This window comes from Chryseobacterium joostei (assembly GCF_003815775.1).
Lineage (GTDB): Bacteria > Bacteroidota > Bacteroidia > Flavobacteriales > Weeksellaceae > Chryseobacterium > Chryseobacterium joostei.
In genome coordinates this window covers 1,153,428-1,384,113 of record NZ_CP033926.1, presented here as the reverse complement: position 1 = coordinate 1,384,113, position 230,686 = coordinate 1,153,428, and the positions used below count along the sequence as shown (strand labels likewise).

At 35.9% G+C, this 230,686-nt stretch carries 191 protein-coding genes, 1 tRNA gene and 1 pseudogene (2 of these 193 only partly in view); 123 read left to right on the top strand and 70 right to left on the bottom strand.

The features are described from left to right. From EG359_RS06415 to dinB (EG359_RS06405), 3 genes are all read right to left on the bottom strand, one after another. A protein-coding gene (locus EG359_RS06415) for a helix-turn-helix domain-containing protein (RefSeq protein ID WP_076350853.1) crosses the window boundary here: on the bottom strand, positions 1–727 show its 5' portion. The gene continues 119 nt to the left of window position 1, outside the view; the window shows 727 of its 846 coding nt (coding positions 1–727); the start codon lies at positions 725–727; its stop codon lies beyond the left edge, outside the window. A gap of 229 nt (positions 728–956) precedes the next feature. Continuing rightward, entirely contained in the window at positions 957–4,007 is a 3,051-nt protein-coding gene (locus EG359_RS06410) for a DNA polymerase III subunit alpha (RefSeq protein ID WP_076350855.1), read from the bottom strand. Between the two features lie 7 nt (positions 4,008–4,014). Then, positions 4,015–5,157, bottom strand: coding sequence for a DNA polymerase IV (dinB, locus tag EG359_RS06405; RefSeq protein ID WP_076350857.1), 1,143 nt, complete (start codon positions 5,155–5,157; stop codon positions 4,015–4,017). A gap of 61 nt (positions 5,158–5,218) precedes the next feature. Here dinB (EG359_RS06405) and EG359_RS06400 point away from each other — a divergent pair, with 61 nt between their 5' ends. From EG359_RS06400 to EG359_RS06390, 3 genes are all read left to right on the top strand, one after another. Further along, the gene (locus tag EG359_RS06400) at positions 5,219–5,995 is read left to right on the top strand and encodes an XRE family transcriptional regulator (protein WP_076350859.1); all 777 of its coding nucleotides are present in this window, start codon (positions 5,219–5,221) and stop codon (positions 5,993–5,995) included. 128 nt (positions 5,996–6,123) lie between these two features. Then, a complete protein-coding gene (locus EG359_RS06395; RefSeq protein ID WP_076350861.1) occupies positions 6,124–6,738 on the top strand; it encodes an alpha-ketoglutarate-dependent dioxygenase AlkB family protein in 615 nt (204 codons plus the stop codon). Between the two features lie 91 nt (positions 6,739–6,829). Then, the gene (locus tag EG359_RS06390; protein ID WP_076350863.1) at positions 6,830–7,048 is read left to right on the top strand and encodes a hypothetical protein; all 219 of its coding nucleotides are present in this window, start codon (positions 6,830–6,832) and stop codon (positions 7,046–7,048) included. 85 nt (positions 7,049–7,133) lie between these two features. Here the strand turns inward: EG359_RS06390 and EG359_RS06385 are convergent, their stop codons facing one another. After that, on the bottom strand, positions 7,134–7,619 hold the full coding sequence (locus tag EG359_RS06385) for a DUF4385 domain-containing protein (protein WP_076350865.1): 486 nt from the start codon (positions 7,617–7,619) through the stop codon (positions 7,134–7,136). Between the two features lie 136 nt (positions 7,620–7,755). Between EG359_RS06385 and EG359_RS06380 the strand changes: the two genes are divergently transcribed. After that, the gene (locus EG359_RS06380; RefSeq protein ID WP_076350867.1) at positions 7,756–9,099 is read left to right on the top strand and encodes an exodeoxyribonuclease VII large subunit; all 1,344 of its coding nucleotides are present in this window, start codon (positions 7,756–7,758) and stop codon (positions 9,097–9,099) included. Between the two features lie 86 nt (positions 9,100–9,185). Here the strand turns inward: EG359_RS06380 and EG359_RS22850 are convergent, their stop codons facing one another. After that, complete coding sequence (locus EG359_RS22850) at positions 9,186–9,371, bottom strand: hypothetical protein (RefSeq protein WP_317126615.1); 186 nt, start codon at positions 9,369–9,371, stop codon at positions 9,186–9,188. 257 nt (positions 9,372–9,628) lie between these two features. Beyond that, complete coding sequence (locus tag EG359_RS06370) at positions 9,629–10,522, bottom strand: cation diffusion facilitator family transporter (protein ID WP_076350869.1); 894 nt, start codon at positions 10,520–10,522, stop codon at positions 9,629–9,631. 329 nt (positions 10,523–10,851) lie between these two features. On the opposite strand from EG359_RS06370, the gene EG359_RS06365 reads away from it, so the two are divergent. The 3 genes from EG359_RS06365 to EG359_RS06355 all read left to right on the top strand — a co-directional run bounded on the left by EG359_RS06365 (position 10,852) and on the right by EG359_RS06355 (position 14,794). Beyond that, on the top strand, positions 10,852–11,133 hold the full coding sequence (locus tag EG359_RS06365) for a helix-turn-helix domain-containing protein (RefSeq protein ID WP_002980966.1): 282 nt from the start codon (positions 10,852–10,854) through the stop codon (positions 11,131–11,133). Positions 11,134–11,231: 98 nt separating this feature from the next. Further along, entirely contained in the window at positions 11,232–12,686 is a 1,455-nt protein-coding gene (locus tag EG359_RS06360; RefSeq protein ID WP_076350871.1) for a DUF3945 domain-containing protein, read from the top strand. A gap of 20 nt (positions 12,687–12,706) precedes the next feature. Continuing rightward, positions 12,707–14,794: a type IA DNA topoisomerase gene (locus tag EG359_RS06355; RefSeq protein WP_076350873.1), complete on the top strand. Its 2,088-nt coding sequence runs from the start codon at positions 12,707–12,709 to the stop codon at positions 14,792–14,794. 127 nt (positions 14,795–14,921) lie between these two features. Here the strand turns inward: EG359_RS06355 and EG359_RS06350 are convergent, their stop codons facing one another. The 9 genes from EG359_RS06350 to EG359_RS06310 form a co-directional block, all read right to left on the bottom strand. Further along, positions 14,922–16,040 (bottom strand): hypothetical protein, encoded by a 1,119-nt coding sequence (locus EG359_RS06350; RefSeq protein ID WP_123867287.1) that lies wholly within the window; start codon positions 16,038–16,040, stop codon positions 14,922–14,924. A 75-nt stretch (positions 16,041–16,115) separates the two neighbouring features. After that, positions 16,116–17,393 carry a hypothetical protein gene (locus tag EG359_RS06345; protein ID WP_076350877.1) on the bottom strand — a complete coding sequence of 426 codons (1,278 nt, stop codon included), beginning with the start codon at positions 17,391–17,393 and terminating at the stop codon, positions 16,116–16,118. After that, positions 17,393–18,052 (bottom strand): hypothetical protein, encoded by a 660-nt coding sequence (locus tag EG359_RS06340; RefSeq protein ID WP_076350879.1) that lies wholly within the window; start codon positions 18,050–18,052, stop codon positions 17,393–17,395. Before EG359_RS06340 ends, EG359_RS06345 begins: the two co-directional genes overlap by 1 nt. 35 nt (positions 18,053–18,087) lie before the next feature. Next, the gene (locus tag EG359_RS06335; protein ID WP_076350881.1) at positions 18,088–21,081 is read right to left on the bottom strand and encodes a DEAD/DEAH box helicase; all 2,994 of its coding nucleotides are present in this window, start codon (positions 21,079–21,081) and stop codon (positions 18,088–18,090) included. A gap of 21 nt (positions 21,082–21,102) precedes the next feature. Then, positions 21,103–21,564, bottom strand: coding sequence for a hypothetical protein (locus tag EG359_RS06330; RefSeq protein WP_076350883.1), 462 nt, complete (start codon positions 21,562–21,564; stop codon positions 21,103–21,105). 9 nt (positions 21,565–21,573) lie between these two features. Continuing rightward, complete coding sequence (locus EG359_RS06325) at positions 21,574–22,368, bottom strand: hypothetical protein (RefSeq protein ID WP_076350885.1); 795 nt, start codon at positions 22,366–22,368, stop codon at positions 21,574–21,576. A 12-nt stretch (positions 22,369–22,380) separates the two neighbouring features. Then, positions 22,381–23,523: a DUF3800 domain-containing protein gene (locus tag EG359_RS06320; RefSeq protein ID WP_076350887.1), complete on the bottom strand. Its 1,143-nt coding sequence runs from the start codon at positions 23,521–23,523 to the stop codon at positions 22,381–22,383. Between the two features lie 329 nt (positions 23,524–23,852). Beyond that, positions 23,853–25,736, bottom strand: coding sequence for a P-loop NTPase fold protein (locus EG359_RS06315; protein ID WP_076350889.1), 1,884 nt, complete (start codon positions 25,734–25,736; stop codon positions 23,853–23,855). Between the two features lie 176 nt (positions 25,737–25,912). Next, positions 25,913–26,161: a helix-turn-helix domain-containing protein gene (locus EG359_RS06310; protein WP_062669263.1), complete on the bottom strand. Its 249-nt coding sequence runs from the start codon at positions 26,159–26,161 to the stop codon at positions 25,913–25,915. 642 nt (positions 26,162–26,803) lie between these two features. Between EG359_RS06310 and EG359_RS06305 the strand changes: the two genes are divergently transcribed. Genes EG359_RS06305 through EG359_RS06295 form a run of 3 tightly spaced genes read left to right on the top strand, consistent with a single transcriptional unit; the run spans position 26,804 to position 33,654 of the window. Then, positions 26,804–29,815: a SusC/RagA family TonB-linked outer membrane protein gene (locus EG359_RS06305; RefSeq protein ID WP_076350891.1), complete on the top strand. Its 3,012-nt coding sequence runs from the start codon at positions 26,804–26,806 to the stop codon at positions 29,813–29,815. A gap of 10 nt (positions 29,816–29,825) precedes the next feature. After that, positions 29,826–31,205 carry a RagB/SusD family nutrient uptake outer membrane protein gene (locus EG359_RS06300; RefSeq protein WP_076350893.1) on the top strand — a complete coding sequence of 460 codons (1,380 nt, stop codon included), beginning with the start codon at positions 29,826–29,828 and terminating at the stop codon, positions 31,203–31,205. Beyond that, on the top strand, positions 31,195–33,654 hold the full coding sequence (locus tag EG359_RS06295; protein WP_084180263.1) for an alpha/beta hydrolase family protein: 2,460 nt from the start codon (positions 31,195–31,197) through the stop codon (positions 33,652–33,654). Before EG359_RS06300 ends, EG359_RS06295 begins: the two co-directional genes overlap by 11 nt. 29 nt (positions 33,655–33,683) lie before the next feature. Here EG359_RS06295 and EG359_RS06290 read toward each other — a convergent pair whose 3' ends face one another. The 3 genes from EG359_RS06290 to EG359_RS06280 form a co-directional block, all read right to left on the bottom strand. Continuing rightward, positions 33,684–33,959: a DUF6520 family protein gene (locus tag EG359_RS06290; RefSeq protein ID WP_076350897.1), complete on the bottom strand. Its 276-nt coding sequence runs from the start codon at positions 33,957–33,959 to the stop codon at positions 33,684–33,686. Between the two features lie 26 nt (positions 33,960–33,985). After that, positions 33,986–35,515 carry a MauE/DoxX family redox-associated membrane protein gene (locus EG359_RS06285; RefSeq protein ID WP_076350899.1) on the bottom strand — a complete coding sequence of 510 codons (1,530 nt, stop codon included), beginning with the start codon at positions 35,513–35,515 and terminating at the stop codon, positions 33,986–33,988. 201 nt (positions 35,516–35,716) lie between these two features. Beyond that, entirely contained in the window at positions 35,717–35,947 is a 231-nt protein-coding gene (locus EG359_RS06280; protein WP_076352057.1) for a hypothetical protein, read from the bottom strand. 276 nt (positions 35,948–36,223) lie between these two features. On the opposite strand from EG359_RS06280, the gene EG359_RS06275 reads away from it, so the two are divergent. Together EG359_RS06275 and EG359_RS06270 are read left to right on the top strand one after the other, a co-directional pair. Further along, positions 36,224–37,924 carry an AraC family transcriptional regulator gene (locus EG359_RS06275; RefSeq protein ID WP_076350901.1) on the top strand — a complete coding sequence of 567 codons (1,701 nt, stop codon included), beginning with the start codon at positions 36,224–36,226 and terminating at the stop codon, positions 37,922–37,924. Between the two features lie 46 nt (positions 37,925–37,970). Continuing rightward, positions 37,971–38,816, top strand: a complete 846-nt coding sequence (locus EG359_RS06270; RefSeq protein ID WP_076350903.1) for an RteC domain-containing protein — start codon at positions 37,971–37,973, stop codon at positions 38,814–38,816. Positions 38,817–38,880: 64 nt separating this feature from the next. Here EG359_RS06270 and mobC (EG359_RS06265) read toward each other — a convergent pair whose 3' ends face one another. From mobC (EG359_RS06265) to mobA (EG359_RS06255), 3 genes are all read right to left on the bottom strand, one after another. Next, entirely contained in the window at positions 38,881–40,866 is a 1,986-nt protein-coding gene (gene mobC / locus EG359_RS06265) for a conjugal transfer protein MobC (RefSeq protein WP_076350905.1), read from the bottom strand. A gap of 101 nt (positions 40,867–40,967) precedes the next feature. Then, on the bottom strand, positions 40,968–42,254 hold the full coding sequence (mobB, locus tag EG359_RS06260) for a conjugal transfer protein MobB (protein ID WP_076350907.1): 1,287 nt from the start codon (positions 42,252–42,254) through the stop codon (positions 40,968–40,970). After that, positions 42,251–42,694 (bottom strand): conjugal transfer protein MobA, encoded by a 444-nt coding sequence (gene mobA, locus EG359_RS06255; RefSeq protein ID WP_076350909.1) that lies wholly within the window; start codon positions 42,692–42,694, stop codon positions 42,251–42,253. Before mobA (EG359_RS06255) ends, mobB (EG359_RS06260) begins: the two co-directional genes overlap by 4 nt. A 666-nt stretch (positions 42,695–43,360) precedes the next feature. Between mobA (EG359_RS06255) and EG359_RS06250 the strand changes: the two genes are divergently transcribed. From EG359_RS06250 to EG359_RS06240, 3 genes are read left to right on the top strand one after another with little or no spacing between them, the layout of a single operon-like run. Then, positions 43,361–44,128, top strand: a complete 768-nt coding sequence (locus tag EG359_RS06250) for a ParA family protein (protein ID WP_076350911.1) — start codon at positions 43,361–43,363, stop codon at positions 44,126–44,128. 4 nt (positions 44,129–44,132) lie between these two features. Next, on the top strand, positions 44,133–44,528 hold the full coding sequence (locus tag EG359_RS06245; RefSeq protein WP_076350913.1) for a DUF3408 domain-containing protein: 396 nt from the start codon (positions 44,133–44,135) through the stop codon (positions 44,526–44,528). Positions 44,529–44,539: 11 nt separating this feature from the next. Beyond that, positions 44,540–45,163: a hypothetical protein gene (locus EG359_RS06240; protein WP_076350914.1), complete on the top strand. Its 624-nt coding sequence runs from the start codon at positions 44,540–44,542 to the stop codon at positions 45,161–45,163. On the opposite strand, the gene EG359_RS06235 is transcribed toward EG359_RS06240, so the two are convergent. Continuing rightward, positions 45,160–46,329, bottom strand: coding sequence for a DUF3800 domain-containing protein (locus EG359_RS06235; protein WP_076350916.1), 1,170 nt, complete (start codon positions 46,327–46,329; stop codon positions 45,160–45,162). The two genes, EG359_RS06240 and EG359_RS06235, sit on opposite strands and share 4 nt — an antisense overlap. Beyond that, on the bottom strand, positions 46,329–47,378 hold the full coding sequence (locus EG359_RS06230; protein WP_076350918.1) for a hypothetical protein: 1,050 nt from the start codon (positions 47,376–47,378) through the stop codon (positions 46,329–46,331). The genes EG359_RS06235 and EG359_RS06230 overlap by 1 nt, the downstream gene beginning before the upstream one ends. A gap of 179 nt (positions 47,379–47,557) precedes the next feature. Between EG359_RS06230 and EG359_RS06225 the strand changes: the two genes are divergently transcribed. The 10 genes from EG359_RS06225 to EG359_RS06180 all read left to right on the top strand — a co-directional run bounded on the left by EG359_RS06225 (position 47,558) and on the right by EG359_RS06180 (position 57,540). Beyond that, positions 47,558–47,863, top strand: a complete 306-nt coding sequence (locus EG359_RS06225) for a DUF4134 domain-containing protein (protein ID WP_076352058.1) — start codon at positions 47,558–47,560, stop codon at positions 47,861–47,863. A gap of 12 nt (positions 47,864–47,875) precedes the next feature. Continuing rightward, positions 47,876–48,208 carry a DUF4133 domain-containing protein gene (locus tag EG359_RS06220; RefSeq protein ID WP_076350920.1) on the top strand — a complete coding sequence of 111 codons (333 nt, stop codon included), beginning with the start codon at positions 47,876–47,878 and terminating at the stop codon, positions 48,206–48,208. Further along, entirely contained in the window at positions 48,205–50,712 is a 2,508-nt protein-coding gene (locus tag EG359_RS06215) for a TraG family conjugative transposon ATPase (protein ID WP_076350922.1), read from the top strand. Before EG359_RS06220 ends, EG359_RS06215 begins: the two co-directional genes overlap by 4 nt. 19 nt (positions 50,713–50,731) lie before the next feature. Continuing rightward, positions 50,732–51,364, top strand: coding sequence for a DUF4141 domain-containing protein (locus EG359_RS06210; RefSeq protein WP_076350924.1), 633 nt, complete (start codon positions 50,732–50,734; stop codon positions 51,362–51,364). A 1-nt stretch (position 51,365) separates the two neighbouring features. Continuing rightward, positions 51,366–52,358 carry a conjugative transposon protein TraJ gene (gene traJ, locus EG359_RS06205; protein WP_076350926.1) on the top strand — a complete coding sequence of 331 codons (993 nt, stop codon included), beginning with the start codon at positions 51,366–51,368 and terminating at the stop codon, positions 52,356–52,358. Between the two features lie 12 nt (positions 52,359–52,370). Then, positions 52,371–52,994 (top strand): conjugative transposon protein TraK, encoded by a 624-nt coding sequence (gene traK, locus EG359_RS06200; RefSeq protein WP_076350928.1) that lies wholly within the window; start codon positions 52,371–52,373, stop codon positions 52,992–52,994. 10 nt (positions 52,995–53,004) lie between these two features. Beyond that, a complete protein-coding gene (locus tag EG359_RS06195) occupies positions 53,005–53,274 on the top strand; it encodes a hypothetical protein (protein ID WP_076350930.1) in 270 nt (89 codons plus the stop codon). A gap of 4 nt (positions 53,275–53,278) precedes the next feature. Further along, the gene (gene traM / locus EG359_RS06190; RefSeq protein WP_076350932.1) at positions 53,279–54,580 is read left to right on the top strand and encodes a conjugative transposon protein TraM; all 1,302 of its coding nucleotides are present in this window, start codon (positions 53,279–53,281) and stop codon (positions 54,578–54,580) included. A 15-nt stretch (positions 54,581–54,595) separates the two neighbouring features. Continuing rightward, a complete protein-coding gene (gene traN / locus EG359_RS06185) occupies positions 54,596–55,483 on the top strand; it encodes a conjugative transposon protein TraN (protein WP_076350934.1) in 888 nt (295 codons plus the stop codon). A 299-nt stretch (positions 55,484–55,782) separates the two neighbouring features. Continuing rightward, positions 55,783–57,540, top strand: a complete 1,758-nt coding sequence (locus EG359_RS06180; protein ID WP_076350936.1) for an amidohydrolase family protein — start codon at positions 55,783–55,785, stop codon at positions 57,538–57,540. Positions 57,541–57,781: 241 nt separating this feature from the next. Here the strand turns inward: EG359_RS06180 and EG359_RS06175 are convergent, their stop codons facing one another. Then, positions 57,782–58,225, bottom strand: coding sequence for a JAB domain-containing protein (locus EG359_RS06175; RefSeq protein WP_076352059.1), 444 nt, complete (start codon positions 58,223–58,225; stop codon positions 57,782–57,784). 456 nt (positions 58,226–58,681) lie between these two features. Here EG359_RS06175 and EG359_RS06170 point away from each other — a divergent pair, with 456 nt between their 5' ends. The 7 genes from EG359_RS06170 to EG359_RS06140 all read left to right on the top strand — a co-directional run bounded on the left by EG359_RS06170 (position 58,682) and on the right by EG359_RS06140 (position 67,608). Then, a complete protein-coding gene (locus EG359_RS06170) occupies positions 58,682–59,725 on the top strand; it encodes a PDDEXK nuclease domain-containing protein (RefSeq protein ID WP_076350938.1) in 1,044 nt (347 codons plus the stop codon). A gap of 148 nt (positions 59,726–59,873) precedes the next feature. Continuing rightward, on the top strand, positions 59,874–60,089 hold the full coding sequence (locus EG359_RS06165; protein WP_076350940.1) for a hypothetical protein: 216 nt from the start codon (positions 59,874–59,876) through the stop codon (positions 60,087–60,089). A 101-nt stretch (positions 60,090–60,190) separates the two neighbouring features. After that, entirely contained in the window at positions 60,191–61,789 is a 1,599-nt protein-coding gene (locus tag EG359_RS06160) for a recombinase family protein (RefSeq protein ID WP_076350942.1), read from the top strand. 458 nt (positions 61,790–62,247) lie between these two features. After that, positions 62,248–63,465: a DEAD/DEAH box helicase gene (locus tag EG359_RS06155; RefSeq protein ID WP_076350944.1), complete on the top strand. Its 1,218-nt coding sequence runs from the start codon at positions 62,248–62,250 to the stop codon at positions 63,463–63,465. Positions 63,466–63,486: 21 nt separating this feature from the next. Continuing rightward, positions 63,487–65,532 carry a hypothetical protein gene (locus tag EG359_RS06150; protein WP_076350946.1) on the top strand — a complete coding sequence of 682 codons (2,046 nt, stop codon included), beginning with the start codon at positions 63,487–63,489 and terminating at the stop codon, positions 65,530–65,532. After that, entirely contained in the window at positions 65,516–66,976 is a 1,461-nt protein-coding gene (locus EG359_RS06145) for a hypothetical protein (RefSeq protein WP_076350948.1), read from the top strand. The genes EG359_RS06150 and EG359_RS06145 overlap by 17 nt, the downstream gene beginning before the upstream one ends. A 2-nt stretch (positions 66,977–66,978) precedes the next feature. After that, the gene (locus tag EG359_RS06140) at positions 66,979–67,608 is read left to right on the top strand and encodes an alpha-ketoglutarate-dependent dioxygenase AlkB (RefSeq protein ID WP_076350950.1); all 630 of its coding nucleotides are present in this window, start codon (positions 66,979–66,981) and stop codon (positions 67,606–67,608) included. Positions 67,609–67,908: 300 nt separating this feature from the next. Here EG359_RS06140 and EG359_RS06135 read toward each other — a convergent pair whose 3' ends face one another. The 4 genes from EG359_RS06135 to EG359_RS06120 form a co-directional block, all read right to left on the bottom strand. Beyond that, the gene (locus EG359_RS06135) at positions 67,909–72,579 is read right to left on the bottom strand and encodes an AAA domain-containing protein (protein ID WP_076350952.1); all 4,671 of its coding nucleotides are present in this window, start codon (positions 72,577–72,579) and stop codon (positions 67,909–67,911) included. Between the two features lie 137 nt (positions 72,580–72,716). Next, positions 72,717–74,405, bottom strand: a complete 1,689-nt coding sequence (locus EG359_RS06130; protein WP_076350954.1) for a response regulator — start codon at positions 74,403–74,405, stop codon at positions 72,717–72,719. Further along, positions 74,406–76,514, bottom strand: a complete 2,109-nt coding sequence (locus tag EG359_RS06125; RefSeq protein WP_076350956.1) for a coiled-coil domain-containing protein — start codon at positions 76,512–76,514, stop codon at positions 74,406–74,408. It lies immediately after the preceding gene. Beyond that, positions 76,511–77,161 (bottom strand): hypothetical protein, encoded by a 651-nt coding sequence (locus tag EG359_RS06120; RefSeq protein ID WP_076350958.1) that lies wholly within the window; start codon positions 77,159–77,161, stop codon positions 76,511–76,513. The genes EG359_RS06125 and EG359_RS06120 overlap by 4 nt, the downstream gene beginning before the upstream one ends. Before the next feature lie 548 nt (positions 77,162–77,709). Between EG359_RS06120 and EG359_RS06115 the strand changes: the two genes are divergently transcribed. Next, the gene (locus EG359_RS06115; RefSeq protein WP_123867286.1) at positions 77,710–80,514 is read left to right on the top strand and encodes a hypothetical protein; all 2,805 of its coding nucleotides are present in this window, start codon (positions 77,710–77,712) and stop codon (positions 80,512–80,514) included. Between the two features lie 71 nt (positions 80,515–80,585). Further along, entirely contained in the window at positions 80,586–83,669 is a 3,084-nt protein-coding gene (locus tag EG359_RS06110) for a DEAD/DEAH box helicase (protein ID WP_076350962.1), read from the top strand. A 377-nt stretch (positions 83,670–84,046) separates the two neighbouring features. On the opposite strand, the gene istB is transcribed toward EG359_RS06110, so the two are convergent. After that, positions 84,047–84,763 (bottom strand): IS21-like element helper ATPase IstB, encoded by a 717-nt coding sequence (gene istB / locus EG359_RS06105; RefSeq protein ID WP_076350964.1) that lies wholly within the window; start codon positions 84,761–84,763, stop codon positions 84,047–84,049. A 56-nt stretch (positions 84,764–84,819) separates the two neighbouring features. Continuing rightward, positions 84,820–86,418, bottom strand: coding sequence for an IS21 family transposase (istA, locus tag EG359_RS06100; RefSeq protein ID WP_076350966.1), 1,599 nt, complete (start codon positions 86,416–86,418; stop codon positions 84,820–84,822). 178 nt (positions 86,419–86,596) lie between these two features. On the opposite strand from istA, the gene EG359_RS06095 reads away from it, so the two are divergent. The 8 genes from EG359_RS06095 (at position 86,597) to EG359_RS06060 (ending at position 100,647) form a co-directional block, all read left to right on the top strand. Beyond that, a complete protein-coding gene (locus EG359_RS06095) occupies positions 86,597–88,093 on the top strand; it encodes a recombinase family protein (RefSeq protein ID WP_317127461.1) in 1,497 nt (498 codons plus the stop codon). Next, on the top strand, positions 88,080–88,244 hold the full coding sequence (locus tag EG359_RS06090) for a PTS sugar transporter subunit IIBC (RefSeq protein WP_076350970.1): 165 nt from the start codon (positions 88,080–88,082) through the stop codon (positions 88,242–88,244). The genes EG359_RS06095 and EG359_RS06090 overlap by 14 nt, the downstream gene beginning before the upstream one ends. A gap of 1,430 nt (positions 88,245–89,674) precedes the next feature. Then, the gene (locus EG359_RS06085) at positions 89,675–90,517 is read left to right on the top strand and encodes an RteC domain-containing protein (RefSeq protein WP_076352060.1); all 843 of its coding nucleotides are present in this window, start codon (positions 89,675–89,677) and stop codon (positions 90,515–90,517) included. A 317-nt stretch (positions 90,518–90,834) separates the two neighbouring features. Beyond that, positions 90,835–91,134 (top strand): helix-turn-helix domain-containing protein, encoded by a 300-nt coding sequence (locus tag EG359_RS06080; RefSeq protein ID WP_076350974.1) that lies wholly within the window; start codon positions 90,835–90,837, stop codon positions 91,132–91,134. Between the two features lie 72 nt (positions 91,135–91,206). After that, on the top strand, positions 91,207–92,619 hold the full coding sequence (locus EG359_RS06075; RefSeq protein ID WP_076350976.1) for a DUF3945 domain-containing protein: 1,413 nt from the start codon (positions 91,207–91,209) through the stop codon (positions 92,617–92,619). 11 nt (positions 92,620–92,630) lie between these two features. Further along, a complete protein-coding gene (locus EG359_RS06070) occupies positions 92,631–94,715 on the top strand; it encodes a type IA DNA topoisomerase (protein ID WP_076350978.1) in 2,085 nt (694 codons plus the stop codon). Positions 94,716–94,889: 174 nt separating this feature from the next. Further along, positions 94,890–95,327 carry a DUF1896 domain-containing protein gene (locus EG359_RS06065; RefSeq protein WP_076350980.1) on the top strand — a complete coding sequence of 146 codons (438 nt, stop codon included), beginning with the start codon at positions 94,890–94,892 and terminating at the stop codon, positions 95,325–95,327. Then, entirely contained in the window at positions 95,314–100,647 is a 5,334-nt protein-coding gene (locus EG359_RS06060; protein ID WP_076350982.1) for an N-6 DNA methylase, read from the top strand. Before EG359_RS06065 ends, EG359_RS06060 begins: the two co-directional genes overlap by 14 nt. A gap of 50 nt (positions 100,648–100,697) precedes the next feature. On the opposite strand, the gene EG359_RS06055 is transcribed toward EG359_RS06060, so the two are convergent. Both EG359_RS06055 and mobC (EG359_RS06050) read right to left on the bottom strand, forming a co-directional pair. Then, positions 100,698–101,540: an ADP-ribosyltransferase-containing protein gene (locus EG359_RS06055; protein WP_076350984.1), complete on the bottom strand. Its 843-nt coding sequence runs from the start codon at positions 101,538–101,540 to the stop codon at positions 100,698–100,700. Positions 101,541–101,656: 116 nt separating this feature from the next. Next, positions 101,657–103,642, bottom strand: coding sequence for a conjugal transfer protein MobC (gene mobC / locus EG359_RS06050; RefSeq protein ID WP_076350986.1), 1,986 nt, complete (start codon positions 103,640–103,642; stop codon positions 101,657–101,659). Positions 103,643–103,873: 231 nt separating this feature from the next. On the opposite strand from mobC (EG359_RS06050), the gene EG359_RS06045 reads away from it, so the two are divergent. Together EG359_RS06045 and EG359_RS06040 are read left to right on the top strand one after the other, a co-directional pair. After that, positions 103,874–104,128 (top strand): hypothetical protein, encoded by a 255-nt coding sequence (locus EG359_RS06045; protein WP_076350988.1) that lies wholly within the window; start codon positions 103,874–103,876, stop codon positions 104,126–104,128. A gap of 64 nt (positions 104,129–104,192) precedes the next feature. Beyond that, the gene (locus tag EG359_RS06040) at positions 104,193–104,438 is read left to right on the top strand and encodes a hypothetical protein (protein ID WP_076350990.1); all 246 of its coding nucleotides are present in this window, start codon (positions 104,193–104,195) and stop codon (positions 104,436–104,438) included. A gap of 78 nt (positions 104,439–104,516) precedes the next feature. Here the strand turns inward: EG359_RS06040 and mobB (EG359_RS06035) are convergent, their stop codons facing one another. Next, positions 104,517–105,794 carry a conjugal transfer protein MobB gene (gene mobB / locus EG359_RS06035; protein WP_076350992.1) on the bottom strand — a complete coding sequence of 426 codons (1,278 nt, stop codon included), beginning with the start codon at positions 105,792–105,794 and terminating at the stop codon, positions 104,517–104,519. Further along, entirely contained in the window at positions 105,794–106,219 is a 426-nt protein-coding gene (gene mobA, locus EG359_RS06030) for a conjugal transfer protein MobA (protein WP_076350994.1), read from the bottom strand. The genes mobB (EG359_RS06035) and mobA (EG359_RS06030) overlap by 1 nt, the downstream gene beginning before the upstream one ends. 681 nt (positions 106,220–106,900) lie before the next feature. On the opposite strand from mobA (EG359_RS06030), the gene EG359_RS06025 reads away from it, so the two are divergent. The 20 genes and pseudogenes from EG359_RS06025 (at position 106,901) to EG359_RS05930 (ending at position 123,030) form a co-directional block, all read left to right on the top strand. Continuing rightward, positions 106,901–107,668: a ParA family protein gene (locus tag EG359_RS06025; protein ID WP_076350998.1), complete on the top strand. Its 768-nt coding sequence runs from the start codon at positions 106,901–106,903 to the stop codon at positions 107,666–107,668. A gap of 11 nt (positions 107,669–107,679) precedes the next feature. Beyond that, positions 107,680–108,081, top strand: coding sequence for a DUF3408 domain-containing protein (locus EG359_RS06020; protein WP_076351000.1), 402 nt, complete (start codon positions 107,680–107,682; stop codon positions 108,079–108,081). Positions 108,082–108,087: 6 nt separating this feature from the next. Then, positions 108,088–108,384, top strand: coding sequence for a DUF3408 domain-containing protein (locus EG359_RS06015; protein WP_076351002.1), 297 nt, complete (start codon positions 108,088–108,090; stop codon positions 108,382–108,384). A gap of 96 nt (positions 108,385–108,480) precedes the next feature. Then, the gene (locus tag EG359_RS06010; RefSeq protein WP_123867285.1) at positions 108,481–109,008 is read left to right on the top strand and encodes a hypothetical protein; all 528 of its coding nucleotides are present in this window, start codon (positions 108,481–108,483) and stop codon (positions 109,006–109,008) included. A 161-nt stretch (positions 109,009–109,169) separates the two neighbouring features. Beyond that, positions 109,170–109,961 (top strand): hypothetical protein, encoded by a 792-nt coding sequence (locus EG359_RS06005; protein ID WP_076351004.1) that lies wholly within the window; start codon positions 109,170–109,172, stop codon positions 109,959–109,961. Between the two features lie 202 nt (positions 109,962–110,163). After that, entirely contained in the window at positions 110,164–110,472 is a 309-nt protein-coding gene (locus EG359_RS06000) for a DUF4134 domain-containing protein (RefSeq protein WP_076351006.1), read from the top strand. Between the two features lie 7 nt (positions 110,473–110,479). Continuing rightward, positions 110,480–110,806, top strand: a complete 327-nt coding sequence (locus EG359_RS05995) for a DUF4133 domain-containing protein (RefSeq protein ID WP_076351008.1) — start codon at positions 110,480–110,482, stop codon at positions 110,804–110,806. 7 nt (positions 110,807–110,813) lie between these two features. Further along, positions 110,814–111,455, top strand: a complete 642-nt coding sequence (locus EG359_RS05990) for a hypothetical protein (protein WP_123867284.1) — start codon at positions 110,814–110,816, stop codon at positions 111,453–111,455. 22 nt (positions 111,456–111,477) lie between these two features. Next, positions 111,478–114,044 (top strand): annotated as a pseudogene (locus tag EG359_RS05985) (TraG family conjugative transposon ATPase). Between the two features lie 58 nt (positions 114,045–114,102). Then, positions 114,103–114,708: a DUF4141 domain-containing protein gene (locus tag EG359_RS05980; RefSeq protein WP_394343641.1), complete on the top strand. Its 606-nt coding sequence runs from the start codon at positions 114,103–114,105 to the stop codon at positions 114,706–114,708. Positions 114,709–114,723: 15 nt separating this feature from the next. Then, on the top strand, positions 114,724–115,743 hold the full coding sequence (gene traJ / locus EG359_RS05975; RefSeq protein WP_076351014.1) for a conjugative transposon protein TraJ: 1,020 nt from the start codon (positions 114,724–114,726) through the stop codon (positions 115,741–115,743). A 2-nt stretch (positions 115,744–115,745) separates the two neighbouring features. After that, positions 115,746–116,369 (top strand): conjugative transposon protein TraK, encoded by a 624-nt coding sequence (gene traK, locus EG359_RS05970; RefSeq protein WP_076351016.1) that lies wholly within the window; start codon positions 115,746–115,748, stop codon positions 116,367–116,369. 65 nt (positions 116,370–116,434) lie between these two features. Continuing rightward, positions 116,435–116,722 (top strand): TraL conjugative transposon family protein, encoded by a 288-nt coding sequence (locus EG359_RS05965; protein WP_076352062.1) that lies wholly within the window; start codon positions 116,435–116,437, stop codon positions 116,720–116,722. Next, the gene (traM, locus tag EG359_RS05960; RefSeq protein WP_076351018.1) at positions 116,703–118,055 is read left to right on the top strand and encodes a conjugative transposon protein TraM; all 1,353 of its coding nucleotides are present in this window, start codon (positions 116,703–116,705) and stop codon (positions 118,053–118,055) included. The genes EG359_RS05965 and traM (EG359_RS05960) overlap by 20 nt, the downstream gene beginning before the upstream one ends. 14 nt (positions 118,056–118,069) lie before the next feature. Beyond that, complete coding sequence (traN, locus tag EG359_RS05955) at positions 118,070–118,957, top strand: conjugative transposon protein TraN (protein ID WP_076351020.1); 888 nt, start codon at positions 118,070–118,072, stop codon at positions 118,955–118,957. A gap of 10 nt (positions 118,958–118,967) precedes the next feature. Beyond that, the gene (locus EG359_RS05950) at positions 118,968–119,525 is read left to right on the top strand and encodes a conjugal transfer protein TraO (RefSeq protein WP_076351022.1); all 558 of its coding nucleotides are present in this window, start codon (positions 118,968–118,970) and stop codon (positions 119,523–119,525) included. 12 nt (positions 119,526–119,537) lie between these two features. Further along, positions 119,538–120,014, top strand: coding sequence for a DUF3872 domain-containing protein (locus EG359_RS05945; RefSeq protein ID WP_076351024.1), 477 nt, complete (start codon positions 119,538–119,540; stop codon positions 120,012–120,014). 287 nt (positions 120,015–120,301) lie between these two features. Then, a complete protein-coding gene (locus EG359_RS05940) occupies positions 120,302–121,072 on the top strand; it encodes a helix-turn-helix domain-containing protein (protein WP_076351026.1) in 771 nt (256 codons plus the stop codon). 91 nt (positions 121,073–121,163) lie between these two features. Next, positions 121,164–122,660, top strand: coding sequence for a DoxX family protein (locus EG359_RS05935; RefSeq protein ID WP_084180266.1), 1,497 nt, complete (start codon positions 121,164–121,166; stop codon positions 122,658–122,660). 112 nt (positions 122,661–122,772) lie between these two features. Continuing rightward, entirely contained in the window at positions 122,773–123,030 is a 258-nt protein-coding gene (locus EG359_RS05930; protein ID WP_076351028.1) for a DUF6520 family protein, read from the top strand. Positions 123,031–123,046: 16 nt separating this feature from the next. Here EG359_RS05930 and EG359_RS05925 read toward each other — a convergent pair whose 3' ends face one another. From EG359_RS05925 to EG359_RS05905, 5 genes are all read right to left on the bottom strand, one after another. Next, the gene (locus tag EG359_RS05925; RefSeq protein WP_076351030.1) at positions 123,047–125,548 is read right to left on the bottom strand and encodes a S9 family peptidase; all 2,502 of its coding nucleotides are present in this window, start codon (positions 125,546–125,548) and stop codon (positions 123,047–123,049) included. After that, positions 125,548–126,909, bottom strand: coding sequence for a RagB/SusD family nutrient uptake outer membrane protein (locus tag EG359_RS05920; protein ID WP_076351032.1), 1,362 nt, complete (start codon positions 126,907–126,909; stop codon positions 125,548–125,550). The genes EG359_RS05925 and EG359_RS05920 overlap by 1 nt, the downstream gene beginning before the upstream one ends. Before the next feature lie 10 nt (positions 126,910–126,919). Beyond that, positions 126,920–130,009 carry a SusC/RagA family TonB-linked outer membrane protein gene (locus tag EG359_RS05915; protein WP_076351034.1) on the bottom strand — a complete coding sequence of 1,030 codons (3,090 nt, stop codon included), beginning with the start codon at positions 130,007–130,009 and terminating at the stop codon, positions 126,920–126,922. A gap of 152 nt (positions 130,010–130,161) precedes the next feature. Further along, positions 130,162–130,992: a FecR family protein gene (locus tag EG359_RS05910; protein WP_076351036.1), complete on the bottom strand. Its 831-nt coding sequence runs from the start codon at positions 130,990–130,992 to the stop codon at positions 130,162–130,164. A 95-nt stretch (positions 130,993–131,087) separates the two neighbouring features. Beyond that, on the bottom strand, positions 131,088–131,612 hold the full coding sequence (locus tag EG359_RS05905) for an RNA polymerase sigma factor (RefSeq protein ID WP_076351038.1): 525 nt from the start codon (positions 131,610–131,612) through the stop codon (positions 131,088–131,090). Between the two features lie 623 nt (positions 131,613–132,235). Between EG359_RS05905 and EG359_RS05900 the strand changes: the two genes are divergently transcribed. The 9 genes from EG359_RS05900 to EG359_RS05860 all read left to right on the top strand — a co-directional run bounded on the left by EG359_RS05900 (position 132,236) and on the right by EG359_RS05860 (position 139,447). Then, entirely contained in the window at positions 132,236–133,636 is a 1,401-nt protein-coding gene (locus EG359_RS05900) for a transglutaminase family protein (RefSeq protein ID WP_123867283.1), read from the top strand. Positions 133,637–133,660: 24 nt separating this feature from the next. Continuing rightward, on the top strand, positions 133,661–134,746 hold the full coding sequence (locus EG359_RS05895; RefSeq protein ID WP_076351042.1) for a putative toxin: 1,086 nt from the start codon (positions 133,661–133,663) through the stop codon (positions 134,744–134,746). A 20-nt stretch (positions 134,747–134,766) separates the two neighbouring features. Further along, on the top strand, positions 134,767–135,138 hold the full coding sequence (locus EG359_RS05890) for a hypothetical protein (protein WP_228434861.1): 372 nt from the start codon (positions 134,767–134,769) through the stop codon (positions 135,136–135,138). Then, on the top strand, positions 135,135–136,112 hold the full coding sequence (locus EG359_RS05885; RefSeq protein ID WP_076351046.1) for a hypothetical protein: 978 nt from the start codon (positions 135,135–135,137) through the stop codon (positions 136,110–136,112). Before EG359_RS05890 ends, EG359_RS05885 begins: the two co-directional genes overlap by 4 nt. A gap of 139 nt (positions 136,113–136,251) precedes the next feature. Continuing rightward, positions 136,252–137,019: a DUF2314 domain-containing protein gene (locus tag EG359_RS05880; RefSeq protein WP_076351048.1), complete on the top strand. Its 768-nt coding sequence runs from the start codon at positions 136,252–136,254 to the stop codon at positions 137,017–137,019. A 25-nt stretch (positions 137,020–137,044) separates the two neighbouring features. Continuing rightward, entirely contained in the window at positions 137,045–137,365 is a 321-nt protein-coding gene (locus EG359_RS05875) for a hypothetical protein (protein WP_123867282.1), read from the top strand. Positions 137,366–137,393: 28 nt separating this feature from the next. Continuing rightward, a complete protein-coding gene (locus EG359_RS05870; RefSeq protein WP_076351052.1) occupies positions 137,394–138,419 on the top strand; it encodes a hypothetical protein in 1,026 nt (341 codons plus the stop codon). A gap of 291 nt (positions 138,420–138,710) precedes the next feature. Further along, the gene (locus EG359_RS05865; protein ID WP_123867281.1) at positions 138,711–139,196 is read left to right on the top strand and encodes a hypothetical protein; all 486 of its coding nucleotides are present in this window, start codon (positions 138,711–138,713) and stop codon (positions 139,194–139,196) included. Between the two features lie 68 nt (positions 139,197–139,264). Next, on the top strand, positions 139,265–139,447 hold the full coding sequence (locus tag EG359_RS05860) for a hypothetical protein (RefSeq protein WP_076351056.1): 183 nt from the start codon (positions 139,265–139,267) through the stop codon (positions 139,445–139,447). Between the two features lie 70 nt (positions 139,448–139,517). Here EG359_RS05860 and EG359_RS05855 read toward each other — a convergent pair whose 3' ends face one another. Further along, complete coding sequence (locus tag EG359_RS05855) at positions 139,518–140,300, bottom strand: XRE family transcriptional regulator (RefSeq protein ID WP_076351058.1); 783 nt, start codon at positions 140,298–140,300, stop codon at positions 139,518–139,520. Between the two features lie 77 nt (positions 140,301–140,377). Between EG359_RS05855 and dinB (EG359_RS05850) the strand changes: the two genes are divergently transcribed. Both dinB (EG359_RS05850) and EG359_RS05845 read left to right on the top strand, forming a co-directional pair. Continuing rightward, positions 140,378–141,526, top strand: a complete 1,149-nt coding sequence (gene dinB / locus EG359_RS05850) for a DNA polymerase IV (RefSeq protein ID WP_076351060.1) — start codon at positions 140,378–140,380, stop codon at positions 141,524–141,526. Between the two features lie 10 nt (positions 141,527–141,536). After that, positions 141,537–144,599: a DNA polymerase III subunit alpha gene (locus EG359_RS05845; protein WP_076351062.1), complete on the top strand. Its 3,063-nt coding sequence runs from the start codon at positions 141,537–141,539 to the stop codon at positions 144,597–144,599. A 31-nt stretch (positions 144,600–144,630) separates the two neighbouring features. Here the strand turns inward: EG359_RS05845 and EG359_RS05840 are convergent, their stop codons facing one another. After that, entirely contained in the window at positions 144,631–147,117 is a 2,487-nt protein-coding gene (locus EG359_RS05840; RefSeq protein ID WP_123867280.1) for a hypothetical protein, read from the bottom strand. Between the two features lie 206 nt (positions 147,118–147,323). Here EG359_RS05840 and EG359_RS05835 point away from each other — a divergent pair, with 206 nt between their 5' ends. From EG359_RS05835 to EG359_RS05810, 6 genes are all read left to right on the top strand, one after another. Continuing rightward, the gene (locus tag EG359_RS05835) at positions 147,324–147,908 is read left to right on the top strand and encodes an RNA polymerase sigma factor (RefSeq protein ID WP_076351066.1); all 585 of its coding nucleotides are present in this window, start codon (positions 147,324–147,326) and stop codon (positions 147,906–147,908) included. A 119-nt stretch (positions 147,909–148,027) separates the two neighbouring features. Beyond that, positions 148,028–148,972 carry a hypothetical protein gene (locus tag EG359_RS05830; RefSeq protein WP_076351068.1) on the top strand — a complete coding sequence of 315 codons (945 nt, stop codon included), beginning with the start codon at positions 148,028–148,030 and terminating at the stop codon, positions 148,970–148,972. A gap of 125 nt (positions 148,973–149,097) precedes the next feature. Then, positions 149,098–150,276: a FecR family protein gene (locus EG359_RS05825; protein WP_076351070.1), complete on the top strand. Its 1,179-nt coding sequence runs from the start codon at positions 149,098–149,100 to the stop codon at positions 150,274–150,276. Between the two features lie 119 nt (positions 150,277–150,395). Next, positions 150,396–153,926, top strand: a complete 3,531-nt coding sequence (locus EG359_RS05820) for a SusC/RagA family TonB-linked outer membrane protein (RefSeq protein ID WP_076351072.1) — start codon at positions 150,396–150,398, stop codon at positions 153,924–153,926. Positions 153,927–153,936: 10 nt separating this feature from the next. Next, the gene (locus EG359_RS05815; RefSeq protein ID WP_076351074.1) at positions 153,937–155,292 is read left to right on the top strand and encodes a RagB/SusD family nutrient uptake outer membrane protein; all 1,356 of its coding nucleotides are present in this window, start codon (positions 153,937–153,939) and stop codon (positions 155,290–155,292) included. 16 nt (positions 155,293–155,308) lie between these two features. Beyond that, on the top strand, positions 155,309–156,739 hold the full coding sequence (locus EG359_RS05810) for a TlpA family protein disulfide reductase (protein ID WP_076351076.1): 1,431 nt from the start codon (positions 155,309–155,311) through the stop codon (positions 156,737–156,739). 104 nt (positions 156,740–156,843) lie between these two features. Here EG359_RS05810 and EG359_RS05805 read toward each other — a convergent pair whose 3' ends face one another. The 4 genes from EG359_RS05805 to EG359_RS05795 form a co-directional block, all read right to left on the bottom strand. Then, on the bottom strand, positions 156,844–157,092 hold the full coding sequence (locus tag EG359_RS05805) for a hypothetical protein (protein ID WP_076351078.1): 249 nt from the start codon (positions 157,090–157,092) through the stop codon (positions 156,844–156,846). A 66-nt stretch (positions 157,093–157,158) separates the two neighbouring features. Continuing rightward, complete coding sequence (locus EG359_RS05800; protein ID WP_076351080.1) at positions 157,159–157,416, bottom strand: hypothetical protein; 258 nt, start codon at positions 157,414–157,416, stop codon at positions 157,159–157,161. A gap of 102 nt (positions 157,417–157,518) precedes the next feature. Further along, complete coding sequence (locus EG359_RS22935; RefSeq protein WP_394343632.1) at positions 157,519–157,914, bottom strand: MauE/DoxX family redox-associated membrane protein; 396 nt, start codon at positions 157,912–157,914, stop codon at positions 157,519–157,521. A gap of 111 nt (positions 157,915–158,025) precedes the next feature. Then, positions 158,026–158,268, bottom strand: coding sequence for a hypothetical protein (locus EG359_RS05795; RefSeq protein WP_076351082.1), 243 nt, complete (start codon positions 158,266–158,268; stop codon positions 158,026–158,028). A 364-nt stretch (positions 158,269–158,632) separates the two neighbouring features. On the opposite strand from EG359_RS05795, the gene EG359_RS05790 reads away from it, so the two are divergent. The 5 genes from EG359_RS05790 to EG359_RS05770 all read left to right on the top strand — a co-directional run bounded on the left by EG359_RS05790 (position 158,633) and on the right by EG359_RS05770 (position 166,046). Then, entirely contained in the window at positions 158,633–160,261 is a 1,629-nt protein-coding gene (locus tag EG359_RS05790) for a helix-turn-helix domain-containing protein (RefSeq protein ID WP_164463045.1), read from the top strand. 446 nt (positions 160,262–160,707) lie between these two features. Continuing rightward, positions 160,708–162,873 (top strand): type VI secretion system Vgr family protein, encoded by a 2,166-nt coding sequence (locus tag EG359_RS05785; protein ID WP_076351086.1) that lies wholly within the window; start codon positions 160,708–160,710, stop codon positions 162,871–162,873. Positions 162,874–162,875: 2 nt separating this feature from the next. After that, on the top strand, positions 162,876–163,697 hold the full coding sequence (locus EG359_RS05780; protein ID WP_076351088.1) for a hypothetical protein: 822 nt from the start codon (positions 162,876–162,878) through the stop codon (positions 163,695–163,697). Between the two features lie 285 nt (positions 163,698–163,982). Continuing rightward, complete coding sequence (locus EG359_RS22845; protein WP_084180267.1) at positions 163,983–165,467, top strand: GH-E family nuclease; 1,485 nt, start codon at positions 163,983–163,985, stop codon at positions 165,465–165,467. A gap of 18 nt (positions 165,468–165,485) precedes the next feature. Then, on the top strand, positions 165,486–166,046 hold the full coding sequence (locus EG359_RS05770; RefSeq protein ID WP_076351092.1) for a suppressor of fused domain protein: 561 nt from the start codon (positions 165,486–165,488) through the stop codon (positions 166,044–166,046). Positions 166,047–166,434: 388 nt separating this feature from the next. Here EG359_RS05770 and EG359_RS05765 read toward each other — a convergent pair whose 3' ends face one another. From EG359_RS05765 to EG359_RS05710, 12 genes are all read right to left on the bottom strand, one after another. Then, positions 166,435–167,247: a PRTRC system ThiF family protein gene (locus tag EG359_RS05765; protein WP_076351094.1), complete on the bottom strand. Its 813-nt coding sequence runs from the start codon at positions 167,245–167,247 to the stop codon at positions 166,435–166,437. Continuing rightward, positions 167,244–167,954, bottom strand: a complete 711-nt coding sequence (locus EG359_RS05760; RefSeq protein ID WP_076351096.1) for a PRTRC system protein B — start codon at positions 167,952–167,954, stop codon at positions 167,244–167,246. The genes EG359_RS05765 and EG359_RS05760 overlap by 4 nt, the downstream gene beginning before the upstream one ends. Positions 167,955–167,966: 12 nt before the next feature. Next, a complete protein-coding gene (locus EG359_RS05755; RefSeq protein WP_076351098.1) occupies positions 167,967–169,115 on the bottom strand; it encodes a hypothetical protein in 1,149 nt (382 codons plus the stop codon). Between the two features lie 16 nt (positions 169,116–169,131). Further along, positions 169,132–169,350 (bottom strand): PRTRC system protein C, encoded by a 219-nt coding sequence (locus tag EG359_RS05750; RefSeq protein WP_076351100.1) that lies wholly within the window; start codon positions 169,348–169,350, stop codon positions 169,132–169,134. A 10-nt stretch (positions 169,351–169,360) separates the two neighbouring features. Next, positions 169,361–169,924, bottom strand: a complete 564-nt coding sequence (locus EG359_RS05745) for a PRTRC system protein E (protein WP_076351102.1) — start codon at positions 169,922–169,924, stop codon at positions 169,361–169,363. Further along, positions 169,911–170,279, bottom strand: coding sequence for a hypothetical protein (locus tag EG359_RS05740; protein WP_076351104.1), 369 nt, complete (start codon positions 170,277–170,279; stop codon positions 169,911–169,913). Before EG359_RS05740 ends, EG359_RS05745 begins: the two co-directional genes overlap by 14 nt. 2 nt (positions 170,280–170,281) lie before the next feature. After that, entirely contained in the window at positions 170,282–170,491 is a 210-nt protein-coding gene (locus EG359_RS05735) for a hypothetical protein (protein ID WP_123867279.1), read from the bottom strand. Beyond that, a complete protein-coding gene (locus EG359_RS22705) occupies positions 170,475–170,660 on the bottom strand; it encodes a hypothetical protein (protein WP_228434863.1) in 186 nt (61 codons plus the stop codon). The genes EG359_RS05735 and EG359_RS22705 overlap by 17 nt, the downstream gene beginning before the upstream one ends. A 167-nt stretch (positions 170,661–170,827) precedes the next feature. Continuing rightward, positions 170,828–171,280: a hypothetical protein gene (locus tag EG359_RS05725; RefSeq protein WP_076351110.1), complete on the bottom strand. Its 453-nt coding sequence runs from the start codon at positions 171,278–171,280 to the stop codon at positions 170,828–170,830. Further along, positions 171,277–171,687, bottom strand: coding sequence for a hypothetical protein (locus tag EG359_RS05720; protein ID WP_076351112.1), 411 nt, complete (start codon positions 171,685–171,687; stop codon positions 171,277–171,279). The genes EG359_RS05725 and EG359_RS05720 overlap by 4 nt, the downstream gene beginning before the upstream one ends. 67 nt (positions 171,688–171,754) lie before the next feature. Next, positions 171,755–172,828, bottom strand: a complete 1,074-nt coding sequence (locus EG359_RS05715) for a DUF932 domain-containing protein (protein ID WP_076351114.1) — start codon at positions 172,826–172,828, stop codon at positions 171,755–171,757. Between the two features lie 59 nt (positions 172,829–172,887). Continuing rightward, positions 172,888–173,295: a single-stranded DNA-binding protein gene (locus EG359_RS05710; protein WP_076351116.1), complete on the bottom strand. Its 408-nt coding sequence runs from the start codon at positions 173,293–173,295 to the stop codon at positions 172,888–172,890. A gap of 853 nt (positions 173,296–174,148) precedes the next feature. Between EG359_RS05710 and EG359_RS05705 the strand changes: the two genes are divergently transcribed. Both EG359_RS05705 and EG359_RS05700 read left to right on the top strand, forming a co-directional pair. Continuing rightward, entirely contained in the window at positions 174,149–175,585 is a 1,437-nt protein-coding gene (locus EG359_RS05705) for a toll/interleukin-1 receptor domain-containing protein (RefSeq protein WP_076351118.1), read from the top strand. Positions 175,586–175,630: 45 nt separating this feature from the next. Then, positions 175,631–176,449 carry a hypothetical protein gene (locus EG359_RS05700; RefSeq protein WP_076351120.1) on the top strand — a complete coding sequence of 273 codons (819 nt, stop codon included), beginning with the start codon at positions 175,631–175,633 and terminating at the stop codon, positions 176,447–176,449. Positions 176,450–176,529: 80 nt separating this feature from the next. On the opposite strand, the gene EG359_RS05695 is transcribed toward EG359_RS05700, so the two are convergent. The 3 genes from EG359_RS05695 to EG359_RS22385 all read right to left on the bottom strand — a co-directional run bounded on the left by EG359_RS05695 (position 176,530) and on the right by EG359_RS22385 (position 179,245). Then, the gene (locus EG359_RS05695) at positions 176,530–177,387 is read right to left on the bottom strand and encodes a hypothetical protein (protein ID WP_076351122.1); all 858 of its coding nucleotides are present in this window, start codon (positions 177,385–177,387) and stop codon (positions 176,530–176,532) included. Between the two features lie 116 nt (positions 177,388–177,503). After that, complete coding sequence (locus tag EG359_RS05690; protein ID WP_076351124.1) at positions 177,504–178,958, bottom strand: hypothetical protein; 1,455 nt, start codon at positions 178,956–178,958, stop codon at positions 177,504–177,506. A gap of 2 nt (positions 178,959–178,960) precedes the next feature. Beyond that, the gene (locus EG359_RS22385) at positions 178,961–179,245 is read right to left on the bottom strand and encodes a hypothetical protein (RefSeq protein ID WP_164463044.1); all 285 of its coding nucleotides are present in this window, start codon (positions 179,243–179,245) and stop codon (positions 178,961–178,963) included. A gap of 502 nt (positions 179,246–179,747) precedes the next feature. On the opposite strand from EG359_RS22385, the gene EG359_RS05680 reads away from it, so the two are divergent. From EG359_RS05680 to EG359_RS05655, 6 genes are all read left to right on the top strand, one after another. Next, positions 179,748–180,806 carry a tRNA nucleotidyltransferase/poly(A) polymerase family protein gene (locus EG359_RS05680; protein ID WP_076351126.1) on the top strand — a complete coding sequence of 353 codons (1,059 nt, stop codon included), beginning with the start codon at positions 179,748–179,750 and terminating at the stop codon, positions 180,804–180,806. A 62-nt stretch (positions 180,807–180,868) separates the two neighbouring features. Beyond that, complete coding sequence (locus EG359_RS05675; protein WP_164463043.1) at positions 180,869–182,713, top strand: NACHT domain-containing protein; 1,845 nt, start codon at positions 180,869–180,871, stop codon at positions 182,711–182,713. Between the two features lie 642 nt (positions 182,714–183,355). Further along, a complete protein-coding gene (locus EG359_RS05670) occupies positions 183,356–184,303 on the top strand; it encodes a hypothetical protein (protein ID WP_076351130.1) in 948 nt (315 codons plus the stop codon). Positions 184,304–184,441: 138 nt separating this feature from the next. Next, positions 184,442–185,332: a hypothetical protein gene (locus tag EG359_RS05665; RefSeq protein WP_076351132.1), complete on the top strand. Its 891-nt coding sequence runs from the start codon at positions 184,442–184,444 to the stop codon at positions 185,330–185,332. 239 nt (positions 185,333–185,571) lie between these two features. Further along, positions 185,572–189,846 (top strand): hypothetical protein, encoded by a 4,275-nt coding sequence (locus EG359_RS05660; protein ID WP_076351134.1) that lies wholly within the window; start codon positions 185,572–185,574, stop codon positions 189,844–189,846. A gap of 208 nt (positions 189,847–190,054) precedes the next feature. Further along, positions 190,055–190,621: a hypothetical protein gene (locus tag EG359_RS05655; RefSeq protein WP_076351136.1), complete on the top strand. Its 567-nt coding sequence runs from the start codon at positions 190,055–190,057 to the stop codon at positions 190,619–190,621. A gap of 115 nt (positions 190,622–190,736) precedes the next feature. Here the strand turns inward: EG359_RS05655 and EG359_RS05650 are convergent, their stop codons facing one another. Beyond that, positions 190,737–191,564 (bottom strand): SOS response-associated peptidase, encoded by an 828-nt coding sequence (locus EG359_RS05650; RefSeq protein WP_084180268.1) that lies wholly within the window; start codon positions 191,562–191,564, stop codon positions 190,737–190,739. A 4-nt stretch (positions 191,565–191,568) separates the two neighbouring features. Next, a complete protein-coding gene (locus EG359_RS05645; RefSeq protein WP_123867278.1) occupies positions 191,569–191,811 on the bottom strand; it encodes a hypothetical protein in 243 nt (80 codons plus the stop codon). Between the two features lie 188 nt (positions 191,812–191,999). Between EG359_RS05645 and EG359_RS05640 the strand changes: the two genes are divergently transcribed. Together EG359_RS05640 and EG359_RS05635 are read left to right on the top strand one after the other, a co-directional pair. Next, entirely contained in the window at positions 192,000–192,230 is a 231-nt protein-coding gene (locus EG359_RS05640) for a hypothetical protein (RefSeq protein ID WP_076351142.1), read from the top strand. A 114-nt stretch (positions 192,231–192,344) separates the two neighbouring features. After that, positions 192,345–193,916: a recombinase family protein gene (locus EG359_RS05635; protein WP_076351144.1), complete on the top strand. Its 1,572-nt coding sequence runs from the start codon at positions 192,345–192,347 to the stop codon at positions 193,914–193,916. Here the strand turns inward: EG359_RS05635 and EG359_RS05630 are convergent. Next, positions 193,882–193,955: transfer RNA gene (locus EG359_RS05630), tRNA-Arg, on the bottom strand. The two genes, EG359_RS05635 and EG359_RS05630, sit on opposite strands and share 35 nt — an antisense overlap. 60 nt (positions 193,956–194,015) lie before the next feature. On the opposite strand from EG359_RS05630, the gene EG359_RS05625 reads away from it, so the two are divergent. The 3 genes from EG359_RS05625 to EG359_RS05615 are packed head-to-tail and all read left to right on the top strand — an operon-like array spanning position 194,016 to position 197,793. After that, positions 194,016–195,062 (top strand): ABC transporter substrate-binding protein, encoded by a 1,047-nt coding sequence (locus tag EG359_RS05625; RefSeq protein WP_076351146.1) that lies wholly within the window; start codon positions 194,016–194,018, stop codon positions 195,060–195,062. 42 nt (positions 195,063–195,104) lie between these two features. Then, positions 195,105–195,749 carry a monofunctional biosynthetic peptidoglycan transglycosylase gene (gene mtgA, locus EG359_RS05620; protein WP_076351148.1) on the top strand — a complete coding sequence of 215 codons (645 nt, stop codon included), beginning with the start codon at positions 195,105–195,107 and terminating at the stop codon, positions 195,747–195,749. Positions 195,750–195,762: 13 nt separating this feature from the next. Then, entirely contained in the window at positions 195,763–197,793 is a 2,031-nt protein-coding gene (locus tag EG359_RS05615; RefSeq protein ID WP_076351150.1) for a recombinase, read from the top strand. A gap of 67 nt (positions 197,794–197,860) precedes the next feature. On the opposite strand, the gene EG359_RS22380 is transcribed toward EG359_RS05615, so the two are convergent. The 5 genes from EG359_RS22380 to EG359_RS05595 all read right to left on the bottom strand — a co-directional run bounded on the left by EG359_RS22380 (position 197,861) and on the right by EG359_RS05595 (position 200,934). Further along, positions 197,861–198,025, bottom strand: a complete 165-nt coding sequence (locus tag EG359_RS22380) for a bacteriocin-like protein (RefSeq protein WP_164463042.1) — start codon at positions 198,023–198,025, stop codon at positions 197,861–197,863. A 104-nt stretch (positions 198,026–198,129) separates the two neighbouring features. After that, entirely contained in the window at positions 198,130–198,423 is a 294-nt protein-coding gene (locus tag EG359_RS05610) for a hypothetical protein (RefSeq protein ID WP_076351152.1), read from the bottom strand. Positions 198,424–198,430: 7 nt separating this feature from the next. Continuing rightward, complete coding sequence (locus EG359_RS05605; protein WP_123867277.1) at positions 198,431–198,982, bottom strand: hypothetical protein; 552 nt, start codon at positions 198,980–198,982, stop codon at positions 198,431–198,433. A gap of 113 nt (positions 198,983–199,095) precedes the next feature. Beyond that, complete coding sequence (gene recF / locus EG359_RS05600; protein WP_076351156.1) at positions 199,096–200,175, bottom strand: DNA replication/repair protein RecF; 1,080 nt, start codon at positions 200,173–200,175, stop codon at positions 199,096–199,098. 3 nt (positions 200,176–200,178) lie between these two features. Further along, positions 200,179–200,934 carry a UbiA prenyltransferase family protein gene (locus tag EG359_RS05595; RefSeq protein ID WP_076351158.1) on the bottom strand — a complete coding sequence of 252 codons (756 nt, stop codon included), beginning with the start codon at positions 200,932–200,934 and terminating at the stop codon, positions 200,179–200,181. An 18-nt stretch (positions 200,935–200,952) separates the two neighbouring features. Between EG359_RS05595 and EG359_RS05590 the strand changes: the two genes are divergently transcribed. From EG359_RS05590 to EG359_RS05490, 20 genes are all read left to right on the top strand, one after another. Further along, entirely contained in the window at positions 200,953–206,880 is a 5,928-nt protein-coding gene (locus EG359_RS05590) for an alpha-2-macroglobulin family protein (RefSeq protein ID WP_076351160.1), read from the top strand. Positions 206,881–206,923: 43 nt separating this feature from the next. Then, positions 206,924–207,412, top strand: a complete 489-nt coding sequence (gene eco, locus EG359_RS05585; RefSeq protein WP_076351162.1) for a serine protease inhibitor ecotin — start codon at positions 206,924–206,926, stop codon at positions 207,410–207,412. Positions 207,413–207,743: 331 nt separating this feature from the next. Then, positions 207,744–209,162 (top strand): TolC family protein, encoded by a 1,419-nt coding sequence (locus tag EG359_RS05580; protein ID WP_076351164.1) that lies wholly within the window; start codon positions 207,744–207,746, stop codon positions 209,160–209,162. Positions 209,163–209,173: 11 nt separating this feature from the next. Next, positions 209,174–210,130: an HlyD family secretion protein gene (locus EG359_RS05575; RefSeq protein WP_076352065.1), complete on the top strand. Its 957-nt coding sequence runs from the start codon at positions 209,174–209,176 to the stop codon at positions 210,128–210,130. 89 nt (positions 210,131–210,219) lie between these two features. Continuing rightward, on the top strand, positions 210,220–211,422 hold the full coding sequence (locus EG359_RS05570; RefSeq protein ID WP_076351166.1) for an ABC transporter permease: 1,203 nt from the start codon (positions 210,220–210,222) through the stop codon (positions 211,420–211,422). Positions 211,423–211,739: 317 nt separating this feature from the next. Beyond that, entirely contained in the window at positions 211,740–212,195 is a 456-nt protein-coding gene (locus EG359_RS05565) for a DUF1569 domain-containing protein (RefSeq protein ID WP_076351168.1), read from the top strand. A 9-nt stretch (positions 212,196–212,204) separates the two neighbouring features. Continuing rightward, on the top strand, positions 212,205–212,675 hold the full coding sequence (locus tag EG359_RS05560) for a hypothetical protein (RefSeq protein WP_076351170.1): 471 nt from the start codon (positions 212,205–212,207) through the stop codon (positions 212,673–212,675). A gap of 131 nt (positions 212,676–212,806) precedes the next feature. Further along, positions 212,807–213,178 carry a VOC family protein gene (locus tag EG359_RS05555; RefSeq protein WP_076351172.1) on the top strand — a complete coding sequence of 124 codons (372 nt, stop codon included), beginning with the start codon at positions 212,807–212,809 and terminating at the stop codon, positions 213,176–213,178. A 50-nt stretch (positions 213,179–213,228) separates the two neighbouring features. Further along, positions 213,229–213,678: a VOC family protein gene (locus EG359_RS05550; protein ID WP_076351174.1), complete on the top strand. Its 450-nt coding sequence runs from the start codon at positions 213,229–213,231 to the stop codon at positions 213,676–213,678. Between the two features lie 185 nt (positions 213,679–213,863). Beyond that, positions 213,864–214,235 carry a DUF1398 domain-containing protein gene (locus EG359_RS05545; RefSeq protein ID WP_228434867.1) on the top strand — a complete coding sequence of 124 codons (372 nt, stop codon included), beginning with the start codon at positions 213,864–213,866 and terminating at the stop codon, positions 214,233–214,235. Positions 214,236–214,388: 153 nt separating this feature from the next. Next, positions 214,389–215,066: a DUF2490 domain-containing protein gene (locus tag EG359_RS05540; protein WP_076351176.1), complete on the top strand. Its 678-nt coding sequence runs from the start codon at positions 214,389–214,391 to the stop codon at positions 215,064–215,066. Positions 215,067–215,150: 84 nt separating this feature from the next. Continuing rightward, positions 215,151–216,155, top strand: a complete 1,005-nt coding sequence (locus EG359_RS05535; protein WP_076351178.1) for a bestrophin family protein — start codon at positions 215,151–215,153, stop codon at positions 216,153–216,155. Between the two features lie 180 nt (positions 216,156–216,335). After that, on the top strand, positions 216,336–217,949 hold the full coding sequence (locus EG359_RS05530) for a Na+/H+ antiporter (protein WP_076351180.1): 1,614 nt from the start codon (positions 216,336–216,338) through the stop codon (positions 217,947–217,949). 15 nt (positions 217,950–217,964) lie between these two features. Then, positions 217,965–218,585 (top strand): hypothetical protein, encoded by a 621-nt coding sequence (locus EG359_RS05525; RefSeq protein ID WP_076351182.1) that lies wholly within the window; start codon positions 217,965–217,967, stop codon positions 218,583–218,585. 20 nt (positions 218,586–218,605) lie between these two features. Beyond that, positions 218,606–219,031, top strand: a complete 426-nt coding sequence (locus EG359_RS05520; protein WP_076351184.1) for an SRPBCC family protein — start codon at positions 218,606–218,608, stop codon at positions 219,029–219,031. Positions 219,032–219,035: 4 nt separating this feature from the next. Beyond that, complete coding sequence (locus EG359_RS05515) at positions 219,036–219,563, top strand: GNAT family N-acetyltransferase (RefSeq protein ID WP_076352066.1); 528 nt, start codon at positions 219,036–219,038, stop codon at positions 219,561–219,563. Between the two features lie 196 nt (positions 219,564–219,759). Next, positions 219,760–220,782 carry a glutaminyl-peptide cyclotransferase gene (locus tag EG359_RS05505; protein ID WP_076351186.1) on the top strand — a complete coding sequence of 341 codons (1,023 nt, stop codon included), beginning with the start codon at positions 219,760–219,762 and terminating at the stop codon, positions 220,780–220,782. Positions 220,783–220,872: 90 nt separating this feature from the next. Beyond that, positions 220,873–221,838 carry a hypothetical protein gene (locus tag EG359_RS05500; RefSeq protein WP_076351188.1) on the top strand — a complete coding sequence of 322 codons (966 nt, stop codon included), beginning with the start codon at positions 220,873–220,875 and terminating at the stop codon, positions 221,836–221,838. Between the two features lie 24 nt (positions 221,839–221,862). Beyond that, positions 221,863–222,477, top strand: a complete 615-nt coding sequence (locus tag EG359_RS05495; RefSeq protein ID WP_076351190.1) for a deoxynucleoside kinase — start codon at positions 221,863–221,865, stop codon at positions 222,475–222,477. Between the two features lie 88 nt (positions 222,478–222,565). Continuing rightward, positions 222,566–222,916, top strand: coding sequence for an ArsC/Spx/MgsR family protein (locus EG359_RS05490; RefSeq protein ID WP_076351192.1), 351 nt, complete (start codon positions 222,566–222,568; stop codon positions 222,914–222,916). A 145-nt stretch (positions 222,917–223,061) separates the two neighbouring features. On the opposite strand, the gene EG359_RS05485 is transcribed toward EG359_RS05490, so the two are convergent. Together EG359_RS05485 and EG359_RS05480 are read right to left on the bottom strand one after the other, a co-directional pair. Next, the gene (locus tag EG359_RS05485) at positions 223,062–223,367 is read right to left on the bottom strand and encodes a DUF493 family protein (protein WP_076351194.1); all 306 of its coding nucleotides are present in this window, start codon (positions 223,365–223,367) and stop codon (positions 223,062–223,064) included. A 40-nt stretch (positions 223,368–223,407) separates the two neighbouring features. Next, positions 223,408–224,079 (bottom strand): DUF4197 family protein, encoded by a 672-nt coding sequence (locus tag EG359_RS05480; protein WP_076351196.1) that lies wholly within the window; start codon positions 224,077–224,079, stop codon positions 223,408–223,410. A gap of 348 nt (positions 224,080–224,427) precedes the next feature. Here EG359_RS05480 and EG359_RS05475 point away from each other — a divergent pair, with 348 nt between their 5' ends. The 4 genes from EG359_RS05475 to EG359_RS05460 all read left to right on the top strand — a co-directional run. Further along, on the top strand, positions 224,428–227,250 hold the full coding sequence (locus EG359_RS05475; protein WP_084180269.1) for a SusC/RagA family TonB-linked outer membrane protein: 2,823 nt from the start codon (positions 224,428–224,430) through the stop codon (positions 227,248–227,250). Between the two features lie 12 nt (positions 227,251–227,262). After that, positions 227,263–228,681: a RagB/SusD family nutrient uptake outer membrane protein gene (locus EG359_RS05470; RefSeq protein WP_076351200.1), complete on the top strand. Its 1,419-nt coding sequence runs from the start codon at positions 227,263–227,265 to the stop codon at positions 228,679–228,681. Between the two features lie 74 nt (positions 228,682–228,755). Then, entirely contained in the window at positions 228,756–230,147 is a 1,392-nt protein-coding gene (locus tag EG359_RS05465) for a glucoamylase family protein (protein ID WP_076351202.1), read from the top strand. A gap of 157 nt (positions 230,148–230,304) precedes the next feature. After that, a protein-coding gene (locus tag EG359_RS05460; protein WP_076351204.1) for a carboxylesterase family protein crosses the window boundary here: on the top strand, positions 230,305–230,686 show its 5' portion. Its footprint extends 320 nt past the window's final position; only the first 382 of its 702 coding nucleotides appear in the window; the start codon lies at positions 230,305–230,307; the stop codon falls past the right edge of the window.

Sequence of the window (230,686 nt, the reverse complement as noted above, 5' to 3'; positions counted from 1 at the left end):
CCCGTAATTTTTTCTTAGCTACTTGAATGATATATTGATGAATGTGTTCTATGGGTGATTGTCCCGTAAAATGCTTGATAACATCGCCAAAATAATTGACGGAAAGATTGGCTTTTGATGCAAAATAATTGACTGTGGGGAATTCCTCTTTATTGTCATTTTCAAAGTATTGATCTAATTGTTTATAAAAATCAGCCACAACCTTATTGTAAACTTTACTTCGGGCTTCAAACTGACGTTCATAGAAAGTTTGTGTGTAAGAAAGAATTAAAGTTGCATAGGAGATAAGCACATCCTGTGAAAAGCTTTCTCGTTGATATTCTTCGTGAGCCTTTATAAAAAGATCATATAAAATTTTACTTTCCCTGTCAGTCAAAAAAAGTGCTTCATGGCGGGTATAGCCTGTGAAAGTATAATCTTTTGCAAACTTATCCAATAATTTTGCATTCACAAAAATACCATAACCGATAAATGGACCGGACAAATCCCATTCCATAATATTTCCCGGTTTATCAAGAAAGAGATAAGAACTTGACATTTCTTCCACTGGGGGAAACACATCTATATTACTTTTGATAGCCATCAGGTAAAATTCCAGTTGTACAGGGGGCGATTTCAACAATATATTTTTATGCTCATCGTAATGAATTACCTGAACACCATCGTCGTTTTTACCATTTATGTTAATGTACTTTAAGAACGCTGGTATGTTGTATGATTTTGCCATTTCTACAAAAAATGTTTATCCTGCAAAGTTAAAAAAATGATGTAGCTATAAATGAAACGTTCAACTGTAAAAACGAAACATTTTACTGTTGAGTAGTAAGAATACTGAAGTTTTAAGGTAATAATATACTTAAATGTACCAGATATCAAACTAAACTCTTATTCAGAATTCTAGATAAATACTGAAAAGCAATTAAAGATATCTTTTTTAAGAAAAGAAATTTCGGATGCTACATCTTTTGTCTTGGCAATCCAATTTCATGTTCCTGCGGATATGGCTTGCGCCAAGTCATACTGATATCTTCATGAAGATTGCGCTGGGCTTCCAATGCTTTTTCTTTATCCATAGAATATCTTGGATCTGGAATAAAAGGCATTTTCGCCATTTTATGAATGGTAACAGTGGGGAAGTGGAAATCGACCTCTACTGTTCCCAATAAAAGATAGCAACCACCACCTTGAAAAGGATATTCTTTTAGGCAATTTGGAAAATGAGCAGTATCAAAATATTCTCCTACAGCATCAATCCAGGTTCCGAAGTACATCGTCCCTTTTTTGGTAGGAACATGCTTTCTTGAAATCAGATAGGCCAGCATTTTAACTTGATGTTTATGAAACTTCAATAAATTCTTTACCAGAACAGAACCTCTGTATCGGGTTTGTAATAAATCAAAAGGGCTGAATGAAACGGTGAAACCTAATATTTCTATTTCATCAAAAGCATCCTCAAATGGGTTTCTTTCTATAGAAGGAAGCTGATAATTTTTCTGTGGTTCTTCTAATAAAGTCGGATGCCTGAAAGTTATTTTATTATTTCCCAAAAGAAACCTTGATTCAATCAGCAGTTCATGTTTCTGTTTTCCGGTAAAGCGGAATGCTCCGATAAAGATTAAAATTTGTAGTGTTTCGATGCCAATAGGAATTCTCTTAACAAAATTTTCCAGGGAAGTATACTCTCCATTCTGATTTCTTTCTTCAGGAATAAGTTTCGCTAATTTAAGTTCCAACCTTTCAATATGCATCAATCCCAAATAAACGTCCGAACCATAGACCGTTGTCTGATATTCACTCAGATTGACACAGGGATTATGAATTGCAGCTCCCGACATTCTGGCCTCATGAATGTAGACTTCAGTCCTGTAGAAACCTCCGCCGTTATTGATCGCAGAAACCATAAATTCGATAGGATAGTAGACCTTAAGGTATAAACTCTGATAGCTTTCAACGGCATAAGAAGCAGAATGAGCTTTACAGAATGAGTATCCTGCAAATGATTCTATCTGCCGGTATACTTCCATAGATAGCTGTTCAGGGTGTCCCAGCTTTTTACAGGATTCAAAGAAGTTATCTTTTACTTTCTGTAAAGCAGATAAAGACCGTCCCTTACCGCTCATGGCCCGTCTCAGGACGTCACCATCAGGGGCGGATAATCCTCCGAAGTGCAGTGCAATTTTAATAACATCTTCCTGGTATACCATAATACCGTAGGTTTCTCCTAGTTCTTTTTCAAAAACCCCATGGAAGTACTCAAATTTTGTGGGATTATTATGCCTGAAAATATACTCCCGCATCATCCCGCTTTGGGCTACGCCGGGTCTAATAATGGAAGAGGCTGCAACCAGCACTTTGTAATTGTCACATTTCAGTCTTCTGAGTAACCCCCGCATAGCGGGAGATTCAATATAAAAACAACCGATGGTTTTGCCGGAGCTTAAGAATTCATTGCATCGGGCTTCGTCTTTTGAAAGGGAAGTGTCCCGGATATTAATATCAATTCCTCTTTTTTCCTTCACCAGCTTTATTGTGTCGTTAATGGTACCTAAACCACTTTGTGAGAGAATATCAAATTTTTCAAGGCCAATCTCTTCAGCAGTGTACATATCGAACTGTACAATCGGAAAACCTTTGGGAGGCATTTCCAATGCGGAATAATTGGTGATAGGTTCTTCTGATATCAGAATTCCACAGGAGTGCATGCTTCTCTGGTTAGGAAACTTTTCTAAAAGTTTTCCGTAGTAATGAACCTGTCTGGATACCGAATTATTATCATGTTCCTGGATGGGCTTGGTTGCCAGCATGTCCAATTCCTCTTTTGGAAGACCAAATACTTTTCCTACTTCCCGGAAAATAGAACGGTATTTAAATTCAACATTGGTTCCACAGAAGGCAACATGGTTCTTACCATATTTATCAAAAATATATTCAAGGATAATATCCCTGGTCTGCCAGCTCCAGTCTATGTCAAAATCCGGAGGCGTTTTGCGGTTGAGGTTTAGAAACCGTTCAAAATACAGATCCAGCTCCAGAGGACATATATCCGTAATTCCGATGCAGTAACTGACAATGGAATTAGCACCGCTGCCTCTTCCTACGTGCATAAACCCCATTCGGTTGCTGTATTGGATAATATCCCAGGTGATGAGAAAATAAGCACAGAAATTAAGCTGGTCAATAACCCCCAATTCTTTATCCACTCTTGCTTTCGCCTGTAGATTATCCTCGGAATATCTCTTAGAAAGTCCCTGATATGCTAACTTTTTTAAAAGCTTAGAATCATTTTCTTTGCTGTCTGTGAAATGCTTTTTGTTTTTAGGTGTTGAAAAATCAAAATCAAAATGACAGCCATTGACAATATACTTTGTGTTTTCAATAATCTGTGGCTCATGGTAAAATTGAGCCAGAAGCTCTTTTTTATCAGTAAACATTTCGTTGTCTTTACAGTAATCAGCTTCTGTAAGCTTACTGATCAATGTATTGTGATCAATAGCCCTTACTATTTTATGAAGCTCATATTCTTCAGGGGTGGTAAAGGTAACCGGATGAAGAATAACCATTTTATGAATGAACTGTTTAAATTCCGGTTTAATCAAAAGATTTAACTGGTTCTGTCTGATACCTATAAATTCATGATCTGCTAATTTCTCAGGAATATTCTCCAGTGGGTAAATAACAAAAGTATCTGTAAAATCAGGATTTGTTTTAGGAATTTCTATGCCTTCACAGTTATATGCGGTTAAAAGCCTGTTGACTTCTGCAATGCTTTTTTGATTTTTGGCCAGGCAGATATAATACAGTTCATCCTGAAGCCTTATTTCCACTCCGACGATCGGTTTGATATGGTGATCTTGACAAAGTTTGTAGAAATCATAGATCCCGGTAATGGTATTGATATCTGTAAGAGCCAAGGTTTTAATATTAAAATGTACAGCCTGCTCAACCAGTTCTTTAATAGAAATGGTTCCATACCGAAGGCTATGATAAGAATGACAATTCAGAAACATCTTGTATTTATTTTAATAAACCTGAGGCTCTTCCTACACTTGAAGTTCCAAACCTGTTCTTGATTTTATCCATTGTCTGATAGAGTGATATTAATTCTTCCGTATCTTCAAAAAGATCCATCTGATGGCATCCGTGAACCAGTCCGGTAAACTTTACCCCTACCAGTCTTATTCTCATCCGTCTGGTATATACCTTTTTAAAGAGTTCCAAAACATACCTGAGCAGGGTGTGGTCAGCGGAAGTATAAGGAATCCTGCATTGTTTGGTTTCCGTATCAAAATTAGAGTATCTGAGTTTCACAACTACTACAGAAACCAGCCACTTCTCTGCACGGAGCTGATAGCAAAGCTTTTCAACCATTCCGGAAAGAATGCTTTTGATTCCCTGAATATCTATAGTATCCTGGGCAAAAGTATCTTCAGTAGAGATGGATTTTCTTTCCGAATAGGGAACTACTGGGGTCTCATCAATTCCGTGTGCTTTTTTCCAGAGTTCATTTCCGTTTTTACCAATCAATTGCCCTAGTACATCAACAGGCATTTCTGAAAGGGTCTGTATGGTTCTGATCCCCAGTCTTGAGAGCAGCTGAAAAGTAACATCGCCCACCATAGGAATCTTCTTTACTGAAAGCGGATTTAAAAACGGCTGTATGTCAGACTGTTTTACTTCCAATCTTCCGGTAGGCTTTGATTCTCCGGTTCCGATTTTGGATACGGTTTTATTGGCAGACAACGCAAAACTTATCGGTAAACCTGTATTTTTCTGCACGCTTTCCGCTATTTCATATGTCCACTTATAGCATCCGAAAAACTTATCCATTCCGGATAAATCCAAATAAAATTCATCAATACTTGCCTTTTCCACAACAGGAACTTTTTCCTGGATAATTTCCGTTACCATATGGGACATATTGGAATACATTTCCATATCTCCCTTAATTACTTTAGCTTCTGGACACAGCCGTAAAGCCATTTTAATCGGCATGGCGCTTCTGACTCCGAAAAAACGGGTTTCATAAGAGCAGGACGCCACTACACCACGGTCTCCACCTCCTATGATGACAGGCTTTTTCTCCAGTTCGGAGTTTTTCAGCCTTTCACAGGAAACAAAGAACGTATCCAAATCCATATGTACAATTGCTCTTTCCATGTGACAAAATTAGTCACGTTTTGAAACAAATTTTGTATTTTTGTTGTCTAAAATTGTAACAATGTCAAAATTCTCTGATAACATCGTGTTTTTGAGAGGAAAGAAAAATATGACTCAGCAAGAACTGGCAGATCTATTAATTCTTACCCGATCCAGATATGTCGCCTATGAATACGGCAGAACAGAACCTCCTATTGAAATATTGCTTAGAATTTCAAAATTCTATAACATAAGCATCGATTTATTGTTGACTGTAGATGTCAGAAAATTTTCTATCGAGGAACTCATGGAGCTTCCTGAGAATAGGATTGTTCTGCCTATAAAGGTTGATCAAGATGGGAATAATCAGATTGAGATTATCCCCCAAAAAGCTTCTATGGGCTACCTGAATGGCTATGGAGATCCGGAATACATAGAAAGTCTGGAGACCATATCATTACCTTTTTTAAAAGGGGGTAAGTTCAGGGCATTTCCAGCTGACGGAGATTCAATGCCCCCCTATAAGAACGGAACCTATATCGTGGGAAAATACGTAGAAAATCTATCTGACCTTAAAACGGACAGAACGTATGTTTTCATTACCACCAATGATGGTATCAGCTACAAAAGATTTCAGTTTCATGAAGCAGATGGTATATGGGTAAAGGCTGACAATCAATTTTATGAGCCTTATAAAATTCCATTGCCTGAAATTAAAGAGATCTGGGAGTTTGCCTGTAGTATTAATACCAAAGAATATGAGCCTGATGAATTTGCAGAACACCATATTCAAAATTTTATCACAGAAATTAAAACTGATATCAGACAGATCAAAGAAAAAATGGGAGATAAGAATTGAATTTATTTTGAGTACATGGCATAATCAAAAAACTTCCCCGAAGGGAAGTAAAAACACAAATGATGAAAAAAAATTATTCCGTAGAAACGGAATAAGACAAAGTTTAAATGATTTAAAGAAAAATTACAATGAGTCAGCTTAGTTTATTTGATGCCGAAGAATTCTATGAGTTTCCAAAAGACCTTTTGGAATACAAGGAGAATTTCCTGAGCAGGGAAGAAGCCGATCTGCTTAAAAACAAATTGTTGGAAACTGTTCCCTGGGAACAGCGTACCCAAAAAATGTATGATAAAATGGTTTTGACACCAAGATTAACAGCGTGGTATGGTGATTCAAAGTATAATGATTCAGAGGAAAATAAAAAGCCAACCAATCCATGGACTCCTGAATTGTTTTCATTAAAACAAAGAATTGAGAAGGAATTTGGCTGTCAGTTCAATGGCGTTCTGTTAAACCTATACCGTGATCATAATGATTCCGTTGCCTGGCATCGGGATAAGGAAAGCCGATATGGAAAACGACCTGTCATTGCATCCATCAGCCTTGGACAAACCAGAAACTTTGATTTCAGAAAAAAAGACCATCATCAGAGCAAATACAGTTTACCATTGCCTCATGGTTCCTTACTTATCATGAAAGGCGATCTTCAGGAAAGTTGGGAGCATCGGATCGCTAAGTCTACTGTTCCAATGAAAGAAAGGATTAATCTCACATTTCGGTTCATCCTAATGTCGGGTCAATAATAATTAAAATATATTAACTTCCAACTTAACGTATTGTTTGCAAAAATAAAATTCTTGTTCTCAGGCAGATATAAAATTAAAAACTAACTCTATGTCCATTACCTACTACGATTTTAAAAATCTATCAAAGGAATCTCAGTATAAACTCGTTAGCGCAGACGGTGTTATAATCAGTGAAACTTATAAGGATAAACTAAAGTTTGTGCTTTATAAAGTATCATCCTTTTCAGTTGAAATTGTTTATAATGTTACCAATGAGAAGATAGAAGGTTTAAATGTATTTCAGAACAACGCAGCGTATGAAAAATAGCATCTATAAATTATTGCAATAGTTATAGCCCAGTTAAAGTCCTGCTGTTTCAAAAAAGAGAATATAATAAAGTTGTCAAAACAATTTATCCATACTTCTCTTTCCATATTTTTTTTAATCGGGTGTATTTTGGGTTTTTCTCTACCTCTTTCCATTTTTTATAAAAAATATCCGCAGCTTTAGCTTTCTCTGGATCACCCGTTCCTTTTTCCAACTGCTGATATCCTTTTTCAGCATTGTATTTTTTGCCTCCTTTAAAATTAAAGTACCGCCTCGCCCTTGTAAAGCCCATTTGAAGATATTTTCTTGCCATATCTGCTCCGACAAAGTCATCCTGTTCCAGATAATCCAAAAATATAGAAAAGATCATTTCTGAGCTTACTTTGGCAATTTCTGTATTTTTGAAACGCCAGTGTTTTCCTATTTCTGACTTATAAGGTTCACAGATCAAAACGCCCTGTTCACCTTTACCAACTTTATATTTCTCGGGATACAGACGGTAGTCTATATCGGACTTCCAGGCATAGTTGTCCTTATCGAAATTGAGGTAAGTTGGTTTGTCGCTGATCATTTAAATGAAGAAACAAACATGATGCCCTTGACTTGTTATTGACTGTTATTTAATGAAATCCTTTATGGTCCGATACACTTTCAGTTCTTCAATAGCATTATCTTTGTGTGAATTTTGATTTAAAATATGATTATCCATGGAAGGCAATGAAGTGAGTTACCCAGTTTATTCTCCGGCGTCGGTAATAGGGATTTTCAGCAATGCGCTAAAGCTTAATGCGATGGTAAACCTCATTTATCTCAAAGGAAGATATTCTTATGGCGCAGGTAAGGCTTATGGGAATTATTACTATGATCAGCTTTTCTCGGAAGGCGATAATGTATCTATTGGAATCCGTATGCCTTCGCTGCTTAGAAGCCAGATCATAAACAATGAAATCTATACCTTAAGAGGATTTATTGAGAAAAGTATTAAGAATTCATCTATTGAGCTCCGTTTTGTGGTCGATGAGATCGTGAAGCAGGAGGAAAAATCGATATCGGAAGATGAACTGGAACGATACGGTCTGATCCAGAAAAAGTTGGAGCAGGGATCAAAGAACCTGGAGACATTGGTCAGAAATAAAATGCTAAAAGATGAAAAAATCAGAATTATCAATATTTATGGTAACAATGCCATTGTCCAAAAGGATTTTTACGAAGGGCTGGATGTTTCAGTAAAGTACTTCGATATTTCAGATGATAGCTGCAATATTACTTCCTCAACAGCCATTATCTCAAAACTAAAAGAAATTTCAGCTTTGGATTATGATATTGTTGCCTTGGTAAGGGGAGGTGGTGATCGACAAAGTATGGAAACTTTCAATGACATCAGTCTCTCAGAGGTCTTCATTACGATGGCTCCTATAACCGTAACAGCAATCGGCCATAGTGTCGATGAAACATTACTCGATAAACTTGCCGATAAAAGATTTCACCTTCCCCACGATTATGGTGCCGGACTGCATTCCATCGCCGAAAAGTTATCGCATGAGAAATCCAATTCTAGGGCATTATTAATCGATGAGGTCAAAAAAGATGTAACAAAACAGTTTTCGGAACAGGTGGAGACTCTGGAAAAACAATTGAAAAAGAAAAATGAGGAATTTACAGAGGCTCAAAAAACCTATAAAGAACAGATAGAAACCCATAACAAAACTTTTGCGGATCATCTAAAGGTCAGAAATGAAGAATTTCAAAAGCTTCAAAAATCTTCTACTGAACAGCTGGAAGGTATGCAAAAGAGTTTCCAGGAGCAGCAGAAACAGCGACAGCAAGAAATGGAAAACTACAAAAAAGAGATGGCAGTTTTGTACGAAAAGAATGTTCAATCTTCAATCAATGAAAGAACGGCGTCTTTAAATACCACAGTGGAAACGTTGAGACAGGAAAATGCCAGATTGAATCAAGAAGTTCATAGCAGTAAAAATGATTACGTTAAAATTATCATCGCATTTTTATTGGCACTGGTTATTGGTTTTATGCTTGCAAAAATTCTTTAAAAGAAATAGGAATATGCACTTTTTACCTAAGCTGAGTGATCGGGTAACCTCTTAATGAATACATAGATAATGACGGATTGTCATTATTATTTATTCGCACAGAGTGTAAGTCCCTGCGTTATAAAATCTCCGTAAGAAATTTTTAACCCTTTCCAATTGGGGGCATCCAACCAGATCTCCTCAATCTTACTGATAGACGGATCATTATGTGAAGCGCCTTTTGCAGAACCATTTAGCGCATAGACCTTACCATTCTTCGCCCTGCCATAGATCTCTTTGTAACCTGAACAGTAGACCTCTAATTCATTAACGGAAAAAGGTCATTCTCCTATATAGTTCTGTTTGGTAAATGTAATGGTGTTTCCTGCCTGAGGTGAATTGCAGGAGAAGATCAAAAGAAAGATTGAAAATAGAATAAGATTTTTCATAGAACAGTGTATATTTCTGACAAATGTAGAAATGTCAGCATTCAGATTTTTACGGAATTCCGTAAAAATTAAAAATTCTCAAGATCCTACACTATAATGAGTTATTCCGGTTGAATAATAACAAACCTTACGAATGGAAATTCATTTTTAATATGTTCACGAATACGGTGTATGGCCTCTGTGATCTCTTCTGTATCAAGATGATCTTCGAAATCGATGATCAGCATCAGTACAACTTCTTCAGGTGAATGGTACGTAGAGAGTATACTTTTTGTTCTGACGACAGCAGTATCTTTTTCAGCCAGTTTAGCAATCTTTTCTCTTGTTTCAGGTGCTATGCCTTCACCCATCAGCAGGCTCCTGCTTTCCCTGGCCAGAATAAGCGAGACAAAAACCAGTATTAACCCTACGATTACCGATGCCAGCCCATCCAATTCCGGAATTTGTAACCAATGACTGATCCCCATTAATATCATAACAACAAGCAGACCGGCCACCGCGGCACCATCTTCAAAAACTACAAGAAAGCTTCCCGGATCTTTGCTTTTGATGATCGCATCCCACCATCTCAACCCGTTACGGGTCTTGTTAAATTCTTTTACAGCGATAAACAAAGAGGTACCCTCGAAAATAAGGGAAAGTATCAATACAATATAATTCCAGAATGGATCTTTCATCACCTCGGGTTCAATAATGTGTAAGATTCCCTGATAGATGGATAAAGCACCCCCTAAACCAAATATAAGAATTGAAACCACGAAGGACCAGAAATAAAGCTCCTTGCCGTACCCAAATGGATGAGACTCATCTGCGGGCTTCCTGCTCCTTTTGATTCCATATAAAAGCAGCAGCTGATTCGCGGTATCAACTGTTGAATGAATTCCTTCGGATATCATGGAAGAACTATTGGTAAATGCCCCTGCAATAAACTTTGTAAGAGCAATCAGTAGGTTAGCGGCAAGAGCACTGTAAATTGATTTGCGATTATTGGCCATTAATGATGGAGATTAATAAGAGAACAATAAAATTACTTCAATACATAAAACAGATAGATTCCCTATATGAGCTGATGTATTTAAATCATTAATAAAATTATGGCTTTTGTTTCAAAATAAAAAATATCTGAACAGATACTTAGAATTGAATTTTCAATTAAAATAATTTTATTTCTTCCATTATTATCTCGTGGATCAACATATCGATTATTCTTAAAACCAATTTAAAAAAATCAGTAAAAATCTTTTCGTTACTACGAAAAACTAGTGATTTTATATGATTTCTGTTGCCCAATTTTACATCACCAACAATCATAAAAATCACAATTATGAATATTGAAAGAACAGAATTTATAGCCTGGATGGAGAGAATTATGGAAAGATTTGACCTACTGAAAGAGCAAATGCTTAAGAACCAATCCAGATTTATAGAAGTGGACGGAGAGCAGCTTCTGGATAACCAGGATGTTTTACAGCTTTTAAAAATAAGTTCCCGATCATTACAGCGGTACCGGACTGATAAAAAGCTGCCTTATTATACCATTAGCGGAAAGCTGTACTATAAGCTTTCTGATGTCCATCAATTGATCAGAGAATGTTTAAACTCTTGATAATAACAAGACATCCACAGCCAAATCATTCACCACCATTCCAACCTTTAGGATTCTCTTAATTGAGCCTATATCTTGGTTCCATTAAATGAAATACAATGGAAAATGAATTGATAAACCCTCAGGAACCCAATGAACTCAAACCGGTAACAGACACACTCCTTGTCCTGAACATTCATACTAACCAGGTTGAAATGGTCAAAGGAATTGATCAAGATGGGAATCTGCAAAAGGTTACTCCACAAGAAAAAAAGGATAATGAGCAGCTGATCAGAGTAGATAAACACGGCGATATATTCTCCAACTTCTTTTCCAACTTTTACCGGCAGCTTAAAAATCCCACGCATTTCAACTTTTTCAAAGTTTCAGAATACGATGCAGTTAATACCGCCCAGGATCTTCAAAAATATGTCGATCAGGCATCTCCTGAAGAAAAAGAAAAGCTGAAAGGCTACGAAGTTTTACCTCAACACAATAACAATCCAAAAAATCAAAATACAATGGACAACAACACAGACAATCAGGAATATCGTTTTCAGCCTGAACAGATCGACTGGAAAACGATGGAAAAGTTCGGACTTAATCAGGAGAAGCTTGAAAAAATGAATGCCATGGATTCATTACTCAGAGGCTTTAAAACCAATACATTAATTCCCATCACCATTAATTTAGGAACAGCGGTCAGTAAGATGGATGTTCGATTATCCCTTCAGACAGGAGATACAGGGCAGGTTGCCGTTCATCTGCATGGTATCCGAAAGGAGCCCAGCCTCAATAATAAATTTTTAGGTCACCAGTTCACGGATGAAGACAAGAAGAACCTGAAAGAAAGCGGGAATATGGGTCGGGTAGTAGATCTTGTCAATCCTAAAACTGATGAAATCATTCCATCAGTGATCAGCCGTGACCGTTTAACCAATGAATTGGTTGCCTATCGGGCAGAATACATGAAAATTCCTGATGAAATCAAAGGAATTAGGCTTGATGAACATCAGAAACAAACCCTACTGGAAGGAGGTCCATTGTATCTTGAAGGCATGAACTCTAAAAAAGGTGAACTTTTCGATGCCACTGTACAGTTCAATGCGGATAAGCGATATGTGGAATTTTTGTTCAGCAATAATCAGAATCAACAACAAAGTCAACAGCACAATCATAACCAACAGCAAACTCAACCTATGGATAAAGAAGCCCCCAAAGTATTCAGAGGAAAAGAGCTGGACGATTCACAATATGAAAAGTTCAAAGCCGGGCAAACCGTGTACGTTGATGGCCTTACCGATACTAAAGGTAAAGCCTATCAAGGCTATATTACCTTCAATAAAGAAACCTTTAAAACCGATTTCTCCTTCAATCATCCTAATAAACTTAAAGAAGAAGCAAAACCTACAGAAGATCATAAGACCCAAACTGCGGTTAACACCCATGGTAAAACCAATGAAGCTACTAAAAATGTAAATGAGCCTTTAGAATCAAAACAGCAGCACCCTGCCAATAAACAGCAGGAGGATCAGCAAAAAAAGGTTAGAAAACCAAGAAGACAAAAACTATAATCAACATTTAAAACCATCATATGAAAGCAATCATCGCAGAAAAACCGAGTGTAGCAAGAGAAATCGCACAATTGTTAGGAACCCATGAAAAGAATGATGGTTATTTATCCGGTAACGGATATTGTGTAACCTGGGCATTAGGACATCTGATCGCATTAGGAATGCCAGAGGATTATGGTATAAGAGGCTTTAATAAAGCCTCTTTGCCTATCTTTCCGAACCCTTTTATTCTAACTCCCAAAAAACTAAAGAAAGCAAACGGCTATGAGCCCGATCCTTCGGCTTTAAAACAACTCAATGCAATAAAGCAAGTCATCAGTCAATGCAGCAGTATTATTGTCGCCACAGATGCAGGAAGGGAAGGGGAGTTGATCTTCCGCTATATCTATCACTACCTACAATGCAACAAACCCTTCGAAAGACTATGGATCAGTTCCCTTACCGAAAAGGCAATACAGGAAGGTTTTAAGAATCTTCGACCAGGTGATACCTTTGACGGTTTATATCAAGCTGCTAAAGCCAGAAGCGAAGCAGACTGGCTGGTGGGAATCAATGCCACCCAGGCATTAACCATCGCAGGAAATCAAGATGTTTATTCATTGGGCAGAGTGCAAACACCAACCCTTGCTTTAATCTGCCAACGGTTTCTTCAGCATCAAAACTTTACCAAGCAAAAGTACTTTCAAATCCTGCTGAGTCACAGAAAAGAATATACAGACTTTACCAGTCTTTCATTATTGCAGTGGGAAGAAAAGAAGCAGGCAGAACAAATCCAAAAATCCATAGAACGGGAGGGAAGAGCTGTTGTAGAAGATGTATCCATTACAACAGTACAGGAACAATCTCCCTTACTTTTCGATCTCACAGAATTACAGAAAGAAGCCAACCGAAAATTAGGACTTTCTGCAGATGAGGTTTTACAGATTGCCCAAAGCTTATATGAAAAGAAATTCATTACCTATCCCAGAACCGGCAGCAAGTATATTCCTGAAGATTTATGGGCAGAGATTCCTGAACTGGTCAGAATCCTTAATACAAACGATCAATTTAAATCAGCCATATCTACTTTAAAGTTCGGAAATTTCAACAAGAGAATTGTTAATGATGTAAAAGTAACGGATCATCACGGTTTACTCATCACTACGAAAGTTCCATCCGCAATTAGCGCTACCGAAAAAGCCATTTATGAGATGATTGCTTATCGTTTGTTGGAATCTCTATCCCATGCCTGTACAAAACAAGTCAGTCACATTATAGCAAAAGTACATCATTATGAATTCCAGATCAAAGGATCTATAATCTTGGAGAAAGGCTGGCGAGCCATCAAAGGAATTCTATCTGACAATGAAAATTCCAATAATAAAAATGAAGTCCTTACTGAACTTCCGGAATTCAAAATAGGAGATGAGCTGAAAATATCAAAAACAGAATTATTGGAAAAAGTAACGCAACCTCCTAAACTTTTCACAGAAGCGGATCTTTTATCAGCCATGGAAAATGCAGGTCGATCTATTGAAAATAAAGAAGAACAAAAAGCACTCTCTAATATCGGCATCGGAACCCCAGCCACCCGAGCTTCTATTATCGAAACCCTACTTAGCAGAAACTATATCATCAGAAAGAGCAAAACTCTGCATCCGACCGACAAAGGCTTGCAGGTTTACAACCTTGTTAAAGACAAAAAAATAGCCAATGTTCAAATGACTGCGGAATGGGAAATAGCACTGGATAGAATTGAAAAAGGTGAACTCAACAAAGACCAATTCATGAACGACATCCAAACCTACACAACTGAAATCACCAGCGAACTTTTATCACTCCATATTCCCCAAGAAAACACCCCACAGTTGAAATGCCCTAAATGTCAACAGCATACTCTTATCATCAAAGATAAAATTGTCAAATGCCCAGATGAACAATGCAGTTGGATTTTCTTTAGAACTATATGTGGAATACAACTAAGTATTAGAGATATAACTTTACTATTAACTCAAAATAAAACATTATTAATCAAAAACATGAAAAGTAAAAATGGTAGAAATTTTGATGCTTATATAGTTTTAAAAGAAGATTTCAATACAGGATTTGAGTTTAGAAAAAATATTTAAATAGATACAATTGTAGTATAGATTATGGCTCAATATGAGGTTATATGTCCATTTCCTATAATATACGGAAATGGACTTTTAAGATATGGAATACGTTGTTAAAAAAATTAATTTATTTTTACATATTTTACCAATCCCATCTCTTTTTTTCTTTAGCTTCTAAAGTATTTTTATCAACATTATCCATTAAACCGTCTTCTGTATTTTTCGCGGGATCGTACCAATCGAGTTTTTTTTCAGCCCATTCAATCCATTCTTTGTTTGTGGTATTATGGGATTTCATATATTCAAAGTACTCCTTTAGAATAATAAACTTCTTCCATCGATGGGCATCATTATAAAAAGCAATAAATTTTGCAAGCTCTTCATCCTTCATTTTTTGTTTTGCTTCTTCAATTTTCCTGAGCTCTTCTCTTTTTTCACTTTCAATCTTCCATTTTCTTCTGTTTTCAGCCATTCTTTGAAACTCAGTTTCAACTTTTATCAAAATTTTTTCAATTTGATCTTCAACAAGTAATTTATCTGTGTCTGCAAATTCAGTTGTCCCGTATTGCACGATCTTAACTGCTAGCATACCATTTGCTATTAAATCTCTGCTTTTCCATCCTCTTTCATTCGTTGTATCTTTAATATTGCTTTTTTCTTTAATGTATAATGTAATTTTATCTTCATATGCGGCGAATTTTAATCCTTCAGAATCTATGTTCATTTTATATCCTAAAATTTTAAAATTCTTTATTAGATTATCTAATATTCTTAATGCGCGAGAAACATTTTTTGGGGAAACAACAATATTGGGTAAGCCTCCATCAGTATCAATGGTTCCTTTTATCTTTGCATAATCATTAACTTTTTTCTTGCTAAGGTTTTCTTGCACTTTACTGGTGATTTCGTCAGGTTTACTTAATCGTTCTGAGACCTTTAAAATTAGTGCTGAATTTTTTTTAATCTTTTCTGTAACAATCTGTCTGAGTGAATTTATAGGATTAGGCTCATTTTTATTTTGATCTACATAAATTTTTACTTCCTCCTCGTTTTCTTGCTGAGGTAATGGTATCTGTACCACTTTTTTTCCAAACTGTAATTTTTGCCAGTATCCCATTGGTGGCAATGGGATATCAAATTTTATACAGATTTTTCTTAGTCCGTTATCAGACAAATTAAATTCTTTAGATAGTGTAGTTAGAGGTGTAGCCCATACTTTATCATAGAGTTCTGTACGTGTAAGTTTAACGACATTATTCATTATAGTATCTAAATAGATTGTATTAATTTTTGAAGTTTAGCATTATAAGAAAATATGTATTTTAAATATAATTCATTACTCAGGAAATTCATTAACATTATTAACCTTTTCCTGGTATTCAGTAAACCAACCAAGTTCTTTAATGTTTGCTTTTATTATTTCTTCATCTTCAATATCAAATTTTCCATAATTTTTATGCATTTGAAAAGTAAAGTAAGGATCTGAGCTCACTCCTAAAAGTATAAAAGTTTGATGTTTGTATTGATAATGAAATGCAAATGTTTCAAAAATTAAATCAAACATTCTTAGTAAGGAATCTTCACCCCATTGTGGAAAAAAATTAAAAAAGACAAGAGCTAAATTACCATGTTCTGTAAAACGTCTTTTAATCATTCCTTCCGAAGCATTTCGAATATCATCGAAGAATTCTTCAAAGCTAATACCCACAGCTCGACGCTTTAATCTATTTAAAGAAAGTAATTCCTTTGCTATTTCCTCCATGTTTGGTTCCTCCCGGCATAAAATTTCATTCATTACGAGATTATCAACAAAATAACTTGATGAATCTGCAAACTCTTTTTTTATAGCATTGGGTGAGTTTTTGAATATTTCCCAGGCACCTTCTATATCAATAACCATGTAATCCTTCTCACTATTATCTGTAATCGCCTTTGGAAAACTACGGACATTTGTGAAAAAATATGCAAGTAAATCTTTCTCGGTACCAATTATCTTAATTGAATTTTCAATGTTTTCATTAAGGTGTCTTAAGTCATTCTCATTCAAATCTTTTGGTAAATCGGGTGAGATGACTTGAACAACTTTGTTTTTAAAGAGTAACTCTCTTTTCTCCAAATAGTCAATAAAATCTGGAACTGTATTTAGTTCTTCAGCGACGGTTTGGAATGTCTCTTTATCAAATATTGTTATAAAATCTGAATGATTTTGAGTTCTTGTAATATCATAAAAATCAACTCCTTCTCCAAGGTTAATTATTATTTTAAAAATTTTTGTAATCTGATTTTTAGGGAACTCTTCAATATCTCTGTCAGGATGTTTTATCTCTACTTTATCTTTTTTAAATAAAGTTTTGTAAGCACCATTTAATTGTCTTACAGCTTTTTCAATCGTATTGTTAAAATAACGAAGGTGATTTCCTTTAAATTCGTAGTTTTTTACAGAAAATATAATGCATATGTCATTAAAAACAATGAGTAAGTCACAGATTTCTTTTTTGTCACCATTTTCATATTTGGGTCCTGGATAGCACCAATACTTGAAAAATGATTTGTAAGCGATCTCATTGACAAAATTTTCTCCTTCGTCTCCTTTTATTTTGCTGTCAACTGCCATTATTTAACGTTGTTTTGTTTTTCAATATATAAACTCCAGAACAAATCTATTTCTTCCTTGATTTCCGCAAGTCTCTCTATAGAATATTCAATTGATCTTGTGACCGAAATTTTATCACCCTTCCAATCTGTTGAAGTTTCTCTTTTTGTAATCATTTGTGCAAGATTAAAACGATAATCTTTTAGATTCTCAACAACTTTATTGATATCATTTGTAATAGTAGTGGTATAATCTTGCGTGAAACTTTTTAAGGTCAATGTATTTTCTATAGACATTTCAAAATCCGGTAAAATTGTATTTAAAAACAGCTCTATTTTATCGATTATTTCATAACCTGCTTTCTCTTTTTTTCCTTCAAGTATTTCACGGATATAACTATCTGAAATCCCTATTTTTTTGCTATACACAACAGATTCTCTGTATCCTACAATTTTTGATAAAGCTTCCTTAACTCTTACCGTTTTATTTATTCTATCTTGTTGTATGGCCTCATATATCCTGTTAATCTCATCTTCAGACGGAGTTGAGTGCATATATTCATCCCATTTTTCGACTGGGATAGATACTCTATAAGCTAATAATTGTCTGGCATTAATTTGTCTCTTAATATCTGTCCATCTGGTTTTAATTTGTTTAGGAGTAAGAGGTTCTGAGTTCATATTTTTTAAGTTATTGTAGCGTTGTAATTATTGTATTAGCTTTTGGTAATTTCATATTGTAAAAAATTGGCCAGCACTCCGGAAGGTGTTTTTGCATTTTTATTAAGAATCTTGGTATTGGCGAAAACAATGAAATTATCTTTTGCTCTGGATACTGCCACATTTAGCATATTAGGTTTGTTATCCCTGTCGAAAAATAATGTGCCTTTATCTTCATCACCATATACCATTGAAAATAAAACGATAGCTCGTTCTGCACCCTGAAGTGCATGAACAGTTCCTATTTTAAGATCATCAACTTTAAATCCTGCATTTTTTAATGTATTTTTTAAAAGGTGTTTTTGTCCCGTGAACGGGGTAATAATTCCAACAGCCTTTTCTATCTGTCCATATTTTTTCTCAATCGAAATTCTGTTTTTTGTTAACCATTCAACAATTTCCTTTGCCTCATTTTGATTGAATCTGCTTCCATTATTATTTTTTGTCGATTGCCCTTCAACATGTATACAGTACATTGGATCAAAAAGAAGATCTGATGTAGCTTTTCCTCTTAGTGGAACCAACTGACCATCATAAGCTAAAACATTACAGTAATTAATAATTTCATCATAACATCTTCTGTGCTCAGTAAGTAGAACTCCCTTTTCATGAAGTTCTTTCTCTTTAAATCCAGAAGCATTCTGAGCCATTTTCATAATACTTCCTGTAGAGGAAAGAAACCCTTTTTGGTCAAATTCCTTTTCATAGATAGTATCATTATAATCTTTAATAATCTGACATTTTTTAAGATTTCCGATATCAATTTTATTTGTAATATTCCAAACAGGCTCGATTTGCTTAACATCTCCCACAACAACAGCTTGTTTTGCCAACGCAAAAGTTGCAATTCCTACTTCAGGTGAAACCTGTCCGGCTTCGTCAACAATAAGCAGATCAATAAAATCTAAAAGTGGGGGAGTATCATATAAGTTCTTACCATCTTCAGCTTTTTTAAAGAATTTATAAAAGCTAAAGAATTTCGGAGCCATAAAGAACGTACTTACAAAACATGGAGTAAGCATCGCGTGTCTCTGCCATCTCATCATCATCGGGTCTTCTCCTTTTCCATCAAAATTAGATTCATAGAGACTGCTTTCTAGTTCTATAAGATATCGGGCTTCCCAGTAATGTAAGGCCAACTGAAATGCCTTATGTCGCAGTGATATATCCAATTCATCATAGAAACAATTAGCTGGAATTTTCTCACTAATCTTTGTTAACTCAAAATCCCAGTATTCTTCTTCTGAAGATGGTGGGTTACCATTTATTTGATTATCTTTTTTCCAAGCTTTCCATCTTTCTATGACATCGACTATTTTTTTAGCAAGGCTTATTTTAAAATCAATTTTATGCAGAATCTCTGCTTTTTTAAAAACAAAATCATTAGTAATTACAATCAAAGAATCTCTAAGAATGATTTTAACTTCACTCGCTCTGTTTTTTAAAGCTGACTTAAACCCCAAAAAACAAAATATTTTTCTGAAAAAAGGTTCTTCTTTAAAATAAGAAATTATTTGTCGCTCAATTAAAATTAAATTCTGAATGTCGGTTATTAATACAGACTCATTTAAAATACCCTCTTTATAATAGCGATCTGATGATGAAGATAAATATTCAGATGTAAATTCTTTTTCAGATTTCAAATAATCTTTCCATAATGCACTTGCTTTTTTTAAGATTTCTTCAATAAGAATAATCTCGTTTCGAAGGCTATGTGCTGTATTGATAAGAGTAAGAACAGGTTTATTAAAATAAGTTTTACTTTTTTCTAGAAAATATTCCTTAGCTCTGCTAAGATATTCTTGATTTTCAATTTTTCCAAAGATGCCGCTTCCACTCAATTTTTTATAATTTGTTCCTTTTAGCTCTTCTTCACTTTTAAGAGTAGAAGGTAAATAAGTAGCATAACCATCAACATCAGGAAGCCATCTGCCTTGTAATTCTCCTTCTCTTGTATTAGAGCGGGAAAAACTATCAATTATATTTGTGACAGCTTGATTGTTGGTAGAACAAGCAAGGATGATAGGAGCTTTTTTCCCTTCTAAAGCAGTTGCTACAACTTTGGTGGCCACAATACTTTGAAGTAAAGTTGTTTTTCCTGTTCCTGGAGGTCCATTTACGGCAAAAACTTTGTCATTAGTACTCAAAAGAGTATTCAAGCTTTTTCTCTGAGATATTGATATAGGGAAATCAAATCCCATTTGTCCTAAATGAAGCTCGTTAAAATTGATATGGTCATTAACAGAAACAGGGAGTTTTTGATTGTTATTTTTTAAAGTTATTAATGATTCTAAAAGAGGTGGAATCTTTTTGACTTTAAGAATTTTTTCGTATAGCTGGATAATACCTTCCGCAGCATTAATATCTTCCTGAGGAAGTAAAATCAGACCATTATACAATGTCTCATATCCTTCTGTATGATATTCATTTAGTTTTTTATGAATAGCTTTTTCAAATACATCAACTATATTGGATATATATTCTGAATATCTGGTATAGCTTTCTCTTCCCAAGGTTGTAGCACGATCAACATCTTCTACACTGCTAAAGATAAACTCATTTTTTTCATCTGCTAAAGGCTCCAGATATTTTCTTTGAAATAGAGGAAAAGTTTCTTCAGGAATGGATAATTTACCATTCCTATCAAGAACTGCAGAAAACCAAAACGGGAATTTTGGTTTTTTATCTTTGAGATGAACTAAATGTTCCGGAAGAGGTTTAAGTTTAAATGGAGCTATAAGTACAGGAGTATATTCAATATGAATCCACTCTTCGTTTTCTTTGCTTTTTATACCTTTTTTATCATTGATCTTTTTTTCCTCAATGTCTATTAGTGCATTAACTTTTTCAATTTCACCAATAAACTGATTTTCGATTTTAAAATTTTCGATTTCAAAAAATTCTGATTTATCAATGTCAATATCCGTATTTAAGGAGTCGGATAAATTTTTTTTCCAATAGGTCAACCATTTATGATGTTCCTGGTTCATATGTATTTGGTGATTATTAATTTAAAATGCATTCAGATATTCTTCTAAATACTTAATAGAGTTTTTGTATTCGTTGTAATTTTCTCTGACATATTTATTTGAAATATAAACAGTTTTCTCGTTTTTAGCAATTTTATGTTCTGTATTTTCAGCCAACTTTACCGAAGGGATAAACCAAAAATCAGGAGTAGATTCTAAGTCATCAATCTTACCATTAAAGCAAACCAAGGCATAAATTAAATTGGGAGCTGTAGTAAATGTACCGGAATTTGTAATAAGCCAGTCATTGCGTTTATTGACACCTTTAACCTCAACAATACATATTGCTCCTAACTTAGTTTTGACGATTATATCAACCCCTTTTTTATTGCCAAAAGAAAGATATGCATCTTTACCCGTTCTGCAAAGAATGCTCATGATAAGATATTCAGAAGAGAGATTGGTATTATAATTATTGTCTGCGTTTCTAATTGTTTTTTCCATATATTTTGTTTAAAGATATTTTTTTACTTTCTTCTCAACATAAGAAAAATCAATCCATTTACTGAAATTCAATAAAGCAAAATGCTGTTTTTCTTCGGGCATTTTCTCAAGCTCCGACATAATTTTGTTAGGTTTTATTTCATTTCTTATAAGCAATAATAAAATATAAAATTCGTAATCAATATCCCTTAGAAATTTAAATTTTTCTAAATCTTGAAATGCACATATTTCAATGAGTCTTTTCTTAAAATAAGGACTCAGATCCATGAACCATAGATCTTCTGCATTTGATGCAAGTAAATGAGCATTTTCTTGTTTAAGCAATACATTTAAATAGCTCTTATCCCCAGAGACAAAAAAATGATCTACTAACATCTCTGTTACGTCGGTTTCTGCAAAACTTATATATCGGAGTGCAGCCTTGTTGTCATATGTATATTTTGAATAAAAAAATGTATTAAAAAAATCTGTTTTGTAATCTTCAGCTAACTGTGGTAGTAGCAATTCTAATATTATTCTGATTCTTGTAGATTTATGATATGAAACATCAGCTTTTAAAAGTTCTTTTAGGCTATTATACATTTTCTCATGTTCGTTGAATGTAGTAGCTCTTTTTTCAATGTTGCTAAAGATTGAAGATTTAAATTCGGTGTATTCATTTTCAATGTGATAATTTACTAAATCTTCAAAGTCTATTGTATTTAAAACTGAATGAATTAGAATGTCATACGGGTGCTCTATTCTAGTTTCTTCTTCCTTTTTTATTAATAATGAAATTAAAAGCTTTTTTTGATGTTCATTCATGGTTTAGTCTTTTTATGGTCTTAGCTCTTCAATGATATGTTTTAAAGTTTCAAATTCTACATCATCAAGAATGTCTAATGAATTATTTGTTGCTAACATTATGGCTTCCCTACATACATTTATTCTTCTTAAAAGTGGAAGTACAATAGAGTTTCCGTGCTGAACATATTTTTTAATTTCATCATGATTAGTGGGAATTTTGTAGCCTTCTCGGCTGCTTCCAATAAGAATGCCTTTATCTCTCAAACCTCCAACCATATTTACAAATTGTTCTTTGCTAAGTTTGGAATCTCGGTTCACGTTGAGATGTTCAATGAACTCTTGTCCGGTAGTATAATTTTTATAATGATTGGATTCGTGATATCTCACTAAAACTTTCAAGAAATTTATTGAATCCTGCTTTTGTTGAGTATCTGAAGAAGTTGTATCAAGATAATCAAAGATACTTCTTAAACTTAGATCGGTAATAGCTTGGTTATAAAACTCATCAACCTTAGATTCATTGTACTCGTTAAGCTTATAAATTTTAGGAAAGTGGTTAATGCTTATGATTTTTCCTGATAATGCTTTTAAAAACTGTTGGGAATAGTCACTTTTTTTATGTTCATCAAAAATATACCCTAAAGTTCCGGCAACAAAATCAGCGATTTGTACTCCTAGCTCTTTATCGCTTTTATTGACAAAAAATTCGGAGCCTTCAAATAGCGTACGAATATGGTTCTGTTGCACATACTGTTTAAATTCAAGCATGAATTCATTACCTCCATGTTCGTCTACTTTCAGTTCAAGCTTTGGAAATGTTTTGTATAACTCTTTATACAAGATGCCATTTAGATATTTGTAAAAAGATTTTTTGTATTTAAAACCTTCCCCATACAATTTCGTTTTATCAACAACGACTGAGTAAATATTAAACTTGAGTTTTGCCAACTCATTTAAAATTAGCATCCTCCTTTTGTGATTGTCTTTTACTTTTGAGGATTTGATTTCTCCTGTCTGAAAATATTTTGATCGAATTTTTTCAACATCAAAGTAAAATTCTTCTAGATCTTCATAATTGACGATAATACTAGCAATGATAAAGTGAGTACTTTCCGTTGAAAATTTGAATGAATTATTTCCGAATTCGTCGGCGAATGCAATTACTTGTTTCATACTATCTAAAGTAATAAAGTTACATTAATTTTTATTATTATTTTACGGGAATCCGTAAATTGATAGAATTGCCTTCAGTGCCCACTTCTAAGTAATTCAGTTAATAAATCTGACATTCTCAGATCTTTTTGTCTTATTTTTTATGAGTATAAAATGATAAAATACAAGAAAATGGATTGATAGATGGGGTAACTAACGAATTTATAATACTAAAATGCATAAATTAAAAGGATATTGATTAATTTACTTTTTAATTAATCTTCGAAATTATATTTAAATATCTGTATTTTAATGGAATAGTTGCGAAATTGAATATAGCTGACATAGTTCTACTTATTTATTCGTAGTGAAATCTTTTCCAAATCTTCAATTAAATTCTTAATAGTTTTTGCTCTAATTGGCTCACCTTCCAATTTGGAATGTTTTTCAATCAAATTATTTCTAAGAGAATTTATAAATTCAAACTCGGATTTATGATAATCTTCAATTTTCTCGTTAGTATAGTTTTTTTCAGGGATGTAACGATAATTAAAATAACCATTTAAATCAAAAATAGATTTGTTATCTAAGCTAAGTACTACCTCTGAAAACTTTTCGGCGGAAACATTTTTAAAAATTGAAGTTCTTTCCAAAATGGTACGCGTCGACCAGTCATACTTTTTAAATATATCATATAATTCATCAACATTTTCATTGTTTAGTCCATAAAGAGTGGCTTCTACAAAATTATTTGTCGTTTGGGATTGGCTTAGTTTAGTACAATCTTTTAAAGATTTTAATATCTCTTGAAATTCAGCTGTGTGTTCAGATGCGTAATACTTTCTCCATGACCTCCTAAGTATTATATGTAAATCAGTAACTCCTTTAAGATCATCAGAAGCAGCAAAAAGTTCTTTAGCTCTACTAATTACGTTAGATTTTGTACTTCCGCTATAAAGTTCATTATCAATTAAATTAAGGAAGATGCTAGAAATATGTAAGACCTCCGTGAAATGTAAGTTAGTTTCAGCGAAGAATTCTTTTTCGACCTTTGGTAATATTTCATTAAAAGTACTGTCTTCTAAAAATTTCCAATACCACAATTTTTCCCAATCCTTTTCATCATCTGGATGGAAAATAAAGCAATTATTAAGTTCTGATAACAGAGCTTCGTAATTACCGTGACTGATGAATTGAAGTAAGTTTTTTGCAGTGAATAACTTTGTAGAATGAATTAGATTAAACGATTTAATTGCTTCTTCGTAATTTTGGAAATCATACTTTTTTTCATCGCCAATAAATAATTGTTGAAAAAATTCAATATCTAAGTTTCCAGTATTATATTCAATATGAAATATCATATAATACCCTAATAAACTTTTAGTTAACAATTTGTAGTTATCAACGTCTTTCTTTAAATCCTCTTCTAATAAATTTAAAATCCTCTCATAATTAAACATTGCTCGCTGGAGGACTCTTAGATTTTTTGCTTTCGAGACACTAAAAATACTAAATATTAATGCCTTATTTTCCTCCATTACTGCTTGGATTTCAGGTTTTAAAAGACTAATAAAATATTGCACGGCTTCATCGGAATTTGGTTTTATTTCGAAAGCTTGACCAATTATTTTTTCTTTAAATGCAGTATAAGGAGCTAAATTTTTTTCTTGTAAATCTCTTTCGATGATCTTATCTTCGTCTGAAATCAGTATTATTTTACATTTTGAATGCTCAACAAAATCATTTATAAATCCATAGATTTCATCTACGGGTATTTTGCACCTTTCAATATCATCAAAAATAATAATCCTATTACCTTTTATTTTATCGTTATCTGCTTTGAAAATTGAAATTGGATCAAAGTTAATATTGGCAGCCGCATCATCTTTGCCATCTCCATCAAAATCTAAGTCGACTTTTAATGTGGATTTTATAAATCCTTTAAATATTGAAGAAGCAACTTTTACACCTTTTGAATATAAGAAGGGATTAATTCTTTCTTTAAGTTTTAAAATAATTTCTTTCTTTTCACTGACTCCATTTAACGAAATATATATGGGATTTAGGGCTACAAATTCGTCACCCGCAATATTTGGAGTGCTCCATTTCTCAATTAGTTTCTTGATGAAAAAAGTTTTGCCAGATCCCCAGCCTCCTTTAAGCAATACAGCAAAATTAATATTCTCTGAATTTATGTAATACTCTAAGTATTCAATGATATGTTTGTTGTCCATTAAATTTTTTTAATTGAAAATTATTAAATTCATTACATCTGAATTTAATAATTTTTATTAGCAAAAGTACACACATTATAAAACTAAAAATCAGTATTTTCACTGAAATTTGCTTAGGATTATATTGATTGATTGAAATTTTAGAATAGATAAAATCCTAACTATTAGTTAGGATTTTATCTATTTATATTTCCGAAAAAATCTTCTAAAGTTATTTGCTTTTTTTGGCAGATTTTAATCAAAGTTTTTAAAGACATATTGTAATCAGTCTTTGATGTTCCAAGTGCAATATTTTTTATTCTTCTAACAGTACTTTCCTCTACGCCGCATTTTGATGCAAAATCTCTCTGTGATTCTGCCTTTGAAATCCAGTTAAGATAAATGTATTTGCAAATAGCAATAATTACGTCTTTCTCGTCGTCCATTAGAACAAATTAAAAGAAAGGGTAAAAAAATAGTGCGGTTTTCTGTGCGCAATGAGAAAATATTATTATATTTGTAAAATAGGTTACAGAAAATGTAACTTTGCGATACTTCAAAGAATAATAGAAGCTATTGCTTAGAGTCTCAAATTCGAAAACTGGTAATTTTTAACATACGAGATGATAAGCAGGAAGCTCACGACCTAGGCGTGGGCTCTCTTATCTGTATGTAAGGTATACCAGTACCCCGAATTGGATAATGTTGAGTCCCATGCCGTTTTTTTCAATGCAGTTCGCTCTATCTCTACATAAAAATCTAAGCCCGCTTACATAATAGTATCAGACTATACGATACAATAGGAGGGTACAACCTATTGCGGCTTTAAGAAGCTTACACGGGAACACAGATTTCATTCATATTAAATTCTTTCCGGTGCCTTGTGGTCACTGATTGCAGAACCTCACCAGTCCTTTTTCATACTGAAGGGCATCAGGAAAGTCTTTATCTACAAAATGAATCAAAAAAACTACTCAACTTAAAAATCAGAAGAAAGAAAAAAGCCCTTCCCATAGAGTTTGCAGACCAACGGGAAAGAGCGTAGTTCAGTAATTAATCTTTAGAAAATTAAAAACCTTTACAAATCTATGAAAAATTCCTATTACAATATAGGAGGCATTTTCTTTGGGCTCATGTTTACCGCTGTAAGCATCCGTACAAAAGCCCAAACACGCACCATTTCCGGTACCGTAACTTCATCACGTAAACCACTTTCAGGAGTTATAATCTCCCAAGAAGGCAGTGATCAGATAACCATGACCGGCAACAACGGAACCTATACTTTACAGGTTTCAGCAGAAAATCCCATCCTATTGTTCAGACACCCTGATTATGCAGAAGAAAAGTTCACACTCACTAATCAGAAAGTCGTTAATATCAGCTTAGAACAAAAAGTAAAGGGAATCGAAGAAGTTATTCTCAACGCTGGCTACTACAAGGTTAAAGACAAAGAAAGAACCGGTAGTATCGCCAAAGTTTCAGCAAAAGATATAGAAAATCAACCTGTCACTAATGTACTCTCTGCCTTACAGGGACGAATGGCAGGAGTTAACATTACAAGCTCCAGTGGTAATAATTCAGGAGGCTTTGATGTTCAGATCAGAGGTAGAAATAGTTTACGAACGGTAACCAACAGTCTTATCAATGGAAATGAACCGCTATATGTGATCGATGGTATTCCAGTTGGGGGACAATTAGCTACCAGCTACACGGGGGGCTTTGAACCTATGCGTGACATCAACCCGCTCAATGCGATGAATCCCAATGATATTGAAAGTATAGAAGTGCTTAAAGATGCGGACGCTACAGCAATTTATGGCTCACGGGGTGGTAATGGGGTCATCCTGATTACGACTAAAAAGGGAAGTACCAAAGATATACAGTTCAGCCTCAATACCAGCTATAGTTTGAGCAGTGTTGCCAATAGGCTGGAAATGATGTCTACAGAGCAGTATATACAAATGAGGAAACAGGCGTTTGCTAATGACGGAATTACAACATTACCTGCTTCTGCTTATGATCTCAACGGGAAATGGGATCAATCACGATATACCGACTGGCAGAAGACTCTTATTGGTTGTAGTGCAGAAAATACGCAAACATCACTTTCTCTTAGTAGTGGTGGCGACCGCTCTTCTTTTCTGCTCAGTGCCTCTCACCAGGAACAGGGAACCGTTTACCCGGGTAATTCAGGATACAAAACCAATGCCCTTAACAGCAATTACAATTATAATAGTGCAGACCGACGTTTTTCATTAACAGCGTCTAATTACCTGACTTTTCAATCCAACAATGTGATGAACAGTGATTTTACGCGATTGTCTCTATCACTTGTCCCTAATGCACCCGCATTATACGATGCTAACGGAAACATCAATTGGCAGGAAAATACTTTCAGTAATCCTATGGCAGCTCTTAACGGGACCTATGAAGCAAAAACTTTTAGGTTAAATCAGGATATCAGCGCAGGCTATGCTTTATCCGATAATTTAAAGCTAAAGCTTAATGGAGGTTTTAACTACTGGAGTTTACAAGAAACAATACTTTCACCCAACACCATGTATAATCCTGCATTTCCAGCCGGAGCCAGTTCATCCAATTCTACCTCAGCCGTTAATAACTCCAGCTTCATTTCTTACCTTCTGGAACCGCAACTCTCGTGGAGTAAAAACATGAATAAATCCAAGATAGAAGTACTTGTGGGGGCCTCTTATCAGGAAACTATTTCAAAATCTTTAGCCGTGAGAGGAACAGGATATTCCAGCAATGCGCTGCTCCATAATATTGCCGCTGCATCAGTGATCAACATTGAAAGTCTGAATGAAAGCGACTATCGTTATGCTGCTGTTTTCGCAAGGGCTAACTGGAACTACAATAAAAAGTACATTTTTAATGTAACAGGCCGTCGTGATGGCTCCAGCAGGTTTGGACCTAATAAACGGTTTGCCAATTTCGGTGCTTTAGGGGGTGCATGGATCATTTCAGAAGAATCTTTTCTGAAAAATCAAAAATGGCTCAGTTTTGCAAAACTGCGCGCCAGTTACGGTATTACGGGAAGTGACAGGATAGGAGATTACCAATATTTAAATACCTATACTGTTACTGCTTCGCCTTACAATGCTGTTTCAGCATTTATTCCTTCAAAACTTTTCAATCCAGATTTTTCGTGGGAGAAAACAAAAAAGCTAGAAACTGCATTAGAAATTTCCTTATTAAAGAACCGGATCAACCTTACGACATCCTGGTATAGAAACCGCTCATCTAATCAGCTGATCGGTGTTCAATTGCCACTTATTACAGGTTTCAGCTCAGTGCAGGCAAACCTTAATGCTACCGTAGAGAATAGCGGATGGGAATTTGAACTTAGTTCACAGATCATTAAAAGCTCTGACTGGCGATGGAATTCGGGCTTCAATATCTCAATTCCGAAGAACAAACTTATTTCATTTCCGGGTTTAGAAGGTTCACCTTACGCTACGATGTATGCTGTAGGTCAACCTACCACAATTCTCAAACTTTTGGAATACCAAGGCATTGATCCCGTAACAGGGCAGTACCGTTTTAAAGATGCTAACAATGATGGTAAGATTTCAATACTTGATGATGCTCAGACTATCGAAAATATTGGGGTTAAATTCTTCGGTGGCTGGCAGCATGAAGTAAAATATCGCAATTTGTCCTTCTCATTCTTATTTCAATTTGTAAAACAAAGACAAACGAATTATTTCAGAGATATGAGCGTTCAGGGAACACTTTCTAATCAGCCTGAGGCTTTCACGAATGTCTGGTCAACAGATAATCCAAACGGTATTATTATGCCTTATTCATCGGGAAGCAATCCTACCGCTTCTACAATGACCACTTATCTTAAGTACAGCACAGCTGCGGTTAGTGATGCATCATTTATCAGACTAAAAAATGTTCAACTGAATTACACGATACCAGTAAAGGGTAAACTTTTGTCTGAAGCAAAAATATTCCTGCAAGGGCAAAACCTTCTGACATGGACCAACTATTTCGGGATCGATCCCGAATTCCTGGTAACCGGTTATATACCCCCTTTAAAAACCTATTCTATGGGTGTTCAAATCACTTTTTAACATTATTATCATGAAGAATAAAATAATTGAAAAAGCAATTCTTACAATAGCAATACTACTTTGTTATAGTTCTTGTGAAAAGCTGGTTGAAGTCGATCTTCCTATCAACCAGATTACGACCAGTCAGGTATTTGAGTCAACAAGTACTGCAGATGGGGCATTGTCAGCATTATATGCTGAGATGCAATCCTTCTCTGTTATTGCAGGTGGTTCTACCGGTGCAGGAGGTTTATTAGGAAGTTATGTGGATGATTTGGACGGGTATGATGTGTATTCCAACAATGCATCGATGGATTTGTTCAATAATATTCAAAACGCATCCAATACCACTGTAAAGCTGGTTTGGGGGAATGGTTACAGACAAATTTATATGGCTAACGCTATTGTTGAAGGATTGGAAAAATCTTCAGGTATTCCTGAGAAAGATAAAAACAGGATTAAAGGTGAGGCTATTTTTATGCGATCATTGGTGTATTATTATCTCACGGAAATTTTTGGTGATATTCCTTATACAATCTCTACAGATTATTCCATCAATCAATCACTTTCAAAAATAAGTACAACTGAGATTCTGCAAAACATATCTCAAGACCTTTCAACAATTAGTCCATTTCTTGAAACAGATTATCGTAATGCTGAAAGGATTTATGTTAACCGAAAGACTATTAATTTATTGTCTGCGATTGTCTATGCAAGGCTAAAACAATGGAATTTAGCAGAGGATTTACTTTCAGGTATCATTACCTCACCATTGTACAGTTTTCCTCAGGATCTTTCAAAAACCTTTAAGAAAGACGGGAAGCATATATTATGGCAGCTTAAACCCATTTATGCTAATACCGCTACACCTGAAGCATCGTTATACAATTTCGCTTCGGGTGTGCCTAGGTATTATGCTGCATCAGAAAACTTACTTGCAAGCTTTTCTACGGCAGATCAGAGAAAAACATCTTGGATGTCTCCCGTGGTTAGTGGTCAGAAAACCTATTATAAAATCAATAAATACAAAACGATAACAGCCAATACTGACGAATATTCCATAGTATTCAGATTACAGGAAGCTTATCTGATTATGGCAGAATCCCTTGCACAGCAAAACAGAGTTCCTGAGGCTGTCAACTACCTCAATGCTATTCGAAACTTGTCAGGATTGGGTAATATTTCAGGTACTATTTCGAAAGATGTAGTATTAGAGGAGATCCTTGCAGAAAACAGAAGAGAATTCTTTTCAGAAAGGGGAATTCGTTTTCTAAGCTTGAAACGTAATGGAAAGCTTGATATCCTCAGTCAATCCAAGCCTAATTGGAAAATTTTTCATTCTATATGGCCAATTCCGGTATCGGAACTGGCTCTTAATCCATCATTAAATCCACAGAACAATGGTTATTAATATAACGATAAAGATATTTTTATTACTCATCCTTTTGCCATTAATAGTATTGGCTCAAGGAAATTCAACAACATTTCAAATTCCAGATAAACTGAGAAATCATCAGTTTGGTATTGCTGCTCCACAATTGTCTGGAGACAGTAGATTTGTAATTTTCAATAAATCATATGAACAGAATAAGGATACACTGGTTGTAGTGGATACTAAAGATAGAAAGGGGAGTATTTTACAGTTTCCTAATAGCTATTCGGCACGTTTTACAAAATCAGGTCATTTATTTTTCTGCAGTGGGGCTAACGCACTGATGATGAAACTACCTTCAAAAAAAAGTTTACAATGGAAAGATGTAACTTCAGCTCATTATTTTGGAAAATTTAATCAAGTAATAATAGCAAGAAATGATTCTTTAGTCATCAATGATGAACATGGTAAAGTAATACGCGGAATTCCGGACGTAATTAGTAGTACATTAAGAGATGGTGAATTTTTTTATATAACTAAGGGGAAGGATCAGTACCGGCTATTGTCTCTTGAGAAAAACGGTTCTTTGTTATTACATAGCTCAGATCAACCTTTCTTAAGTGCAAAAAAGATAGCAGATCATTCATTTATTATCTACGAAAAGCAACAATCCGAATTTAAAATCTTTTATCATAATACTGATAATAACATAACGAAAGAATTCAAGTACGATAATGGAAAAGGTATAAAATCGGTAGTTTTGACACCTGCTATAATTGATAGTCAAAATATTTTCCTGAATATTAATTTTTTTAGCAATCCAAAAGATAAAGATGCAGTAGAAGTATGGTATGGGAATGATAAAAAAATTGACCAAAGATTTTTTGATGCGGCTAAAAATAAAGTGCTTATATGGAACTTCGTTACCGGAATGGTTACTGAAGTACAGGATAATGAACATAGCCATTTGGTTTATATCGGTCGGCCAGATTACTTGCTTTCATTTAATCCATATCAGCATAAAGATTACATCAAGGAAGCTTTTCCTTTCACAATTTTCAGATATGATACCGCTTTAAAAAGACATGAATTTCTTGTAGAAGCGGGTGGTGTTATCTATACAGATCCCCAAGGGAAATTTCTAGTGACATCCAAGGATGGGCAGTGGATGTTGGTAAACGTTAATAACGGAGAGAAAAAAATACTTCCGGTGCATTCTTCCAGACGTGTCTATTTTTCTGAAGACTCTCAAAGACTGCTCTTTGAAAATGAGGGGAGTATTGATATGTATGATATTGAATTAGAGAAGCATCAAATTATTAGACTTCCTTCAGGTTTTAGAAGCAAATTAATTAATGGTGATCAAACTCCCATAAGTCCCGGTTTTCCTATTTATAAAACTGCTTTCCCCAATGAAAAAAATGTTCTGATTCACTTGTGGAGAAAAGAAGATAATACAAATGCTATAGCATCTTTCAATGGAAAAGTACTTAAAATGATTGTATCGCCTACGCAAGATTATATTTCAGAAATGTTTGATTATTCTTCAAGGTCACAATTTTTATTTGTCCGAAGCAATATCAATAAGCCACCAGTGATATGTTTGTCTGAAAAGACTGAAAAACTTCTGTATAATAGTGTAGATCAAGATATCAATGCATTGAAAATTAAGTCAGAATGGATTGTGTCAAGAAATGAAAAGGGAGTTGAATTAAAGGGTACATTGATTTATCCTTTACACTATGATAAAAACAAGAAGTATCCTATGGTAGTTTCTATTTATGAAAGTCAGCGATCGGAAAGCAATCAGTACCTTGTTGACGGAATGTTTGGGAGCACAGAAGGAATTAACAGCAGATATCTGATTGAAAATGGTTATTTTGTATTCTTGCCTGAAATAGTTTATGATGAAAGGGGAACTGGACGCTCGGCATTAGACTGTGTTGAAAGTTCAATTAAAGCATTATACGGCAACACTTCTATTGATTTTTCAAAAATTGGATTGGTCGGACATTCTCACGGCGGGTATGAAAGTAACTTTATTGCGACACAATCTAAGTTATTTGCAGCCTATGTTGCAGGTGCGGGAAATAGTGATTTGGTAAGATCTTACCACTCATATAATTATCTCTGGAATGGACCTTTTTACTGGCAGTTTGAAGGTGGGCAATATAGAATGCCTGGTAGTTTTACGAACTTTAAGAGTTTGTACATTGTAAATAGTCCTGTATACCATGCCGAGAAAGTAAATGTTCCTATTCTTCTTTGGGCTGGGAAAAAAGATCAAAACATTGATTGGCAACAGACGATGGAGTTTTATTTGGCCCTGCGAAGGAATAAAAAGCCTGTGATTGCTCTATTTTATCCCGATGATGATCATAGTTTGCAAAAAATTGAAAACAGGGTTGATCTTTATTCAAGGATATATCAATGGCTTGATTTTCATTTGAAGAATAAGACTTCGGATTGGATATCGGAAATGAATTAAAAAAGGATGCCGAAAGGCATCCTTTTTTTTTAATTAGCAACACTATGTTTTAGTATATTAGGGCAGCTTGTGCCGTTAAAAATTCGCAAGGCCTCCGTTCCTGGTCCTGAAACTGTACAGTCGAAGGCACCATTATTGTCACAAAACTTTGACACAGGTTGACATTGTTCCACTTCGTTAGGTCGGAACAAATAACCTTGAATATCAACTGAATTTGTATTCTTGTTAGTCGTAGTAGCAAATGCGCTTCCTACACCTACGGTAGCAATTACTAATGGTAAAATTGCTGATCTTAATTTTTTCATGATATTTTGATGTTATAAATTTTTGCCTACTCTGTTTTATGGTTTTTCGGCTTACCCCCATTCATCCCATCTGTGAGTGGTTGTCTTATTTTGTAACGGATGAGATCATTTCCAACCAGCGCAAAGAAATACTGATCGGTGACAAGCATATGAGACAATGATTTACCGCCGCGGTGCTGTACATAAAAACTGCCCCAATATTGAGAAGGATTAATTTTGTATACGTCAATAATTGATGATGATTTCCAGCTTTCTTTTATTTCATGTTTACCCATTAGGCTGGATCTGTTGAATATAAGTCCATCGTGCAAAGTTGTTGATAGGTTGATTACTTTAGATGGATGGCTCATTTTAGTTGTACCATCCTTTAGCTTTACAGTTTCTATCATAGGAACAGAAATAGTATCAATGGTTTTTATTTTATCTATGAGATTGAGATTTCTGTTTATTCTTAAAATTTGATTTCGGTAAAAGAATATATAATACAGCTCATTTGTTTTATGATCAAATAGAAGTTTTCCATCTGTATCAAAATGGTTTTGGCTCTTGGAAGAAAGAATATTTTTATTGAGCTGAATTTTAGGTTCAGTTTGAATATCCAACAGCCCCAAAACGTTATTCATACCGGAACCTTCCTTAGTTCTGATAGCAAAGTGCAAAGAATCCAAAACAAGAAGCTGACTGAAAAAAGCATCTTGATAGCTAATTGTTCTGAGTTTTATTGTAGATGATAAAGAACAGGTGTATACAACCGGAACGGTACCATCAAACCCAAATATACTATTGTCAGACACTTCATAAGATAAAGACTTAAAAGTAAATTGACCTTCTGGAATAACTTTAACCAGCTTCTTATCTATTAATCCTATATCTATCTTCAAAATCTGGAATGGAGATGTCTTATTACCTAAATAGAGTGTATCTCCACTAATTCCAGCAAAATAGTACGAATCAACTCCAAGGTTCAAAATATTTTCTTGAATGATAGGATGAGATAAGAATCTCCTTGTAAAATTATTTTCTTTTTTAATGATATATTCGGACGAAAAGAAAAGGTATATGACAAGGCAGCTACTTAAAGTACCAGTGCCTAACATAAGCCATAGTCGTACAGATACCCGTGGAAATACTGTGTAGCTGGTAGATGATCTATTAGCTATTATGATTGCTAGTCCTGCTATAATAACTGTGATAATATTAAAAATCAAGTGAGTTTTCCAGCCCATATCTTCCAATATACCACCACAAGAACATGGAATAAATTCACTATGATACAGAATTAAGTAGATATAAATACTAAATGCGATCATTAAATTAAAGGAAGCCAGAAGACCGAACATCCTACTTTTGCTTATGCTAAGTAATCCTGCGGTTATTAATTCCACGATAATTATTGTATAGGAAATACTCCCTGCATATGCACTGAGTAATGGTGATTGTGCTAATTGTACTTGAAATTTCTCAAACTCTAAAAGCTTACTAACACTTGCGTAAATGAACAGGAGAATAAAGAAATAGGATATACCTTTTACTAAGATGCTATTATAATCTTTCATGGCTGATATTTATAGTTTTAACAGGCAATAATTAACTTCCATTTGGTTTTCCTTCCACAATAGTCGGGCATCATTTCACCTTTGGATACGGTTACAGTTGTTTTGAAATTCCCCATACTTTCCCAGATGCCACTTTTTGGACATGGTAAGCCTGTAACAACTGATATGGAGGTATGAGGAATCATGGATTATGCTGAAGGATTAATTATTTTTGTACAGCCGCCAATTATCTCCGTCTCTAACTGGCGGATCAGGAGGATTAGGATCTATTGTTCCCTCTATTGATTTAGCAGAGTCCTGCCGCATCATCATGGTCTTTTGAACCTCTGGGGACACTCTGTAATCTGACTCAATATCTTCGTCTCGATTTATACAGTTCTGTAAACAAACTGAGCCTATAGCAAGGCTTAAAATTGGGATAAACTTTTTCATAGTAATGATTTTAATTTGGTTATCCCGGCCGGATTGATTTAGAATTCTTAGCCAAAGGTATCGGGCTGCGAAGTCAAAAAAAACTGCTCTACGGAGCAATTTTAAAATAGGCACGTATCAATTTTAAAATTGATACATTTTTATTTATTGTTTAATTGGTTGATAATCAAATAATTGTTTGGCTTTTGTTTGTGAGAAATCTGATTTCTCTAAAATTTGACTTATTTCAAAACAAAATGTCTATTTTTGAGATGGTGAGGTTCTAATAATCAGTATATGAAAAAGTTAAACTACTTTCTCGTCCTGTTTTCTGCTTTTTCCCATTTTGTATTTTCACAGCAAAACGAACGGACTTTCAATGAAATAAGAAAAACGTATGAAAGAATGACGATCGATGACAGGGATGCGCTACCTGCTGTGAGGTTATATATTTCAAAAGCCAAAAAAGAGGGAAATTATACAAAACTGATTCAGGGTTACAGAGACGGAAGACAGTTTGATTATAATAGTAAGATTAAGTATGCTGACAGTGCCATCAGTATTAGCCTTACCCATGGAACGAAAGATGATATCAGCAAAGATTATCTTAGCAAAGGAATCATCTATTATTTTTATCAGAAAAAATATAAACTAGCCTTAAACGAATATTTAAAGGCTTATCAATATTCAAAAGATTCCGACGATCAATATCTTAATTATAAGGTCTTGTACCATTTGGGAATTGTTAAAGGACATCTGGGCTATTACGACGAAGCTCTTGAACATTTTGAAGACTGCCTCACTTATTACGACAAGAAGTTAAAAGAAAAAAATCATGTCAATGACCAGTTTAACTACAATAAAGGTTATCTGAACACCCTTCATCAAATTACGATTATTAATCGTTATTTGATGAATTTTACTAAAAGCGACAGTCTGAGCCAACTGGGGTATAGGCTTACTGAAAAGGATCATGATTTTGCTTTGGAGAATAGTTACTTTTTAAAATGCATAGGGATTTTAAAATTTCAAAAGAAAAATTTTAAGGAGGCGAGGGTTGATTTGGAAAAATCTTTACCCATTATTTTAAAGCGCAATGATTTTGCCTGGTCTACGGTAATCTACTATTACCTGGGTAAAATTTCCGAAGCTGAAAATGATCCTGAGATTGCTATTAAATACTATAACAGAATAGATTCCATTTTTGAAAAGCATGAATTTGTGCTCCCTGAAGTTTATAGTAGCTATAAATATCTCATTGAATATTACCGAAATAAAGATGTCAATAAGCAGCTATATTTTACCAATCAATTGCTTAAAGCAGACAGTATTATTTCTAAAGACTACCCTTATCTTTCTTCTAAGCTTCATAAAGATTATGACCGCCAAACGCTGATCGAGCAAAAAGATGATATTGAGAAATCAGGAAAGAAAAAAATGATATATGCTAAAATTTTAATTTTTTCTGGCAGTATTGTTTTAACATTTTTTGTTGTACGATACAGAAAGGATCAAAAAATTAAAAAGCAATATAACCTTTTACAGAAGAGAATAGCGGATGGCACTTACAAAATTAGTGATATTGAGAAGGAAGAACTGGATGAACATTCACTTCGGAAAACCTTCCTAACTCCTGAAATGACTTTAGAAATAAGGGAAAAGCTTGAAAAATTTGAGCAGGAATTACAATTTAAAAAGAAAGGCCTTACACAGAATAGTATTGCTGTGAAATTAGGAACCAATTCTCATTATCTGTCAGTATATATCAACGAAAATAAAGGAATGAATTTTAATAAATACATGGCAGAACTTAGGATCAATTATATCACAGATCTGCTGAATACAAACAATAAATTTCTTAACTACCGAATTGAAGCTCTAGCAGATGAATGTGGCATTGCTGCACGTCAAAATTTTTCTAATCTGTTTTATGAAATTAACGGTATACGTCCTACGGATTATATTAAAAAACGAAAACAGGAGTTGGGAATCAGTTGATTATATTCCTGCTAAACGTTTTTTTGTAAATTTCTAAAAAAAGGACATGGTAACAAAAACTCTTTTTAGAAAAATTAAAAAATTACATGATGACTTAGAGCTAAAAATTCATGAAGTCTATGACGATGATCAGGATATGGTGAAGGTTTCAGAAAAGTCATTGATTCTTATCGATGAGTCTATCAGAACGTTAAAGGAAATGATTTCAAACCATCATTTTGAGAGTCTGTCTGAAGAGGTTTATTTCTTTAAGAAATTGAAGCCTGAGTTTATCTCCAAGTTTATTTATTACTCAACCATTTTGGATCTTGAATCACATAAACCTGCAGCCGGCAAAAAGGTGCTCAAGAAATATTATGAAGCAGAGCAGGAGAAACTCAAGAATTTCTATGTCTCACAATCCGAATTTTACAGCTATTACAAACGTAATGCGTCTTATCTCGATCATAAGATATTTGTCCGCAATTCTTATGATCTGAAAATGAAGCTATCATTTGGGTTTTATAATTTTGATGCCAGTTTTACCACCTCGCACGATCATCTGATTGCTCGCTTTATTGCCAATCAGCAGTTTGATCAATACTTAAAAAAACAGATTGAAAATCTGATCGATACTGTGAAGGGAAAAGCCATTTCTCCATTGGCCTGGTCTGCATCCAAAGTAGGGCTAATCGAATTGGTGTATGCATTATATCATATGCGTTGTTTCAATGGAGGAAATATTGAATTAAGCGAAGTGGTCAAATTTGTTGAAAAATCTTTGGATACTGATCTGGGAAATTTTCATAAAACAATTTTCGAAATTAGAAACAGAAAACAGGGTCCTACAAAGTTTTTGCAATTGGTCAGTGATAATCTAAACCAACACTTTGTCAACAACGAAAGTGAATAGTTGTTGTTTTATATTTGAAAAGCCTCAGGAGCTTGGAAAAATGGTCAGAGGCTTTTTAATTCATTTATTGGATTAAGTGTTGTAAATCAGGATCATTTTTAATTCTTTCTAACTCATCAGTGATAATGCTAAGAATATCGGTCTTAACCTTCTTGTAATTTTTGTTTATTTCTGTTTTCATACAATCTTCATTATCAAAAGAACGAATTTGCGGGATCGGATGATAATCTTTCAATTCGGTCGAAAGTTTTGCATTATCTACAACAATTTCAGAATGAAATATTTTCTGTTCTATTCTCTGATCAAAATTATCTGAAACAGCACCCACAAAAAAACCTTGGGTTAGGGTGGAAATTTTAGATGCGGGAATTAAATTATCTAATTGTGTTGAAATTGATGTTGAGGTATCGTTTCTGTTAATGGATATGCTCTGTCTTTTTTGAAGTACTTTTCCGAAACGCTCCGATAGACTTTTTGCGGTTTCACCCACAACTTGACCGCTGAAAATATTTCCAACGGTGTTTTGAATAACCTTACTTTCTTTATCCCCATAATCTCTGGTCAATTGAGAAAAGTCCTGGAATCCAAGACAAACTGAGACTTTATTGCTTCTTGCTGTTGCGATTAAATTATCAAGCCCCCTAAAATAAATAGTAGGTAACTCATCTATAATCACTGAACTTTTAAGCCTGCCTTTTTTATTAATAAGCTTTACAATCCTGGAATTATACAATCCCAAGGCTGTAGAATAAATATTCTGACGATCAGGATTATTTCCTACACATAATATTTTTGGTTCTTCCGGATTGTTAATATCCAGAGAGAAATCATCTCCTGTCATCACCCAGTAAAGCTGTGGAGATATCATTCTCGATAATGGAATTTTTGCAGAAGCAAGCTGACCCTGAAGCTGATCCTGTGCACCTCCCTGCCAGGCATCCATGAAAGGAGATAAATAGTTTTCCAACTCTGAATATGAAGTTAATATTGTAAATATATCTTCATACTTTTTATTCAGCAGTTCGATAGCGTGTGGAAATGTACAATAGATCCCTTCTTTGTATATTTTTAAAAACCAAATAATGGCGGCCAAAAGAATAATGGGGCTTTCGACAAAGAAATCTCCCTGCTTTTGTATCCAGCTTCGATTGAGATTCAACATGATGGTATAAGCAGCCTCATAAGCGTCCGAAATATCTGTCATGAAATTTGGATTTAACGGATTACATCGGTGGCTTTTTCGTGGATCATCAAAATTAATGATGTAAAATTTCGGTTTTACTTTATATTTATCGCTGTGTTTCAGTAAATGATTATAGGCAATGGATGAAAGGTCGTCGAATTTAAAATCGTAGATATACATGCTAAAGCCTTTCTCTATATGCTGCTTTATGTAATTGTTGATAACAGCAAACGATTTCCCTGAGCCCGGAGTACCCAGCACAATTGAAGCTCTAAAAGGGTTGATAATATTGATCCATCCCTTATTCCATTTTCCTTTGTAATAAAATTGAGTAGGGAGGTTGATGGAATACTCATTTTCCACCAATTTGGTTTCCTGCCAGAAACTCTCATTTTCGTTGTTGAATACATCATCCGTTAAATGGATACTGAGCAATCGGGTCATCCATACGCCTGACATTAATAAGGCAATATACCCTAATGAGATAGTAATGAAATAGAGGAATATTGCTGTTTCTTGAGAGAGATGTAGCAATGGTGTATTAAGGAAGAAAAGCACAAAGCCAATACTTATTGCTAAGAAAATTTTTGACCAGGTTATCTTTTCATTTTTTACCCCTTTAGTTCCCAAACAACTCAAAGCCAACAAAACCACTGCAAATACTTTGGTGTAAAGGGGATGTGAAAACAGGCCTGCCGTTCGGTCGAAATTTGCTAATATTTTATTGATGATTTCCAACGTCCAACCCCGTTCCAAAAAGAAACGATAGCAAAACCAATAAAGATGCATCAGTACCAAAAGAATACTGACTGCACGCATAAAGGCCATAATCTTGGCGAGCCCTCTTAAGTCATCCTCTCCCTGCATGATTTAATGTCTTACTGTTCAGGAATTAATTTAAAGGCTTTACAAAATTGCTATTGTAATCTGGCAGTATCTGGCTTTTGGTTGCCTTACCTGGCCATATATTATTTCTGACTTCTTTGGCGTTTGCGTTTCTTCATCATTTCGTTGACAAAACTTTGTTCTTCATAATCTTCTCCTTGTAATTGGGGCAATAGGCCTTCCAGTGCTTCAACCCAGTTGTCTTCTTGTTTGCTAGTTGTTAAGAATTCGAACAAATGATGTGGATTTTTCACAGTCATTCCAGCAGGATGTGACATGGATAGTTTGGGGCTTGACACTCCCGGATCTTTTATCTCTGGCTTGACAATCATGTTCCAACAATCATTAAAGCTATTAGCAGAAAGCTCTTTTCCTAACCGTGATCCATTCCAAACTGTTTTAGAATGATGGTCTATGAATGTTACCCCATAGATTCTTCCTTTTTCATTTCTCCGAATGATAGTATCAATATGATGTTGAGCTAATTGTCTTTTAAAATCAGATTCATTATCTGTGGACTGAAAAGTTTTAAGAATAAGAGATTTTAGACTTTCTTGTGCAGGATTATTTTTCAGACTGAGTTTACATTTCTCAAAATGTAATTGTAAGCTTTCAAGTCCGGCTGTTTTCCCAAATAAAGAAGCTTTAAGCGCATGTCCTGTCTTTTTTCCATTATCAGATAAAGGAAAATATAATAAACCCCTTTTCAATTTCCCATGCAATTCACCTTCTATCTGTTCGGTAGTAATATTATAGAGAGAAAGTAATGCATTGTATTCTCCCAATGTTTGAAATTGATAATATTCGGGGAGATAGCGAGTGACTGAAGAAATCTGACTTTTCACATTACCTTTTTTGTAATCTACGGCACGAAAAATTTTCTGATTTTGCTGACTTGGTTTTTCAGTTGCCAGTTGAAGTCCGAATGCTTTTTCTAATTTCCTACAGATTTTCATAGACCTCATTTTTTCGAATTGATCAGAAATCTTTTTACCATTTTCATCTACACATACCGAAACAATATGGATATGCGAGCGGTCGATATCAGTGTGTTTGAACACTACAAAAGGCTGCTCTCCATAGCCCATCTCACGCATATACTGCTCAGCCATTTCTTTGTATTTTTGATCAGAAACATTGTCTCCTGGATCAGGATTAAGAGAAATATGCAGTGTATGCTTTTCAGTTTTTTGATTAGCGATCAAATAAGGTTCAAATGATTTCATCAACTGTGGCACAGAATATTGACCATTCAGGGTTTCTATCATCTTGTTGGTCAAAAGAATTTCTCCTTTCTCCTGCTGTATCTTGGTATTATTGTATGACAAAACTCCAAAAAGATTGTTGTTTCTACCAATTTTTGCGATCATTCTACCTTATTATTTTGTAGATTTTTTTGATGAAATTCTTCGGTAATCTTAATGACATTTTTAAAAATTTCAATCATTTCTACCGTTTGCTTTTCCAACTTATACAGAAAAGATGCTGCTTTTTTTTCAGAAAAATGAGTGTAAAGAATCTTCACAATCTGATTGTAATTGACTCCTGCATTACGAAACTGGCTATGAAAAGAGGTCAACCGCATATAAAAATCCAAACTTCCCTTATCAATTTTTATAATTTTTATGGGTTTGTCAAATATACAGGCCGTTATAAAATGAGCTTTAACCTTCATTCCTGACTGATCAAAAAGTTCAAGAAATCGGGAGTGCTCTGCTTCATTCAAAGAAATGGTATATCTAATCTTGGCAGGATCAACTTTAGGATGTCGTCCTCCTTTTTTTTGCTGTTCATTGTTTTTATCATTCATAATCTTCTACTTTAATATATAAACACCGACTTCGGAGGTTGTTTTTCTGCCCCCTGCAAGGGCAAGTTGTTTTTAGCATCGGAAATCATTCCGAGATGCTCAAAACACAACTTGCCCCTTTCGGGTGAAAGGATAACTCCTAAGATTATAGTGAATTTGATCTCTTGAAATCTCGTATTACAAAGGAGTGCATTGTAAAGACTCTTTAATTCTAAATCAACATCGGCTTCTTTTACAAAGTAACAATCAATTGATAATAAATACTTTGTATGTCATAAGGCCAAACAATGACATTTCACGCCAAAGAAAGAATACCACCTTTTAGCGACAATTTTATATTTGTTATTTGTACAGGGAAGTTATCCGGACTGCTATCAAAATGTCTTGCCTAGTTTCCTGAAAGCCTGCAGGCCTGAAATCAAAATAGCAAGCAGGAAACCCGTCATAACTTATATAGGGCTGGAAATACAGCTTTCTTTCAGGATTGATTGATTGATTGATTGATTGATTGATTGATTGATTGATTGACCTAAATCTAGACAGAATGATAGGTTGTTTTCAGTCGATCAAGGTAACCAGCCAGTGATGCTGATGGCATCCAATCATTACATTTTAGGACAACATTAAACAATTAGTTAATTGAAGTTTAACATAAAATCAGGAAATATGAACACAAAAAAAAGACCATGTATTATTGCTTTCTCCACTCAAAAAGGAGGAGTAGGAAAAAGTACTTTTACAGTACTTACAGCAAGTATTCTTCATTACCGCTTGGGTTATAACATTGCGATTTTCGACTGCGACTTTCCGCAGTACAGTCTGATACAAATGCGTGAACGGGATTTAGAAACAGTAATGAAAAATGAAGCATTAAAGAAAATGGCTCATCAGCAATTTACAACAATTAATAAAAAAGCCTATCCAATTTTTCAATCAAAAGCTGATACAGTCTTGGAAGATATTGAGCAATATTTAGAGGAGTTGAATACTGCTCCTGATTTTATTTTTTTAGATCTGCCAGGGACAGTGAATACTGCCGGTATTTTAAAAACATTAGCCAGTGTCCATCATATATTTTCGCCCATTACAGCAGATCGGTTAGTGTTGGAAAGTACCTTAAGTTTTACAGATGTTCTAACCAATGTTTTAATGAAAGAAAAATATACAGAGATTAAAAGTATTCAACTATTTTGGAATCAGGTTGATGGAAGAGAAAAGACTGTTTTATACAATAATTATAGCCAAGTGATTAAAGAATTGGGATTGCGGCTCATGGAAACTACCATTACTGATAGCAAAAGATTTCGTAAAGAGGGTGAGGCGCTGGCTAGAACAGTTTTTCGTTCTACACTACTACCAGCTGATCCCAAATTAATGTCTTTATGCAGGTTTGATCAATTTATGGAAGAACTTTTACAAATTATCAAGGTATAAAAGTATGGAAAATGAAAAAAAGAAGACGGAAGATAATAGTATAGATGAACACTATCTGATGTCCATCATGGCTGGTAATACAAAGAAAGAATCACCAATCTTTGAATCAGAACAGCCAAAAGAAAAACTGATTGTAAGGCAAAAAACAAAGAACAAAAAAAATGGTGAAATTACATACGTTGAGCAATTTCTCACCCATCACACGATGACTAAACGTGGGGATAAAAGTATCTATATCCGACCTGAATATCATGAACGTCTTTCCCGCATTATCCAAATCATTGCCGATGACCAGATCCCTTTATATGCGTATTTGGATAATATTTTGGCCTATCATTTCGAAATGTTTGAAAAAGAAATTACAGATGATTTCAATAGTAAATACCGTCCCATTTTTTAATATGAATAGTTATGGAACAACTTGTCATCATAAGTTTATTAATTATTATAGTTATCATTCTCCTGCAAAAGAAGTTATCACGGAGAAAAGATAAGGAAGAAAAAAAGCATACTCAGCTTAATTTGCCTTCTATTATTGGAGATACAAAAAAAGAAGAGAGACAATCAGTGCCATTATATGCTGATCAACGCCAGAGTGAAAATAATAAAATGGGGGTACCTATTTTTGAACCAGAAACCAACAGCCAAGGATTAGACAATAACAATCGGAAGAAAAATTTGGATGAAATATTGGTCAGAAGTGAAGCGTGGGAAGAAGAGGAAGAAGATTGGCTCGATGAGATGGAAATAGAGGTTGAAAGCGGTTTTGCCACAGGGGTTACCTTTCAAGAATTGAATGCTGCTAGTCAGTTTTTCCAGCATGATGTATTGGATCCTGATATTGAAAATGAAGCAGCCTATATTATTCAAAAAATTCAAGGAACCGAGCTTTTCAATCTTTTAGAAAAATCATTAGGGGAGGCATCAAGAAGAGTAGATAATTTATTGAGTAAAAATTATCAGAATGATGGGACACCAATCTCTTCTGATCCTCATAAAGGGTTCGATGGTTTTGATATAGGGGAATTTGTTTAACAAGTTCCCCTTTTTTTCAAAATATATTTAATATTGTACGGTTGTAAATAGGAAAGGATCTGATCAAATTTTGCTATTTCTTCTAGACTATCATTATTCAAAATTAATCCTTGGTTTTTTACATGGGAGCGTATAATTAGTTTAAAAAAATCAAACAAATTTTCTCTTTGTATATCTGAAAATTTATCTATATCACTAAAGATTTCTTCTATTGAATGACTATTTCTATAACCCATAAACTTTCCTACAATCCCTACAAAAATGTCAGAAAGCTGGACCAAGGTATTATCTTTAGAGTCTACGAAACTATAATTCTTAACAGGTTCTCCATCACTCGTAATGTTGAATTTACTAATTGTCTTCTTAATTTCTTCTTCATTATCAAAAATATGATTTGAGTTAAGGAAAGTGTAAATAGGTTTTAAGTAGAAGTTAGATAAGCTGTCAATTAATATATTATCTTTATTATTCATAATAAAGACCAATTCCTTTTGGATTGATGATTCTAGTAAAATAATGAGTGATTGAATACTACCATGATATTCTATTTTTCCCTCATAAGATTCTAAAAGTTGGATGAAATCGTTTATAAAATCATTAAGTTCATGCTTTTTTATATTGGGATATCCATAATTGAAAAATAGCTTTCTAAAGGATTCAGTTTCTTGCTTTACTATTTGATAGAGATCATTTTTCAACGTAAATACTAATTCTTTATTCCGTTTGAATAAGTCTGGGGCATTTCTCACTGCAGAATCTACAATATCTGCAATTGACCAGTATAAAAAATTTAAACTAGAGTAATGTACAAACAATTTACTGTTAAGTATAAATTTAAAAAATAAGCTCAAATTTTTTGATTTTAAACAATCTGTAAAATTACCATTTGCTATCTGTTTGAACTTTACTTCCTTTGCTCTGTTCTTTAAGCTAAAACTAGAAAATAACTCTTTTACATCAGGGGTGTCACCTTCATGCATTATACCACCTAGAATAAAATTAGGTATAAAATCATAATTAAAACCACTTTCTTTTAAATAAAACTTTCTAATGTTATTTGTTTCGTCATAATAGAATTGACCATCTATAGAGAAGTCAATATTAGGATATTCTAGCTTAGAGCGGTTTAATTGATCTCGAAGCTTAGATACTTCAAAATTTATCATTACTTACTATTTTGGTTATTATTTTCTGCTTCGTGCTCAGCGTCTAAAAGAGGTTGGTGCCATTCCCATAGTTCTTTTAAGGTTTTGAAAGTTTGTGGAACGGGATTATTTTGTCTGAAAGCTTCACCAGGGGTAAGCGGTTGATAATGGCTGAAATAACTTTCGCTAGTTCTTCTCGGATTAAATGCTAAAGATGAACCAAAATAATTATTGGTTATATCATAGTGAGAGGTATGAATAAAACCATCCCATCTTTTTCTTAGAATGTCTTCAGGTGTAATATCAATAACTTCAAATTGCTCCATAGCTCTCTCTTCTGGCGTTCCCCAAGCGCCATTTAATAATGAAACAGCTTCTACATCAGATATAGGAGCTCCATAACCAAAAATAGTTGCTCGAATAGAACCACTTTCTTTACTCATCCAATATTTAACACGCTCCCATTCAGTATTAATAAATTCGTCATCGGTATAATTTTTTTGTTCCACAGGATACAATAGCTTTGTTGGTTCCAGTAGTCCATCATCCGGTCTAATCTGATATCCTGCCGGCCCTGCTTTTTTATCTTCATTACTATATCCAATAGCAACATTGCCATGTAAAAAAGAGACATGAGGTCTGTCTTCCGTAAATTGTCTATTTCTCGTGAATGCTTGGTATAGGAATGGGTCCCAGTTAAATGTAGCAATTAAATCCTTAGATCTCAGAGCTACAATCATATAATCATAAATAGTTGGCTCTTCTGGAAGATGCATATCTCCAAAGTAGTATTGAATTCTTGCTTCGATTTCGGTTAGGATTTCTGAATTTGGATTATGTGTGTGGAGATTGCCGTATAATTTCTCAAAGTTACTGTCTCGTAGCTCTTCAGGAACTTTTTGTACTAAATCTTGCAAATCTAAAACTTCAATAAAATTATCCATTGAAGGAAGCCTTTTACCATTGAGTTCTGCATTTCTCATCGTCAATGCAATGCTGGCTCCTGCGCCAAGTATTACCACATGACCACCACCTCCAAATACTTGTTGGATACCTTGTTCTTTTGTCATAGTTTAAAATTTTCCGGTTATATGTTTTCACTAAAATACAAAAAAAAATGCATCTAAGTCATCCAAAGCCAAATCATACCTATTGCAGACACTTGAAAATTAGCCGGTTTTTCCACAGCACATTTGCTCCTGAATCCTGCAGGGAGCAGGGTTTCATTAACCAATTTAAATATTTAAAAATGGAAAAACAGAGAAAAAAACTGCTGTATGCAAGTTTGGCACTTTTCCTAAGTACAGGGGTATTTGCACAAGGTAATGGCAGTGCCGGAATCAATGAGGCCACACAGATGGTCACCTCTTATTTTGAACCGGCTACCCAATTAATTTATGCTATTGGTGCGGTAGTCGGATTGATTGGAGGCGTCAAGGTTTACAATAAGTTCAGCAGTGGAGATCCCGACACCAGTAAAACGGCTGCCAGCTGGTTTGGTGCATGTATATTCCTGATTGTAGCTGCTACCATCCTGCGTTCATTCTTCCTTTAAAAATCTTCGATGATGAATACGTATCATATTAATAAAGGAATAGGACGGACTGTCGAATTCAAAGGATTGAAGGCACAATACCTGTTTATTTTCGCGGGTGGTTTGTTAGGATTACTGGTTTGCATTATGATCATGTATATGGCTGGTGTCAATACTTATTTGTGCTTGGCCACAGGTGGTACCAGCAGTGGTCTTTTGATCTGGCAGACTTTCGCCCTTAATGGAAAATACGGAGAGCATGGTCTGATGAAAATGGGAGCTCAGAAAAAACATCCCAGATATATCATCAGTCGCAAGAGTATTTACCGCTATCTGCAAACTAACCGTAAAAAAGCTTCTGCATGAGAAATTCTTCCAAATCGGCAACGTTGGAGAGTAAATTTCCACTGCTTGCTATAGAAAATGATTGCATTATTTCAAAAGATGCGGACATCACGGTTTGTTTTAAGGTCAGACTTCCGGAATTATTTACGGTTGCCTCGGCTGAGTATGAAGTAATCCATTCAGCATGGTTCAAGGCGATTAAAACGCTTCCCGACTATACCGTCGTTCATAAACAGGACTGGTTTATCAAAGAAAATTATAATCCTGACCTTTCAAGAGAAGATCAAAGCTTTCTTTCCAAATCTTTTGAAAGGCATTTCAATGAAAGACCTTTTTTAAATCATTATTGTTACCTGTTTATTACAAAGACCTCCAAGGAAAGAATAAGGATGCAGAGTAATTTTTCATCTTTATGCAAAGGTAAGCTGATTCCAAAAGAGATTAAGGATAAGGAGGTAATCAATCGTTTTCTGGAGGCTGTCGATCAGCTTGAGCGGATTATGAACGATAGTGGTTATATCCATTTAAAAAGAATGAGGGAGGGTGAAATTTCAGGTACTGCTGAAAAGTCAGGACTCCTGGAACAGTATCTCACTTTATCTCGTGAAACCCATCCTTCACTGCAGGATATCAAGCTGGATTCGGAAGAAATGCGGATCGGCAGCAATCGTCTCAGCATGCATACCTTATCGGATACTGATGATTTGCCAGGTACTGTTTCATCTCACAGCAGATATGAAAAGTTAAGTACAGACCGTAGTGACTGTTTACTGTCTTTTGCGTCTCCTGTCGGGTTGTTATTAAGCTGCAATCACATTTATAATCAATATTTGTTTATTGACAACAGTGATGAAAACCTTTCTAAGTTTGAAAAATCTGCAAGGAATATGCATTCCCTGGCAAGGTACAGCAGAGCCAATCAGATCAATAAGGAATGGATTGAAAAGTATCTGAATGAAGCACATTCTTTTGGTTTACAATCGATACGTGCTCATTTTAATGTGATGTCCTGGTCAGATAATCCGGCTGAGTTGAAGCAAATAAAAAACGATACAGGAAGTGCTTTAGCTTCGATGGAATGTAAGCCTCGTCATAACACCACTGATACAGCCACTCTGTACTGGGCAGGAATTCCCGGAAATGCAGGTGATTTTCCGAGTGAGGAAAGTTTCTACACATTTATTGAGCCAGCACTTTGCTTCTTTACAGAAGAAACGAACTATCAGGATTCACCTTCTCCTTTTGGAATTAAGATGGCAGATCGTCTCACAGGGAAGCCTATTCACTTGGATATTTCTGACCTTCCTATGAAACAAGGAATTATTACGAACAGGAACAAGTTTATCCTTGGACCTTCAGGAAGTGGCAAATCCTTTTTTACGAACCATATGGTCAGACAGTATTATGAGCAGGGGGCTCATGTTCTGCTTGTCGATACAGGAAATTCATATCAGGGATTGTGTGAACTGATCAAAGGTAAGACAAAAGGTGAGGATGGAGTGTATTTCACCTACACAGAGGACAATCCAATAGCATTTAATCCATTTTATACTGACGATGGAATCTTTGATATCGAAAAACGAGAGAGTATTAAAACGCTGATTCTCACCTTGTGGAAAAGAGATGATGAACCGCCAACCCGATCAGAAGAAGTAGCATTGTCCAATGCAGTAAGCGGCTATATTGAAATGATTAAGACTAACAAACAGCATCCCTCATTAAATGGATTCTATGATTATGTCAAGGAGGATTATCAAAAAGTACTGGAGCAGAAAAAGGTCAGGGAAAAAGACTTTGATATTGCCAACTTTCTCAATGTATTGGAGCCTTATTATAGGGGTGGGGAATATGATTACCTGCTCAATTCAGAAAAGCAGCTGGACCTGCTGTCCAAACGTTTTATTGTTTTTGAAATCGATGCCATTAAAGATCATAAGATTCTGTTTCCCATTGTGACCATCATCATTATGGAAGTTTTTATCAACAAGATGAGAAGACTTAAAGGAATTAGAAAATTGATCCTCATTGAAGAAGCCTGGAAGGCAATTGCCAAAGAGGGAATGGCGGAATACATCAAATACCTGTTCAAGACTGTCAGAAAATTCTTTGGGGAAGCTATTGTAGTGACCCAGGAAGTTGATGATATTATTCAGTCGCCTATTGTGAAGGAAAGTATCATTAATAATTCAGACTGTAAGATCCTGCTGGATCAGCGTAAATACATGAATAAGTTTGATGACATTCAGGCAATGCTCGGACTAACGGATAAAGAAAAATCTCAGGTATTATCTATCAATATGAACAATGATCCGAAGCGACTGTACAAAGAGGTTTGGATCGGATTGGGTGGAACGCACTCGGCAGTCTATGCCACTGAAGTCTCAACTGAGGAATATCTTGCGTACACTACCGAAGAGACAGAAAAGATGGAAGTAATGAATATTGCATCAGAACTTGATGGCAATGTAGAGCATGCCATCAAGAGGATTTCTCTAAAGAGAATCAAATCAACCACAGACAATTAATCAACACCTATTTACAACAATGAAAAATTTAATCATTAAAACATTAGTGGTGGCATTCTTCGCTACCTTCACCTTTGCAAAAGCACAATTTGTCGTTACCGATCCTGCTAATCTTGCATCAGGCATTTTAAACTCTGCCAATGAAATTGTGCAGACTTCATCAACGGTATCGAATGTTGTAAAAAACTTTAATGAAGTAAAGAAAGTTTACGAACAAGGCAAGGACTATTATGATAAGCTGAAAGCTATCAACAATTTGGTAAAAGATGCCAGAAAAGTGCAGCAGACTGTTTTGCTTGTAGGGGATGTTTCCGAGATGTATGTCAATAATTTCGGTAAAATGCTGAATGACCCGAATTTTAATGCACAGGAATTATCTTCCATAGCCAATGGTTATTCTGCGTTACTCACTGAAAGCACTGAGCTGCTTAAAGAACTGAAGGAAATCATTACCTCTAATGGTCTTTCTTTAAATGATAAAGAAAGAATGGAAGTCATTGACCGAGTTTACAAAGAGGTCAAGGAATATCATAATCTTGTTAGATACTATACCAACAAAAATATTTCAGTGAGCTATCTGAGAGCTAAAAAGCTGAACAATACCAAAAGAGTATTGGATTTGTACGGAACCTCTAACCAAAAATACTGGTAATATGGAGCCTACGAATTTACATGAAGTTCTACGATCAGTATATGAGGAAATGATGCCATTGTGTGCAGATATGGCAGCCGTAGCAAAAGGGGCCGCGGGGTTAGGAGCCTTGTTTTATGTAGCCATCAAAGTTTGGCAGTCCTTAAGCCGTGCTGAGCCGATTGATCTGTTTCCGATGCTCAGACCATTTGCCATAGGGATCTGCATCATGTTTTTTTCAACCTTGGTGTTGGGAAGTATCAATGGTGTTCTGAGCCCAATTGTTCAGGGAAGTCATTCGATGTTGGAAAATCAGGTTTTGGATTTGAATGAATTACAAGAGAAAAAAGATCTTCTGGAGAGAGAAGCTATGCTTAGAAATCCGGAGATGGCTTATCTGATTTCAAATGAAGAGTTTGATAAAAAGCTTGAAGATCTGGGATGGTCACCTTCTGATCTGGTAACAATGTCCGGCATGTATATCGAAAGAGAAATGTTTGCTATCAAGAAAGACATACGGGACGGTTTCAGAGAATTTCTGGAGATTCTTTTTCAGGCAGCAGCATTGGTCATTGATACGATAAGGACATTTTTTCTGATTGTACTTTCAATATTAGGACCCATTGCTTTTGCAATTTCAGTCTGGGATGGCTTTCAGACCACTTTAACCCAATGGCTGACAAGGTACATTAGTGTGTATCTCTGGCTTCCTGTTGCTGATATTTTCAGTTCTATACTGGCTAAAATACAGTCACTCATTTTAGAGAGGGATATTGAAATGCTGGCAGATCCCACCTTCATTCCGGACACTTCCAATACGGTTTACATCATTTATATGGTGATCGGAATTATAGGATACTTTACCGTACCTACGGTTACAGGCTGGGTAATTCAGGCGGGAGGAGCAGGAAACTTTATGCGCAATGTCAGTCAGACCGCCACAAAGTCGGGAAATATTGCGGGAGCAGCCGCAGGCTCTGCAACAGGTAATATTTCAGGAAGGTTATTAAAATAAAAATACAGTACTATGGAATTTAAATCATTAAAGAATATTGAGAGTAGCTTCAAGCAGATCCGTCTGTTTATGCTGGTTTTTACCCTCCTTTGTTTTGGAGTTGTAGGAGTTGTTGTATTTAAATCATATCAGTTTGCTGAAGAGCAGCGACAGAAGATTTATGTATTGGATAATGGTAAATCTCTGATGGTGGCACTTTCTCAAGATATGTCGATCAACAGGCCTGTTGAAGCCAGAGAGCATGTCAGAAGATTTCATGAGTTGTTTTTTACGGTAGCACCGGATAAAAATGCTATTGAAAGCAATGTGAAAAGAGCATTCAATCTCGCTGATCAATCTGCATTTAATTACTATAAAGACCTTCAGGAAAAAGGATATTATAACCGAATCATTTCAGGGAATATCCAGCAGAGAGTGGAGGTAGACAGCCTAGCTGCAGACTTTGACAGTTATCCTTATACCGTAAAAACCTACGCCAGACAATTTATCATCAGATCAAGCAACCTTACCATAAGAAGTCTGATTACAAACTGCTCATTGGTTAATTCAGTAAGGTCTGACAGCAATCCTCAGGGATTTACCATTGAGAAATTCAACGTCCTTGAAAACAAAGATATTGAAACCGTAGAACGCTAAAAGTCCCCTTATGAAAAGAATAAGAGATAAAATAGAATATTACACCCTGCAAGCAGATAACCGTTGGAAAATTCTTCCTGTTAAGCGACAAAGATTATTAACCAAGCTTTTTTTCGGAGGATATGCTTTGCTCACTTTACTGGTAATTGTTAGTATCTGCATATCGACAAGTCAGAGGAATAATGAAATATCGATCAATCATATTGATGGGATTTCTGGGAGCCCTCAAACAAAGGATACAATACAAGCTAATAAGATTAACTCATTAATTAAGAAATAGAAGGATGAAAGATTCTGAAAAAATAAAAATCACAGAAGATGACCTACCTCAAAATGATAGAGTAATAGGAGATCATCCAAAAGCGAAATGGGAGCAGCTTAAAAAGCCAATGATCTATTGTTTAATGGCTTTATTATGTGCGATTTGTTTATATCTGATTTTTAAACCAAAAACGAATAATACGATTGTTGCAAAGGAAGGCCTTAATGCTGTAATTCCCCAGGCAAAAGACGGTCAGTTGCAATCGGACAAGCAAAAAGCTTATGAGCAGCAGCTTTTGGAACAAAAAACTGAAGAAAAGAGAAATGCCCTCACTACATTATCTGATTATTGGACAGATGAAAATGATGTTAATCAAAATTCCGGATCATCCTTATCTGCCAGTAAATCAGGTGAGCTATCACGTTCAGACCAGAATGCGGTAAATAGTTATCGAAATGCACAACAGACCTTAGGTTCTTTCTATCGGCAGGATAATCAGGAAGTCAATGATCTAAGAAAGGAAATTTCCAGATTAAAAAAGGATGCAATACAAAATAATTCTGTTCCTGCAGGCTTCGGAATCAACGATCAGTTGGAACTGATGGAAAAATCCTACCAGATGGCAGCTAAATACCTTCCTTCCGCTTCGAAAGAAGGGACTATACCAAAGGAAAAAGAAGAAACAAAGCCATCGAATGAAAAGAAGGTTAAGCTTACTGCAGTAAAAGCTACTCATTCCAGAATAGTTTCATCCTTGTACAGAGAACCAGCTGACAGCACTTTTATTCTAGGGTTGAATCATAATAGATTTTTTGACGTACAAAGTGATAAAAAAAAATCAAGTCAATCTAAGAATGCGATAAAGGGTATTGTTTCTGAAACCAAAACATTAGTGAATGAAAGTTCATTATCAATCATGCTCTCAGAAGGTATGCAGTTGGATCGTATAGAAATTCCATCAGGCACAGTGCTCATCGGAACAAGTAAATTTCAAGGGGGAAGACTTCATCTGAAAGTGAGTTCAATTGAATATGAAGGCAGCATTTATCCTGTGGAAATTAATGTATATGACAATGATGGCCAGCCAGGACTGAATGTTCCTTATTCACCTGAACAAAATGCAGTCAAAGATATGGTAGCGAATATGAGTCAGACTTCAGGAACGAATATTATGATGACCCAATCGGCCGGGCAGCAGATTGCATCGGATTTAAGCAGGGGAGTGGTACAGGGAGTGTCTGGTTATTTTCAGAAAAAAGTCAGACAGCAGAAGGTAACGGTAAAAGCGGGTCATCAGATTTTACTTGTACCAAAGAATAACTAATTAAATTAATAAAAAATGAACACACTAAAGAGCCATTATATTTTGAGAATTCTACTGCTGCTCATCCTAAGCAGCAGGTCATTTGCTCAGGATTCCACCACTTCTTATCTTCCTTTAGAGCAAGCACGATTGATACCGTTCAGAATGGAGGTTACCTATAATAAAACATCACATCTCTTATTTCCATCGCCCATTCGATATGTTGATCTTGGAAGCGATCTTTTGGTTGCTAATAAGGCAGAACCTATTGGAAATGTCCTCCGGGTTAAGTCGGCAGTAAGAGATTTCGAAGAAGAAACCAATTTTTCAGTCATTACTGAAGACGGAAAATTTTACAGTTTTGATGCATTCTACAGTCCTTATCCGGCAGTACTCAGTTATGATTTATTAAAACTGCAGAGAGATACGGAACGACAATATTCAACAGATGTTTTATTTGAAGATCTTAAAGGAAGCTCATCTATGCTGACAGCACTTATTATGGAAAATCTTTACCAGAAAAGCAAAAGAACTATTAAGCATATTGTTTCCAAAAATTATGGAATTCAATTCTCAGTCAGGTCATTGCATGTCAATGATAACAAGTTTTATTTCACCTTGGAGGTTGAAAACTCCAGTAATGTGGCATATACTATTGAATGGGTCAACTTCAAGATTGTTGACAAGAAGAACTTAAAACGTATGGTTGTTCAGGACAAGCTTTTAGAACCGATTCGCGTTCATTTTCCTAAAATAATGGCTTCCGCTCATTCGAACATCTTAGGAATTTATCTATTGGATCAGTTTACGCTCCTAAAAGATCAGATTTTGGAAATCGAAATTTTGGAAAAGAACGGGGGAAGACATCAGAAAGTGCGGCTTAAAAATAAAGATCTGATTCATGCAAGGCTAATAACAGATTAAAAATAAAGACCAAATAAAATGAATAAAATGTTTTTAGCCGTAATTTTTATGCTTACCACTAGTATTTTACTATATGGATTTACAATTGTTTCGGAAATGAAAGAGACAGAATTTAAGTTTGATAATAAAAATTAATAAGTGTAGAGGTCAGAATTTTGGCCTCTTTTTCTTTTTTGAGCAAATTAAAGTCACGAAAAATAGTTATTGCGAATATTATTGATATTCAATAGATTTGAATACGATCTGATTCAATACTAGAGTGAAGAGATCATCAATAAAAACTAAAACCAAATTATATTATGGGAAAAAAAACTTCCTTAATCAACTGTCATGCTCATATTTTTACAGGTGATCATGTTCCTCCTTATTTAGCCAAAACATTTCTGCCCTGGCCTTTGTATTATATTTTGTCTCTATCAATAATTGTTGGGGGTTTTAGACTCTATTTTGATACACTAGGGAAATGGAGGTTTAAGCCAAGATACAAGCGCGTTGAATCCATGTTATACGATGTCAAGATTCAGGCCAGTAGAACGATAGCAGGAAAAATAGTAGCTTTTTTATTAGGGATACTTTTATTCGCAAATGTATTCTACATTATTTATGATTGGATTGGTTTAATCGGTTTTTCGCCTTCAATTTTAGGCGAGGAATTGCTTACAATAAGGTCTACATTGGGTTCTTATCATTTAGTACAAAATTTCAAATCATTTTATGTCCAGATTACATTGGTTCTTACTTTTTTGATACTTTTTAAAAGTGGTAGAAATTTTATTTTTTTCATCCTAAAAAAAATATATGCTTTTTTAGGAATTCTTCCAGGAAGGCAGACCAAAGAACTTTTGGAGAGGTATTTAAATATAGGAAGGTATGCTTTTCATAGACAACAAAGTTCTACCTATATGGACCTTCGAGATCAATACCCTAAAAATACTGGATTTGTTATTCTTCCAATGGATATGGAGTACATGGAAGCTGGAAAGTTAAAAAAAGGAAGTGGTTATCTTGATCAGATGGCGGAACTTGTTGAATTAAAACAAAATAAAGAGTTTTCAGATTTTGTTTTTCCTTTTGTTTTTGCAGATCCAAGACGTTTAGAAGAACAGGATGATTATTTTAGATGTAGGATTACAAATAACCATGTTGAACTATTGGATTGTTATATAAAAGAATATATTATGGATCATCATTTTAGTGGATTTAAGATTTATCCCGCTTTAGGATATTATCCATTTGATGAAAGATTGCTACCCTTATGGAAATATGCTGCAGATAATAATTTACCTATCATGACTCATTGTATAAAGGGTACTATTTTTTACAGAGGAACTAAAAAGAAAGAATGGGATAGACATCCTATTTTTCAGCAAAATATTGGAAGTGAATTGTATGAACCGCTTTTGTTGAAACAAACTAAGAATATTGATTTTATAAACAATTTCACACATCCATTAAACTATTTATGTTTACTAGATGAAACACTGCTGAGAAAAGTGGTGAAGGACGCGAAAGATCCTAAAATTCGCGAGTTATTTGGTTATACTGATGAAAAGACTAAGCTTACGTGTAATTTAAGCAAACTAAAGATTTGTTTTGCACATTATGGTGGAGATGATGAATGGAAGAGGTTTCTCGAAATGGAACGCTATGATTTCAGTAAACAAATCATTACACATCCGGATAGAGGGATTAAGTTTTTTCCAGAGAAAAATGAAAAACCAACTCCTGGGAAAATGGAACAATTATGGAAATATGTTGATTGGTATTCACTTATTTCAAGTATGATGTTACAGTATGAAAATGTTTATGCTGATATTAGTTATATTGTTCATAGTGATGAAATTCATCCTTTACTGAAACATTCATTAAAGAATGAAAATCTTAAGGACAAAATACTTTTTGGTACTGATTTTTATGTTGTAAGAAATCATAAAACTGAAAAATATATGCTGGCGGAATGTTATCATAATCTTGGTGATGCGGAGTTAGATACGATTGCATATGTTAATCCTAAACGATTTTTGTTTAACAATATTCATGGGAATATTAAAATTTAGTAAATGGCAGATCAATTTCAACTTTTGATTGAATAAATATGATGATGTAATTTAGATGTATTAACTATAAAGAATAAAGAATAGTCTACTAAAGGCAGCAATATTTTTTGATATACAAAAAAGTGTTTTAGAATATATTGCGCCACATCAATGCAAAAAGATGGTTACGATTATTGTCGTAACCATCTTTTTGCAAAAAAACCGGTAATTTCAAATTACCGGTTTTTCAGTGAGTATAGAGCTATAATTTACCTTCTTCGGCAAATGATAAATAGTCTTCCGAGGTTAAAATACAATGATCCAGCAATTGAATATTTAAGAAATTCGAAGCATTTTTTATATTTTGGGTTATTTTTAGATCTTCATTTGAGGGTTTTAAATTTCCTGAAGGGTGATTATGTGCTAAGATTATAGCGGATGCATTGCATAGTAGGGCTGCTTGCATAATAATTCTTACATCAACTATGGTTGAAGAAATACCTGATTCGGATATTTTCTTTATCCCTAAAACCTTGTTTGCCTGATTTAAATACAATGCAAAAAATGATTCTCTGTAATCTATTTCTTCAAGGTCAAAGTATTGACGGAATACATCAACGGCATCACGTGAACAGCTTATTAATTTCTCAGAGTTTCCTTTTCTTGAATAACTTAGTTTTATTTCATTGACAATATTAAAATCCATGTGATTGCTCTTATACGGCAGAGACTTGAATTTCCCGTACTTGTTAGATTTTTGACTGGTTTTCAGTCTTTTTCCCGATTTATTCCTTATAAGCCTTTCAGGCTTTGCTGAATATTTTTCAAAAGAAAAACCGGAAAAAAGAAAACAGATATGAAGTGTTGTCAAAGAATAAAAACCAAAAGGAAACGGAATAATTGGAGGGTACCTTTAGGGAGGAGACCGTTTATGCCGTAGTCTTTTGTTGGCATAGGCTGCCGGCTTGCAACAATACCTTAGCTGCCTTTTTACCGGTTTATTATGGAAAATATTTTCTTACGTTTATTCCTTGTCCGATAAAAGCCACTGACTGCCAATTATTGCCAAGTGCAGTCAATTTCTTTTGATCTCATTAAAAAGTCATATTTCACACAAAATACGAGTGATGTCTAGTAAAGAAATAATTTTAAATTTGTAAATATGAGTCAATTATCATCCAACCTTTTCATTTCTATAAAGCATTTAATTGATAATGCTAAAACTAGCCTTGTCCGAAATATAAATACCACCATGTTATTGACCTATTTTGAAATAGGGAAAATAATTGTTGAGAATGAGCAGGGTGGAAAGGATAGAGCGGAATATGCTAAGGAAACGTTGAAAAATTTGAGTAAGCAACTGACAAAAGAGTTTGGAAGAGGATATTCTGTTGATAATTTGCAATGGATGAGAAAGTTTTATCTGACATTTCAAAATAGGATTACAGAAAATTACGAAACAGTGTTTCGTATTTCTTCTGAAGATTCAAATTATGAATCAGTGTCTCGTAATTCTATTTTTTCATTATCCTGGTCTCACTACATTCAATTAATGAAAATTGAAAATGAGGAAGAACGAAATTTTTATGAAATAGAAGCAAGTCAGAATAGCTGGAGCGTAAGAGAGTTAACACGTCAATATAGTTCAGCGATTTATGAGAGATTGGTATTAAGCAGGGATAAGGAGGGTGTGAAACAATTAGCACTGAAAGGTCAAATTGTGGAGAAACCTATAGATGTGTTAAAAAGCCATTATGTTCTGGAATTCTTAGATTTAAAAGAAGATAACCGCTATTCTGAAAGTGATCTGGAAACTGAAATCATCAATAAGCTGGAGCATTTTATGCTGGAATTAGGTAAAGGTTTTCTATTTGAAGGCCGTCAGCGTAGATTTACTTTCGAGGGTGACAGTTTCTTTGTAGATCTGGTTTTCTATAATCGCCTGTTAAAGTGCTTCGTTCTTCTAGATTTAAAAATAGGAAAGTTGACCCATCAGGATATTGGACAAATGCAGATGTACGTTAACTACTATGACCGAAAAATAAAGCTTGAAGACGAGAACCCAACCATTGGAATTATTCTTTGTAAAGAAGAAAATAAAACAGTCATAGAATTTACACTTCCAGAAAATAATAAAACCATTTTTGCTAAAGAATATAAAGCAATCCTTCCAAGTAAAGAAGAGCTTAAAAGACAAATTAAATAAAAAATTTGTGTACTATTATTTCAGAAAATCATTGAAGATTTTCAACGCAAAGTAAAGCCATCAACTGCAATCACAGGACGATCAAATGAACTTTGTTTGTCCCTTTCTAAATTACAATTATTGAGATCAAAGTCTCAATCAGATTGTTATGAAGAAAGATAAATCCAAGATTCAACCCGCATCTCAGTACGATATTAAAAAATATATTCCAGCAATAAAGCTAAAGAAAATTCCTCCTGATAAAGCTTTGGAAATCCTTAGAACAGCTGGTTATAATATTAATGAAGAACAATCAGAAGAAATTATGGAATTTCTATACATTATTGTAAAACTTACGCTCAAAGAATTTTTTACATCTGATTGATTATTTGTATTTTAGTGGAATATTAGAATGATGAATTTCTACTGTAACGATTTTTAATTGTTTACTTCCTGAAATTAATTTTTAACGAAATCATCACAATAATGATAATAGCAGATCTATATATAAGAGTTTCCACTGATGAGCAGGCGGAAAAAGGATATTCTCAGAGAGATCAGGACGAAAGATTACGCAGATATTGTACAAACAATGATATTTCCATTAATAGAGTAATCTATGAAGACCATTCAGCTAAAAGCTTTGAACGTCCTGAGTGGAAAAAGTATCTCCTCGAAATCAAAAAAAAGAGTCATAAAAGCAGTTTGGTTCTGTTCACTAAGTGGGATCGATTTAGTCGTAATACTGGGGATGCTTATCAAATGATCAGTTTGCTCCAAAAAAACCACATTATTCCCCAAGCCATTGAGCAGCCTTTGGATATGTCAGTTCCTGAAAATAAGCTAATGTTGGCTATTTATTTATCAACTCCTGAAGTGGAAAATGACAGAAGAGCATTAAATACTTTCCATGGAATGAGAAGAGCAAAAAAAGAGGGACGACTGATGGGGATAGCTCCTTATGGATATATAAACAGAAGTCATGAAGATGGTAAAAAATATATTGCAATTAAGGATCCGGAGGCTTCCAATATTATCTGGGCATTTAATGAGATTTCCAAAGGTCATATTCCTGCTGACCATGTAAGGCTGCAAATGAATAAAAGAGAGGGAGTATCAATGTCAAGAAGCGCCTTCGCCAAAGCGATGAGAAATCCGGTTTACTGTGGGAAGATCTATATTGAAGACTATAAACAAGAGGAAGCTTATTACACTGAAGGAAAACATGAGGCATTGATTAGCGAACGATTGTTTAATCAGGTTCAATACATTATGGACAAAAAAAGGAAAGTAGAGGGTCCTGGTGGAAGAGTTCTTGGAAACGAGCGTTTTCCCCTTAGAGGCCTTCTAGTCTGTCCAAGGTGTGGAAAGAATCTTACAGCAAGCGGTGCAAAAGGAAAGTCTAGAACCTATTATTACTATCATTGCCATTATAAATGTGGATTCAGGTTTGACTCTGACAAGTTAAATGAACTCTTTGAGTTTGAAATTTCTAAACTGGAATACAATCCGATCATCAAAGAACTTATGAAGGAGATACTTTTAGATAATTATAAACAATTCACTTGTGATATAGAAGCTAAAAGAAAGTCGATTTCAAAAGAGATCAATTTACTCAATGAAAAGGTTGCTAATGCAAGAGATAAATATCTTGTTGATAAATTAGATGAAGAGGATTATAAAGAGATCAAAAGGATCACAAAATCACAAATTGAACAATTGGAACAGGAGCTTCAGCAAATGGTTTCGGATAGCAAGGAGCTTGACATTAGAACAAAAATAGAAAATGCACTTGACGGGATGGAAAACCTTGTAAACCTTTATCAGCAGGGTGATCTTCAAACGAAAAGAACGATTGGGTGTTTGATATTTCCCCAAAAAGTTGAATTTGACGGAAAAAGTTTTCAAACACCTAAAATGAATATTGTTGCTCAGTGTATCTACCAGTATAACAATGGATTAGGAAATAAAAAAAACCGACATCGAAGAGTGAAATCTTCAAATGTCGGTCTTGTGAACTTGACAGTAGGCTATTCAAACTCTTTTTTTACTGATTTAGAGAGTGTTTTTAAGTTATGTTGTTGAAATTAAATATGTTGTATGTTTTTTGTTTTTAGATTAAAATTTCACTGTAATCACTGTTTAAGGCTGCGCTTTTTTATTTTGTATACATGTTTTTATTTTTGCAAATACGTCTTGCGCTTGCTATTGCATGATGTTGAATCATAAAGCTTGAGAAAAAGCGCTAAAATAGGGAAACCGTGGCCTTCAAGTAATAATGGCTATAAAAACCATCAGTAGTTTATTTTTTGCTTTTACATGAAATATGTCCTTATTTCTACTTAGAAAAGCATTAAATTTGCTAAAGAACTGCTAGTGATTATAATGTGTGGTTTATTAAAATTGGATGTTATTAGGGTAGATGTTAGACATCCGGTATTAAATAATTTGTTAGTCACACTCAGCAATTTTTACTGTACCTTAATTAGCCTTCGTATGTGCAGTGGATGTGAAAATAGTGAAGGCAAAAACAATAGAAAATTATGCCGGAATTCAGATTTTCCCTACCAGCGATCAATTCGCTTTATGCAGACCAACAGTTGGCGTATCATCCTAGGGGTGCAATGCTCGTAACAGGCGGACCGGGAAGTGGCAAAACGGTGGTCACTATCTTTAGATTTTTAAGGTCGGTCAGGGATGATAGAGATTTGATGCTCTTTACATATCATAAGACTTTGATCCTAACAATACGTGGCATGTTAAGAGCCAGAGCAGAAGAATTATTTGGCGAACTGGATGAGGAAAGAATCAATGAGATAGTTGAGAATAAATTGTCCACATTTTTCCAGTGGCATCAGGATAATATAGGATTATTTAGGCCAGAGGCTACCAGCGAGGAATGTGCCAGAAATTTTCGGGGTTATATTGGAAGTCGTAGGAGAAATAATATAAAGTTGGATGAACTGTTTTTTGACGAGGGCCAGGATTTACCACGTATTGTATACAACAATGTCGGTGAGCTGACAACAAATGTAAGTGTCGGAGCAGATAGGGCACAAAATTTCAAAGGTTACTATCCAGAAGACCAAGCAGAGGACATTATCTTAAGTGGTATTCGGATGCACATAGATAGCAGACGGCAATATCTTGATGGAAATCATCGAAATACACGTCAAATATTTGAACTCGCCAAAAAATTTGTACCAGAAGATCTCAGAGTTCAGGCCATGAGGTCCGAAGGACTTCGAGAAGGAAATGAGCCTGAAATTAGACCAGGACTTAGTGAAGCTCAACAATTAGCGGAAATTAAAAGGATCATTGAAAATTTTCCGACTAGTAATATTGGTATACTGTGTCATTTTGGGAATGAGGTCGAAACAATTAAAGACTATCTGATCGGTGAAGGCTATTCCTGTGCAGAGAACGCTAAGGATGAAAAAGCGTTTTCTTACTACTGGCACGATATGGATAGAATTGATGAAGCTGTTTTAAAAAAGAAATTTAGGACCCCATTTATTACTACTTTTGAGTCGTGCAAAGGGTTAGAATTTGATATTGTGATCATGCCGTTTTTTCAGCTGTCAAATAGGGCGCTGACAGCGCGGAATAGTGATGGTAGAACATGGGCGACAAGAGGTCATTATTATGTGGCAGTGACAAGGGCTAGAAGTGATATTTATATATTATATAGTTTCAAACCAGCTTCGATGAATTTCTATGATGAGGCGGAAAAAACAGATAAATTTAAAGGATTGTTATAATTCGAAAAAGGATGATTAGTAATGGCTAAAAATAGAAAAAGAAAATCGGAAATAAAAAAGGATCAGAGTAACTCAAATGAGAATAAAAATCTTTTTGATGAATCCATAGCATATAAAGATCCGAATGATCAAAATGCCAAACCTGAAGACAGTCAAGAAATAGGTACAGAAACTTCAGATGAAAAGGAATCTGTCGTACTTGATGTGCAAGATCAGGATGATACAGTGAACAGAAGTGATACAAATTTTGTGACTCAGGGAGACGAAATTTTTTCAGTAGAGGAAAATGCTGGTTCCCAACAGAAGGTTTATCAAAGTGGTGAAATTGTATCATGGAATTTTTCTTCAGAAAATTTGGAGGGAAACAATGAAGCAGCTACTGAAAAAAAGTCGGTTTCAGAGAATAGAACAAAAGATTCGGACGATATTCTTAAAGAATTTGAGAAGGCATCGAGTGAAATACAAGTAGCTTTAGATATTCAAAAATTCGATATCGATAAATCGGTCTATATTGAAATTCACTCAGGAAATATATTTCATTATTTTTCTTCGGGACTTGTCAGTCCATCAAAATACGTCGATCGCCGGGCATTTCCCGACCTTCAAACAGTAAACAAGGATTATCTGGTATTGGTAAATACGTATTCTCATTCCTCTACAGAGGATCATATTTTATTAGAAATAGACCTGAGGGGAATTTCAAGAGATAGTATTGTGCTTTGTGATAATTTTGCGCTTCTTGAAACTCCAATAGCGGTTAGTAAAATAAAGAGCATAACTGTTCAGCATTCTTTTATTAAGGACAGCATAATTAAGGACGCAATTTTGTTCAACGGAGGTTTTATTCCCGAACATCTTATAACGGTGGGTAAAGAAGTTGACAAACAACAATATGATGTTCACATTGATAATACTGCGGATGTTGCAAATTACGCAGGAAAGATGGACAAATTTGATAGGGTGCTCGGTCTTCTAGCTTTTCTTCGCAACTATGATATATTAATTTCTTCTAAAACGAAGTCCTATAAGACTTTGCCAAATCATTTCTTTTATGCCATGCAGGTTCTAGATGAAAGTTTTGGGAACGAAATAATTGCTAAAAGTACTATATCAGAGTTCTACAGCTTTCTGTTTAATGACTCATGTCCTCCTGAAAAAGAGCTTTTAAAATGGATCTTTACCAGAGTAAATATCGATTCGAATTTTACGGATGATGATACCTTAGAATTTGGAAAACTGATGGAAAAAGTCAACGATGATGCAGCAACCATTCGTAAAAAATTTATAGGATTTTTATCACAAAATTTAGAGCGTAAAAAGGCTTTAACACTAATTGACGAAGCTAAGTCAAAATCTCAGTTACAACTTTATCTGTTTGCCTTTCTTAGAAATTATGCAAACTTAAATAATATAGAAATTTCAAGAAGAGATCTCGAATCTGTATATTCAACCAGCTTTGGGGAATATGCATTTGCCGTTTTAGGTTATTTTTATGGATACAAAAATTTGAATAATACAGATGAACGAATCAATCTGCCAAATGTAATCGCTGATCTCGTTAGTACAAACAAACCTGCGATCAAATTTCAGTTGACAACAAAGTTTGATTATCAGATTTTTGAATATGTCTACAACTTTGCTTTTGGCAAGGAATCAGAGAATGGTAAGTCATTTATTCGCATTCCTGACGATTTAGTTGACGAGAAGCCCGTATTAAAGCGTGAAATTCCAAATTATCGGGTATTTGAAACCATGATATATGGTAAGCGATATCTAAATCTGGCATTTAATGATCTTTTCTCTGTCATATTGGAGGATGTGTTAAAGCTTCCGGAAGAAATACCGCTGATTTCTGATTTTGGTGTATTCTGTTATAACGCTAGATTAAATATCAAGCCGATTTATATTATGGATATACATCATGCCGGATCGATTTACGATAGAGCATGTTTTTCCAGAAATGACTTATACAACTATCTTAAAGAAAACAGAAGCTCCATTGATGTGAAAGAGATTCAAATGAGGCTTCAACTTTCGAAAAATACGTCAGATGATGGAATTAAGTGATTTTAGTGCACGGATAATCCAGTTAATTCCGGAAGAGATAATAAACTATGTCGCAGAGAATCAAAGTCAGCTCAAGCTTATGTTTATTAATCTTGAAGTTGATGCACTAAGTATTGAACAATGTTCAACGGTTCTCTTGAGATTGAGTTCTCTTGATCTGGTAAAAGACCAGAGAGAAACAGGCGAAATGCAATTTCTATATAAAGAACTCGGACTATTTTTTAAAAAAGCGAATAAGCAGGGACATGTGGAAAACTGTGCGGGTGAGCTGTCGACGAATATTTTTAAAAACAGGCTTATCGCATGGCTTCACCATAAACATTATACGAATGCTAGATCTCATATTGGCCTTTTTGAGAACTACCTGGAAAAGCTATCCTTAGCTATAACCGATGGAGAAGAAGACTATGAAAATGATGTGCTGCGTGATCTACATACTTACTATGAGGAAACTTCCGAACTTCTTGAAGAGCATGGACAACAGGATTTTTTGCAGCAATTCCAAGAGCTATTTGATAATAATGACCTGATTGAACGGCACAAAGTACTTGATTGCTATCAAATAAATAAGCATCAATTCACAACGGAAGTTGTTATTATAGAAGAGAGAGAGAAAATCTATGAGCCATCTGTTTTCACCGCGGCTTTGTTCGAGGCCAAGTTTCTGAATTACGTTAAAGACCACCATCGAACAATATGGTATGAAATACTCCTCGGATATGATGCTCAAACAATTCGAAAGAAAATAATAAATTTTGGACAGGCTCATTTTGATAAAACATACGAACATCTGAGCGCGAATGATATCGTAAAGTTGTATTCGTATTTTAATATGCGTAAACACTATTTTTCCACTTTGTATTTATTGGAGCGTTTTGACCTGATTCATCGTTACCATAATGTTAATGGTAGGATTAAATTTATAGACATTGGATGCGGGCCTGCTACTTCTGGCATAGCTTTAGTCGATCATTTAAATACAAAGCATGCAGGTGTTGTTAGTTTTGATTATTTCGGGGTCGATTTTTATAATTCGATGCGAGAAGAAGCTGAATATATGATGAACAATGATGTTTATGTAAATGAAAATTCTACATTTTATATGGAGCGGTTAGGTCATCTAAATTATGACGATTTAGATGATGCCAATAGCATTTTTGTAAACACTTGTTATCTTTTTGCGAGCGATAGCCTTGATGAAGAAGAACTTGCCCGTGATGTAATGAACGTGAGAAAGGCTAAAGAGGAAACTCCTTTGTATATTCTGTATCAGAATACGACAGAGGTTGTGAAAAATGAAAAGTATAATTCATTTAAAACTTACCTTGGTGAATTTAACGTGGTCTTCAGTGCGAAATGCCGTATCTTCTATAATACAAAACGAAATAGTTACAACAGTCCAACTCTAGAAAATGTTAATTTTGAAATTTTAGAAATAGTGTAATAATGTACGATTTATTTAACCCTGTGCCGGATGACCTGGATAATATTCCTTCAGTGAATGAAGAGGTAGATTTTAGTGAGATTAAGGGACTTCAATATATTCCGAGCTTTATAACTCGTTCTGAGGAAATCAACCTAATAGGTGCAATAAATAGTGAACCATGGTTGGACGATCTGAAAAGAAGAGTTCAGCATTATGGTTATAAATATGATTATAGGGCTCGCTCATTGAATTATTCGATGTTTCTTGGAAATTTGCCTGTCTGGGTTTACCCCATTCTTAGAAAAATAAGACATAGAAATATCATTCATGAAGATGCTGATCAGCTTATTGTTAATGAGTATTTACCGGGACAGGGCATCGCAAACCATGTTGACTGTCAGCCATGCTTTGGTGAGACCATTTTCTCGCTAAGCCTAGGATCAACCTGTGTAATGGATTTTATTAATATCGAAACTAAAGAAGTAAAGTCTATCTTATTGGAACCAAGAAGTTTGATTGTAATGTCAGATGAAGCTAGATATAAATGGAGCCATGGTATTTCGGGGAGAAAGTCCGATGTATATAGGGGGAAAACAATTTCGCGGACTACCAGAATCTCACTTACCTTTCGAAAGGTCATCTTCAGTTAAAATCAAAGTTTATAATATACAGTTTTAAGGCAAATCCAATATTAGGTTAAGTTAAAATTGTCCTAGCTTGTTTTATCTGGTTCAACGAAAACAGTTAACTTCATTCTTACTTTATAAAACTTGCTAAGAACTACGGTTAAATAATGCTTAGAATTCAATTTTTAATCATCAATTATCTCTCTGACTATGCAGCTGGAAGAGAAATTTAACAAAAAGCCTATGAATGAATTTCATAGGCACTATTTAAACTGAAAAAATACATCATGCATGGATATTTCGACAGAAATATTTTAGGGTTTATCAACCATTCTGCGGATCCTTTATTTGAATATCGATTGCTGTATCATTAGCTTTGATGAAATACTTCATTTCAGAAAGCCCAAAAACATTAACATTGTCGTGACCTGAAATGTAAGTGTTATTTTCGATATACATGCCGTCTTTGAATAGGAACTGTTCAATTTCTTTGGCCTTCAAAATTTTTGTATTACCAAAATTGTTTTTATAAGGCTGACCAATCCTATTAATGTAGATATTATTTTGAATTGTTGTATATGGATGCAAAATTAGCAGATAGTCTTTTGCTCTGCTTATGGCAACATTGTAAATGTATTCTTTGGATAATAAGGCTTTTTGATGTCCTGAGTAAAAATAGTTGTTAGGATTGCAAATGAAAAAGATCATATCACATTCGTCCCCCTGAAAACCGTGAACAGTGTCTGACAATACCTTTATATTTTTTGAGATCCCATAAGAAGTTATTAATTTGTTAAGTATTATTGCTTGTGCTTTGTATGGAGCTATCAAACCTACTGTCCATTGCCCATCTTTGTTTGCAGAATCAAATTCCTTGATGATTTCCGATACCATTATGGTACAATAAATATGATATGAACTGTAAAAAAGTTTATGTACTTTATAAATCGAATTATCTTCATCGAGCGGAACATCAATAAATGTTACGTTTGATGTAATCAAATTTTTAAACTTCTCCGGTAATGGTTTAGGTTCTCTGTTGGCCGTATCTCTATGATGTTTTAGAAGACTTGAGTAAGAAAGTTCGCTAAAGAGCTGTCCAATTTTCGGAATGCTGCGGTATTGTGTGTCAAGATTTTGAATTGTGTCAATTTCTCTGATAGCTTGTTCTTTAGGATCGAAACTTTCAAGACGCACCATCTTGTAAATATTTTCGTCTTGAAAGTCAAAATTTTCCAACTCTTTATCATTAATTTCAATAACCGGAGGAATTTGTTTTGGATCGCCTGCAATAATAAAATTTGTGTTCCTTTTTGTCTTGAATAAACTCATCAATGCAAATGCGATGTAATGTAATCCAGTCATTGATGCTTCATCGAAAATAACGTGGTCAAAGTTTTTGTGCTTAAAAAGTTTGTATCCAAAGTTTTCTCCATCTTTTTCAGCGTTAATTTCGAAATATGGCAAACGATGAATGGTAGTAGCAATAACATTTATATTATTTATGGATTTATGATCCAATGAATCTATATAGATGTCACTTTCTTCTAATTCAGGATCTGTTGGACGGCTTAAACGCGCTGAATAAATATTGGAATTAATCTCTAGTAATTTTTTACAAATTACATCTGCTGCTTTATTGGTTGGCGTGAGCACTAAAAACTTGGCATTTGGGTTCTCACTCAAGATGCTATTTATTTTATTGCACAATGTGGTTGTTTTACCAGTTCCCGGCGGCCCATAGATATAGTTCAGTGGAGGTAGTGACTCTTGAATATTTTCCCATTCATCAATGTAGTTTGCGTTAGTGAATGCTTTGTAAAGCCTGTCGAGCAAATCAATGGCAGGGGTAAAATTGATCTCGATTTTAAACACTTTTGATAATCGAGAAACGATACTTCCAGACATTTTTTCGCGACAATAGATCAACAAATCCTGGCCCTTTTTAGAAACCCCTTCGACGATAATGTTCTCTTTCTTTTGGTCGTCAAATACAAGGGAGACTTTGAAATCGTCTGCATTTTCAATGTCGGACGAAATATAACTGCTAGCACCGCGCAATAGAAAGTACTTACTATCGGTTTTGTAAGGTTTTATTTCCTGGAACAAAATTGCTTTCTGTCTATTTATGTCTTGTTTTTCTGTATATGTTGTAAGCAATTGTAGATAAGCCTTAAACCAAGCATAGGAATATTTGACACTCTTATTAATGTTTTGAGCCAGATCGATTCTGTTTTTTTTGATTTCAAGCTGCCTTTTTAAATCTTCAATTCCTTCGGCAAGTTGTTCATCTTGGTCAAAGTCAGCTAATGAATTTGATCGTTCTTTTTCAGGTTTTGGTGGTGTTACAGATTCTGCAAGATTCTCCAGACTATCAATGGCATCAGATAAATCGTCTATATGAAACTCTGAATTTTTCCCTGACGAATTTCTCTCTGTTTTTCTCTTTTCCTTTTCCCTTTTTTCATCCAAGGCTTTTCTAGCTTCCTCCGCTTCCTGTTCATTTTCAAATTTCTGTGCAATTCTTTCCGTTTCCGTAAACACAACAGTAGGCTTAAATGCAAGGATATGTTCTAAATCTGCGTCAAAAGCATAAACTTCTGATAATTCATAAATGGTAATTTCATGAGGTGCTACAAATATATCTTTAGTAGATAAAAGCCATTTTTCAGATTTTAATAAAGTAAGTACCGTTGATTCGAAAGATTGGTATAGTTGCGAATAATTGAAGTATCTGTGATTGCCTTTCGAATAGGAAGCATTAGGTAATTCTTTTAAATAATTCCATAAGATTAAAGAAGCATTACTATCAATTTTAGTTAAAAGTTCTTTGCAGCCATCAATTTCTTTGTCGATGGTCCTATTTCTATCGTCATATCCATAGGTCGACTTTTTAAGATTTAATTTTTCTTTTAATTTATGATCTATTATTTCTTTACCATGTATCCTCGGTAATATACTAACTCCCAATTTTAACAAGAATTCTTTTAAAATTTGTTGTTCGGCTTCGTCCTGGATAAAAGTATGGTAATCTTCTAAGTCAACAAACTTTGTGTCAGGTTTTCTTTCGAAATATTGATGTAATTCTGTACTTGGAAAATAGATTTCATTTGCGATTCCACGAAAAGTAGTGTCGTTTTCTTTTGTCTTGAACGAAATAAATTCTTTATCTTTTATTAATTCAATAAAATCTTCTGGTCTACCTTCTTTTTTCCAGTAATTTAGGAACTTTTGGAAGTGGACATCGGTATCAATCTCTCCATCATTATCATAAAGTGGCAATATATGATTGTAAATTTCATCCTTTAGGCTTGGCTTTTTTATACCGAAGTTTTCAAAAAATTCCTTTGTATTTTCATTCGTTAGTAACTCAGCATCTACGGTCTTGTAAGCTGTATTCAGATCATCTAAAGGCAAAAACAGAATTTCATGTAATTCTTTACCATTCTGTTCAAATGCTGGAACAGCATTACCTTGTGCATCCCTGAAAATTGGTTTTGTTTTGAACTTATCCTGATATGATTTCCTTTCAGCTAAATATTCGTAGAATTTATGAAGCCAAACATTTGATTGGTTTTTTATAAAATCAATATTGATTAGGTCTGCAATTTTATTTTCAAAATCCAAACTAGATTTGATCAAGTTTGGCTCTTTTCTGTCCCAGGACCTTTCTGAACCACCATCAATATAATCTGTAACCTCTTTGTCTTTTGTCCTACCTATAGTTGAGAATACCCATTTTGCGTCTTCGTTTTTCACCAATTCTGCAAGTTGTTCGTTAGAGAATAAATTTGCCAAATCAGGAGAATCAGCCCAGTAAGCGTTTTGTTTGTCAACAAAAAAATCACCTTTTGCAGGTAATATTTCCTCGCTTTTGAAAACTTGCTTAATTGTGCTGTAGAAGATCTCAAAGAAATTTTCATGACCGTACTCTATATTCTTGTAAGGAATTATTTCAAGAATTTCATCGTCAATCAGATTCAGTTCTTTCAACATTGATAGGCTGTCAGCTGCAAGTTGAGAAAGTAGCTCCACCATCGTACTGTTGTGATCTTTTGAACGATGTATTCCTTCTCTGCTATCTGTCAACAAGAATGGGGCGTGAAGGATAAAATTTAAATTTGTTGTTTCCTTTGTCGGAAAAAAGCAGAATGCAGGATATTGTTTTGCAGTCAGTCGGTCTTTTTTATTTAGAAAAAAGCCAATAGTGTAGTTAAGATTTTCTTCTGTTGAACTTGAAAATAAATATAATTTTTCTGTGGTTTGACTCAATCCAACTTGTTGATATAATTCAACTTTTTCATAAGAGATATGATTATGTTTTTTTGTTTTACTCTTACTCTTAGTATATTCACCTGTTTGGTTTGCTGCCTTCCATTTTATCTCTTGTAAGGTTGATAGAAACAGCGTAGGGAACACCAATTTTTTCAATTTTTCCAAAATATCCGTATGTGCTCTTTCCGGGGGCATTTCAGTTTTGTTGAATGGAAAATAAAAAACAGTTTCGTTTTGCTGTCTTTCATCTAAATCCTTCTGTAACTTTACAGGTATAATGAACCTGTCAATTTTAAATTGAAAGGTTGGATCATATATATGTGGTGTTTCCGTGTATTGAAAAACAGCTTTAAAACCTACGCCAAATTTGCCTATGGATGACTCTGTTTTATTGCTATTGGCGATTGATGTGATTGAATTAATGTGTCCAAGTGTATTTTTTTCCTTGTCGATGTCTTCTGTGTCTGGATTGGATACGCTAAAATGTATTGTGCCGTTGTGTTTAAAGTATAGGCCCTCATCGGTTAATTGAAAAGAGGATGTTGTTGCTTTTGCGTCATTTGCGTTTTGCAAGAGTTCATAAATAAAGTGGGCTTGGTCACTGTATTTTTCCACGACACTATTTTTAATTCCGCGCATGGACGGCTTTTCAAGCATGATAGCACTTTCTTCTCTATCTTTTGCGAGTTTTTCGAACCAATTTTGGTACTCTTCTGTCATTTTTTTATCGGTTTTATGGTTATGTCTTTATATGAAATGGTATCTAATAATGCTGAACAATTTTAGAACACAGGTTAAATAGGATACGCTATGTAAGTCCAATTCTACGATAATGGAACCATTTAGCATAAACAAACCTAAAATTGTGGGTTTGTGTGAAGGACGATATGGTACAGTGAAACAATTTTACCATTTCTGCTATGCTGCGTTTCATAAAGTCGGATATTGCTTTGTTGTAACCACTCGTGTTTTTTAGCTGATTGTCGGGCATAATGGTAATTATGTTCCGTTGCTATATAGTTGTAATATTTGTTGGAAAATCCGCTATAATTTTTGCCATCATAGTAAACGAGCATAAAGTTGGCTTTGTTGCCATTGGAATCATATTTAAAAACTTTATCTAGGTGAGTGGTTAAATCTGTTTTGTCAAGTGAGGTCAGGTTTAAGGCCTCTATGATAGTGAAAGGAAATTTCTTGGTGTCCAAAATAAATAGATCTATTTCACCTGCGAGAATGCCTGCCGCTGAAGTGGCTCTTTTGGTTTGATCTTTAACATAATAACCCAATGCTTCAAGCTGGTCACTGATAAATGTATTACGATCATCTTCCAGGCAAGGAGGCCAATAAAGCCGGTTAGCTTGCATTCGCATGCACGCTGCAAGTACTATATCGATGAAAGATTGCAGGGTCGGTGATGCCAATTTTTCATAGGCTGAAAGTATCTGAATAGGATCGTTAAAGCTTGTAATGTCCGCAATGACATCTTCAATTGAAGTATTGCTGCGATTTGGGAATATTGTCTGAAGCTTAATGGCAACAGATTCTTGATCTAATTTTTTTTTTTGAAGATGATTGTCTATTAATTCTAGCAGTGAAGTTAGAAAATCGAATTCTTCTCCACTTTCAAGTTCGGACATTCTATTTCTGATCTTGCCTTTTTGAGCATGGAAGTGGAGAGCGAAAAACGGGGTCAATAACTTTCTGTTCATCAGCTTCGCAGAAGAGGAGATAAGGATTTTGTCCAAAAGAACATTGTTGAGGTATTCATCTTCAATGAGCGAAATCTGAAAAAAAATCCTGCTCATGGAATCCCTGAAATCAAGCCAGTCTTCAGGTTTTTCCCTAATGATTGCCAATAGATTCCAAAGCAATCGGTACAGACCAAGGAAAAGAGATGAACGATGATTGGTTAGGGAATTTGCATCAAATATAAATAAGTGCCCAGACAGTACAGTCATTAACTCTGGTGTTCGGTCAATATCTCCGTGTAAAATGTTGATAAATATTCTGCAGATAGTGCTATAAATGATTGCATCAATCCTATTTTCGATGTTTCGGTTAGCATTATTGAAATGATTCTCAGCATTTTCTAAATGTGAAATAATGTCCGACTTGGAATCAGTTGCAAGGGCTTTCTTTAACTCAAATAGTGCAAGGCGTAGACAGCTTTCTGCAACAATCTCGCCTTGCAGATCTTTTGTTCCTTCGTTATATATATGATTTATTGCTGATTCATCATGATCAAAGAAAAGATATAGTGCCCTTAAACGTTCAATATTTAAATGAAGCCCGCAGTTTTTATTCCAATTATCGATCAGTAGTGAAAGTGCATATCTTGAATTAATCTTATTTATAACCACAAGAGATATAAATGCTTTTAATGCTTGTTGTTTAACGTAACGGTTCTCCGCATCGTCCTGCAATATAGACACAAAAAAACGATTGATATCGATAGCATTGACTTCTGTATAGTTGTCCTCGCCCTTATCAAAATATTGAATTTTTGCCGGAAGGTTATAGGCTCTAAATTCTGTTATACTGATCATTTAAAATACGAATTGGTCTTCTGGTGTTACATGTTGGTTTGGCACGGCATCAATTAAGGATCTTTCTGCCGAGCCTACCAGAATCTGCAATTTAGTCCCAAAACGCTCATGAATAGTGGCCAGTAGATTAGAAAGACCTGACATATAATTAGCATCAGCTTCCTCTTTTGCCGGACTGTCAATAATCAAAAATTTCGTATGGCGTCCAAAATTGTATTCGATGTCCAGCTGGATCAGGCTGAGGTACAGTGCAAGTTTCGCCCTGAGCTGTTCTCCCTCAGCTATTTCTTCAAAACCAATATGGTCACCGTCCTGCTTGTACTTTATGTCAAAATTTGCAGTGATGATGATTTCTGATATTGATTTCATACCCATTTGATGTATTTCGTTGAGCATCAGTGCAGATAATCGGTTGAGCACATTTTCACTATGTTTAAAACGCTGTGTGCCGAGCTCTGTGATAGCTTTTTCATAAACTTTAATTTTGAGATCATAATCATTTTCTTCCTGTGCTAAAGTGGGGTGTTTTTCCTGAAGTTGAAAATTTATGACAGCTCTCTCAGCAATGAGTTCTTCTCTATTTACATCGATAGGATCGTTAACTAGAGTTTGCTGGCTAAGAATTTCGTTCAGAGTTTCAAGTCTTTCCGAAATGTCTGTCATACCAAGAAGATGATCAAGTTCCTGACCAAATTTTATTATATTGGCGTAATGCATATCATAGTCATCTTTCTCTTCTCGGTTTTTGAGTTTTTCGAGATCAATTTGAAGCCCGGACAAAGTAATCTTTAAATTACGTATTTTTCCCTCATATATTTCTTTTTCATCTATGTCCTGCTCCGGTTCTATATCATCATGGCATACAGAACATGTTTTGGCCCTTAATGCATTTTGCTTCTGATGTTCCGAGATAGAGTGGTTGCAGCTTGGGCATTTACTGATATCAAGGTTTGCGAAATATATACCAATTTCAACGTATTCTTCCAGATCAGAAATCTGTTTGTTGACTTTACGTATTTCACGGTCCAAGTGTACTTTTGCTTCGCTATGCTGTTTACGTTTTTCTTTTATCGCATCAAGTGCAGATTTTTCGCTATCAATTTTTTGTTGAGCTGCACTAATTTTCTCACCATTTTCCTTAAGGGAATTTAAGAGATTTTCACGTTCTTTATAATACTCGGTCAGGTCAAGTTTGGACGTAGCCTGCTGTGAACCTGCTGCAAGTTTATCATCGATTTCCTTCAATTGATTATTCAACTGCTCAATCTTTTCGCTATGGGAAGATTCAAGCTCCTTGAGAAGAGAATTCTTTTTTGCCCTTTCGAAAACAAGTTTATCTTTTTCTACGCTGAAATAATTGATGGCGTAGGTAAATTCAAGCCCCAATAACATCTGAAATATTTTTTTGCCTTGGTCACCAAACATTATTGCACTGTCACTTGATTCAAGAAAAATGGATTTAAAATAGGTTTTCCAACTTGTCCCCACTTCGAGAAGCTCATTTTTGTCTTTCTGTGAGGTTTTTTGCGTCCATCGTAAAGAATAGTAGGTGAATTGTTTGAAGAAAAAATCCTGTATTTTATTCTGATATTCGGTTTCACCTGAGCTTTCAAATAATATTTGTTCACTAAAATTTTCTACCTGTTCTATGGACAGAACATGACAGCTGTAGAGAATTCCTTTTAAGCTTCTTTTAGAGCAATCCAAGAAAATACTGTATTCTTTTTCGTTGATTTTGAAGTTTATCAAGATCAGTTTGATCCATTTTTTAATATTTGTTTTTAGGGAGTTAGCTCCTGTAAGGCCATATTTGAGGATTTTGAAAATACTGGATTTTCCTTTGAGATTGTCAGCGATCCAGATGTTGATTCCAGAATCTATGGCTTTAGAATAGTTTATTATATCTCCTGCATAGTCGTTAGCTTCTTCGGATATTTTTTCTCCCTGAAATGCCACACTTGTTATAGTCAATCTTTTCCCTGTTGATACTGGACTATCTTTGGTGAAGGCTTCCCCAATATTTAACAACTGTTCAATCTGTTCAACTGGTGTATCGTGAAAATCTGCGTGAATTACTTTTACGAATTCCTTAAAATCTAAACTTTTCATATTATTTCGTTGTATAGCTGGCTGTATTCTTTCCTTACTGTTTCTTCGATAGATCCGATGTACTCTTTATAACTTGTATCTCTATATTGATCGACTCTGTATTGATTTACTTTCAACTGTGTACCAGAAAGATCTCCAAAATATTCGGCGATGAGTAGGCATCGTTCTTTGTACCACTGGATAAATTTCATGTCGGAAATACCCATTGCCATTTTATCCTCTGCAGCCTTCAAAATATAGTATTGTTTGTCGATGGTCTTAAAATCACTGCTTTTCTTACTGTCAAATTCGATAAAACCTATGCCGGATAAGAAACCGATGATATCATCAATATCTTCATATGCTCCATAGAAGAATCTTTCCATTTCAAGACGTTTCAGCGTAGGCTCGTTTGTTTGTAGTATATTTCTGACTATATCTTTAATTTTTGCTGATTTGCTTTTATCGTTTTTGGCTATCAATAGCAATTCATAAGCTAAATAATCGGGATTTCTGAATAGAAAATCTATTTTCTGAATTCTTGTTTCCGTTTTGAAAAGTCTGACAGCATGTGGCCTTTCATCACTTGTGAAAGGTTCGCTGAAAAAATATAGAATAAAAAAAATTCGAATTCTATCTTTGTAAGAGCGGATTTCATTTTTTTCCATTAAGGAGTTATCAGGTTAATAGATGTTAAATTTATCTTTAAAAGTAATATGATCAAAATAAAAATGCACAAATTTTCTTGGTCTGAGAGCAATGTCTTGGTAACTTTATAAGGGCCACATTTCAATTTGCATCTTAAAAAAAATTTGCTGGGGTCGTACCATATTTCTTTTTATTCCTAAAATTAAAGATTATTTCATAATTGAGGTTACGGGATACCGTAATGAGTCTCCTCTCGGTTGCAATTTTGGTATATTTCATTATCTATTACTCATTCGATATCAGAAATATTATTTTGTGGGATTTTTTTCTTTAGTTGTTCAGATAAAAACTGGTTTGAAAACTCAGTATTGGAAATAATAAGTAAGGAAATGGCGAATTTAAGGTCCATGGATCTAATTTTTGACCAAAATATATTTGCATTATGTATTTTTGTTTTAACAAGTAATCCATGATGAATAAGCCCATTTTTTCCGAATTCTTTCTAAATAAGTTTTTGTATGATTTTAAATTATCTACTGTGCCCAATATTCGACGAATAAAAAATCTCGTGGAATCACTTATTAAAGAGTTGGAGTCTGGAAAGTTCAGTAGTTTAAAAGAAGAGGAGATAAAATCTAGATTTGTTACTACTTTTTTTGGAGATATTTTAAATTTCAATTACGGAAATGCTCACAAATGGATGCTGCGGGAAGAGAAAAAATCGTTAACAGACGGTACCAAGCCCGATGCGGTTCTAGGTTATTTTTATAAGGATAAAAAGAAAGATGAAGTTAGAGTTGTTATAGAGGTAAAGGATCCAAAAACTAATCTAGACACAAAACAAAAACGGGAAAAGAGTATTTCAGCTGTAGAGCAAGGGTTTGGCTATGCACACAAGACCGGTGGTAACTGTAATTGGGTTATAGTTACTAACATCAATGAAATTAGGTTTTATAGATCACAGGATAGTTCGAAATGTCAGGTTTACCTTTTAAAAGAATTAAACAATGAAGATAAACTGAAGGAACTTTTATTTCTATTTCATAACGATAGATTTATGAAATATGATCTTACTGAGAGATCTAATACAGATACGCTGTTCGAACTTTCAAAAGATCAATCAAAAACTGAAAGTGAGAACGTTCATATTATTGATAAAATTTACTATTCACTTAAAAGGTTTGAAGAGTTTGGTTTTGTAAGTCCAGATTATCTAGCTTCTATAAGGCCTTTTAATATTTTGGATGAATATGTATGGCATTACCATGATGATAAGCTTTTTACGATCAATCCAGATATTTATACGCTATTGACCAAAATTTCTGTGGATGGAAGAGAGATTAGTTTCTCGGATTCTTTAATAACAGAATTGGAAGGAATAGATATTAATGAAGCGATGGAAAGATTAAGATGGTCGTTCAAATTTCTTAATAAATGTATGATTACTAAAATTCACGCAGTTCGTGACTATCAGTTAGAATTAAGACGGAAAAAAGGTGTTATTGGGGTTTCAAAGACTCATATTTTTAGCTGTGAGGATGACAATATAGTTGCGGTAGATATTGATTTAAGTCCTGAAGATACTGTCTGTGACTGTATGATTTGTAATTACAGAAATTTTGATTTTGACAAACTTATCAGAAAACTAAAGCAGGCCGATGGAAACTTGGATTATCTTACTATGGAATATGCATTTGGGAATTTTTTGGTATCATCGAATAATTACAGAACATCTTATTTCATTTTAAATGAAATAAAGAATTTGGAAAAAATTAGTCCTGAAAAAGGAGTGACCTATTTTCTAGCTTCGCTGAATACTACTTTTTTATATCATCTGATTCAGATGTCATCATTGGAAGATACGGAAGAAATCCGAAGCAACATAAGAGCAATCGACATGGATAAGCTGCTTTATAATGAGTTGGAATTTTATATCGAGAAGGATGTGCTGGATTACTTAAAGAAAGTGAAGGACGACGATCTTATTGACAAAGTTGAGGACAGTGTTGATCAACTCCTCGAGCAAATTAATGCATTAAAGAAACTGATCGATGACGGAGGTTCGCAAATAGGTCCGGACTATGCGTACAATCTGCTTGTAAATTATGAGAAATGCTTCAGACATCATTATGGCAATTCTATTTTTTATGTAAAATTTAATAGGTACAAGAAAATCACTGCGCTCACTTTGCAAGCTTTAGTGACCAGTTATAATACTTCGGGGTATGGACTTCAATATTTTAATGATTTTATCCTGACAGAAAGTATCTTACATATCCATTCGACAAAACTACAGGAAATACTTTCAAAACAGGAAGTGATAGAAGTTGATCAGGAAAGCTTAGACAAACTGCTGTTAAAACTGAACAATCTTTTGAGTAGTTCTATAAAAAAAGGTTTCTTTAATGATTTTGTTAAAAATGAAATTGTAGCGATTCAACTGGAAAACTGGAATTTTGACCAACAATACAATACTATCTTTACAAATATTTTCACCGTTCTTTCAAGATTAGATATAGAGAAAGAACAGTTTTCACCATTGATCAAAACTTTGATAGGTTTCTTAAATGTAGAAGACAATCTGGCTCATTACAATTTAAAAGAACTCGAAAGTTTTATGATCAGGCGTGGAGATTTATTTGAGGAAAAAGATCTGGAGTCTATTTTAAATATTGCGATTAGAAGGGACAAAATGCATAATCACAAATATGAAGGTTTAATAAGAAATACCCCAAAAGTCTTTTTAAGGCATAAGCCACAATACAAATACTCCAACATAAATTTAATTAACAGGCTGCTTTTGAATTGTCAGCGAGAGGATGGAACTTTTAAGAATTTCAGAAAAGCTATTAATTTGGCTCAAATCGTAGATGATTCTTGTAAGAAAATTTTATACGGTGCATTCACGGATTTTCTTGACATGCAATTTGATGACGAATTCTATAGATTATTGCTACATGCTGGAGTAATTAAATTTGATGAAGGAGATTATTTTGAGAAGTATCTTAATTATGTCAATAATAGAATAGGCTACAGAGATTTTAAGTTAAAGTCCGTAGAATCAATCAATTTGTCTTTTCTGAATTTTATTCTTCTTATATCCAAACTTGAAATTGACGTTGAGTTAGTATGTTCTGAAAAATTAACAGGCTTAAATACTTTTGAAAAGTGGCTCTTGAATCCGAAGAGATTTGATTACCAATTTTTTGATTCCAATTGGCTTATACAGGTTGCGGAATATCCGAATTTTCTTAAACGACTATCAGATATTCCTCATATCGTTATTGCTATTGAAGAACGACTTGAAAGAGATTTTAATTCATCTTTGGCGGAAATTAAGTACAAATTTTTAAAAAAATGGGAGAAACCGTAAATTAATGTACTTTGGTTTTCGCTATATTTGTATGAATAGTAGTATATTAAATACTATTCCTTTATATTCAAATGAAAATCCACGGTATATTTATAGGCATTGATAGGTTTCAATCTCCTTCAATAAATTGGCTTTCTTGTGCAAGACGAGATGCAGTTGCATTATATTCTTTGTTTTCTGATAATCTTCAGGGAAATTTTCATTTGATGTTCGATGAAAATGCAACAAGAGATTCGATAGAATTCCGAGTTAAAGAGCTATCCAATTGTGCAGATGACGATATTGTAATATTTTCTTTTTCAGGGCACGGTACCAATACCCATGAATTAGTAACCTACGATACAAATATTAACGATATCGGCTCAACGACAATTGCACTGGATACTTTGGCAGAATGGTTTAAAAATATTCCCGCAAGACAATTAATATGTATTATTGACTGCTGTTTTTCAGGAGGAATGGGAGCAAAAGCATTAGAGGTAAATTTTGCTTCAAGAGAATTTAAATCTGGAGAAGAACTAATAAAACAATTTTCAGGTAGTGGCAGGGTTATATTAACTGCCTCAAAGGCTACCGAACCTGCATGGGAAAATGGAAAGTTAGGTCATGGTTTATTGACTTACCATCTGCTAGAGGCATTGCAAGGAGCAAATGAAGTAAGAAAAGATCAAAAAATCGGTATATTCCGTTTATTGGAGTATGTTACATCAAGTGTTAAGAACTCTGCTGGTGAATTAGGTGCTGAGCAAAATCCCATGTTGTTAGGACAAATAACAGAAGAGATTAGTTTCCCTGTCTTTAAACCAGGTAGATTGTACAAAGAAGCTTTTCCAGAAAGGAACCTTTCATTGGTGGATGCAAGTATAGAATCCTTGCTGGAGTTTGGATTTCCTAATGGCATTATAGAAGCATGGAAATCTAAGATACCATCACTAAATCAATTGCAGGTAGATGCAATTAATGATTATGGCATTCTTACGGGTAACCATCTTGTAGTTTCCGCACCTACATCTTCTGGTAAAACAATGATAGGAGAGCTTGCTGCTATATATGGAGTTTTACAAAGAAAAAGAGCTGTATTTCTTCTTCCTCTAAAAGCATTGGTAAATGATAAGTTAAGGCATTTTGACGAGACATATGCATCTTTTGATATTAAAACAATCAAAGCTACAGGAGAAAGTGTTACTGACGATATTATGCCATTGATGAAAGGACAGTATGATATATGCTTGATGACTTATGAAAAGTTTGCAGCCATTATATTAGCTAATCCTTATGTCCTTAATCAAATTGGAACTGTCATAGTAGATGAAGCTCAAATGATAGCTGATAAAAGCAGAGGATTAAACTTAGAATTTATATTAACATTATTAAAACTTAAGCGTAGAGAAGGTGTTGAACCTCAGATTATAGCTTTGTCCGCAGTAATTGGTGATTTAAATGGATTAGAAAGGTGGTTAGGTGGTCGTCTGTTATTACATACTGAAAGACCAATTCCTCTAAATGAAGGAATTATAAAGCTCAATGGTGATTTTCGATATATTGAATCTGATACAGGGGATGAAATTACAACAAACCTTATAAGACCCAGTTTTAGGAAGGGATCCAGTCAGGATATTATAATCCCGTTGGTTCAGAAGTTAGTCAACGAAGGGAAAAACGTTATTGTTTTCCGAGAGACAAAATCAGAAGCACAAGCTTGTGCAATGTACTTGGCTACTAATTTAGATTTGCAGCCGGCTTCCGATGCAATTGATTTATTGCCACAAAATGACCCTTCTATTTCCACTCAGAAACTAATACAAACGTTAAATAAGGGAGTTGCTTTTCATATTTCGGATCTTGACGCTGAGGAAAGATCTGTTATAGAAGATCAATTCAGAAGAAAACATTCAGGATTAAAAATAATTGCAGCAACTACAACTTTAGCTATGGGAGTTAATACTCCGGCTGAAGCGGTCATTATTTCCGGTCTGACTCATCCAGGTAATACTCCTTATTCAGTTTCTGAATATAAAAATATTATAGGTCGAGCAGGTCGATTAGGTTTTGCTGATAGAGGATACTCTTTTTTGATTGCAACAACTTCAATCGCAGAACATACTTACTGGCAAGACTATGTTTTGGGAACCCCAGAAGATATGCAATCTAATTTTGTTTCAAAGAACACAGATAGTCGTTCGTTGGTACTAAGAGTACTGGCTGCATCCAAATCTAAAAGAGGAATGAGCAGGTCTGAAATTATTGGATTTTTAACAGAAAGTTTTGGGGCTTATCAAGAGAAAATAAAATATAACACATGGGACTGGAGCTCAAGTGATATTGATGATGCCTTAAATGAACTTACTTATCATCAGCTAATAGAAATGGATGATGAAAACTGTTTTCATACTACTACAATCGGAAAAATAGCCGGAGATTCAGGAATTGAAGTTGAATCTATTATCCGTATTATTAGTACTTTACAACAAATCCCTTCAGAGCTCATTTCTGATCCCGTATTATTGGGAATCACTCAACTTACCATAGAGTTACAGCAGGTATATATGCCTATAAACAAAAAAAGCATTTATAAAGAGCCACATACATGGAGTGATGCCATACAAAGACAGCGAATTCCTTCTCAATTGATAAATGCATTTTCAAGATATTCAAAGGATAATATTGAGACTACATCGAAATCAAAGAAAACGATGGCTAGCCTACTTTGGGTTACAGATATGCAATTGGTGGAAATGGAGGCTCTTCTTATGCAGCACAGTCGAGACAACTCTGCTGCAGGTGCAATACGAGCAATAGTTTCAAGAGTTTGTGATGTACTCCCTATTGTTGCTGGCATAACTGAAATACTAAAACCGGAGATTAAGCTAACAGAAAGAATTCCCAAATTACTTTTAAGATTAGAACTAGGTGTTCCGTCATCTATTATAGAGCTAGCAAAACTTTTAGGAAGAACTTTAAATCGAGGTGAATATCTTGAATTATTAAAAAGAGGGATAATGACTATTAATCAGTTTAGTGCTACTGATGAGCGAATTTTATTAGAGATATTTTCTAGTGATAAGGTTGAAGAAATAAGATTTAAGATTGAACAAAATATTCAAGAACAATCAACTAGAATAGAGCTTCCTGAGATTCCGCTTTATGAAGAATAGAATTATTGCCAATCAGTATATTAATACTATAATTTTCTTTTAATTCTGAAAATGAAATAGAAATTAAGATTTCCATCTCGATTTTATTGGATTACTTTGATAAAGAGCAACCTTGCTTTTTAAGTTGGTGCAGCAATTGAAAGAGTGTTTCGTAAGAAAGGATTGTTCTAATTTTGCTTTTGTACTTCCATACAGCATCAACTGCTTTTTGTTTAACATTTCATATGATTAAAAATATTAATTTGTAAATCAAATAAATACACTAATTATATGAAGTCAGCCTATTTATTGGATATAATGGTGATATTGACCCCTCTGCTGGACATACTGACCCCTCTGTTTAGGATTTCTTCAGTCCAACTGATGACCTGACAATATTACTTCTTTTTTCTTAGACTTTCGCCTTTTAACTCAATTCTATATGAGCCATGAATTAGCCTATCGAGTATTGCATCCGCAATTGTATCTTCTCCAATTACATCATACCAACTTGCAACCGGTAGCTGGCTTGCAATCACTGTAGATGCCTTAGCATGTCTATCTTCAATTATTTCCATCATGTCCAATCTTTGATGCTGGTCTAGGTTTACCAGGCCGAAATCGTCAATAATAAGAAGGTCTGTTTTTGATATTTTATCCATTAACTTATGTAGCGTACCTTCCAAACGAGCCATTTTCGTCTTTAGAAGTAGCTTTTGCAGATTAAAGTACAGTACCTTATAACCTTGTGCACAAGCTTGATGACCTAAGGCAGAGGCTAGAAAACTCTTCCCGCAGCCTGTAGCGCCACTGATCAGTATCGGATCTCCTTTTTTGATGTACTCGCCCGTAGCTAGGGCAGTGATCATTCCCTTATCCAACCCTCTGGTAGCTACCATGTTTATCTCTTCTATTGAAGCCTGATAGCGGAACCCCGCATTCTGCTTAAGGCGGTCAAACCGCTTTTCGTCCCTTTCATCTGCTTCTGCCTGCAACAATAGGGTTAACCCTTCAGAAAGAGTGAGTTCAGTGCTCCGGCGTGTTTCGTTCAGAGCTTTCCAGTTACGTTCCATACCGTGTAGGCGTAACGCTCTCATTTGTGTTTCAATGTTCATTTTAGTGTATTTATATCATGTATTATGTTCATTATGTTCATTCTGCTATTTCTTGGTCATTGCGCACCCAATCCGTCCTTTGGTTGATCAAAGTGTGTCGGCTGGCTACTTGCATAATATGCTCTACCTCGTATATTGGCATGTTCTGGCAATGCGTCTTTTACCAACGGTTCTTCTTCGCTGTTAGCGATGCCGTTTTCAAGTACGTTCTTAAAGAAATAGTAAGTGTAAAGCTTGTTTTTTAGAACATACTTACATGCTTTATCAAACTCTTCTACTGGAAAGTCCCGCTTTAACTTGAATAGACCGTCGCAGGTACGGTATAACTGTTCAGGGTAGCGGGCTCGCTTAAAAAGAACTTGCATAAGCTCATGGAACTCTGGTGAGTGCTCTCTAGCTCGGGCTAAATAGGTCTCATGACTTCGTTTCTTGTAGGCCTGATGTTCGGACTTTAAGTGTTCTGCAACAGTGGTATAGGCATTTTCCCTATAACTCCGTATATGCACAGCGATCTGTTTTCCTTGACAATAGATCGATACCATAGTACGCGTATAGATAAGCTTCACTTTCATTCCGATGTAGGTAAATGGGACACTGTAATAGTGTTTGTTGCGCTGCAGGTAGATATGGCCATTGTTTCCTACTTTGAGTTCTGCGTAGTACTTTAACTCGAATCGCTCACTTGGAAGCTCATCCAGTGTAGACTTTTCTGCACTTAAGAAACGCTCTTCTCGGCAATATGGTTTTTGTTGCATGCGCGTCTGGTTATGCTTTACCATACAGGTGTTTATAGCTTGATTAAGTGCATGTATATCGAAGAACTGCTGGTTTCGAAGGGGTGCAAATACGCGGCTATAAATCATTTTTACCTGGTTTTCTACCAGCGACTTATCCTTAGGACGAGCTGAACGGGCCGGGACTACAACTGTGCCGTAATGGTTGGCAAAGTCTTCCATGGATTGGTTCAGGACTGGTTCATATTTATCTGCTTTGATCACTGCTGCTTTTAGGTTATCGGGAACAATGGCTTTTGGTACACCTCCCATAGCCTCCAGGCAACAGCTCAGCGCGTAAAGAAAGTCGGGAGTTTGTTGAGAGCGTACGGCGATGGCAAACGCGTAATCTGAGAAAGGAAGACAGGCAACAAATACTTCACAGGCAATCAGTTCACCTGTGGACCGATCGATATAATGGAGTTTCTTTCCAGAAAAGTCAATATACAGTTTGTCGCCAGCGATGTGTTCCATCACCATGCTGCCTTTTCTGGAGACAAGCTGTTGCCTTAGGTGGTATGTGAACTGTGGATAGCTATAACCGGTGGGGTCGCTCTCAATATACTCTTGCCAGAGCAACTGTTTGGTGACCCCGGTACGCTTAAGTTCTTTTTCGTAATAATCAAGACGGCTCTTCAGGTATTCAAACTTATCTGCCTTATATGCAGGATTACCTGAATGAAAAGATTTTTCTAATAAAGGGTCCTCTTGCTTAAGCAGTTCTTCGGTATTGAACCCGCCATCGGCCATCTTTTTCAGGTAAGACCGAACTGTATTCTTACTCATTCCAAGAATGCGGGCAATCGTTTTTATTCCACTGCCGCTCTGATACAATCTAATTAATTGCTTTATCTGACTCATTTGTTTTGGTTTTCCAGCCATCAGTGATCCAAAATTGTTTGATCACTAAGTAACAAAAACTACTCGCAAAGGGGTCAGCATGCTCCAGCACAATGAACTAATAATGAATTTAGGGGGTCAACATGAGCCAGTATGGCAGTTGAATATGGGCATTAAACGCAATATGCATCCCTAAAATTAATTCGATTTTGAGGGGTCAATATGCTCCAGTATATCCAATTTATACGTCCGTGTAAGTACAGACGAACAAAAAAGAAAAGGTTACTCCCTACCAGAGCAGGAGGATAGATTATTGAAATATTGTAAATATAACAATATCGAAGTCAAAGGAATTTATCGGGAAGACTATTCTGCCAAAAATTTCAACCGGCCAGAGTGGAAAGAATTATTTTCAGAAATTAAAAAGAAATCATCGGGAGAAGATAAGAACATATTATTTATCAAATGGGACCGATTTAGTCGTAATGTTGAATATGCTTACGAAATGATCGGAAAGCTTCGAAAATATAAAACGATAGCGATGGCTATTGATCAACCAATTGATTTCTCTGTGCCGGAAAGTACCGTTATGCTGGCTGTATATTTAGCCGTTCCGGAAGCGGAAAATACTCGGAGGGCCCAAAATACAGCAAATGGTATTCGTCGAGCGAAGCTGATGGGTAGATATCCTAATAAAGCACCTATTGGATTTATTAATTTGACACTAATGGATGGTAAAAAAGCTATTGCTCCTAAAGAGCCTGAAGCTGATATTATAAAGTGGTCTTTTCATCAAGCTGCCCAGAACGATCATAAGATTTCCGAAATAATGAAAATGGCTAATGAAAAAGGATTGATATGTTCACGGTCACACTTCTTTAGAATTTTACGGAATCCAATTTATTGTGGACTTATATCAGTCAAACTTAAATCTAATGAAGAACAAATGATAAAAGGTTTGCACGAACCTTTAATATCTGAATCGTTATTTTATCAAGTTCAATCTGTTATTAATACAAAAAGAAAAACTACTTCTAAAAAAGATGATTTAAAAGAGCTGTTTTTTCTTAGAGGTTTTTTGACCTGTCCTGTTTGTGATCGCAAACTCAGTGGGAGTATTGCGCAAGGAAGCTCAAAAAAATACCCATATTATCATTGTCATGATCGCTGTAGAACAAGGATAAACGCAGTTTTGTTGAATGATTGCTATCAAAATAAGCTTCAGCAATTGATACTATCAAATAACACAATTGAACTATTTAAGGATATTTTGGAAGGTCAGAATATAAAGATACAGAAAGCAAGTTATTTATACGGTCAAAAACTATTAGAAAGAAGAATAAAGGAGGAAGAACTAACTCTTTCTAGAGGTAGAAAATTATTTATAGCAGGAATATTGAAGATTGATGATTATAATGACTTAAAAAAAGAATGTCTGGTTAATACTAAAAATCTCAGTAAAGAAAGACGTGATATTACTCTTAAATTAAAAGCTATTGATAGAAAGAATCAAATAGAAAATAAAGCACTGGTTGAAATCTTTCAAAAATTTTCCGAGTTTGATACTTCAGACAAAAGATATCTTGTGAGTCTTATTCCACCAGTTGATATTGATTATAAAACGGGAGATCTCTCTTTGGACTTAAATCAAGCATTTTCAAAAATATTATTAAAAAAAAATAACCGAAAACCTAACAAGAAAAATGAACTTCATTGATAAAAATGTTTCAGTTGAGCAAGCAATCATTCTTCTTGCCAAGAATGGAATTCAGGTAAATGAGAAGGAAGCTAAAATTATATTGGAATTACTATATTTAGTATCAAAAAATTATGATAAACCGAAAGAGAAAAAAATACTAGAACCTTAATGGGATTTCAAACTATGGTTCAATACCGATGAAATCTCTGATAGAGCACTTTTAGACTGTCTGTTTCAGATGGACTAAGGATTTCACATCAAAAAATTCAAACCATAAAATATCAGGATGTAAAAGTTTGATATAGAGGATTTTATGTGTAAAAAAAGAGAGACAACTATCAAATAGTTGTCTCCTTAAGTGACTCGCTGGTAGGCTATCCAAACTATTTTTATAACGATATTGAAAATATATTAGAATTATGTAGTTGAAAATAAGGCATTTATGTTATTATTTATTTTGTTTGATTCCTGTTAAGTTATCTTCATGAGATTGTAATTTTAAAATATTTCAATTCGTAATTCGAATCTTTCGCGCCAATACCAACCAATTATTTTTATCTGTGATGGTTAATTTTTGGTGTGATTATTTGCCAGCTCTGATTTAGCCTTTCTTTTTTTATTCATAATTTCGAAATTAATCTGTACGATTTTTGACCGATAAAATATTTGTCTTTTTAATATGGATGTTTGCTATACTTTTAGAGAAGTAATACTAATTTAACAAATATGCTGTCAAAAAAGATAGAATTCAAATTCTTATCCTATTTAGTCTGAGGATTTCCTAATCAAAAAGTGATTTTTCCCGTATGAATAGGTGCACTTGGACGAAGCAGATTTACATTTTTTAGGCATATCGATCTAAAACCTAAACCATTAAAATTCAAATTTTAAAAAAAATAGTAATCTTACGGGTAACCGTAAAAATAAAAATATCTGCAAATGTAATTTAGCAATATGATTAAAATAACATTACCAAGTAGCGATGCGATCAAGGCTATCAACGACGCTAAAGAGGACTGCCTCCAACCAATTGGCTTTTTTATAAAGTACAAGGTTACATTTAATAAATTAACAATGGAAATCGAGCCAAATGCAGGATTTGAATATGATCCATCTGATATTTTTCATCTCGCATGGTACGCTAGAGAATACAAGTAAGGCTATTAAATTCTTGAACGGAAAGATTTATTTACAAAAATTCCCCGATTAGATTAGGGTACAATAGAAGAGATTACTTAAATGGTGGTCTCTTTTATGCATTAATTCTAACCAGGATTTTGATTAAAAATCTTTTGTTTCATTTTATATTAGATAAAAGGAATAAATTTCATTGGTTTAATTTTTACAGTATCTTAAAGAATAATCTTTGTTTTATTGGAGAATAATAATTTTTTAATGAGCAAACATATTTCATTCAATTGCAGATTATGAGTATATTGGTACGAATTCTGATTTAGTGTCGGCGAATAATAACTGGCCTAAACTATTGATTATTAGAAAAAAAATATATTGTATATTTAATTTTATATCTCAACGTGGAGAGATATAATTTAAAGGGAAAACGACTGTGTGGAGGTTATTCACTTTAAAAAAGTAACCATGAAACAATTATATAAAAATATTCTATTATCAATCGAACAACAGGAGAAGAATCTAGAACGAAGTACGAAAAGCACCATTGAAGAAGCTTATCATATGGTTTCTTTTCTTCGCCAATTATTAAGCGATCTTAAAACCCAAATTGCAAAAAATGGTTTTGCTACAGCCGACGACGAAGTAGTCTTTTTTAAGACTGTCAAGCCCGAGATTTTAGGAAAACTCATTTACTACAATAAGCTTGTCCGTTTGGAAGTTATTAACCCGGAACTTTATGATTTGGTACAAGCTTATTACAACGAGCAGATCAAGCTTTTAAATAAAGAATATAAAAAGCACCTGGAGAGTTCGGATTTTTACTGGTATTATCGTTCTGGTCGCTGCGATAAAGACAATTCATATTTTAGATTAGGTAATATTAATTTCTTCGATGGTGTAGACAGTTTTTTCTTTGAAGTTGATATTGACTTTTCTACCTATTATGATTATAAAGTCGCTCAGATCATAGCGATGGACTTGCTTTTTTCCTATTATTTGTCGAAAATTAGTCAGAAAGACTCCAATAATACCGGTAGTTCCCCTATGCCTGAAAATGGAAGTTTTTCTTGGACGGATTCCAAGAATGCGTTAATTGAACTGATTTATGCGCTACATGCAGCAGGTAGTGTGTCTAATGGCAGAGCTGGCCTGCGAAAAATGAGTAAACTATTTGAGGAAGTGTTTGAAATCAAATTGGGGGATATTCATCATGCATTCCATCAGATGAAGTTCAGGGCAGGAGAGAAAACCAGCTATTTACTTTTCTTAAAAAGTTCTCTAGAACAATATATGGATAGAGAACTTTAAGGTAGGTAGTAAATCTATTGTACAAGACAGGTAATCATATCGATGACCTGTTTTTTATTGCCGAAATTTATACTGTCCTGTTATACTGAATTCATTCGTAGAATAACTAACCTGAAATTTACACAACTGGCTTCGACAGTTCATACTTTTAGTATGTACCAATATACTAGTCATAGGATACCAATGCAAACTGGCGCCACTATTAAAAAAATAACGAAAAAAAAGTTCATTTCTCTTGGTACATCCTTGGTAGTACCTTGTACGATTTAGCGGAAAATCAAGGCCAATTTTGGTATGTAAACCAAATGTAAAAGGCTATGAATATAGATCGAGTTGAATTCCTCGCGTGGATGGATCGTATCATGAAGCGATTTGATATACTCGCAGGGGATCTTGAAATCCGCGACAAAAAGAGATTGAGTATCGACGGTGATGAACTGCTCGATAATCAAGACGTGCTTCAAATGCTAAAGATCACTTACCGATGTCTTCAGCGTTACCGTACAATCGGCAGAATAAAGTTTTTCACTATCAGTGGTAAAATTTATTACAAGAGTTCTGATGTGCAACAGTTTATTAGAGACAGCTATCACGGCGGAAAATATAGGCAAAAATAGGTTTCTAACGGAATAGATATAAAACTGCAACAATTCCCATTCTACTTTCGATAATCTTAAAACTTTTTTATTATGAACGAACAAACAATCACTGACGAAAAGGTAGCCAAAGCGTTAGAACCGCTGTCCGATATCCTATTGGTTCTTGACAAAGTTAAGAACAGGATTGAAGCAGTAAAAGGAGTAGATAAGGATGGGAAACTGGAAACAGGAGAACCTAAGCAGAAGAATTTGCTGGATTTTATGCGCGTAGACAAAAATGACATTTTCAGCAATTTCTTTTCTAATTTCTGGCGAAAGCTCAACGATCCCACAGGATACAAGTTCTTTAAAATTGCGGACATTGATATGGAGGCAGTTGCAAAAAGACTACAGTCCGCGCTCGATAATCCAACACCAGAAGGAAATAAATTGCTGGAGGCATTGGAAGTGAAACATGACAATAAACAAAAAAAGCAGGATATGGAAACGAAACAAGAAGTAAATCAAGGGAAAACCAAAGATGATACAAAAAATGTGTATCGTTATCATGCAGATGAAATTGACTGGAATACAGCTCATAAATTTGGCTTGAACAGGGAGCTGTTAGAGAAAAATGGACAATTGGACAAATTGCTAAAAGGATACAAATCAGATACAATATTTAAGATTGAAGGAAATTTTGAAGGGCTGGCATTAAAAGGTGATGCACGTCTTTCTTTAAGACAAGTCGATAATAAGATTGTTATTTTGACGCATGGTATACGACATAAAGCTCCTTTGGAAAATCCTTTTTATGGCCATAGATTTACTAGAGAGGATAAGGAGAACCTGATAAAAACTGGAAATATGGGACGGGTGGCTGAACTGACGAATACACAGGGTATTTCAGTAAAGTCCTTGATCAGTTTGGACAAATATACAAAGGAGCCGGTATCATATCCGCTTGAATGGATTAAAATCAATGATAAATTTGGTGGCGTAAAGTTAAGTAAAGAACAAAAACAGGAACTCATGGAAGGAAAGCCGGTGCTTGTTGATGGTATGGTAAATACAAAAACAGGGGAACTGTTCAGCCAAACGTTGCAGTTCAGTGCGGATGACAGAAAAATTGTATTTGCTGGCAATAAAGAAACCCTAAATATTGAACAACAGCTTACAAGGGTAATTCCACCCGTCTTCAGAGACCGACAGCTTAGCGAAAAAGAACAGGATCAGCTAAAAGAGGGTAAAGCTATTTATCTGGAAGATCTTGTCAATAAGGATCAAAATAGAATATATTCAGGTTACGCCTTCTACAATGAACAAAAAGGAAAGGTTGATTTTTCCTTCCAGAAACCTCATTTGGAAAATCAGCTGGAGCAAGTCCTTGGTGATACAAATCAAGAGAAGAAACAGCGACAATCTCCGGTGCAAAAAGATGATTCAAAACAGGCCGCAGGTAATACTGCAAAGACTGATGCCCAAGAAAGAAAGACACCTACAAGACGACCGAAACTTCACTAAAGTAAGCCATTATGAAAGCAATCTTAGCAGAAAAGCCTTCTGTAGCACATGAACTAGCCCGAATTGTAGGAGCGACTGAAAGAAAAGATGGATATTTTTTGGGGGGTGATTTTATGGTCACATGGGCTTATGGACATCTTGTAGGACTGGCGATGCCTGCGGACTATGGAATAAAGGGATTCAACAGGGAATCCCTTCCTATCATACCAGAAAATTTTATGCTTACCTGTAGAAAAGTAAAGGCTGGTAATGGTTATGATTACGATGAAGGTTCAAAACGGCAATTAGAAATAATTGGCGAAGTTTTCGAAAAGTGCGACAGCATTATTGTTGCTACCGATGCAGGTAGGGAGGGTGAAGTAATTTTCCGATACATATATGAATATTTAGGCTGCCATAAATCATTTGAGAGGCTTTGGATCAGTAGTTTAACAGAGAAAGCAATCATAAGCGGATTAAACAATTTGAAGTCCGGGGCTGATTTTGATGGTCTTTATTATGCGGGACGCGAGCGGTCACAGTCTGACTGGATGATAGGGATCAATGCCACGCAAGCCCTTACGATCAGTTTAGGGGATGGTTTATATTCTTTAGGACGTGTTCAGACACCTACTTTATCGCTTATCTGCAAAAGATATATAGATCATAAATCGTTTGAAGTAAAAAGCTATTTCCAGATTGAGCTGGAACATCAAAAAGAGGGTATTATTTTCAAGAGTTTATCGGTTGATAAATGGGAAGAACGAACTAGAATAGAATCTGCAATAAGATCTATTGAGCGTGCAGGAACTGTACTTGTTGTGGATGTTGAAAAGAAATCCGGTTCCTTGCAGGCACCATTACTTTTTGATTTGACAGGCTTACAAAAAGAGGCCAACAGGAAGCTGGGTTTTTCCGCGGAAAAAACACTGGAAATAGCGCAGATCTTGTATGAGAAGAAATTGATAAGTTACCCCCGTACGGGATCAAAGTACATTCCCGAAGATGTCTGGAGCGAAATTCCAAATCTGATTGTCGCTTTAGGGGCTTCCAACGCTTTTAAAGAAAAGGTTGAAAAAGTTAAATGGGAGAGATATAACAAACATATCGTCAATGATGTAAAAGTGACTGACCATCATGGAATTTTAATAACGGAGAATATACCTAGTATTTTGAACGCGCAGGAAAATGCACTGTATGATATGATCGCCTGCCGACTTCTTGAAGCTATTTCACCAGCCTGCCATAGGGAAACTACTTCGGTAACGTTAGAAATCCTACATTATAATTTTGCAATTAAAGCAATAAAGATTACTTCCCCAGGCTGGAAGCTGATCAATGGAAATTTTAATGAAGACGAGGAGGACAATGTTTTTGACCTGCCGGAACTCCACAATGGCGATCTCTTACAGGTAACCGCTGCGACGCTTCTTTCCAAAAAAACAAAGCCACCTGCATTATATACTGAAGCAGAACTTCTATCAGCAATGGAAAATGCCGGTAATACCATTGCGGATATTGAGGAGAGAAAGGCACTTAAAACCATTGGAATAGGTACACCAGCTACCCGTGCTTCGGTTATTGAAACGCTTTTCGACAGGGATTATATCCGCCGGGAGAAGAAGTCGATCATTCCTACTGAGAAGGGCCTTCTTGTTTATCAGATCGTAGCGGATAAAAAGATAGCAGACGTGTCTATGACAGCGCAATGGGAACTTGCATTTGAAAAGATACAGAATAATGAAATGTCTGCTACGGAATTTCATGGAGAACTTGAAAAGCTGACACAAGAGGTTACCAAGGAGCTCCTGACCGAGAAAATTGCTGAGGCGGGTCCTCAAGATCTATACTGCCCAAAATGTAGTAGTAAAGCCTATTTGCGTGAAAAGGTAATCAAATGCTGTAGTGATGAATGCGGATGGATACTTTTTCGAAAGGTGTGCGGAATACAATTAACATATAAAATTGTAGAAGCTTTGCTTACCAAGAAAAGAACACCATTGATCCGCAAGATGGTCGGTCACAGTGGAAAGCCATTTGATGCCTATATTGTGTTATCGGAGGACGGTACTACTTCTTTTGAATTTGAGCAGAAAAAGAAACGAAAGTTCAGATAATTTTCATGATGTGATTTGGTGTGAAGCCTGAGATCCCCGGTGATTTCAGGCTTCTTTTTTTTACCTCATTTTTTCAATTAGGAAAATGACGGACTTCTTAGGTTAGAATACCTCACAAACTGCATTACGAGAGCTTCTGTGGCTAGGTTTACCTGACAAGTAAACAATTGACACATGAAAAAAGAGCAAAAGGATTTTTCCTACTACCAATTAAAGCTACAGGAACATATAGAAGCGAGTTTTCCTGAGAAATTAGAGGATACAAAATTTATCGGCCAACGGGCTCGATGGGCGGCCAATGCGTATGAAGGAGCATTCAGGTCTGGCAATGGCGTTCACAAATGTGATGAAATAGCCGACTATATTTTGTATGAAGGTCTACATTTTTCAAAATACGACAGTCTATTTGATGTCCTGACCAATGAGTTTACAGATCTGTTCTTTGACTTTGAATATCGGGACTTTGCATTAAAAATACTTCCTATCTGTGCAGAGGTTTTTGCAAAGTATGATCTAGCCGATGATTTTGCATATTCAAATGATTATGACCTGCTATATACGGAACTGACAGGTTTCATCGCCATATGGATCGAAAAGAATGGCATTCAATAAGAGGCAGCACCTCCAGCAGAATATTGATGCCCTGAAAATTGCTTTTCTGTTGCACAAAGAAAAAAGGGAAGGAAGTTCGGAGGAGCTAAGACAAATGTCGTTGTATGCCGGATTTGGAGGACTGAAATTTATCCTAAATCCAGCAGAGTCTGTTGATGACATTGAGAAGTGGAGTGTGGCTGACCAACCTCTTTTTGAGTTAACGAAGACACTCTACGATCTGATATTGGAGAACAGCGAGAATGACAGAACATATAAGCAATATATAGATGGAATAAAGGCATCAATTCTGGATGCCTTTTATACCCCTGTACCCATTTCAGAAACGATTTCAAAGGTTTTAATTAATAATGATGTAGAGATTCAGACATTATTGGAACCATCAGCGGGTGTAGGTTCATTCATCAAACCATTTTCAAACCTTCCTGATCTTGAAATTACAGTATATGAACAAGATCCACTCACAGGTTTGATCCTAAAATTATTGTACCCACAGTCTAAGGTCAATGTCGAAGGTTTTGAAAATATAGGAATGAAGGAGGATGGTAAGTACGATGTAATTCTTGGCAATATTCCATTTGGAAAAACTTCTGTGTTTGATCTTTCTTATTCAAAAGGAACTGATCTGGCCCGAAAAGCTTCTATTTCAGCGATTCATAATTATTTTTTTTTAAAGTCCACAGATAAGTTACGGGAAGGAGGAATTTTGGCATTCATCACTTCTCAGGGAGTGATGGATAGTCCTTCCAATCAAGCGATCCGGGAAGTGTTGATGAAAGAACATCATTTGGTTTCTGCGGTAAGATTGCCAAATAACCTATTTGATGAGGCAGGCACTTCAGTTGGAACGGACCTCCTTATTTTACAGAAAAGAACTGAAAACAGGGAATTGTCCCAGAGGGCCAGAGATTTCATAAAAAGCGGAATCAAGCCGGGCGGAGAGAACTGCAATCTACTTTTCTATAATCCTAATCACATTGTTTATACCAAAGCTGTTGTCGGTACCGATCAATACGGTAAACCCGGTACAGTATATCTACATGAAGGGGGACTGGCTGGTATCGGTGAAGATCTTGCGAAAAAGCTTGTGGCTGATTTTAAAAATTATTTTAATCCTGATTTGTACAGAAAATTTCAAAGAGCCAAATTATCAGATTTCAGTGTTTCGGAGAAAAAAATAACTTCTACGGTAAGCGATAAATTATCATATAATCTACCTGATACGACCACATCAAATGCAGTTCAGCTCAACCTTTTTACAGAAGATGAGATTGCTAAGTCTACAAAGTCACCAACAAATAGGAAAAAGCGAAGCAATACGCCAAATAAGCCCACGGTAACTGAACAGTTGTCACTGTTCGCGGAGAATTTGGATGAACAGGTGCGGTCACAGAATACTACAGTAAAAATAAAGACTTCCAGCGTAGATAAGAAGCAAGATGGCGGGAACAAACACGTTAAAGCAGTTTCCATGCTTTCCTTATTTCAAGATAATGAGGAACAGCGTAGTTTGGAACCGCAGGTTTTTGATGCTGAAGTTAAAAGCTACTATCGAGAGGATACCCTAGTTAATTATAGGGGACATGTTGGCAGGATCAAACGAAATACACGCGATGGAAATTATAGTTTTAAACCAATAGCGCTTAGCGAGATCCAGCGAAAACGAATTGATGCCTATATAAAAGTAAGGGACTGTTATAATGATCTGTATAATTACGAAACTAAAAATCAGGAAGAGGATAGTACCAATCGGGGACTCCTGAATAAGCTCTATGATGATTTTGTCAGAAGATATGGTCATCTAAATGCTGCCGAAAATATTAAGGTTATAAAAATGGATCCCTCGGGCAATGAAATTCCCTCACTTGAACGGGTTGTCGGAGGTGTAATCCATAAGTCGGATATTTTTGACCATCCGGTTAGTTTTGCAAGAATGAAAATCTCTGAGGCTTCTCCGCAGGAAGCTTTGTCGGCTTCTTTGAACCGCTCCGGTAATGTTGATATGAGGTATATGGAACAGATCAGTGGTCTGTCTTCCGATGCATTAAGAGAAAGCCTACAGGGACGTATTTACTATAATCCGATAAGTGGCGAGCTGGAAGTCTCTCAAAAATTTCTTTCTGGTGATGTCGTTGAAAAAGCAAAACAAGTAAAAGCTTACATTGTCGATAATCCTAATGATCAGGAAGCTCTAGTAAGTCTTGAAGCACTTGAAAAGGTACGGCCTGAGCCTATTAAGTTTGAGGCTCTTGACTTTAATCTGGGAGAACGCTGGATCGGAACCGATATCTATAATCGTTTTGCTACCCATCTTTTTGACACAACGATTAGTATTCATTATTCTGAAAGTAGTGATGACTATTCTGTCAGTGCAAAATCCAGCAATCTGAAGATCACAGAAAAGTATGCGGTGAAATCCGAAAGCCGCAGTTTTGACGGTTTGAATTTATTGCGACATGCACTTGTTAATACTACCCCAGATATTACAAAAACAGAATATTTGGCTGATGGTACGGCTGTGAAGGTGCGGGATATGGAGACTATTCAGGTTGCCAATACGAAGATAGATGAAATCCGTCACGAATTTACAGAATGGCTCTATCAGCAGGACGATGCGTTCAAAAATGAACTGACAGAACGGTATAATGAATTATTTAACTGTTATGTACGACCGCAATACGATGGTAGCCATCAGAGCTTTCCCGGACTGGATCGGAGGGCGGTGAACATTGAGGACCTCTATGGCAGCCAGAAAGATGCTATCTGGATGGTAAAATCCAATGGCGGAGGAATTTGTGATCATGAAGTGGGAGCTGGCAAAACGCTGATTATGTGTGCAGGGGCCCAGGAGATGAAACGATTAGGGCTTGTCCATAAACCGATGATTATTGCATTAAAGGCAAATGTGCATGATATTGCCAAGACCTATCGGGAAGCTTATCCCCATGCAAAAATACTTTATCCCGGAAAAAAGGACTTTACCCCACAAAAGCGGCTTAAGATTTTTGGCGATATCAAGAATAACGATTGGGACTGCATTATTCTCACGCATGATCAATTTGGGATGATCCCCCAGTCGTCAGAACTTCAAAAGGATATTCTACAGGCTGAACTGGATGGCGTGGAGCAAAATCTTTCAGTCTTAAGAAGTCAGGGTAAAGATATTTCGGGTGCTATGCTTAAAGGAGTAGAAATCCGTAAGAAAAACCTGAATGTTAAACTAAAGACCTTAGAACATGATATAGAAAACCGAAAAGATGATGTTGTGGACTTCAAAATGATGGGGATCGATCACCTTTTTGTGGACGAGAGCCATAAATTCAAGAACCTTATGTTCAATACAAGACATGAGCGTGTTGCCGGTCTGGGCAATTCGCAAGGCAGTCAAAAAGCACTTAATCTTCTTTTTGCCATAAGAACAATCCAGGAAAGAAGCGGTAAGGACTTAGGGGCAACTTTTCTTTCGGGAACGACCATTTCCAATTCACTGACCGAGTTATACTGTCTTTTTAAGTATCTACGTCCAAAAGCCTTGGAACGTCAGGGTATTAATTGCTTCGATGCCTGGGCTGCGATATTTGCGCGAAAGTCCATTGATTATGAATTTTCTGTTGCAAATAATATTGTGCAAAAAGAGAGATTCCGTCATTTTATCAAAGTACCCGAGCTGGCACAATTCTATGCAGAGATAACCGATTACCGTACTGCTGAAGACATTGGTATTGACCGGCCTGTAAAAAATGAGATATTGTATAATATCCCACCAACTCCGGATCAGGAGATTTTCATCAAAAAATTGATGGAATTTGCTAAGTCTGGAAATGCAGAATTGCTTGGAAGGCCACCATTAAGTCCGACAGAACAAAAAGCCAAAATGCTGATTGCTACAGATTACGCGAGAAAAATGTCGCTGGATATGAGGTTGATTTCATCTAAATATGCCGATGATGCTGGAAATAAAGCCTCTGTATGTGCCGCAAACATAACTAAATATTACAGAAAGTATAATGCTCAGAAAGGTACGCAGTTCGTTTTCTCAGATTTAGGAACCTACAAGCCTGGTGAATGGAATATCTATTCCGAGATAAAGCGAAAGCTTATGCAGGATCATGATATTCCAGTTGATCAAATTCGGTTTATACAGGAGGCCAAGACGGAGGATCAACGTAATGAATTGATAAAGGCCGCGAATGATGGAAGGGTAAGAGTTCTTTTTGGTTCTACAGATATGCTTGGAACTGGTGTTAATGCACAGAAAAGAGCAGTTGCAGTACATCACTTGGATATTCCATGGCGACCGTCAGATCTTGAACAGCGCAATGGCCGCGCTGTCCGCAAAGGAAATGAAATCGCGAAATTCTTTGCCAATAATACAGTGGATGTCTTTATTTATGCTGTTGAAAAATCGCTGGATGCTTATAAGTTTAATACGCTTGCTAACAAACAGCGATTTGTTGGTCAGTTAAAAAGTAATAGTCTAAGTGTGCGTACTATCGATGAGGGAGCGATGGATGAGGTTTCCGGGATGAACTTTTCGGAGTATGTTGCCTTACTCTCAGGAAATACTGATCTATTGGAAAAGGCAAAAGTAGAAAAGAAGATTGTGGCGATGGAAAATGAAAAAAATGCTTTTTTACGGTCTAAATGGAGTGCAGGCTCCAAACTTGGATTGTTGCAAGAGGAACTGGAAGGGCGAATTTCAAAGTTGGAAAGATTTATAGTTGATAGGGATAATCTTCAAAATCGTATTCTTAAATCTTCTGACGGTACTCTATTAAATCCTATACAATTAAATGGGCTGGCAAAAAATGCAGGAATTACCGAAATTGGTTCATATCTTAATAAAATTGCTTCAAACGCCCGAACAGGCGGTGATTACGAAGAAATTGGTTCTCTCTATGGTTTTCGTATTCTTGTAAAAACGGAGATTCGGGAAAAGGAGAATATAATGGAAAGGGATAACCGTTTTTATATCTGTGGAGAGGGGAATATAAAATACACTCATAACAATGGAATTATTGCTGCAGATCCTGAAAAGGCTAGCTTGAATTTTCTTAATGCCCTAAAAAAAATACCACGTTTAATTGACGAAGAAAAAGTACAGATAGAAGTCATAAAAAAGGACAAAACTATACTGGATGATATTGTAAATGGTGAGTGGAATAAGGAAAAGAATCTAGCTGGTTTAAAGACTGAACTTGCAGCAGTGGAGCGTAACATTCAGATTTCGTTGGATGAAAGCAAAAACAGAATTGTTAATTCAGAAGACGGACAAAACAAAATAGAAAATACTAAAGTAGTCAATAAGCATAAGATCTAATTTTAAAGTTCCTTTAGAAGAAAAATGTGAATTGCTGTACAATTAATGGTTTATCGTGAGATTCCTAAGCCGTTCTTTTTGACTTTATCGGCAGACAGCTTTAGAACCGGTGATTTTCCGTCCAGCGTACCAGGCAACTCTCGATATAGTTTCCCCTTATTTATAGAATAGCACAGAGAACCTTCTGTATTATCTTTCCCAGCCAGTATCTTTAGTTTTTTAATATTATCTATTTCAAAACCGTCTATTTTGTTGGGAATACTATTGATATTTTTAAGCAGTTGCTTATACAGGATATTTAATTCCCGATCATTCTTTGATTGTAGAGCTTTTAAAATATTTTCAATCTGACGGGAATTCGCTGGCAATACGGAAAGGTACGCATTCTTTGGAAAAAGAGAAATAAAATCCTTATGAAGAATTGAAATTTCAGCAGGTTCAAAAATGCAATATTCTACTTTATCCCTGGCGAATCCAGCTATAATATGATCGTAACCACGTTCTTTAAACATATTGAGGTTATCTTGTGAGTTAAAGGCTTCCATAAATTCCATATATTCCCCTAATCCGATATTATCATCTATAAATTCCAATGCTTCATTAGGATCGGTAATATCCTCTTCAAATATAATATTAACAATGTCGGGTGCTTGGTCAGTGCAGCCAAAGACATCATCCAAATTCAGGCATTTTTTTAGGTGAACCTGACACTCAAAAACTTTTTCACCAAAAAGTTGTGCTATACCAATTTCCTCCGTTAAATGAATACCCCGATGACAATTGTCTCTATCTGTATTTTGGCCTAGATATTCTAGTGAAAATTCATTAAAATCGCTGTTGGTTCCGTGATATAAGGTTTTAGTTGTAGATTGTTTAGGTTTGATTGAATCCATATTAAATTTATTTTTTTTAATTTCTATTGGTAAATGGTAGGTTCGTTATGATCAGTGGGAGATAGGAGGGTACATTCTCAGCCTATGCTCTCGGGTTATCCTTCATCGTATTGAAATCATTCCTGTCGGATTAAATGAGCCAGTTCAGGATCATTTTCAATTCTCGTCAATTCGTTCGAAATTATAATCGAAACATCCAATTTTATCTGCCGGTAATTTTCGTTAATTTCCTGTTCCATAATATCTGCCCCAGATTCGGATAGAAAGGATCGTATCTGTGGAATAGGCTTATAATTTTTCGTTTCATTAGCTACCTTTTCTGTATCGACTATGATCTGGGCGTGAAATATCTTTTGTTCTATTTTTTCACCAAAATTGTCCGCTACGGCTCCGACGAACATACCCTGTGATAAGGTTGAAATCTTTGATGCAGGAATCAAACTATCGAGCTGTGTGGAAATCGAAGAACTGGTATCATTTCTGTTTATACTGATGGATTGTCTTTTTTGTACAATTTTCCCGAACCTTTCTGACAATGTTTTTGCAGTGTCGCCAACCACTTGTCCCGCGAAAATATTACCTACTATATTTTGGATTACTTTAGATTCTTTATCGCCATAATCTCTCGTTAACATTGAAAAGTCTTGTAATCCCAAGCATACGGATATTAAATTACTTCTGGCGGAGGCAATCAAGTTATCCAAGCCTCGAAAATAAATTTGGGGTAGCTCATCGATAATCAGGGAGCACTTTAGCTGCTTTTTTTTATTGATTAGACGAACAATTCTTGAATTATAAAGTCCTAGCGCAGCGGAATATATATTTTGCCTGTCCGGGTTACTACCAACACATAAGATCTTGGGTTCATTTGGATTATTTATGTCAAGTGAAAAATCATCTCCGGTCATTACCCAATATAATTTTGGAGATATAATTCTTGATAATGGTATTTTTGCGGATGCGATCTGACCCTGTAGCTGGTCTTGCGCTCCACCTTCCCACGCATCCAAAAAAGGGCTTAAGTAGTTCTCAAGTTCTGGATAGCTTGTCAGAATCGTAAATAGATCGGAGTATTTCTTATTCAGAAGTTCAATGGCATGGGGAAACGTACAATAGATACCGTTTTGATATATCTTGAGGAACCAAATAATGGAGGCGAGAAGAATGATGGGTGATTCTACAAAAAAATCTCCCTGTTTCTGAATCCATGTCCTGTTTAAATTTAACATTATCGTATACGCAGATTCGTACGCATCGGAAATATCACTCAAAAATGAGGGGCTTAAAGGATTACATCGATGACTGCGACGTGGATCATCAAAGTTTAAGACGTAAAACTGTGGTTTGACGTTATACTTATCATAATGTTTTAACAAATGGTTATATACGATTAATGAAAGATCGTCGAATTTGAAATCGAATACATACATAGAGAATCCTTTCTCAATGTGCTGCTTGATATAATTGTTTATAATAGCATAACTTTTTCCTGATCCTGGAGTACCGGCGACTATTGCAGCACGGAAAGGATTAACAACATTTATCCATCCATCGTTCCATTTTCCTTGATAATAGAATTTTGTAGGTAGATTAACGGAGTATTCATTTTCGATAAGGCGGGTTTCCTGCATGAAACTTTCATTTTCGTTGTTAAAAGGGTCGTCCATTAACCTGTTTTTTAGGAGTCTGCTCATCCATAAGCCAGCTACCATCAGCAGGACAAATCCCGCTGAAGTGGTAAGCATATACAGAGGATTGGAAATTTTAAGGAGTGGAAAATTTAAAAGAAAAAGAACTGAACCGGATATCAGGCATATGTAAATGTTTTTCCATTTAATTTTTTCATTTTTTACACCTTTGGTCCCAAGGCAGCTGAGCGCCAATAAGATCAATGCAAATACTTTGCTATATTGCGAATTGTCGAACAGGCCGGCTGTCCTTTGAAAGTTCTTTAATATCCTTTCCAGAACCTCAAGTGTCCATCCCTGATCGTAGAAAAAAGAATAACAGAACCAGTAGAAATTCATAAGTACCAATAGGATACTAACCGCACGCATAAAGGCCATAATTTTGGCTAATCCTCGCAAATCGTCTTCTTGCATAAGTGAAAATTTTCACCATAGATATTATCTCTGCGGATGAAAATTTGGGAAGTTGTTCCAAGCGGTATAAGTTGTCCTGTAATGTCTTATATCAAGGATAAAAACAAGTTTTTAGAGACACGAAAAATTGGTTTGAATGTGGGTTTTTAAAATTGGAATATTTTCAGAGAATTTCTATTTTGAGACAAAATTCATATTATTAAAAAGAATTTCGAAAGTAAATATATTATCATGCTGGATACAATCGGACAATATGAAGAACATTTTAATAAGCAGACTTTTAGGATTACATTTAAAAACCGTGATTTCCAGATTGTTTTATTGAAAAAAGATTTAACGAAGGACCAAGAAGAATTTTCTGTTTTATTAGATGGGCTGGTTCAGACTCTTATTAAGCGAGATGGAAAATGGCATTTTGCACATGGCGAAGATAAGGATCTGGCAGAAGACATCTGGCGCCAAATAGCTCTTCGTTATAGGTTATGATATCCAAGTTAGCCTAATCGTCTACATTTTTGGGAATTCAGTCAATAAAAATTATAGGTCATTTATGAAAGTAGATTTGAGGATACCTAAAAAGTTTGTTATATACCAAAAATGGTCGGTCTTTTCAAATTTTGATAATGAGGTGGATTATAATGTGGCATCGTGGATACAGGGAAAGAATTACTGTGCTGAATTTACGGCCAGTAATTTTCACGGGCTTGTATGGTGGAATGATGAACTGGGATATTGGTGCGATGAAATATGGCAGGATCGCGTCCATAAAAGTTCATATATGGCAGAGAGATTATAAGACCGTATTCAGGAAATGTGGGCCACTTACGGTTTTTTGTAGGCTGTACCATCTTTCTGACGCTTTTGCTGGCGATTATCAGGTGGGGCGTTTTTTTCGTTTTTTCTTCATCTGATATTCAAATGCTTGCTCTTCGGAATCTTCGGCAAATGTGCCAGTGAGTAGTGATTCGAGGAACCCAAAACCATCAATGTTAGAAAGATTTACCATAAAATCAAAAAACGGATGTAAGTTATCTGATGTGGCCGTATTATTAGTTGAATTTGTCTGATTAATAATAATTGGCTGTACTATTTTATTTTGGTTCAGTTTTAAGTCGTGACTAGAAAATAGTTCTTGAAAGGCATTCGCTGAGAATTGCTTTCCTAGTTGGGAACCGTTAAACACATTCCTTGTATTATGGTCTATGAAGGTAATGCCGTAAATTCGGTCTTGCTCATTTCTCCTGATAACAGTGTTAATTCCATGTTGGATCAAATATTCCTTAAAGGTCTTTTCGTTTGAATTTAGCTGCATTGCTTGCACTATAATTTGCGTAAGCGAAGATTTTGCTGATGCGCTCTTTTCCTTGCTTTTATCAAAATGCGCTCTGAGTTCTTTTAGGCCAGACTGTTTACCAAACAATGAAGATTTAAAGGGATTGCTTACTTTATTCCCATTTTCATCTGTAGCGAAATACACCAATCCCTCTTTGATTTCCCCTCGGTGTTCCTTTTTGATGTACTCAGACGTTATATTAAAAAGTGACAACAATGCATTATAACTTCCTAAGGTCTGGAAATGGTAGTACTTGGGAAGATAACGAACAATAGATGCGATCTGAGCTTTAATGCTTCCTGTCATGTAATGAACTGGATTTAATGGGATGCTGGGATCGCCAAACTGCTTTTCTGTTGCAGGAGATAGGTTAAACTTTGTTTCGAGTTCTCTACAGATATCCATTGATTTTTTCTTTTCAAATGAATCCGGAATTTTAATACCCTTACAATCAACTGTTGTTGATACAATGTGTATATGCGTACGTTCGATGTCAGTATGCTTGAAGACGACATAAGGTTGTTCGCCATAGCCCAATTTCTGCATGTATTCCTCAGCAATCTTTATATAGTCCTCATCAGAAATACTATCGTTTGGATCTGGATTAAGTGAAATATGAAGTGCCGTTTTCTCGGTGTTTTTATTTGCCAGTAAATAAGGGGCAAAAGAAGTTAAGAGTTGCATTGCCGTATAATTTCCGTCAGCAGTTTCCTTCATATGATGAAGGTGCAAAATCTCGCCATTATTATTGAGTACTTTGCCTTGGTTGTACAGTAAAGCGCCATAGATATTAGTTCCTCTTCCTATTTTTGCGACCATTAATTTTCTTTTTTTAGCAGGTACTCTGTTTCAAACTGTTTGGTGAGAATCAGTATTTCCTTACATAAGTTGGCTAATTCAAGGGTGTACTTTTCCAATTTACCAACATATAGTATCGTTTTTTTATCACTGAAGTTCGTATGTATCACCTTCACTACCTGATTGTAATTTACACCAATGGCTCTGAATTGTGCGAAGAAATGCGATAATTTGGTTGTGTATTCATTTGCGCCAGCATCTATTTTAATTGATTTTATGCGTCTCTCAAATAATAGTGATACAATAAACTTTGCTTTTGTATCCAATCCGCTCTGCTCAAAAAGTGATAGAAACCTTGTGTTTTCTGTTTCTGTTAATCTGAAAACATAGCGGTGTACCGCCCTGTTTAATTTTGGATTTCTCCCGCCTTTGTGTTGTGCATTCATATCTTTTTGACAAAACTTATCTGTTTTGAAAGCAACAAACCACGTTTTTGCTTATTCTTTCCTAAGTCGGCGTTTGATAGCCGAAAAGAATACAATAATTAATAAAATATTCAAATAGTACATCCGACTTCGGAGGATGTACTGAGCTCTCGGCAGGAGCAAGTCGTTTTGGGGCACAAAACGAGTTTTGAGGCACTCAAAACACAACTTGCTCTGTTCACGGGAACAGAAATAAAAAAAATACTACAGTAGAAGTTAATCCTAAAAGGATTAAGTCAATTTCGGAAAAGATAGGTTAGTATGTCCCTGATAGCATTAATGCCTATTAAAACTGTTTTCCTTTACAACAAATGGGGAAGATTGGTAAACCTGCATTTTGGTCAGGAATGTAATATGTCAATAAGTAGGTAATAAAAGTATTAGGTTTTAAAAACATAAAAACATAAAAGTGTAAAAGCGTAAAAGCGGTAAAGTTGGCAAAATGTCTTTTGTATCTACCTGTGAATGATTTTACATTTTCATTTATGGTCATATTTCCACCTTGGTAATCATATAAAAAGTAATATAACAACTTGTATACAAGGTATTACACACTGCAATTGTCGAAGTAAAGAGATAAAATATGTTTCTGCATTCCCGCTTTTGGGGTTAAATGGTAAAATGATTAATAATATATAAGCAATGGAAAAAAAGAAGAAAACTTTAAAGGTCAGCATTTATACTCAAAAAGGAGGAGTGGGGAAGTCCACAATCACAACTTTGCTGGCAAGTGTGCTGCATTATCGATTAGGTTTTAATGTTTTGGTTATGGACTGTGACTTCCCACAGCATAGTCTGAGTAATATGCGAGAAAGAGATAGAGTAAGTATCATGAATAGTGAATATCACAAGAAGGCAGCTATGAAGCAATTCCAGACCATTAATAAGAAAGCTTACCCGATTATTAAGAGTAAGGCGGATATAGCTCTGGAAACAGCTTTAGAGAATATAAGTCAGCTTTCTGTTGAGCCAGATATTATATTCTTTGATTTACCGGGTACAGCCAATACAAAAGGCGTGTTAACCGCGTTAAAGTCGATGGATTTTATTTTTTCTCCGATCACTGCTGATCGTCTTGTCGTGGAGAGTACACTTGCATTCAGTAAGGCCTTTCTTCAACTTCCTCCCTCAGATGATGAGAACGAAAGGCTAGCCCTCTGGCTGTTTTGGAACCAAGTTGATGGACGTGAAAAGACAGGTCTCTACAATGCATACCAAGAGGTGATCGAGGAGCTTGGTCTACTTATGATGAAAACAGGTATTCGGGATAGTAAGCGGTTTAGAAAAGAGACGGATGATACGATTAATTACGTTTTTCGATCCAGTCTGCTACCAGCTGAATTGCAGCTATTGAAGGTTACCCGCTTTGACCTATTTATAACGGAGTTTCTAAAGATCATTCACCTATAAATTTTAAAGAAATGGCAAGAGGAAAGGAACGAAAAGATTTTGACAGACCTGTCGTCGATGAAGATTATCTCATGCAGATTATGAGTGGGGATGAGCCGACTCTAGATAAGATTATCGATAAACAGGATGAACCAAAAGAGAGTAAACCCCGCGAACGGGCAAAATCATCATTAGCTAAGAAAGTTGATTATGAAGAAACGTTTCTGGTCAACCGTTTTCCTTCGGGAAGAAGTGGTAAGGTTGTATACATTCGATCGGAATTCCATGAACGTTTGCTTCGGATCGTACAATTGACAAGGGAAGATAAAGTAACGCTGTACTCTTACATAGACAATATTTTGGAATATCATTTCAGGGAATTTGGGGGTGACATCACTGATTACTTTAATGACCGCTTTAAACCGATAATATAATTGACAATGAAAAAGACACAAAACAAAGTTGAAGTTACTATTAAGGTAAATCAAGAAACAGGAATTGCTAAGGGAACATATGAAAAGTTGTTCCTAGACAAAAAAAATATGGAAAAAAGAGGTGAAAAAAGTATCTATTTGCGGGAAGAGTACCACCAACGTTTATCCCGGATTGCCCAAATCATTGGCGGAGATAAGATCCCTCTCTATGCCTACCTCGACAATATACTTTCACATCATTTTGACCTATTTGAGTCGATGATAATTGAGGAATTTGAAGCTAACTGTAAACCTCTTTTTTGATGTGTTATGGAAGGTTTAATACAAATTGTGATCCTGGTCTGCCTTTTTACAATTATCGTTTTGCTTGCTATTGATAAGGTTAAAATAGTTAAGTCCGTGAAAACACCGGAACCGAAGGCGGTTTCTTCCCAATTACCTGATGTTATGGGCAAAACCCATAAGGACACAGATCATAGGTTAAGTGAAGACAGAATTAGCGGTAGGCCATTGATAAAACCTAAAACTGATGAATTGGATCAACCTAACAAAGTTTTGGAAAATCAATTAAATCCACAACTGGAGGGCGAAGTACCTATTGATCCGATCGAAGATGAAGAATGGTTGGAGGATGAATTTCCACCTTATGATGAAAGATTCAGTCAGGGTGTTTCCCTTGAAGAGTTGTTGACGGTAGGAAAACTTCTCCAGCAAAATGATCTCGAATCGGAGCAGCAAAATAAGGTAATTGATGTTATGCAAAAAATACAGGGGACGGATTTATACAATGTTTTAGAGAATACAATTGAAGGTGCTTCCCAAAGGGTAGCAATTTTACTTGATAAAACTTTAGATAGCAAGAACTTGAACGTTGTGGCACCATCTGAAGGCCAGTTGGACGATTTTGATATTGGTAATTTTTTATGATAGGATCAATTTCGATTGCAAGGTAGAGCTTGACGAAAACAATGCATCAATGGGACACTATAGGAATAATTAGTACTTAATTATCTCATTCTGTGCATCCTTTTCCTGTTTTCGCAGATTTTAGCAGTCTTGGAATTAAGAAAAACTAAAATCAAAATGTTATGGAAACAAACCTGCCTATTTACAAATGGGAAAATTTCGAATTTCTTGTTGATGTTGAAAATAATTCTGTGCGAGAAACGTCAAATCCCAGAAATACTTATTCTATGTTTCAAATGAACGATCTAGGGAAAGAAGGTTATTCGTTTGAGCACTACGATGAATCTACCGGTAAATCCTTTATGGTCGATCTGCCTCCACTGGTAACCTTGGATCCGAATGGTATGGCATTAAAATACAATAAGTCAGTGGAAGAAATTCAGGGGTCAAGTGATTTTGAGGTTATGGTTGATCAGGACTTGCTTAAAAAGCGAATTTCTTCCGGCCAACTTCCAACTATTACAATTGCCGATAGTATTTTCTATGCAGATGCCCGAATAGATTTATTAAGGCCCAAAGATGATTTTTCAACAATAGGAATCCGTTTTGACGACCTTGACGATTATTATGTTGTGGAAACCAACACTTATGCATTTCCCTACAATCCACGCACGCATGAAATTGGAAAGCTGGACTATGAGAATATCACTGAATATCCAAAGGATCTGTTATTCGTTGAAATTCCAGATGTGAAGGTACTCGATCCTGTCGGCTGGAACAGGCGAAACGGATGGCCTGAAACAGATGATCTAAAGTGGGTTGGATTGAAGCTTGAATTTGAGGCTAAGATCGTTCCCTGGAAACAAACAGGGATAGATGATCTTATTACTGAAAATAGATTAAAGAAACCTATTCAGAAAGCCGTCAAAGCACAGGAAAATTCTTTCAAAAACAAAAGAGGACCAAAGCTATAAATATATAAATGGCTAATAGTAAGGAGCCGCCAAAGTTGAGTACTTTGGCGGTTTTTTTTGTATCAAGAATATGTTCAATTAGGAAACCTTAGGCCAATTTAGTCCGCTCTATACCACACTCCCCAATTTCATTTCATTCCCGTGACACCTTTGTTTCCAAGCCCGCACAGGCGGGGATTACGAACTAAAAATGTAATGAAACATGAAAAATCGAAGACTAAAAATTCTGTTAGTATTTGCCATTTGCTTTTCCTTCCAAAATGTGCTCCTCGCCCAAGGAAATGGTGTAGCAGGTATATCAGAAGCAACCCAAATGGTAACCAGCTATTTTGATCCTGCAACCAAGCTGATCTATGCGATCGGTGCTGTCGTCGGACTGATTGGAGGGGTGAAAGTGTATAATAAATTTTCATCTGGAGACCCTGACACGAGTAAAACGGCGGCGAGCTGGTTTGGGGCATGTATTTTCCTGATTGTGGCTGCAACAATATTGCGTTCATTCTTTCTATAAAATTGCTATGAAGTATCATATTAATAAAGGAATAGGGAGGACGGTTGAATTCAAAGGTTTGAAAGCTCAATACCTTTTTGTTTTTGCCGGTGGGCTGCTTACTGCTCTCATCCTTGTGATGATCATGTATATGGTTGGAATCCACATGTACCTGTGTCTTAGTTTCTGTCTCAGTACTGCTTCACTTATTATCTGGAAAACTTTCGCGCTTAATGCAAAATATGGCGAGCATGGCCTGATGAAGCTTGGCGCAAAAAATAAGCACCCAAAGTATATCATCAGCAGAAAGATTATTACCAAGTATCTAGTATGTAAGTCACCTAATGGAAAATAACATGGATATGGCGAATGAAGAAAGATTGTTACCGATGATCAGTTTAGTTCCAGGGTCGGACTTTTATGTGGATGCATTGAACTATCGGTTGATTGATACGCAGGATAGAAACAACATAATCAGTGGACGAAATATTAATCACTGTGGTCGTGAGCTTCACTTTCATTTTGATGAAGAGACCAGAAATGTCGGAGAGCTTTCGTGCGGTAACAAGGATCAGTATAAGGAAATTCATTTGCAGCAACTTGAAATTTACGACCGCGAGGGATCGAGGTTACTATGGGAATATGTAGGACAGATGCATCCACGTGTCAAAGCAATCGAAGTTGAAATAGCAGAAATAAAGTTTCTCTATGAGTTTCAGAACATTTGCTTTCGCGAAAAGGAAAACCCCTTCAACTTGTTGACTCGCCAGGATCTTCACTTGGATATTAACAATGACCAGCTAGGATTCTACATTGACAGAAAACTTCGATGCCCACCACTGTGTAAGGATCTTCGGGATCATAAAAACGGTCAACAGAATCCTGATTTAATCTTTGTAGACACGGTAAAGATTGGCAGGTCAATCGAGTTGGTCCGAAATGAAAAATGGGTTGCCAGTCAGCGGCTTCGAGCCCAATCAAGAAAACTGCGCAACCGTAGATAATAAAAAAACAAAAATCTTTACAATGAAAAATATTAGCAAGGCTACCACCTTGGAAAGTAGATTTCCATTGCTGGCCGTAGAAAATAACTGCATCATCTCAAAGGAAGGGGATATCACGTTATGTTTTCAAATTATTCTTCCTGAGCTTTTCACCGTAGGAGCTGATGTTTATGAGTCTATTCATTCTACGTGGAGCAAGGCTGTTAAAACACTTCCTGATTTTACCATTGTACATAAGCAGGATTGGTACTTAAAAGAAGAATATAGACCCGACTTAGAAAATGCTGAACATAGTTTTTTATCGCGTTCCTTTCAAATGCATTTTAATGAACGCCCCTTTTTAAATCACTACTGCTATGTTTTTATAACTAAAACTACTAAAGATAGGATGCGTATGCAAAGCAACTTTAGTAGTCTTTGTAAGGGAAACTTAATCTCAAAGGAGGTCAGAGATAGGGAAGGTATGCGACGATTTGTAGAGAACGTTGCGCAATTCCAGCGTATCATCAATGACAGCGGATACATCAAAATGAATCAGCTCGAAGAGTCTGACATTATCGGAACTAAGGATGGAAGTGGAATACTGGATCAGTATTTCACACTGTCACGCGAAAAAGATGTGCCCTTAGAAGACCTGGCACTAGGTGCTGAGGAACTACGAATAGGAAGCAACCGAATGGTTTTGCATACGCTTTCAGATACCGATGATCTACCTGGTGTCGTTTCTGAATCGCAACGGTATGACAGATTATCGACCGACAGAAGTGACTGTATGTTATCGTTTGCCTCCCCCGTTGGGCTAATGTTGAGCTGTAATCACATTTATAATCAATACCTCTTCATTGACAATAGTTCCGATAATTTACGAAAGTTTGAAAAATCTGCCCGTAATATGCATTCACTTGCAAGGTATAGCCGTGCCAATCAGATAAATAGAGAATGGATCGAAAGGTATTTGAATGAGGCACATTCTCATGGGTCTCCTTCTATTCGGGCGCATTTCAATGTATTTGCGTGGTCTGAAGATCGAGAAGAATTACGACAAATAAAGAACGATGTAGGAAGTGCCTTGGCATTGATGGAATGTAAACCACGTCATAACACAGTTGACGCTGCCACATTATTTTGGGCGGGGATACCCGGCAACTCAGGTGACTTCCCTTCTGAAGAATCCTTTTACACCTTCATTGAACCAGCTCTTTGCTTTTTTACGGAGGAAACGAACTATAAGGATTCATTGTCGCCATTTGGGATCAAACTCGCAGATAGGCTGACGGGTAAGCCAATCCATTTGGATATTTCGGACTTGCCTATGAAAAAAGGCATTATTAGCAATAGAAACCGTTTCATTCTGGGGCCATCTGGGGGTTGGCGGGCTACCCTTAATTGAGTAGCCCGCCAACCCTTCAAAAAAATGGAAGTGGAAAATCATTCTTCACCAACCATATGGTGAGGCAGTATTATGAGCAGGGGACGCATGTGCTTTTAGTGGACACTGGAAATTCTTATCAAGGTTTATGCGAGCTTATCAAGGGAAAGACGAAAGGCGGTGATGGTGTTTATTTTACTTACACCGAAGATAATCCGATTTCGTTCAACCCTTTCTTCACGGACGATAATGTGTTTGATATCGAAAAAAGAGAGAGCATCAAGACGCTTATCCTTACCCTTTGGAAACGTGATGATGAAGCTCCGAGGCGTAGTGAAGAGGTGGCTTTGTCAAATGCGGTTGCGGGTTATATCGAGCAAATAAAATCATCAACTGTTCAACCAAGTTTTAATGGCTTTTATGAATATGTGAAAGGAGACTATAAAAGGGTACTTCAGGAAAAGGAAGTCCGCGAAAAAGATTTCGACCTTGCAAATTTTCTAAATGTGCTGGAACCTTATTACAAAGGTGGAGAATATGACTATTTGCTGAACTCAGAAAAAGAGCTCGATTTGCTTAATAAGAGATTTATTGTCTTTGAAATTGATGCTATAAAAGATCATAAAATCCTATTTCCTGTTGTGACAATAATCATAATGGAAACCTTTATTAATAAGATGCGCAGGTTAAAAGGTGTTCGTAAAATGATACTAATTGAAGAAGCCTGGAAGGCCATTGCGAAGGAAGGAATGGCGGAATATTTAAAGTATCTCTTTAAAACGGTTAGGAAGTTTTTTGGCGAAGCGGTAGTGGTAACCCAAGAGGTGGACGACATTATTCATTCACCGATTGTACGTGAAAGTATTATTAATAATTCAGACTGCAAAATACTGCTCGACCAACGAAAGTACGCTAATAAGTTTGATGACATTCAAAAAATGCTGGGTCTGACTGAACGCGAAAAATCTCAGATTTTAAGTATTAACCAGGACAATGACCCCACACGCCTCTACAAAGAAGTTTGGATTGGTTTAGGTGGAACGCACTCCGCAGTGTATGCCACAGAAGTTAGCCATCACGAGTATTTGGCGTATACAACGGAAGAATCTGAAAAATTAGAAGTGATGAATCTTGCGCAGGAAATGGGTGGCGATGTTGAGGGAGCCATCAAGAAAATATCCCTGCGAAAAATCAAGGGACTGTCGAAAGATGACAATTAACTATTTAATAACAATCCTAAAAATTTAGAAAATGAAAAATTTTATTATCACTGTAGTAATGGTGTTAACTGTAGCCATTACCCAAAAAGTTCAAGCACAGTGGGTTGTAACCGACCCGACAAATCTGGCTTCGGGAATTTTAAATTCCGCCAATGAAATTGTACAGACCTCCAGCACGGTATCAAATGTTGTGAAAAATTTTAACGAAGTCAAGAAAGTTTACGAGCAGGGAAAGGAATACTATGATAAGCTAAAGGCCGTAAACAATTTAGTCAAAGATGCCAGGAAAGTTCAGCAGACGGTATTGCTGGTCGGAGATGTCAGTTCAATGTATGTAAACAATTTTGGCAAAATGTTGAATGACAAGAATTTTTCTCCGAATGAACTTATGGCTATCGGTAACGGCTATTCTGCACTATTAAATGAGAGTACTGAGCTGCTTAAGGATCTCAAGCAGATCGTCACTTCAAGCAGTCTTTCATTGAATGATAAGGAACGAATGGAAATTATCGACCGCGTATATAAGGAGGTCAAAGAATACCACAGCCTTGTTCGATACTATACGAGTAAAAACATTTCTGTCAGTATTCTTCGCGCAAAGAAGCAAAACAATACCAAAAGGGTAATGGAATTATATGGAACAGATGGACAAAAGTATTGGTAAATCAAAAGAAAAATTATGGAATTTAATAATCTACATGAGCTCCTTCGGGGGCTCTACGATGAGATGCTTCCGATGTCTGCTACAATGGCAACTGTTGCCAAAGGTGTTGCCGGATTGGGTGCATTGTTCTATGTCGCACTAAAAGTGTGGCAGGCATTGAGCAGAGCAGAACCTATCGATGTTTTCCCTTTACTTCGACCATTTGCGATTGGAATGTGCATCATGTTTTTTCCAACCATCGTACTGGGAACCATTAATGCGGTTTTAAGTCCGGTTGTGCAAGGAACACATAGTATGCTGGACAATCAGGTGCTTGACCTAAATAAGCTACAGGAGCAAAAAGACCTATTGGAAAAGGAAGCAACACTCAGAAATCCAGAAACAGCCTATCTGGTCAATAACGAGGAATTCGACAAAAAACTGGAGGAGCTGGGTTGGGCGCCAAATGATCTGGTTACGATGGCAGGAATGTATATGGATCGCACGGCTTATAATATGGAACAGGCAACAAAAAAGTGGCTAAGAGAACTATTGGAAATTCTCTTTCAGGCTGCTGCTTTGGTCGTCGATACAATACGAACATTTTTTCTGATCGTGCTTTCTATATTAGGACCAATTGCATTTGCGATCAGCGTATGGGATGGTTTTCAGAGTACATTAAGCCAATGGCTGACACGGTATATAAGTGTTTACCTATGGCTTCCTGTGGCGGATATGTTCAGTGCAATGCTTGCGAAAATCCAGTCTTTAATATTAGAGCGGGATATTGAAATGCTCAACGATCCAACATTTATTCCCGACACCAGTAACACCGTATATGTGATATTCATGATCATTGGAATTGTTGGTTACTTCACCATACCTACGGTGACGGGATGGATTATTCAGGCTGGTGGCGCTGGGAACTTCACCAGAAATGTTAGTCAGATGGCTATGCGTAGCGGAAATGTCGCAGCTGCTGGTGCTGGAGCTGCCATCGGCGAAGTTGGAGGTCAACTTATGGGTAATAATCAAGGTGGGCAAAAAACGAAATAATTATGGAGTTTAAAACTTTAAGAAATATAGAGAATAGCTTTAGACAGATTAGAATATACGCTATTGTTTTTGCATTGCTTTGCTTGGGAGTGACTGGATTTTCAGTCTGGAAATCCTATTCCTTTGCGAATGTGCAGCGGGAAAAGATTTATGTTTTGGATCAAGGTAAATCGCTAATGCTGGCATTATCACAGGACGCTGCCATTAATAGGCCGGTTATGGCTAGAGAACATGTGCGTAGATTTCACGAGCTGTTTTTTACGCTTGCTCCCGACAAAGCGGCCATTGAAAGTAATATGAAACGCGCATTTGATCTAGCAGATAAAAGTGCCTACGACTACTACCATGATCTTGCAGAGAAGGGATACTATAATCGGATTATCTCTGGTAATGTGCAGCAACGAATTGAGGTTGATAGCGTTGTGTGCAATTTTAATTCTTACCCCTATGCTGTGACTACCTATGCTAAGCAGTTCATTATAAGATCCAGTAATCTGACCAGGCGAAGCTTGGTTACTTCCTGTACACTCTTGAACAGTGTGAAATCAGATAATAACCCACAGGGATTTCAGATTTTGAAATTCGGTGTAACAGCAAATAAGGACGAAGAGGTCATTGAGCGCTAGAAACAAGTAGTAGGCGAATGAGAAATCTGCATAACAAAGGTTCACTACAGCTAAAAAAAAATAACATGAAAAATTTTAGAAATACAATCGAAAGCGAGTTAGAAAAACTCGATAATAGGTGGCAGGCACTACCGCTAAAGACCCAATGCAGGTATGTCATTATTCTTTTTGCTTTTTACCTCACAATGGGCATTGGTGTGCTTGTCAAGGTATGCTATGATCTGGGCAAAGAGGATCGACAAATGGAAATAAGCCATATAGAATCTCCCTCCATTAATGATGGTTCATCTGCTAGGAAGGATTCTATCCTAATTAACTATAAAAAATATAGAAATGGAAGAGAGAGAGAATAAACGCATAAGTATAATCGTCGATGATGAAACTGGCAGTGATAGTTCCAATTTAACCGATAGTAAATCAAAAGTTGACAAGTTCAAAAAACCGTTGATTTTTGGACTCATGGGAATTGTTTTTATTGCGTGCCTGTATTTGATATTTAAGCCAAAAAGTTCTGGTAGCGCGATAGATGAAAAGGGATTAAAAAATGTTGTTCCCGAAGCTACGGACAAAGGTTTGCAGGCGGATAAACAAAAGGCATACGAGAAAGAGATGTTGGATGAAAAGGAAGCTGAAAAAAGAAGTTCATTGCAATCACTGGCTGATTATTGGAATAACAACGGCGATAGCACTACAGCGGGAGAATTTCCTGGGTCTACCGCAAGTGTTGGAAATACATCAGGAAATATTGGAAACCCAGGTTACCAGAATAATTCGTTAACGAGCTACAGAAATGCACAAAGTACGCTGAGTTCCTTTTATCAAGATGATGATAGGGAGAAATTGGAATTGCGCAGGAAAGTTGATCAATTGCAAGAGAAGCTTTCTGCAAAGGATGTTCCGGCTGCTCCTACCTTGAATGACCAGCTAACTTTAATGGAAAAGTCGTATCAAATGGCATCAAAATATCTTCCCAGTGGAACCCAAGGAACGGATATGACAGCAGCAGCATCTTTTAAAGATTCAGCAAATTATAATTATCATAAAAGTCCAAGCAAAACCGAAAAAACGGAAAGTCTAAAGGTACTACGAAAAAGTATAGTCAGCGCTTTGTATCGCGAACAAGATGACAGCACTCTCCTAGCAAGTCTGGAAGGTGAAAGGAATCATTCCTTTTTAACGGTAGGGGCAAGAGAAAAAATGGGGATTGCAAGGAATAGTATACGTGCTATAATTATGGAAACTAAAACTGTTACGGCGGATGGCTCTGTAAAGCTGAGATTACTGGAAGATGCAACGATTGCGGGCTACAGCGTTCCCAAAGGGACAGAAATGGAGGCTGGTACAAAATTTCAGGGGAATAGGTTACAGTTAAAAGTTTCATCAGTTGAGGTCAAGGGGAATATCCTGCCTGTTGAGATACTTGCTTATGATGTGAATGGTCAATTAGGGTTATCCGTTCCAAGGTCTGATGAAATCAATGCCGCTGGTGAGATAGCTGCTAATATGAGCCAAAGTTCCGGTATGAATATTTCCATGTCGCGTTCAGCAGGACAGCAGGTTGTTGGAGACCTGACACGCGGTCTTGTGCAGGGAGTTTCGGGATATTTTTCAAAAAAAATAAGGACTGTCAAGGTGACCCTTAAAGCCGGTCAGCAAGTCTTGCTGGTTACGAAAAAGAATAATTAACAAAAATCAAAAAGATGAATATCATAAGGAATACAGTTTTAATAGTCCTTTTGGTGGGACTATTTATAAAAACTTTTGGACAACAATCCGATCTTGAAAAGGGAAGGGTCGAAGCCTATAGGCTTGAGGTAACATACAACAAGACTACTCATTTAATCTTTCCTGTTGCGATAAGATATGCAGATCTGGGTTCAGAGTTGCTTACTGCTGGAATCGCGGAAGATGCTCAGAACGTGCTGCGTGTTAAAGCTGCGGTAAAGGATTTTAGTGAAGAAACTAATTTTAGTGTAATTACAAAGGATGGGCAATTCTATAATTTTAATGTGACATACAATGGTTATCCGCAAACATTAAATTATGACCTGCATAAAATGCAACAAGAGGGGGAACGTGTCGAGCAAAAAAATGTCCAGTTTGAGGAACTTGGTTTCAACCCACCATCATTAACGGAAACGGTGATGAAAACCATTTATCAGCAAGACAAACGGTACATCAGACACATAGGATCTAAATCTTATGGTGTGCAATTTATCCTGAAGGGCATATTTGTGCACAATGGGAAATTTTACTTTCATACGGAGGTCAAGAATAAATCTAACGTTCCTTACCTAATTGATTATTGCACTTTCAAGATTGTGGATAAACAGGTTGGTAAAAGGACAGTTTCGCAGGAAAAACAGCTTGCACCATTACGTGAATATCCGATGATGGAGATCGTTTCAGATGAATCATCGGCAGCTAATGTCGTACTTCTCGATCAATTTACCATTTCTGATGATCAGGTTCTAAAGATCGCATTGTATGAGAAGAATGGAGGTCGAAATCAGGTGTTAGAAATAGAAAATTCCGATCTGGTGAATGCAAAATCTGTTTCGGATATGAAAATCAAAATTAGTCAGTAAAAAATATCTTATGAAAAAGTATATCATTGTTTTGATACTTATGCTTATAAGTATTCATGGATATTCGCAACGCATGGTCTATAAACAAAAAGCGCTAGAGGTAAGTGTCGGAATGCTGGCAAGTAAAGATGTGAGTTCTAATTACTACGTCAATTTAACCCTAAATAGCTTCGGCAGGCGCGGGAACTACTGGATTTGGAGTGCAGAATTTCAGCGACGTACTACAGATTATAAGCAGTGGACGCTCCCGTTGGAAAATTATTTGGGTGAGATTGGATATAGTGTACAGTTGCTTTCGGATGCAAGAAAGTTTATCACACTTAATGCGGGATTGACCGGTGTTGCCGGATATGAAGTTTTGAATCGTGGCGATAGAATACTTTCAGACGGCGCGCTGTTATTGAATGATGGTGGTTTCATGTTCGGCACGGCAGGTAGATTATCTCTTGAAACTTATTTGTCCGATAATATCGTTTTGCTTTTACAGGGACGCATTAGAGTGCTTTGGGGAACAGATTTGGATCAATTCAGACCCTCTTCAGGGATTGGATTACGCATTAACTTTTGAAAAAATAATGTTATGAAAAATATAATGCATATTAGTCAAATGTCATTTGGTACGCTTGTACTGGGTTTGATGGCGATTGTTGGAATTATCTTCTTGTCAGGCTGTACAAAAGATACTTTGGATATCCAGGAGAATTTTCCTTTTGATGTAAAGGTAATGCCTGTACCAAAAGATATAGCACTGGGTGAAACAGTGGAAATGAGAATATCGATTATCTCCAGTGGTGAGTACGCTGAAAATAAGTATCATATACGTTATTTTCAGAACGACGGACAAGGAACATTGAGGTATTTTGATCATAAACCTTATCTGCCAAATGATCTATACCCGTTAATGCAAAAGGAATTCAGACTTTATTATACCTCTGAGTCATTTGTAGCACAGAATTTTGACGTATGGATCAGTGATAATTTTGGTAATGAAAAGCAGCTATCATTCCAGTTTAACAATAAGAAGCTAGGCCCCATTATTATTGGCCCAGTTAGATAATTTCTAAATCTGGAATTGTTTGTTACTTTTATAAAACGAAAATCCTACACTACCAGAATGAGCCCATGCTCGATTGGACGGCTTTAAAGCCGTCCTTTTTTGTTACAATTAAAGGATCGGTAATGTGTTGTAATGCATTTAATTGGTAGTTTATTGTATGTTATTTCTTTATTAGATTAAAAATATTATATTTAAAAAACTATAGGCCGTAAATTACACTATACGAAAACTTATTACAATGCCAGTTCTGAGATCGGTCTTACTTTGAAAACTAACTATAGGTTACAATGAATTTTTACACCATTTCATTATTGGATGATTTGGCGGGGCGAAATATCTCTAAATTTTGCAATTTAAACTTTGTGAAGCCAGCCGTTTTGTTCTCCGACCAACTGGAATTATCTATGCGTTTGCAAAGTATTGTGGATAGCTTTTATGCAATTTTAAAAAAGCTTGATATTATTCCGAATGAAGCATTCAAGAAGGAACATGTGTGTAGTTTTGATTTTACAGATTTAAATGATTACGACCCCATCGTGCTTAATGTTATTGCTAAGTTGAATTGGAAAGCCCAAGCTTTTAAAGATGTGTTTCCAGTTCATCACCGATATACAGAAGGGGACAGCATGCACCTTGTCGTTGGAATAGCATATTTGGAAGACATAAGGAATGGTTATGTGCATTTTGTTGACCTATCCGTTCCAAAACATGTACTACAAGACGTACCATCCGATGTTTTATATATAAAGGATCTACTAAAGTCATATAACCAAGGATTTAAACAGACTCTTCAAAATTATATTGAATCCAAAGGTTATATTTATGAGCATTTTCAGCGCGATTCCAAGTCCTGTCTTGGTGATTCCTTCTATCGGTTTTGGTTAAAAATTAAGATGTTGGAAGCTATTAGTGATATTGCGTTTACTTCGCTTAGCTTGAAGGAAATAGCATTCAAAAATAATTTCTCTGATTACGAGAACATGCACAAGGTTTTTGTAAGGAATGGAATTCGTCTTGGTGATATTCCGCGATTGGCAAAACTGAAGGTTGGTAAATAAATATTTGGCATGTTTTTCCTTAAAATGGGAATATTATCATCAATATTGTCCGTATTATATTTTCCTGTATTGGCGAAATTTGTAATAATCAATGCCAATGGTTATAAGGGTTATTAATTTTATATGGAAACACTTAGTAAAGATTGTCAGTATTTTACTTGCCTTACTGTTCATTTATGCAGCTGCCAGTAAATTATTTGACTTTGAAGCATTTCAGGTTCAATTAGCCCAATCTCCACTATTGAGTGCCTATGCTGGAGTTATTTCTTACGGAATTTTGGTCATTGAGTTTTTGGTGGCAATCATGTTATTGATTCCAAATAGCAATAAGGTAGGACTATATGCATCAATCGGCCTTATGTCAGCATTCACACTGTATATATATCTTATCTTAAATTATAGCGATTTCGTTCCATGCTCATGTGGAGGTATTCTAGAAAAATTAGGATGGACTGAACATCTGATCTTTAATATTTTCTTTTTAGTGTTATCATTTATTGCGCTAATTGTTTTGGTGAAAAAAATAGGAAGGTCTGGACTTAAAGAACTTGGAGTTGGAGGACTAATTATTGTTATCAGCTGTCTCGTTGTTATTGGACTTTTTCGAAGCTCAGAACATATCATTAAAAGTGAAAATAGTTTCATAAGAAGATTCTTGCAGCACCCTGTACTCATTGAAAAAACAAAAGACTTAAAAGTGAACTCTTTCTATCTGGCAGGAATTGAAGAGGGTATTCTATATCTTGGAAATATCAGTGCACCGTTGATTGTTACGACAATTGACACATCATTAACCGTGTTTTCCCAAATGCATACAATAATTGATAAAAAAGATTATAATTTCCGCAATGTAAAGCTTCAAGTCCGAAAACCATATTTTTATGTGTTTGACGGTACAGTTCCTATAATATATAGAGGACATCTTGGTGATTCTATCGCACGGACATTAAGTTATAAGGATGCATTTTTTAATCAAATGGTCATTCTCGATTCCACGAGGTTTGCCATCAGAACACAGCGAGGATCAGACCGGAGTTATACATTAGCTTTGCTGGATCTAAGTAGGAATTCGAAGGTAAAATTAAAATCAGATATACTTCAAGGACAGATTGATGGTGTATTTTCTGTTGATGGCTCACTAATTTCCAATAGCAATGCGACGAAATTGGTATATACATACGTTTATCGAAATCAGTTTATTGTCATGGATAGTACTTTGAGAATTGATAAACGTTTGCAAACAATAGATACGACCACACATGCCAAAATAACAATAACAAAATTATCGGATGGTAGCAAAAAAATGGGAGCACCCCCATTTACCGTGAATAAAAGATCAGTTATTTATGGTGACTTATTGTTTAACGAATCAAATCTGAAAGGTCAATATGAGCCATCTGAAGCTTGGAGAACCTCGTCCATAATAGACGTATATAATACAGCGAGACAGCAGTACATGGGCAGTTTTTATATTGATCATAAAAAAGGTGAAGCGCTATCTTCCTGGTTAGTAAACGGGAATGATCTGTATGCAATTGTTGGCAATGAGTTGCGCCGTTATAAAATCAGGGGAGAAGCTTTTAAGTAGAATTATTTACGAAATCGGCAGCTCTGGGAGCCGTCGGTGGATAGGGATAAAAAAGGGGATTAGCCGAAAACCCTGTAATAGATTAGGCGATAACCGATTAAATTATGATAGCATGAAAAAATTACTTATTCCTGTTCTTACTGTAGCAGTAGGTATAGGTGCAGCTTTTGCTGGAAATCAGGTAAGCAAATCATCTAAAATTATTCCTACTTTTCGTATTGAAGGAAATCAATGTGTACAAGTGGAACAAGACTGTGATAATGCAGGCTCTTTTCTATGTACTTTAGATGGATCAAGTTCCGTGCAGTTGTACCAATTCAAATTGAACGAAACAACCTGTTCAACTGAAATGCACAGAAGTCAGCCGTAAAGAAAAGAAAGGATGCCTAATCGGCATCCTTTTTCAATTGATTGATCCAGTCTATATTTTTTTCATTTTTCAGATAGTAATCCCACCATTGTATTATCCGTGTACTAAGATCTTGTTCAGCTGATGTACCGTTGATAAAAGCATGGCTTTGGTTTGGATAAAATAAAGCTATAACATTTTTTTTATAGCGTTTTAAGCCAATAAAAAATTCCATTACCTGATCCCATTGAATATTTTCATCTTTTTTGCCCGCCCATAGGAGTATTGGGGCATTCACTTTTTCTACATTTAAAATCGGACTGTTTTTCAGATATAAAGACTTGTCTTCTGCAACGGATTTACCCAGTTCATATTGTTCATTTTCAAACTGCCAATAAAAGGGACTGATAAAGTTGTAATTATAGGAATAGTAGGAGCGAATAATATCACTGTTACCAGCTCCGGAAACGTAAGTGGCAAATCGGTTTGAATGGGTGGCGATAAAATTTGTCTCATATCCACCATGTGAATGGCCCCCGAGCCCAATTTTTGTCGCGTTAATATTGGGGTTCTTCAGCACGCGGTCTAAACCTCGTTCTACACATTCTAGCGCCGATAACCCGGTACCTGAGTCATTGTATAAAATATCTGGTAGGAAGACAAAGTAGCCTCTTTCAATTAAAGTCCTTATCTGGAATCCTACTGGAAACTCATTATTGGGTGAAAGATATTCATTTGACTCCTGTCTTTGTCTTTGGTAGATGTGAACAACCATTGGATATATCCGTTTTGGATCAAAATTAGTAGGATAGTATAAAATACCATTTAGTTTTTTTCCGATGGCATCAAAAGTGATGATTTCCTGTTTGATCCTGTTAGCATTTTTATCGCCTCCATCGCATTCCATGATTATCTTTGCTGTCTTTGCTCCACTATAGTGCCGTAAAAACGGTGGTTTATTGAAATTTTCCTCTACAGTATAGAAGTTCCTAAACTTTTGATCAAATACGATGTGGTTGATCCGATTATCAGTAGACGGAATAACTGTTTTTGATTTTCTATTTTCGATAAGGTAGTAGGAGGTTGTATTGTTCAGCAAACTATAACCTTCAACCAACAGTGGTTCTTGCACAGACAGAGATGGAGCGCGGTTATCATTTTTATAAACGTTGTCTTTAATCCTAGTTATTTGACCATGTGCAATATTCATTGGACTAAGCTGTTCTTTCTTGAGGTTATAAATCCAGAGGTCATCCGAACTTTCAAAAAAGATATTTTCACCGTCTTGCGAAAAGACAGGAAGTTCTAATCCTTCCTTGTCTATTACACGTTTAGTTTTTCCTGAAACATGAAATAAAGTCCATTTAAGTCCATCTGTGCTCGCAATAAATCTGGTGCCATCGGGCGAAGATATAACTTGTTCAAAAATTGTTTTATGTACCTTTCTGCGGTTTAACCTTCTGACCGCCTTAAAATTGCCGATGGGGATGAAGGTATCCGAAAAGCTATCATATATATGCGCATCATTGAGGTCTTCTGGACTGAGATTAGATGTCAGGTAATTGAAGTCTTTACGGGGAATATAGGTTAAGAAAAATCTTTCATTATTTAGCGCTTTAACTTCGAATCCTTTGGTCGATGTTAACTCTTTAATGATGGATTTAGTCGGATTATAAAACCAGAATTTTTGTGATTTGGCTTTAAAATACAGTTTATCCTGTCCCAGATACGTATCATTACCATACCAAATTTCTACATCCTCCTTGTGAATCTCGTCAAATTTAACCTTCGCCTCCAGTAGGAATGCCTTACCTTTCTGGATTTCTGTAAAACTTATTTCTGCCAGTTTGGGTATTGGAATTTTAATGTCAGTTCCAGTTGTTCCAACGATTACAAGCTGGTCATCTGGCTCACCTTTAATCCCTTCGGTAATAAATAGTTTGTCACCAGAAATACTAATATCGGTTTTTCTTATATTATGAGGTGTACTATAAGCGCAACGGATATGTTTAGAGGAGAGATCCCAGATTTCATGGCTGTTTTCAACTTTGCGTACCACATACAATCTATTTTGTTTATTGATACCAAATCCCTCGATATTGTTTAACTGTTCTAATTTACCGCTCTGATCATATATTTCGATTGTCTTTGCCCTTGTTAGCAGAGCATATCGATTTAGAGCAGTTAATGCATAAACATTGCTGATATTTTCGTGCAAAGATTTACTTCCATTTTGAAGATTGATAACTTCAACGTTATCCCTATTTTTTCCTATGACGAGCTGGTCATTTAAAAAGGTGGCACTGCCCACTATTTTGTGGAGGTTTTTTCCAGACAGACTTTCAGCAACGTAGGTAGTGTCTGTGGCGTTCCTGGAAAATTTATTGATAGATATCCATTTACCTGCGGGAGAAAGTTTTGGTGCTCCTCCCAATTTGGCGAACTTCGTTTTCCAGGCTGTTATAGTGTCCGGATAGCTTTGTCCCGAAACGCAAATACAACCTGTAAACAGCAGTAATATTTTTATTATAGTCAACATTAATATCCAGGGTTTTGAGGTTTCAGGTTAGCATTTAAAAGAATTTCTTTTTGAGGTATTGGCCATAATTGATGGAAATCTTTCCAGTTTTGTTTTGTCGCTTGTAGCGTGTTCAATTTTCCTGTTCTTTTTAAATCCAGAAAACGATGTCCCATTTCCACAAAAAATTCTCTCTTATCTTCAAGTAGGATCTCCTGCAGAAGTAGTTCCTTAGAGATTGGCATTGTAAGAGGAGCAAGTTGCGCGCGCAGTTTTATTGCATTGACGTAGGGCAGTGCCTCATCAACCTTATTCTCCTGAGCAAGTGTTTCTGCCAGTAAGAGATAGGCTTCTTCAAGCCTAAACACAATCGAATATTCGTTGGTATTGGTGTTATTACGGTTTTTATATTTCTCCACTCTGTAGTAGGAAACGCCGTTGAAATCTACACGTCCTATCCAGTTCTGTTTACGGAGATCATTATCCTGAAATGTGTTGATCAACGATTCCGAAATTGCGTAAATATTTGGTAATGAATTGGTGAAATAAAATATTGTGGCCTGCTGTAAAGAAGCATTGTTGTTAGGTTTTAGTTGCCATATTACTTCTTTTCCAGATTTTGTAAAAACCTTTGTAATGTCAGATTCGATCTGATACATGGGGCTCTGTATAATTTCTTTCAATAAAATTTCAGCTTTATCCCAGTTCTGCCCCGCCATATATACTTTAGCCAGTAGTAGTTTCGCTACAAATCTGTTCGGGTAAATCCTCTCGGGATCTTTATATTCATTTTGAAGTAGCGAAGAGACTTCCAGAAGATCACTTTCCAAATTTGTCAGTACGGTGATTGATGATGTTTTTTCAATGACATTATTGACTTTGTAATCTGTTGATTCAGGATAGGGAATATCTCCATAAAGTTGGTTTAAATAGAAGAACATAATACTTCTTGTCAGTAGAGCCTGTCCGCGGAACCAGTTTTTGTCACTGGCTGAAATTCCTTGTGAACCTGAAATTCCCTCTATAATAGCATTCGCAGTGTAGATGTGCCTGTAAGCGGTTGCCCACGCGTTCAGCATGATACTGTTTGTATCTGTGTGCAGATTTAAAAACAGATCTCTGCTATCAGATGCGGTTGTCGTATAATTTCGGAGTTCATCTGTATATGAGCTCAAATAAGTCTCAAGATCACCGCCCGCAATTGGGGAACTTTTCATCAGATCGGCATAGTGTGCAGCAAGAGCAGCATTTGCTGTCTGAATATCCTCGAAAACTTTACTTTGGTCGATCTGGTTGTCAGGTGTATTTACATCTAATAATCTATCGCATGATGCGGCTGTTAAAATTAATATCATCAGTATGACAAAATTTATCTTTTTCATTTTCTTTTTTTTAAAGGTTAAATTGAATTCCGAAAGAGTATGTTCGGAGTGGTGGTAAAAAACCAGATGTCAATGCTTCAGGGTCTACGCCAAAAAATTTTGTCCAGGTCAAGAGGTTCTGGCCCTGAAAGTAAATTTTTACATTTTTGAATGTACCCTCAGTTAGTGGTAGCGTGTACGCAAGCTGAATGTTTTTTAAACGTATGAAGGAAGCATCAGAAACTGCGGCAGTACTAGTACGGAATAGGTTATGTATATTCGTGTTTAAGGTACTGTATGGCATGTAGTAACCTGTAGGGTTCTGTGGTGACCAAACGTCAAGTACTTGTGTAGGCTGATTGCTCATTGTTCCCGGAAGTGACATGATGGAGTTGTAATTCCAACCTTTCTTTTTAACAAATTGAAAGAGAATGGATAAATCCCAGTTTTTGTATCGGAAATTGTTGCTCCATCCACCGAAATATTTGATGCCAATATCGGCTACAACCTGTCGGTCCTCCGGGCTAGTAATTTTACCATCACCATTAAAATCCTTGAATCTATATTGACCGGTTGATGAGTCGATTCCCTCGAACTGATATAATTTTACAATATTTGTGGGCTGGCCAATAACATATTGATTTGCATAGGATGAGCCTGCCAGTCCGGGAAATGATAGCAGCTCGTTACTGGGGAAGCTTATGTTAAAACTTGATTCCCATTGCAGGTCTTTCTTTGCGATCGGGCGACCTGTAATTTCTATTTCCAGTCCTTTATTTTCTATAGTCGCGTTCAGATTTGCCATAACACTGGAAAATCCTGTCACTGCGGAAAGCTGATATCCAACCAACTGACTTGAAGAGCGGTTGCGATACATGGCTGTACTGAGGTTTAATCTATTTTTAAAAAAGCCCAGTTCAACTGCGGCTTCTATTTTTTTCGTTATTTCCCAGCTGTAATCCGGATTGTAAAGACGGGAAGGAGATAGGCCAGTAATATTGTTGTAGATCAATGTTGATGAAACAATATAATTGTTAAGAAACTGAAAATCACCGATATTGTCACTTCCAGCAGATCCGTAACTAGCACGTAACTTACCTGTGCTTAACCATTCCAGATTTTTTAAAAGGTTTTCTTTCGAAAAATTCCAGGCTGCCCCTATGGCACCAAAATTTGCAAATCTATTATTGGGGCCAAAACGACTGCTACCGTCGCGTCTGCCTGTTAAATTCAGTATGTATTTATTTTTAAATTGATAGTTAAGCCTACCATAGATTGCGGCGTACTTGTACTCAATGTTGGAGTTTTCCAACATCATTATAGTTTTTGCAGCGGCTATATTACTGATGAACTGATTGCTTTCAAAACCAAAACCCAGCTCTTCTTCGGTATCTCTGACCATACTCTGAAAAGTTCCTCCGAAAAGAATCTGTAGATTATGTTTGCCCCAGCTTTTTGCCCAGTTTACCTGTGGTTCTATAATAAAGGAGAAAATGTTCTGTTTTTTCTGGCGTGCCTGTGAATTTGCACTCGAAAGGCCACTTCCAATGTTAGGATTATAGATGGTATTTGGCTGTAGGGCCAACTCATCGACCATCGTATAATTTAGTCCTGCGTTAACCTTAACTTTAAAGTCTTTAAAAAGCTTGTATTCTGAGTTTAAATTTGTTTGGAACAGCTTTGTGTCATTGTTATAGGATGCATTATAGGCTGCTAGCGGATTTGTAAATGTATTGTTAGCCCAGTTCAGACTACCATCAGGGGTGTAGAGCTGAGGTGATATAGGAGATAGTGTAAACGCTCTTGTTGTCAGATCACTATAAATAACATTATTTTTTTGTTGTGTGAACAAATTTGAAACATTGATCTGAAATCGGTTATCTTCTGAGCGATGTGATAGATTTGAGCTAAAATTATTAGAAGTGTATTTAAAATCCTGTCCATATACCGTTGTCTGTTCGTTATGACCTAAACTCACCAGAAAGCTTGTGGTTTTGCTTCCTCCATTTGCTGATAGCTGGGTATTATTGGTCGTAGCCTTTTTACCTATCAAAATTTTTTGCCAATTAATTCCATTCTGCTGATCCCACACACCATTTACATCATAGGCATTTGATGGGTAGGCAGTAATACCATCATTTTTATAGGCTGTACGGCGCATGTTTAGATATTCATCTTTATTGAGCAGGGTAAGATTGGATATAGCTTCGCTTATTCCATAATTGGTAGAAAAATTCAGGCTTACTTTGCCAGATTTACCTTTTTTTGTAGTGATCAGTATAACACCATTCGCTCCTCTTGAACCATAGATTGCTGTGGCATCGGCGTCCTTTAGTACTTCGATGCTTTCGATATCATTAGGATTGATTGTATTTAATGGGTTGATATTCCCTCCGGGTATGATTGTCGATGAGATCTGAGATTTCTGGGGACTTATTTCACTAAAGGGAACGCCATCCACAACATAGAGAGGGACGTTACCGTTTTGTTCTGTAAAAGTTCCTGTTCTTAAGCTGTTTTGTCCTCTGATCTGAATCTCAAATCCTGCGCCAGGTACACCACTATTCTGAATAATGTTGACCCCTGTCATACGTCCCTGAACAGTTGATAACACATTGGTAACAGGCTGGTTTTCTATTTCTTTTGCTGTTACCTTAGAAATACTACCAGTGCGTTCCTTGTCTCTCACTTTATAGTAACCAGCATTTAGGATAACTTCTTCAATGGTTTGAGTTTTAGATGCTTCGCGTAAGGTATCTGCTTTTGCGATAGAGGGTTCAGACAATTCAATATTATCAGATGTTATCTTGTTCTTTTTTGGTCGAATAATAACACTATTATTATTTATTAAAGCTTCAACCGGTATATCTCTTAGTAGCTTGTTTAAACAATCAATTACAGGTTCGTTCTTACACTTTAGCGGTTGAACCGTATAATTTTTTAGGTCATCATTAGAGTAGTTATACGGTATGTTATTTTTGGTTAGAAATTTTTCAACTGCTTTTGTTGCAGGAGTTTTACCGATTTCAAAACTTACCCTCATTTGGGAGAGATTCTGTTGGGCATGTAGCCCGTGCCAGCCGAATAATAGAAATACAGCGGCACTGCATAAAATTTTCATATTTTTGCATGTATTTAAAAATTAATAATTCCGTTCAGTTTTATTAGTTGGATACAGGACCGACGGTTGCGCCCGTCGGTCTTCTCTATTAAGTCCAACCTAACTTAGGGCAAATGTCTGGGATCATGTCCGCAGTAATCAAAGACCGGAGTTTACTCCTCCAGTTCAAAAGTATTAACATTGGCTTTTTTTATATTTAGGTTTAATTGTATAGAAATATTTTCCATTAGCTGATCTACCGTGGCATCCTTACTCAAAATAGATATTTTTGAAGAGGCCCGGTCTTCGGGAAATATGATTTTAATCCCATAAGTCCTTTCTATGATCTTTAAGGCATCCTGTAAATAGAAGTCGGTAAAAGCTAGCGTAGCGCTTATCTTTTTCTTTTTGAAATCGTCATGGACTGTTGGTGCTACAGTAGCAACTTGATTGGAGCCCATATTTGAAAATGTTTCTTTGGGCCGTATGATATAAGATTCTTTGGATTTTGTAGAGTTGCTCACCTGAACTTTGCCCTCATACAGATCTACTTTAAAAGTAGCCCCTGTTTGCACCACTTTAAATACAGTTCCTAAAACTTTAGCTTCGTAGGAACCAGCATGTACAATAAATGGATGCTCTTTTGATTTGCTGACCTTAAAGACTGCATTACCCTCAAGAAAAACATCCCTTGTATCAGAAGGAAAGGTTTTGTATACTGTTAATTTTGCACCTTTGGAAAGGATGATATGAGAATTATCTTTTAAAGTTATTGTCAGATCATTATCCTTAGCGAAGTAAATGTCAGGTAACACATACATTCTGTAAGTCATAATAGTGCCGATTAGCAGCAGAATTGATGCTGCGATTGCAGATACAAAGCGCGTGATTTTTCTTTTTTTCTTTTTGGCTTCGTGCGCTCTTATCCGAGCGATAATAGCGAGCCAATCCTCTTCTGCCTCCTGTGGGGTGAGTGGTTCTACGTAAGGTTCATTATTGTTCATAGGAAAAGGGTCTTTTATTACATTTAGGAACGAAATGAAAAAAGATCCCCTCTGGGAGTGAAAAATTAACTTTATTTAACCAAGTTTAACTTTTTTTAAGGGTTTTTGTGAAAATCTTTAAGAAAAATCAGTGCTTTAGAAATTTGTTTTTGCACAGTTTTTTTTGGCAAATTAAGCTGAGTGGCAATTTTTTGCTGACTGACACCCTCTAGTTTGTTCATTGTAAACATTTTCTTACTTGAAGCCGGAAGCAATTCAATGCTATCCTGCACCGCTTGCAGTTGTTGTTCTTTTTTGAGTTTGGAATCCAGCTGATCGACAGCATCGTCGGGTGTTTCAGGAATAGCATGATCATTTTCAAATACATGTTTTCGCTGTGTTTTGAAAAATTTTGAAATTTCCTGATTACAGGTCTTAAAAATTATATTTTCAGTATTCGTACCTCCCAGCGACTCCTTATATTCCCATAGGTGGAAAAACACATTTTGTGCGATATCACGAATATCATTTCTGTTCTTAACTTTTCCTTTGATGTAATGAAACACACGTTCCCGATATGTATTATATATGGATTTATACATATCCTCTACAGCAATTATATGGTTAGAGAAGAAAGTCATTACAAAAGGTTTCGGAGGTCTCGCGTTACAAATTTAATTATATTTTATTGAATAAGTTAATTTTTGTGATAGATTTGCATTGAATCTTACAATTATTTGAATAATTTTATGTAAAATTGGAATTGCTCAATAATTGTCTAGATATGTGTAATTACATCCTTTGATGGTGAAATTAAATTTCGTTTAAAAAATATTTATATATTTACATCCTAAAATTTATCGAAAATAAAATAAAGCGTAAGCTGTCAACTGGTTAGAGAAAACTGCGAATCTTCTTTACAACCATTATTTGACAGACTTACGCCCGTGTACCATTATATGGGCATGGGCTAGGTCGTCTATATGGTTGTCGGGTTCTCGCAGTACCTCTCTAACATAGCGTCATAGTTCCATGCCTTTTGTATTTTACCCCTAAAAATACATAAGTGCAAATTCGTAATAACATCGATTATATTACGACAGGTTTTGACGTTATCGCAGTTTAATTTTGTTTTTAAAGAATTAGAAATGAATAACTAAACAAAGTAAATAATTCAATTTTCCGTGAAAATACCTATGTTTTAGTTTTTATAAAATAAATATATTGCGAAGCCAAAATCAACCTATAAGGACACATAAAACCGATGAAACAAATTATTTTACTTTACTACTTTATAGTTGGATGTTATTGTTATGGACAACGATTACCAAAACTTCCTGAGACTCCTCAGCAAGCTAATTTAAATAGTGTTCCGGTGATTCGGAATGAGACATCCAATTTGTCTTCTAGAACGAATAATTACCCAAATTTTGTAAATCCACAGAAGAAAGTTAATTACCAGTCCGATCAAGAGCATCTAAATAAAGAAGTTGAACGTCAGATCGCAGAGATTCGTGCGGAAGCATTTTCAAGAAATTTTAAGTTATCTCCATTGTCAGACAAGAAAGGAACTAGCGCTTATTATAATGCTTTTGAAAATCTTTCAAAACTTGATTCTGAAAGTTATTCAATTGCTGATGCCGTTTTCATAGTCGAAAATGCATACAATAACAATGATAAAAATTTTCAGTCAACTTATCAGGGGCAAATCCAAAAAGCCACAAATATCATTCGTAAAGAAATAAAAAATAGTGAAATTGAAGATTCTGATAATGTTTCTAAAAACTTATCCATTTTCAAATACTTCGCGGAAGACAGTAAACTTAACGGAAAAGTAGTGCACAAAGCAATGAAGTATGATTTTGATGATTATATGGGCGCAAAGGATTACTCCAAAATGTTTGTTTCCAAGTTGATGAAAACCAATACAGGACAGTGTCATTCGATGCCCTTGTTATACCTTATTTTAGCTGAACAAATTGGTGCGGAAGCTTACTTGGTTATGTCACCCAATCACTCTTATATCCGGTTTAAAGATGCTGATGGCGAAATGTTAAGTGTTGAGCTTACCAATGGGATGTTTTCTGCAAATTCATTTGTTCTTAATTCGGGGTATATTAAAGCAGAAGCACTAAAGAACAAACTATATATGCAGAATCTAACTAAGCGTGAGATCTTATCACAGACTTATGTGGATCTTGCCAGCGGATATATCCACAAATATGGTTATGATGAATTTGTCTCCAAAGTTCTCGATAAAGCATTAATACTCAATCCGAATAATATAAATGCAATCTTATGGAAGAGTAACACGGATCAAGTACGCTTTATGCAGGCTTGTAGTAGGTTTGGGATTGATCCTCAAATTAAAGAGCAGCTTCAAAATATCCGTAATTATCCACCACTGGAAAATCAATTTCGCCAAATAAATATAGCCTTTGATTATATTGATCAATCAGGCTTTACCCAGATGCCGCTTGATCAGTACGAAAAATGGCTTGGATCATTAAAGAGTACAGAAAACCAGCAAAAAAGTAATGAAATCGCTGAAAGGATTAAGATCCTAAATGCACAAAAGCAAAAAGAAGCCAATAAAAAGCCAAAACCAATCACACCGAAAAAAGAATCCCCAAAGATCTACAAGATTCCAAAGGAATTTTTATAAAAAAAATCAAAAGACAAATAAATTATGAGAAAGATTTTATTTTTTGTTTTCCTTTTCCTCGTTTGTTTCTCGCAAGCGCAGGAAAAACAAAAGAAAAAGAACACAAAACAAAAGGAATGGGTAAATCCCGTTAAACTGACCAAGGAAGAGCGATCTCGCCCCTATATGACTGAGGTACTAAAAACTAGAGATAGTCTGAGCCCTCAGGAAGCTGAAAGAAGAAGAAAGAACATTGAAGCTGGAAATCCCTTTAAGAAATATGGCTACTACCCCAAGGTTGCGACGTTAAGCAAGGGAAAATACTTGGAATTTCACGATCAGGATAGCGTGGTTACTATTGGATCGGTGCGATTTAATGTAAAAAAGGGTGAAGTTGTCGATTTTTTAGAAGTGGATCTCGACGATCCAGATGCTCAACCGATCGGAGACACACATGGTCGCTGGATCAGTCCCGATCCCCTAAGTGAGGAATTTAGTAGTTGGAGTCCCTACAACATGTCTTTTAATAATCCACTAAAGTTTATAGATCCTGATGGTAGAGCTCCAGAAGAGGTTAATGGATGTTGCTGGTGGCTTCGGCTAATGCCTTTATTTGAGGAGTCCTCAATTAAACCAACTGTTATTGAAACGCTTACAAAAACAGGAGAAGTAGGAACTAAAGCAGCAGAAAATTCAGCTCGACAGGAACGTTTTAATTTTGGCCGATATGTTGAGAAAAAGGAGCTTGCTGAAATGGGAAAGGATAAAAATACGCAAACTTATGAATTTACAGATCCAAAAACAGGGAAAACAGGGCGTACGATTCCAGATGCAATGACAGATGAAGGTGGAACAATTGAAATAAAGCATGTAGTTAAACAGTCTTTCACGAAACAACTCAGGGGTCAGCAACAAATTTCTAAAGGCAACGGTCAGGAGGCAATATTACATTTAAATAAGTCAGCAGAAATTACTAAGCCTTTAGAAAATTCAGGTATTAAAATACAAAGATATGTTTCACCTCCAAAACCAAAAATAGATAATATGAAAGTTACTCCTGCTCCAGCGCCGAAGCTTATGCCTGTACCAAAACCTAAAGATCCTTGTAACGGTGTTCCTGGTTGTGCGTAGTGTTAAATTTATTATATTTAATGATGACTAATATTGAAATATTGCTTGAAGCTATTAAAGAGCAAGCAGAAAAATTTTTACTTGAAAATGGTGAATTTGCTCCATACGCTACTTATGTTAGAGCAAATGGAAAACTGACTTATATTTCCGCTTACTCAGAATCAACCGATTCAAAAGAAATGTATGATGTTTTATTGGCCGGAGCGTATGAAGATCTTAAAGATGAAGATGTTCGGGCTTATGCTATAGCTATGGATGGTAAGTATCAAGGAAAAGATGTATTAGTAGTAGAGTTTGTCCTATCACCAGAAGACAAATATCAGCAGCTATATCCATACAAAATTGAGAATAAGAAAGTAATATTTGGTGAGAATTTATTCAAAAAATCATGACAGATAATCCATATTTGACTTTTAAAAATGATGAATTTGCGAAATCAGAGATTTTAGCAAAAGAGCTAAATATTTCTGCAAGTGATTTTATTAAAATTCAAAATTGGTTTTACTTATTGCTTTTGAAACATGAGCAAGCAATTCATGATAAGGAGGAGCAGGTAAAAACAGAAAAAGAATTGGAAGCAAAATTCAACGAACTCATTTCATCAGAAATCGAAAGGAAGTGTTATAAATACATTCTTCCTAAGTTATTGCATTACAACAACGTATTCAATGATGCTTTTTTGAGGTCATTATATGTAGTAAGATTAGGTGCTTTACTCAGAGATAATTTGATAGGCAAATTTGTAAAGGACAAGATGATTGTCTATTCACCAGAAGATTTTTTTCATATTACTGTTTATCTTAGAGATAACTATTTCGTTTCGCCCAATAGTAATTTTATAGAAGACATTCTAAAAATAGAACATGTTCGTGGTATTTTTAAACAGGCTACTAACGATGTTAAGTTTTCAACTTTGAAAAATATACTGCACATTATCCATCAAAAAGCCTTTCACCATGATATTATATGTTTTAAAAAGATTTTAAAATTAGTATCAGCAAAAGATGTCGCATTAATTGATTATTTGAAAAAATTTCAAGTGGAAAATCAGCAGGGCTGTTATAAAATCTTGAATGGCATTTTTAATTTAGAAATTGCTGAAGACGATTGGGATGATTTTGACATTAAAGTTCAGCTTATTAATTTCTTTGATACTGGGCGTGGTGCTAATCCATCCGCAGGTTGGAAAAAGAAATTTCAGGAGCTTTCGGGAACTATTGATAGTAAAAAGCTTTTACTAACCGCCAATACAGTTTTGAAAAATGACAATTGCAAAAACTTTGAGTTTGATTATGGGGCGCAATGGGGGGATGATACAGCAAAACGATTTTTGAAATCGGCACAGTGGATAAGAGCTATTTTATGATGAATAATCCTCGATAAATTGATCTGTTTGACCTGCTTTGTATAACCCAAAATACGATGTGTAAAGTTATAAATTAAAAGATGTCTGCTCGACTATAATAATATAACCCTAAAACAACGGTGACATTCACCTGTGAAACATGAATAAAAGTTTTCAGTTAGAGGTAAATCAAGAATATCTCTATTTATTATATAAAGCAAAAAACACAATCTGGTATTTCAACGAGCTAGTTAAAAGTGGTTATTCTGGTTATTCTGCGATCAAATTTCAGAATGAGAATGGAATTTTTGTTTGGTTGGAAAATATTAGGATTGAAGATAGCTATTACTGTGGAGTTTTGTCAGAAAATAATGAGCCGAAAAAAGTCCCTTTAAATACAGCTATAGACTGGATGATTATTGAGGGGCAAAGAATGCTTGGAGGCTACTCTATAAGACATTATTGGAATTCGCTGGGAGAAGAGGAAAAACTCAATTTTGAAATAGAATGTGGATTTCGAATTGACGAGGGTAATGATTTTTTCAGACCAGATCGTTCTACGCCTGAAGGTGCAATTTTAAGTATTGAGGAGTTTTATAGTCTCAAAGATCTTGATGGAATTATTTCCTGTAAAGATTTCAGAAAGGAAGCTGAGAATATTATGATAGAACATTCTGTGGAGATTAATGAGAAGACCCATGAGATGATAACATCAGCCTTGAAAGTATCATTTTTTGAAGAGTTAGAGTTAAATGGGTTTCCAAAATTTGAAGGTTTAGACAGGGTTTTCACCATTGAATATCAAAGAGAAGATCAGCAATTAATAGAGGAGAAGGTTATTTACAGTGACGGTACAGTTACTATAAATAGACTGTGGGTATGGTATTCTGGTAAAGATGGCTGGAAAGTATTGAACCTTGTTGAATGAAATTAATTATGAAATGCAAATAGAGATGAGATTAGAAAATATTATTAAAGCAATCAGACGCAATTCACTAACTACCCTGTTAGGCGATCAGTATATGGACCTGGATTTTGACAAGATTATAATTTTTGCAGAACATTCTGTTAGTACAGATACAGAATATCGGTTTTTTAAGTCAAAAAGAGGAATGGGAGAATTGCTAAAAGAGGATAATATTAGTTATGAACGTCTGTGCTCATTAAAGGAATTAAGCCGACTAATAGATTTGTTCCTTGCGAAGTATGATAAAAAAACCGATGATGTATTGGTGATCGAAATCATTGATCATCTTGATAACAATAAAATTTAATACTCAATATGATTAAGAGTTCCAAATTATGAAATACTTTATTATTACCCTAGTTCTTTCAATAACCAATTTTGCCAAGGCGCAACAAAATAAGTTTTACGATGATGCTTTTCAGACGATAAATAATATGTTGGTTGATAAACAGGCTTATAGTTTTAAAACTGCTGTGCTAAGTGTTGAAGATGCTTATTATCAAGGTAAGCTAGATACCGTCGAAGTAAACCGGAAAATAAAATTCATGGCCAATTTTGCAAAAAAAATTATAGCGAGTAGAGACTTGACCTATGACGGAAATGATAAAGTAGCTGTGAGTAAATATGCCGCTATATTTTCAATTATCTGCCAAGAAACACCGATTGTTATAAATAAGGATACGCTTCATTATAAACCCTTTTCCTATGATTTTAATGACGTATTTGGTCATAAAGAGCTAACAAACCTTTTTGTTTCCAAACTGGTCAATACGCAGAAAGGTAACTGTAATTCTCTACCATACCTATATAAAATACTTGCAGAAGAGATTGGTGCTGATGCGAGTCTGGCGCTGGCTCCAAACCACATCTATATTAAGCATAATATAAAGTCAATAGGTTGGTACAATACGGAACTGACGAGTGGAGTCTTCCCACAGGATGCATGGCTTATGGCGTCGGGATTTATACACTTGGATGCGATACAGAACGGTGTTTATATGAAGGCTTTAACTGATCATGAAAGTCTTGCCCTATGTTTGGTGGATCTTGCCAATGGCTACAAGAGATCTTTTCCCGAAAATGATGGAAACTTCGCCCTGAAATGTGCTGAAAGAGCTTTGCAGGTTTATCCCTATTTAGTGACCGCATTGATTTTAAAAGCTGAAACGCATAAGGAGCAATATCAAAAACTAGTTGCTACTGAACCAAAAGCAAAAGAATTGCTTTCTTTGTTGAACAAAGAATATAAGCATATTCATGAAATAGGTTATCGAAATATGCCTGAAGGAATGTATTTGGAATGGTTGGTTTCTTTAAAAACTGAACGAAAAAAATATGAAGACACTAGGTTGTCCCATTAGTTCGGTTTAGTTTTTAAGTGTACTCAAATAAATTTCCCTTTAACAAAAGATATTATAGTTTTATAGCAGTCCGGAATTATTAAATTATGCCAAAAATTATGAACTTTAAATCATAGTTAGGACATATAAATAATTTAAATTATGACGAATGAATATAGAGATGCTGTAAGAAACCATTATTTGATGCTCAAAGAACAAGGGATAATTTCAAATAATATGCTGTACTTATCTCCAGCGAAGGTTAGAAATGAGTGTATTATGAGCTACATGGAAATTTCGAACCATTACGATATGCGTACACTCAAAAATTTCATGGATAAGTCGATGAAGGACGAGGTTTCGCTTTTGGAAGTTAAAATGATTAATCCGGCAAAATTTAAGCCTTTAATTTACTTTCTGAAAAAGGACAAGAATACTTCTGAACTAGCTATAGAAATGGCTGCCTGGCTTTTGAATTTTACACCACGTCCATATAGCTATTTTGCGTATTTAAAGCATAAGGAAACTGGAAAACCGATCAATCCATATCTGGAACAACATGGTGTATCCGATTCGATGTTATCTGTTCAAGTGAAAGCCCCTGAAACCTTTCATGAGCCAATTTCGCCGCAAAGTCATACACTTGAGATTGTGAGAAATGAATTAATGAATGGGAATGCAGTGGAAGGAGATTCTAACTATGCTGAAACTCCAGTCATGATTGAATATCCTTCTGGCGTTAGGGTCATTGTTAAAAGTTCGGATATTTCTTTTATATCAAAGCTGATCAAAATATAAATCTGATTATTTCAAAGAATTACGGTAAACCGTAAAATCTCTGTGTTTTGTTTATTATTTTTGGGATAATGACGAAAGAAATAACGCTAGGATCGCTCCCAGAGAATAAAAAGTTTATTTTTGGGGGTGTAGAATTTACTAAAAAATTCAATACGGATAGGGAAGACGAGTTCACGATCTGCCACATTGGGGATACCGAATTTGCAGTTTATATTTCAGGCTGTGCCTGGGTTAAATATGAATCTGAATAGCAACAGTTATCTTCAAAACAATCGGGAGTCTCCTAAGGTGATAGCCTCTCGATTGTTTTCCTAAATTCACTCAATTCTTTATAGCTGCCTTTAATTCCTTTATTTCCTGCATCAATTGCAATAGCATTGATTTTACATCTTCGCTTGCAAAGTCGATAATCTCAAGTTCCTGGGGTGAATAGCTTCCAGCATGTTGCCAGATTTCCCATAAGTCAGAAAAAGGAATTTCATAGTTTTCATAGAAGCTTTCATTTGATTTCACAGTGATGGACTTTTTATTTATGCTTTCTATCCGCTTAAATATAAAATCGGTGCGTGTGATAAGGAGATAAACTTTACCTAATTTTATATCACTAATACGCTCTACGTATTCTCCAATAACATACGTGCCATCTTTGTAAGGGGGCATAGAATCGCCTTCTGCGGGAAAAGCCCTATACTTACCATTTCTTAGAAATGGAAGAGACATTGTCTGTAACCCCTCGATGTATTCAGGATCTGCATATCCTTTAAGATAGCCCATTTTAGCTTTGTAAGGAACTATTTCTATCTTGTTTTCCCCTAATGAGTCCGTCTTAATAGGAAGCAGTATTCTGTTATCCGGCAGATTGAGCATTTCTTCCAGTTTATATTTTCTTAGGTCAACAGTCAATAATAGATCTGTACTGATATGATAATAGCGGGAAATAGCTAACAATACATCCAGAGGAGGAGTGTATTTCGCAGTCTCATATTTTGCGTATGAGTCTCTGGAAATCATCAATTTCTCAGCAATTTTTTCCTGTGAGAGATTAGGTGCCTGTTTAAGTCGCAAATACCTTATGTTATCCGCTAGAATAGAGAGTGTTGACATTTTGTGACAATTTATCACAACAAAAGTAATATAAATTGTGATAAATCTTCTCAATTTTGCTAAATAATTTAGTAAAAATGAATCGGTCTATCGTACATATGGATTTAGATACCTTCTTTGTTTCCTGCGAGCGGCTTGTAAACTCACAGCTTAATGGTATCCCATTGATTATTGGTGGAGGAGACCGCGGTGTGGTTTCTTCCTGTAGTTATGAAGCAAGAACTTTCGGCGTTAGATCCGCCATGCCAATGAAAATGGCGCTACGCCTTTGCCCACAGGCTAAAGTAGTGAAGGGCGATATGGAATTGTACAGTAAGATGTCCCATACTGTTACAGAAGTTATTGAAGAAAGCGCACCGGTAATGGAGAAAGCTTCCATCGATGAGTTTTATCTTGACCTTACCGGTATGGATAAATTTTTTGGGGCATATAAATGGACGAATGAGTTAGGTGCCAGAATTGAAAAAGAAACAGGACTTCCGATCAGTTATGCGTTGTCAATAAATAAAACAGTGAGCAAAATTGGTACGGGGGAATCCAAACCTCACGGTCATCGTGAGATACCTTCAGTAGGCGTTCATTCATTTTTAAACCCTTTGTCGATCAAAAAGATGCCTACGGTAGGGAATGCAACTTTTCAACTATTTTCAAGAGTTGGAATAAGGACTATAGGCACGTTATCAGAAATGCCGGTTGAGGTGCTTCAACAGATGATCGGAAAGAATGGTGTTGATCTTTGGAAGAAAGCCAATGGAATTGATGAAACTCCTGTCATAGCATATTCAGAGAGAAAATCAATCTCGAAAGAAAGAACCTTTAATAGCGATACGATGGATGTGTATGAAATTAGAAGTATTATTTCGGGAATGGCTGAACTGTTGGCCCATCAACTTCGCCAAGAAAAGTGGTTGACAGCGACTGTAGTAATTAAGATCAGGTATTCAAACTTTGACACCGAAACCAAACAGAGCCGTGTAAGCTATACATCATCTGATCACACTTTGGCAAGAGTTGCGCTTGAACTTTTCGATAAAGTATATGTGCGAAGGATGCGTCTCCGTTTAGTGGGGTTAAGATTTACTGATCTTGTCCACGGTAGTTATCAGATGAATTTATTTGAGGATAATGCTGAGCTCATCAGCTTGTATCAGGCAATGGACAATATTAAGAATCGTTTCGGAAAAGATGCGGTCGGCAGGGCCGTGGGTTTTAATTTTTCACGCTAATTTCTCAACTATGTATTTGAACTGCCATTCCTATCACAGCTTACGTTATGGAACGTTATCCATTGACGATCTTGTATGCCAGGCAGCCGCAATGGGTATTAAAGAGCTTGTTCTTACTGATATCAATACGATTACGGGCATTTATGAATTTAAGAAAAAATGTGAAGGGAAAGGAATAAAGCCTATTGTTGGTGTTGAGATACGTAAGGGGAGTGAATTGCTCTATATTGTCATTGCAAAAGAGTTTACCGGGATAGGGGAGGTAAATCGGGCTCTAACATCTTATAATTGTGATGGTATCGATCTACCTGAGCGACCTGATTTTGAACACTGTTTTATCATTTATCCACTGAATGCTCACAGACCTGAACAGCTTAATGATAATGAATATATTGGAATTCAGGAGGAAGAGCTAAATATGTTGATCCGCAAAGAATATCAAAGGTTGATTCCCAAAATGGTCATATTACACCCTGTGACTTTCAGCACGAAGAAAGAATTCAATCTGCACCGGATTTTGAGGGCTATTGATAATAATATGTTGCTTTCTAAATTACCAGAAAGCGAAATTTGCTCGAAAACAGCGTATTTAAAATCTCCAAAAGTAATTTTAAATGCCTACCGGAATTATCCGCAAATTATCCAGAATACAACTGTAATTCTTTCGGAGTGCGGTTTTGACTTTGAATTCGAAACACCACGCAATAGAAAATTTTATACAGGTTCTAAGAAAGATGACCTGCGGCTTTTAACACGGTTAGCTTTTACTGGACTGGAAAGACGTTATGGGAAAAGTCACACACAGGCAAAACAGCGGATCGAAAAGGAATTGAAAGTTATTGATGAACTTAATTTCAGTGGATATTTCCTGATCACATGGGATATTATCAGGTATAGTAATAGTGTGGGTTTTATGCATGTTGGTAGGGGCAGCGGTGCAAATAGTATTGTCGCTTACTGTTTGGGTATTACCGATATCTGCCCCTTGGAACTCGATCTCTACTTTGAGCGGTTTTTAAATGAGAACCGAAAAAGCCCACCGGACTTTGATATCGATTGGAGCTGGCAGGATCGGGATACTATATTGGAGTATATCTTCGACCGTTACGGCAAAGATTACGTTGCGTTCTGTGGGACGAATGTTGAGTTTAAGTGCCGATCTATTATCCGGGAGGTAGGGAAGGTGTTTGGTTTACCGAAAGAGGAACTCGATGAATTGTCGAAATATCCTGAAAGAGTATTTCGAGATGAGATAGTACAGCAAGTTCAGAAATATGGAAAACTCTTAGAAAAGTTTCCAAATCAGCGTTCCATGCATTCTTGTGGGATTATTATTTCTGAAGAACCCCTGACAAATTTTACTGCACTGGAAATGCCGCCCAAGGGATTTCCGATCGTGCAATGGGATATGCATGTGGCAGAGGAAATTGGATTTGAGAAATTCGATATCCTATCCCAGCGGGGGCTGGGTACAATCAATGATACAGTTAGGCTTCTGGAAGAGAAAAGAGGAATTAAGGTAAACATCAAAGACACTAACATTTCCAAGGATGAAGGAAAATGCAATGAGTTTTTAAGCCAGGGAAGGACAATAGGTTGTTTTTATATCGAAAGTCCAGCGATGCGCGGGCTGCTGCGAAGGTTAAAATGTGACAACTATAAAGTGCTGGTGGCAGCATCGTCGATTATACGTCCAGGAGTGGCTCAGAGCGGCATGATGCGGGAATATATCTTTCGGCACAACAATCCAGATAAGTTTGAATATTTCCATAAAGTTTTTGAAGAGCAACTCGGAGATACGTACGGCATCATGGTGTATCAAGAAGATGTTATTAAGATTGCGCTGCATTATGGGGGAGTATCCGCAGCGGATGGTGATATTCTCAGAAGGGCAATGAGCGGAAAAGGTAGGTCACTTTCGGCACTGCAAAAAGTAAAAGACGATTTTTTTGCATCTTGCAGACAACAGGGACACCCGCAAGAACTGAGTACAGAGATTTACCGACAGATTGAATCATTTGCAGGCTACTCATTTTGCAAGGCACATTCTGCATCTTACGCTGTAGAAAGTTATCAGAGTTTATATCTGAAAGTATACTATCCGTTGGAATTTATGGTGTCAGTTATCAATAATATGGGTGGTTTTTACCGGACGGAAGTGTATGTTCATGAAGCAAGGATGTCTGGTGGAAAGATTATGAATCCATGTGTAAACAGGAGTGAGCACCAAGCTACGATTTATGGAGATGAGATCTATTTGGGATTTATGCATCTTGAAAAAGTGGAATCAAAACTTGGACAATTGATTCCCGAAGACAGGAGAAGGAATGGACAATACAAATCCATGGAAGACTTTATCAAACGAATACCTATTGGCATAGAAACGTTGCAGATATTGATATTTATTGGTGCTTTTCGATTTTGCGGAGTTCCTAAGAATGAATTATTATTAAAAGCAAGGGTACTGCTTGGAGACTTTAAACCAAAACATCGGTTTGAAACATTGTTTGAAGAGCCTGTGAAGGAATTTAAATTTCCGGAACTGAAAAGAAACATCTTTGAAGATGCTTTTGATGAGATAGAAATTTTAAGTTTTCCAGTGTCCTGTACACCTTTTGATCTATTAAAGACCAAGTACAGGGGGACAGTGATGGCAAATGAGCTTGTTCAATATCATAAGAAGCAAGTTAAAATGCTAGCCTATTTGATTTCTAGAAAACATGTTCCGACGAAAAGGGGAACAATGTATTTTGGAACCTGGGTCGATGTCAATGGAAATTATTTTGATACGGCACATTTCCCGGATTGCCTAGAAAAGTATCCTTTTCAGGGTGGGGGATGCTATTTACTTTTAGGGGTGGTAGAAGTAGACTTTCATTTTCCTACGATTACAATAACTAAAATGGCAAAGATGCCATTTATTCCTGATCCACGATATTCCCACGATGAGGAAAAGAAATATGAAGCGCAACAACGAATGAAAGAAGATGTGAGTATGACTTTTCGAGCTCCATATCCTCGAGAACATGAGATTGGATTGCCAAGAGTGAGTTTTAATAATAAACTATTATGATTCAACAATCTCTGATCAATAGTAATTCAAATTATTTGATATCTTTTATTAAGTTCGGGTTTCCATATAAGTGCAGACAGGCCCAGGCTGCTGGGGTAGGGTATCGTTCATTTACTTTCCTGTTTGCATTATATGTTGCTTGTGATATAGTTTGACCTTCTTCAAATGACTTTAAAAATTCGGGAAGCCAGTATCGTGGAACTGTAACATCAAGTGCCCAACATGGAGCAATAACAGCATCATACCCTTGGGCAATAAAACGCTTAACCAATGAGGTTACGTTGTTTCTAAAAAATTCTGTTTTCATTGAGCCGGAATGACAAACAAAGAAGATTAAAATTCTTCCTTTTCCAATAACCGTATTTAAGTCATAAGTAAGGTGATCTTCCTGAGATACGATCTGAGTCTCAGAAATGTTTTTAGCGCCATGAGAGCATACAATATTGATATCAGCAGACAAAGGTTCGTTTAATTTCATTTCTTGATGAACATTAAAAGAGTATTCTTGTAGCGTATTTTCTATATTTCCAAATAGGTAGCTCAGCGGATAGTCCCCACTATCTATGGGAATCCAAATAGATTTTTTGTAATCAGATGGTAATGGGCTGGTTTGATGTGTTTCTAATAGCCATTCTGTCGAAAGGACATTGGTAACAGGAATATGTTTCGCAATAAAATCTCCATCGCTGTTTAAAAATAAGTTGTGAGGAAATTTTGACAACTCCATGTCTTTTACAATATATAGTGCATTAGCGTTATCATGGACCGACAATTTGCCTATACTCAGCCTCCTGATAATCCTAGCTTCTTCATTCGCATACTCCTCCGGGGATATCTGTCGTACCCCTCGATTCTCTTTTACGGTATCATCAAATTTAAGATCAACAAAATAGTCACTATCGAGCAATTTTTTATATAAATCATATTTCCAGTCTTCATGTAAATGAAAAGAGAATACATCGTTGAATAACTGAAGCTGAGATAACTTTTCTTCTGCGCAGGCCAGCCAGCACATTGCAACCCCGGGATTAAGTGATAATTCTTGTAAAAATTCTTCAGAATTATCGTAAAGCATTTCTATTTCATCAACATTTACTTCCGGCAAAATTAATTGCACGAGTTCTTCGGATTTTTTTTCTTGAAACAAGATACTGTAATCTGATTTTAGAACCATTGATAATAGGAAAGCAGAGGAGTCTTTGTTTTTCGTACTATAGTCAATAAGGCGATTTGAAATCATGATGGCACTTTTGTTATCATAAACAAAATCTGCTGTATTTCTGGTTTCATTTAATTTAACAAGAGATTCCTTTAAATGCTTTTTCAAATCTTCTGTATCAGCTTCGATGATATCCTTGTATTTTTTTACATAATCTGCGGGAACTATCATTTCAAAAGTTGTAAGGAAAAAACCTAATCCATTGGGAGTGAAATCTGCATCTGGATAAATTCTTTTTATGTTGTATAAAGTCACAAGCCATGGCATCGCATCATTAATTCCACCAGCCAAAATGCTTTCTCTTTCTTGACGCAAATAGTCCAATAATTGTGATGGCAATAGAGGATCATCCAACATCAATAAGCAAGTGAAATAGCCGTGATCCAAGGATCTCCTTTCATAAGGTGGAAAGTTGATTTCGACAGGTATTTCCCTATATATTTGGATTGCAAATTGAGGGAGTCTAACGTTTCTAAAAAATTTTAAGGCTTGCCAAATAATTTCCCTTATTAACCTTTCGGAGTAAGGCGGTTTCTTTTTCAGAATACAGGCTAAACAAAGATTAATATAAATTAACGAAGCATGAATGCTCCCTACATTGGAGTACATTCGGAACGAATTGAAGTAGCCTACTTCAGGAATACCATCTTTATATGATGATAATAAAACTTCTTCTGTAAAATCGCGTCCGGGTTGGTAATGCTCTGATGAGCTAAGCCTATCAACTATTAATCCCACAGTATGATAAAATAACTCAGCATTATCTAGCGACAACAATATTTGACGCAAGAAACCTGAAAGAGATATATTGGAGAAAACTAGATCTTCATTCCAATTTAACTGTTTCGCATCATTTTGTAATTTATGGATAACCAAAGTAGCCATCCTTTTTTTATTATCATCGGATAGTGTTGAAATATCGAAATTATTTTCAGACAACCTTTGTTTGTTTTTCTTTTGGAAGGAAGCTTCTAAAATCGGCTCCATCATCTCAAGGGTATGATCATCTGGCTTATAATCCATTACGGAAAGATCAAATGGACGAAAATTCTTCGAAAACAAAAGTTTATCATATAGAGCAAAGAATAGGTCAATCGAATATGGAACTGAATTTTCACTATTATTTTCTAAACTTTGTAAAAAAGCCGGTATATGGTTCCGGTACTCAGAGTAGTCTGTAGCCATACTGGAAATAATCTCCCTATATAAACCTTTCAGTTCATTCTCGTGTCTATTATGATTGTGAAGTCGTTCATCAGTAAGTTTCTGATTGAAGTCATTAACTTTTATTTTATCCATATTGAAATAGGCTTTATTACAGTCAGGAAATCGCAATCAAGATGCTTAGATTTTCCTCGGCTAAGGATACAAATTTAACTGTTTTTATGCACTTTTGTAACCTTCTTCTTCGTAGCAGAGGACAAATTTTATTTTTTTGGAAAGTTGACGATTTCTTTTTTGAAATAATTATTACTTAACTTTACTCTTCTATCAATAGCCTTATTATGACATCCAGACATGAGATCGAAGAAAAGGCACTGCTAACAAGGTTTCAAAGCGGTGATAGGAGAGCAATGGATACGATTTTCCAGCTCTATCACCCGGCATTAATCTTTTTTGCCAATAGACTACTTATAAATTTTGATCAAGGGAATGCACAGGAAGTCGTTCTGGATGTTATGCTTAAAACTTTTGAGCTAAGGGAAACCTTTAAGAGTTATGCGAGCATTAAAGCATTTCTCTATATATCCACAAAGAACAAGTGTTTAGACGTTATTGAAAAAGAGAAAGTTCGATTAAAAAGGCTTGAAAAGCTTACAAACGAATTCGAGGAATTTGAGGAGGAGAATATCCTGAGCAAGATAATCCATACTGAAGTACTTCGTGAACTAAGCGAATCGATAGACCTTCTTCCGGAACAATGTCGGAACATTATGCAAAAACTGATGAGTGGAGCTACACCAAAAGAGATTTCCGAGGAACTTAATATCAGTATCAGCACTGTCAACAGCCAAAAAGCACGTGCCATTTCAATACTAAAAAAGACCCTTTCAAATAAAGGTATGGTACTTCTGCTTTTTTATATTTAATTTGACATTACCTTTTTTCGCACTGTTATAAATGTAATTCTTTGAGTAAATATCTGTATTTTTAGAGTTTTAATCGCTAATTTCTCTTACCTGAGAAGTATGATTTCAAACTATAATAAATGGAAAGAGTAGTTTTTGATACTAATGCATATAGATATCTAATTAAAGATTTAAGTTTTGATGAACTAGATAACTACATAGCTGGGATTCGAGAGAAGGAAAAGAAAAATAACCTGGAAGCATCTATTAGTCCGATTGTCATACAAGAACTTTTGGCTCACGTCGCAAACAGGAATGGGAGCAGTTTATTTCAAAAATCTTTAAATGCAATTAAGGCAATGTATCTGCATTGTTTTGATAATGGATTTTCTAGAATGTTAGCGAGGCCAGAAATGCTTGTCGCCAGATATATATTTGGGCTATCAAGTGAGAAGAAAGTGCAAACGAGCAATGCATACTATGAGATTGTAAATGGGTTGGCTAAATCTCCCACAAATGAAATGTTTGACCGTTTTGCAGATAACCTTAAGAGAAACAAAGAATTTGTTGAATGTGCAGAACGGATATATGCTGAATCATTTTTGAATACACTGAAATATTATGATCCGGCAATGGAAAATTGGGCTGTTTTTGCTGATGATCAAAGCAAGCGGAAGAAACTTTTAAATAATATCCGATCGGATAAGTTTTCGCTTATTTTAGCAAGAGATTATATAGAACCGTTATTTGATTATTATGCTTTAGAACATCCTGGTTTGGTAAAGCCAGATGAAGATCAGTGGATATTGTTCTGTGATAAATTTGTGACCAATTTTCCAGAGTATATTGCGTTATATAAGTCAGTGTATGAAAATATAATAAACAGCAAGTTTAATATGTTTGAAAAGGATAGAAGTAATTTTTGGTGGGATACCCAATTGATGTTAAATGTTGGAGACCATAAGATCCAAAATGATAAATTGTATTTTGTAACCTCTGATAAGGCAATGTTGAAAGTTGGCAGGGAGACAAATGCCAATCTATCTATTTTAACATTTGATGAATATATAGATTATCTTGGTTAACTATTAAATGTTATTGTAAGCATTTTTTGTATTCACAACGGTAGGTGCAAACTGCTGTGCTATTTTTTTATATTTTTTTCATTTTCTTTTGGACAAGCCCTATATGTTTCCCGTTTCTATACTAAATGCGAGACATGAAAGAAGAAGAGTTGTTCGACGGATTTGAGATCACGGAATTACTTCATAAGTATATTAAAGGACAAAAACTTCCCTATTGGGATAGGGAGTTCCTTGAAGACTGGATAGAAGAAAGTGAATCCAATCGGGCAGTTTTCCAACAGCTGTTGGATCAACACCGTTTGGCTAGTGATCTTGTCGAACTGAAAGAATCAGGTACTACAACCAACGATGAACTTGCAAGATTCAATAAAATACTTGACAAGCCAAAGCCAGCGAGCATCTGGTTCAGACTGGTGACAGCAGCAGCGGTGCTTTTCACAATTTCCATTTCAGTATGGCTTTATAAATTTTATCAGTCAGACAAGATTTTATCGACAGAAGTCGCAACAACTACCATATCGGGAGATATTCTTCCGGGGAGTGATAAAGCAACGCTAACATTTGAAGATGGGAAAGTTCTTTCGCTCGCAGGGGATAAGAAAGCTATAAAAGTAGATGAGCAGGGCACTTCCTATATGGATGGCACCAGCATTTCAGTAAGTAAGGTACAGTTTGCGACACTCATTACGCCACGTAAGGGACAGTATAAGATAACGCTTCCCGATGGCACTAAAGTCTGGCTAAATGCCGAGTCTTCTTTACGTTATCCTACAAAGTTCACTGATAAAGACAGGTATGTTGAATTGCAAGGGGAAGGCTTTTTCGATGTGGCACATGATAAATCAAAGCCTTTTATTGTTGCTTCTAATGGGCAGCAGGTGAAGGTACTTGGAACTCAGTTTAATATCAACAGTTATTCCAATGAACCTGCTGTCAGAACAACGTTAGTCAGCGGACGAGTTGAATTGTTAAGTACCCGTGACAAGGCAACTGTGATACTTGCTCCCGGCCAGCAAGCTAAGCTCGTTAATGACGGTTTTGCCATCAATTCCGTAGATACCGAACCTTTTATAGCATGGACTTCAAATGAGTTTCAGTTTAAAGGAGCCGCTTTGCAGGAAGTCCTGAGACAAATTGAACGGTGGTATGATGTTGATGTTGATTACAACAATATTCCAAATATCAAGGTTAACGGAACCATTTCAAGAGATAAGAAACTCTCCAGTGTGTTATATGCACTTGAAAAAATTACAGATTTACAGATCAACCTAACGAAAGGAAGGAGGATTGAAATTCAGAAATAAGAATTTATAGTTTCATATGTTGGCCTGAAAATATGCCGGAGTGTTAGCGCACTCCGGCGATCGGGTCTACATCATAAATTTCCAGCAACGAAAATTACTTTTTAACCCTACACAAATCTATGAAAAAACATGATTTTTCCAACAAGAAAAACATTCCGCCGTGGGTGGATCTGTTTTCCCACAGGAGAAAACTTCTGCGCAATGGTATAAAGAGTGCAACGCTCTTTATACTACTTGCCAGCGGTACAGCTTTACAGGCTCAACAGATTAGCCTTTCCTTGCAGAAAGCGCCCTTGTCAAAAGCAATTTCAGAAATTCGGAAAGCGACAAAATATGATTTTGTTTACAATGAGGAACTACTGAAAAAAGTTGGCCCCATTACTGTAAACCTGAAAAATGCTTCGTTAGAAGAGACATTACGAACACTCTTTGCAAACCAACCGATCGCATTTGAAATTGCGGATGGCATCATCATATTGCAGGAGCGAAGAGCACCGAATACTACCAATTCAAAAAAAAAGGAAACAATAAAAGGAAAGATCGTCGATGAAAAGGGCAATCCATTAGCTGGCGCAACCATTCAAGTTAAGGGCAGCAATTTTGTAACGAACTCCGATAACAACGGTAATTTTGAATTGCCTTCGGAGTATGCAGAATCTGAGCTAAAGATCAGCTTTTTAGGCTATGCACCATTGTCGGTATCAGCAAAATACATTGACCGGATAACATTGATAACAAATAGCAATGTCATCGATGAGGTATCCGTTGTTGCCAGTGGGTATCAATCTATTCCAAAGGAAAGAGCAACGGGGTCTTTTTCCAAGGTCGATAATTCGACATTCAACCGTCAGGTTTCAACTGATGTGATCAGCAGGCTGAAAGGGATAGCGCCGTCCATTCTATTTGATGAGCGTTCAGGAAGCCCGAAGCTAACCATCAGGGGACAGGCTACGATCTTTGGTAACGATCAACCACTGATTGTTGTTGATAATTTTCCTTATGAGGGCGATATCAACAATATCAATCCGAATGATATTGAGGATATTGATATTTTGAAAGATGCTGCTGCCGCTTCAATCTGGGGAGTTCGTGCTGGTAATGGTGTGATCGTCATTAAAACTAAAAAGGGACGAGCAGACCAGCCGATGAATATAGGTTTTACCTCTAATGTCACAAAAGGGCAGAAGCCTGATCTTTATTATTTGCCTAAGATCGCATCTACTGATTTCATAGATATCGAAAAGATGCTATTTGAGAAAGGGTATTACAATACAATTATTAGCAATACGGCATCAAATAGACCTTATTCTCCTGTTGTGAGTATTCTTAATGACCAGAAAAATGGATTGCTTACAGCGGACGAAGCTACATCAAGGATAGATGCGCTAAGGAAACATGATTTACGGGATGATATGAACAAATATCTATACCAGCAAAGTGTTAAACAGCAGTATGCTTTGAATATCAGCGGTGGTTCAAAAAAATATAGTTATTACTTTTCGTCAGGATTTGATAAAAATAATAATTCAGAAAAAGGGGAGGGTTTTAATAGAATAAGCCTCAATAGTAATCAAACATTTAGACCAATTGATCGGCTTGAAATTACAGCAGGTTTGAGTTACAATCAAAATATTCAGACCACTTCCAATGTTGTTTCAATGTTAAATAATATGGGAACTGAATTAATGTATCCGTATGCAAGATTGGTTGATGATAATGGTAATCCAGCAGTAGTCATTAAAGATCATAGTACTGTGCTCAAACAAAAAGCCCTTTCAGCAGGACTGCTTAATTGGGATTTTGTTCCATTGGAGGAATTACAATTACAAAATAATAAGTTGAAGCAATCTGAAATGCGGTTAAATGCTGCTCTTAAATATTTAATAATACCATCATTGTCAGCGGAAGTTCGTTTCCAGTACGAAAATCAAATAGGTAGGCGTAGGAACTTCTATGATCAGGATAGTTATGTTATGCGTGACCAAATTAATAAGTATACTACAATTAATAATGGTATTATGACCCGTAATATCCCAGTGGGTGGCCGGCTAGATAACACAAACAACGAACTACATGCTTTAAATGGGCGTTTTCAATTGAACTTTGATCAAAAATGGAATAAACATCAGGTAAATGCTATCGCAGGATTTGAGGTTAGAGAAACAAAGGCAAACAGTATAAGCTCCAGACTGTATGGCTTTGATCCCAATGTCGGTTCAAGTGTCTTAGTTGATTACCTGACACGCTTTTCCTTATATGGAAAAGGAACTACAGCTACCATTCCTACAAATGATAACTTCTCAGGTACTTTGGATCGAATTCGATCTTATTATGTCAATGGAGCATATAATTATGATTTACGATACGTAATCTCAGCTAGCGCAAGAATTGACCAGTCTAATCTTTTCGGGGTCAATACTAATCAAAAATCGGTGCCTTTATGGTCAACTGGTTTTAAATGGAATATTAATAAAGAGAGCTTTTACAATTTTGATTGGTTAAGGGAACTGAGCCTAAGATCTACTTTTGGATATAGTGGGAATATTGACCGTACAACCACAGCTTATACAACAGCACGTTTGACAAAAAATCCTGAGAATGGTTTGCCTGCCGCTGATTTAGTAACCCCTCCGAACAATGAATTACGTTGGGAGCGAAACCGAATGTTTAATATCGGTATTGATTTCACTTCGCAAAACAATAGACTTTCAGGAAGTATAGAATATTTTAATCGCAAAGGAACTGATCTAATCGGTAATGGGGATATTGATCCAACAACTGGTTTTACATCATTTAGGGGTAATCTTGCCAATATGGATGGCAAAGGTGTTGATATAGAACTGAATTCTATTAATATTCAAAGTAGGGACTTTAGCTGGAAAACGACAGCGATTTTTTCTTATGCGAAAGATATTGTAACGAAGTACAAAAGATCTATAACACTCACGAATTTTCTTACAGATAATAGTGTAGGTAGAGTTACCAATTCATATAATCCCGTCGAGGGCCGGTCTCTGTTTGGAATTTACAGTTATCCTTGGGCCGGACTAGATCCGCAAACAGGACAGGCAAGAGGATATTTAGATGGAGAACCATCTACACAATACTCAAAAATCACTCAGCAGATAGCTAACGATCCAGCTAATACCTTAATTTATAACGGTAATGCGCTCGCACCTTATTTTGGAGCTTTGCGTAATTCATTTAGTTACAAAGGAATTGATCTGTCTTTAAACATAACATATCGTTTTGGATATTATTTTAGAAGAAATTCCATTATGTATTCTGCTTTATATAATAATTATGGTATAAATGGAGACTACTATAGTAGGTGGCAGGTACCAGGAGATGAGACAAGGACAAATGTTCCTGCGCTTACTTATCCTGCTGTAAATGTGGCGGACCAGTTTTATCGGAATTCAGAAGTACTTGTAAGCAAGGGAGATCATATACGGCTTCAAGATGTCAATATTTCTTACACTTTATCCCCACATATTCTCAGAAGTTTACATTTAAAAAATGTGCGATTTTTTGCTTATGTAAATAATGTCTGTATGATCTGGAAAGCGAACAAAGTAAATCTTGATCCTGATTTCCCAACTACAAAACCCATACGCACGATCGCTTTTGGAGTTAACTGTAACCTCTAAACAAAATACTATGAAAACGATACTAAAAACTCTGTTAATATTCACATCATTTTTTTTATCTGGTTGTTCGAAAGAATGGTTGGAAGAGAAGCAAGATATTAAATTAATCGTACCAACGACCTTAAGTGATTTAGATTTATTGATGAATACCAGTATATTTTCTTATGATGGACGTGGGTCTATGGAAGCGTCTTGTGACGACATTGAAATTACATTGGAGCAATATAATTCATTATGGTATGATTTTGATCGCAAATTAGTGACCTGGACCGTAGATGAGTTTCCGAAGTTAGACGGTGGTTATACGGATGAGTGGGATTACGCTTATTCACAGGTACAGTCCTGTAATGTTGCATTACAATCTCTGGAAAAAATATCAAGAACGGAAAGTAACGGTATTTTATACGACAGAATAAAAGGAACAGCTTTGTATCACAGGTCTCGAGCTTTTTTGAATCTAGCAATGACATTTTGCAAATATTACAATAAAGCAACTGCTGAAACGGATTTAGGTATTCCGCTCAAGTTAGATCAGGATATTAACACACCAATTTTCAGGAGCTCCTTAGGCCAAACATACCAACGTATCATCGATGACCTTACTATAGCTGCCTCACTATTACCACGAAATGCAATCTCTCCCATGCACATCACTAATGCTGGTGCTTACGGATTATTAGCTAGAACTTATCTTTTTATGAACGATTATCAACATGCCCTTGAAACTGCGGAAAAATCCCTGCGATTATACTCTATACTTGATGATTATAATACTTTTAATCCTGCCGCTTCCTACCCACTTGCATTTAATAGTAAGGAAGTGCATATTCAGCTTCAGTTAGCAAACCCATATAGTAGTATTAGTGGTTTATCTTCTCAAATCCCTTTTGAAATATATAGTTTATACGATGAAAATGATCTTAGAAAAATTTTATATTTTAAAATTGTTAATGGAAAACCAGTATGGCGAGGAGATTTACTTTCAAATCAACTTGCAGCAACGGCGACAGACGAAATTATGCTTATCGGGGCAGAATGTGCGGCTCGTCTTGGGGATAAAGATGGTGCGGTAGCTCTACTGAATTCACTGTTGAAAACTAGATTTAAAACTGGAACATTTGTTCCTTTATCTGCAAACACAGATATTGAGGTGCTTGATCTTGTATTAATAGAACGAAGAAAAGAATTATTAAAAAGAGGTCTTCGATTTCAGGATTTGAAAAGGCTTAATAAAGAAACGCGCTACGCAAAAGCTCTGACAAGAATTGTAGGCGAAAATATATACACTTTACCTCCAAATGATAAGCGTTATGTATTACCAATTCCACAGTATATCATCAATTATAACGGTTTAGAGCAGAACTAGCATATTAGATCTTATCATGAGAAAAATACTTTTTTTTATTGTACTGTTTTTATTAACGGTACATTTCTCGCATAGCCAAAAGCGAACAATTATTTCTGGAGCTATCAACGATTGCCAAGATTGTAATCTCGACATTAAATTGTTAATTATTGATGGCATGTCGGCAATACGAACCTCACAAGAATATTCCACTGTAATGAAAAATGGGAATTTTGATTTCGTTTTCCCCTTACAAAAAACTTCAACAGCAACTATATATATTAAAAATGACCTCGCTTTTTCGCCAGGTACTTTCAGTATAATTGTAAATCCTGGCGATAGTTTACATTTCACAGTTCCAAGTGCCTCAAAACTTGGGCTAGTAAATATGAATGTTAGTGGAATAGGTAAAGAAAAAATCATATTATTTAGGGATGTAATTAAAGAAGTTTATTCCAGTCGTCTCTTTAAAAAGGCATACAATAAACAGACTGTCACAGAGAAATATCTAGAAGTCGATAGATCACTGGATATAATTGATTCAGTATTTCAGAAAATAAAAAGGCCACATTCTATAGATCATCAATTGATACATGCGCAGCTTGTTGACCAAGCATTGGATATGATTTTGATTCATTCGTTGCAAAACAAGAGTGATTCCACATTATTGTTATTTAACAAATACCTTCTGAAAAAGAAACGGATTAAGCCTTTACTTAATAGAAACTCAATTGAATATTTCGGTGGTTTTCGTTTAATTCCTAATTATTTGAGCCTACTTAATAGAATGAATGGTGGACAAAATCTAAAACGTTTTGCTGACCCCTCTGAATATAATTCTATGATTGTAAAAGAATTTAAAAGAGTACCATATATTCGTGATTACCTTCTTTCCGATTTAGCTTTGCAAATTTTTGAAGAACATTGGAACGATAACATATCAAAAAAAATGTTTGATTTTTATATTTCTCATGTTAACAAGAAGGAATACTTATATAAAAAAGTGATAGACGAATTTAAACACGTAGAACTTTACCTTCAACCAGGGAAACCATTCTTTAAATTTGCGCTACCCGACACAACTGGCAAAGTGCATAAATTAGAGGATTTTAAAGGAAAAATTGTTGTGGTCGATTTTTGGTTCACGGGTTGTGCAGGATGTAAAGATGTGAGTCCAATATTAGCTAAAATAGAGGAGGAGATGAAGAATGATTCAATACAGTTTGTTTCAATAAATGTTGATAATATGGCAACATGGAAACTAGGGATTGGTGAGTACTCAAGCAAGAATTCATTACAATTGTATACTGAAGAGCAAAGATTTTATCATCCTATTATTAAATTCGCAAAAATACCTGCATATCCCACTCTAATTGTACTTGACAAACAAGGGAACTTAGTGGGAATGGCTCCGAATCCCGTTAGCCATTTAGAAGAATTTAAAACATACATCCGAAAATTGTTATAAATAAAAACAGCGAAGATTTTTCAATAACTTCGCTGTTTTAAAATTTATATAACTTAAGTTGTATTACCATTAAGGTGTTGCACTTCATTAGTGTTATAAATTAATCAGGGTTGCCTACTTCCCCTAATGATAAAATTTCCAGTTGGTAATTCTGTATCCAAATCAAATTCTTGATAACATATTGGCCCTACACCATAACAATCACCATTTATCACTGCATCTCCCATTGTGCCGTCGGGATTGACATAAAATAATCCTGTATTTAGCATATTTTCTCTTTTACTAGAAGAAAGTACAGCATATAAACTCATAATTATAGCTGTTGTTATAAGCTTTATTCTGATAGTTTTCATGTTTAAATATTTATAAAAGAAAAGGGCTGCAAGCCCTTTTCTTGATAAATTTTATTTAATAAATCTCTAAGGTTGTCTAACTCCTCGAACAATATGATTGTTAGTCGGTAACTCAGTATCCAAATCATACTCTTGGGAGCAGATCGGACCAGACAATTTACACTCGTTTGTCGCTCCAACTGGATCTCCCATTGATCCATCAGGATTAGCGTAGAAAATTCCTGTTTCGTCTTCGTTTAATGTGTTCGCAGGAGCAAATGAAAATGCTGCGAAACTTCCAATTGCAATTGCTGCAACTCCTAAGGTAATTCTAAGTGATTTCATGATGTTTGGTGCTTTTATAAATCAAAAAGCTAAACTTTAGTTTTTTGCCTACTCTGGGTTTCAGGTTTTCAGCTTCCCCTGTTTTGGTTATTAGTTTTAAATTTAGTACGTGGTCTGAACATGACTACTGTGTGGCGGACTTTTATACGAAAACATGATCAGACCAATGATATTTAGTGTTAGCACCGCAAGATTAATCCACAGTTGATTATTCCAGTTCAACCCTCTAAAAAGCGAAATACATGAACATGGTATGCTTGGCGCAAACTTTAAGATGTAGATGAGATATCCTGTATATAATAGCAGGACAGATAGCGAGGTAATAAGTCCTAATTTTCTCCAAGATTTCTTTAGCAACAGTATCACAAGTGACAAGTGCAGTAACTGTAAAATGTAAGGCAGCGGTGATCCCAAATACGATAATAGATATGCACCATTGATCTGCCTTCTGAAAGTGTCAAAATCAAGAACCTTACTGACAAACGTATATGCCCACATCAGTAGGAGTAAGAATATAATTGTTTCGGCTATCAAGTTTTTCGTTCGCATGGTTTGAGTATTTTGTGATTTAAGTTGAAAGGTTATTCCACACACAGTTAAAATCGAGCTTTATTTCGAGGTTCTCCATTGGCCACCATGTCTGATTGGTGGGTCCTTTATCGATTCATCATTTTCAGAGTCGTTGGAAACGACTCCTGCTTGAATTGTATCGCTATTTTTTGACATTTCTGTTTTTGAGTTGACAATATTCAGTTTTTCCAGTTCTAGCGGTTCTTCAATTTCGGATTCTCGACAGGAGTGTAAAATGACCGCTCCTGCGATGATTAATATTGTTGAGATAATAGTTTTCATTTTGTTAAAAATTTTAAGAATTATCCCGGCCGGTTATTTCGAATTCAAGAGCGAAGGTAGAGGGCATTGGAAGACGGAAAAACTGTTTACTGCGCACGTTGAACAATTTGAATGCGCAAATTGTTCAAATTGAGCATTGTTATTATTTTGAAAATCAATGTTTTATGATGTTTTTGTGGTAGGTTGCAGATTTTAGTTTTTGATAAATCATGGTTTGGCGATTTTTACTAATTTTATACAAACTTGACCTATGAAATTCTCCTATTTTCATATCATAATTGTTTTATGTTTATTACACTGTGAATTTCTCTGTGCCCAAAAAGAAGAGTACAGTAAGTATTACTATATTCGGAGAAATTATGAAGTGTTTTCAGAGAATGATGTCAGGGCACTTCCATTCATTCGTCAGTACATTGCTGAGGCAAAAAAGGATAAGGATTATGATAAATTGTATCAGGGATATGCAGATGGTGTCGAATTCTCTGCTGATCGTAACGTAAAACTTAAATATGCGGATAGTACAATAATTGCTGCCAAATTTTCACGCAAAGAAGCTTTAGTTAGTTCTGCATTCCTTGAGAAGGGAGTTGTCTATTATTTCCACTTTAAGAAATATCAATTGGCATTAGATGAGTTTCTTTTAGCAGTCAAATATGCCAAGAATGGTACTGATCCATATTATCAGAACAGGCTAAATTATCTTATCGGTGTAGTAAAGAGTTATATGGGTTACTACGATGAGGCACTGCCTCTTTTTATAAAAACGCGCAATCATTTTGGTGCTGAAATAAGTAGAAACCAGCATCCGACAATACTATTTGATGCGCGAAGAGGGTACTTTAACGGCCTTCATCAGATGGCTATCTGTTATAGAAACATGGGACAATTCAATCTTGCCGATTCAATTGTCAATGTCGGGCTTTCTGAGATTGGTGCTAGCCGTGAGCATAGGCAGGAAGCTGGTTATTTTTTGAAAGAAAAAGGTATCTCTGAGTTTAGGAAAAAGGAGTTTTCAACTGCTATCGCCTCGCTTATCGCTTCATCGGTAGCGTTATCAAAAATTAATGATTTTTCGTGGTTAGCTGTAAACTATTCATATTTGGGGAAATCCTACCTTAAATTGAGTGATGAACCCCACGCTTTAAAAAACTTTGAAAAAGTCGATTCGATTTTTCAAAAGCAGGCTTTCATTGTTCCCGAGGTTCGAGATACCTATGAACTTTTGATTGATCATTACAAATCAAATAGTGATGTAGAAAAGCAATTATATTATACCAATCAGCTTTTAAAAGTAGATAGTGTCCTATTCAGGGATTTCAATTATTTGTCAAGAAAGATTAGCAAGGAGTATGATACACGTATATTGAAAGAAGATAAGAAGCGGCTTGAAAATAGATCCGTTAGAGACAAAGTGGCTCAATGGGGTTTAGGTACAGTGGCGGTAACTTTTGCAGCTACAATGCTATTTTATAAAAGAAGAGAAAAAAGGTTGCGAAGCAAATATGATAATCTGGAGCAAAAGATCAAAGCTAGAGATAACGCCAATATGGCCATCAAAATGGAGGAAAAGCATGATGGGAATAAACTTGAAATCGACCCCAAAGTTGTAGAAGAAATACTGCATAAATTAAAAGATTTTGAGGAAAAGGGAGGCTTTAGGGAAAGCGGTCTTACACAGCATAGATTGGCAGATAAATTCGATACTAATCATTTCTATCTTTCACAGATCGTGAATGAATACAAAGGCATGAATTTTACAAAATACTTAATAGAGCTGAGGATCAGTTATATAACTGATAAACTGTATAATGACTCAGAATACCGTAAATATAAGATCGAAACACTTGCAGAAGAATGTGGTATGGCCTCAAGAAATCATTTTTCAAAACTTTTCAAAGAGATCAATGGAATAGGTCCATCAGAATTCATCAAGAGACGTAAATATGATTTAGATCTGGATCAGAATCTTATCATTGAAACAATCTCACAATAAATCGTTCTTGGTTTTACAAACGAAAGAACTAGTGAACTAGCTATGGTTGTTTACTTTAAATATTTTTTAGTCCAGTTTCTTTTTCCCAAATGATGCTCTCCATTTTTTAAAATTTATATGTAAAGCTCTGATTAGTAGAATTACGACAATTTTCAAAATAATGTCAAAATCATTTTGCCGTGAAGTTGTAAGGTATTATATTGCAAAACCAAAATCATTAAAATGCTTATGAAAAAGAATGAATACAACCCAACAATAGTTCGCGTATCTTAATACTTAAAGAGTAATTTCAACCCACGGAATTTCTTTTCGTACCATTATCAGATCCCCACTAAGATAGCCTTGTGAAAGTACTACGTGCTTATTGATTTGTAGCTCTGGTAATTGAATTCACCGCTCGGTGATAAACCTTTTTAAATAACACAACCGAAAAAAATTATGTTATCATGTTTCAACAAGAAGATAATCTTTCCAGTAAAGGAATAGATTCATCCAAGAAAAACGTTTTGGATTCGTTAAGTGACGTCAATTTAGATGATGTTACCAAAATTCCGGGTCCACAAAAAGAGTATCTTAAACAAGCAAAAAATATAACTGACACAGGGCGGCAGTTTCTGAATCAGCCATTATTACCAAATGACCCCACCACCCTCAAGGAAAAAGTTTGGGCAAACCAGCCTACTTCCAAAATATTTAATGCAGCAGGGATTCCTGAAAATGCAATTGCAGGTATCAATAGGGTAGTTAAGCTCGATATTTTTGTCGATGGAAAAGAAATCAAATATTTTAAGCACTTTAAACTAACCCAAAGTGCTGTGAAGCATCATGAGTTTGAGCTTACACTTGCTCATGATACCTTAGGAGCTGCGGAAAATCACAATCTGGAAGAGGCGCAAAATTTTCTGGGAAAGAGAATAACCATTGTCTTTAAATATAAAGATGTAGACAATAGCCCCGAAAGAAATTTTGTAGGAGTTATTACAGAAGTAGGTTTTAGTCAGGAAAAAGGAAGTCTGGGCAATCTTGTCATGACAGGCTGTAGCCCCACAATATTATTGGATGCAGCGCCGCATATCCAGAGTTTTGGCGGATCAAAACCCATCAGTCTAAATAGTATAGCAAGTGAAGTCATCAAAGAAGGCTTAGGTGCTGACAAATTTGATTTCAGGGTTGATTCCCGCTATGGAAATGTACCGTATAGTTGTCAGTACGAGGAGACACATTATAACTATCTGGCTAGAATGGCAGAAGCTTATGGTGAACAATTTTTCTATGATGGTGAAGTTCTTCATTTTGGACAGCTACCACCGCAGGAGAAACCCGTTGTACTTACTTATGGTAGCAATCTGACTGATGTGAAAATCAAAATGAAGGCGCAGCATGTAAATCCAACATTCTATGGTTATAACAGCAGTAAAGATGAAAAGTTCGCTGGTGGAAAAACCAAAATTGACCATAAATCAGATATTGCCAAAAGAGCATATGAGATTTCTGAACGGACTTTTCAAACACCATCTTTACGTGTTGCCCCTATAAAAGCTGCAACCTTTATGGATATTGATGCATCGCAGAAAGGTACTGCCGGGAGCAAAGCGTCGGAAGTTTTTGTCACCTCGGGAAATACGACAGTTCCGTTTCTTCATCCTGGATGTATAGCAGATATTGAGATGAGAAAAGCTGATAGTAGCGAAACTTCATACTTTACAAAACTGATGCTTATTGAAGTTACGCACGAAGTTGACGCTCGTGGTTACTATGATGGTTCATTTCAAGCGATTGCATCCGATACAGGATTTATCCCAAGACCCGAATTTGTAGTTCCAACTGCGGAACCCCAATTTGGGAAAGTAATGTCAAATACAGATCCACTCAATCAAGGGCGCGTACAGGTGCAACTGGACTGGCAACGTGGAAAAGATTCAACCGAATTTATCCGCGTAATGTCTCCCGATGCGGGTAGTAGCGATAAGGTCAGCAAAAACCGTGGCTTTATGTCTGTACCAGAAGTGGGGGATCAGGTTATTGTAAATTTTGTCCATCTGCATCCCGATCGGCCATTTGTAATGGGAGGCATGTTTCATGGAAAAGTTGGCGCAGGTGGTGGTGAAGGTAATAATGTAATGAGTTTCAGTGGTAGGAGCGGAGCAGAATTGAAATTTCATAATGGTGCAGGTTCCATGAACCTACAGGACCAGGGCGGAGCAAACATGCATTTCGACGGAGCTGGAAATGCCACAACAAATGCAAAAACAGCCCATAGTGTTAATGCTGGCAGCAATAGTTCCATTAATGTCGGCGGTAAAAAAAATGCACCGCCACAATCTCTCTTAAATATGGATGCTGCAGGTAATATTACGCTTGACGGCAAGACAAGTATAACCTTTCAGGTTGGCGGAAATAAAATTGTCATCGACAAAAAGGGGATTAGCGGAACAGTTACCAATGGAAACATCAGTTTCGATGCGACTGCTGGAACATTTACTATTCATAGCAATGGTAACATGGATATCAAGACCGACGCTGACTTAGCTGTTGACAGCAAATCTTCCAAGATCAATTCAAGTGGGCCAACCAATATTACAGGAGCAGATGTAGAAATTAATAAAGGATAATTATGGAGTTCAATATTCAGGATATTGGGAAAACAAGAAAGTATGCTTTCCTCAGGGAAGAGCGTTATCAATTTCAGGGTTTGCGCAATGAAAATCATTTGGAAATTGGTCTCGATGTAAAGTTATTGTCCGTCAGCGAAGGAGTTCCCACTTTTAAAATAAATATAATCCGATATAAACAGAGTAATGCTACTGGCTTGTACAGTTGGGTGGGGGATATTCATGAGATAAGGAATGAACTGATTTTTACTCTAAATGAAAAAGGGCAATTAGGTACAATCTTAAATATGGAAGATATACGCATGAAGTGGGAAAAAATTAAACCGGAGCTTATAAAAGAACATAAGAAAGATCCGCACAAAGATATTTTTATCACAGGTATTAATGAACTTTTGGAAAACGCAGACAACTTATCGGATGCTTTGCGATTTGCACAGCCTTATCTGCTTCTATTTCCTGGTATTCATGCAAATCAGTTAAAAAAAGACGAAGAGACAACTGGATATCGTGAACTTCCCAATTTTTTGGCGGCAAAAATGGTTCCTATTAATACTGTGGAGACACTTACAGAATTAGAAGATGGTAAAATCCAAATCGAAGTTCAGGGGACAATTGACGATGAAAAGTTTGAACAGGAGAAAGTTACAGCCATGATCAGGATTCTGAAAAATAGGCCACGTGTCCCTACACAGCTACAGTTAGGTTACATCGAAAGATACCGTTTGGATGAATGGCCTTGGTCTGAACAGAGTATGTGCATGAGTATAGCGGAAATTCCTGGTACGCTGTACCGTGAAGAAAGAAATATTTTAAAAGCAATATGATTTTTAAGATAGAGGATCTTGTCTTTCAAAATGACCGATACTTTATACTACTGAGCAGTAAGGATGCCGATAAACTAGCAGAACTAAACTGTCTAGATATCTATGCCGATGACGTAAAGATTAAACGCTTATCAGGTTGTCTGGTATCGGAAATATTAAAGATTCCTGATTTCACAGTCTTGGAGTCGAAAGAAAACCTAAGTGAATTGGAGCGGATTTTTAGAAAGACCAAATTGGTAGAAATCTGCACCTGCGTTAAGAACGTTAATTATAAATAAGTGGATCATGGCAAAAAAGTATGTGCCAGAGGGTGCTTTTCTCGCCTGCGATAAAGGAACGAGCCCATCGACATTACGGGTTAGCTTTAACAAAAATACGACAATATATGCGGTGCCAATGGCAACCGAAGCAGATAAGTTACCTTTCTTTCACCTTAAACCAATGGGACTCTGTACCTGTCCTGCAAAATGGGCTACGGGGGTAACCTGTTTACCTACTACCTTGCAATGGGATAATCCGAAGGATGGTGTAAAAATTAATGGAAACAGGATGCTTCTAGAAGATTCTACCTGCAATTGTATTTTTGGAGGTAAGATCAGTATATTTTTTGATAGGGCTTCCGCCGTTGCTTATGGTATAGGAGAAGGGAAGATGCCCAGCGATTACATCAAAGAAGGATTTGACTGGCTTGAACAAAAAACAAAAGAAAATCGAGCTGAAAGGGATAAGATGATTCCTGACTGGATGAAACCTATTGCAGGCGCTAAGGATTGGTTTGATGATCTTGGAACGGGATTAGTTGAAGGGGCGGTGAATGGAGTAGTCGGGCTTGGGGAAGTTATCTATCAGGTTGGGCAAGACCCGGTAGGTACTGCCGAAGCTTTAGGAGGAATGGTGAAAGAGGGGTATGAGGCGACCACTAAAGGACTTAATGAGGCATACAAATGGAGTACGACACCAGGGAATCTAGAAAAAGCAGCAAATTCAACATGGGATTGGGCTTCCAAGGAAGAGAATTGGGACAAGCTTGGAAATGATATTGTCAAGGGAGCTCAGGATACGGGCGAATGGATCGCTAAAAATCCTCGGAAGATCGGTACTACAGTTGGAGAATTTATACCAGATGCTGTCGCAGCTGTGTACACTGCTGGTGGCTCAGTGGCAGTTACCGCAGGTAAGACAGCTTTAAAAGAGGGTGCAGAAGTCGTTGTCGAAAAGACTGTAAAGGAAGTTGCCGAGGCTGGAGCTGAAAAAGCGGGTAAAGAAGCATTGGAAGCAGGAACTAAAAGAGGAATCGCAGAGACATTGGAGCAGTTAGCTAAAAAAGAGAGTGATGATATAGCTGCTGTTGTAACGAAGGATATTGATGAATTGGCTGCTGAGGCAATAAAGAAAGGCGGGAAAAGACCCAAGCTACCAGAGTATCCTGTTAAAAATGCTGATGGTACCTTGACAGATTATGGAAAATGGTATTACGAGCGGCCATCAGGATTTAGAAAAGGTGTAAGGAAGAAAGCTTATGATGGTGCGAAGGAGGATGGAATTGTAAAAGATCCTTTGACGAAGGAAGAAATACCATTTGATAGCGAATGGGATATGGGTCATAAACCTAAACACGAATTTAGAAAACATCAAAAAGATGCAGCAGAAAGAGAAATTTCACGTAAAAAATTTATTGATGAACATAATAATCCAGATCATTATCGTCCTGAGACGCAGAACACAAATAGATCACATAAACTAGAGGATCATACCGACGATTTCGAATAATTTAAGTAAATTTACTATATGAAACCAACAGAAAGACAAAAGGAATTATACAAAAAGCTTTCCCCAATAATAGGTACAGAACCAAAAGTCATTAAATATGGAGATGATACAGGTGAACATGCCATTTTCATTATGGAGTGTCCCGATCCTTTAGATAAAAATGTTATTTTTTATGCTACAATTGGATTGTCTGACTATTCTGTAGCAGATAAAAAGTACGAATTAATGATTTCGGGATATTCGGCGCAAGATAAAGTGGGGAATATTTTGAGCACAAGTGCTTTTTTTTGCATTAAAGATCAATGGAAGGTTTCTGAAGGGGTGGTTTTTGAAAAACTCGTTGAAATGTATTACCCCGCTTCTGAAATGAAACATATTTATTTTACTACACCGTATTTGTGGGAGGATAAACTTGAAGATTTTATGGTACAAAATGAAGAAGTCCATTTTCTTCTTGCTATACCGATATCAGAACCTGAGTTTGAATTATTTAAGCAAAAAGGTTCTGATGCTTTAGAAACATTGTTAGAAGAAAATGAAATTGATATTTCTGACATTAACAGAAAATCGATTTTATAATAAAATTAATGTCTAAAATAAACATAAGAGTTTATTTTTTGGAAGGCTGGATAAATATAAATTATAGCATTAAATGAACTTTAAAAAGCACCCGTCGGTGCTTTTTTTGTTTATAAACTTTTTAAATAATCCTTTTTATAAATAGATTTTCTTTTAAAATCATGGTAAATTTTGGGTGGTGTATGTTAACAGAATTAGCAAAAAAATATAAATTGATAAACAGAATTTAGTTGTTAGAAGAAAACAAACCAAAATAATGAACGAGCCGCAAGCGGTTTTTAAAATGGAATGGCTCCGCGGGTGCTATTTTTAAAACTGGTTGCACCGCTTTTCTGCCAAAATTCGGTTCCGACCATAGGAGGAGCCGAATTTTGGCGCCGGCAGTTTTTCAACTGCCAACGCAAATAGGTTGTGTTCTGAAATTCTTTAGATTTAAAAAGAAGCCTCTATTTTCTGTCATTCCCGTTTTAAACATATTCCAAAGGAGGGAAGCTCCCATTTGTGCAATGGTACTGTTGATAAAAAGGTCTTGTTTTAAAAGGGCTTCAGCCAGCGAGCAACTTGGTGTGTTATCCTCTTTTTCAGAACTGAGCATTGCATCACCGTATTCCGCAATAATGGAGGGAAGCGAATCAAAGGTTTTAAACTTCTTTGATGTGGGCTGCTCTATTTTTCCGATGGTTGACAGTATTGCCTGACCTGTGTATTTGGTATTTCCGAGGTCTAGCCAATATCTTCCCTTGTCCCTGTGATTGGGGTATTTGTCATTAAGTTCCTGTAATATTTCTGCAATCGTAAATCTTGAACCCACGGTATCAACACAGGATACATAAATAGATGCACCTGCATGGAGGGGTATTTCTCCTTCTTCACCCCGTTGGAATTTTTCTGTTATGGCTTTCCAGTTTGTACCCGACCAACGGTTCAGCCTATTGATAATTGCCTGAGATTTGAAAAGTCCCTTTTCTGATTCTGCATATCTTTGGCGACCTACGTTTGCGGAGGTTATCATATCGTCATCCCAAAGATATACCTCCAATCCTGGGTGGTTAAGTTCCAATAAACTGTGGTTGATTTCCATCAGCGCAGTCATAAATTTTGAACCTGTTCCACCTGCACCGATTACGTTGACACGGATGGGGTTTGTTGGACTTAGCAGGTAATTGTCCAAAAAATGGACATTGGTTTTTGGCGTTCTCATCGTAATATATCTTTAAGTTTTTGATTGCTTTTGATAAGTCTATCAGTTGGGAACATGGTATCAGTTCCGATTAGGCTTTCCCATAGCAGTACACAGTTTCCGTCAACTGGATTATGGTCAGCCATCATGTGGGAGAAATAGCTATTAAAAAAATAGTTTTCCCACAAGGTCATCAGCTCTTTTATAGAACCTGTTTCGGTTGCTTTTATGTCCACCGTTCCCATACAGACTTCACCACTTTCATATACATTGAAAAAAGGAGCATAATGCAGGGCGGTGTTTGCTGTTGGTTTTCTATTGATGGTTAATGCATAAATATGGAGTGATTCTCGGTCTGCCATCCAAACCAAAGGCGGGGTTTGTGCCGTTCCTGACTTTATTCCAAGTCCCTCAGAAAATAAAAGTTCTCTTTTTTGAGCTTTGCTATACCAGATTATGGTTGCTGATTTTGCGTCAAATGACAATAGGTTATTGGGTAAAATGCCATTTGATTTTAACTGATTGAGACTGTCTTCATCAATTTTTAGCGCTGTCGCCAATCTTTTTGCTTCACCTATCGTAAGGGGGTGGGGATTAACGGGCGCTCCATCACTGTCCATATCAAAGTGTTCGACATAAGTATCATTTAAGCCACCATTGCTCTGATAAAAGACCAATGCGCTTGAGGGGTAAAAATAGGTTCCAAAGCTGTTTGTAATATCTTCCATGATTTCTAAATTTTAGTATTGATGTTCCTGCCATATTTGAATAAGGCTATCAATGGCATTAAAAACCTTGCTTTCAAAATCAAAATTGTTTTCTTTTATTCTCCTGTTATCGTAGGGGATAAAGCGTGTTGGTTCGTCGATTTCGAAGTATTCCTGTAAATCATCGTTAACGGACTGGCAGAGCGATTCAAATAAACTACCTTTAATCGAAGCGCAAAAAGAAACATAGTTATCCAATGAAACCGCACGCTCATCAATATCTATTCTTTCCCTAAAACGCAAAGGATAGAATTTTCTATCGATTTGAACTTTAGGATAGGCGCAAAAAATCTTATAAAAAGACTTGGCAACCGTCAAGCATTTTTTATCAAAATCGGTTTTTGCGACAAATGTTTTTAAGCGGTTTGTGTAACTGTGCAGGTTTATCGGGTCACTGATTATTTTTTTGATAAAATCACCGATGCGTTTAGCATCATTAAAGTCGGCTATAAACTCTTCCTCCGCACCGTCATCGTACATCCAATTTTCAAGCATTTCATACATAGAGTACAAATAGCAATCATCAGTTCTGTAATAGGGTACACCAAGAACCTGATAGATGTAGGCATATACAGAAAGTAAAAGCTGACTAGCTTGTTCAGTTGCCGAATTGTGCAGTATGTTATAAAGTGGAATTACAGGGATATAGTATAAAGTCATTCCTGTATCGTATCTGTCTTCCTTTGCAAAGTAAGTGCTATTATTATGATGTATCAATCGGACTTCTTTCCAATCCGTCTCCGCTTTTTTAAGCTGTTTTTTAAGGTCTGCCATTGATTCAGCAATGTTATACGGAAAAGGGATATTTCCACAATCCTGTAAAGAAAGATTAAATTTTTTAGCGATTAGAGACAGGGATTTTTTAAAATCCCTGTCCATTTTTAATCTATCACAGTCCTGTATAGTTTCGGTTTCCTGCAATCTGGGAGAAAAGCGCATTCCTAAAAAGGCATTGGCAACATCGCAGGCGGTACGGACTTCTGTTTGTCCTTTTGTATTTCCCCTGCATCCTTTGGTTTTCTCATCCACCGTCCGAACTGCTCCAATTGTCTGTGCAGTTGAGCTTGGTTTTCTTTTCTTGGTAGCTTTACCGTTTCGGGATATTGTGTTTGCATAATTCATGTGTTTGACTTTTTAGTTAACCTTTCGTTCCGATGACGGTCTCAAAACGATAGAGAATCGTATCATCCGCAATCGTTGGACGTGAAATTTTCGCTGTGGTGAGTGCAGGATAGTTATTTGAATAAAAATTCAGGACTGCCTGTACGCTCCATTTTGGCTCAGGGTCGTCAAGCCTGATTTCCTGTTCTTTCTCTTTGAGTACGAATACTCTTGGAAGTTCTGTTGCTACTAACATATTATTGATTTTAAGGGTTATTCTCGTGAGTTATTTCGACTGTTTCTTTTCCTGTATCTGAAAATAGGCTAGGGGCAAACTGTCTTTCATAGATTTCCTGTTTGTTTTTGATAACTTCGGAATGTTCAGGATAATCCCCGACTTTTGGGAGTGCCGTCCAAGCATCTTTGTATTTTCCCTCCTTTTCAAAGGCATCCGCTTTTAGCATGGCTTCATTATATTTCTTGTTTCTGTTGTCTTTGTCCTTTTGTTCCTTATTGGAGTTTTGTTTTTCCATCGCAGAATTTGCCTGAGCAAGTTCTACCTGTTTCATAAAATGTTCCATATTGGACAGCAGACCAGAAGCTGTCTGAACAGGCTTTTTGATGTGGGCAAAAAATCCCTCGTCAAGTTCTTGGGGCGTACCTTTCAGGTTAAAGGGAGGAATCAGGTTTTTAGCCTTGTCCCCACAACTGTCATTTTCGATCAATATCGAAACGATAATTATATTTTCTGTTGCTTTGGTAATTGTTAGCATCAATTTGCTGTTCATTTCCATTTTCGCAATCTGTCTGAAAAAATTAGTTGCTTCCATAATAATTCATTTTTTTGTCACTTACACGGTCGGTGATGTATGATTCGGAAAGACCGATTTCCCTTAATTGTGCTTCATATTCTGCCATTACCTTATTAAATTCTGCTGTTCCTTCTTCGCCTGCAAGGCGAAGTCTGTGCGCTGTTCCTTCTTTCAGTGCCTTAGTGATGGTTCTGTGCAGTTCTTTGATATGTCTTCGTTGGTCAGAAAGTTTGCGTATTTCCTGTGCAAATAGCTGATAGCGTGATAGGATGTCCAAGAAAATGAACGCTTCCACGACATTTTGATTTTTATAGTTTTCGACAAACCTGTTGTATAACCAATCTGCGAACTTGTATTTTGCCAAAGTATCCATTGTTATCTTTTAATAATGTTCTGCTTAATATTTTTATCATAGTTCATTTGGTAGCCATTATCGTGAATGACCTTTTCAAGCCCGTTCCTGACGGACTGTAGATGCTGCCAATCTTCGGATGATATATTGAGGACATAGAGCTGTCCGAATTTCATTACCATTTCAGCGATAATGGTGAGCGCCTGAAACGCTGTTTCATTTTCCTTTTTCATGGTTTCCATTATTTAAGGTTTCTATGTAGCTTGTATAGCGATGGGTTAAATCCTTGCCTTTTTTAAATCGGTCTGTACGGTAGTTATAATTTTCCTCGAACAGGGTAACTGTTTTGTTTATGAGGTTGATATAATAGCGGTACGATGCATTTGCGCGTCTTTCATCCATTGTGCAGTGCTTTTTGATTAAAAAAAGTTCTCTTTTACTATTGCCTAATGCGAGTAAGGGCATAAGAATTTCCTCTACGATATAACCCTGTTCGGGGGCACTCGAGCTGTCGGCAACACATATAATTTCTTCGCCGTTGCTCAATGTGATATGAAGATTTGAACGTGTCATTTTTGCTGATTTTTTTGTTCTAAAATTTCTAATAGTAGCTCAAGGTCGAACTCCGTTGTTTGATAATTAATGTCCTGGGTTGTCCTGTAATGAGAGATACCATCATACGTAAAGAGGAGCGTGTCACTTTTCATGTATTCGTTGTCAGCGTACAATTCCTCAATTTCTTCGGGGGCAGCTTCTATAAAAGTAATGTCCTTTTCACCGAAAAGATGCTCATAAGGCGGACAGTTACATCCGATATAGACCAAGAATTTTGCAGAGCCGTCCCTGTAACCGTCTCTTAATTCAAGTCCGACCCCTGCCGATCTAGCGATGGTAAATATGCGTTTCGTCGAACTGAACCAAGTGTTGGTCAGGTTTACAATGGCAATTTCATGGTTGTTCCGATTCCCATTGGAATAGGCTTTGAGCATCATTTTATCAGTCACTTTTTCTGATGGTTTCATGGCTCAGATTGTAGGTCTATTTTTACAAGTAAATTGTCTCCAAATAGCAAGTAAATCGCATATTTTAGCTTTTTAGAACACTGTGGTTCTGCTGTAAATTTGATGAGAGCATTGATACTGAACAGCGCATCGTAACCGTCAAAAAGTTGGTCTCTGAATGTTTTTTTATTTCTGTACAGTCTTGTACCATTCTTTTTGTATCTACGCTCAAAAAAGGCTATTAAATTGTACCATAGTTCGGCAGTAATATGCTCTGCTGTCCAATCCTTTAAAATCTGCTCCTTGTTATCTTGGCAGAAATCTGCTTCTTTCTTGATGAAATCTATCATATTTTTAAGTTCATCGGGAAAAAGGTTGGCAAGTAGATAGGCTCTATCTAGGTTATCCATTTGATTTAGTGTTTTCATTTGTACATCTTTTAGGATTAATTTTAGGTGGCAGACTTTTGCAGGACTGCCACCTTTAAAAGTTTTATTAATTCAGTTCAAACACATCTGCACCAATTTTCTCAAATGAGGTGCATAGTTCAAATGCCTTTTGCGTTTTGAGCTGTGCAGTACCGCCCAGAACGATGCTCTGTAGTTTTGCTTCAGGGTTTTTGTAGTTTCGGACGTTCTGAAAGTAGCCCGTCACGGCATTATAAGTGCCAAACAATGTCCCTTTTGTGGTTTCCATCAATTGGGTATCGTTAATCATGGCGTATGCGAATGCATCATCTACCGTGTTTTTGAACATCGTTGACAATTCATCATCCGCCCCTTTTTTCAGCAGGTCAAATGTTTCCTTGTTCGGACATAGGGCGAGCTGAATCAGCTTGCGGATTTCGCTGTCCTTTACTTTGACCTTTGCCCAACTGTTGAAAATGCCATCCATCTGCATGGTCAGGGTGTTTGCCAACCCCATTACTTTGTGGGCATCGTTCAGGCGCTGTTTGGCTCCTGCGGTGTGCTTGATGCGTACTACGTTGCTCATGTTGCGTAGTGAAGCGTTCAGGGTGTTCTGACAGACGATTCTGATAGGGGTGAAGGCTGCCGTGATGCTTCCGCTCCCGTCATGGGAGGTCGTCAGGAAGATATATTTTTCAATCACATCATCGGAATTGCCGATACGGATGTAGTTAGGGAGTTTTGCAGTTATAAATATGCGTTCTCCCTGCCCCAATGCCCCTGCGGTTTCGTAGAGGATGCCACTTTCCCCGCCTACGATAGCGTCAAAAAAGGTAAAGGCATCTTTATTCTGTACGATATGGTAGTCTTTGCCCACTACACCGAGTACGGTATTGTTGTCCGTGCGGATGTTGGCGAAATAATTGGGAACCTCGATTTCCGTGTCCTGAATGACAATACCGTCTGCAATCTGAACGATGCCCGAACCTTTTGTAAATAGTGGGCTTTTTTCTACTTCGTAGTCCAGACCTGCGTGCCGAATTGCTTCGGCACTTGTAGGGTAGTCCTGCACAATCTGTCCTAGTCCGTGCCAAGCCTTTTCCTTTACTGAGAAAAATGAATATCTGCCTGTTCTGTTGTTGTAATTTAGATTATGTGCCATGATTTCTGATTTTAAGGTGTTTTTGTTTATTGATGAATCTGTGAGATTGAATCGGACGGTTAGAAAGGTAAATCGTCATCATCCGAACCTGCCACTATTGCAGTGTTTGCGTTCTGTTTTTCTGCACTGGTTTGTGTGCTTTGTCCATTTTCCTGCTTGGCGGGTTTCCCTAAAGGCTTGATAGCTGAGGTATGGAAATTGAGCCCTGCTTTTGCTGTTCCGTCACTTGAAAGCCATGCCCTTGCGCTGATTCTGCCCGATAGTTCAACCAATAGCCCTTTGACAAGGAATGTCACGGCTTTAGGAGTAAGCCAATAGGAGCAGTCCACAAATTCGGTCTGTTCAATGCGCTGTCCTGCTTTGTTTTTGTAGCTGTCATTCACTGCGATGGAGAAGTTGACAACTTCTTTTCCGTTTGGTGTTTTGCTGACTTCTGCATTTTTGGTCAGCCTTCCGATGATGTTCATAATCGTCTGTTTTTAAGTTATACAATCCTGTTACGCTTCCCCCTTTTCCTGTCCTGCTGAGGCTCGGCCCCGAATCATTTTTTTCAAAAGAAAAAACAGGAAAAAAAAGAAAGTCAATGTATACGCCGGTCAAATGGTGCAGAGTCAAGAGAAATGATGATTTAATGGGGGGGACCCTCTGGGGCGTAGACCGTTCATTCGTTATTTCTCTTGCAGGGTGGTGTCGGTGGCTGGCCGACGTATTTTTACTTCCCTTTTTCGACTGTTCTTTTGATAAAAACTGATTAAACAAATCTTATTTTTCCTGAAATTTCAGTCGTGTTAAAAAAGTATTATTCATAGGTAATTTAAAGCTGCGTATAATCCGGACGGGCTTAGGAGCGGCTTTCAATTTTCTATGTTAGGGAATGCAAAAAGCTCTTTTACAATGAAGGAACGGGCATGGCGTAAATGTGCTTTTGCTTTTGTGGGCTGGCAATGATAGTGGTGTTTTGAATTATGTATTTTGAAATGATATCTTTTGCGTGAGTGATTGAAGGGGAAAGCCCACAGGAACGAGGACTTGTAACGGAAAGCCCGGTGCCATAAAGCACACGCCATAATAAGTTTATGCATAAGGCATTTTGGGAATAGCGTTAAGTGGACTGAATAGATTTCTTTACACAGACTAGGAAATGCACTGCTGTAAAATTTCCTGGTCTTAACTTTTCCTTGATTTATTTTTAATATTATTCGCGCGGATCTGTTGCTGGTTGCTTGTAAACACAAAGATTTACTTACTTTTGTTTATAGAAAGCTGGAGAATTTATAGCATTATTTAAGCTAATTTTAAACCTAGAATAGCACAATTTACATGAGTAAAAAAGTATTTATTTCCTATGCATGGGGTAATAGTGAGCATCAACAATGGATAGTTGATCTTGCAACAAGACTAATGAACGACAGCGTTGACGTTGTGTTGGATAGGTGGTCACTTCAAGATGGTCATGATATCCATAGTTTCATGGAAACTATGGTTAAGGCAAAAGATATTTTTCGGGTACTTATAGTTTCTGATAAAACGTATACGGAAAAATCTAATGATCGAGCTGGGGGTGTGGGAACCGAAACCCAGATTATTACGCCAAATATCTATTCGAAGCAAGAGCAAGTCAAATTCATTCCACTCGTAAGAGAGAGGGATGAGGATGGACATGCATTTCTTCCTGTGTATTTACAAAGCAGAAAATATATCGATTTTTCAAGGGAAGAGGATTTTGAAAATAGTTATGAGGAATTATTAAGAAATATTCTTGAAACCCCATCGCTTCCTAAACCTAAATTAGGAATAAAAGCGCCCAGCTATATTACCGATTCAGTTGTAAATCTTGCTGAAACCCACAATAAATTAAAGACAATAAATAACCAGATCAATAAGAATGGAAAGGTTGCATATAGGGAATTGAAAAGTTTTATTGAGATCTTTCAGGATAAACTTTGGGATTTTGAGCTTGTCAATACGCCAACTGATATAATCGGTTATGGCGAGAAATTATATGATACGCTGAAATCATATAAACCATTGAAAGAAGATTTTGTACAATTTATTGAAATTTTGGCAAGTAACGAACTGGATAATAGCGATGAATTATTAATCGAATTTTTTGAAACTGCTCCGTTTTATGATAGTCCCAGGGAACACGAAGGCAGCTGGAGCCCTGCAAGATTTGACATTTTTAAAGTAATTTTTCATGAACTTTTCCTGTATGCAATAGCTGCAGCCTTAAAAAATAAAAACTACAAACTCGTTGCAGATCTGCTACATACTAAATATTACAAAAAAGAAAAATATGCCAGGAAGACAGAAGCTTCTAAGTTTACTTTTATCGGAGGCTACCATGAATATCTGGAACAATATTTTTCTAGGGAACACAAGAAGATTACAGGTTTTGGAGAGTATATTATTATGAATTTGTGTGAAAATTTTAAAAAGACCGACCTTATATTAGCTGATATGGTATGTTATTTCGTTAGCTATCTGAAGATAGTTGATTACGAAACGTGGTTTCCTTATACTTATATTTATGGAGAATCACAGCCTATCAATTTTTTCGCAAAAATGACATCTAAAAAGCATTTTGATAATGTAAAGGAAATATTCGACATAAAAGGAGCGATTGAGCTTAAAAATATACTGACAACTTACAAAAGTGAAAATAATGACCATATTCGTTATGGAGGGAACGGGTATTCGAAAGTGCCTTCCATTCATGAGCTTGTAAACCCGGATACAATTGCAAGTGAAAGGTAAGCCTGGAATGGTATCGATTGGTAAAATGCGAAAAAATATAAATAAATGGCCTACAGGTACTCGCATCAACAACGGATAGACTGGATAAAATTACATAATCCAAACTATCCTAATCAGCATTGGCATAGCGATATTGTTTATCGCCCGGATGAAATTCTCCATAAGGAGTTTTTTTATCGCAAGAGGACTGTAAAAAAGAAGATCAATCCAGCAAACATATGTGGTATTGAATACGCCTACTCGTACAATTGTCCAGCTTATAAGGTAAAGGACTGGACATATCACTGGGACGATTTATTGCGCGATCTGAAACGACTAGATTGGGTTATTGACAATTTGGTCGATTTAGACCAGATTATTGACCATATCCACTTTAATGAGGAGGAAAAGACAGTTGAACAGTATGGCGATCACTTTTTCACTACGGGTGGGCAACATCGCTTATGTCTTGCCAAATACCTTGAACTGGATGAGGTGGAAGTAAACGTTGAGGAATACATTTTTGACCGTGAGCGATTTCAACGGGAAAAAAGATTTGAAAGATACATTCCTAAATTTATTGAGGAAGGGTTTTTGGGTCAGTGGTATGAAAATAACCCACGCGTTGATTTTGTGGGGATAGATGTTAAGGGATTTGATAATAAAAAGGATACGGTTTTTATAAAAAAGAAATTTGCCGGATATGTATTGGACCGGATGAGTGAGCTTAGAAGATTTCCATATCGGGGTATCTCCAATAGCATAAAATCAATGAAAATTGAAAGTAATAAAAGAAATAGTATTGTTTCAGATCAGGAACTCTATCTTTTGGATACATTACTACTGCGGCACAACCGCAGCATTTTAAGTAAGATTTTCATATAATTCTTTGTTGATGGATTGTAAGAATGATATGAAAATAATATAAATCAAGCGAAGTCAATTTATTCTTCTATGGACTTTTCCTAGGACATCAATATGTTATCAATCACCTCAATGCCTAAGAGGTTTTTTGCTATGATGAATTTCTCGGGAAGTCTTCCTTCCAATGCCAAAATAATGCGACTGTTTGGAAGTTCATTATCTACAATTTGTTTTGCTTCAATTAAATGCTTGTATTTTACACACTGGAAAATACCACGTAATATATCTTCTGGAGTAGAAATAATAGATTTCACTTCGACCCCGATTTTCAGGGATTGATCAATAAATAGAACGTCAATAACATCAGCTGAAGGTAGTACATGTTCGAGTATTCCCTCTGGAAGGGAATCCTTAAGACCTAGTACTAAAGGGTTTTTTGAAACAAACTCCTTAAATTTTCTGTGGCTTTCGCTTTCACCTCCTGATCGTATTTTGGTTGCTTTATGTAAATCTTCTTGAAGGTCTATGTGTATTGGATCCAAACCAAGAACATTCAAAACTTCCCGCCAGTATGGAAATAAATATATTTCTGCGAGCATAGCATCCAAAAACTCTTTCTGCTGGCTTGGGCTACGTGTGCTGTAATCAGCAATATCGATAAACCAAGAAATTCCATCGCCTGGAAGGTTAGTTCTTTTGCTGATCGCGATACATTGGATGGGTGGAATTTTGATGTCAATACTTAAGCTCAGTTCTTTCATTGCATTTCCAATCACACCCAATACATAATTAAGATTTCTTGGATTTGGCATTTCAAGAATTTTAGCAAGGTCGGAATAATAAATTGTCTGACGGGCCTCAGCTTGTTTAACTAGGTAGGGTAAAGCTACTCTCGCTCTTGCTTGATATAATTTATTTCCCTCTAATAAATCGTACTTTCCGACAATTGATGTTTTCATTTTACTTTGCTATTTTCAGTTGATGTCTCTTTTTGATTAGTTTTAGCTAATCCAAGGAATTTATAATACAATTTTTTTTATAAATTATTGATAGCTAGGGCTATTTGGCAAGACGTTTATTTTCCAAAGTTAAAAAAGGATTTTACTGCGTGCAATAGCTTTTGAATCCAATTTTTATTATTTGGTGGGTACAAATATAATTGCAGATGCCCTTCCATAGCGCGTAGTTTTATGTTGACATCAGCATATTTCCAATGTCTGCCAAGCCAACTGTCTTTTTCAATTTGTTCCATTTCTGGATCAGAGAATTTTCCCAAATTATCTACGTCGTTACCCAAAAGCAGCTGTAATTTACTGACAAGAACATGTGCTTCCTTGCCGAAAATAGGTGGGGAGTTAGTGGGTAGATGTCTAGTCAGGAGAAGGAATGGACTTTTAGTACTTTTATCGGTAATTATACGTATAACATTAAAGTAGTCAAAGAAAAAGAAAGCGCTGTCATAAGGGCTACTCTTAAGGTCGGAAGTATTGGACGGTACTAAATTTTTTAATAAATGCAACAATTGATTAAGGAAATCTACTGTTTTGAACTGAAGACATTTTTTGTAAAGGATCAGAAAGTCATCGGCCGACATGGCGATCGTGTTAATATCAAGTTTTTCATAGACGGCATTTGCCTTTTTACAGTTTCTTTGATCCTGAGTAATATAAAAATCACATGAAGACCCAAAAGCTGTATGAAAAGCATCTTCCATGGTATTTCTGAAAGTTTGTTTCCTGCCTCTGTTTATAGAAATTTTATCTTCCTGATACCCGTGCATGTCCAGTGCTATATATTCATTACTTATTTCTGTGAACCAGGGGGAGGCAAACTCATGGGCAGGGCTTTTTGGTTCAGCTAAAATTCCTTTTTTTTTATAAGCTTTATCAATGAGTTCATAGGGGGAAGCGCTGTGAAATATTTGGTCTCTTTTTATATCTGCCCCACCTTGAAGATTTTCACGTAAATCTTTATAAGCTGTATTTTTGTTCATTCTTTCTATCATTCCAAAGATTGCTGTTAAAAGTCCAACCTGTGTATAATTGTCCTCAAGTTCAGGGAGAAAGCTGCGCATAAGATGAGCTGTTTCAGGGTTTTCGAAGGATTTTTGAAAAACTTTATCGATAGGAGTGTTTTTAAATAACGTAATTTGCTCATTCAATAGTTCCTGTAGATTTCTACTTTCTTCATCAAGATTGTCTGAAAGTGGTTTGATACGAAGCACATCTAGTAGTTGACTTAGATTGCTATCCTGTATGTATAAATCCCGAGGAGGATTATTTCGAAATACAGTTCTGCCCTCTATATGGAATAAACAATAATTTTGGGTAAGGTTGGAGATAAAATCCAGATCAGAATCGATATTCTCCATATTTGATAGTTCTTGGCTACTCGCAGAAATGTCGCCAAGATGCGAAGATGAATAGGGCTTTAAAAATTTCTCGTTATCTGAAATAATTGAAAAAAAATCACTGTGGTGCCCGTTTTTCATCTGGCTCATTACATTCCAATCTATATAGATCCTGATCATCGTTATTTAAAATTATTCTTCTGGAAAGTTAGGGAATAATCTGTGATATTAAAGATTTCAGGTTTAATTATTGTAACTGTAATAATGTGGCTGAGCCATTCACTAAAGATTCCCGAGTTGGATGGATTAGCCTCAGTAATCGTAGGATTGCTGCTTGTTTTTGTTTCCTTTATATTGGCTAGAGAAAGCAGAAGCTTGTTGATGGGCGAAGGTATCGCAACCGAAACGAGAAAAAAAATTGCGGAACTCGCAGAAAAGGACGTTACAGTGGTGAGGACTAAAAACATATTATCGACTTATCAGTCGCCCGAAGAAGTTGTCCTGATGTAGATAATAGATTTTGAAGAGGACCTGGATACAGAGGAGATCACTGAGGCGATACGCTTTATCCGCACAGAGATAAAAAATGAATTTAAACTTGTACATTATATGATCATACAGCCGGAATAATGCTGCACATAGAGGTGAAGACTCCTACGGTTGCAGTAATGTTAATTCGTCAATTTGATATTTTAGTGAAAAGTGTTTAAATTAGATATCAATAATTATTTGCTCGATCGAGCAAACTTTTCATAAAATAGGTTAATAATATGGCAAACGCTCCGAGTTCCCCACTTAGAGCGTTTTTTTGTAAAGTGTGAGATATCGTCGTGAATCAGATTGTAGATTATAAAGTTTTAGTTTATATCTATATTTTATACAATAATAATTTATAAATTAGAGCATATTTATTATTGAATTATCGATAATTACACAAATAGCCATAAAAGAAAACATTAATTGCAACATATGAGTGCCAATCCAAACTGTTTGCCACCCTCGATTTTTCCAAAACCCGGAGAGGAGGTGGTATATTTTTCTAAAAATAAAATCATAGAAGGGAAATTACTGGGTTATGATATATATGAAAAGCCTGTTATAATAAACCAATTTGATTTTCCCGACTCAACCAATTCATTTGAAATCATTAGGGCGAAATATCCAAATAACAGGATAGGACCTAACTGGGAAAGACTGCCTGAATCAGGAATCGTTGAAGCAGCACCTACAGATTTAGCTGATATGATTACCAAAAAACTTGAAGAGCGTATACCACCGGGACCGAACTATATGGAACTAATACAAGAATTTTATTATAGGGGATACGAAACTTATTTAGTTGGTGGGACAGTACGTGATTTTATTCAGGGCGAAAAATCGAATGATATTGACCTGGTTACCACCATGCCGCTTAAGTGGGCATTACCACTTATCAAATCAATGTTCAACGATAAATTCTCTTATGCAAGACAACATGGCTACATTCGTATAGGTGGTACTCCAGCTTCCGGCGATCCTTTTATTGATGTTAAAAATTTTTCATTGAGTAATGCTGGGTATGGTACCTCTCTATTCGGTTCGGAATTGGCAGATGATTTTAAGATACGGGACTTTGCATGCAATGCGATATATTATGAACCCATTAATAAACTGTTGATTGATCCTTCAGGTAGTGGGATCGGTGATGCCAGAGCTAAAAAGCTCAGTATAGTCAGGGACCTCAATATTCACGCTGCACATTATAGTTCGGCTCAGATTCTGGTAAGGTTTGTGAAATTTGCAGCTAGAGGATATACCCCAACCGACCAGACACTTGTAGAGCTTCGTGCAAATTTTTGCCCGCTTTTCTCAACGATGGATAATGCGTCGAGAATAGAATATGTTCGAAGGCAAATTTTAAGTAAAAGTCCTCTGGACCAGAGAATCTTGGTTTATGAAAATTTTGTGCAAAGTATGATTGGCTTAGGTTTTGAGTATGAATATGAGCAGTTTATTAAGCCTTATGAATCTTATTTAAATTTAAACTGATGAAGGAAATGTATTTTTTGCCGATCACAAAAGTGAATGATGAGTTTTTTCAGCAATTTACCTTGGAGGAAGATGATTTATCATTTTATCATGTTGATAATTATTCAAAGATAATTGAGGAAAAGTGTTACAGGGAAGAGGCGATTGTAAATCTGCACAGAGGTAGATTTAAGACACTCGTATTTGCTCCAAAAAATGAACAGGAAAAATTTTTCTTCTGTCTGGTCAATGAAAAAGGATTGCCACAAGATGCGCAGGAAATCGAAGTAGATGATTCTTATATTGAGGAACTAAGGAAGGTTTTATCATTACAGGTATTAAAATCTGAAGGGATTTTCAAAGAACAGGAAATTGATATTCTTTCAGAATTTGTAACTCCACGAATATACTCGAAAGATTCTGAGAATGAAATGTATTATCACTTTCATTGCTTTGAAAACAGTAATTTGATTTTTGGTGCTCCAGGTTCTGGAAAGACCACCATGTTAAGAAAGATAGCGTTGGATTATATATCAGAAAATTTCGATCATGATAAAAACCTAAATAAATTTCCGATTTATATTCAGCTCCGTGACTTCAATAATTATAAAAGTGATTTTAATACATATATTGACACATGTATAAATAATACACTGTACAATATAAAATTTTTGGATCATAAAACTGTGAAGTTCGGCGGTAATCTGTGTTTATTGTTAGACGGTGCTGACGAGATTGATTTTGACAAGTTCAGCAGTTTTGAAACTACCATAAATGAGTTTAGGCACAAGAACCCTCTCACGTCACTGATTATCACTTCCAGACCAGACAGAAAGATGGAGCAACTGAAAGAATTCAAGAAATGGTATGTCCAGCCTTTTAATGAAAATCAGATCAAAGATCTGACATATCGGAAATTATCTAGAGGAGGTAAGTGGAAAGAGTTTATTTCTGTCCTCAATAGTGCTCCAGGGGTGAATGATGTTTTAAAGAATCCATTGTTATTAACAATTGCGCATTTTTTATTTACACATAAGTCGATTATACCGATAAATTCGGGACAGCTTATAAAAGAACTGGTGTCAGCTCTTGTAGATAACTGGGACTCAAACCGAAATATTGAGCGAAAGCTAAAAGATAAAAAAGTAAGTGCTATTGAAATCACAAATTTTCTTGGAAAGTTATCACTCCAGTATTCACAAATCGGGAGAGATGCACTAAGCACTGAGCAGATTTTTGAGAAGATAAATGATTTTCCAGCAATAGAGGATTTGGATCTTTATTTGGATTACATAGAGTTCTCAACGGGAATTATTCACAAAAGCAATAATCGATGGAAATTTCAGTTCCGGGCCATTCAAGATTATCTCTGTTCAAGCTACTTAGTCGAAGGTGTACAGAATTTAAATAAGGAATTGTTTACCGAAAAAAACTGGAATAGGATCCTGATGATGATCAGCGGCTTAAATTCTGATCCGAACTATATCTTGAAAGCTATTTTAGAAAGTGATGAAATCACTAAACTCGACAAAGTTGAAAAAAGCTTGGCAATAATGAAAGAATCGCACTTATTGAAGGTTCAGGATATTGAAAAAAGCTTTAAGTTGCTGGAAGAATTTTTTGTTAATTTTGAATCCGTAAAAAATATAGAGGAGAAAAGTATAAATTTCAGTGCGCATGAGGAGACAATCCGCCTGATACTTGAAACCAAGGGTAGTGAAGATATCATAAACTTGATGAAGACTATTTATCAGATAAGATATACTAAATACGAGTACAATTTTTATGGGTATCTCAAGAATTCGCGATCAAATATTTTAAAATCTGTTTCATATTTTACTGAAAAGAATGGAAACATTGACATAGACCTGAAAGATGATGAGATTTTGATTCGATATAAAGAAGAATCTCCCAACATTGTGGACTAACTTTGAGCTATGATGTTACTATGAAATATGGAATTTAACAAAGTGTCTTTCAAATTCCATCTCTTTTTTCTAGCTTAATATTGGCACTTTTTAATATTGTGTCTAATAGGCTGTATCACAAGTCGATTTTGGCAAACATTTGCCAAATTGAGTTTGAGCAAATGATTTAGTTTACTAAAAAGGGCAATTTTCACATCGAAAATTGCCCTTTTTTCTTTTTCAAAGAGTAATCGTAAGCAGATGGCCAAATGTATATCGTACAGTCAACTTCGATTTTATTTATGATGCAGCTTCTTTTTTGCGATATTAATTCTGGCGTTTCATAACTTTTGTGTGAGTGATAGCAGCGGCATCCTTTTACTCGGCAAAAGATATGGAAAATAGCACGGCCACGCTTTCCAGTTAAGGCAAAAGGAAAAGTAGGAAAGCTGATATCCTGGAAAAGGTTTTACGGTGAAAATATAATTTGTTTTTATCCATGTAATGAAAAATTGTGTAAATTATTAAAGAATTTTTGTAAGTACTGAAAGGGAGTCCTTGTATAACTTTTCTTTCCATAGATGCAAGGGTTTTAAGAGCATCTAATGCTTACCTGATATTGATACAGACTAAGTTTAACATTTATAAATAAATCGAATTATTATGGAAAAAGATTTCATTCGTAATCTTCTTGCGGGGCAGGAAGGATTCAATTTTCAGGACGCATGTGAAAGATATCTGATCATCAAGCATGGCAAAGATTTTATACCGATTACACCCAACGGAAGGGAAGGAGATGGTGGTAGGGACGGCTACTGTTTAAGTACAGGTGAATATTTTGCCATGTCGTCCAGAGAGGATGTTCATAAGAAAATACGGGAGGACTTTGCCAACTGCATGTCTTACGAGCATCCGGTGAGTATATTTACCTTTATCACCAACCGTGGTATTAGACCAAAGGATAGTTTAGTCCTTGATGAATTAAAAAGAGATAATCCGGGAATAGAGATCGGTATAGTAAGACATTCAGAAATTGCTGTAGAAATGACGGATATGTCTACCGAGTACATTGAATATATCCTTGGTCAGCCATTACCTTATCGTAGAGGTAATACGGTTTACTTTAGGATCAGCAAATTTGTAGGACCTTTTACTCTCTCAAGATCGTTAATAGATTCATTACATTTCTATATCTTATTGGCAGTCAGCTGTTCTCTATTGGGTGCCTGTTTCTATTATTTTTCGTCTGAATGGGAACGGAGTCTCTCCTTTACAGCGCTAATAGGCTTGATGTTTACGTACATGTATTATAATAAAAATAGTCTGAAACAGTACAAATATGCACACAAAATCTTGTATTTACTACTTACTGATAAGCTTCGTGTTGGCAATGAGGTATTATTGAATGAAGATTCACATATCACTATCTGTAGGAACGCGGTCTGGAAGTTTACCATCAACGAAAGATCAGCGAAATGCTTAAGAACAGGATGTAGCGGTCATGTTCTATTGTATAAATCGCCTGCCGGAACATTTATCGGAAGGTGTAATAAAGACAAAATTAACCATACCTATAATGTGGATAATAACTTTTATGGGAATATGAATTGATGTTCAGCTCAATAAAAGATTTCTTTTTAGATTACGCAAAAAGATTGCGCGGCAGCTGTTTTACTTTGCAGTAATTAACGCTCAGTAATTTTGGGGTTAATTGGAAAAAGTTACCTTGAATATTAAAAAATAAAATAAATGACTATGACTTATAACCGTTGTGCACTTACGGGGTATGACTTTCAAGAAGGGGAATTGTACCCAGCAACCGGACCTTTTGTGGAATATAAAACTGCTGTTGTTGGACACGTAAAAATTACTTTGCCTGCATACGAAGAACTTTTAAATGGTGATTATGAACATTATCTTATTGCTGGGATCTGTAAGGAAAGATCATTGAAAGGAGAGGAACCTGTTCTAATAACCAGCGATTTTATTAAGGGGGGGTATAAATTATTAAATCCACCTATAGAGTTTGAAGAAAAATGTAGTCATTTTTTAAAATATCTGTATCTGGATGGAGGAAGAGAAAACAGAGAATTTGAATTTTATTCAAGTAGGGACTTTGCGATTGCGTATGCCGATCCGACAGAATTTCATAGGATCATTGATCAGCTGGCTCAAGATCACAGTATCACAGTGAGAAAAATTAATAACTTATCTCAAAGAAGATATCTATATCAAGGAGTAAAGGTTACCAATATCGGTAAAGAGTTAGCTAAAAAGGAACTTCCCAAAATGCCAATGTTTGGTCTAGTCAATCAGGAAATTACGACTGGTGATATTGATACTGATCAGAAAATTAATCATGCAAGGAAACTGTTTTTTGATGAACCACAGTCAATGGATAAGATGCGTTCTGCTTGTGAAACACTAAGTTATGTTTTGGAGCCCCTAAGAAAGGAGCTAACAACCTTTCTTGCTGCGCGAGATGTATCCGATTTCTTCCAGATTGTCAATAATTTTGATATCAGACATAACAAAGAAACAACTAAGGATCTTGTACATGCTGAACAGTTGGAATGGGTATTTTATACTTTATTGAATTCAGTAAATACTTATACAAAGCTTAAAAACAAAGGATTATAGAAAATTGTAACCCAAAGTTTTAATAAACTTAAAATAAAGTAATCACGTCTTAACGATTGTTCAATAAAATAATAAGGATATGATTAATGCTGATTTATCATGACCATTTAGGATTGCAAGTTGAGGGAACAATGGCAAGTAAATTTCTTGATTTTTTATATATTTAAAGAAAACTATTAATTATGTACATCTTAGGGCTACCCAAGTCCAAAGACCGAAATCGAACTATTAACTAAAATATGAATTGGAATAACTTTCTGGTGTATGGCAACAATAATGATGTGGCGTTCGAAATGCTCTGTAATCAACTATTTGAAAGCTATCTAAAACGTACTTATGGAGATGAACTTGTTAAATTTAGAGCTGTAAATGGTGCGGCAGGGGATGGAGGAATTGAGGCTTATGGAATTTTGAAAGAGGGAAGTATTTTGGCAGTACAGGCGAAGTGGTTTAGAGCGACACTTACCAAAACTCAGTTTAAGCAAATTGAAGAGTCTATTAATACAGCTTTGACACTTCGTCCTGAAATATCCGAATACATTATATGTATCCCTCGGGATCTTTCTTCATTAAAATTTGTAAGAGGTAAAAAAGGTGAACCTAAGCAACCAGCAAAAGAGCATGAAGATAAATTAGTTGATGCATTTACTAAGGAAATGCTAGAAGTGCATCCTACATTAAAGATTACATGGTGGTTTGACCATGATCTGGATTTTGAGATTGCGCAATCTGGAAACGAGGGAATGTATAAGTTCTGGTTTGAAAAGGAAGTCGTTTCACTAGAATATCTAAAAGAACTTTTTGAATTAAGCAGAGTAGGATGGCTGGAAGAGCGCTATATACCAGAACTACATGCGCAGGGTTTAATCCATAAGAGCATTCAGGAATTATCTTTTTCACAGGAATTTCGGAATGGCTTTACAGCTGATCTCGCTGAATTTAAGGACTTACTTAACCAGATCATAAAAAAAATACAAGCATTTATAAAAAATAATGCAAGTGTATCAATAGAGCAAGACCTATTAACAAATTTTATTTTACATCTTGAAAAGGAAATCGAGCATTTAAATGCAATGATCGATGCCCTTGACATGGGGAATGATCTATATAAAGTGGAAGGTCAAAATAATTATGATGTAGATGAAATATTAAACAAACTAAAACGTATCGTTCCTTTAAACGGACAAAATGGAGTTGTTTCTGATTTGATAGACGTAATTGTGAAATATACCGATTTTAAGGAGCAAGACATAGAATCTGTCTTTTCGGCAACAATGCGTCTTATCCTAGGTGATCCAGGAACAGGGAAAACACATGGATTGACAAATGCTGTTGACATTCATATTAAGAAAGGTTTTCCAGCTATTATTATCCAAGCCAAAGGAGCAAAGTCCGAAGACTGGACAAGTCTGTTAAGTTCATCTCTTTCCCTGCCGGGATGGACGAAGGATCAGATATTTTCTGCATTTCAGGCACTCGCAATACAATCTGAGCATAAGCGGGCAACAAATAGATCAGACCCAGACTTTGAACACACAAAGATCCTGGTCTGTATTGACGGACTTGAAGAAGATTTCGGAAAGGAGGGTATATGGTATGCACGTATGCGAGAGGCAGAGGTTTTTATGCGTACTTATCCAAGGCTAAAGTTTGTTTTTTCTGCTAGAAGTTACTTTTATCAGAAAACGAAAATTCCAAAAGGGAAAGGTTTTGCAACTGTTTTTCTGCCTAGAGAGGGTGATGTACCAGTATGGAGTGTTGCCGAAGAATATTTTAGTGAAGAGCATTTTAATATCCGTATCGACTCATTCACAAAAGTACGTGGGATTGATTCATTATTTGCTTTGAGGCTCTTTTGTGAAGAGTATCAAGGTCAGACTATTGAAAAGGAGGAAGATATCCTTACTGCAACAATGGATCTCCTTGAAAAAAAAATCGACCGCATAGAGGAGACATTTAAATCAATTAGTGAACAACAATTCAGTCAGGGCCGTACTCCCGTCAGGGATGCTCTTGAGGCAGTCTCAGATGCCTTTTGTACAAAAAGTGAGCTGGATCATACTGAATTGAGTAATGTCTTGAAACCTAATGTGGGTGAATATTTGTCTTCCTTTGAGGTTCTAATTGATTTTCTGGTTAATAATGGAATGTTAATCCGTTCGGAGGTATTCGATCAGGGAATTGGGATGAAAAAGAAAAGATCAGTCTACCGAATGCTTAGTAATTCTGTAATTGAAATGATTATTGCAGGAAGACTTGCCACCAACATCTCAAATGGCACAATAGCTAATATTCCAACCGAATTTAAAAATATAGGTCAGGAATTGGGGGCTGAAGAAACAGTTTCTGCCCAATTAATTTTACAGTCCACGGTCGACCGTCTTTTTATTTCACAGAATAAACTTATTGGTGATGATGGATTTTTGACTGATGGGGTCGAACAGGGAAAAATTAGTTCCTTACGTTTAACAGCACTTGTCAATGCTAAGGGCGAACAGGTGGAAAAATATAAGGCAGAGGTCGAAGAAATGCTATTAAGTCCTGGAGAAAATCAGTTTAATGTCCTTGCTAATTTAATTCTGCCTGCGAGTCGTTTTAACGAGAATCCATTCGGTGCACTCTTTCTTCATAATGTTTTAAAAGAACGGGGTTCCACCTTTGAACGAGATAAAAAATGGTCTGGATTAGATCACCATGAAGAATTTATATTAAAAGTAAAAGATGGTCGCTCATATTCAGTAAAGGACGCTCTTATTGGTTTTGCCGGTGAATATTTAGACCTTTCTCCATATTCCTTTTATGATGAAACACCATTGGTCTTTGGTTGGGCGCTTTCAAATATAGACCAGGATTTACGCAGCCGATTACGTGCTTCTTTGACTGTGTGGGCATTGAAACAACCTGAGGAATTTGAAAAATTACTTGACAAACTGTTTCCTGAAAATGATCCACAGATTCAGGAGGACTTGTCATCCATTATGTTAGCACTAGCAGGGAAGTTAAAAGACCCCATTTCAATAGAACGATTAGCCAGATGGTCACTCAACAATATATTTAATCATGTTGTTGAGCATAGAAATGTAATTGTGAGACAAGGTATGCGCGCAATTGTAGAAAGAGCATATGGCTTAGGTCTGCTCAACAGCTGGGAAGTTGAAACTTCTAGGCCAAGACAACTTGCAAATGATGTTTTGATCCCACTGGACAACGATGCACTGGAAGATGGCAGTGAACAGATTTATCCCATTGTAAGTGATCTGGCTTGGTATGTGATTAAGAAGGCTTACAATAAATTCTTGGACCACGAAGACACCGATGAGGCTGTTGAATTCTTGCATCGGTTTAGTTTAGAAAATGAAAATGTAGAGCTGTATCCTCATGTCTGGGGTATGGCAGCTGCAATTGCTTATATTAAAAATCTAGGTTTTAATAGGAACGAAGGAAATTCATTTACTGATGATACACATGGAAGTAAGAGCAAGATTTACACTTATGAAGAAAAATATACCTGGCTTGCTGTCCATTATTTACAGGGCTACCTTTCCGATAACCTATCTCCGGCAGACTTAGGGGAAAATGTTGTGATAAGTGATTATTCGTTATTGTCACCCATTCCAAATCCTGCTGAATCAAAATACTTTCGGTCAAGAGCTGCAACACAGAGAAATCCTCCAAGGTGGATTATTAAAAGTCCTCTTGTAAAAGAGAGGAAAGATGATGAGCAAATAAATGATTTTATTAAAGAATCTATTGATTCTGAGCCAGAGTTAAATTTTTGTGATTGGATAGATTTTAGTGAAAACGACTTTTCTATAAAAGGGGAAAAGCCGATGCTTGCTTTGTATAATAAAACAAAAGTTCATGACTCGCAGGAATTATATATGGGACTGTTGACTGTGCGTGCGACTTTTGTTAAAAAAGGCAGCATGGATGGATTAAGCGATTGCAAAGACGAACTTTATTTCGTTGAAAATTTGGACGGTCTTGTAGCACATCCTGAAACTCATACATACAGTAATCCAACGGACCTTGTGTGGATGGAATGGATAGGAGAAATGGAAAGTGAGGATTATTTTATAAATGTGGAGGGTGCTCAGGAAGTTGTTCTTAAAACTATTACTAAAGTAATAACAGATGATTCAAGTGATGGCGAGCAATCGTCAATAATTCCCGCTAAAGCAGTACGAAAGTTAGTTGGCATTGTTGATTTGGCCGAAGGCATGTTTAGGGATCGTGAGGGAAAAGTAGTTGGTACGCAACAGGAGGTAAAAGATAATAGAGGAAACTACCAGGAATTATTGGTTATTGATAAAGAGAGGATGATGGATAGGCTGGCCAAGGAAGGATTTGAAATGATTTGGTTTGCCGAGTTTCTTCAACATACTAACTACTCAAACAAAACTTTAGCAGAGGTTCCAAATTATCAGAAGGTCAGAAAATATATGGTAAAATATACCGGTAACGAATTTGAAGTTCAGAAATTCTGGGACGCGAGGTATACAAATAAACGTTGAATTTATTTGAATGAACAGTAGTTTGTTGTCGATCAGTTTTTAAATAAATTATTAGAGGAGGCTATCGCAAAAAGTACAAGTACTATGATTCTCCTTCAAATAATAAAATGTGTCAGACAGCAGTAATTCAGTTTATTAAGTCCGTCAAAGTAAGTCCCTTTTATATGCACAATTAAATGATAACCAGTTTAAAAAGTAACCTATTCTAATGGAAAAGTCGCAACAAGAAATTAACGAAATTCAACAAAAATACAGTAAACAGATTGAGCAAATGCGTAAAATGCTATTAAACATGTATGCTGTTTCCAATATCAGATTTTGGTATTCATGTTTATCCAACTTTCGTAAGTCTGATGACATGTTTAAAGATATCATGCAGATGGACGCATTCGCAACGAGCATAATTATATCGTATGGAAGAATTTTTGGTAAAGGAACAGGAACTACTAAGCTTGAAGAGAAAATTATACCGCTAGATCTTCTTAATATCCATAAGGAAATTATTGACTTTAGACATGCTAAGTATGCTCATCATGGAGAACTTTCAAGTTTTGAAAGAGATATAGAAATTCATTACGTAGACTCAAGCTTTATCATAGACCCCAAGCTTGAAGTAGGAGTATGGTTGGGCGCTCCAAAAAAATGGGCTCCACTGTTTGAATGGCTAGATGGCTACATGTATGATACATTTCAGGCCAAACTAGCTTCTTTAACGAAAGAAACCGGAATAGAATGGAAGTTTCCACATGGTCCGGCTCCTTCTTGGATTAAGTAGGCATATAAGCGATTTAATTATACTCAGCGCAACACCATATTAAAAAGAATTGAGCATACCCTCGATTTCATAGTTTTGGAAATTGATCTTTTAGCAATAAGTATGAATTCTTCTATTAAACCTCATATGTAAGTTCAGGGACTTCCGAATACACAAAGGCTTTGGTTGGAGTACCGGTGGTCTTAAAATCTTTTGCAATTGTATATGCTTCCATTTCAGAAGTGTTGATCTGATAGGTTGCAAGTTCTGTGATTCGTTCTTCACTAAGATCTTGCATCATCCATTCCCATGCAAGTTCATCTGGCAACATGGTAGGCATACGATTTTTAGAGTTATGAATTTGTCTCATTAGAGGATTTGCTTCTGTTGTTACCAGAGCCACGGTATCCACCGTTTCTCCTGTGTCCTTATCAGTCCAATTTTGCCAGATTGCAGCAATAAAAAAATAATTCTTGTTTTTGAGACCGATGTGATAAGGATATTTATCCGCTGTTTTGAGCGGTTGATTAGTTCTCTTGTTTAGACGGTAAATATGTCTCCATTCATAAAATTCACTTGACAGTATTAAACATCGTCTTTCCAGCGCCGCTTTCCGAAACATTTTTTCACGACCTGTATTTTCATCCTTCATAAGCAGCTCTTCACCTTTTGCATTTAATGTTGTGTAAGCCTGGTACCATTTTCCGTTCCCATCTTTATAGCCAAAACGCATTTTCTTTACATCTTCTCTGTTTTTTGTATAAGAAGGGATAAATCCCCATTCCATTTGGACGATATCGAAATTGCATTTATCTTCCGTTGGGCATAAAACAGCAATATTTCCGTAGTTAAATCCTTCGTGAATTTCTTGATCTAAAAAATCATAATTCATTACTGCTTTTTCCAGATCCATTAAGCGAATGAATTCATCTCTAGATACCCGTTGTCCATTGTAATAACACATATGATTAAGTTTTTAAATGTTCACTAATTTCTTTACCGAATAGCTCCGCCTCTTTCTGTCTTCCTTGTGGAATACTTGTCCAGACTTCACCTTCCCACGTTCTGGCCGAAGTTATTACCAAGGGAGCTCTATTATCGTCAAAAACGAGACGAAAAATTTGCTGATCCTTTAAAGTGTGTTCAATTACAACAACTTTTAAGCCATTGACCTCGATTTCAAACTTACTGTTCTCGAACAAATTACCCATTTTATATAACATTACTATTCGCCTATATAAATTTAGCAATTCTTGGTGATAATTAATACAACTCGATGCTTTCGCATTATACAGAGCTTATTAGGAAAGTGTAGGTTATTTAAGGTAAGTTTTACACTGATTTAGATGTTGGCCATGCAATGTTGGTAATTTTTCGATTCCGAAAATAATTATGCAGAATGGCTACAAAAAAAAGAAGAAATGGAAGCAGTTATAGTGGGAATGGTTCAAATTTGAAAGATATTGGACTTGACCACCTTATGAAATTGGATGAGTTGCCCATTGAACAGTCAATGATAATGCTAAAAGAGGCAGGTATTGATGTGGATGAAGAGGAAGCAATAAAAATCATGGAGTTTTTGCATCTATTGGCAAGGATCACCATCAAGGAAATATTCTCTCCCGATTAAAAGTTTTTTGTAATTTTGTGTAATTAGATTTTCTAGTAAATTTTTAAGGATCAGACGGTTGCTAATTCTCTTGTTGGCACTTCTAATTTCATTACCAAATTAAATAACTGAATTATGATCGCAGATTTATATATCCGAGTATCTACAGACGAACAGGCAGATAAGGGGTACTCGCAAAGGGACCAGGAAGAGCGTTTGCGTCTTCATTGTGATAGGCTAGCTATTACGATCGACAGAGTAATTTTCGAAGACCATTCTGCCAAAAGTTTTGATCGGCCCGAGTGGAAAAATTATCTACAAAGTTTTAAAAGGAGCCGCGGATATCGCGAGGAGCGCTTAATTTTGTTTACTAAATGGGACAGATTCAGCAGGAATACCTCCGAAGCCTACCAAATGATTGGACACCTTAAAAAAAATAATATATTACCTCAGGCGATTGAACAGCCATTGGATCTAAGTATACCCGAAAATAAAGTGCTCTTGGCTATTTACCTGTCAACTCCTGAAGTTGAGAATGATAGGAGAGCACTAAACGTGACCAATGGAATGCGACGTGCAATTAAGGAAGGGCGGTTGATGGGAATAGCCCCTTACGGTTATGTAAACAAGTGTACTGAGGATGGTAGAAAGTATGTTGCTGTTAAAGAACCAGAAGCTTCGAATATAATCTGGGCTTTTGAACAAGTGGCAAAAGGCCATCTTCCAACTGCAAAGGTGAGAGTGGAAATGAATAAAAGAGAGGGTAAAAATATTTCTAGTAATGCTTTTATGGTTGCACTGAGGAATGTTACTTATTGTGGTAAAATATATGTGCGTGCTTATAAAAATGAAGAGGAGGATATTGTGCCGGGAAAACATGAAGCATTAATTTCGGAGGAGTTGTTTTTAAAGGTTCAGTATGTCCTGAAAAAGAAAGGTACAAAAGATCTCAGATTGCCAGGAGGAAGGATAATTAATGAAGAAAGATATCCTCTCCGTGGTCTTCTGCTTTGTCCAAATTGTGGAAAGAATCTGACGGCGAGTAGTTCAAAGGGGCATACAAAACATTATTACTATTATCATTGTACCACAGCCTGTGGATTTAGACACCATTCTGATAAAGTTAACAAACTTTTTAAAGAAGAGCTTTCCAAATATGATTTTCCGACAGGAGTCTTAGAAATCTTAAAGAAGATCATCGTAAAAAATACAAAGTCTACTTCTGAGAATTTTGATGGTGAACGTAGTACGCTTAAGAGCAGAATTAGTGAATTAAATGATAGAATTAGTAAGGCGCGGGATATGTACCTGTCAGACAAAATTGATGAAGAGGATTTTAGGGATATTAAAAATAGATATAAAGGAGAACTGGATGACCTTGAATATAAACTTAGCCTGTTGGTAAAGTCAGAACGAAAAGAAGGCGTAGAAGATAAAATTGGCAAAGCACTAAAAATAGTTGGAAATATTTCAGAGAGGTATATAAATGCTAGCCCTATAGACAAGCGCGCAATTGTAAGTTTGATATACCCTGAAAAGATAATTTTTGATGGAAGCGATTTTCAAACTAGCAAAATCAACTCTTTTGTTGATAGTATCTTCCTGATTAGGAGGGAGTTATCTAAGCAAAAAAAAGGGGATTTAAATTCGAAAAATTTAAACCCCCGTCTTGTGACCTCGACAGGATTCAAACCTGTAACCTTCTGAGCCGTAATCAGATGCGCTATTCAGTTGCGCCACGAGGCCTTGTGTTACCTTGTTGTTTAAGGGTTTGCAAATATAGCACTTTTTTCTTTTCTTTGAAAGATGAAACAGAAAATTTTACTTTTATTTACGGTATTTTCGCTAATTGCCTGTAAAAGAGAAACAAAAATTTCGTCCTCAGATTGGACAAATATCTCGAGTCGTACCCAATTTAAAGATCAGGATGGTATCTTGGAACTAAAATCGGGAAATTTCACCTATAATTTTAATAAAAATCAAACTCCTTTCAAGAAAATTATCCTACTCAATGCAAGTATGGCGGGGTATATTTCAGAACTGGGAGTGGAAAATCTGATCATAGGAGTTTCAAGTCCGGAATATATTTACTCAGAAAAGATTCAGAACCTGCTTAAAGCTGGAAAGATTCAAAATGTAGGTAGCGAGCAGAAATACGATGTGGAAAAAATTATTTCCATGAAGCCGGATGCTATTTTCACTAATTATATTGCAAGTTTTGACAACACATATCAATTATTGAAGAACAATGGAATTCAGGTTGTGTTTTTGGATGAGTATATGGAGCAACAGCCATTGCAAAAGACAGCTTATATAAAGCTTTTTGGAGAGTTTTTCGGAAAGGAAAAAGAAGCTGAAGCCAAATATCAGGAAGTTGAGAAAAACTATAATGATCTGAAGCAGCTGGCATTGAAAGCAAAAGAAAAACCTGTAGTATTAGCTAATGAAATGTATGGTGATGTATGGTATCTTCCGGGAGGAAATACTTCTGTAGCACATTATATTGCTGACGCCAACGCGAATTACATTATGAAAGATAGTAAGGAAGAAAAAGCCCTTACCATGAGCTTTGAGGAGGTATACGCCAAAGCAGGAGGTGTTCAGTACTGGGTAAATGCGGGGAGCCATACTTCAAAAAAGGAAATGCTGGGAATGAATCCTTTCTACGGAAAGCTGGATGTATTCAATAAAGGTGAAATTTATACCATTGCAGGAAAGGAAAAGCAAAAAGCCAATGACTTCTTTGAAAGTGGCGTCGTAAGAGCCGATTTGATCCTGAAAGACTACATTAAAATCTTTCACCCTGAACTTTTGCCGGATTATCAACTTACCTATATGAAAGAATTGCAGTAAATCGGAGTATTTGCTTATTTTTGCCTTTCCTTTTTAAAAGTTATGTGGAAAAAAATTAAACAGCTTATTTTCATCGTTCTTGTTCTGAACGTGGTTTTTATCATCTGGGGCAGATTTTTTAATCCGCCTATAACTCTTACACAGATAGGAGGGCTTTTTGAATACGGAAAATTGCACAGAGATTATATTTCCTATGATGAAATGGGAAATAATGTAAAGAAAGCAGTAATTGCTTCAGAGGATCAAAAATTCTTTGATCATAACGGTTTCGATTATACAGCCATCGAAAAAGCTATGAAGCATAATGAGCAAGGAAAAAAAATAAGAGGCGGAAGTACCATTTCTCAGCAGACCGCAAAGAATGTTTTCCTTTGGCAGGGCAGAAGCTGGGTAAGAAAAGGACTAGAAGCTGTTTATACTTTCATTATTGAAAAAGTATGGGGCAAGGATATTATCCTTGAAAGATACCTGAATTCCATTGAAATGGGGCAGGGGGTATTTGGTGTTGAGGCGGCAGCACAGTATTATTTTGGAAAATCATCCAAAGATCTAAGTGCTTCAGATGCAGCATGGATTGCCGCTGTACTGCCCAATCCAAAGAAGTATGATCCAAGGAATCCATCCCCATATTTGAGAAAGAAACACAATTGGATCATGAGACAGATGAGGAATGTGAGTTTGAAATAGTATCTTTGTACTAATGAAATTCTTTAATTCCAGCACAAATTTTGAGTCAGTTCTTAAAAAATACTTTTCTTTTAAGAACGAAACCCTTTCTTTAGAGCCTTTTGCAGAGTTTTTAGAGAGCGTTAAAAGGGCAGACTTTACAGATGTGCTCAATTTCCTGAGAAGCAATCCGAATTTTGCGGAAAACTTTAAACATTACATTCATAATATCTTTAAGGGAAGACCTTTCAACCTGTCGTTGACAGAGGCGAATATTCTTTCTGAAAATGCCTTTTTCCCGGAACTTAAAAAGAGAATCCTGAACAAGGTTTTACCACCCGTTGAAAACGAAAAAACGGTATGGTATATGATTGATAATATAAGTCTTAGACCGAAAAAAGATCTTGAATATCTTCATAATCTTCCTGAAAATGAGATCAATGAATTTTTGAATCTTTTAGGCGCAGCAGATTTTATTACTAAACCCAATGTAAAAAAGGAACTTATCTTCTCAATGAATATCCTTTCCTGGAGGGTAACAGGGATGGCAATGGAAGTGGAAGTTGTGAGAATGGCACCGCAGTACAGAAATCTGGATAACCCATTTTTAGCCCTTCAAAACGAGCTAGAAACATTGGCAGAAGACCTTGTAAAAGATCCTGAACTTCAGCTACACTCCAAGGACAGTAGATATAAGCAGATTAAGATTTATTCAGAACAATGTATTGAATTTGTTAATATCGCTTTTAAAAATTCTGCTAAATATGGTATTTCAGGGAAGATTAATCAATCCTTGCTGAAGATCAAACAGCAGACAGATAGAATCTATGAGATTGTACAGCTCTTGGTTATTGATAATGAAGAAGATGTTCTTATTAAGTCCAAGCAATTGGTTTTTAATATTTTGAATTATAAATCTCATAAAAACAATATTGCAGATCTTATCAACGACAGTACAAGGTTAATTTCTCACCTTATTACCAATCATACCGCAGAAACCGGAACACATTATATCACTTCTACCAGAAAGGAATATATGACAATGTTCTATAAGGCGAGTGGTGGTGGAATTATTGTGGGTGCGCTTTGTGTATTGAAAATGCTGTATGGATATATTCCGGGAAGTGATTTTTCGCACGCATTCCTGTATTCAATGAACTATGCCATGGGCTTCATCATGATTTATTTGATGGGTTTTACGCTGGCAACGAAGCAGCCGGCCATGACTGCTGCTACCATGACCAAGGTATTGTCTGAAGAGGGAAACAACAAAAGAAATAACACCGAATTTGCCCACCTTGTATCTAAGCTTTTCAGAAGTCAGTTTATAGCCTTTGTGGGGAACGTATTGCTTGCCTTTCCGGTGGCCTTGGCCATTATTTACGGACTGGATGTATTCTTCTCCCAAAATTTGGCTGTAGAAAGATCAGATAAATTATTAAAGGACCTTGATCCTTTTAAATCCAAGGCGATTCTGCATGCCAGTATTGCAGGGTTTTATCTTTTTATTTCAGGGATTATTTCAGGAAATATCGGAAATAACTCCGTATTCTATCAAATTCCTGAGAGAATTGCCAAGAACCTTTCTATCAGAAGTTTCTTCGGGAAAAAATTTGCGAAAGGCCTGTCTAAGTATTATGCCAAGAACTGGCCGGGAATTGTTTCCAACTTTTGGTTCGGAGTTTTCCTTGGTGCTACAGCGCCTGTGGGAATGTTCTTTGGGCTTGATCTTGATATCAGACACATTACCTTTGCAGCCGGAAACTTTGCACTGGGATTGTATGGAAAAGACTTCTCTGTAGATTCCTATACTTTCTGGATCTCTTTTGTAACGGTATTCTTAATTGGATTCTTCAACTTCCTGGTAAGTTTCAGTTTATCTATGTTCCTTGCCTTTAGATCACGAAAGATGAATTTCGGACAAGTGAGTGAGATCTACAAAGAGATTTTCAGATATTTTACAAAGCATCCTTTGAAGTTTTTCCTGCCACTAAGCTCAGGATTGGATAAAAAAGCAGATGACCTGATGAGCAGTACAATTTCTAATAAATCAGAAGAACATTAATAAAAATAAAACGAGGCGATCTTAATGCTAAGATCGCCTCGTTTTATTTTAGTCTATTGTATAGCTTTTAAAGGCAATAAGGGAACTCCGGACATTCTGCGGGTAATTGTTCCCAAAAAATGCATTGACTGGTGTCTCCACAGCTAACAAGACAACATACCATTTGCCCTGCACCCTGAATAGCCTTTAAATTGTTTCTGGATAATTTTTTTGATGTAAGTACTGTTTTCATGATGTAATAATTTTGTGAACCTTAAATATATTACATTATTTCTGTATTTAGTGATATAATTATTAAATAATTCTTACTTACAGCATAGACGAGCAGGGGAAATTCTAGAATATCTGAAGATCATGAAACTGTTCTGTTCCAAATTTATCCTGGAATTTCTTCAGATAGAAGGTCTTACGCATTTTAAAATCATTTTTAAGTAATGGAGAATCAATTTTAATAATGATGCATTTATTTTCAATATTCACACTTTTGATCTCACGGAAAAGGCTTTCATCAAGATAGTCCTCAAGAAAGTCTTTAATGTCAAAAGCTATCAGTTTATCTTCAAAGCCATAGATTCTTGCAAAAGATTTTACAAGTTCAGAGGATTGATATTCACGTTTTTTCTTCTTCATTTTACTTTTACGGTACGTATTTGGTGGTTAAACCTTTATTTTTAAAAAACTTCTCCAGATCAGGATAAAGAAATTCGCAGGTCTCGAAAGAATCCATCATATCTTTTGGAGATGATTCTATTCCGGAGCATTCAAAACAAATCTCAAAATAAGCAAAAACCTTATCATGTTCATCATAAAACAAGATGGCATTCCTAGGGAAAAAACATCCGCTTTGAGATGTATAAGATACATAATATTTGTGACAGGTATTAAACAGAACATCACTAAGTTCAGAAATTTCAGTGAATGTAAGGGTTTTTGACTCTTGTATACCTTTAGGGCTGCTCTCCTTAATAAGGTCTTCTATCTCAACAGATTTATATTTTTTAAGATTCTCATAATACGTATTCAGATTAATGGAATCCTGCTTAGTTACCGGCGGTGGGGGAGGCGGTGTATAACCCTTTGCTCCTTTATAGTTTAGGTTGTAGGAAATAATTTTAACCTTGGCAGCCTTATCAAACGGAAATCTAGACATTCTTTTCTGTAAAGGAATAGATTTAAAGTCTGTATTCATTTCACCATGTTGATACCTGTGGATTTCAGCAAGCAAATCTTTCGCTTTCTTCTTTTTTTGGCTGAACGAAAACGTGAAAAACAGTGAAAATACGATGATAAATACCCTTGAGATCATACCTCAAATATAATACTTTCCTCATTTATTTTTTTTACGACACTTTCAGTTCGCTCCCTGTGAGTATCCGTAATGAATATCTGTCCAAAGCTTTCCTTATTTACCAATTCTATTAATTGAGAAACTCTGGTATCATCAAGTTTGTCAAAAATGTCATCCAATAAAAGAATTGGGGTTTTCTTTGTAAGTTCCTTAACAAGACTCATCTGAGCAAGTTTAAGTGAAATAAGGAATGATTTCTGCTGTCCCTGCGAACCAATTTTCTTGATGAGCACATGATCCATTTCAAAAAGAAGATCATCCTTGTGAATCCCCTTGGATGTGTAGGTAAGCATACGGTCTTTTTCAATGCTTTCCTTTAAAAGCGCTACAAAAGTATTTTCAAGTAAATGAGATTCATAGATAACTGAAACCGTCTCTTTTCCTCCGGAAATAATTTGATAAAAATTCTGTACAATAGGATTTAATTGCTCTACAAATACTTTTCTTTTATTAAAAATCTTTGTTCCAAATCGAGTGATCGGTTCGTCGTAGATTTCTAAAGAATCCTTGTCCCAGGTTCTGTTTTTGGCAAAATATTTCAATAAAGCATTTCTCTGCTGAATGGTTTTTTGGTATTGTATCAGATCAAAAAGATATTCGGAATCCGTTTGAGAGATCATGGAATCCAAAAACTTTCTTCTGCTTTCTCCAGAGTCTGAAATAAGATTGGAATCATAAGGTGAAATCATTACACTGGGTAAATACCCAATATGATCAGCAAGTCTGTCATAGCTTTTATCATTTTTTTTGATGACTTTTTTGGCTTCCTTAGGCTGGGTAATTCTAATGATATCTTCACTATCTTCGTTCTGAATTTCAGCATCAATAGTGAAAAAATCTTCTTCCTTTTTGATGTTGTTCAAATCTGTATTTCCCAAAAAGCTTTTACCTACTGATAAATAATGCAGTGCATCCAGAATATTAGTCTTTCCCGCACCATTATTACCCACAAAGCAGTTAATTTGCGGGGAAAATTCAAACTTTTTCTCAGAGTGGTTCTTGAAATTGTAAAGGGAAAGCTTCTTGATAATCATTCGTCAAAAATACTCCATTATTAGTAAAAATAAAAAAGGAAGTGCTGAACAAGTTTCCACACCGAATGAAAAATAAGCGTCATCTCTTTTATTTTCAGAGTAATAAATAAGAATATAAGTGATAATAGTAGATGAAAAAAATGAAATGGCATAAAGAGGCTTAAGGTAAAAAACACCTATAAGGCTGCTTATGAAGACAAGGGCATAGGCAATGTATTTTGTATTTTGAATGCCTATTAACATGGGGAAAGTCTGTACAGTATCACTATTCATATCCCGAATGTCAAATGGAAGTACCAATGCCGTGATGTAGAAAAAGCTGATCAGGAAAATGGGCAGACTGAATTCCGGAAGGGTGAGCCAGCAGTTAACCAATGCCCAGACCAATCCTACATAAAATACTTTTAGCAAAGGAATTTTTCGGATATAAACATCAAGAAAAAAGCTGTTGTAGAGCAATCCTAAAACAACAATTACAAACCACTTTAACAGTCTTATTTCATTATGATTGTGAATGATCAGAAAAGCGCAGATAATTCCAGCAACCGCATTTAAAACCAGAATTTTGAAAAAATGCTTTGTATATTGATACTTAGTGTAAAGATAACCACTGAAATAGGTAATGAAAATTAGAAGAACAGTAGGCAAACGGAATGTGTTTTGCTCTTTCATGAAAAATACTGCAAAAAGTGTTCCCATTAAGGATACGTAAACTTGACTGTCTATAACGGATTTTTTCAGTATTTTTAAAATGTTCATTTATCAAATTTAATATATATGAAAAGATTTTCCAAGATATTTATGCTTTCGCTTTTATCGCTAGGCTTTTCACCGGTTTTTGCACAGAAATATTACGATGACCAGTGGAAAAAGATAGCAGAAAATAGTCAGAAAGGAGCTTATAAATCTAATCTTCCCATTATTTTGGACCTAGAAAACAAAGCCATGAAAGAAAATAATACAATTCAGCTGATCCGTTCCCTGAAAGCAGAGTTCAGCATTGTAAAGCAAACCGTAGACGATGAAAAGAATGATTCGGCTTCAAAGTTCTTCAGTAAACTTCAGGATGCTGAGGGAAAACTGAAAGGAGAAGAGAAACTCGTTTATCAAGTTCTTCTGAACAGCTTTTTTCTGGATTACTACAACCAGAATTATTGGAAAATCAATGGGAGAACCAATATCAATACACAGGATGTTTCACAGATTGAAACATGGTCAAAGCTTGATTTTAAAAATTATTTAACCAAAAGCTACCAGGAACTGGATCAACAGAAACAGGAACTGAAAAAGGCTTCATTGGAAAAGTATAAGACGTTGTTTTCTGGGACAAAGGATATTGCCTACTTCCCAAGTCTTTATGATTGGTATGCACTTAAAAAAATTAGCTTTTTATCAGAGAATAATCTTTTTACCAAAAATGAGCTTACAGAAAACCGTACTTCAATTACTGCCATCTTCGATGACTTGATTGCCTCAAACAACGGAAATTCCAAGCTGTATTTTATGAAAGAAAAATTGGTTGAGAACTGCAACTTCAATCAATGTAAAGATAAGCTTGAACAGCTTCAGAATCTTGCTAAATCTAATGTAGAAGGAGATTACAAAGTGGTGATCATGGAAGATATCATGACTGAACTTGTCATGAAAGATAAATTTAAGGAAGCACTTGCTATTGCAGAACAGGCAAAAAGCGAGTATCCGAAGTCTCCTTTCATCGGAAATATTAAAAGTAAGGAAACACAGATTAAAAATCCGTCGTTAACCATTAAATATGAAAAGCAGACTCAAAATAATCTACCCATTCATTTTGTAGCAGAATATCAAAATGTTACAGATTTTTCATTAAACATTTATGAAGTAAAAGAAGATTTTACATCATTGATGAAGTATGTACAGAATTCCTATGGAAGTACGAACTTCAAAAATGTAAAAAAGAGTCTGGTGAAAAAAGAAAACTACCAGCTTTCAGATGCTAAGGATTATAAGCTTCATAAAACTTCATTGGAAATTAAACCACTTCCGTCAGGAATTTATGTTGTAGAATATTCAGTGGGCGGTGAAAATGATAAAACTAATGATGTTGATTCTCAACAGAATTTTTACTTCATTGTTTCCGGAAGCAAAATCATTTATCAAAACAAATCTTCAAGAAACTCGCTGTCTGATGAATTGAAATTGGTTAACAGTGAAAACGGAAAACCTGTCATAAGTGAAAACCTTACTTTTCATGAATTTGCAGGTAATAACTCGGTTAACAAAATTGAGGGCAAAACCAATGAAAAAGGAGTATTCCAGCTTCCTGTCACTGCTAGTAAAGAATATTATAGAACTTTCCTTATCCAACAACCTAAAACGAATGATTTTCAGATCATGCAGGTGTATGGAAACAGAACTAATACGGAAGATTACAATCCTAACAAAGAATCCCGTACAAAGGCACAAATCTTCACAGACAGAGCCATATACCGACCGGGGCAGATTGTATACTTCAAGGTAGTGAATACACAGCTGAATAAGGAAATAGAGTCTGTAGTTTCAGGATTACAGCAAAAAATAACCTTATTGGATGCCAATAATCAGGAAGTTTCTTCACAAAAATTTACGACCAATGAATTTGGATCTTATCATGGAAGTTTTACCTTACCAAAAGGAAAACTAAATGGGGTTTTCTATCTGAATACGGATGGTGAAAGCGATGGGTATAAAGATATCAGGGTAGAGGAATACAAGAGACCAAAGTTTGAAGTAACCTTTGAACCTGTAAAAGACGAATATAAATATGGCCAAACCATAGAGCTTAAAGGGAGAGCTATGATGTTCTCTGGTGTAGCATTAAGCAATACCACGGTGAACTACGAGATCAAGAAACATAATATCAGATGGAGATATTTCTGGTGGTATCCAAGAGGTGATGATAATGAAAACTCAATTCTGGGAGAAGCTAAAACCAATGAAAAAGGAGAATTTGTTATTCGTCTGGATCTAAAGAAAGATGAAAAACTAGAGGGAATACAGATTGATAATTATGAAATCAATGCCTCTGTTACAGATATTAATGGTGAAACACAGTCTGCCAATACACAGCTGAGTGTGGCTTCAGTTTCTCATTACATTAAAGCAGATGATGTTAAAAATGCTTTCAGTGATGAAAATGTGAAACTTAAAGTAGAAACAAAAAACTATAACGAACAAAATCTTAAAAAACCATATCAGGTGAAGTTGTCAAAGCTGGCAGCTCTGGACAGAATTTTTAGAAATAACTTTAAATCTGAGGTTCAGAATTTACCTAAATATTCAAAAAATGAATTTATCAGCAAGTTTCCACACGACATGTTTGATAAAAATGATGAGATTAAAAACTGGAAAACAGAAAAAGTAATTACGGATAGACAACAACCGGCGTCAACGGATAACACTCAACTTTCGACTAGCCTTGATTTAGGAAAGCTGGAAGCCGGAGATTATCAGCTGGAATTGTTCAATATTGAAGGAAAGGATACCATAAGATCAGCTCAATATTTCAGTGTTTGGGATAAAAATTTACTAAAACCGTCTCAAAAAACATTCCTTACGGTAATTGCTCCAAAGGATGAAGTAACAAGAGGTGAGAAAACAAAAGTTTATGTGTATTCTGCGATTCCTGATGCTTTGGTAAATGTTTTTGTTCAGGATGGATCTGGAAAAACCATTTCAGAAACCCATCAGCTGAAAAATGGAATTTTAGAGTATACCGCCAATATTCCAAAAGAGAAGAGTGTATCAGAACTTAACCTTCAGTTTCAATTGGTTGCATTTAACGATGTGGAAACACAGAGTGCAGCCCTAAAAATAAAAGATACAGAGAAGCCTTTAAAAATACAAACAGTTACTTTTAGAGATAAACTGGAACCTAATTCAAAAGAAAAATGGACCATTAAAGTTACCGGAAATGACAAGGAAAAAGTAAATGCAGAGGTATTGGCCAATATGTATGATATGTCTCTGGATCAGTTTGCTAAAAATGATTATAACTGGGAGAAGTTATACACACCATTTACTATGATTTCATCTTATACTATGCAGGATTATCTGTTGCAGAAAAGATATCAGAAAAGACAGGAATACTATAATGGTATATATGTTGACGTTCCTAATTTTAACTGGTTTGATGGCAGCCTATACTATAATCTAGGTGAAAATGCTGTAAGAAGCCCAAGAAAACGTGGAGCTGTTCCTCCGGCACTTTCTGTCAGATCTAAAGATACTGTTACTACTAGAGATATTGAGGAGGTTGTTGTAATGGCACTTGGTGTACAAAAAAAGGAATCATTTGCTGGCTCAGTGGCGGGAATTAGTGTTGCTGCAGATGCAGCTGTAGAACAGTCCCAACAAAAAGAATCTTTAGATAAAGTGCCTGTACGCCAAAACCTAAATGAAACAGCATTCTTCTACCCGAATCTAAAAACAGATGCAGAAGGAAATGTAAGCTTTGAGTTCACATCACCGGAAGCTCTTACAAAATGGAAGCTGATGTTCCTTGCTCATACCAAGGATGCCAGATCTGCTACTCTAGAAAAAGAAGTGGTAACACAGAAAGAATTCTCTGTAACGCCAAACTATCCTAGATTCTTAAGAGAAGGGGATGAATTGAACTTACAGTCAAAATTGTCAAACCTTACCGATAAAAAGCTGAGTGGCTCTGCAGAATTACAAATTCTGGATGCATTCACAAACGAAAATATCTCTTCAAAATTTGGTGCAGCTTCAGGAGTTCAAAATTTTGATTTGGCCGAAAACGGAAACGGAGCATTAACCTGGAAGCTAAAGGTTCCAAACAATGTTTCTTCGATTATTTTAAAAGTAGTTGCCAAAGCAGGAGCTTATTCTGATGGAGAACAACAGGCAGTTGCCGTGTTACCGAACAGAATGCTGGTTACCGATGCTGTTCCTGTTTTTGTAAAAGAAGGGGAAACCAAAACATTTGTGTTGGATAACCTTAAAGATGCTACTTCAACAACAATTTCAAATGTCTCCAATACATTGGAATTGACTACCAATCCAATCTGGGAAATTATGTTCGCTCTTCCTAGCTTGAAGAGTGACCAAAATAGTTCTGCAGATGTTATCTTCAACAAATGGTTTGCAGATGTACTGGCTTCAGAAATATTTAAGGCCAATCCGAAAATGAAAACCATTTTCGAAGAATATCAAAGCAAAGGATTATTAAATTCAAACCTTGAAAAAAATCAGGAACTGAAACAACTGCTACTGGAAGAAACACCTTGGGTATTGGACAGTAAGAATGAGAATGAACAAATGCAGAAACTGGCGCTCTTGTTTGATACCAATACAATGAAAAACTCTATCAATCAGGATTGGGATGAGTTTAAAAAATTACAAAATCCAGATGGTGGATTCTCATGGTATCCGGGATATCCAAGTTCTTACGGAACATCATTGTACATCCTTAAAAGCCTTGGAAAGATCAATTCCTGGTTAAAAGATAATGTAGAGGATTATCAAGGTTCGGAACAAAAAGAACTGGTATCGAAATTAACTCAGTATGTGGATACTGAAATCAGTAAATATTCAGATACTAAAAAAGTAAATGTATGGAGCAATTGGGTTCTTGAGTATCTTGATACCCGAAACTACTGGGAAAAGCAATATCCTTTAAAAGGAAAAGGTGCCACCTTGAAATCTCTCGTGAAGCAACAAGCAAAAACGGCTAAGATCACTGATTTTACATTCTTCGGACTTCACCGTGCTGCTTTATTAATGAATGACTACGGAATGAAAGAGGTATCGGATAAACTGATGACTTACCTTAAAGAAACCTCTACAGATACCAAAACACAAGGTGTTTACTGGAAACAGAATCTCAATGATTGGGGTTGGTTCGGTTCAAAAGTTGTCAACCATGCAGGAGCCTTGGAAGCTTTCAATAAGCTGAATTCTAATGATCAGAACTTTATTGAGGAGATGAAGATCTGGCTGATAACCCAGAAAGAAGTAAATTCATGGGGAAGCTCAAGAGGAACTTCAGAAGTGATCTTTACGATCCTAAACTCAGGGAAATCTTGGACAGGCGCAGAAAGTGATAAAGCAACAATCATTTGGGGCGGAAAAGAGCTTGCTCCTCAAACTCAGGCAACAGGTTATGTGAAATCAGCTGTGAAAACAGAAACTGTAGACAAAAATCTGGCAACAGTAACGGTTACAAAACCAGGTCCTGGAATTGTTCAGGGAGGATTATTCTGGCAGTATTACGAAGATCTGGATAAAATAAAATCATCCGAAAATTATATTTCCGTAACCAAGGAACTTTATAAAAAAGTGAAAACCGTAAACGGGGAAGAACTTCAGAAGATTTCACCGGAAACACCACTGAAAGTAGGAGATAAGGTAACGGTAAGAATGATATTGAATACAGATCGTGCCATGGAATTTATTCACATTAAAGACATGCGTGCTGCAGGATTCGAACCATTAGAAGCATTGTCCGGATATCAATGGAAAAATAATCTGGGGTATTATCAGTCTACGAAAGATGCTTCTACAAACTTCTATATCCAATACATGCCAAAAGGAAAATATGTATTTGAGTACGATGTAGTGGCCAATGCATCAGGTAAATTCTCAAACGGAATTACAACGATGCAAAATTACTATGCGCCGCAAATGAATGCACATACAAAAGGAACAGGTGTTCAGATTTTGGAATGATTTTTGGCTATAGGGAGGTAAGTGAAATTTAAAACCAAATAAAATGAAATTTTCAAAAACTTTAATTACAGGATTGGTATTGATGGCAGGAGTAAGTGCTTTCGGACAAACGAAAGCTCAAAAGTTTGAAAAACTGCAAATTGAAATGTTCCCAAAAGCTAAAGAAGGATACAAGCAAGTATATATTCAGTTACCCGTAGCGAAAAATGAAAATGATTTAAAAGTTGAAGTTTTTGTAGGTGCTGAGAAAATGTTGGATTGTAACAACTACTTCCTGATGGGAGAGATGAAAACTCAGGATCTTCAGGGATGGGGATATAACTATTATGAAGTAGAATCTAAAGGTGAAACCGGAGGAACATTAATGGCTTGTCTGGATAAAAAACTAACTAAAAAGTTCGTTACCCTTAAACCGGAAATCATAAGATACAACAGTAAATTACCATTGGTATTCTATGTTCCAAAAGATATAGAAGTACGTTACAGAGTTTTACGTCCCGATGCTGCAATGAAAAAAGCAGTTCAAAAGTAAAATCAGCTTATTATAATTATATAGAAAACTCCTCACAGTGATGTGGGGAGTTTTCATTTTCGATGAACAATCAGGTTTTTATTTAATATTATACGATAATGCCTCTCCTTATTAGGCTGAGATAGTAAAAAAAGGAATGAGTAAAAGTGGAGTTAAATTTTTTTTCAAGTTTTTTTGTTTTTAATTAAGATTTAAACGGTTTTGATAAGGCTTTATTTTAAAGAGCTTTATACTTAAACGTATTTTAAACTTGTTGTAAATACATGTTTATATTTGACAATCTGTGAGCATTTTAACAATTTTTGCATTATATTTGTTATAAACATAAACCATGAAAAACAATTTATTGATTTTTACGTTTAGTTTTTTTGCTTTTCCTGCTTTTGGCTGGGCACAGTCTGCGCCGGATTTTAAAGAACTTCTGGATAGTGCTATGGTTCGGGACTCGAACCTTAAAATGCAGATTACCCAAAATAAACTTACCGATCTCGACGAGCATAAACTAAAAGATATCTTTCTTCCTACCCTGGAACTAAGCGGTAAGGCAGGCTATCTTAACGGAACAGCAAGACTGACGTCACCAGAAATTAATCTGGCTCCCTTTATTAATATCCCCGAGGGAACTTTCAACAATAACTTCAATGTATCCGGATTTTCAGGTGTTGCCAAGGCAGATGCCAAAATGCTTCTGTATTCCGGAGGAAAGGTGAAGTACCTTAAAAAAGCAGTTGAAGAAAAGAAAAAATCTGAGGATATTCTCTTGGAAAAAACCAGAGATGAGGTTATGGCTACTATTTCTAAAGCCTACGATCAGCTGGCATTGATTCATCAGTCTAAAAGGGTTCTTGACGAAAGTAAAAAAAGACTTGATATTAATAAAAAGACAGCAGATAAGGCATTAGGTTACGGCTTAATCACTCCTTACGATCATAAAAAAATAGAACTGGCCCAGGCAACTTTAGATGCAAAGGTGGTAGAATATGAAGGCAAAAAAGAATTGCTTCTTACCCAGCTTTATATTTTAACAGGAATTAATAGAGATCGTTTGAGAATGATAGATCCTACATTGTCTCCTGTAGAATTGCTTGCCGCAGAAAAAGGAATAGAGCAAAGAGCTGAAATCCGTGCTTTGGAACATGGGATTAATGCCGCAAATTATAAAATAAAGGCAGAAAAAACATGGATGATCCCAAAGGTGCAACTGATGGCTTCTGCATACTATATCGGGCTTTACGGAAACCGAATTAAAAGCTCTGAAAATGTAGTTCCGGCAGTTCCGGTACTTGGATATGAAGGTAAAAAGCTGGATTGGAGTCCTAATAACATTAATGTTTTCCCACTAATTACAGCAGGAATTGGATTCAAATGGGAGATTTTTGACGGAAAAGAAGGGAAGCATGCCGAAGAAACAGCAAAGGTTGGAAAAGAAGTATTGCAGAATCAGAAAGAAGATGCATTGAAAAAGTTAAGCCTGAATTTGGCAAACAATCAAACCAATTATGATATTGCTACCGCACAGATTACATTAAAGGCTAAACAAAAAGAATTAGCAAAAAGTGCATTGGTGCAGGCTGAAAAAGAATTTAGATACGGAATGAGTAAATCATCACAGCTTATTGATGCAGAAAATGATCTCGAAGCAGCAGAACTGGATTACCAGAACGCAATTTTCAACCAGAGAAGAGCAGGAATAGAGCTGATGAGATCTACTCAGGAGCTGGATATCACCAAATTTTATTTAATCCCTTAAAAATTAAAATGATGCATAAAAATATAGCTGTACTCATTGCTTCTCTGTTTTTATTGGGAAGCTGCGACAAAAAAAATGAAAAAATAAAGGAACCGGAAGGAAAGACCAAAAAAGATGTGATCTCTTTTGCACCAAAGGTTACGGGAAGAATTTTAAAAATATACGTTTCTGAAGGACAAACTGTAAAAAAAGGAGATACGCTGGCACAGCTTGATGTTCCGGAGGTTTCAGCTAAAATAGCACAGGCACAAGGTGCCGTAAATGCTGCTACAGCCCAGGAACAAATGGCTAAAAATGGAGCAACACCCGATCAGTTGAGACAGCTTCAGGCAAAATATAAAGGATTGAAGGAGCAGTATGACTTTGCGCAAAAATCCTACAGAAGAGCTAACAACATGTTTCGTGACAGTTTAATGTCTCCGCAGGCACACGATGAGGTGTATGCAAAACTTCAAGGGGCAAAGGCTCAGTATGATGCCGTGGTAGCAGAATTGGATGATGTGAACAGAGGAACCCGTTTCGAAAAGGTAGAAATGGCGGCTGGGCAGGCTTCCCAGGCTAAGGGAGCTTTACAGGAAGCTAATGTAGCATATTCTGAAAGATACATCATTGCAACCAATGACATGGATATAGAAACCATAAGCTTGAATACCGGAGAACTGGCAACAGCTGGTTTTGCGCTTTTCAACGGATATATTCCTGAAAGTACTTATTTCAGGTTTACTGTTCCTGAAAGTGCTATTTCAAAATATAAAAAAGGGCAGAATGTTAATATGCAGGTGGTTTATAACAAAGAAAATCTGGAGGGAAGCATTGTTTATATCAAGCAGTTGACAAGATATGCGGATATTACCACTGCTTATCCTGACTATCAGTTGCAGGATGCTATCTATGAAATTAAGGTAAAACCTAAGGATATGAATAAAGCAAAAAACCTTTTGGTGAATGCTAATGTTATCCTGAAATAATCTGAAAAGAAACATGATGGACATTTCTTTCATAGAAATATTGAATGTATGAAGCTCCATCTGGTTATTTAAAATATTAAAATATAGAGATGAAAGAATTTTTCCGTCTTTTAAAACGTGAGTTCAAGCTTTTTATCGGCAATTCTACCTTAAGAACCGTGTTCTTTTTGGCACCGGTTTTTTATGCAACCTTGCTGGGGTTTGTCTACAAAAGCGGAAAAGTTGAAAATACACCCGTATTGGTTATTGACAGAGATAATACACCATTGTCAAACCAATTAACTGAAATGCTGGATGATAATAAAAGCATTAGCATCATTAAGTATATTCAGGAGCCATTGAGCATAAAAGATGAAGTGATTAAGCATGAAGCAGCAGCTGTTGTGATTATCCCATCCCGATTTGAAGGAGATATGCTTCAGAAAAAATATCCTGAACTGAATGTCTATATCAATACAGGAAATGTGCTAACGGCTAACTTTGCTTCCAAGGCATTACAGCTTACCATAGGAACATTTTCTGCCGGAGCATCTATAAAGGCATTGCAAAAAGCAGGAATGCCTGCAGCAAAGGCTGCTACACAATATGAACCTTTCAAGGCCAATTATATTACTCTTTTCAATACCACCGGAAACTACCTTATCTTTATGTGGCCTGCGATGCTGGCTGTGGTACTGCAACAGGTTATTTTGCTGGCAATGGCAGTAAGCTTTGCCGCTGAATTTGAAAGAGGATCTTTTGTAAAGGAATACAGGAAAATGAAAAAATGGGCATTCCCAACCATGCTTATCAAGGTAATTCCGATCTGGATATCTTCCATTCTGATTGTAGGGATCTATTACTTCATGCATATGATTTTCAGGGTTCCGATGCCGGAGGGAATACTTAACTTTATTCTTCTCACAGCCGTTTTTGTAGGTTCAGCATCTTTCCTTGGCGTATTCATCAGTATATTGATTCCGGATGCTTTGAAGGCAACACAGATTCTTATGGTAATAGCATCTCCTGCATTTATCATCAGTGGCTTTACATGGCCTTTAAGCGCGATGCCTGCATTTGTTCAATTTATCGCCAATATCATTCCGTTAACTCCATTTTTACAGGCCTTTAAAATCTTATTGATTCAAAAAGGATCTGTAGAGCTTACTTTCCCATATTTGGAACACTTAAGCATTCTTCTGGTAGTGTATGCCATTATAGGATGGATTGCTTTAAAGATCAAACTTTGGTTTATCTTCAAAAAAGCAGCTCCTCAAGAAATAGCAATGGAGGGGACTTCTGAGGAGGAATAATTTGTTTGTACAATGTATTGAAGCAAGAATATATCAATCCTTTAAAGAAATTATCAAATCCTCGATTTGTCACTCTTTCCTAAAGATGGAAATATCACATTTCGAACGGTTTCTTTTGTAGAAAATAAGATGAGAATGGAAACTATGACTAATCATTATAGATTCCATTCTCATTTATTTTGGTGTACTACATTTCTCAAGCCCTCTTATTCTCGAATTTTCAAACACGAACCTAAAACCTTGTAACGAAATATTCATCTCACTATAAAATCAAACGAAAAAACTGATATATTTGTCTATAGTTAATTAGAACGTATATGGAAAATGTATTTGACGCAAAAGATGCTCAAAACTATATTGATAGAATAAACAGACTTATAGAAGACACGCATGGATTATGGGGGAAAATGACAGTGGACCAGATGTTAGCTCACTGTTCTGTAACCTATGAAATGATATACGAACCGGAGAAGCATAAAAAACCGGGATCCATTGCAAAATTTATTCTAAAAACCTTTGTGAAGCCAAAGGTGGTAGGTGAAAAAGCATACCCAAGAGATTCCCCAACTGCACCTCAGTTTTTAATAACAGGAAGAAAGAACTTTGAAGAAGAAAAAGTAAGACTGATTGGTTTTATTCAGAAGACTCAGCAGTTAGGAGCGGAGGCTTTTGATGGGAAAGAATCTTTCTCCTTCGGTAAATTAAAAGCTCAGGAATGGAATAATATGTTTGCAAAGCATCTTAACCATCACTTGGCACAATTTGGAGTTTAAAAACACTGTATGAAAAAATTTTTATTGCTCTTCCTACTGGCTGCCAATTTTGTTTTGGCGCAGATGCCGGATATTTCAAATACGTGGCTGAACAACAGTAAACCCTATATCGGAACGATTGGGAATAAGGGACAGGAACTGAAACTTAAAATCAATATTTCTGAACAGAATAAAAAGAATGATCAGGAGTATTTTGTTTCGGGATATTCTCTCGTGGATACCAATTATGCAAAATTTGAAGGAAAAATTACCATTTCAAAATATAAGGATTCCAAGAGACAGGGAACCGTGTTTGGAGAATATGAATTGGCTGAAGAGAATAAAGGAAAACATTCAGGAGTCTTTAAAGGGCGATTTGTTTATAATTTCAAGTGGAATAAAAAAACAGAGAAAATAGAAGGCCAATATATAGAACTTATAGGCGACTGGAAAAGCTATGATAGAACCCTGGAATTCAAGACTCATTTGAAGAATCAGTAATCAGAATAAAAGTAAACCAGTATCATTAATCCTATTATCCTATCAAATAATCTTACCCCTAAAAACAATAATTACTAAAAAGGATCTAGCCTTTTTAGACTTAACATTAACCTCAACTTTAAATAATACATATGAAACTAGGAGCATTTTCAATCAGCTTAAGTGTAAAAGATCTTCAAAAGTCTAAGGATTTTTATGAAAAACTGGGCTTTACAACAATGGCTGGAAGTACAGAGCAAAACTACCTGATCATGAAAAATGGATCTACGTTAATAGGTCTGTTTCAGGCAATGTTTGACGGAAACATGCTTACCTTCAATCCGGGCTGGGATGAAAATGCACAGAATCTTGAATCCTTTGATGATGTACGTGATATTCAGAAGCGTTTAAAGAAAGATGGAATCGAAATTGATAAAGAAGCTGATGAAACCACTTCAGGACCGGAACATATCTACCTGAAAGATCCCGATGGAAACATGATCCTAATAGACCAACACAGATAAAGGCCTGCTAACAATACAACTCATTAAAACTTAACTCATAAAAAACAATCATGGCATCAGTAAACGTTTATTTAACATTCAATGGAAACTGTAGAGAAGCATTCGACTTCTATAAGTCAGTTTTTGGAGGAGAATATCCTTATATCGGAACTTTTGGAGAAATGCCTCCAATGGAAGGAAAAGAAACTTCTGAAGAGGATAAGGACAGAATTATGCATGTAAGTCTTCCAATTTCCAAGGAAACTATATTAATGGGAAGTGATACAGGCGGAGAATGGGCATCTAATTTTCAGGCTGGAAACAATTTTTCAATTTCTGTAAATGCAGAATCCAAGGAAGAAGCCGGAACAATATTCAATGGACTTTCAGAAGGTGGAAAGGTGACAATGCCAATGGCAGATACTTTCTGGGGAGCTTATTTTGGAATGTTTACGGATAAATTCGGGATTAACTGGATGGTAAACTATGACGATCCTGCTAAAATGCAGCAGCATCCATAAGATTAATATTTTGTATGTAATATATAGTTACAATTTACCGGCGGTTATACTGCCGGTTTTTTATTTGATATACATTTGCATTCCAAAAAAAATTAAATTTGAGTTAAGGAAAAGAGTAATTTATAGTTCTAAAACACTTAGACTCTCATGAAATAAAAAACAAGCAATTTTAAAAAAATATAAAGATGAAATTTACAATTAACGATATTAAAGCAGCACACCAAAAGGTAAAGAGCGGTGCAGACTTTCCTCAGTACATCAAAGAAATAAAAGGACTGGGAGTCTCTCACTACACCACCTATGTTAATGATGGAAATACTGAGTACTTTGATGCTGATAATCAATCTGCCCAAACAGGAGGTAAGTATGATACTCTTGGTATTTCCGAAAAGGTAAATCTTGACAATTTTAAAAGAAGATTAAAACTCCATCAGCAAGGAGGAACAGATTATATGACATTTTGCAATGACTGTGCAGAAAATGGAGTTGAAGGATGGGTAATGAATCTGGATGTAATGACTTGTCTTATTTTGACAAAGAAAGAAATGATATCCTGATAGAGCAGATTCCCGGTTGATATGGCTTGAAGTCTCAGATTTAAAGTGGCTTAATATAAAACCTCTATCTACCCAATCCTAAAATATCACTTGCTATTATTGATTTAAAATATTAATTTTGTTTAAAACGATAGATAATAGTAATTGATAAACATGAGAAAGGTTTTTACTAAGTTGGCATTTACAGTGTTGGGGCTGGGATCCGTTTTTACATTTGCACAAAAAAGTGATCTGGGTGCTTGGTACATGTATTTTGGAAATAATAAGATCAGTAAAAAGCTCAACTGGCACAATGAAGTTCAGTATAGAAATTTTGATGGTATTGGAGATCTTGAACAACTTTTAATCCGTACAGGGATTGGATACGATCTTACTGAAAATAATAATAATGTATTACTAGGATACGGGTTTATTCTGAGCCAGCCTTACGCCAACGGTGAAAAAAGAGAGAATATAGAGCACAGAATCTTCCAGCAGTATATCACAAAGCAGAAGTTTGGGCGTTTTAATATTCAACATCGCTATCGTTTGGAAGAACGTTTTCTGGAAGATGATTTCAGAATGAGATTCCGCTACATGTTAGGACTGAATATTCCGATTACTCAAAAAGAAATGCTGCCGAAAACACTTTATGCATCGGTATACAATGAAATTTTCCTGCATTTCGACAGCCCTGTTTTTGACAGGAATAGAGTATATGGAGCGCTGGGATACGTCATTAATAAAAACATGAGAATTGAAGCAGGATATATGAATCAGATTCAGGAAAACAGGAATAGAGGACAGATCCAGATTGGTTTTTACAACAATATTCCGTTTACTAAAAACTAATCCTTACTGTTTCTGCTGAATGCCCTGATGAAAACCATTATTCGAATAACTTCACTATATAATTAACACAAAAAAACAACACATATGCATTCAGGAAAAAGATTTGGAGCGCGCGAGTTTATCAGCTGGACAAGGCGAAGTATTTATGCCTTAATTGTATTGGCGGCCATTCCTACAGTTCTGTACTTTTTAGGACTGAAATTCGTTTCTGTGCCTTGGCAGCCCATTGCAATCATGGGAACTGCGGTGGCCTTTATTGTAGGATTTAAAAACAATGCCAGCTACAGCAGACTTTGGGAAGCCAGACAAATTTATGGAGCCATTATCAATGATAGCCGTAGCTTTGGATATATTCTGAGAGATTCTCTTGCTGACAAAGATTCAAATAAAGTAAAAACAATGTTTCTCCGTCATTATGCATGGCTTACTGCCCTTAGATTTCAGCTTAGAGAATCAAGGGTTTGGGAGAATACAGGAACATCTCAGTTTGATGAATATGCAAGAAAATATGACATTCCGGAAAGACTTTCAAAGCTCGATGATGAGTTGAAAAAATACCTTTCTGAGCCAGAACTTCAATATATCTTAAGCAAAAAGAACAGAGCAACACAATTGATGGCGCGTCAAAGCAAAGAATTGTCTGAGGCTTATGAAAAAGGAGAAATCAATGACTTTCAATGGACGCAGATCAATCAGCAATTGGTGAAATTCACCGATAGCCAGGGAAAAGCCGAAAGAATCAAGAATTTTCCTTATCCAAGAAACTTTTCTTCCATCACAACCTATCTTTTGTTATTGTTCATTGTTTTTGTGCCTTTTGGATTATTAAAAGAATTTGACAAACTAGGAGAGGGAACCATGGTAGAGGGATGGACACTTTGGTTTAATATTCCATTTTCATTACTGGTAACATGGTGCTTTCATACCTTAGATAGTGTAGGGGAGGCGTCGGTAAACCCTTTTGAGGGAAGTCCAAACGATGTTCCCATTACCCAAATCAGTCGTACCATAGAGATTGATATGAGAGATATGCTGGATGAAACAGATCTTCCGCCAGCCATTACTCCAAAAAACAATATTGTACTTTAAAATTAAAAGATAAAAAAATAAGAATTGTCTAACGTAAATCTGCGTTATCTGCAAAATCTGCGTGAGATAAAAAAGAAGCCTATAAGGTTTAAATTAAAAAAGTTTTTGCCTTGGCCAATTTTTTTTCGAAATTTTTAGTCCTAACAATAAAAAAATAATACTTAAAAAAACTAAATCAAAATGATTCACAGCTATGTTATAATATCCATTGTAGTATTACTGTCTGTAATGATATTGGTAATGATTGGACAAAAACTTAAGGTAGCTTATCCAATCTTTCTTGTGATTGCAGGGCTATTAATAAGCTTTGTTCCGGGAATGCCGCGTGTAGAGATAGAGCCGGATCTTGTATTCCTTATTTTTCTGCCTCCTATTTTGTTTGAAGCAGCATGGTTTACTTCATGGCAGGACTTTCATAAATGGAGAAAGCAAATCTTTTCCATGGCGTTTGGACTGGTATTCTTAACGTCAATCGTAGTTGCTTACCTTTCATCTTCTATTATTCCGGGGCTCACGTTAGCAATGGGATTTCTGTTGGGGGGAGTAAATTCTCCGCCAGATGCTGTAGCGGCTACTTCAGTCCTGAAGCACATGAAGATTCCTAAAAAGATCACTAATATTCTTGAAGGAGAAAGTCTGATTAATGATGCATCCAGTTTAATTGTATTTAAATTTGCTCTTGCAGCAGTTATTTCAGGACAATTTATCTGGAGAGATGCTGTTCAGGACTTCTTTACCATGGCCATTGGAGGAATTGCCATTGGAGTAGCAGTAGGGTTTTCATTTGGAGCATTGCTGAGAATTATTCCTACCAACTCTAATATTGATACCGTTATTACACTTATCGTTCCCTACATCATGTATGTTGGTGCTGAACATTTCCATTTTTCAGGAGTATTGGCCGTAGTTGCAGGAGGGTTATTGATGTCCTACAATTCACATTGTTATCTGAGCCATACCTCAAGGATACAGTCCGGAAACGTATGGAGCGTACTGATATTCCTGATGAATACCATCATCTTTATTCTGATCGGTCTTGAATTGCCAATCGTAGTTGAGGGACTTACAGATTATACCATCTCAGAAGGGATTTTCTATAGCGTTGTTATTGGTGGAGCCATTATCGGAACAAGAATAATATACAGTTATGCACTGATGTATTTTCCGAGGCTTTGTTCCAAGGAACTGAGGTTAAAAGTTCCCAAACCGGACTGGCGAGAACCTTTTATCATCAGCTTTGCAGCGATGAGAGGAGTGGTTTCACTGGCGGCGGCACTGTCAATTCCTGCTTTCTTACCCAATGGAGACGCATTTCCGCACCGAAATATCATTTTATTTGTAACTTTCGTTATCATATTGATTACACTGGTTGGGCAGGGATTATTGCTTAGCCCGATTTTGAAGTTATTGAATATACAAGATGCGGGAAGTGAATTGCCGGAGGAAAAACAGGAAGTGATCCTGATGCGTAAATTAAAGGAAACAGCTTTGCATAAATTAGATAATGATTTTTCTGAGCTGGCTGTGTCTAATAGCCTTGTACGCCATCAAAAGCATAAGCTCGAAAATGAAATGATGCTAATGGCAGATAAAGCTCAATGTATGGCTTCCACTGGAGATTATGTTACAGCTATTAATCAAAATAAAGATGTTTTACGTCAGATCATTCAGGCTCAGAGAAACGAACTGCACAGGATGAAAAGAGAGAAAATATTTGATGATCATGTGATGAGAACCATTGAAATGCAGTTGGATTTTGATGAAGCGAAGATCACTGGTTTTTCACATGGATAATTAAAATATTGATCAATGAATCAACAAAAAATAATTGTAAAAACCGAATCTTCAAATCTTTGGTGGGGAGTTTATGGTCTTACTGAGAAAACAGGATGGGAGGATATTGAGCTTTTTTATGAATCAGGAGAGAGGGTGGGATATGTATGTTTAAATGCAAAAAGTTATTTAAGATCTTCTTTAGTCAGTTTAGAAAATAAACCTGATGAGAAAGATTTTTATGAGGCTCTTCAAAGCTATCTTACAGACAATAAATGCCATTATTGGTTCTATTATAATAAAAAGGAAGATGAACATTTTTTTGAGGTTCCTTATGAAGCTCCCAGAAATGAAGAAGGAATAAAACCGTGTTTTATAGATATTTGGCATTCTGATGAGGGTATTGGTATTCAAACTATAGAAAGTGCAGTTGCAGAATTTGCCGATAAATTTTTAAAAATAAAAGATTGTCTGGTTGAAGTTAAACGTGACGTAACATTAGAAGAAGCTTTAGTCAGTTTTAAAGAGAATGAAGAACGTTTTGGAGGAAAGACTCCTCACGAAATTATATTTTCAGAAGAACTTGTGACTGAATTGTCAGCTCTATGGAAAATGAATAACAATGACGTTTTGAAAAAGCTTAAAGAAAGTATTTGAACTTTTTAAAATAAAAAAATATGAGCACACCCATTATTGTTCAGTACACAATAAATGCTCCCGCTGAAAAGGTTTGGAATGCATTGACTGATCAAGACGAAATGAAATCCTGGTATTTTGATATCCAAGATTTTGAATTGAAAGTAGGAAATAAATTTAATTTCTATGAACCCGGAGGTGAGAATAAATACCATCATCAATGTGAGATCCTTGAAATTATTCCCAACAAAAAACTGAAGCACACTTGGGCTTATCCTGATTTTTCGGATCTGAAAACAACAGTTACCTGGGAACTACAGCCAGAAGATGACGGAACTTTAGTAAAACTAACCCATGAAGATATTGAAAACTTCAAGAATCTGGGAGATGGCTTTTCAAGAGAAAACTTTACAGGAGGCTGGAGGTCTATTTTAGGGCAAAGCCTAAAGCAATATCTTGAAAAATAGTAAGATGATAGAATTACAGTCTTTTACCATAGATGATGCCCATACATTGATTTCAAAAATCAAGGATGAAAAAATGCTTCTTCAGTTTGCAGGACCTAAATATCATTTTCCTTTTACAGAAGATCAGCTTTTGGGGGATTTGTCCGACGAAAACAGGACATTGTTTAAAATAATTGATCTTGCAAATCATAATACGATCGGTCATGCTCAGATATTTTTAAAGGAAAAAACATTTCTTTTGGGAAGAATCCTGATCTGGGATGAAAACAATCGGGGAAAAGGATACGGAAAAAAAGTGATGCAGGAACTCTTGAAATACGGATTCGGTCATTTCAATAGGGATCTGGCTGAACTGAATGTATACGATTGGAATACCGGTGCTATTGAATGTTACAAAAAAGTTGGCTTTACCATTGATCCGGATATTAAAAATGAGGTTCAAATTGACGGTGAAATCTGGGTTTCTATTAATATGAAGATTCATAAAAGTGCCTTTGAATTACAAGAACTGAATCATTTTACTTCAATGTAAACAAAGTGGGCAAATTATGGGAAGATATTAAAACAAAAGCTAAAATCTGTTATGAAATTGAAACTTTTGAATGGGGAATGAGGGAGTTTGCTATATATGATAATAACAGATATATCCTACAATTTGGTGAACCGACGGATAATATTGGCAATACGGAATAAAATTTGCTATTTTTGGGGAAATATTTAGAATATCAATGAAAAAAAATATAATAGCAGGTTTCGCAGCGATTTTATTACTGGCTTCTTGTAATAAGGATAAGGAGATTCTTAATACATTGAATAACTATAATAATTCAATGGAAACAAAAGGATATCACTTTGGTGATAAACTACAGCTTCCTAAAGAAGTGACAGAAAATGCAGAAAGTGTAACCATCAGCTTTGGAGATAAGGAAACAACAGATTTAACCATTGATCCGAAGTTTTTTACGCTAGGTGATAACGCGGTTACTTTTAATATCAAAACAAAAGGAGGAGAAGTATTGAACCAGGATGCGACAATCAATGTATTTGCAAAGAATCCTGAGAAAAATATTTCTTATCAGATTGTAGCAGAATATCCTCATGATCCGAAGAACTTTGTACAGGGCTTTCAGGCTGAGGGAAATACGATCTATGAAAGTGACGGACAAAACGGTTCTTCACAGATCTTAAAATATACATTGGGTACAACAACTCCGCTTGCTTCTACAAAGCAGGCTGCTGAGGATTTCTCTGAGGGAAGTACCATTGTAGGAGATAAAGTATATCAGTTGACATGGCAGAGTAAGAAAGGATATATTTATGATAAAAGCTCATTAAAACTCCTTTCAGAATTCGCTTATCCAAATGTATTGGGTGAAGGTTGGGGGCTAACGTACGACGGAAAAAACCTGATTGCATCGGACGGAAGTAAGCTTTTATATTTCCTTGATCCAAGTGATCCTTCAAAACTAGTTAAATACATTGCTGTTGCAGGAAGTGCTCAGGCCTATGATCAGTTAAACGAATTGGAATATCACAACGGATTTCTTTATGCCAACGTATGGCAAAAGCCAATCATCCTAAAAATTAATCCAGCTAACGGAGAAGTTGTAGGTACTTTTGACTTTACGGAAATTGCGAAGCAAAATACCAAGGGAAGTGATGATGTACTCAACGGAATTGCCTTTAAAGGAGAAAATATGCTGGTAACAGGTAAGAACTGGCCAAAGATTTATGAAGTTGCTATTAAATAAGAAAAGTTTTATAACAATTTCTATCCGAATAAAATAAAGTATGTAAATTGGTAGCGTTCCATAAGGAGCGCTATCTTAGTAAAAAGAATTTTGAGATTACTCTATCTGATATGCATTTTTATTTTCTGCTCATCTGCGGCGCAGAAAGTTCTTCCTTTAGATACCTTAAAACTGAAGGAAGCAAAGGATATGCTTGCCGATGACTACGGAAACCTATATATCTACAGAAATAAGGACTTTAGTTTTACCAAATATGACTCTCTTGGGAAGCAGATTGGTAAAATGATGCTCACGGTTCCTTATAAAGTTCAAAGTGTACAGAACCCTCTGAATGTCCCTTTATTTTCTGAAAATGCTCAGGAAATGAAATTTGTAGATCAAAATATGAATGAAATTCAGCGGATTGATTTTAAGCAAAAATTTGGTTTCATCAGAATGGCCTATGCTGAAGATCTTCAGCAGCTTTGGCTGTTGGATGATAGTACAAAACGTTTGATACAGTATAATTTCAGAAATGAAACCACGATCAATTCATTCCCTTTTGATGCCAGCTTTGAAGATTTGATGGATCTGCTGGTTTACGAAACCAAAGTTTACATTCTAACAAAAAAGCATATCAGAATCTATAGCCTTAAGTTTGAAAAGCTTTTTGAGGCCCCGGTGGATAATGGAAAACGTTTTAGAAGAGAAAATGACAATATTTTGGTTATTGCCAATAATTCCATTTTAAAATATATTCCGGAAAAGGGTATGGTGACCATTTTTGAAGATCCTGAAGCGCAAATTGTGGATAAAAACATCCTTTCTTATTTTGAAATCAATGGGAACAAACTCTATCTTTACAGTCTTGAAAAAGTAAAGGCAACCAGCCAGCAGAAACAACAGGAGCCTCAGCCGGAAACCCCTCCACAATCTACAGAAAAACCTGTAGAAAATAAGGATGAAAAGCCAAATGAGGAAAATGCAGAAAGGAAAACCTCCGACAATACGTTGGAAAAGTTGATTCAGGATGTATCCGAAGTTCAGACAGAAGGCGTGGAAAAACTTATCAATTAATCAGTAAATACAAGGAAAAAGAATATGCACATTGCAGTTACAGGAAACATTGGAGCAGGAAAAACAACTTTAACCACGATGCTTTCTAAGCATTACGGATGGGATGCACAATTTGAAGATGTAGACCATAATCCTTATTTGGAGGATTTTTATTCAGATATGAGTAAGTGGAGTTTTGCACTGCAGGTATATTTCTTGGGAAGCAGATTCCGTCAGGTAAAAGAGATCAGAGAAAGCGGTAAAAATATCATTCAGGACCGTACCATTTATGAAGATGCACATATTTTTGCAGAAAACTTAAATGACATGAACCTTCTTTCCGATAGGGATTTCAATAATTATTCGTCAGTTTTCGACTTAATGAAGACCTTTGTTTCAGCACCTGATCTTTTGATCTATCTAAAATCAGATGTGCCGAATCTGGTAAAGAAAATTTACAAAAGAGGACGTGAATACGAAGCATCAATTAGTATTGAGTACCTTTCAAAACTGAACCAGAAATATGAAAAATGGATTTCCAACTATACAGAAGGAAAGCTTCTAATCATTGAAGTTGATGATCTTGACTTCGTAGAAAAACCTGAAGATTTTGGGTTGATTCTTGAAAAGATAGAAACGGAGCTGCACGGTTTGTTTTAACAAACATTTATCAAAATATTAAGAGAGCATCCTTTTAATTCTTATTAAATTTGTTCAAGGCAAGTTTAATTTTTAAAAATAATTAGAAATGTTAGTTAAGGTTTTACATAACGGAAGCTGTTCAAAATCAAATGCTGTATTAGAGTATCTTGATGAAAACGGAGTGTCTTTTGAGATCATTAATATCATTGAAGACCCATTGAGTGTTTTGGAGATCAAAACGGTATTGAAAAAGCTTAATCAAAGTGTTTTTCATATCATTCGTAAGACTGATAAACTGTATATTGAGAACTATGCAGATAAAAATTATTCTGAAGAAGAATGGATTAAAATTTTATCTGAAAATCCATCACTGATTCAAAGACCTATTATAGTGAAAGGATCAGTTGCAATGCTGGGAAGACCTATTGAAAATGTAAAATTCTTTGTTGAGAAATAATAAAGTCACATAAAAATAAAAATGGCCGTTTCAATATTTGAGACGGCCATTTTTATTAGAAATAATATTGTAAAGTCTATTTCCATTAAACTTCAGAAGCTGAGAATAAAAAAGACTGTCATATCATTGACAGTCTTTTGGCTTTCTACAATAGAATAACGCCTTCTATTTTTGCTACTTCTTTATAAATACTCACTACCTGATTAGCATCCAATACAAATGCATTGATGTTACAGGCTGTATATTTTCCATTTTTGCTTTCGCGATTTCCCAATGTAAATTTGATGCCATCAAAAACCCCATAAATTTCAGTAAGTTTTGCCTGGTCTGTAGGGATAATAAATTTGAATAAATAATCCTCTGGAAAATCATGATGATCTTCCAATTTTTCCTTTAAAGATTTATAGAAATCTTCAGGACTGGCGTGTTGATTTCCTTGTAATATATCCATCTGCAATTATTAATATAATATAAATATAACGAAATTTTTTTTATTTCCCAAATGGTCCTAATAGGGATTTGGAGTTCTCGTGTTCATAATCTTCTATAATATTGAAGAGTCCACTTACCAGTTGTTCAGAAGCAAGCTGGCTTAGTCCGCCTGCATTCACAGTATTTTGATTTCCCCCCAGGAGACTTCCCAGAAAATTACTTCCGGATAAGGCTGTATTAATTGTTTTCACAATTCCGTATTCATTTAGCTTCTCATCCACTTTTGGAGCAATGGCTGCAATAAGCTGTTGAGACGTTTTCTCTTTCAGAATTTGTGTTGCTGTAGTTCCCTGAATGATTCGGGTTACATCCTGAGCATTTAAACTGTTTACGGCACCTTGTAATATAGGTCTTGAAGTGTTTACAGTATAAGCTGCCGCCTGTGCAATATAATCTCTTTCCTTGGCTACCAATGACGGAGCAATTTTTTCCAGCATAGAGTTGATTTCTCTAAGTTGTTTTGGAAGGGCCTTATCTACCATATTGTTCTGTAAAAAGGCTTCCTTGTTGGTGTATACTCCCATTCCTTTATCAATGCCATTAAGCAGCATTTTTTTGATAATGGAAAGTCCCATATCTGAAGTAGCCAGAGTTGTACAGGATTGTACCGTAGTGGTAATAACAGCACCGGTTCCTATAATAAGAGCGGCTGCAACGATATATTTTTTCATTGATCTTTTTATTGCTTTTTTCAAAAACTGCACCAAAGGTAAATACTATTATCTATTTAACAAAATATTAAATGTTGGAGTGTCATTTGGTGATTTTTTTGGTTAAAAATCTTATTTCTTTATTAGAGATATGTTTGTGAATTGATAATTATTTTACATTATTATTTGTTTATAATGATTTATTGTGTGTTTTTGTGTAATAAAATATAGTTGTTTTTAAATTTTTAAGATATTTTAACATGATACAGTTTTTTTTATATTTTTGGCTAATGTCTTCTTTTGAGAAAATAAATTGCTTCAAAATGAAACATTAATATAAATTGATTGTACGAATAAAATTGAAACTATATGAAACAAAGTAATTTAAAGTACTCATGTCTCATTGCCGTTCTATACTTTGGTATGAATGTCAATGCCCAGACTACTCCTAAAGATACTGCTGCAAAAGAGCAGAAAATCGAAGAAGTAGTTTTGATTGGATATGGGTCTCAGAAAAAAGAAAACGTGACCGGAAGTATCGGGATCGTTTCTGCTAAAGATTTAGCAAATAAACCTAATGCCAACCCCATTAGCTCTATCCAAGGAAGACTATCTGGAGTCCAGGTACTAAATTCCGGAGCACCGGGTGCTTCACCTAGGGTGGATATCAGGGGGATCAGTTCTTTAACAGGTAAAACTGTTTTTATTGTTGATGGTATGATTACAGATGATATCTCTTTCTTAAGCCCTCAGGATATTGAATCCATGAGTGTTCTGAAAGATCCATCGAGTTTGGCAATTTATGGTGCAAGAGCATCGAATGGTGCGGTGATTATTAAAACCAAAACAGGAAGAGGCAAAAAGCCGGTTTTCAATTTTAACTCCTATTTAGGGATTAAGACGGTAACTAATGTTCCTAAAATGGTTAATTCAGATCAGTATCTACAATTATATAATGAGAAACTAATCAATGATAAAGCAAAAGATCCTGTGTTTTTAAGCAGAGCTTCTTTTCCTGCAGATACGGATTGGTTCAAGGAGATTTTAAGAACAAGTATCATTAATTCTAATGATATTTCTGCTTCAGGAAATCTTGGAAAATTAAATTATTATGTAAGTGCAGGAAATCTTCAGGACGAAGGGAATTTAGCTGCAGGACAGGGGATTAATTCAGGTAGTGGCTTTAACAGGTTTACAACTAAGGTAAATCTTAGTTATAAGATAACCGATAATGTCACAATCGGGAATAATTTCACTTTTTCAAAGATGCGTACAGATCATGTAAATAATACATTATTGGATGCTTACTCATCTCCTCCTGTTTATGCACCAATTAACCCTGCTACAGGAGATTACCAATATTTTACATTGGCTAAAGTTCCTAATTCCAGAGCAAAAATGGATTTGTTCAGATCTCAGACTAGAGAACAGAGATTGTTGAATAACATTTGGGGGGAATATAAATTCTTAAAAGATTTTACTTTAAGAGTAAGCTATAGCTCTGATAATATTAATTCGAATAAATACGAGTATACTCCAACATTTGGTTATGTTCCTGTTGCTGATCAAAAGCCAAGTAAATTAATAACAAGAGATTCCAGAACCAGAAATTATATTTGGGATAATACATTAAGCTGGAAAAAAGATTTTGGAAAACATAACCTAGAATTGATGGCAGGTTTTTCCAGAACAAGAAACTCTTATTCCCAGGCCTATGCAGAAGCTTTGAATGTTAACTATAATGGTAACAATACTTCTCTGGATATTTCTAATGGAACTGATATCTACAGGACTGGTTTTGATACAAAAGAAAGAAATGTTATACCATATCAGGATAGAATAGAATCCTTTTTCGGAAGACTTAATTATGATTATGGTGGAAAATATTTAGTAAATGCATCTATTCGTAGAGATGGTACTTCTAAGTATTCAGCGAATGACAGATACCGTGTATTCCCGGCTGTTAGTGCAGGATGGGTTGTTTCCAAAGAAAACTTCATGAGTGAGCAGAATGTTTTTAATCTTTTAAAATTAAGAGCGAGCTGGGGTAAACTTGGAAATCCAGATGTTCAGAGAGCATATACCTTAAATACAAGTATTATTGAAGCCGGAGCATATTACGGAAATACCGGATATCCTGCTCAGACCATCGATTATGTTATTGATCCAAACATTGGTTGGGAAACAACAATAGGAAAAGATTTTGGATTAGAAATGGCACTGTTCAATAACAAGTTGAAAGTTGATGCTACTTATTTTGATAAAGATACTAAGGATGTAGTATATGGTATCGTTCAGGGAATGGTTTCCGGTGCTGCTAACTGGAACAACTATATTACCAATGCATACTCTTTTAATAATAAAGGATTAGAGTTTTCTGTTAGTTATGATACTAATATCAGTGATCATGTGAAAATTGGGATTTATGGAAATATGACCACTTTGAAGAATAAGATTACTTCTGTTTTCAACGGATCTTATTTGAATGCAGGAGCCAGCTTATATGGTAATTCAATCATAAGACTACAAGAAGGTCAGGCCGTTGGTTCATATTATGGATATCAGGTAGAGGGGATTTTCCAGAATCAGGCAGAAGTAGATGCGTGGGCAGTTCAGAATGGGGCACAAGCCGGAGGGTTTAAATTTGCAGATCTTGACGGAAATGGTGTGATTGATGTTAGAGATAAAACATTTTTGGGAAGTCCTATTCCCAAAGGAACTTATGGGTTTGGTGTTAATTTGAATGTATATGACTTTGATTTTGCTATTGATTTTCAAGGTGTTTTTGGGAACAAAATTTATAATTTCAACAGAGAGCAGCGTTATGGAAATGAAAGCTGGGATTTAGATTTCTATAATAACAGATGGCATGGTGAGGGAACATCTAATACTTATCCGATGGCAACCAACAATCAAGCTATCATTGCACCCAATAGTTTTTACGTAGAAGATGGAAGTTATATCAGAATCAGAAATATTCAGGTAGGATATAATTTACCTCAGTCATTTGCAAAATCTATGTCTATTACAAAACTAAGATTATATGTAAGTGCTCAGAATCCTTGGACAAGTTTTAAATACAAAGGATTTTCACCAGAAATCATGAATACAGACAGAGTACAAATGGGTGTGGATAATAACATTTATCCAATTTCAGCAATTTATACTGTTGGTATGAACTTAACATTTTAATAAGAAACAGTTATGAAAAAGATAATTTTATCAATCGCATTATTTTCATTGGCAGCAAGCTGTAAAGATGATTATTTAGATATAAAGCAAGAAGGATATACGGAGGCTTCAGCATTTTTCAAAACCCAGGAGGATGCTATGCAGGCAACCAATGCTATCTATAGCTTTCTGAGAAGTTGGGATAACTCTGCTTTCCCATACCAGTTTGTATTTGGAGTACCGGCAGATGACGTTGTTAAAGGGTCTAACCCAGGAGATGCTTCTTTTATTAATGTATATGATAACTTTACCTACACCGTTAGTGATGAGGGAGTAAGAGGATACTGGATTGGGCAGTGGCAGGCTGTAAACAGTTGTAATCAGGTGATTACGAATGTTCCAAAAATTGATATGGATTCTGCATTAAGAACAAGACTGGTTGCAGAAGCAAAAATGCTGAGGGCTTACATTTATTTTAATCTAGTAAGAATATATGGTGGAGTTCCTATTTTTGATGGACTTCAGTCCAACTATAAAATTCCTAGAAATTCAGTAGAAGAAGTTTATAATTTTATTATTTCTGATCTTACCAGTGCAGCAGAAATTCTACCTCAGACTTATCCTGCTTCAGAGTTGGGTAGAGTAACGAAAGGAGCTGCATTAGGTTTACTTTCAAAAGTATATCTCTATAAAAAAGATTGGAAAAAAGCATATGATACTTCTAATCAGGTAATGAGTATGGGGTATGATCTAGATCCGGATTTTAATCATGTATTCAGACCGGCAGGAGAATTTGGAAAAGAATCCGTTTTTGAAGTAAACTGTGACTGTATACCTCCATTCAAGGGAAGTCAGTATGCTGAAGTACAGGGAGTAAGAGATCAGTTTGGCTGGGGCTTCTTTACACCATCAAGTGCTCTTGAAAGTGCGTTTGAACCTGGTGATATCAGAAAAGAACTTACTATACTTAGAAACGGGGAAACTACTCCTGAAGGTGATTTAATTGCGATGGGTGATGCACAATCTGTGACTACTTATAACCAAAAAGTATATGTACCAAAAGCTTTGAATAAGAGTGCTTGCGGTTATGGATCTATTCAGAATATCAGAATATTAAGATTTGCAGAGATTCTTCTGATTAATGCAGAAGCAGCTAATGAATTAGGTAATACCGCTGCAGCTATTACGAATCTTGATAGAGTTAGAACCAGAGCAAAGTTGGCAGGAACTACAGCTTCAACGCAAGGTGCTCTGAGAACAGCAATTTGGAATGAACGTAGAGTAGAGCTTGCTATGGAAGGTGATCGTTTTGTAGACTTAGTAAGAACAGGACAGGCTGCTACGGTACTTGCTCCTTATGGATTCAAAGTCGGGAAAAACGAATTGTTCCCAATTCCTTTTGATGCAATAACTGAAAGTGCCGGTGTATTTACACAAAACCCTGGATACTAAAATAACTTATCATAAGCTTAGAGGAGAGTGAAAATTCTCCTCTAACTTTATTAACCAGTAAACCAATGATACTAATGAAAAGGACCGTACTTTCAATTGCCGTAACCTCTTTATTTTTTACCTATTCCTGTAAAAATGCTCAGGTTTATAAACCGGAAACTACCCAAAATAAAACTGTTAAAAGTAATATTACCGATGAACAGATGATGGACAAAGTACAGAAAGATGCACTAAAATATTTCTGGGATTATGCTGAACCAAACTCAATGCTGGGAAGAGAGCGTTATCATGAAGATAATATCTATCCGGATAATGACAAGCATGTTGTTACAACAGGAGGCTCAGGATTTGGACTGGCAACCATACTGGTTGGGGTAGAAAGAGGATTTGTTCCAAGAAAAGAAGCCGTGAAGAGGCTTACCCATATTATGGATTTTCTTGCAAAGGCAGATCGTCACAAAGGAGCTTGGCCGCATTGGATCAACGGAGAAACTGGAAAAACAGTTCCTTTCGGAAAAAAAGATAACGGTGGGGACCTTGTAGAAACCGCATTTCTTACCTCAGGAATACTGATGGTCCGTGAATATTTTAAAAACGGAAACGCAGAAGAAAAAGCTTTAGCCGGAAAATGTGATGAACTTTGGAAAGGAATTCAATGGAACTGGTACACAAAAGGCGGTGAAAAAGTCCTTTACTGGCACTGGTCACCGGAATATCAATGGGAAATGAACTTTCCTCTTGAAGGATATAATGAATGCTTAATCACTTATATTCTGGCAGCATCTTCACCTACTCATTCTATAGATGCTGAAACCTATTATAAAGGTTGGACCAGAAACGGAACCTACCTTACAGACAAAACAAAATACGGACTACCTCTGTATGTAAAACATAATTATGCCGAAGAATATGGCGGCCCATTGTTCTGGGCACAATACTCCTATATTGGTCTTGATCCGACAGGATTATCAGATAAATTAGTGAAAAATTACTTTGATATCAATAAAAATCAAACCCTTATTGACTATAAATACTGTGTTGAAAATCCAAAACAATGGAAAGGTTATGGACCTAACTATTGGGGACTAACAGCAGGATATACCAGAAATGAAGACGGAAGCACAGGCTATACGGCTCACATGCCTGGAAATGATAATGGAGTAATAACTCCTACAGCAGCCTTGAGCAGCTTCCCATATACCCCAAAAGAATCCATGGATTTCCTAAGATTTATGTACACTCAAAAGCCAGAATTCATTGGTTCGGCAGGACCTTATGATGCAACTTCCATCAATTACAATAATTGGTTTACTCCAAGATATCTGGCTATCGATCAGGGAACAATAGCTCCAATGGTTGAAAACTACAGAACCGGATTTCTTTGGAAGTTATTCATGAATGCTCCGGAAATTCAACAAGGATTAAAGAAATTAAGCTTTCAATCCTCCAAATATGGAATAAAGTAATTGTTCTGCGTATAGTAACAATTCAAAATATAATTAAAGCTCTCTGATATAACTGAAGATGTAGATTCTTGTTCAAACAATGATCTGCCTAATCTGTAAAATCTGCGAGAGAATAAAACTCAATAGAAACGGACTTTAGCTAAAACCTAATAGCAATATGAAATTAAAGCACATTCCCTTTTTACTTCTTCTCTTTTCCTTACCGCTGAATGCCCAGGAAATCAAAGCAGAGCTGAACAAAGAAATTAAAAGAACCGAAAAGATCTCCTATATTCTGGATTATCCACAAAAAACAAAAGGGAATGTTCCTTTGATCGTTTTTCTTCATGGTTCAGGAGAGAGAGGGAATGATCTTGAAGCTGTAAAAGCCCATAGCCCCTTCACATATAAAAACCTGATTAAGGAACCGGTGGCTATTTTGGCGCCTCAATGTCCGGCAGGTAGCTGGTGGGACACAGTAACTATCTATAATTTGATTAAAGAAATTCAGAAAAAATATAAAATTGATGTCTCCAGAATTTATCTCACAGGACTTTCAA

Bases quoted from the DNA above. Each gene is read 5' to 3' on its own strand.
- EG359_RS06410 (WP_076350855.1), bottom strand. From the start codon at position 4,007: ATGTTTCTGAATTGTCATTCTTATCATAGCCTTCGGTATGGAACCATT.
- dinB (WP_076350857.1), bottom strand. From the start codon at position 5,157: ATGGAAAGAGCAATTGTACATATGGATTTGGATACGTTCTTTGTTTCC.
- EG359_RS06400 (WP_076350859.1), top strand. From the start codon at position 5,219: ATGTCAAAATTCTCTGATAACATCGTGTTTTTGAGAGGAAAGAAAAAT.
- EG359_RS06395 (WP_076350861.1), top strand. From the start codon at position 6,124: ATGAGTCAGCTTAGTTTATTTGATGCCGAAGAATTCTATGAGTTTCCA.
- EG359_RS06390 (WP_076350863.1), top strand. From the start codon at position 6,830: ATGTCCATTACCTACTACGATTTTAAAAATCTATCAAAGGAATCTCAG.
- EG359_RS06385 (WP_076350865.1), bottom strand. From the start codon at position 7,619: ATGATCAGCGACAAACCAACTTACCTCAATTTCGATAAGGACAACTAT.
- EG359_RS06380 (WP_076350867.1), top strand. From the start codon at position 7,756: ATGGAAGGCAATGAAGTGAGTTACCCAGTTTATTCTCCGGCGTCGGTA.
- EG359_RS06370 (WP_076350869.1), bottom strand. From the start codon at position 10,522: ATGGCCAATAATCGCAAATCAATTTACAGTGCTCTTGCCGCTAACCTA.
- EG359_RS06365 (WP_002980966.1), top strand. From the start codon at position 10,852: ATGAATATTGAAAGAACAGAATTTATAGCCTGGATGGAGAGAATTATG.
- EG359_RS06360 (WP_076350871.1), top strand. From the start codon at position 11,232: ATGGAAAATGAATTGATAAACCCTCAGGAACCCAATGAACTCAAACCG.
- EG359_RS06355 (WP_076350873.1), top strand. From the start codon at position 12,707: ATGAAAGCAATCATCGCAGAAAAACCGAGTGTAGCAAGAGAAATCGCA.
- EG359_RS06350 (WP_123867287.1), bottom strand. From the start codon at position 16,040: ATGAATAATGTCGTTAAACTTACACGTACAGAACTCTATGATAAAGTA.
- EG359_RS06345 (WP_076350877.1), bottom strand. From the start codon at position 17,393: ATGGCAGTTGACAGCAAAATAAAAGGAGACGAAGGAGAAAATTTTGTC.
- EG359_RS06340 (WP_076350879.1), bottom strand. From the start codon at position 18,052: ATGAACTCAGAACCTCTTACTCCTAAACAAATTAAAACCAGATGGACA.
- EG359_RS06335 (WP_076350881.1), bottom strand. From the start codon at position 21,081: ATGAACCAGGAACATCATAAATGGTTGACCTATTGGAAAAAAAATTTA.
- EG359_RS06330 (WP_076350883.1), bottom strand. From the start codon at position 21,564: ATGGAAAAAACAATTAGAAACGCAGACAATAATTATAATACCAATCTC.
- EG359_RS06325 (WP_076350885.1), bottom strand. From the start codon at position 22,368: ATGAATGAACATCAAAAAAAGCTTTTAATTTCATTATTAATAAAAAAG.
- EG359_RS06320 (WP_076350887.1), bottom strand. From the start codon at position 23,523: ATGAAACAAGTAATTGCATTCGCCGACGAATTCGGAAATAATTCATTC.
- EG359_RS06315 (WP_076350889.1), bottom strand. From the start codon at position 25,736: ATGGACAACAAACATATCATTGAATACTTAGAGTATTACATAAATTCA.
- EG359_RS06310 (WP_062669263.1), bottom strand. From the start codon at position 26,161: ATGGACGACGAGAAAGACGTAATTATTGCTATTTGCAAATACATTTAT.
- EG359_RS06305 (WP_076350891.1), top strand. From the start codon at position 26,804: ATGAAAAATTCCTATTACAATATAGGAGGCATTTTCTTTGGGCTCATG.
- EG359_RS06300 (WP_076350893.1), top strand. From the start codon at position 29,826: ATGAAGAATAAAATAATTGAAAAAGCAATTCTTACAATAGCAATACTA.
- EG359_RS06295 (WP_084180263.1), top strand. From the start codon at position 31,195: ATGGTTATTAATATAACGATAAAGATATTTTTATTACTCATCCTTTTG.
- EG359_RS06290 (WP_076350897.1), bottom strand. From the start codon at position 33,959: ATGAAAAAATTAAGATCAGCAATTTTACCATTAGTAATTGCTACCGTA.
- EG359_RS06285 (WP_076350899.1), bottom strand. From the start codon at position 35,515: ATGAAAGATTATAATAGCATCTTAGTAAAAGGTATATCCTATTTCTTT.
- EG359_RS06280 (WP_076352057.1), bottom strand. From the start codon at position 35,947: ATGAAAAAGTTTATCCCAATTTTAAGCCTTGCTATAGGCTCAGTTTGT.
- EG359_RS06275 (WP_076350901.1), top strand. From the start codon at position 36,224: ATGAAAAAGTTAAACTACTTTCTCGTCCTGTTTTCTGCTTTTTCCCAT.
- EG359_RS06270 (WP_076350903.1), top strand. From the start codon at position 37,971: ATGGTAACAAAAACTCTTTTTAGAAAAATTAAAAAATTACATGATGAC.
- mobC (WP_076350905.1), bottom strand. From the start codon at position 40,866: ATGCAGGGAGAGGATGACTTAAGAGGGCTCGCCAAGATTATGGCCTTT.
- mobB (WP_076350907.1), bottom strand. From the start codon at position 42,254: ATGATCGCAAAAATTGGTAGAAACAACAATCTTTTTGGAGTTTTGTCA.
- mobA (WP_076350909.1), bottom strand. From the start codon at position 42,694: ATGAATGATAAAAACAATGAACAGCAAAAAAAAGGAGGACGACATCCT.
- EG359_RS06250 (WP_076350911.1), top strand. From the start codon at position 43,361: ATGAACACAAAAAAAAGACCATGTATTATTGCTTTCTCCACTCAAAAA.
- EG359_RS06245 (WP_076350913.1), top strand. From the start codon at position 44,133: ATGGAAAATGAAAAAAAGAAGACGGAAGATAATAGTATAGATGAACAC.
- EG359_RS06240 (WP_076350914.1), top strand. From the start codon at position 44,540: ATGGAACAACTTGTCATCATAAGTTTATTAATTATTATAGTTATCATT.
- EG359_RS06235 (WP_076350916.1), bottom strand. From the start codon at position 46,329: ATGATAAATTTTGAAGTATCTAAGCTTCGAGATCAATTAAACCGCTCT.
- EG359_RS06230 (WP_076350918.1), bottom strand. From the start codon at position 47,378: ATGACAAAAGAACAAGGTATCCAACAAGTATTTGGAGGTGGTGGTCAT.
- EG359_RS06225 (WP_076352058.1), top strand. From the start codon at position 47,558: ATGGAAAAACAGAGAAAAAAACTGCTGTATGCAAGTTTGGCACTTTTC.
- EG359_RS06220 (WP_076350920.1), top strand. From the start codon at position 47,876: ATGAATACGTATCATATTAATAAAGGAATAGGACGGACTGTCGAATTC.
- EG359_RS06215 (WP_076350922.1), top strand. From the start codon at position 48,205: ATGAGAAATTCTTCCAAATCGGCAACGTTGGAGAGTAAATTTCCACTG.
- EG359_RS06210 (WP_076350924.1), top strand. From the start codon at position 50,732: ATGAAAAATTTAATCATTAAAACATTAGTGGTGGCATTCTTCGCTACC.
- traJ (WP_076350926.1), top strand. From the start codon at position 51,366: ATGGAGCCTACGAATTTACATGAAGTTCTACGATCAGTATATGAGGAA.
- traK (WP_076350928.1), top strand. From the start codon at position 52,371: ATGGAATTTAAATCATTAAAGAATATTGAGAGTAGCTTCAAGCAGATC.
- EG359_RS06195 (WP_076350930.1), top strand. From the start codon at position 53,005: ATGAAAAGAATAAGAGATAAAATAGAATATTACACCCTGCAAGCAGAT.
- traM (WP_076350932.1), top strand. From the start codon at position 53,279: ATGAAAGATTCTGAAAAAATAAAAATCACAGAAGATGACCTACCTCAA.
- traN (WP_076350934.1), top strand. From the start codon at position 54,596: ATGAACACACTAAAGAGCCATTATATTTTGAGAATTCTACTGCTGCTC.
- EG359_RS06180 (WP_076350936.1), top strand. From the start codon at position 55,783: ATGGGAAAAAAAACTTCCTTAATCAACTGTCATGCTCATATTTTTACA.
- EG359_RS06175 (WP_076352059.1), bottom strand. From the start codon at position 58,225: ATGGATTTTAATATTGTCAATGAAATAAAACTAAGTTATTCAAGAAAA.
- EG359_RS06170 (WP_076350938.1), top strand. From the start codon at position 58,682: ATGAGTCAATTATCATCCAACCTTTTCATTTCTATAAAGCATTTAATT.
- EG359_RS06165 (WP_076350940.1), top strand. From the start codon at position 59,874: ATGAAGAAAGATAAATCCAAGATTCAACCCGCATCTCAGTACGATATT.
- EG359_RS06160 (WP_076350942.1), top strand. From the start codon at position 60,191: ATGATAATAGCAGATCTATATATAAGAGTTTCCACTGATGAGCAGGCG.
- EG359_RS06155 (WP_076350944.1), top strand. From the start codon at position 62,248: ATGCCGGAATTCAGATTTTCCCTACCAGCGATCAATTCGCTTTATGCA.
- EG359_RS06150 (WP_076350946.1), top strand. From the start codon at position 63,487: ATGGCTAAAAATAGAAAAAGAAAATCGGAAATAAAAAAGGATCAGAGT.
- EG359_RS06145 (WP_076350948.1), top strand. From the start codon at position 65,516: ATGATGGAATTAAGTGATTTTAGTGCACGGATAATCCAGTTAATTCCG.
- EG359_RS06140 (WP_076350950.1), top strand. From the start codon at position 66,979: ATGTACGATTTATTTAACCCTGTGCCGGATGACCTGGATAATATTCCT.
- EG359_RS06135 (WP_076350952.1), bottom strand. From the start codon at position 72,579: ATGACAGAAGAGTACCAAAATTGGTTCGAAAAACTCGCAAAAGATAGA.
- EG359_RS06130 (WP_076350954.1), bottom strand. From the start codon at position 74,405: ATGATCAGTATAACAGAATTTAGAGCCTATAACCTTCCGGCAAAAATT.
- EG359_RS06125 (WP_076350956.1), bottom strand. From the start codon at position 76,514: ATGAAAAGTTTAGATTTTAAGGAATTCGTAAAAGTAATTCACGCAGAT.
- EG359_RS06120 (WP_076350958.1), bottom strand. From the start codon at position 77,161: ATGGAAAAAAATGAAATCCGCTCTTACAAAGATAGAATTCGAATTTTT.
- EG359_RS06110 (WP_076350962.1), top strand. From the start codon at position 80,586: ATGAAAATCCACGGTATATTTATAGGCATTGATAGGTTTCAATCTCCT.
- istB (WP_076350964.1), bottom strand. From the start codon at position 84,763: ATGAACATTGAAACACAAATGAGAGCGTTACGCCTACACGGTATGGAA.
- istA (WP_076350966.1), bottom strand. From the start codon at position 86,418: ATGGCTGGAAAACCAAAACAAATGAGTCAGATAAAGCAATTAATTAGA.
- EG359_RS06090 (WP_076350970.1), top strand. From the start codon at position 88,080: ATGAACTTCATTGATAAAAATGTTTCAGTTGAGCAAGCAATCATTCTT.
- EG359_RS06085 (WP_076352060.1), top strand. From the start codon at position 89,675: ATGAAACAATTATATAAAAATATTCTATTATCAATCGAACAACAGGAG.
- EG359_RS06080 (WP_076350974.1), top strand. From the start codon at position 90,835: ATGAATATAGATCGAGTTGAATTCCTCGCGTGGATGGATCGTATCATG.
- EG359_RS06075 (WP_076350976.1), top strand. From the start codon at position 91,207: ATGAACGAACAAACAATCACTGACGAAAAGGTAGCCAAAGCGTTAGAA.
- EG359_RS06070 (WP_076350978.1), top strand. From the start codon at position 92,631: ATGAAAGCAATCTTAGCAGAAAAGCCTTCTGTAGCACATGAACTAGCC.
- EG359_RS06065 (WP_076350980.1), top strand. From the start codon at position 94,890: ATGAAAAAAGAGCAAAAGGATTTTTCCTACTACCAATTAAAGCTACAG.
- EG359_RS06060 (WP_076350982.1), top strand. From the start codon at position 95,314: ATGGCATTCAATAAGAGGCAGCACCTCCAGCAGAATATTGATGCCCTG.
- EG359_RS06055 (WP_076350984.1), bottom strand. From the start codon at position 101,540: ATGGATTCAATCAAACCTAAACAATCTACAACTAAAACCTTATATCAC.
- mobC (WP_076350986.1), bottom strand. From the start codon at position 103,642: ATGCAAGAAGACGATTTGCGAGGATTAGCCAAAATTATGGCCTTTATG.
- EG359_RS06045 (WP_076350988.1), top strand. From the start codon at position 103,874: ATGCTGGATACAATCGGACAATATGAAGAACATTTTAATAAGCAGACT.
- EG359_RS06040 (WP_076350990.1), top strand. From the start codon at position 104,193: ATGAAAGTAGATTTGAGGATACCTAAAAAGTTTGTTATATACCAAAAA.
- mobB (WP_076350992.1), bottom strand. From the start codon at position 105,794: ATGGTCGCAAAAATAGGAAGAGGAACTAATATCTATGGCGCTTTACTG.
- mobA (WP_076350994.1), bottom strand. From the start codon at position 106,219: ATGAATGCACAACACAAAGGCGGGAGAAATCCAAAATTAAACAGGGCG.
- EG359_RS06025 (WP_076350998.1), top strand. From the start codon at position 106,901: ATGGAAAAAAAGAAGAAAACTTTAAAGGTCAGCATTTATACTCAAAAA.
- EG359_RS06020 (WP_076351000.1), top strand. From the start codon at position 107,680: ATGGCAAGAGGAAAGGAACGAAAAGATTTTGACAGACCTGTCGTCGAT.
- EG359_RS06015 (WP_076351002.1), top strand. From the start codon at position 108,088: ATGAAAAAGACACAAAACAAAGTTGAAGTTACTATTAAGGTAAATCAA.
- EG359_RS06005 (WP_076351004.1), top strand. From the start codon at position 109,170: ATGGAAACAAACCTGCCTATTTACAAATGGGAAAATTTCGAATTTCTT.
- EG359_RS06000 (WP_076351006.1), top strand. From the start codon at position 110,164: ATGAAAAATCGAAGACTAAAAATTCTGTTAGTATTTGCCATTTGCTTT.
- EG359_RS05995 (WP_076351008.1), top strand. From the start codon at position 110,480: ATGAAGTATCATATTAATAAAGGAATAGGGAGGACGGTTGAATTCAAA.
- EG359_RS05990 (WP_123867284.1), top strand. From the start codon at position 110,814: ATGGCGAATGAAGAAAGATTGTTACCGATGATCAGTTTAGTTCCAGGG.
- EG359_RS05980 (WP_394343641.1), top strand. From the start codon at position 114,103: ATGGTGTTAACTGTAGCCATTACCCAAAAAGTTCAAGCACAGTGGGTT.
- traJ (WP_076351014.1), top strand. From the start codon at position 114,724: ATGGAATTTAATAATCTACATGAGCTCCTTCGGGGGCTCTACGATGAG.
- traK (WP_076351016.1), top strand. From the start codon at position 115,746: ATGGAGTTTAAAACTTTAAGAAATATAGAGAATAGCTTTAGACAGATT.
- EG359_RS05965 (WP_076352062.1), top strand. From the start codon at position 116,435: ATGAAAAATTTTAGAAATACAATCGAAAGCGAGTTAGAAAAACTCGAT.
- traM (WP_076351018.1), top strand. From the start codon at position 116,703: ATGGAAGAGAGAGAGAATAAACGCATAAGTATAATCGTCGATGATGAA.
- traN (WP_076351020.1), top strand. From the start codon at position 118,070: ATGAATATCATAAGGAATACAGTTTTAATAGTCCTTTTGGTGGGACTA.
- EG359_RS05950 (WP_076351022.1), top strand. From the start codon at position 118,968: ATGAAAAAGTATATCATTGTTTTGATACTTATGCTTATAAGTATTCAT.
- EG359_RS05945 (WP_076351024.1), top strand. From the start codon at position 119,538: ATGAAAAATATAATGCATATTAGTCAAATGTCATTTGGTACGCTTGTA.
- EG359_RS05940 (WP_076351026.1), top strand. From the start codon at position 120,302: ATGAATTTTTACACCATTTCATTATTGGATGATTTGGCGGGGCGAAAT.
- EG359_RS05935 (WP_084180266.1), top strand. From the start codon at position 121,164: ATGCCAATGGTTATAAGGGTTATTAATTTTATATGGAAACACTTAGTA.
- EG359_RS05930 (WP_076351028.1), top strand. From the start codon at position 122,773: ATGAAAAAATTACTTATTCCTGTTCTTACTGTAGCAGTAGGTATAGGT.
- EG359_RS05925 (WP_076351030.1), bottom strand. From the start codon at position 125,548: ATGTTGACTATAATAAAAATATTACTGCTGTTTACAGGTTGTATTTGC.
- EG359_RS05920 (WP_076351032.1), bottom strand. From the start codon at position 126,909: ATGAAAAAGATAAATTTTGTCATACTGATGATATTAATTTTAACAGCC.
- EG359_RS05915 (WP_076351034.1), bottom strand. From the start codon at position 130,009: ATGAAAATTTTATGCAGTGCCGCTGTATTTCTATTATTCGGCTGGCAC.
- EG359_RS05910 (WP_076351036.1), bottom strand. From the start codon at position 130,992: ATGAACAATAATGAACCTTACGTAGAACCACTCACCCCACAGGAGGCA.
- EG359_RS05905 (WP_076351038.1), bottom strand. From the start codon at position 131,612: ATGACTTTCTTCTCTAACCATATAATTGCTGTAGAGGATATGTATAAA.
- EG359_RS05900 (WP_123867283.1), top strand. From the start codon at position 132,236: ATGAAACAAATTATTTTACTTTACTACTTTATAGTTGGATGTTATTGT.
- EG359_RS05895 (WP_076351042.1), top strand. From the start codon at position 133,661: ATGAGAAAGATTTTATTTTTTGTTTTCCTTTTCCTCGTTTGTTTCTCG.
- EG359_RS05890 (WP_228434861.1), top strand. From the start codon at position 134,767: ATGATGACTAATATTGAAATATTGCTTGAAGCTATTAAAGAGCAAGCA.
- EG359_RS05885 (WP_076351046.1), top strand. From the start codon at position 135,135: ATGACAGATAATCCATATTTGACTTTTAAAAATGATGAATTTGCGAAA.
- EG359_RS05880 (WP_076351048.1), top strand. From the start codon at position 136,252: ATGAATAAAAGTTTTCAGTTAGAGGTAAATCAAGAATATCTCTATTTA.
- EG359_RS05875 (WP_123867282.1), top strand. From the start codon at position 137,045: ATGAGATTAGAAAATATTATTAAAGCAATCAGACGCAATTCACTAACT.
- EG359_RS05870 (WP_076351052.1), top strand. From the start codon at position 137,394: ATGAAATACTTTATTATTACCCTAGTTCTTTCAATAACCAATTTTGCC.
- EG359_RS05865 (WP_123867281.1), top strand. From the start codon at position 138,711: ATGCGTACACTCAAAAATTTCATGGATAAGTCGATGAAGGACGAGGTT.
- EG359_RS05860 (WP_076351056.1), top strand. From the start codon at position 139,265: ATGACGAAAGAAATAACGCTAGGATCGCTCCCAGAGAATAAAAAGTTT.
- EG359_RS05855 (WP_076351058.1), bottom strand. From the start codon at position 140,300: ATGTCAACACTCTCTATTCTAGCGGATAACATAAGGTATTTGCGACTT.
- dinB (WP_076351060.1), top strand. From the start codon at position 140,378: ATGAATCGGTCTATCGTACATATGGATTTAGATACCTTCTTTGTTTCC.
- EG359_RS05845 (WP_076351062.1), top strand. From the start codon at position 141,537: ATGTATTTGAACTGCCATTCCTATCACAGCTTACGTTATGGAACGTTA.
- EG359_RS05840 (WP_123867280.1), bottom strand. From the start codon at position 147,117: ATGGATAAAATAAAAGTTAATGACTTCAATCAGAAACTTACTGATGAA.
- EG359_RS05835 (WP_076351066.1), top strand. From the start codon at position 147,324: ATGACATCCAGACATGAGATCGAAGAAAAGGCACTGCTAACAAGGTTT.
- EG359_RS05830 (WP_076351068.1), top strand. From the start codon at position 148,028: ATGGAAAGAGTAGTTTTTGATACTAATGCATATAGATATCTAATTAAA.
- EG359_RS05825 (WP_076351070.1), top strand. From the start codon at position 149,098: ATGCGAGACATGAAAGAAGAAGAGTTGTTCGACGGATTTGAGATCACG.
- EG359_RS05820 (WP_076351072.1), top strand. From the start codon at position 150,396: ATGAAAAAACATGATTTTTCCAACAAGAAAAACATTCCGCCGTGGGTG.
- EG359_RS05815 (WP_076351074.1), top strand. From the start codon at position 153,937: ATGAAAACGATACTAAAAACTCTGTTAATATTCACATCATTTTTTTTA.
- EG359_RS05810 (WP_076351076.1), top strand. From the start codon at position 155,309: ATGAGAAAAATACTTTTTTTTATTGTACTGTTTTTATTAACGGTACAT.
- EG359_RS05805 (WP_076351078.1), bottom strand. From the start codon at position 157,092: ATGAAAACTATCAGAATAAAGCTTATAACAACAGCTATAATTATGAGT.
- EG359_RS05800 (WP_076351080.1), bottom strand. From the start codon at position 157,416: ATGAAATCACTTAGAATTACCTTAGGAGTTGCAGCAATTGCAATTGGA.
- EG359_RS22935 (WP_394343632.1), bottom strand. From the start codon at position 157,914: ATGTGGGCATATACGTTTGTCAGTAAGGTTCTTGATTTTGACACTTTC.
- EG359_RS05795 (WP_076351082.1), bottom strand. From the start codon at position 158,268: ATGAAAACTATTATCTCAACAATATTAATCATCGCAGGAGCGGTCATT.
- EG359_RS05785 (WP_076351086.1), top strand. From the start codon at position 160,708: ATGTTTCAACAAGAAGATAATCTTTCCAGTAAAGGAATAGATTCATCC.
- EG359_RS05780 (WP_076351088.1), top strand. From the start codon at position 162,876: ATGGAGTTCAATATTCAGGATATTGGGAAAACAAGAAAGTATGCTTTC.
- EG359_RS22845 (WP_084180267.1), top strand. From the start codon at position 163,983: ATGGCAAAAAAGTATGTGCCAGAGGGTGCTTTTCTCGCCTGCGATAAA.
- EG359_RS05770 (WP_076351092.1), top strand. From the start codon at position 165,486: ATGAAACCAACAGAAAGACAAAAGGAATTATACAAAAAGCTTTCCCCA.
- EG359_RS05765 (WP_076351094.1), bottom strand. From the start codon at position 167,247: ATGAGAACGCCAAAAACCAATGTCCATTTTTTGGACAATTACCTGCTA.
- EG359_RS05760 (WP_076351096.1), bottom strand. From the start codon at position 167,954: ATGGAAGATATTACAAACAGCTTTGGAACCTATTTTTACCCCTCAAGC.
- EG359_RS05755 (WP_076351098.1), bottom strand. From the start codon at position 169,115: ATGAATTATGCAAACACAATATCCCGAAACGGTAAAGCTACCAAGAAA.
- EG359_RS05750 (WP_076351100.1), bottom strand. From the start codon at position 169,350: ATGTTAGTAGCAACAGAACTTCCAAGAGTATTCGTACTCAAAGAGAAA.
- EG359_RS05745 (WP_076351102.1), bottom strand. From the start codon at position 169,924: ATGGAAGCAACTAATTTTTTCAGACAGATTGCGAAAATGGAAATGAAC.
- EG359_RS05740 (WP_076351104.1), bottom strand. From the start codon at position 170,279: ATGGATACTTTGGCAAAATACAAGTTCGCAGATTGGTTATACAACAGG.
- EG359_RS05735 (WP_123867279.1), bottom strand. From the start codon at position 170,491: ATGAAAAAGGAAAATGAAACAGCGTTTCAGGCGCTCACCATTATCGCT.
- EG359_RS22705 (WP_228434863.1), bottom strand. From the start codon at position 170,660: ATGGATGAAAGACGCGCAAATGCATCGTACCGCTATTATATCAACCTC.
- EG359_RS05725 (WP_076351110.1), bottom strand. From the start codon at position 171,280: ATGAAACCATCAGAAAAAGTGACTGATAAAATGATGCTCAAAGCCTAT.
- EG359_RS05720 (WP_076351112.1), bottom strand. From the start codon at position 171,687: ATGAAAACACTAAATCAAATGGATAACCTAGATAGAGCCTATCTACTT.
- EG359_RS05715 (WP_076351114.1), bottom strand. From the start codon at position 172,828: ATGGCACATAATCTAAATTACAACAACAGAACAGGCAGATATTCATTT.
- EG359_RS05710 (WP_076351116.1), bottom strand. From the start codon at position 173,295: ATGAACATCATCGGAAGGCTGACCAAAAATGCAGAAGTCAGCAAAACA.
- EG359_RS05705 (WP_076351118.1), top strand. From the start codon at position 174,149: ATGAGTAAAAAAGTATTTATTTCCTATGCATGGGGTAATAGTGAGCAT.
- EG359_RS05700 (WP_076351120.1), top strand. From the start codon at position 175,631: ATGGCCTACAGGTACTCGCATCAACAACGGATAGACTGGATAAAATTA.
- EG359_RS05695 (WP_076351122.1), bottom strand. From the start codon at position 177,387: ATGAAAACATCAATTGTCGGAAAGTACGATTTATTAGAGGGAAATAAA.
- EG359_RS05690 (WP_076351124.1), bottom strand. From the start codon at position 178,958: ATGATCAGGATCTATATAGATTGGAATGTAATGAGCCAGATGAAAAAC.
- EG359_RS22385 (WP_164463044.1), bottom strand. From the start codon at position 179,245: ATGTTTTTAGTCCTCACCACTGTAACGTCCTTTTCTGCGAGTTCCGCA.
- EG359_RS05680 (WP_076351126.1), top strand. From the start codon at position 179,748: ATGAGTGCCAATCCAAACTGTTTGCCACCCTCGATTTTTCCAAAACCC.
- EG359_RS05670 (WP_076351130.1), top strand. From the start codon at position 183,356: ATGGAAAAAGATTTCATTCGTAATCTTCTTGCGGGGCAGGAAGGATTC.
- EG359_RS05665 (WP_076351132.1), top strand. From the start codon at position 184,442: ATGACTATGACTTATAACCGTTGTGCACTTACGGGGTATGACTTTCAA.
- EG359_RS05660 (WP_076351134.1), top strand. From the start codon at position 185,572: ATGAATTGGAATAACTTTCTGGTGTATGGCAACAATAATGATGTGGCG.
- EG359_RS05655 (WP_076351136.1), top strand. From the start codon at position 190,055: ATGGAAAAGTCGCAACAAGAAATTAACGAAATTCAACAAAAATACAGT.
- EG359_RS05650 (WP_084180268.1), bottom strand. From the start codon at position 191,564: ATGTGTTATTACAATGGACAACGGGTATCTAGAGATGAATTCATTCGC.
- EG359_RS05645 (WP_123867278.1), bottom strand. From the start codon at position 191,811: ATGGGTAATTTGTTCGAGAACAGTAAGTTTGAAATCGAGGTCAATGGC.
- EG359_RS05640 (WP_076351142.1), top strand. From the start codon at position 192,000: ATGGCTACAAAAAAAAGAAGAAATGGAAGCAGTTATAGTGGGAATGGT.
- EG359_RS05635 (WP_076351144.1), top strand. From the start codon at position 192,345: ATGATCGCAGATTTATATATCCGAGTATCTACAGACGAACAGGCAGAT.
- EG359_RS05625 (WP_076351146.1), top strand. From the start codon at position 194,016: ATGAAACAGAAAATTTTACTTTTATTTACGGTATTTTCGCTAATTGCC.
- mtgA (WP_076351148.1), top strand. From the start codon at position 195,105: ATGTGGAAAAAAATTAAACAGCTTATTTTCATCGTTCTTGTTCTGAAC.
- EG359_RS05615 (WP_076351150.1), top strand. From the start codon at position 195,763: ATGAAATTCTTTAATTCCAGCACAAATTTTGAGTCAGTTCTTAAAAAA.
- EG359_RS22380 (WP_164463042.1), bottom strand. From the start codon at position 198,025: ATGAAAACAGTACTTACATCAAAAAAATTATCCAGAAACAATTTAAAG.
- EG359_RS05610 (WP_076351152.1), bottom strand. From the start codon at position 198,423: ATGAAGAAGAAAAAACGTGAATATCAATCCTCTGAACTTGTAAAATCT.
- EG359_RS05605 (WP_123867277.1), bottom strand. From the start codon at position 198,982: ATGAATACAGACTTTAAATCTATTCCTTTACAGAAAAGAATGTCTAGA.
- recF (WP_076351156.1), bottom strand. From the start codon at position 200,175: ATGATTATCAAGAAGCTTTCCCTTTACAATTTCAAGAACCACTCTGAG.
- EG359_RS05595 (WP_076351158.1), bottom strand. From the start codon at position 200,934: ATGAACATTTTAAAAATACTGAAAAAATCCGTTATAGACAGTCAAGTT.
- EG359_RS05590 (WP_076351160.1), top strand. From the start codon at position 200,953: ATGAAAAGATTTTCCAAGATATTTATGCTTTCGCTTTTATCGCTAGGC.
- eco (WP_076351162.1), top strand. From the start codon at position 206,924: ATGAAATTTTCAAAAACTTTAATTACAGGATTGGTATTGATGGCAGGA.
- EG359_RS05580 (WP_076351164.1), top strand. From the start codon at position 207,744: ATGAAAAACAATTTATTGATTTTTACGTTTAGTTTTTTTGCTTTTCCT.
- EG359_RS05575 (WP_076352065.1), top strand. From the start codon at position 209,174: ATGCATAAAAATATAGCTGTACTCATTGCTTCTCTGTTTTTATTGGGA.
- EG359_RS05570 (WP_076351166.1), top strand. From the start codon at position 210,220: ATGAAAGAATTTTTCCGTCTTTTAAAACGTGAGTTCAAGCTTTTTATC.
- EG359_RS05565 (WP_076351168.1), top strand. From the start codon at position 211,740: ATGGAAAATGTATTTGACGCAAAAGATGCTCAAAACTATATTGATAGA.
- EG359_RS05560 (WP_076351170.1), top strand. From the start codon at position 212,205: ATGAAAAAATTTTTATTGCTCTTCCTACTGGCTGCCAATTTTGTTTTG.
- EG359_RS05555 (WP_076351172.1), top strand. From the start codon at position 212,807: ATGAAACTAGGAGCATTTTCAATCAGCTTAAGTGTAAAAGATCTTCAA.
- EG359_RS05550 (WP_076351174.1), top strand. From the start codon at position 213,229: ATGGCATCAGTAAACGTTTATTTAACATTCAATGGAAACTGTAGAGAA.
- EG359_RS05545 (WP_228434867.1), top strand. From the start codon at position 213,864: ATGAAATTTACAATTAACGATATTAAAGCAGCACACCAAAAGGTAAAG.
- EG359_RS05540 (WP_076351176.1), top strand. From the start codon at position 214,389: ATGAGAAAGGTTTTTACTAAGTTGGCATTTACAGTGTTGGGGCTGGGA.
- EG359_RS05535 (WP_076351178.1), top strand. From the start codon at position 215,151: ATGCATTCAGGAAAAAGATTTGGAGCGCGCGAGTTTATCAGCTGGACA.
- EG359_RS05530 (WP_076351180.1), top strand. From the start codon at position 216,336: ATGATTCACAGCTATGTTATAATATCCATTGTAGTATTACTGTCTGTA.
- EG359_RS05525 (WP_076351182.1), top strand. From the start codon at position 217,965: ATGAATCAACAAAAAATAATTGTAAAAACCGAATCTTCAAATCTTTGG.
- EG359_RS05520 (WP_076351184.1), top strand. From the start codon at position 218,606: ATGAGCACACCCATTATTGTTCAGTACACAATAAATGCTCCCGCTGAA.
- EG359_RS05515 (WP_076352066.1), top strand. From the start codon at position 219,036: ATGATAGAATTACAGTCTTTTACCATAGATGATGCCCATACATTGATT.
- EG359_RS05505 (WP_076351186.1), top strand. From the start codon at position 219,760: ATGAAAAAAAATATAATAGCAGGTTTCGCAGCGATTTTATTACTGGCT.
- EG359_RS05495 (WP_076351190.1), top strand. From the start codon at position 221,863: ATGCACATTGCAGTTACAGGAAACATTGGAGCAGGAAAAACAACTTTA.
- EG359_RS05490 (WP_076351192.1), top strand. From the start codon at position 222,566: ATGTTAGTTAAGGTTTTACATAACGGAAGCTGTTCAAAATCAAATGCT.
- EG359_RS05485 (WP_076351194.1), bottom strand. From the start codon at position 223,367: ATGGATATATTACAAGGAAATCAACACGCCAGTCCTGAAGATTTCTAT.
- EG359_RS05480 (WP_076351196.1), bottom strand. From the start codon at position 224,079: ATGAAAAAATATATCGTTGCAGCCGCTCTTATTATAGGAACCGGTGCT.
- EG359_RS05475 (WP_084180269.1), top strand. From the start codon at position 224,428: ATGAAACAAAGTAATTTAAAGTACTCATGTCTCATTGCCGTTCTATAC.
- EG359_RS05470 (WP_076351200.1), top strand. From the start codon at position 227,263: ATGAAAAAGATAATTTTATCAATCGCATTATTTTCATTGGCAGCAAGC.
- EG359_RS05465 (WP_076351202.1), top strand. From the start codon at position 228,756: ATGAAAAGGACCGTACTTTCAATTGCCGTAACCTCTTTATTTTTTACC.